This is a genomic window from Sphaerotilus natans (assembly GCF_900156335.1).
GTDB classification, from domain to species: domain Bacteria; phylum Pseudomonadota; class Gammaproteobacteria; order Burkholderiales; family Burkholderiaceae_C; genus Sphaerotilus; species Sphaerotilus natans.
The window spans coordinates 1-226,968 of sequence record NZ_FTMZ01000005.1 but is presented as its reverse complement, the minus strand read 5'-3'; the positions used below and the strand labels follow the sequence as shown (position 1 = coordinate 226,968).

Genomic DNA, 226,968 nt, shown 5'->3' with positions numbered 1-226,968 from the left:
ATCAACGCCAGCTCGGTGGGCATGGCCAAGGCGGCGCTGGAGGTCGCCAGCGGCGCGCGCCTGCTGGCCGACGGCCCGGCCATCCATGTGCCGGCCGAGGCGATCGCGCATGCACGCCACACGCTGGAGAACCTGCTGCCGCGCGAGTCCGAGTCCAAGGAGACCGACGCGGCGCTGCTGTCGATCATCGGCTTTCCGGCCTTCGCGGTGGGCGACGCCGCGCTGGTCGAGCGCACCCGCGCCACCATCGTCGGCCGGCTGCAGGGCCGCCACGGCTGCAAGCGCTTCCTGCGCGACGGCCACCAGACGGCGGTCGAGGACCACAGCCGCCTGCACTACGAGCCCGGCGAGCTGCAGCGCTTCGCGCACATCGAGTCGGAGTGGCCGCTGTTCTTCTGCTATCTGCTGCTCGATGCGCAGCTGCGTGGCGACGAGGCCGCCGCGCGCGACTACCGCCAGCGCCTGGAGGCGCTGATGGTCGAGCAGGACGGTCAGCGCCTGCTGCCCGAGCTCTACATCGTGCCGGCCGAGGCGGTCGAGGCCGAGCGCGCCGCGCCGCAGAGCCAGGCGCGGGTGCCCAACGACAACGTGCCGCTGGTGTGGGCGCAGAGCCTCTATCTGGTCGGCGTGCTGCTGCAGGAGCGGCTGGTCGCGCCGCAGGTGCTGCTGCCGCGCGGACGCCGTCCCGGCGTGCTGGCCGGGCGGGTGGTGCCGCCGGAGCCGGTGCGCATCCAGGTCGCGCTGCTGGCGGCCGACCGGCTGGTGCAGGCGCGCCTGGCCGCGCACGGCATCCGCAGCCAGACGCCGGCGGAGATCGCGCCGGTGCAGCTGCGCTACGCCGAGGATCTCGAGATCGCGCTGGCCAGCGTCGGCCGGGTCGACGCGCTGGGCCTGAGCGGGCGTCCGCGCGGGCGCCTGGGCAGCCTATCGACCAGCCAGGTCTTCCGCGCCGGCGACGAGGCCGGCGCGTCGTCATCGGCTGCGTCCGCGCTGATGCTCTTCCTGCCGTCCTTCTACGGCCGCCAGGGCTTCTACCTGACGCTGGACAACCGGCTGCTGGTCGACGAGCTGCGCGCCGAGCTGGCGACGCTGCGCCGCCACTGGCAGGTGCGCGACCAGCAGGGCCAGCCGCTGCTGACGCTGCTGGTCGGCGAGCCGATGCTCGAGGCCGACGGCGCGGACGCGCTGATCGGCTTCCTGCAGTCGCTGGGCGTCGGGCTCGACGAGCCGGATGTGCAGGTCGGACCGCTGGCCGAGCTGCTGCCGCGGGTGCGCTGCACGCCGCTCGACGGGCTGGAGTCGCTGGCCGCGTCGGCCCGTCCGGTGGCGGGCATCGGCAGCGGTGCCGCGCTCACGGTCGACCTGAACTGGGAGGAGGGCGCGACCCGGCCGCTGACGCCGGCGCGCGCCGCCGCGCTCGAGCACGAGGAGGACGCGCATGCGCTGCAGCGCCAGCTCGCGCGCAGCCGCAATCCCTACGAGCAGATCGAGATCCTGGGCCTGCTGGTGCGCCGGGGCGGCGCCCGCTGGGGCACCGAGCGCGGCCTGTCGGTGGGGCAGATGACGCAGGCGCTCTACGAGCGCGCCTGCCGCGAGCGCCACTGGGGCCTGATCCGCCGCGCCGCCGCGGTGCTCGACGTGCACGACACCGCGCTGGAGGAGGCGGTCGCGCAGATCGTCGCGCGTCAGAAGCGCATCGTCGTCGGGCGCAGCTATGGCGACGGCGCGGTCATCGACCGGCCGCTGCCCAGCGCCGAGATCTTCGAACGCATCCGCCGCTTCGGCGGCGACGACGCGCGCGCGCGGGTGCTGCTGCAGGAGGTGGTGCTGCTGCTGGGCACGCTGATCAAGGCCGACGCGCCGCTGCTGCGCGGCACGCTGACCCTGCGCGCCTGGTACCTGATCCTGCTGATCACCGGCTGGCTGGCGCGCGAGCACGGCCTGACCCAGGCCGAGGGCTTCGACTTCCTGCTGTCGCTGAGCCCGCAGGCCATCCTGCGCCGGCTGCGCGAGGTGATCGCGCACGAGCAGGAGATGGGCCGCAACCTGCTGCGGCTGCAGTCGCTGCACGGGCGCGTCAGCCGCGACGGCGGGCCACTGGCGCGGGTGCGCTTCCCGGCCTCGGCCGATCCGGTGCTCGATGATGCCTCCGGCGGCTGGCTGGCCTGGCGCGAGGTGCGCGGCGTGCTCACCCGCCTGCCCGAGGACTTCCACGCCCGCGTCTGGGAGGTGCTGCGCCATTTCCCCGGCCTGGTGATCGGCGACCAGCTCGACAGCCGCAACCGGCTCGACAGCCACCTGGCTCGCGCCGACATGACTGCCTCCGAGCGGGGCTTCGCGCTGCAGGTCGACGATCTGCTCAACAAGATCCATGCGCCGGAATACCGCCAGCTGACGATCGAGGCGCTGATCGCGGTCTCCGACATCGCCCGCGCCAACCCGGACCTGGCCGCCGACGGGCTGCTGGTGATGGACGTGCTGATCGGCATCGCGGTGCGGCTGGGCTGGGAGCAGTCGCTGCCCGCGCGCGCCCGGGGCGAAGGCGCGGACGACGACACGCCGCCGCTCGACTACAACGAGCACAAGGCCGCCGCCTGGCAGGGCTTCTACGCGCTGCCGCCGCACCGGGTGGCCACGCTGGTGATGGACGCGCTGGCCTTCCTGATGACGCCGGAGCCGGCCGAGGCTGCCGCCTGATTCAGCCGGCGCCGAAGCGCAGCGTGCGGCCTTCGGTGGCGCTGCGCGTCACGCAGTCCATCAGTGCCATGACCGCCAGCGCCTCGCGCGGCGGCACCGGGTTGGGCGCCAGGCCGCGCAGCGCGTCGCGGATGCCGGCGTAATAGGCGCGGTAGTCGCCCGCCGGGCGCGGTTGTTCGATCACGGCGCCGTGGGCGTCGGCCTGCAGCGCCGGGCGCGCATCCTCGCCCCAGCCGGGCGCGCCTGGGGCCATGCCGGCCTTGAGCTGGTCTTCCTGGATGTCCAGACCGCTGCACAGCCAGCTGCCGCAGGTGCCGTGCGCCTCGAAGCGCGGCGCCTGCCAGGCCGCCAGCCGGGTCACATGCAGCGTGACGCGGCGCTGCGCGCCGTAGCCCAGCACCACCTGCGTCCAGTCGTCCACGCCCTGGCCGCCGTCGCGCAGCGAGGCCTGCTGCGCGCAGACGGTGTCGGGCGGGCCGAAGAGCTGCAGCACCTGGTCGACCACATGCGGCCCCAGGTCGAACCAGAGGCCGGCGCCGGGGCCGGGCCGCTCGCGCCAGCGGTCGCGCGGCGCGGGCGAGAAGCGGTCGAAGCGCGAGACCAGCTCGCGCACCTCGCCCAGCGTGCCGCCGTCGATGGCCGCGCGCAGGCTCAGGAAGTCGCCATCCCAGCGCCGGTTGTGGAAGACCGACAGCAGCGCGCCGCGCGCCTCGGCCAGCGCGACCAGATCCTCGGCCTCGGCCAGCGTGACGGTGAAGGGCTTGTCGATCACCACCGCCTTGCCCGCCCGCAGCGCCGCGCGCGCCAGCGGGTGGTGGCTGTCGTTGGGCGAGGCGATCACGACCAGGTCGATGTCGGGCGCGGTCGCGGCCCGCAGGTAGTCCGGCTCGACCGCCAGATCGGTGCGCCAGGCGTGCACCTTGGCGGCGTCCGACGAGGCCACCCGCACCAGCTCCAGCCCCTCGACCGCCTCAATCAGCGGGGCGTGAAAGGTGCGCCCGACATAGCCGAAGCCGATCAGCGCCACGCGGATCGCGGGCAGGGTGGGGCTGGACGGTGAACTCATGAAACGCACGCTCCAATGAAAAAAGGTGAGCTCTCGACCGGAGAGCCCACCGAAGAAAGGGTGGCAGCACTCTTTGCCACCCCCTCAGGACCACACAGACCGTGGACCCCGAAAGTGCTGCGGCGCAGCGCCCCGAGGGGCGCACGCACCGATCAGAAGGCGTAGTTGACGCGGACGCGCAGGCCGATCTGCTTGTCCATGTTGGTGCCCTTGGCGTAGGAGACGGCCGGGGTGATGGTCGCACCGGTCTCGAACAGCGGCAGGCTGTAGGCGGCGTAGAAGATGTTGTCCTTGTTCGAGCCGGTCTTGTCCAGGATGTAGCCGACGCCAGCCGGGCCGAAGGTGGCGTTGGCGCCGAAGCTCTCGCCCTTGACGCCGCCGACCTTGCCGGAGGCGAAGCTCAGGTTCAGGCCGGCACCGGCCATGGTGGTGCCGACGGTCAGGCCCGCGCCGCTGACCTTCTGGCCGGCGGCGTTCTTGCCTTCCTCGGCGCCCAGCTTGACCGAGAAGCCGCTCATGCCGAAGCTGACGACCGGGCGCACGCCGGTGTTCTTCTTGTCGGCCATGACGCCCAGCTCGAAGCCCAGGCCGCCACCGACGTTCAGGTTCAGCGCAGCGTGAGCCGAGGAGGTGCGGCCACGGAAGTTGTTGGCACGGAAGCCGGCGGCGGCGTTGCCGTCCTCGACCATCACGTCCTTGCCCAGCGGGAACAGGTCAGCGGCTTCGAAGCGGCCCAGCTTGATGTCGCCGGAGGCGTTGCCGAACTGGACCCACATGTCGTCGACCGTGGTCACGCCGCCCTTGCCGGCCATGTAGCTGGCGCGTGCAGCGACGAAGCCGCCGCCCTTCTCGCTCTTGGAGGCGGCGTTCAGCTCGACGCGGCCGCTCTGGCTGGCACCGCGCTCGGCGTTCTGGTAGGTGGTGTCGAGTTCGACGTTGGCGTCGAAGCTCACGGCGGCGAAAGCCGGAGCGGCGAACAGGGCGGCGATGGCCAGGGCGGCTTGCGTCTTGCGGATCATGGTCTTGACTCCTCTTTCGTTGCGGATTCGGTCGCTTGTCGCTGTGTGCGTTCGACCTTGGGTGATGAACAGTAACGACGTTTAACCGCTTATTTACTTCAGGTTAACCCTCAGTTAACGGCTTTTGTTGTTTTTGGGGGACTGTGCTCGGATGTCTGATTGTCCCGAGCCGTCCCGAACTCCGGGAGCGGATCGAGCCGTGCGTGCAGCGGGTTACAGAGCTGACTCAGCGCTGATTCTGGGGAGAATTCGAGGTCTCGAGGGGCGCCGAGATCGTTTGCGTCTCGCCGTCACCCTGATTTAAGCGCAAACCTAGGGAAGATCCGTGTCGTGATTTCACGACGGTTTCACGGCGGCCTCGGGTTGCTCCCGATCGAGGTCGTGCCGGAAAGGAGCAGGCCCGCCGCCCCGGAATCCGGGGGGGCGGGCCTGTGTCATGACCGCCGTTCAGCGGCCGGTGCCGTGCTTACTGCAGCGCCGGTCCGGCGGGCATGCGCAGACCGCCGGTCGCGCCGCCGCGCGGCTCCAGGCTGAAGCGCAGATAGACCGAGCCGGTGCTCTGGCTGTACTGCGGCGCATGTTCGAAGCCGATGCGTGCCCCGACATCGAGCTGGCGGGTGATCTGGTACTCCAGGCCGCCGCCGAGGTTCAGCGTCATGCCGCTGTCGCTGCGCGCGGCGTAGCGTGCGGTCGGTGTCTGGCCGGCGGCCACCAGGCTTTCCAGCCAGGACTGCAGGCCGGCCTCGGTCGGGAAGTAGGGGGCGGATTCCTCGCGGTAGGTCTGCAGGCCGGCGGCGCCCTGCACGCCCCAGCTCAGGCGGCCGCTGCGGCCGGTCCAGTTCACCGGCACCGTCAGCGCCAGCAGGTGCTGCGGGCTGAAGTAGCCGCCGTGGCCCAGGGTGTAGCCGCTGAGGTTGCGCCGGTGGTGCTGGTAGCCGAGGTTCAGCCCGAGCTCGAGGCGGTCGTCCGGCGTGCTGCGTGCGCGCCAGTAGCCGCCGCCGCCGGCCTCCAGTCGGTTGTTGGAGGCCACGCCGCGGCCGGTGAGCGCCTGCGCGCCGCCGTAGCCGTACAGGCCGACATCGTCCTGCTCCCACGACAGCTGCGAGCGCAGGCCGGTGGCACGCACGCCGCCCCAGACCCGGCCGGTGCGCGCGTCGGTGCTGCCGGCGAAGGCCAGCAGGCTGTCGTTCAGCGCGCGGCGCGAGCCTTCGATCATCAGCCGCAGGCCGCCGCTGCCGATCGCGTCCTCCCAGCGCACGCCGCCGACCGCACCGCCGACCGCAAAGCCGACCGGCACCGTGCCGATGTCGGCGCTGATGCTGCGGGTTTCCAGACCGACCGCCAGCGCGATGCCGGCGTCGCTCTGGTCGCCGGGCGTGGTGACGCCGGTCGGATCCAGCGCCAGCGTGCCGTGGCGGCGCCGGGTGCCGGTCTCGGCGCCGACCTCGCCGGCGCTCAGGAACACCGGCGTGGCGCGCAGCACCACCTGCCCGAGCTCATCGATCGCGATGCGGCCTTCGGCCGGGGCCTGGAAGGTGTCGAGCCGGCCGAAGCCGCCCTCGCCGCCGCGCGAGCGCAGCGCGCCGCCGCCCTCGATGCGGCTGCCCGGGCCGCGCTCGGCCTGGATCTCGGCCAGCTCGTCGGCCAGCGTGCGGCTGCGGCGCTGCGGCGGCTGGCCGGGCAGGGCGGCCAGCACGCTGGTGCCGGCGGGACGGCTGGCGGCGGCACGGCCGGCGGCCGGCGCGGGCAGCGGCGGCAGCGCGGCGGCCGCAGCGACCGCCACCGGCAGCGCGGTGGTGGCCGGCTCGGTGCGGGGCGCGGGGGCCGGCGACGCTGCTGCAGCTGCGGTGCGGCCACTGCGAGAGGGGTTGCGGGCAGAGGCCGGCGCGCTGGCGGCTGTCGCCACGGGCGTGGCGGCGGTGGCCGTCGTCGTCTCGCGCCAGCGCAGCGTGCGCGCCACCGGCGACTCGGCGGCGCTGCCCGGTGCGGGCAGGCCGGCGGCGGGCGGCGGCAGACGATCCAGATCGCCGGACAGCACCGTGCTGTCGCTGATCGGCGGCAGCGGTGGCAGCGCGGTGGACGCCGTGCCCGGGCGGGCCGCAGCGGCGAGCACCGGCAGCTCGAGATTCGCGGGGGCGGCAGGCGCCGCAGGCGTCGCACGTCGCTGCGCGAACGGGTTGGCCGCCATGCGCGGCTGGCCCCACTGCGCGACCGCCGTCGGCTGCTGCGCGGCCATCGCCAGGCGCAAATACTCGGCCGCCTTGGCGAACTGGCCGCGGGCGCGGTAGTGGCGGGCCTGCTGCGCCAGCACCTCCGGGCGGTCGGGCGCGAGGCGGCGGGCCTGCTCGAGGGCCTGCGCCGCGGTGTCGCGGTCCTTGCGGGCATCGGCGGCGGCGGCCAGACCCAGCCAGGCGTCGACCTCCTCCGGGCGCTCGCGCAGCACCGTCTCATAGAGCGCGATCGCCGCATCGGGCTCGCCGGCGCCCAGATGCATGCGCGCCAGAGCCATCTGCAGCCGCGGCTCGCCCGGGCGTTCCTGCATCAGCGGCGCGATCGCCTCCCAGGCCGAGGCTAGATCGCCGGCCTCGCGCAGCAGGTCGGCCTGGCGCACCGAGTAGCCCAGACGCAGCTCGTCGAGATCGCGGCGCTGCGCCGGGCCGAGCTGCTGCAGCCGCGCCATCGAGATCAGCTGGCCCAGCACCCGCGAGAGCTCGGCATCTTGGCGGGTCTGCAGCAGCAGCGCGGCATGGCGCAGCAGCAGCGCCGGGCCGGCCTGCGGCTGCGCGGCCAGCGTGGCGCGGATCAGCTGCGCGGCACGCGCCTCGTGGCCGAGGTCGAGATAGGCGCCGGCCACCGCGCTGATCAGGTCCGGATCCTGGCCGGCGGCGCCTTCGGCCTCGGCCAGCAGCGCCGCCGCGGCCGAGGGCTGGCCGGTGCGGTACAGCGCCATCGCCTCGGCGGCCTGCGCCTGCACCGCCATGCGGCGATGCAGCTGCGCCATCGCCGCCGAGCGCTGCGCGCGCGGGATCTGCTCGAGCGAGGCCAGCGCGCCGGCGTGATCCTTCAGCTCGGCCTGCAGCAGCGCACGCGCCTGCAGCGCGTCGAGCCGCTCGGCGCCGGCGGCGGGCAGCGCCATCGCGTCGAGCTGCGCGCGGGCCTCGTCCAGCCGGTTCTGGCGCACCAGCAGCTGGCCCAGCGCCAGTCGCGCCCAGGCCGACTGCGGCGCCAGCGCCACCGCCTGCTCCAGCAGCGCCTGCGCGCCGATGCTGTCGCCGCGCTGCTGCGCCTGCTCGGCCTGCAGCCGCAGCTGGTTGGCGCGCAGCGTGCCGGCCCCGCCCAGACGGGCGAGCTGGCTGTCGTCGAGCTCGCGGATCATCGCCTGGGCCTGATCGACCCGGCCGCTGGCGCCCAGCACGCTGATCAGCCCGGCGAGCGCGCGCACCGGGCGCGGCGTGGCCTGCAGCGCGGCGCGGTAGGCGGTCTCGGCCTGCGGCAGACGGCCCTGGGCCGCGAGCAGGTCGCCCAGCAGGATCTGCGCCTCGGGCTCCTTCGGATCGGACTCGACGGCCGCGCGCGCCAGGCGCAGCGCCCGGTCGGTGTCGCCCGCCTGGCGGGCGGCGTTGGCCTCGCCCAGCGCCTGCCAGTGGCGGGCGGTGCGCTCCATTGTCTTCCAGCGGCTGCCGGCCGGCTGCGTGGTCGCCCGGCCCAGCAGCTCGACCGCTTCGTCGAAGCGTTCCTGGCGCAGCCGCGTTAGCCCCAGGCCGCCGAGCGCGTCCACCTCGCGCGGGCGCTGGCGCAGCAGCGCCTCGAACTGGCGGGCGGCGGCGTCGAGCTCGCCGGCATCGAGCGCGGCGTAGGCCGCCTTCATGGCCAGATCGCGCGGCGAGGGCTGGGCCGGCGTCGTCCCGGCGCTGCCGCCACCGCTGCTGCCCTTGCTTTCCCGCTCCTTCAGGGCCGCGGTCAGGCGCGGGTCCGGGCCGACGCTGCTGATGTACTGGCGCACCTGGGCCGGATCGGCCGCACTGCCCGACCACAGCAGCGCCTGCAGCCAGGCGGTGCGCGCGTCCTGGCGCACGCTGTTGGGCACGTCGGTGCGCGCCGCCAGCGCGCTGAGACGGCGGATCGCCTCGTTGCGGGTGGGCGGGCGGTAGCTCAGGTGGCGGGCATAGGCCAGCTGGACCTGGCCCTGGCTGGGCTGCGCCTGGGCCAGCCGCTCCAGGCCGATGCGGGCCTCGTCCCAGCCCTCGTTGGTGCCGCCCAGCGTCTGGTAGTACTCGAGCGCCAGCTCGTCATTGGCAGGGCGGGCGCCGAGCGCCTCGCGGTAGGAGCGCGAGGCCGCATCGGCCTGACCCGCCTGGGCCTGCTGGCGCGCGGTGGCCAGCAGCGCCTGGCTCGTGGTGCGGGTGCGCACCTGGCGGCTCAGCCGCTCCAGCGCCGGGTGGTCAGGTCGCACCTTGCGCAGCCGGTCGACATAGGACTGGGCTTCCTCGAAGCGGCTCTCGTCGATGTTCAGCACCGCCATGCCCTGCAGCGCGTCGGGATGGCGCGGATCGACCGCCAGCAGCTTGCCCCAGAGCTGGCGGGCCATGTCGGGGCGGCGGTTGCGCTCCCAGTGACGGGCCTGCTCGATCAGCGTCTGCGTCGCGGCGGTGGTCGAGGCGCCTTCGGTCGACGGGCTGGCCGCGGCGGCGCTGCCGCTGGCGCTGCCCTGCGCATGCGCGGCGCCGCCGAGCAGCAGCAGGCAGCCCAGCGCGACGAGGTGCACGGGAAAGGCCGCACCGGGGCGCAGGCCGTTCAGGCGGAGGTCGGAAGAGGTCGGCATGTCGGATCCAGAGGAGCGGTCGGATAGCGGACCGGTGCGCGGCGCATCAGCAGGCCGTCGGCACCGCACTGCCAGCGGCCCTGCAGCGCGCCGATGGCGAACAGCATCAGCACCAGGTCGTAGTAGCGCAGCGGCTGGCTCATCGCGGCCTGCAGCCGCGCGAGCCGGCGCGTCAGCGCCGCGCGGTCGCCCAGCGCGGCCAGATAGGGCAGGGCGACCGCATCGAAGCCGGGCGGGCCGGCCTCGATCAGTGTCGCGCGGGTGGTCGAGAGCTTGCCGGGCGGCGGGCCGTCGCCCTGCAGCCAGGGCTGCAGGCCGCCGAGCGCACGCAGCAGCGTGGCGCGCACCGGGTCACCCGGTGGCAGCACCGCGGCCCACAGGTAGCAGCGGATGGCGTCATAGCCGCCGATGTCGCCTTTTTCCGCGTCATGCGTCAGCCAGCGGCCGCCGACGCCGCCAGGCAGCGACATGCGCGAGCGCTCGAGCTGCCAGGTGACCCAGTCCGGCGCCAGGCCGTTGAGGCTGACCGCCTGGATCATCTTCACGCCCTGCTGCGCCAGCTCCGCCCACGGGCCCTGCGGGTCGTGCGTGGCCAGCGCGCGCAGCTGGTGCACCGCGCTGTAGCTCGGGTTGAAGCGCCACTGCTGGCGGTCGGCGGAGACAAAGCCCTGCGGGCCGGGCAGCAGCATCCGGCCCAGGCCGGGCACGTCGACCACTTCCTCGCGCTGCACCCGCCTCAGGATGGCGCGGGCGGTCTCGGCATGGGCGGGCTGCTTCCAGAGCCGTGCGGCTTCGAACAGCGCCTGCGCCAGCCACAGGTCGGCATCCGAGGCGGCGTTGGCGTCGAGCACGCCCCAGCGGCCGTCGCGCAGGCCCCATTGCCAGGCCGGCAGCCGGGCCGAGAAGTCGCCGCCGGCCAGGTTGTGCCGGGTCCAGTCCAGCACCTTGTCGAAGCGGGCCCGGTCATCGGCGACCAGCGCGAAGAACAGGGTGTAGGTCTGGCTCTCCGAGGTGCTGACCCGCTCGGGCGTGTCATGATCGACCACCCGGCCGTCGGGCTGCACGCACTGGGCGACGAAGCGGCGCCAGAGGTGGTCGAAGTCCAGGCAGGTGCCGGATGGCACGGCGGCCTTGACGCCGCCGGCCAGGGCGCCCAGCCCCAGACCCAGGCCGGCACCCAGCAGCTGGCGCCGTTCAGCATCCTGGGGCGCGGTGGCGGCCGGATCAGAGCGGCGAGCCCGCTCGGCGTCGTATCGCATGGCGTTGCAGCAGCACGAAGGTGATCAGGGACAGGGCCAGGACGGCACCGAACAGCACCAGCCACAGCAGCACGGGCCGGTCGGAGAGCTCCCAGCGCAGGCGCGTCAGCCAGGGCAGCTCGCCGGAGCCGTAGGTCGGGTCGGCGCGCCAGGGCCTCACGCCTTCGGGCGTCTCGTCGCGCACGCTCGACAGGTGGCCGTGAATGCGTCGCAGCCGTTCGGCATCGGCCAGCGCATCGGTCAGCAGTTCCAGGTCGGCAGCGGTGGCGCCGATCAGCGCCACTACGCTGCGACCGGCGCGCAGCGGCGACTCGAAGCCGGCGATGACTGCCGGCGCCTCGACCGAGCGGAAGGTCTGCTGCGGCAGCGGCGGGAATTTCGGGCGCTGCCACAGGCCCTGCAGCCAGCGCTGCCAGAACGGCACTTCCGGCGTCTCGGGCAGGTCGCCGCTGCCGGCCACCGGCAGGTCCCGGAAGGGCATCGCGCGCACCCATTCGGTGAACAGCGGCTGGCTGCCGGCGCTGCCGATGACCACCAGCTCGCGCTGCGCGACCCGGTCGATCTCGCGCACCCGCACCACCTCGAGCAGACGCCCTGCCATCCCGCTGCCTTCGCCCAGGCGCGAGGCCACGCCGAGCATCGCGTCGATCTCCTCGCGCATCGGCAGATCCGGCAGCACGATCGCGGTCTCCGACAGGTCGGCCATGCGGGTGAAGGGAAATCCGGCATTGGCGAACGCGGCCAGGTCCGGCATCGGCAGGTAGTGCGGCACGTCCGAGAAGTCGATCGTCGAGCTGCCTTCGATGATGGTCGAGGGCAGGCTCCAGGCCTTGTCGGGGCGACCGCCCTGGCTGTTCTCGGCCTGGGCCTCGCGCAGGCACTGGGCGCGCTCGTCGAAGGGGCCGTGATCGATGCGGATGTTGATGTCGTTGTAGGAGCGGGTGCCCAGGCTCTCGACCGGCAGACGCATGCGGTAGCGGTGCTCGCGCGTGATGTCCTGGTCGTCGATCTGCTGCCACAGCTGCTCGATCCAGCGCCGGGGCTGACTGGCGGCCAGGTTCTCGTCGAGCAGCGGCGTCTCGTTGTTCAGGCGCAGCTCGATGCGGGCCTGCTCCGGCCGGGGGTCGCTGAACGGGCGCGGCGAGTGGGTCAGGCGCATGTCGATCGGCACCATCCGCTCGCGCCAGGCAAACAGGTCGGGCGGCAGACGCATCTGCAGCGACACCGTCATCGAGTTGCGCATCGCGTCCGGCAGCGTGCCTGAGAATCCCAGCTGTTCCTGCCGCAGCAGCTCGTCGAAGCGCACCGGCCGCTGGGTGCCGGTCCAGCGCGGTGCGTCATGGGGCTGGCGCGGCGCGACCTCGGGCAGGGTGTCGATCACCGCCGAGCTGCCCTGCGCCGGTAGCTGGGCACGCACCAGCGCCTCCACCGCCCGGCGCAGCTCGGCGCCATCGCGGCCGAGCAGGTAGAGCACCTTGGCCCCGGGGCGCGAGGGATGGCTGCCCAGCACCACGGTGGCGCCGGTGATCGGCGGCAGGCTGACGCCGGCCGGGCGATCCTGCGCGGTGGCCAGCACGATCGCATGGCCGGCCGGCAGGTCGGCGCGCGAGCGGATGCGCGCGCCGCGGTGCCCGGCCAGCGCGCCGAACCACGAGGCCAGCTGTCCGGCGGCCTGCAGCGTCGAGCCGTCCGGTCGGTCCGAGGTCACCAGCGTCACCTCGGTGCGGCCTGGGTCGCGGCGGTCGAAGAAGGGGGCGGGCAGCACCGACAGGTCATTGGCCAGCGGCAGCGGCTGCATCGCCAGCTGCACGCGCGAATGGCCGTTGACGCGAATCCGTGGGAACTGGGGGCTGTCGCACTGCGGCGGCACGGCGAACTGCACGGTCAGCTCGTTGCTGTCGGTCAGCAGCTTCGGGTCGAGGTCGAGCTGCGTCAGGAACTGTCCGGACGCGTCCAGTCCGGAGGCCTGCGGCACCGCGATCCGGCCGACCGTCTCGCTGTTGAGCTTGACCACCAGCAGGTCGTTGCGTCCGAGCAGATCGGGCGATGGGGCCAGCATCAGCGTCAGCGTCGCGCGGCGCACCAGCTCGTCGGTGCGCAGCTCGAAATGCAGCCGCTGGCGGAACTGGCCGCGACGCACCTCGTGCGGATGGTGCACCTGCCCGATCTGGCCGAACGGCAGCGTCAGCTCGCGGCCCTCGGCGCTGCGGCGCACGGTGGACTTCAGGGCGCCGGCGCTCTCGGGCGGCGGCAGCGTCGACGGGGCGGGGTGCTCCTGCGGGGCGGCGGTCCGGGCGGGCTCGATGCGCTCCGGTGTGCCCCGGGTCTGGCCGGACCAGGCCGGCGCCAGCAGGCACAGCGACGCCGCCGCCAGCGCGGCCTTCAGGTTCAGGGCGTGCCTCATCATGCGGACGCGGACGAGGCCGGCGGTGCGGCGCCGGCATTGCGGCGCAGGAAGACCTGCGCGCAGCCGCGCAGACCGAGCCGGCACACCTCCGCCAGCGCATAGGCCGGCCGGTCGGGATGGTGGCGATCCTGCACGCCCAGCCAGGTGTCGGCGCGCGCGAAGGTGCACTGCACCAGATCCATCTGCTGCAGCAGCGACATGTCCTCGAAGCTGAGGCCGTGCGAGCGGCCGTTGCGGAAGGCGACGCGGGCGTTGAAGCGCGGCGGCTCGTCGCCGCGCTCCATCCACAGCGTCAGCTGGGTGTCGCGCTCGAAGGCCATGCCATCGGGCATGCGCACCTTCATGCCGCCCTCCGAGAAGTCCTCGGTCTCGGCATGGAAGGGTGCGGTGCCCGGGGCCTGCAGCCGCACCGGCAGCCCGAACTGCACCCGGTGCGACTGGCGAACCTGGCGGGTCTCGGACGCGGCGGAGGCGGCCGCACCGAGGATCATCAGGTTGTAGACGGTCCACAGCATGTTCAGCACGACCGTCTCCATCTGGTCGTTCTTGTCGTGCATCAGGTAGTCGGTCCCCGGCACGCTGATGCTGTCCCAGCCGAACTGCAGCGCGGCCAGGCGCAGCAGGCCGACCACCATGCCCGCCATGTTCACGCTCAGCAGCACCACATAGGGCCGCGCGATGCCCCAGTCGAAGTAGTCGCGTTCGATGTAGCCGCCCTTGGCGGTGACGTTGAACTTGCCCGCCTTCGGGTTGATGACCGCGTACAGCGTCGGGCGGAAGATGTACCAGGCCAGCACCGCCTCGTAGACCTCGGCCCAGAAGGAGTGCCGGAACTGGCCCTGCACCCGCGAGTTGACCTGGTTGGCGTGCGACAGGTGAGGCAGCGCCATCGCCGCGATCATCAGCGCGCTTTCCTGGATGACATGCGCGCCGAAGAACAGATAGGCCAGCGGCGCGGTCAGGAAGATCAGCCGCGGAATGCCGTAGAAGAAGTGCAGCATCGCGTTCGAGTAGCACAGCCGCTGCGCCAGCGTCAGCCCCGGGCCCAGCAGCGGGCAGTCGGTGCGGAAGATCTGCGCCATGCCGCGCGCCCAGCGGATGCGCTGGCCCACATGCGCCGACAGGCTCTCTGTGGCCAGACCGGCGGCCTGCGGGATCGCGATGTAGGCGGTGGTATAGCCCCTGCGGTGCATCTTCAGCGCGGTGTGCGCATCTTCGGTGACGGTCTCGACCGCCACGCCGCCCACCTCCAGCAGCGGACCGCGCCGCAGCACCGCGCAGGAGCCGCAGAAGAAGGTCGCGTTCCAGAAGTCGTTGCCGTCCTGGACCAGACCATAGAACAGCTCGCCCTCGTTCGGGATGCGGCCGAAGGTGCCCAGGTTGCGCTCGAAGGGGTCCGGCGAGAAGAAGTGATGCGGCGTCTGCATCATCGCCAGCTTCGGATCGCGGTAGAACCAGCCGATCGTCATCTGCAGGAAGGAGCGCGTCGGGATGTGGTCGCAGTCGAAGATGGCGATGAACTCGCCGTGGGTGTTCTTCAGCGCCTCGTTGATGTTGCCGGCCTTGGCGTGGCGGTTGTGGTTGCGGATCACCCAGTTGACGCCGACCTCCTCGGCGAACTGCTTGAACTCCTCGCGCCGGCCGTCGTCCAGGATGTGGATGTGCAGCTTGTCGATCGGCCAGTCGATGGCCATCGCCGCCAGCACCGTCGGCTTGACCACCTTCAGCGGCTCGTTGTAGGACGGGATGAAGATGTCGACATGCGGCCAGTCCTCGATCGGCAGGTTCAGCGCCACCGGGCGGCGCTGCAGCGGCCAGATCGTCTGGATGAAGCCCAGCACCAGCACCACCCAGGCATAGATCTCGGCCACGATCAGGCCGGTGCCGAAGAAGATGTCGACCGCCTTGTCCATGTGCATGGTCTCGGTCAGCCGCCAGTACAGGTAGCGTGTCGAGACGGTCAGCGACACGAAGGTCATCACCAGCGTGATCAGCCGGCCGGGGTACTTGTTCAGCACCCAGGTGCAGGCGAAGCACAGCACGCCGAAGATGAACTGCTCCTCCAGCTCGAGCGGCACCGACATCACGGTGACCATCAGGAAGAGGCCGCACAGCAGCAGGCCGGCCTGCAGCGCGCGATATTGCCACAGCCGCCAGCCGGTGATCGGCCACAGCGAGTCCAGCAGCGTGCGGGCATGCATCGGCTGCCGGTGATGGGGGCGCGAGCGCTGCGGCTTCAGCCGGGATCTCAGCGAACGAAGGCGCGGCAGTTCGGCCATGGGGTCGGGGGCATCAGCAGGAAACAGGCCGGCCCGTGCTCATCGGGGTAGCGACGAGGCGAGACGGTCGAAGAGTCGGTCGAGCCGCTGTGTCGGCACGGCAGCAGGTTCTCGCGAGGTGCCGGCCGAGCCTTCGCCCAGGGCAGAAAGATCAAGCCCGTCGGCGAGTCGGGCTTCGCCGCTGAGCCGGCGCGCCAGGCTGGAAAGCGATGTCGGCCGGGTCGGCGCGGCCGGAACCTCGACATCCAGTGTCGGGGCTGGTTCCGTGCGGGCGACCGGGGCTTGCAACAGGAGTGCAACAGGTGTTGCTGCGGTGACCTGCAGCGGTGCGAACCGCGCCTCGGTGTCCTCGGGGGTTTCCGCAGGATCGAAGCGTATGTCCGCTGATTCTCCAGGAGAAGATTCTGCCGCCGGGATGGGTTTCACAGTTTCCGTGTCGACCTGCACCGCGGCAGTTTCCGGGATGGGCGGCTCGGCCGGGACTGGCGCCGTGGCGGTGGGCTCCTCCTGAGGCGAGGCCGTCTCGGGCAGATTGGCTGGCACGGTCAGCGCGGCGGGCTGGGTGCGGCCGAACAGGCCGCGACGACCGAGGCCGCCGCGCGCCGCGTTGTACTGACTCACGTCCTGGTAGATCCCGGCCTCCGGACCGATCTGACGCAGGAGGTTGCTGATGTCGTCGCCGATGTTCATCGTTCGGGCTCCCTGTAGGCGGTGTCTGGGCGGTGGTCTGCGGTGAGGGCTGGTGTCAGGAGGTCAGCACGAAGACCAGCGTGGTATCGGGCGAGTTGCTGCTGCCCGGCATCTGCCGCACTCTCAGGCGCTCGCCAGCGCCGGCGGCCTTCAGCCACTGCTCGTAGGCGCCCTCGAGCAGGGCGCCGGACCAGGCGCGCGCCGACACGCCGAAGGCCGCATCCAGCGGCGCGCAGTGGTGGACGATGCGCAGCGCATCACCGGTGTCCTGCAACTCCACCCAGCCCCAGTCCATGTCGGACCAGAGCGTGTTCATCGCCGCTTCCAGGTCAGGCAGCAGCTCCAGTGCCGGCAACGGGCGCTCGCGCGACATCGCGCCGCCGAGCCGGCGCATCAATGCGCGCGCGCCGTCCGGGCCGAGCCGCTCGGCCAGTTCCTGCCCGAGGCAGAGCAGGAAAGGGCGCCACTGGCGGGAACACTGATGCTGCTGGTGATAGTCGTGATCCGAGGTCGGGCGTTTCATTGCCTATAAAAGCCGGGAAAATTTATCAATTCTGCAGAAATAGCGCCTATTACCACTTATTTTGGGGATAGTAGCATGGTGCTTCTTGGGGTATTGCAGGTTTTTTCTCTTCGTTGCGAGTTGTTTGCTTTCTGTTACTGGTGGCGGCAGATTTCTGCCGAACAAGTCATGGACCAGGCTCCTCGCTTTCCTCCTTTGTGGGGATCCTGCAAGTTATGGGCTGGCGCGGCCCGGCGCTACCATCGGGGCCGGACATGCCTGTGGAGTCTGCCGATGAAAGTGCTGCTGATCGATGACCATCCGCTGATCCTGTCGGCGATGCAGAGCGTCATTCTGCAGATCGACCATGGCATCGAGGCGGTCACCGTCGAGTCTGCCGCTGAGTGTCGAACGGTGCTGGCGAAGCGCCGTGACTTCGATCTGATCCTGCTCGACCTGCAGCTCGGTGATGCCGACGGCTTCGAGCTGCTGGCCGAGCTGCGCCGCGAGCATCCCGCGCTGCCGGTGTCGGCCTCTGAGCATCCGGGCGATGCGCTGCGCGCGATCGATGCCGGCGCGATGGGCTTCGTGCCCAAGCGCTCCAGCAACGAGCTGCTGCAGGACGCCGTGCATCTGGTGATGTCGGGGGGCATCTACATGCCCGAGCTCGTGCCGACCGACCGGGCCGAGCCGAGCCCGGTCCCGCCGCTGGCCGCGCCGTCGGGCGTGGCGGCAGCCGCACAGGCCTCGCGCCCCGGTGTGCGTGCCCGGGCCGGCGGATCGCTGGCTGATCTCGGGCTGACGCCGCGCCAGCGCCAGGTGATGCAGCTGTTGCTGCACGGCAAGTCGAACAAGCTGATCGCCCGCGATCTCGGCATTTCCGTCGAGACGGTCAAGGACCATGTGGCCGCGGTGCTGCGCAGTCTCGGGGTGACCTCGCGCACCCAGGCGGTGCTGGCCGTCGGCCTGATGAGCGACCTGTCGGAGGGCTCCCTGTCCTGATGCACGCCTGCTCGCTGATGTCGCGGGTCGGTCGGCTGTGGCTGCCGATGGTGCTGGCCTGGGGGCTGGCAACGGCCTGGCTGCTGCCGCGGGCGGACGACCCGCTGCGGCTGGCGCTGCTGGTGCCGATCGCGCTGCTCTGCCTGGGGTCGCCCGCCGTGTCCCTGGGCCGTGCCTGGCTGCAGGCCGGGCTGGCGGGCCTGCCGGTGCTGGTGGCGGTGCTGATGCCGCCGTTCGACGCGCGGCGGGCCTGGCTGGTGACGGTGCTGCTGCTGGGCTCGACGCTGCTCGGGCTGCATCACCGCCGGCTCTTCCTGACCCAGCAGGTGCTGCGCGACCGCACCGCGCTGCTGATGGCCGAGCTGGCGGCCGAGAAGGAGGCCGCCGAGGAGGCCCGGTCGGTGGCCGAGGCCGCGACCCGGGCGCGCACCAGCTTCTTCACCGCGGCCAGCCATGACCTGCGCCAGCCGCTGCATGCGCTGGTGCTGTTCACCAAGTCGCTGCAGCTGCGCAATCGCGATCCGGGCCTGGACGAGACGCTGGGCCAGCTGGCCGGCGCGATCGAGTCGCTCGATCACCTGTTCGACCGGCTGCTCGACCTGAGCAGCCTGGACGCCGGCGCGGTGAAGGTCGATGCACGGGCCTTTCATCTGCGTGAGGTCTATGCGCGGCTGAAGCCGCATTTCGAGCCGCAGGCCTTCGACAAGGGGCTGTCGCTGTCCTTCCGGGGCGGGCGCCATGCGGCGCTTGCCGACCCGGTGCTGGTCGAGCGCATCCTGCGCAACCTGCTGTCGAACGCGATCCGCTTCACCGAGGACGGCGGGGTGCTGGTGAGCTGTCGCTCGCGTCCCGAGGGGCTGCTGCTGCAGGTCTGGGATTGCGGGCGTGGCATCGACGACGCGCAGCTGCCGCGCATCTTCGACGAGTACTACCAGGTCGGGCCGGGCGAGGGCGATGCGGCGGCCGAGGAGCCGGTGCCGCGTCGCGGCCGCGGGCTGGGGCTGGCGATCGTGCGCCGGCTGGCGCTGCTGATGGCGCTGCCGCTGCGGGTGAACTCGCGGCCTGGCCATGGCACGGTCTTCACGCTGCAGCTGCCGGCGGCCAGCGCCGCCCAGATCGAGGCCGCGAGCCGGATGCCGCCCGCGCCGATGCCCACCCTGCCGACGCTGCAGGGCATTCATGTGGTGTGCATCGGCGAGGCGGCCGCCGCCGAGCAGGGCGCCGCCGGCCTGCTGCGCGGCTGGGGCGCCAGCGTCAGCGCCTTCACGTCGACGACCGGGCTGGCCGCCTGGGCCGCGGTGCAGCCTCGGGTGCCGGCGCTGCTGATCGCTGACGCCCGGCTGCCGAGCGGGGAGGACGGTCTGGCGCCGGTGCGGCTGCTGCGCAGCCGCTTGGGTCAGACGGTGCCGGCGGTGGTGCTGCTGCACCAGCTGCCCTCGGGCGATCCGACCGGCTCGACCTTCACCCCGAACGAGCCCGATGTCCATGCCTTGCCGCATCCGGTGGCGCCGAACCGGCTGCGGGCGATGGTGGGCGCCAAGCTCGGGCCGCGTCCGACGGTCACGCCGGCCGTCGCGGGCGCCGCCGTACAATCCCGCTCCCCGACCTGAAGCTGAAGCGACCGAGAAGGCAAGAGAACCATGTCGATGCACGACCGAGACGGAAAGATCTGGATGGATGGTCAGATGGTGGACTGGCGCGACGCCAAGATCCATGTGCTGACCCACACGCTGCACTACGGCTGCGGCGCCTTCGAGGGCGTGCGCGCCTACGAGACCGTGAACGGCACGGCGATCTTCCGCCTGCGCGAGCACACCGAGCGCCTGTTCAACTCGGCCAAGATCCTGCGCATGAAGATCCCCTTCACGATCGAGCAGGTCGAGGAGGCGCAGAAGGCCGTCGTGCGCGACAACAACCTGGCCAGCGGCTACCTGCGCCCGCTGACCTGGGTCGGCTCCGAGAAGCTGGGCGTCAGCGCCAAGAACAACACCATCCACCTGATGGTCGCGGCCTGGCCCTGGGGCGCCTACCTGGGCGAGGAAGGCCTCAAGCGCGGCATCCGCGTCAAGACCTCCAGCTATACCCGCCACCACGTCAACATCACGATGACGCAGGCCAAGGCGGTGAGCAACTACACCAACTCGATCCTGGCCAACGCCGAGGCCACCGACGACGGCTACGACGAGGCGCTGCTGCTCGACGCCAGCGGCTTCGTGTCCGAGGGCGCCGGCGAGAACATCTTCATCGTGAAGAACGGCGTGATCTACACGCCCGACCTGTCGGCGGGCGCGCTCAACGGCATCACCCGCAACACCATCTTCCACATCGCCCAGGACCTGGGCCTGGAGGTGGTGCAGAAGCGCATCACCCGCGACGAGGTCTACATCGCCGACGAGGCCTTCTTCACCGGCACCGCCGCCGAAGTCACGCCCATCCGCGAGCTCGACCGCATCGAGATCGGCATCGGCAGCCGTGGCCCCGTCACCGAGAAGATCCAGTCGGCCTTCTTCGACATCGTCGGCGGCCGCAATCCGAAGTACGCGCACTGGCTGACGCCTGTGAACGGCTGATTCCCTGATTTCTGATCCATCAAGGCATCGAAGGAGCGATCGAGATGAGCGACAAGAAAGACGTCGTCGAGGTGCTGGCCTCGGACCTGCAGGGCCCGGGCGTGGTCTTCTGCCCGAACCCGAAGATGACGCTGTGGAACCAGCATCCCAAGGTCTACATCGACCTGTCGCACGGCGGCGAAGGCAAGTGCCCGTACTGCGGCACCGTCTATCGCCTGAAGGCCGGCGAGAAGATGCCGTCCCACCACTGAGCCGGCTGCCGCCTCGATGACGCGCTCGCTGCTCGTCGCGCCGCAGTGGATCGGCGACGCGGTAATGAGCCAGCCGCTGCTGGCGGCACTGGCCGCACGCGGCGAGACGCTGACGGTGGCGGCGCTGCCCTGGGTCGCGCCGGTCTACCGCGCGATGCCGGAGGTCGCTGCGGTGGTCGATCTGCCGTTTGCGCACGGCCGCCTCGACCTGAAGGCGCGCTGGCGGCTCGGCCGCGGCTGGGCCGGGCAGTTCGAGCGCGCCTATGTGCTGCCGAACTCGATCAAGGCGGCGCTGCTGCCCTGGTTTGCGGGCATCCCTGAGCGCGTCGGCTACCAGGGCGAGGGCCGGCTGCTGCTGCTGAACCGCCGTCGCCCGAATCCGGCCGAGGCCCGCCCGCCGATGGTCGCCTTCTACCGGGCGCTGGCCGAGGCGCCGGACGCGCCGGCGCTGCCGCCCGACGCGGTGCCCGATCCAGTGCTGCATCTGCCGCCTGAGCGGGTGCGCAAGGTGCTGACCGGCCTGGGCCTGACGCGTCGGGGCTACTGGGCGATGGCGCCGGGGGCCGAATACGGTCCGGCCAAGTGCTGGCCGGCCTCGCACTACGCCACGCTGGCGCGCACGCTGCACCGGCAGTCCGGCCAGCCGGTCGTGCTGCTGGGCTCGGGCAAGGAGGCGGCGATGGCGCAGGGCATCGCCGACGAGGCCGGTGCCGGCGTGCAGGTGCTGGCGGGCCGGACCACGCTTGACGAGGCGATGGCGCTGGTGGCCGGCGCGCGTGGCCTGGTCAGCAACGATTCCGGTCTGATGCATGTGGGCGCGGCCTTCGGCCTGCCGCAGGTGGCCGTCTTCGGCTCGACCAGCCCGGAGCACACCCCGCCGCTGAACGCGCGCGCCGAGGTGATCTGGCTGCGCGACGAGCTGGGCCTGGACTGCGCGCCGTGCTTCCAGCGCGTCTGCCCGCTCGGTCACACCCGCTGCCTGGCCGAGGTCGCGCCGCCGCGGGTCGAGACCGCGCTGCTGCAGCGCGTCGCGGCCGCCGAGCGCGAGCTCGATCATCCTGTCGCCGGACTGCGGGTGGTGCGCTGAAGAGTCGCCGAAGCGGCGCTGCAGCATTGCTGCGTAGAATCCGCGCCACCATGCCGATGACCCGCGAATTCGTTCTCACCCTCTCGTGTCCCGATGCCAAGGGCATCGTGCACGCCGTCTCCGGCCTGCTGTTCCAGGCGGGCTGCAACATCATCGACTCGCAGCAGTTCGGCGACGTCCTCGGCGAGGATGCGACCGGGCTGTTCTTCATGCGCGTCCATTTCGAGGCGCCGGAGCACCTGGCCGATGCCGGCACGCTCGACCGCCTGTTCGGCCATGTGCGCCAGCAGTACGCGATGAGCGCGCAGGTGCGCGGCCTGGCGCGCCGTCCGCGCCTGATGCTGCTGGTCAGCAAGCATGGCCATTGCCTGAACGACCTGCTGTTCCGCTGGAAGAGCGGCCAGCTGCCGGTCGACATCCCGGCCATCGTCTCCAACCACCCCGACTTCGCCGAGCTGGCCGCCAGCTATGGCATTCCCTTCCACCACCTGCCGCTGCCCACCGGCAGCAGCGCCGCGGTCAAGCGCGAGCAGGAGCAGCGCATCGAGGCGCTGTTCACCGAGCTCGACATCGACCTGGTGGTGCTGGCGCGCTACATGCAGATCCTCAGCACCGAGCTGTGCCAGTTCCTGCAGGGCCGCGCGATCAACATCCACCACAGCTTCCTGCCCAGCTTCAAGGGCGCCAAGCCCTACTACCAGGCGCATGACCGCGGCGTGAAGCTGATCGGCGCGACCGCGCACTACGTGACCGCCGACCTCGACGAGGGCCCGATCATCGAGCAGGACGTCGAGCGCGTGGACCACACGCTGAGCCCGGAGGACTTCACCGCCGTCGGCCGCGACGTGGAATGCGTGGTGCTGGCGCGTGCGGTGCGCTGGCATGTCGAGCACCGCGTGCTGCTCAACGGTCGCAAGACCGTGGTCTTCCGCTGAGACGAGGACGCCTCGATGCCTGCCAAGCCGCCCAAGGTCGCGCTGATGACCACGCCCGACGAGACCGAGGCCCAGTTCTACGAGGCGCTGCAGCTCGGCGATCTCGACCGGGTGATGGCGGTCTGGGCCGATGACGACGACATCGCCTGCATCCACCCGTCGGGCCCGCGCCTGCTCGGGCTGCATGCGATCCGCGCCGGCTACGAGGCGCTGCTGCAGGGCGGCGGGCTGAACCTGCGCATCGCCCAGGTGCGCCGGCTGGTGGTCGGCAACAGCGCCGTCCATCATGTGCTGGAGGAACTGCGCGTCGAGACGCCCGAGGGCACGCAGAGCGCCTGGGTGCTGGCCACGCATGTCTTCATCAAGACGCCGCAGGGCTGGCGCCTGATGGTGCACCACGCCAGCCCGGCGGGCGAGAGCGCGGTGCAGGAAGTCGGCGACGAGCCCTCGATGCTGCATTGAGCGCGGCCACCGCCTCCCCGGGGCCGCTGCCGCCCGCACCGGTCTGGCTGCCCGGCGGTCAGCTGCAGACGATCTGGCCGGCGCTGTTCTCGCGCCGCCATGCGCCGGGCTGCCCGCCCGTCTGGGCGCGTGAGCGCTGGAGCACGCCGGACGGCGACTTCATCGACGTCGATCGGCTGCCGCCGTCCCGCGATCCGAAGGCGCCGCTGCTGGTGATCTTCCACGGCCTGGAGGGCTCCTCGTCCAGCCACTATGCGCAGGCCTTCGCCGAGTGCGCCGCGCAGCGAGGCTGGGACTGCGCGCTGCCGCATTTCCGGGGCTGCTCCGGCGAGCTCAACCGGGCGCCGCGCGCCTACCATTCCGGCGACTTCGAGGAGATCGGCTGGATGCTGGCGCGGCTGACGCCAGGGCGCCCGGGGCCGGTGCATGCGGTCGGCGTCTCGCTGGGCGGCAACGCGCTGCTGCGCTGGGCGCAGGAAAGTGGCGAGCAGGCCACGCGCCAGGTGCGCTCGATCGCCGCGATCTGCGCGCCGCTGGATCTGGCTGCTGCCGGCGACGCGATCGGCCGCGGCCTGAACCGGCGCCTCTACACGCCGATGTTCCTGCGCACGATGAAGCCCAAGGCGCTGGCCAAGCTGGCGCAGCATCCGGGCCTGTTCGATGCCGAACGGCTGCGTGCGGCGCGCGACCTGCGCGAGTTCGACGAGGTCTTCACCGGCCCGCTGCACGGCTTCGCCGGCGTCGACGACTACTGGCGGCGTGCCTCGAGCCGTCACCGGCTGGCCGAGATCCGCGTGCCGGCGCTGGTGATCAATCCGCGCAACGACCCCTTCGTGCCGGCTGCCAGTCTGCCCGCGCCGCACGAGACGGGCCGTGCGGTCGAGCTGTGGCAGCCGGCGCACGGCGGTCATGTCGGCTTTGCCAGCGGCGCCTGGCCGGGGGACGTGCGCGCGCTGCCGCAGCGGGTCTGCGACTGGCTGCAGGGGCGCGGCGTGTGCCCGCCCGCGGATCTGAGGCAAGATCCGCGGCATGGATGAGATCGTCAAGGCGGCCCTGCGCAAGTGGCCGAACGTTCCCGCCTGCCGGGGCTGGCTGGCGCTCGATGCGCGCGGCGACTGGTACATGCGCGACGACCGCACGCAGGCGGCCGGGCCTTTCCCGCAGTCCAAGGGCAGCCGGGTGATGCACGACAAGCTGCGCGAGTTCATCGGCCGCAACTACGAGGCCGACGCGGCCGGATGCTGGTATTTCCAGAACGGCCCGCAGCAGGTCTTCGTCGAGCTGGAGGCGGCGCCCTGGGTGCTGCGGCTGCGGCGCGATGCGGCCGGGGCGCTGCGGATCGAGACCCACACCGGCCGGCCGCTTGAAGCCGACGCCATGCGCGCGGCACTGGTCGACGAGCAGGGGCGGCTTTTTCTCGACACCGGGATCGGCCTGGGCCTGGTCGCCTCCGCCGACATGGATCTGGCGGCCGACGAGGTGCTGGCCGGGCGCTGGCAGCCCGAGGAGGTGGCCTCCACCACGCTGCCGGCGCGCTGCGGCCATGTGCTGAGCCCGGCACGGGCATGAAAAAAGCCGGCGGCTGCCGGCTTCTCGTGATCAGTGGGTGATCGCGTGATCAGTTCGCGGCCGAAGCGGCGCCTTCCGGAGCCTTCGGCTCCTCGAACTTGCCGCCGCCGGCGTTGGCCATGTGGGCCACGGCGCGGGCGATCTCCAGATCGCTGTGATCGCCGCCGCCCTGGGCGCCCATGTTGCCCTTGCCCTTCAGCGCGGAATTCACCAGCGCCTCGAAGCCCTGGCCCAGACGCGGACCCCAGGCACCGGCATCGCCGAACTTCGGCGCGCCGACCAGGCCGGCCTCGTGGCAGGCCGCGCACTGTGCCTTGAAGACCTGCTCGCCGGTCTTCAGCGGGCCGCCTTCGAGCTTGATCGCCACCTTGGCGACCGGGCGGATGCGCTCGGCCACCGCCTGCTCGCTCATCGCGTCGCTGCCGGCGCCATCGCGCCGGTCGCTGCCGACATCGCGCACCAGCAGCGCGATCACGAAGATCGGGACCAGGAAAGCGAAGATCACCGCCAGGATCAGCTGCTTCGGGGTCTTGATCGGGCTATGGTGCTCGTCGTGGTGTTGGCTCATGGGTTCCTCGGGCTGCACGGGAATGTTGGAAAGCGGTGAGGGCGCGGCTCTCTGGCGGTGGGATGGGCCGGGGGGCGCAAAACCTGCGAATTATAGTCCGTGGCCTGACGGGGATTTGTTGCATGCACGCAGCGCTGCAAACAATGCTAGAATCGCAATCTCCGCGCCCGTAGCTCAGTGGATAGAGTATTGGCCTCCGAAGCCAAGGGTCGCTGGTTCGATCCCAGCCGGGCGCGCCACCGAATGATTTCGACATCGACGCCAACCGCCAAAAACGGTTGGCGTTGCTGTTTCCGGGGCCGCCGCACCGGCTCTGCAGTCATCAGCAGGAGTCTCGTGCAATGAGCGAAGCCAGCATGACCTGCCGGATTCTCGGCGTCCATGTCGCGACAGTGCGGCCGCTGCGGGTGGCGGGCGGGCGCACCGTCATGTCCGGCATCGGCAAGCAGGCGGTGGCGGGCGGCCTCTGCCGTGTCGGGCCGCTGGGTCTCGACGGCGACGAGCAGGCCGATCCCACCGTCCACGGCGGTCTGGCCAAGGCGGTCTATGCCTATCCTTCGGAACATGCGGCCCTGTGGCGCCAGGCGCGCCTCGAGGCCGGCGTGGCCTCGCTGTGGGAGCAGGGCGACGAGGCCGACGGCGCGTCGGCCAGCCTGGTCGGCGAGAACCTCGCGCTGACCGGCCTGCTCGAGCGCCAGGTCTGGATCGGCGACCGGCTGCGGCTGCCCGACTGCGAGCTGGTGGTGACCGAGCCGCGCTTTCCCTGCTTCAAGTTCAATGCCGCGATGGGCTGGAACGGTGCAGCCCGGCAGATGGCGCGCACGGGCGCCTGTGGCTGGTACCTGTCGGTGGCCCGTGCCGGCAGCCTGGCTGCAGGTCAGGTGGCCGAGCTGGTGCCGGGGCCGCGCCGTGTGCGCTTGTCCGAGGTCTTCGCGGCGCAGGTGCGCCGCCGGGTCGAGCTCTGATCCGGCTTCCTGAACGGTCCCTGAAAGAGGTCGTGCTGCGAGCCATACCCAGGTCCAGTGCGGTTCCCGGTGAACTCCGTCACGATTGCAATGTCACCGGCCACCGACTAACCTGCTCGGGCATCCCCCCCTCCGGCCCGGGCAGCCTGGTGCCGGTGACACTTCGACCTGAAGGAAAAGAGACCATGGGACTGATGAGTTTCATCAAGGAAGCCGGCGAGAAGCTGTTCGGCAAGGACGATCCCGAGAAGGCTGCGGCCGAGGTCGCCACCGCGCCGGATCCGGCTGCCGCGCAGGCCCGCCTGGCCGCCGCGAACGAGAACGCCGCTCGCGCGATCGAGAAATACATCGACACCCAGGGCCTGAAGGTCGACGGCCTGCAGGTTGCCTTTGACGGCACGACCTGCCAGGCCACCGTCAGCGGCTGCGCGCCCGACCAGGCCACCAAGGAAAAGGTGCTGCTGTGCTGCGGCAACGTCGCGGGCGTCACCGGCGTCAACGACCTGCTGACCGTGGCCGAGCCGGCCGACGAGTCGCGCTGGCACACCGTCGTGCGCGGCGACACGCTGTCGGGCATCGCCAAGGCGATGTACGGCAACGCCAATGCCTACATGAAGATCTTCGAGGCCAACAAGCCGATGCTCGGCCACCCGGACAAGATCTATCCGGGCCAGGTGCTGCGGATTCCGGCCTGAGCAAAGCCTTGCGGACGGGCCGCGTCAGGCCTGTTGCACCCAGCGCCGCCAGATCGGCCCGGTCAGCACCAGAACGATCAGGTAGCGCACGACATGGAAGCCGGTCACCAGCGGCACGCCCAGTTCCAGCACCTTCGCGGTGATGCACATCTCGGCGATGCCGCCGGGCGAGTTGCCCAGCAGCACGCTGGCCGGCACCAGCCCGGTCGCCTGGGCGACCAGCCACGAATAGCCGGCCGAGGCGGCGATCATCGCCAGCGTGCCGACGGCCACCGCCAGCAGCCAGCGCGGCGCGGTGTGCAGGAAGGCCGGCGTGAAGCGCGTGCCCAGCGCGATGCCGATCGACAGCTGCGCGGCGGCCGACAGCCAGCCTGGCATCGCGGTCCACTCGATGCCTGACGCGCTCAGCCCCAGCGACACCAGCAGCGAGCCCAGCACCCACGGATTGGGCTGGCGCAGCGCCTGCATCACCAGCGCGCCGGCAGCGGTCGCTGCCAGCAGCATCGCCAGGCCCGTGGGCTGCACACCGACGACGCTCACCGGCGCCGGGTCGTGGCCATGCAGCCCCAGGCCCTGGTAGCCGAACGGAATGACGATCACCACCAGCATCACCCGCAGCGAGTGGGCGGCTGCCACCAGATCGACGCGGGCACCGACCCGTTCGGCAAACGCGGCCATCTCCGAGGCGCCGCCGATCACCGACGCAAAATAGGCGGTGGTCGCGTCCACCGAGCCTGGAGGCTGCGACCACAACAGCCAGCGCCCGAACAGATGGCCCATCAGCAGCGCCCAGGCTGCACCCAGCAGCATCCAGGGCGCCAGCTCCAGCGCCTGCAGCGCCACCGCCGGCGTGAAGTACAGCCCCAGCACCGTGCCGACGATCCACTGCCCGCCGTTGCGCAGCCGCCGCGACGAGCGCAGCGGCACGCCGGCCATCGTCAGCGTGGCGGTGGCCAGCAGCGGGCCGATCATCCACGGCAGTGGTGTCTTCAGCCGCACGCACAGCAGGGCTGCCAGCCAGGCGATCGCCAGCGTGGCGATCAGTCGCAGGATGGCCTTCGGGGTCAGGTTCTTCGCGCTCACGGGGCGTGACTCTAGCCGGGTCGGGGTAGATTAGCCGCCATGTCCGACACCGCCTCCCCCTCCCATTCGCGCAGTCCGCTCGCCGGCCTGAAGGTCCTCGAGCTCGGCCAGCTGATCGCCGGCCCCTTCGCCGGCAAGACGCTGGGCGACTTCGGCGCCGAGGTCATCAAGGTCGAGCCGCCCGGCACGGGCGATCCGCTGCGCCAGTGGCGCCTGCTGCACGACGGCACCAGCGTCTGGTGGCAGGTGCAGAGCCGCAACAAGAAGAGCGTCGCGCTCGACCTGCGCACCGAGCCGGGCCGCGCCGACGTGCGCCGTCTGGCCGCCGAGTGCGATGTGCTGATCGAGAACTTCAAGCCCGGCACGATGGAGAAGTGGGGCCTGGGCTTCGACGAGCTGGCGCGCGACAACCCCGGCCTGATCATGCTGCGCATCAGCGGCTACGGGCAGACGGGGCCCTACCGCGACCTGCCGGGCTTCGCGGTCGTCGCCGAGGCGATGGGCGGCATGCGCCACCTGATGGGCGAGCCGGGGCGCGCGCCGGTGCGCGCCGGCGTCAGCCTGGGCGACACGCTGGCGGCGCTGCACGGCGTCATCGGCGTGCTGCTGGCGTTGCAGGCGCGAGCGCGCACCGGGCGCGGGCAGGTGGTCGATGTCGCGCTGTTCGAGGCGGTCTTCAACTGCATGGAAAGCCTGCTGCCCGAGTACAGCGCCTTCGGCGCGGTGCGCGAGCCGGCCGGCTCGGCCCTGCCCGGCATCGCGCCGAGCAACGCCTACCGCTGCGCCGACGGCCAGGTGGTCATCGGCGGCAACGGCGACTCGATCTACCGCCGCCTGATGACCGCCATCGGCCGCGCCGACCTGGCCGAGGCGCCGGATCTGGCCCACAACGCCGGCCGCGTCGCCCGGATCGACGAGATCGACGCGGCGATCACGCAGTGGACGGTGCAGCGGCCGGTGGACACGGTGGTGGCGACGCTGCAGGCGGTGCAGGTGCCGGTCGGGCGCATCTACACGGTGCGCGACATCGCCGCCGATCCGCACTACCGCGCGCGGCAGATGATCGAGCGCATCGTCACCGCCGATGGCCTGGCGCTGGAGGTGCCCGGCGTGGTGCCCAAGCTCAGCGACACGCCCGGCGGCCTGTTCCGGCCGGCGCCCCGGCTGGGTGAACATGACGGAGAAGGATGGACGCGATGAACGAGACTTTCGATCCCACCCGCCGGCACAGCCTGGGCGCGGCGGCGGCCTGGATGATGCTGGCCAGCCTGGGCGCCGGGCGTGCGCAGGCGGGCAGCGCCGGCACGGCGCCGGCACTGAGCTTCACGCCGGTGCCGATGACGGTGGAGGCGCCGCTGGCGGTGCCGCCAGGCTACACCGCGCGGGTGCTCTACGCCTGGGGTGATGCGACCGGCCAGGCCGAGGTCACCCCCTGGGGCAGCGACGTGCTGGTCACGCCGGCTGCGCAGCGGCTGCAGGCTGGCATGCACCATGACGGCATGGCCTTCTTCCCGCTGGATGGCCGTCGGCAGGCCCGGACACGTCACGGCCTGCTGGCGTTGAACCACGAGTACACCGACGAGCGGCTGCTGCACCTGGACGCGGCCTCGCTGGCGGATGGCGCGCGCACACCGGAGCAGGTCGCGCGCTCGCAGGCCGCGCACGGCGTGTCGGTCATCGAGGTGCGGCGCGAGGGCGCGGCCGCCGCCTGGTCGGTGGTGCGTCCCTCGCGTCAGGCGCGGCGGATCACCGCCGACACGCCGATGGCCGTCAGCGGGCCGGCGGCTGGCCACGCGCTGCTGCGCACCGCCGCCGATCCCGAGGGTCGGCGCATCCTGGGCACCTTCGCCAACTGCGCCGCCAACGCCACGCCCTGGGGCACCTACCTCACCTGTGAGGAGAACATCCAGGGCTACTTCGAGCCGCCGACCGAGCCCGGCGCCTCGCAGCGGCGCTGGGGTCTGCAGGCGGGCGGGCGCGGCAACTGGGCGCGCTGGCATCTGCACGACGAGCGCTTCGACCTGCGCCGCCACCCCAACGAGTTTCACCGCTTCGGCTGGGTGGTCGAGATCGATCCCCACGATCCGACGATGACCCCGGTCAAGCGCACCGCGCTGGGCCGCGCGGTCCACGAAGGCGCCGCCACCGGCGTGTCGAAGGATGGCCGCGCGGTGGTCTTCATGGGCGAGGACGCGCGCTTCGAATACATCTACCGCTTCGTCAGCCGCGACCGGGTGCGCCCCGGCGGCTTCGCGGCCAACCGCGACCTGCTCGACCACGGCACGCTCAGCGTCGCGCGCTTCGATGCGGGCGGGCGCGGCCGCTGGCTGCCGCTGACGCACGGGCAGGGCGGGCTGACGCCCGAGAACGGCTTCGCCGATCAGGGCGAGGTGGTGATCCGCACCCGCGAGGCCAGCGACCGCCTCGGCGGCACCAAGATGGACCGCCCCGAGTGGACCGCGATCAGCCCGGTCACCGGCGAGGTCTTCGTCACGCTGACCAACAACGCGCAGCGCGGCAAGCCTGGCCTGCCTGGCGCGGATGCGGCCAACCCGCGCGCGCCCAACCCGACCGGCCACATCCTGCGCTGGCGCCACGGCGGCGATCTGGCGGCCGAGACCTTCCAGTGGGACATCGTCGCGCTGGGCGGCGGCGAGACCGCGGGCGACGCCTTCAGCAGCCCCGACGGCCTGACGGTCGATCCCTTCGGACGGCTCTGGGTGGCCACCGATGCGGCGCCGATGCTGGAGGCTGCGCCCGGCGAGCGGCTCTGGCTGCCGCGCAACCAGCTGCTGGCCTGCGATCCGAACGCGCCGGGCGGGCCGCAGATGCGCCGCTTCCTGGTCGCGCCGCCGGGCTGCGAGGTCACCGGCCCGGTGATGGCGCCCGACGGCCGCACGCTGTTCCTCAACATCCAGCACCCCGACGCCGGCTGGCCCGCGCCCGGCGGCCGGCCGCGCTCGGCGACGGTGGCGGTGACGAAGGACGATGGCGGGGTGATCGGGGGCTGAGCGACGCTCGCCGCCCCCCCCCGTCATTCCCGCGAAGGCGGGAACCTACGAATTGCCGCAGCCGTGCCCTGCGTGGGCCCCCGCCTGCGCGGGGGTGACGCGATGTGCGGCCGTGGGCCCCCGCCTGCGCGGGGGTGACGGCGCGTGGCGGGGTGGCGGGGGTGACGGGAGACGGGGGGCGTGGCGCGGCGTCACTCCGGCCGCTCGATGCGGCCGTCCGGGTGCCGGGCGAAGCGGGCGGCGTCTTCGCCATGCACCGGCGCGGCGTCGCCCCAGGGCCAGCCGCCGAAGCCGGTGCGCTGGTAGTCCATGAAGGCCTGGCGGATCTCGGCGGGCGTATTCATCACGAAGGGGCCGTGCTGCGCCACCGGCTCAGCGATCGGGCGGCCCTGCAGCATCAGCAGCTCGGCCGGCGTGGTGCCGGTGTTGACGATCTCGGCCGGCCGCTCGGCGGCCACGTCGAGCGCGCAGTGGCCCGGCACCGGCTGGTCCATCACGCGCAGGCCGTCGCCGAGGAAGAAGTAGAGCCGGCGCTTTGTCGTGGCACCACCGCGCGCGGCCGGCAGCGTCAGCCGCGCGCCGGCGTCGAGCTTGAGCGTCCAGATCGCCACGTCGGCGTCCGGCGCGCTGGCCCAGGAGTCGGGCGGCGGGCTCGGCGGCGCGGCCAGATCGGCGGGCGCGCCGGCCACGCACAGCAGCTCGGTGCGCCGGCCCTGGGCATCGGTCGCGACGCGGCGCGGGATCTGCTCGGCCCAGAACATCGTGAAGTGCGGCGCGGCGAACTTGCTGCGCGCCGGCAGGTTCAGCCAGATCTGGAACAGGTCGAGCGGGTTGGGCGCGTCGGTGCGCAGCAGCGGGAACATCTCGCTGTGCTGGATGCCGCGACCGGCGGTCAGCCATTGCACGTCGCCGTCGCCGTAGCGCGCGGCCGCGCCGGCCGAGTCGGCGTGGTCGATGCGGCCGGTGCGCACCAGCGTCACCGTCTCGAAGCCGCGGTGCGGGTGTGCGGGAAAGCCCGGCACCTGCTGGCCGTGGTACAGGCTCCAGCCGTCGCGGTACGAGAAGTCGCTGCCGATCTGGCGCCCGGCCAGCGACGCGGCCGGGCCGAAGCGGCCGTTGCCGGCGGGGTAGCGGTCGTCGTGGTGGACGCAGAAGAGAAAGGGATCCTGCGTCGGCCACGGGAAGCCGAGCGGCAGGAAGGCGAGGGCGTCAGGGGTGGAGCTCATGCCGCCCACTGTACGGCCGCGCCTCTTCCCGTGCTCGTGCGGGCTCAGGCGGCGGTGAAGCCGTCGTGCGTCAGCGTCACCGCCAGCTCGGCGCGCAGGTCGCGCGAGGAGGCGCCCAGGCGCAGGCGGAACTCGCCGGCCTCGGCCACCCAGCCGCCGCGCTCGGCGTCGAAGAAGGCGAAGGCGCGCTCGCCCAGCGTCAGCGTGGCGACGGCGCTCTCGCCGGGCTGCAGGTGCAGCTTGGCGAAGGCCTTGAGCTCCTGCGCCGGGCGCTCGACGCGGCTGTGCACGTCGGCCACATACAGCTGCACCACCTCGCTGCCGGCGCGCGCGCCGGTGTTGGTGATGCGCACCGACACCGTCACCGCCTCGCCCGGCGCGAAGCGGGTGCGGTCCACCTGCGGCGTCTCCCAGGCGAAACGCGTGTAGCCCAGGCCGTGGCCGAAGGCGAAGCGCGGCGCGATCTCGCGGCTGTCGTGGTGGCGGTAGCCGATGAACACGCCTTCCTCGTAGACGACGCGGCCGCCCTGGCCGGGGTAGCGCCGCGCGTCGCCCTGCGAAGTCACCACGTCCGCGAGCTGCACCGGCCAGGTCTGCGACAGGCGCCCGCCCGGCTCGGCACGGCCCAGCAGCACGTCGGCGATGGCATGGCCGCATTCCTGGCCCGGATACCAGGCCTGCAGCACCGCCGGCACGCGGTCGATCCAGGGCAGCTCCACCGGCGCGCCGGTCTGCAGCACGACGATGGTGTTCGGGTTGGCCGCGGCCACCCGCTCGACCAGCGCGTTCTGGCCGTGCGGCAGGCGCATGTCGGGGCGGTCCAGGCCCTCGCAGTCCCATTCGTCGTTCAGGCCGATGAAGACCAGCGCGACATCGGCCTGGCGGGCGAGGGTCTCTGCCTCGGCCAGGTCCGTCTCGCCGCGCGGGCGGTGCAGGCCCAGGCGCAGCGCCTTGAAGGCCACGTCCACCTCGGTGGGCGAGGAGAACTCGATCGTGATGCGCAGCGGCTGGCCCGCGCGCAGCGTGCGGCGCACGATGCGCTCGTCGCAGCCGAAGGTGAAGTAGGTCTCGCCGCGTGACCAGCTCTCCCAGGCATCGACCACCAGCTCGCCGTCGATGAAGGCGCGCGTGCGGCCGGCGCTGGTCAGCGAGATCAGGTGCTCGCCGTCCTCGGCGGGCGTATGTTCCAGCGTCGCGCGGGCGCTGAAACGCATCGGGTCGATGCCGGGCAGGACCTCGCCGGCCCAGACCTTCTCGCTGCTCGGGTAGACGGCGCGGGCCACCGGCTCGCCGCTGAGGTCGGTGCTGGCGAAGAACTCGACGGCCATCGGCTGCTGCAGCACCGGTGTCCAGCGGTGGCAGTCGGCGCCGGGGGCGCTCAGGATCGTCGCGTCGGTCTGGGCCTCCAGGCCCTGGCGGGGCGTGATCCGGTGCAGCGCGTTCACGTTGGCGCTGCCGCCGCCCATGATGCGTGCGGTCTCGGCGCTCGGGCCGATCAGCGCGATCGTGCGGGCGCTGGCGCTCAGCGGCAGCCGCTCGCCTTCGTTCTTCAGCAGCACGCAGCCGGCTGCGCCCAGGCGGCGGATCAGCGCGCGGCGTTCGGCCGAGTCCTCGGCGCGTTCCTCGGGGATGCCGGGCCGGGCGAAGGCGCCCAGGCGCTCGACGAACTGCAGCACACGCCCGGCGCAGGCGCGCACGTCCTCGGCCGGCACGCGGCCCTCGCGCACCGCCTGCACCAGCGCGGCGCCGCGCTGGCGGGTCGGGCCGGGCATCTCCAGGTCCATGCCGGCGGTGGCGGACTTCTCGGTCGCGTGCTCGGCGAACCAGTCCGACATCACCAGGCCGTCGAAGCCCCACTGGCCGCGCAGCACGTCGCGCACCAGCGGCGCGTGGTCGGCGGCGAAGTCGCCGTTGATGCGGTTGTACGAGGTCATCACCGCCTGCACGCCGGCTTCCTTGACCGCCTTCTCGAACGGCACCAGGTAGAGCTCGCGCAGCGTGCGCTCGTCGACCACCGAGTCGATCGACATGCGCTCGACCTCGCTGTCGTTGCAGACGAAGTGCTTGATGGTGGCCGCCACCCCGCCCGACTGCAGGCCGCGGATGTAGCCGCAGGCGATCTCGCCGGTCAGGTGCGGATCTTCTGAATAACACTCGAAGTTGCGGCCATTGAGCGTCGAGCGGTGCAGGTTGACGGTGGGCGCCAGCAGGGCGCCAGCACCCTTCAGGCGCGATTCCTCGGCCAGCGCGCGGCCGGCCTCGGCGATCAGCGCCGGGTCCCAGGTCGAGCCCAGCGCGATGGCCGCGGGGAAGCAGGCGGTCTGCGGGCCGCCGTTGAAGATGCCACCGCGCGCGCCGTTCGGCCCGTCGGTGACCTTGACGGCCGGGATGCCCAGGCGCGGGATGGCGACCGTGGTCCAGAAGTCGGCGCCGGTCAGCAGGCTGACCTGCTCCTCCAGCGTCAGGGCGTCGAGCAGGGCGGGGATATCGAGGGCCGTATTCATGATGTCGTGTGGCGATGGGGTCGGGGGATGTCGTTCGTGGGTGCCCGCCTGCGCGGGCATGACGGTGCAGGCTGGGCGGGCTCAGTCGGGCAGGGTGGTCCAGGCGCCGTCGCGCGCGGTGCTGGCCAGCACCGTCTCGACGAAGGCCAGGCTGCGCACGCCGTCGGCCAGGCCGGGCACGCGCGGGCTGGGCTGCGGGTCGCGCAGGTCGGCGGCGAAGTCGCGGTAGAGCTGGGCGAAGGCTTCGAGGTAGCCTTCCGGGTGACCGGCAGGCGTGCGGGTGACGCCGGCCAGACCGGCGGCGCTCTCCGGCCAGCCGTGACCGCCGCGGCGCAGGCACAGCGAACCCTCGCCCAGGCGGTTCAGCCAGAGCTGCTCGGGCGCCTCCTGGTCCCAGTGCAGCGCGGCGCGGCTGCCGTACAGGCGCAGGCGCAGGTGGTTGGCCTCGCCGGTGGCGACCTGGCTGGCCCAGAGCAGGCCGCGTGCGCCGCCGGCGTAGCGCAGCTGCACCTGCACATGGTCATCGACCCGGCGGCCGGGCACGAAGCGGTGCAGCTCGGCGCTGATCTGCGCGGGCGTCTGGCCGCTGACGAACTCGGCCAGCTGCGCGGCGTGGGTGCCGATGTCGCCCAGACAGCCCGCCGGGCCGGCCTGCGCCGGGTCGGTGCGCCAGGCGGCCTGCTTGTGGCCGCCGGCCTCCAGCGGTTCGGCCAGCCAGTCCTGGGCGTACTCGACCTGCACCAGGCGCAGTGTGCCGATCTCGCCGGCGGCCACCATCGCGCGGGCGGCGCGGATCACCGGGTAGGCGCTGTAGTTGTGGGTCAGCGCGAAGGGCACGCGGCGCGCGCGGGCCAGCCGCTGCAGGCCTCGCGCCTCGTCGAGCGAGACGGCCAGTGGCTTGTCGCAGATCACCGCGATGCCGGCCTCGATGAAGGCGGTGGCCACCGGCACATGCAGGTGGTTGGGCGTGACGATGGCCACCGCGTCGATGCCGTCGGGGCGGGCGGCCTCGGCGCGGGCCATCGCCTGCCAGTCACCGTAGCAGCGCGCCGGATCCAGGCGCAGCTCGGCGCCGCTGGCGCGGGCGCGCTCTGCGTCCGACGAGAAGGCGCCAGCCACCAGCTGCCAGTCGTCGTCGAGGCGCGCGGCGATGCGGTGCACGGCGCCGATGAAGGCGCCCTGGCCGCCGCCGACCATGCCCAGGCGCAGGCGACGCGGCGCGGACACCGGCGCGCTCATGCCTGTGACTCCAGGCCGAGCATGCGGCGGTTGGCGGCCGTGTCGGTGCCGCTGGCGGCGAAGTCGTCGAAGGCCTTGTCGGCCACGCGGATCAGGTGATCGCGGATGAAGGGCGCGCCCTCGGCCGCGCCCTGCTCGGGGTGCTTGAGGCAGCATTCCCATTCCAGCACCGCCCAGCCGCGATAGCCGTATTGGGTGAGCTTGCTGAAGATGGCACGGAAGTCGATCTGGCCGTCGCCCAGCGAGCGGAAGCGCCCGGCGCGGTCCTTCCAGCTCTGGAAGCCGCCGTAGACGCCCTGGCGGCCGCTCGGGCGGAACTCGGCGTCCTTGACGTGGAAGGCCTTGATGCGCTCGTGATAGACGTCGATGTAGGCGAGGTAGTCGAGCTGCTGCAGCACGAGGTGGCTCGGGTCGTAGAGCAGGTTGGCGCGCGGGTGCTGGCCCACGCGCTCCAGGAACAGCTCGAAGCTGGCGCCATCGCACAGGTCTTCGCCCGGATGGACCTCGTAGCAGACATCGACGCCGGCTTCGTCGAAGGCGTTCAGGATCGGCCGCCAGCGCCGCGCCAGCTCGTCGAAGGCGGCCTCGACCAGCCCGGCCGGGCGCTGCGGCCAGGGGTAGAGGTAGGGCCAGGCCAGCGCGCCGCTGAAGGTGGCGTGCGCGCTCAGCCCGAGCCGCCGCGAGGCCTTCGCGGCCAGGTGGAGCTGCTGCTGCGCCCAGGCGGTGCGCTCGGCCGGGCGGCCGCGCAGGGCCGCAGGCGCGAAGGCGTCCATCGGCAGGTCGTAGGCGGGGTGGACGGCGACGAGCTGGCCCTGCAGGTGCGTGGACAGCTCGGTGATCTCCAGGCCGTGCGCGGCCAGACGGCCGCGCAGCTCGTCGCAGTAGGTCTGGCTCTCGGCCGCCAGCGCCAGATCGATCAGCCGCGCATCCCAGCTCGGGATCTGCACGCCCGCGTAGCCCAGGCCGGCGGCCCAGCCGGCCAGCCCGTCGAGCGAGTCGAAGGGCGCCGCGTCGCCGGCGAACTGTGCCAGGAAGAGGCCGGGGCCGCGGATCGGGGAGGAGGTCGTCGTCATGGCCGCCTCAGCCCAGGTGCTCGCGCATGAAGGCGAAGCTGGTGGCCAGCATCGCGGCGGGGTTCTGCGGGCGGTCATGCTCGAGCACGAACAGCTCGACCCGGCCCCGGAGCGCCTCGGCCAGCGCGGCCCAGCCGACGATGCCCTGGCCCAGCGCGCACCAGCCGTCCTCGTCCACCGCGGTCGAGGGCGGCGCGATGTCCTTGGCGTGGACGGCGACCAGCCGGTCAGCGCGTGCCAGCGCCTCGACCAGCGGATCGGCGCCGGCGCGCGCGGTCCAGCCCAGATCGGCCTCCCAGCCGAGCTGCGCGGGCGTCGCGGCCGAGAAGATCCAGTCCAGCGCAGCCCGGCCGTCGTAGTGCAGGAACTCGAACTCGTGGTTGTGATAGGCCAGCCGCAGCCCCTCGGCATTGAGCCGCTCGCCGATCGCGGCCAGCCGCGCGCCGATCGCCTGCCAGCCCGCGGCGGTGGCGGCGCGCTCGCCCATCGGCAGCCAGGGCACGATGACCTTGGTGCAGCCGGTGGCGCGGCACAGCGCGATGACCGTGCCCGGCTCGCCCTCGGCCATCGCCAGGCTGACGTGCATCGACGACACCTTCAGGCCGTGCGCGGCGACGCGGGCGGCGAAGTCCTCGGGCGGCAGGCCGTGGCCAGCGACGGACTCGATCCACTCGAAGCCGGCGGCGCGGGCCAGCGCGAGCTGGGCGTCGAGGTCGCCGGCCTCGCGCAGCGAATAGATCTGGACGGACAGGATGCTCATGGCGGATCTCCGGGCGTGACGGGTCCTCCTCGCCCGGCGGGCAGGATCGGACCGGAAGGAAACACGAAATGACGGTGTGCGCGCCCCGGCCGGGGCCGGGGTCAGCGCAGGGGCGGCGCGGCGCTCAGCTCAGGCGCCCCTCGAGCGGCGCGGGGCGCTCGCAGGTGGTGCTGGGCGTGACCGGGCGGCCGTCGTCGCGGCCGGAGGCGAGCGCCAGGTCCATCACCTCCAGCACATGCAGCGCCATCTCCGCGCTGCAGCGGTGCGGGCGGCCCTCCTGCAGCGCGCGGGCCATGTCGATCAGGCCGATGCCGCGGCTGTTGGTGGTGTAGGGCCGCCCGCCCGGCGCGCGCACCCAGTCGCCGGTCTGGCGGTTGTGGCGCACCGTGCCGCCGAACTGGTTCGGATCGGCGCCCTGCAGCGTGCCGTCGTCGCCGTAGAGCTCCATCGGCGCGTGCCCGTGCGTCCAGACATCGAAGCTGGAGGTCAGCACGATCTGCGGGCCGCTGGCGAATTCGAGCTGGGTGACCACATGCGTGGGCACCGCCACCGGCAGCACCTGACCCTCGCAGGGGCCGAAGGGCACGCGGCGCCGGGCGTGGGTGATGTGCGAGGTCGAGCGCAGCCGCACCACCGGCCCGAAGTGGTTCACCAGGTGCGTCAGGTAATAGACGCCCACGTCGTGCAGCGGGCCGCCGCCGGGCTGGTAGAAGAAGGCCGGATTGGGATGCCAGTGGTCCGGGCCGTGGTTCATGAACTGCGCCGTGCCGTGGCGTACCTCGCCCACGGTGCCGGCGTCGATCAGCGCGCGCAGCGCCTGGCCGGCCGCACCCAGGAAGGTGTCGGGCGCGCAGCCCACCCGCAGGCCCTTCTCGCGCGCCAGCGCCACCAGTTCCTGCCCTTGGGCGAAGGTGGCGGCCAGGGGCTTCTCGGTGAAGAAGTGCTTGCCCGCGTGCAGCACCTTCAGGCCGATCTCGTGATGGACCTGTGGCGGCGTCAGGTTCAGGATCAGCTGCGCCTCGCTGGCGAGCAGCTCGTCGAGGCCCATCGCCGTGAGGCCGGCCGCCTCGGCCCGCTGTCGCGCCAGGTCCGCGCTGGCGTCGGCGATGCCGACGATGCGCACCTGCGCGCAGCGCGCGAGCGTGTTCAGGTAGGCGGGAAAGATGTTGCCGCAGCCGACGATGCCGATGGGGAGGGCATCGCCGCGGGCAGGGCGTCGCTTCGTGGCCATGGGGCTGGGGTCTCCGTGAGGTCCGGGATGTTCGGTGGCCCTCCGGCGGAGGGCGGGACCGTGCGGGTGGGCGGGCACACCGAGGCCCGCCGTACCAGCGTCGGCTGGAAGTCATGCGCCACGGCCAGATCCAGGCCGTAGCAGCGGTTGAGCAGATCGCGCGTGGCCTGCGCCGCCACCGCGCCGATGTCGATGCGCACCGTCGTCAGAGGCGGCCAGGCATGGGCGGCGAAGTCGCAGTCGTCGTAGCCGACGACCGACAGGTCCTCGGGCACGCGCACGCCGGCCATCAAGAACACGCCGATCGCGGCGATCGCCATCGGGTCGTTGGCGCAGAACAGCGCCGAGAAGGGCAGATGCGTGCCGAAGCGCGCCAGCAGCGTCTCGGCCGCACGCCGGCCGGTTGAGGTGGTGAAGTCGCCGGTGACGATCCATTCGGGCGGCACCGTCACGCCCGCCTCGCCGAGGGTATCGAGAAAGCCGCGCAGGCGCGCCTCGTTGTCGGGCGCATGGTTCGGGCCGCTGAGGATGGCGATGTGGCGGTGCCCGGCCTGGAGCAGGCATTGCGCCGCCAGCCGGCCGCCGAACTCGTGGTCGCTGGAGAAGCAGATCGGTGCCAGCCCCGGCACGATGCGGTTGAGCACCGCCAGCTGTGGCATCTGCGCGTGCAGCTGGAGGATGTCGTCGTCGTGGAGCTCGTGGCTCATCAGCAGCAGGCCGTCGCACTCGCGCTGGCGCAGGAAGTCGATGCCGTCGAGCGCCTGGTCGCGCGCGTCGCCGCAGTCGCAGCCATTGGCCGCGACCATGTGGCGCTCGACATCGCGCAGTTCGCGGTCGATGTTTTCGAGCACCGGGCCGTAGAACAGGCCCTGGTACTGCGGCACGTAGACGCCGAGCATGTCCAGGCTCTTGCGCGAGAGCGCCCGCGCGATGCTCGAGGGCCGGAAGCCCAGCGTCTCGATGGCTTGCTGCACCCGCGCGGCCGTCTCCGGGGCGACCGGGCCCTTGCCCGAGATCACCCGCGAGGCGGTGCCCACGCCTACACCCGCGAGGCGGGCGACATCCTTGATCGTGCTGGCCATTCTGCTGTTCCGTCGTTGTTCGCTGGAAGGGCCGGATTCTCGCGGGTGGGGGTGGCTCGGGGCTGACAACCGGGGCCGGTATCAGAGGCGCAGCTCGCTGGCGGCATCGAACACCGACAGCCGGCTGGCCTCGGCCAGCAGCGCCAGTTCGGTGCCGACCTCCGGCTCGCTGTCGGCGGCGACCTGCACGCCGATGCGTGCGGGCTGCGGCGCCAGCGTCTCCAGCCAGACGGTGGTCTGCGCGCCCAGCGGCTCGACCATCGTGACCCGCGCGCGACCGGCCGGCAGCAGGCCGGGGCCGGGCAGCGCGCCGTCCGGGCGGTGCAGCAGCAGGTGCTCCGGGCGCACGCCCAGCACCACCTCGCGGCCGTCGGCCGGCGCCTCGGCGAAGTCCTGGTGGCCCAGGTCGATCTGCAGGCCCGCGCCGGTGAAGACCGGCCGGCCCTCGCGCAGCGCGAGGCCTCCGCGCACGAAGTTCATGCCTGGCGAGCCCAGGAAGCCGGCGACGAACAGATTGGCCGGGCGCTGGTAGACCTCCGCCGGCGTGCCGATCTGCTGGATCAGGCCCTTGCGCATCACCACCACGCGGGTGGCCAGCGTCATCGCCTCGACCTGGTCGTGAGTGACGTAGATCATCGTCGCGCCCAGCGTCTGGTGCAGGCTCTTGAGCTCACGGCGCAACTCGCCGCGCAGCTTGGCGTCGAGGTTGGACAGTGGCTCGTCGAACAGGTAGACGCCGGCGTCGCGCACCAGCGCGCGGCCGATGGCCACCCGCTGGCGCTGTCCGCCCGAGAGCTGCGAGGGCTTGCGCTGCAGCAGCTCGCCCAGCTGGAGCATGCGCGCGGCCTGCTGCACCCGGCGGTCGATCTCGGCCCGGTCGGTGCCGGCGATGCGCAGGCCGAAGGACATGTTCTTCTCGACCGTCATCGTCGGGTAGAGCGCGTAGCTCTGGAACACCATGCCGATGCCGCGGTCCTTCGGGTCGGCCCAGGTCACGTCGCGCCCGCCGATGTCGATGCGCCCGTCATGCGCCTCGATCAGGCCGGCGATCGAGTGCAGCAGCGTGGACTTGCCGCAGCCCGAGGGCCCGAGCAGCACGATGAACTCGCCCGGCTCGATGTCCAGGTTCATGCCGCTGAGGATGGGCGTGCCGCCCAGCACGATGTCGAGGTCGCGGATGCGCACGTCGGCGCGGGAGGAGGAGGCAGTGGACAGGCTCATGTGGCGTCTTCCGTTGCGTTCAGCCCTTGACCGCGCCGGCGGCGATGCCGCGAACGAACCAGCGGCCCGAGACCAGGTAGATGGCCAGCGGCACCAGCGAGGTCAGCAGGGTCGCGGCCATGTTGACGTTGTATTCGCGCTCGCCGAAGGAGGTGTTGATGATGTTGTTGAGCTGGACCGTCATCGGCAGGTGCTCGCGCCCGGCGAACACCAGGCCCAGGATGAAGTCGTTCCAGATGCCGGTCACCTGCATGATCACGGCGACGATGGTGATGGGCACCGACATCGGCAGCATCAGCTGGAAGAAGATGCGCCAGAAGCCCCCGCCGTCGATGCGTGCGGCCTTGAACAGCTCGGCCGGCAGGCCCGCGTAGTAGTTTCGGAACAGCAGCGTCATCACCGGCATGCCGAAGCCGATGTGGATCAGCACGATGCCCGGCAGCGAGCCGAACAGACCGACCGCCGCGAAGGCGCGCACCAGCGGATACATCATCACCTGGTAGGGGATGAAGGTGCCCAGCAGCAGGATGCCGAACAGGGGCGGCGCCCAGCGCACCCGCCAGAAGGTCAGCGCGTAGCCGTTGATCGCGCCGAACAGGATCGAGAGCGCGACGCTGGGCACGACGATGACGACCGAGTTCCAGAAGCCGCCGCGGATGCCGCCGCACTCCAGCCCGGTGCAGGCGCTCGACCAGGCCTTGGCCCAGGCGTCGAGCGTCGGCGCCGCGGGCAGCGCGAAGATCTGGCCCAGGCGGATCTCCTCCATCGGCTTGAACGAGGTCACCAGCATCACGTAGAGCGGCAGCAGGAAGAAGACCGCGGTGGTGAGCAAGAAGGCGTAGACGCCGAGGCGTCCGGGCGACAGGCGCGCGGCCGGCCGGGCGCGGCGGCGGCCCGGGGCGGCCGGTGCGCTGCGCACCGGCGCCGGCGGGGTGTCGCGGGTCGACAGGGTGGCGGCCATGTTCAGTGTCCTCCGGCGTTGCGGCGCGACGTCTGGTGGCGCCAGTACATCCACGGGGCCAGCAGCGCCAGCACCGTCAGCAGCATCACCGTCGAGGCCGCCGAGGCCAGGCCGACGTTGGCCCGGGTGAAGAGGTTGTCCATGATGAATTTCGCCGGCACCTCGCTGGCGGTGCCGGGGCCGCCGCCGGTCATCGACACCACCGCGTCGAAGACCTTGACCACGCCGACGGCCAGCAGCACGAAGCAGGTGCCGAAGGCCGGCGCGAGCTGCGGCAGCACGATGTGCAGGTAGTAGCGCCAGCGCGGGATGCCCTCCAGGCGCGCGGCGCTCCACTGCTCGGGGTCCACCCCGCGCAGGCCCGCCAGCAGGATCGCCATCACCAGCCCCGAGGCCTGCCACGCCGCGGCGATCACCACGGTGTAGATGACCCGGTCCTGGCGCACGATCCAGTCGAAGCTCGCCTCGCTCCAGCCCCAGGCGCGCAGCGTCGCCTGGATGCCCAGCTCCGGGTTGAGCATCCACTGCCAGATCAGTCCGGTGGCGACGAAGGACATCGCGTAGGGGTAGAGGAAGACGGTGCGCAGCAGGTCCTCGCCCTTGACCTTCTGGTCGATGAAGACCGCCAGCAGGAAGCCCAGCACCAGGCAGGCGGCCACGAACAGCACGCCGAAGATCGCCAGGTTGTGCAGCGAGACCAGCCAGCGCTCGGTCTCGAACAGCCGCACGTACTGCTCCAGGCCGACGAAGTCGGACTTGGGGAAGATCTTCGACGAGGTGGTCGAGATGCGGATCGACCACAGCACCGTGCCGAGGTAGACCAGCAGCACCGTCAGCGCCATCGGCAGCAGCGCCGCCTGCGCCGCCCAGGCGGTGCGCCGGCCGCGTCGGCCAGGGCGTGCGTCAGGCGCACGGTCGAGGGGGAGGGCAGCCATCGCGAGCTCCGTGCCGGGGGGGCGTCAGCCCTTGATCGCGGCCTGCAGGGCCTTGACCGCGTCGTCGACCGACTGGTTGGTGTTCCAGAACTTGGTCACCGCGTCTTGCACCGCGCCGATCTGGTCCGGGGCCATCAGCATGTCGGGGTTGGCGATGTGGCGGCTCTTGTCCTGCAGCGCGGCGATGCCGGCCTGGGCGCACAGGTCCATCGCCTTGACGTCGACATCTGTGCGCACCGGGATCGATCCCTTGCGGTTGTTGAACGCCACCTGCGCCGCCGGCGAGGTCATCACGGTGGCCAGCGCCTGCTGGGCCTTGATGGCATCGGCGTTGCCGGTCTTCGGGAAGACGAAGACGTCCCCGGCGATCATGTAGGGCGACTTGGGGCTGAAGCCGGCGAAGCAGCCGAACTCCTTGCCGGCGGTCTGCTTGGCGGCGACGAATTCGCCCTTGGCCCAGTCGCCCATGATCTGGAAGCCCGCCTTGCCGGTGATCACCATCGCGGTGGCGTCGTTCCAGTTGCGCCCGGGCGAGCCCGGATCCACATAGCTCTTGAGTCGCTTGAAGTCCGTCAGCACCTTGCGGAAGGCCGGCGAGGCCACCGTGGCGGCGTCGCGGTCCCGGTAGAACTTCAGGTACAGCTCCGGCCCGCCGGCGTGCAGCATCCAGGCGTAGAAGGTGGTCACCTCCTGCCAGGCCTGACCGCCCAGGGCCAGCGGCACCACGCCCGCGGCCTTGAGCTTGTCCAGCGCGGCGAAGAACTCGTCCGAGGACTTCGGCTCGGCCGCCACGCCGGCCTTTTGCAGCGCCGCCTTCGAATACCAGAACCAGGTCGGGTTGTGGATGTTGACCGGCACCGCGTAGTAGCGGCCCTTGACCTTGATCGCCTGCACGATGGGCGCAGGCATCCACTTGTCCCAGCCTTCCTTGGCGGCGACGGCGTCGATGTCGTTGAGCAGGCCCTCGGCGATGATGTCGTGGTACTGCTTGGAGGTGTTGAACTGCGCCGCTGTCGGCGGGTTGCCGCCGGCGATGCGGTTGATCGCCGCGGCGCGCGCGTTCTCGCCGCCGGCTACCGCCGCATCCACCCAGGTGCCGCCGGACTTCTGGAAGGCAGTGGCGAATTCCTTGATCGCGGCCGACTCGCCGCCGGAGGTCCACCAGTGGATCACCTCGGCCTTCTGGGCCTGGGCGGTGCCCGCCAGGGCGAAGGTCGCCAGGGTGGCGGCCAGAAGGTGCAGGGGCATGCGCAGGCGCTGCTCCGGTCGGGTCGGAACGCTCATTGTCTTGTCTCCTTGCTTATGTCTGGAACCGTTTCCAGCGACGCAAGTTTCGGAAAGACGGCACCGATCCGGTCAGAGTGGAAACCCTGAAGTGAAAACCCTTTACGGGTTCGTCCCGGACTCGTCTGCGGTCGGCCGGCGCAGATCGCGGAAGGGCCCGAACAGCCACGAGCGCAGGCCCACCACCATCGTGAAGGGCTGCTTCTGGTCCTCGGGCAGGCGCTGGTCGGCCAGGTGCTGGCGGGCGAAGTCGGCGCCGATGCGCGCCAGGCGCTCGTTGAAGACCGGTGCCAGCGCGCGGTTGATCTCGCCGTGCACCAGCATCAGCTGCTCGCCCTCGCCGTCGAAGCCGCCGCGGAAGTAGTCGGGCACCACCTCGGCGCGGAAGAACTGCATCACCGGCCCGTGCGGGCGCCAGCGGAAGGTCTTGCTGACCTTGAGCCGGTAGCGGTTGTGCTCGCGCAGCTCGATGATGCCCAGGCGGTCGAGCTGCAGCAGCAGCCCCACCAGCTCGGCCGGCTCGTAGCGGTAGCTGGCGAGCATCTGCTCGAAGGTCCACTGGCTCAGGCAGCAGATGGCGGCCAGCAGCAGGCGCCGGTCGGCCACGACGGCGCGTTCCTGCTCCTGCGTCAGCTCCATGCGGGTGGTGGTGTGCTCGTCGGCGAGCCGGCGCGAGAGCTCGGCGAAGTCGGTGCGCAGCACCCGGCAGATCGCGTCGATGCGCGACAGCGGCATGTCGCCCTGCGCGAACATGCGCTTGATGCTGGACTCGGCCAGGCCGAGCTGCGCCGCCAGCGCGGCATAGGTGATGCCGGCGCTCTTCAGCTCGGCCTTGAGGACACGGATCAGGTCGGCGGTGGTGCTCATGGAGCGAGGGTGAGATCTAAAAAGTATCGTCTGATGATACTTGTCTGGGCGTGATTTGATATTGCGTGGCGTCTTGTTGCACCGCGGAGGGCGCGCGCGGAACATCCGTCCCGTGCCTCGCAACTCTCCGCCGAAAGGTCACACGCCATGTCTTCCGATGCCTCTTCCCCGTTCTCGGTCTCGATGCCTGCGCCGGTCGTGCGCCGCGACACCCGCGCCTGGCGTGCCCAGGTCTGGATCTCCTTCGGTCTGGCGGCGATGCTGTGCGCCACCGGGCTGGCCTGGCTGCCCGGGCAGGATCTGGACCGCGCCTTCATGGTCATGGGCTATCTGTTCTGCCTGACCTCGGCCTTCGGCCTGTCGAAGTTCATCCGCGACAACGAGAAGCGCCGCAGCGACACCCCGGGCTGGAAGTGGGTCGTCTGGGGCGGCTTCTTCCTGGCGATGGCGCTGACGGCCTGGGGTCTGTGGCGCATGGAAGTGCAGCCGGTCTGGAAGGCCTACCTGGTGGTGAGCTGGCTCTACCTGATCTCCTCGGTGTTCACGCTGGCCAAGACGCTGCGCGATGCCCATGAGGCCGATGTGCTCGAGGCCCGCCTGCAAGGCCGCCGCGAAGCCCGCGACGAGGCCTGACGCCCCCAACCCCACCCGAGCCGATCGACCTGACCCGACCCGACCCGACCCGACCGAGCCACTGCGCCCTTTCGTCATGCCCGCGAAGGCGGGCACCCACCCAAGAGGTGACCTCATGCCCCTGCACAACCCCGTTCTCTCGCTCCTGCTCGCCGCCACCCTCGCCGTCGCGCCGATGGCGGCCCACGCCCACCGCGGCGGCTCCGAGGCCAGCGCCCTGTCCGCGCTCTCGCTGGGCGTGCCGCTGGCGATCTCGGCGGCGCCAGCCGCGGCGGTGCTCTCGGCCGGCGCCACGCTGACGGTGGCCAGCGTGCAGGTCGCCGCTGCCGGCACGGTCTGGGTGCTGACCCAGGCGTCCACCGGCGCCAGCGTCGTGCTGACGCTGAGCGCAGCCGGAGCCGAGGCGGTGTCCGTCACCGCCGGCACCGCCGTGGTGGTGACCGCGCTGAGCGCTGGCTGGATCCTGTCGGCTGCCGGCAAGGCGCTGTGCTTCGTGCCCAACGAGATCGGCCAGTCGCTGATCCACAACGAACGGATGACGCGATGAACGCCGTGAACACCTCCACGCCTCGGGCCGTGGCCGCCGCGGCGCTGGCCCTGCTCACCGCGATGGCCGTGGGGCCCGCGCAGGCCGGCCAGAACTGCACCGAGAAGCCGCCGAGCGTCGACCAGATCCGTCGCTCGCTCGACCTGGCCGTGAAGACGGCGCGCTGGCTGGATGACAGCGGCGCCCGGCTGGTCGTCATCGCCCGGCGCGGCCAGAACCTCGACCGCTACGGTCTGCGCTACTCGCATCTCGGCTATGTCTACCGCGACGATGCGGCCAAGGCCTGGCGCGTGGTCCACAAGCTTAATCAATGCGGCACGGCCGAATCCGCGCTCTACCGGCAGGGGCTGGCCGAGTTCTTCAGCGACGATCTCCACGCCTTCGAGGCCGGTCTGATGATCCCGACGCCGGCCGTGCAGGAGGCGCTGCGGCCGATGCTGCAGGACAACGCCCGGGCGGCCGTGCTGCACCACAAGCCCTACAGCATGGTGGCCTATCCCTGGGCGCAGCGTTATCAGCAGAGCAACCAGTGGGCGCTGGAAACGCTGGCCTGCGCGATGGAGCCCGGCGCCTGCGACCGCAGCCGCGCCCAGGCCTGGCTGCAGTTCAAGGGCTACCAGCCGACCACGCTGAACCTCAGCGCCGGCCAGCGCCTGGGCGCCCGCGTCGGCACCGCCAATGTCGCCTTCGACGATCATCCCGGCGCTCGCCGCTTCGCCGACCGCATCGACACGGTGACCGTGGACTCGGTGTTCGCCTTCCTGCAGAGTGCGAGACTGGCCGGCCCGGCGCAGACCATTCCCTGAGGGTCTCCCTGAAGGTCTGCGCAGCCGGATCCTGATCGGATCCGGAAAAACTGAACCGGCAAAACCGTTCTTTCCGCGCGCGGGATTCTCCGGATTGCCGCGATCATCGGCACGGTACCCGCCGTGCGCCTGAAGCCTGACCGCGATGATGCCCATCGACACCCCGTCAACGCCTGCTGCCGAGCCGAGCCAGTTCGCGCTGCTCGGCCAGCGCCGCTTCGCGCCCTTCTTCTGGACCCAGTTCCTGGGGGCGGCCAACGACAACCTGTTCAAGTTCGCCCTGACCGTGCTGGTGACCTACCAGCTGCAGCTGGCCTGGCTGCCGCCCTCGCTGGCCGGGCTGGTGATCGGGGCGCTGTTCATCCTGCCCTTCGTGCTGTTCTCGGCCACCGCCGGGCAGCTGGCCGACAAGCTCGACAAGGCGCTGCTGATGCGCTGGGTCAAGTCGCTCGAGATCGGCATCATGGCGCTGGCCGGCTGGGCCTTCGTGCAGACCGACGACCAGGTGCGGGTGGTCACGCTGCTGGCCTGCGTCTTCGCGATGGGGCTGCACTCGACGCTGTTCGGCCCGGTCAAGTTCGCCTACCTGCCGCAGCACCTGTCCGAGCGCGAGCTCACCGGCGGCAACGGCATGGTCGAGATGGGCACCTTCGTGGCCATCCTGCTGGGCAATGTCGCCGGCGGCCTGCTGATCGGCCTGCCCGGCACGGGGCCGGCGGCGGTGGCCGTGGCCTGCGTGGCGCTGGCGCTGCTGGGCCGGCTGAGCGCGCACCAGGTGCCGGCAACGCCGGCGACCGACCCGGGCCTGCGCATCAACCTGAACCCGCTGACCGAGACCTGGCGCAACCTGAAGCTGGCGCATGGCCACCTCGTGGTGTTCCGCTCGCTGCTGGGCATCTCGTGGATGTGGTTCTTTGGCGCGGTCTTCCTGAGCCAGTTCCCGTCCTTCGCCAAGGAGGTGCTGCACGGCGACGAGCGGGTGGCCTCGCTGCTGCTGGTGGTGTTCTCGGTGGGCATCGGCGCGGGCTCGCTGCTGTGCGAGGTGCTGTCGCGCCGCCAGGTCGAGATCGGCCTGGTGCCGCTGGGCGCGATCGGCATGACGGTGTTCGCGGTCGACCTGTACTTCGCCTCCAGCGGTCTGGCCGCGCCGGCCGCGCCCTGGGGCGTGGCGGCTTTTCTGGCGCAGCCGGCGCACTGGCGGGTGATGCTCGACCTGGCGCTGATGGCGCTGTCGGCCGGGCTCTACAGCGTGCCGATGTACGCGCTGATCCAGCTGCGCGCCCCGAAGAGCCACCGTGCGCGCATCATCGCCGCCAACAACATCCTCAACGCGCTCTTCATGATCGCCAGCTCCCTGCTGGCGGGCGCGATGCTGTCGGCGGGCTTCAGCATCGCGGAGGTCTTCCTGGCCACCGGCCTGGCCAATGCGCTGGTGGCGGGCTACATCTTCCTGCTGGTGCCGGAGTACCTGCTGCGCTTCGTCGCCTTCGTGCTGACCCATGTCGTCTACCGGCTGCGGGTGAGCGGTGTCGAGCACATTCCGGCCGAGGGGCCGGCGGTCATCGCCGCCAACCATGTGAGCTTCGTCGACGCGCTGGTGCTGGCCGCGGCCAGCCCGCGGCCGATCCGCTTCCTGATGGACCACCGCATCTTCGCCACGCCCGTGCTGGGCGCGCTGTTCCGGCTGGCCGGCGCGATTCCGGTGGCGCCGCAGAAGGAGGATCCGGCGGTCTACCAGCGCGCCTTCGAGGCCGCGTCGAAGGTGCTGGCCGACGGTGACCTGCTGGGCATCTTTCCCGAAGGCGGCATCACCCGCGACGGCCGGCTTCAGCCCTTCCGCGGCGGCATCGCCCGCATCATCGAGCGTGATCCGGTGCCGGTGGTGCCGGTGGCGCTGCTCGACCTGTGGGGCTCGAGCTTTTCTCGCATCGAGGGCGGCCGCGCGCTGGCCCGGCCGCTGCGCCGGGGTTTGTTCAGCCGCATCGGCGTGGCGGTGGCCGCGCCGATGCCCGCCCGCGGGCTCACGCCGGAAGGCCTGCAGCACCAGGTGCAGCAGCTGCTCGACACTCATTCCCTTTCCAGAACATCGACCCCATGAACGTCTCCGCCCCCGCTCCGCTGCTGTCCACCGCCATCGAACCGAGCGTCAGCGTCGTGCGTGATGCCGACGGCCTGAGCGCGCTGCGCACCGACTGGGAAGCGCTCGAGCGCCGGGCGGTGCACGGCGGGCCCTTCGTGCGCTGGCGCCATGTGCAGCTGGCCGCGCGCCACCTGCTCGGCGCCGGCGACGAGCTGCATGTGATGACGGTGCGCGCCGACGACGAGCGCCTGATCGGCGTGCTGCCGCTGCTGCGCACCAGCGAGCGCCACTACGGCATGACGTTGAAGGTGCTGCGCCAGATCGGCATCCTGGAGGGCGATCGCCCGGGCGTGCTCGCGCTGGAGGATGCCGATGCGGTCTGGGCGGCGCTGTGGCGCCATCTGCAGGCGACCCGGGCCGACTGGCAGGTGCTGGACCTGCGCGAGCTCGACCCCGGCAGCTGGCCGCTGCGCGAGCTGGCCGAGCCGGGCCCGGGCTTCCAGGCCGAGCTGGGCGATGACGTGATCTCGACCTTCCAGCCGCTGACCGGCACCTGGCCGGCCCATCTGTCGCGCCGGCCGGAGGCCCTGCGCGAGCAGCGGCTGCAGGCGCGCCAGCAGCTGGCCGCGGCCATGCCGGGGCTGTGCGTGGCGGTGGCCGACACGCCGCAGGACATCCTGGCCGCCTTCGACCGCTATCTCGCGCTCGAGGCCGGGCTGCGCGAGCAGGGCGGCGGCGTGACGATCGGCGGTGACGAGCGCCGGGTCGCCTTCTACCGCGAATGGCTGCCGCGCCTGGCAGCCGACGGCGACGCGGCGGTCTGGCTGCTGGGCAGCGTCGAGCAGGGCGAGGTGGCCGGGCTGCTGCGGCTGCGCAGCGGCCACCTCTGGATCGAGCGCCACGCCTGCTTCGACCCGGCCCGCGCCGCGCACACGCCCAGCCTGCTGCTGCTGCTCGAGGCGCTGCAGCACGGCTTCGCCACCACCGCGACCGAGAGCCGGCTGGTGAATCTGCGCGAGCCCGACGGGGCACCGGCCTCGGCGATGTCCTGGTACGACGACTGCCTGCAGACCCGGCGCCTGTCGGTCTGGAACCTGCACTCGAAGCTGGCGCCGGTGGCTTTCCTGAAGGGGCTGGGGCGACGTCTGCGCGGCTGAGCGGAGCCGCCCGCTGGCGGTGTTCTCAGGGCGCCGACAGCGTCATGCCGACCTGCGGCATCCAGCCGGACTGTCCGGCCAGCAGCTTCGGCGCCGCGACGAAGACGCGCTCGTTGGCCAGGCCGCGCTCGCGCAGCGCGTCGCGCACCGCCTCGGCGCGCGCGGTGGCCAGCTCGCGCCAGTCCTCATCGTCGACCGGCTCGGCCGCGGCCAACGCGGCGGTGGCCGAGCTGCCGGCGGGCACGCCGCCCTTGAGCCGCTGCGTCACCAGCAGCGCGAGCAGGCGCTGGCGCTCGGTGTCGGTCATCGCGCGGGCGGTCTCGTCGGCGAGATCGGCGCGCGCGCCGGCGCGGGCCAGCTCGCGCCGGTGCAGTGCCTGCAGCCGGCGCTCCAGCGCCGCGGCCTGCCAGGCGGCGCGCTCGGTCTCGCGGTCGACCTCGCCGGCCAGCGTCACCGTCAAGGCTGGCCGGTCCGCCAGTGCGCGCGCGACGCGGTCGAGCAGCGCCGGCGCGTCGGGCTGCAGCTGCGCCAGCCCGGGCAGGAAGGCCACCCGGCTCAGGTCCTCGCTGCTGCTGCCCGACAGCAGCGCGAACGGCGCGGTCAGCGCCTTGCTCAGCACATTGCCGATGACCTTGAGCACCAGGCCGAAGACGCTGAACTGCGGATCGTTCAGCGAGCCGCCGATCGGCAGATCCAGGTCGATGACGCCGTGGCGGTCGCTCAGCAGCGCCACCGCCAGCCGCACCGGCAGCTTCGTCGCGTCGGGGCTGTCGACCGCCTCGCCGAAGGTGAGCTGCTTGAGCACCAGCCGGTTCGTCGCGTCCAGCCGGCCGCGCTCGTCGATGCGGTAGGCCACGTCCATCGACAGCTTGCCGCGCTCGATGCCGTAGCCCGCGTACTTGCCGGAATAGGGTGACAGCGGCGCCAGCTCGATGTCGCTGGCGCGCGCCTGGATGTCGAGCGCGGGCGGGCTGGCCAGCGGCTGCAGCCGCCCCGACACCGACAGGTCGCCGGTGCGCGCGACCTTGCCGGCCAGCGTCAGCGTGGCCATCTCGCGCGAGCCGCTGCGCCAGGCCCCGAGCTGGCCGTGCAGCTCGTCGAGGTCGGCGCTGTAGTTCGGGCGGATGAAGCGGTCCTCGAAGTCGATGCGCGCGCGGCTCAGCCGGGTCGGGCCGATGTCGAGGTCGATCGGCAGCTCGGCCGGTGCGCTCACCGCCGGGGCCACCGCTGATGCCGCCGCTGATGCCGCTGCTGGGGCGGATGTGACGGCGACCGGCCGCTCGCCGGCATCGCGCAGGTTGAAGCGGCCCTCCGGCGTGATCATCAGCCGCGCGAACAGGCCGTCGAGCGCGGTCTCGCGCAGACGGACCTGCGGGCGGGCGCCCGGCTGCAGCGCCACATCCAGGCCCTGCAGCGACAGCGTCTGCCAGCTCAGCAGCTCGGCGCCGTCGTCGCCTTCGCCGCTGCCGCCACGCTGCCGGGTGTGCAGCTGCAGGTCGGCCAGTCGGCCGTCGCCGCGCAGCGCGAGCTGCAGGCCGGCGGCGGGCTGGCGCAGCGTCAGGTCGCCCTCCCAGCCCAGCCGCGCGCGCACCAGCTCGACGCCGGGCATCAGCGGCGCGTAGGGCGCGAGCAGGTGCAGCGGCAGCGCCTGCAGCTTCAGCCGCGCCGACAGCGCCAGCGGTTCCAGCGCGAGCTGGCCGCGCGCGTCGATCGCCGGTGCGCTCGGACCGGCGCGGCGGGTGCTGCCCTCGCCGCGCAGGTCGGCGGCGAGCTGCCAGCGCAACGGCGCGGCCAGCCGGTCGCCGCGCCACTGCAGGTCCTGCAGCGCCAGTTGCAGCCGCTCGACCTCGAGCGCGACATCGTCTTCGGGCTGCAGATCCCGCCAGCCCAGGCGGCCGTTCTCGAGCTGCAGCGCGCCGAGCCGCAGCGACCAGCCGGGCGTGTCCGGCGCGGAGTGGGGCGGGGTGGCCGGCGCCGCGGGCGACGCCACCAGCCAGTCGGCCAGATTCAGGCGCCCCTGCGCGTCGCGCTCCAGCCGGGTGCTCGGCTGCAGCAGCCGCAGCCGGCCGAGCTCGACCTGGCGGGCGTTCAGGTCGATCTTGCCGGCCTCGATCTCCAGGCGCTCCAGCGCCGCCAGCGGTGGCGTGGCGGCGGGGGCATCGGGCGTGCTCAGCTTCAGCGCTGCCAGCTCGCCACGTTCGAGCTCGACGCTCAGCGCCGGCGTGTCGCCGGCCTGCCAGCGCAGCCGCGCCTGCGCCGCTAGCCGGCCATCGAGGCGCGGCTTCAGCACCGCGCGCAGATAGGGTGCGAAGGCCTCCAGCCCGAGCGCGTCGATCGTGAGCGCCAGATCGGCCGATGCCGCATCGGCCTGGCCCTCGACGCCCAGCGTGCCTCGGGCCGGCGCGGCCAGCGCCGCCGCCAGCTTCAGCCGCGCGGGCTGCGTCATCGGCCAGGCCAGCGCGCCGGTGTCGAGCGTGAGGTGCTCCAGCGCCAGGTGCGCGGCCGGCTGCGTCGTCGCGTCCTGCCAGCCGATGCGGGTGTTCTGCAGCGCCAGCGCCTCGACGCTGACCTGCCAGGCCGGCGCGTCCGGGGTCGCCGGCGGGGACGAGGCGGCGGCTGTCGTGGGTGCCGCGGGCGTCGGCGCGGCCAGCCGGGCAAGGTTCAGCCGCCCCTGCGCGTCGCGTGCCAGATCGAGCGTTAGCCCGTCGAGCACGATCGCGCCGAAGGCCAGGCGCCGCGCCAGCGGCTGCACGTCGCGCAGCGCGATGTCGAGGTCGTTCCAGCCCAGCAGCGGCTGGCCGTCGCGGTCGGAGAAGGCCAGCTCCTGCGCCTGCACCCGGCCGCTCAGGCGCACCACCGGCGCGGCGCCGGCGGGTGCGTCGAAGTCGAGCTTCAGCGTGGTGCCGATGCGCCCGCGCAGCAGCCGGACCGGCAGCGCCGCCGGCCAGTGGCCCAGCCACGGCGCCAGATCGAGCTGCGGCAGCGTGAAGCTGGCCTGCGTGGTGCGGCGCGGCGCGAAGGGCCGGCCCTGCGCCTGGCTGTCGAAGGCCGCGCCATCGAGCGTGAAGGCCAGCCGCGGCGCCACCTCGATCTCGACCTGCGAGGGCAGCGTCGACAGGAAGGGCAGCGTCAGCGTCAGCCCGTCGAGCTGGTGGATCTGGCCGGTCGGACGATCGTCGAAGCGCACCGAGCCGCCGCTCAGGCGCAGGTTGTGCAGCGCGAAGCGCGCCGGGCCGCTGTCGGGCGTCGGAGCGGGCGAGGGCGCGCTCAGCCGGGCGATCAGGTCGTCGATGTCGTAATGGCCCTCGGCGGTACGGGTCAGGCGCAGGGCCGGCGCGTCGATCTCCAGCGCCGCCACCACCGGCGCGAGCCGCCACAGCGAGGCCGCGTCGAGGTCGGCGCGCAGCCGCGCAACCTCCAGCAGCGGCTCGGTCTCGGCCGCGCCGGGCGCGGCGCCGATGCGCAGCCGCTCGATGGCCAGGTCCATCGCCCAGGGCCGCACGCTGACGCGCTCGAGCGTGACCGGCCGCCCCAGCGCCTGGCTGGCCTGCGTCTCGATCAGCGACTTCAGCAGCGGCGGCAGCGCCAGCCAGAGCAGCAGCCACAGCAGCAGCACGCTGGCCAGGGCGATCGCGGCGGCACGCAGCAGCGGGTGAGGGCGGTGCGGGCGGGTGTTCTCGGGAGCGTCGGAGGTCATCGGCGGCGGCGGGATCGTGCTTCGAGCGGTTCTTCGTGGGGATCAACGCGCGAGCCGGGCCGTGCGCGGACCGCGATCGTGACACGGACCTGTTGCTGCATGACCCCTGCTTGACGCCTGGAGGTCATGTCACCACAATGCGCCCCACGCTCCGGGGTGCCCCGGGTCGGCAAAGCCTCGTCCCGCGAGGCGCTGCGGATCCGACGTGCTGAGATGGTCGAAGACCGAACCCGCTGTACTTGACCCGGTTAATACCGGCGTAAGAAGAGCCTGCACCTCGGCCCTGAGCCGGTCCCGTCGCCTCTCTCGCGATGACCGGTCTGGCGGCCCCGGGAGTCCCTTCGGAGCGCGACCTGCCCGCCAGCAACCGAAGGAAGCACCCTCCGATGAACGCCCCCGACAAGCTCCAGGAACTGCTCACGCTGACCCGCGAGCCGTTCCCCGCCTCCACCAAGGTCCACGTCGAAGGCAGCCGGCCCGACATCCGCGTGCCGATGCGCGAGATCGCGCTGACCAACGGCGAGCGGGTCACGGTCTATGACACCTCCGGCCCCTACACCGACCCGAGCGTGGAGATCAACATCCGTCAGGGCTTGGCGCCGCTGCGTGCGGCCTGGATCGCCGACCGAGGCGACACCGAGACCTACACCGGCCGTGCCCGCGTGGCGCTGGACGACGGCGGCAAGAACGAGGAGCGCGACGGCGGCCGCATCGAGCAGCTGCGCGCCGAGGCTGCCGGCCTGCAGCGCACGCCGCGCCGCGCCAAGGCCGGCGCCAACGTCAGCCAGATGCACTACGCGCGCCAAGGCATCGTCACGCCCGAGATGGAATACATCGCCATCCGCGAGAACGGCAAGCGCGAGTGGATGCGCGAATACCTGCAGGACGCCGAGCGTGAGGCGCGCCTGAAGGGCAACGCGATGGGCGCGCGCATTCCCGACATCATCACGCCGGAGTTCGTGCGCGACGAGGTGGCGCGCGGCCGCGCGGTGATCCCCGCCAACATCAACCACCCGGAAGTCGAGCCGATGATCATCGGCCGCAATTTCCTGGTGAAGATCAACTCGAACATCGGCAACTCGGCCGTCACCTCGTCGATCGAGGAAGAGGTCGAGAAGCTGGTCTGGTCGATCCGCTGGGGCGGCGACACGGTGATGGATCTGTCCACCGGCAAGAACATCCACACCACGCGCGACTGGATCCTGCGCAACTCGCCGGTGCCCATCGGCACGGTGCCGATCTACCAGGCGCTGGAAAAGGTCGGCGGCATCGCCGAGGACCTGAGCTGGGAGATCTTCCGCGACACGCTGATCGAGCAGGCCGAGCAGGGGGTGGACTACTTCACCATCCACGCCGGCGTGCGCCTGCCCTTCGTGCCGATGACGACCAAGCGCCGCACCGGCATCGTCAGCCGTGGCGGCTCGATTCTGGCCAAGTGGATGATCACGCACCACAAGGAGAATTTCCTCTACACACACTTCGAGGAAATCTGCGAGATCATGAAGGCCTACGACGTCACCTTCTCGCTGGGTGACGGCCTGCGCCCGGGCTCGGGCGCTGACGCCAACGACGAGGCGCAGTTCGCCGAGCTGCGCACGCTGGGCGAGCTGACCGAGATCGCCTGGAAGCACGACGTGCAGACCATGATCGAGGGCCCGGGCCATGTGCCGATGCACATGATCCAGGCCAACATGGACGAGCAGCTCAAGCACTGCAAGGAAGCGCCCTTCTACACGCTGGGCCCCTTGACCATCGACATCGCCCCCGGCTACGACCACATCGCGTCGGCCATCGGCGCGGCGATGATCGGCTGGATGGGCACGGCGATGCTGTGCTACGTCACCCCGAAGGAGCACCTGGGCCTGCCCGACCGCGACGACGTGAAGGCCGGCATCATCGCCTACAAGATCGCGGCGCACGCGGCGGACGTGGCCAAGGGCCACCCCGGCCAGCGCGCCCGCGACGACGCGATGAGCAAGGCGCGCTTCGAGTTCCGCTGGCGCGACCAGTTCGCGCTCGGCCTGGACCCGCAGACCGCCGAGGAATACCACGACGAGACGCTGCCGAAGGATTCCTCGAAGGAGGCGCACTTCTGCTCGATGTGCGGTCCGAAGTTCTGCTCGATGAAGATCACGCAGGACGTGCGCGACTACGCCGAGAAGGGCATGGCCGAGAAGTCGGCCGAGTTCAAGGCGCAGGGCGGGGAGTTCTACATCCCGATCCAGCCGGCGCAGGGCTGAGCCATGCGGCTGCGCATCGGCATCGCCGGCGCGGGCGTGCTGGGCCGCCTGCTGGCCTGGCAGCTCTCGCACGCCGGGCATGCGGTCGAGGTCTTCGACCCGGCCGTTGGCCCCGAGCCCCGCAGCGACGGCCGGGGCCCGGCGGGCTTCACCGCCGCCGGCATGCTCAGCCCGCTGGCCGAGCTGGACGCGGCCGGGCCGGAGGTGGCGCGGCTGGGCCTGCGCTCGGTGCCGCTGTGGGCCGAGGTCGCGCAGCGGCTGGCCGCGCTCGACGGCTCAGGGGATGCGGCGCGCTATTTTCGCCAGCGCGGCAGCCTGATGCTGGCCCACGGGCCGGACCTGGGCGCGGCGCAGCGGGTGCTCGCGCGCCTGTCGACCGCGCCGGAGGGCCTGCCCGAGCCGCGTCGGCTGACGCGCCCGGCGCTGCTCGATCTGGAGCCGGCGCTGCTGCCGGGCCTGCATGCCTGGTTCCTCGATGGCGAGGGCCAGGTCATGCCGCAGGCGCTGCTGCCGGCGCTGTGCGCCTGGGCGCGCGAGGTGCGCTGGCACTGGGGCCGCACGGTGGCTTCCACCGTCCCCGGCGCGATCACGCTGGACGACGGCACGACGCGGGGCTTCGACCTGGTGTTCGACGTGCGCGGCCTGGGCGCGCGGCCGCCCCCTCCCTCCGTCATTCCCGCGAAGGCGGGAACCCACGATGCCCCCCCCGCGTCGCCTGCGTGGGTTCCCGCCTTCGCGGGAATGACGGGGGCGGCTGCGGCGGCCCTGCGCGGCGTGCGCGGCGAGGTGATCTGGCTGCATGCGCCGGGTGTGCCGCTGTCGCGGCCGCTGCGGCTGCTGCATGCGCGCCACCGCGTCTACATCGTGCCGCGGCCGGATGAGCGCATCGTCATCGGCGCCAGCGAGATCGAGAGCGAAGACCGCTCGCCGGTGAGCCTGCGCTCGGCCGTCGAGCTGATGGCCGCTGCGCACAGCGTGCTGCCGGCGCTGGCCGAGGCGCGCATCCTGCACATGGAAACCAATCTGCGCCCGGCGCTGCCCGACAACGCGCCGCGCCTGGACGTCGAGCCCGGGCGCGTCGTGATCAACGGCCTGTTCCGCCACGGCTGGCTGCTGGCGCCCGCGCTGGTCGAGCAGGCGCTGCAACACACGACCTTGTCATCATGAAGATCCACGTCAACGGCGACCCCGTCGAGCTGCCCGAGGGCACGACGCTGGCCGAGCTGCTGCAGCGCCTGGGCCACGCGCCCGAGGCGGTCGGCAGCGCGGTCGAGGGCCGCCATGTGCCGCGCGCCGCCCGCGCCGCGCGGGTGCTGGCCGACGGCGAGTCGGTCACGCTGTTCCAACCCATCGTCGGAGGCTGAACCGCCATGGACGCTGCCTTGCTGAATCCCACGCTGAACCCGTCCGCCTGGAGCGCCTACGGCGTGACGCTGAACAGCCGCCTGCTGCTCGGCACCGCCGGCTACCCCTCGCCGCAGGCGCTGCACGAGGCCATCGTCGCCTCCGGCACCGAGGTGGTCACCGTCGGCCTGCGCCGCATCCACGCGGGCGAGGGCGGCGGCGACAACGGCCACATCGCCGCGATCCGCTCGGCGCTGCGCGAGCAGGGCGCGCGGCTGCTGCCCAACACCGCCGGCTGCCGCACCGCGCGCGAGGCGGTCGAGCTCTCGCACCTGGCGCGCGAGCTCTACGACACCGCCTGGATCAAGCTGGAAGTCGTCGGCGACGAGCAGACGCTGCAGCCCGACCCCTGGGAGCTGGTGCTGGCCGCCGAGGAACTGGTGCGCGAGGGCTTCCAGGTCTTTCCCTACTGCACCGACGATCTGGTGACCTGCCAGCGCCTGCTCGACGTGGGCTGCGAGGTGCTGATGCCCTGGGGCGCGCCGATCGGCTCCGGCCAGGGGCTGATCAATCCGTGGGCGCTGCGCACGCTGCGCGAGCGGCTGCCGCACATCCCGCTGATCGTCGACGCCGGCATCGGCGCGCCGGCGCATGCGGTGCAGGCGATGGAGCTGGGCTACGACGCGGTGCTGCTGAACTCGGCCGTCTCGCAGGCGCGCGATCCGGTGCGCATGGCCGCCGCCTTCGGGCGCGTGGTGCAGGCCGGGCGCCTGGGCTACGAGGCCGGCGTGATGGCGCCGCAGGCGATGGCCGTGGCGACCACGCCGGTCAGCGGCCGGCCCTTCCTGCTGTGAGCGCCGACGTGTCCCGGCCGATCGTCTGGAGCGTCGCCGGCAACGACAGCGGCGGCGGCGCGGGCCTGAGCGCCGACGCGCGAGCGGCCGAGGGCTGCGCGGTGCACCTCTGCCCGGTGGTCGCGTCGATCACCGCACAGAACTCGCTCGGCGTCGCCCGCGTCGTGCCGGTGGCGGCGGAGGTGCTCGACGCGCAGCTCGCCGCGCTGGCCGCCGACCTGCGCCCGAGCGTCATCAAGACCGGCCTGATCGGCAGCGCCGAGGGCGTGGCGGTGCTGAGGTGCTGGCTGGACCGCCTCGATCAGGATGGCGGGCCGCGCGTGCGCCTGGTGGTCGATCCGGTGCTGGGCGCCAGCGCCGGCGGTGCGGCCTTCTGCGATGACGCGCTGCTGGCGGCCTACCGCATGCAGATCCTGCCGCGCGCCGACCTGATCACGCCGAATCGGCGCGAGGCGGCGCGGCTGCTGGGCGGGGCGGAAGCCGCGACGCTGGCCGAAGTGCCGGCGCAGGCGGCGGCGCTGCGGGCGCTGGGCGCGCGCGCGGTGGCGATCACCGGCGGCGACAGCGCCGACGGGGCTGACGGGGTTGACGCGCTCGACTGGATCGATACACCGCTGGCGCGCGGCTGGCTGGCGCTGCCGCGCCTGGACGCCCGCCACACGCACGGCACCGGCTGCACCTTCGCCACCGCGGCCGCGGCGGCGATGGCGCGCGGCTTCGTCACGGCGGATGCGCTGGTGCTGGCGAAGATGGCCACCACCGCGGCGATCGCCGCCGGCCACGCCGCGGGCCAGGGCGCCGGGCCGGTGGGATTCGACGCGGGATTCGCGGGCGACGCGCGCCGGCTGCCGCGTCTGGGCTGCGACGAGACGCCGCCGGGGCCGGTGCGCGTGCCGGCCGAGCCCTGGCCGGGCGGCCTCTACGCGATCAGCGATTCGTTCGCGCAGGCCGCGCCGCTGCTGGCGGCGGTGGCCGCGGCCGTCGAGGTGCCGGGGCTGTGCGCGCTGCAGCTGCGCATCAAGCGCGCGGCACACCGTGCTCTGGACGATGCGGCCTTCGCCGAGGCGCTGCAGGCGCAGATCGCCCAGGCGCAGGCGGCGATCGACGCGCTGCCGGTCGAGCGCCGCCCGCTGCTGGTGATCAACGACCACCATGCAATGGTGCTGGACGCGCTCGAGGCCGGCCGGCTGGACGCAGCCTCGATCGCGCTGCATCTCGGCCAGGAAGACCTGCTGGCGCTGGGCGCGGCTGGGCGGGCGCGGCTGGCGGCGGCGCAGGCGCGCGGGCTGCGGTTGGGCCTGAGCTCGCACAGTCTGTGGGAGCTGGCGCGGGCCACGACGCTGCAGCCGGCCTATGTCGCCTGCGGCCCGGTCTGGCCGACGACGACCAAGGACATGCCCTGGCATCCGCAGGGCCTGCACAACCTCGGCTGGTGGGCGCGCATGGCGCCGGTGCCGGTGGTGGGCATCGGCGGTGTGCTGGATGAAGTGCAGGTCGAGTCGGTCATGGCCGCCGGCGCGGCCGATGTCTGCCTGGTGCGGGCGCTGGCGGCGCAGCTGGGCGATGCCGATCCGGCTGCCGCGCAGCGCGAGCGGCTTGCCCGGATGGCCGCGGCCTGTCAGCGCGGCCGCGAGCGTTCGGCCACGCTGGTGGTGCCGCTCTGGCCCGGAGCCAGTCTGGATCCTGCGGCCGAAGCGGGGGCCTGAGGCGGCCCGGATCGGCCGGCGCACCAGGCCGGCACCTGATCGGCGGGCAGCTCGCGTCCGCAGGCCGGACCTTGGGCCGCGTCGCAGCCCAGCTCGGCCAGCCAGGCTCGGGTCAGCAGATCATCGACGCCGGTGGCCACCACCCGCGCCTGCCAGCCCCGTGCCAGCGCGACCAGCGCACGCACCACCGCGATGCGCTGGGCCTCGCTGCGCAGCAGGCCCAGCGAGGTGGAGTCGAACTTCAGCTCCGCCACGCTGGCCGGGGCGGCCATCGCCAGATGCAGCGCCATGCCGTCGCCCTCGTCGTCGATCGACAGCGGCACGCCGGCGTTGCTCAGCACCTCGATCACCTCGGCGCCGCGCTGCATGATCGCGGCGCTGCGGGCCTCGACCGTCAGGTCGGGCGCCGGCCAGCGGTGGCGGTCGAGCAGGGCCAGCAGCGCCGGGGCGAGCGTTGGCTCGTCCAGCAGCCGGCCGGGCAGCGGCAGCGACAGCCTGAGCTTCAGGCCCTGCCGGCGCCAGTCGCTGGCGGCCTGCAGTGCCCGGTCCAGCGTGCCGAGCAGCTGGCGGACCTGCTGGCTGCGGTCCTGCCGCGGCGGCGAGCCGATCGAGGTCGGCGCGAAGTCGCTGTGGGTGACGGCTGCGCCTGCGGTCACGATCTGCAGCCGCAGCAGCCCGCCTTCCTGCAGATCGATCACCGGCACGAAGCCGGGTGTGCAGGCGGCGTCCTCGGGCTCTGGTGCAGCCTCGCCGCGCACAGCCGTGCCCAGGCCGCGCGGCTCGTACAGCGCGGTGATGACCTGCGCGGCACGGGCCTGCTCCAGCGCGGCGCAGGCCTGCTGCAGCAGCACGCCGGCATCGGCCGCATGGCGTGGGCACAGCGCCACGCCGATGTGCACCTGCAGCCGCCCGGCGAAGCCCGCGGCGATCTTCTGGCCCATCGCCATCAGGCCGCCGACCGACGGATTGCCGGGAATCAGCGCCAGGAACTCGTCCGGACCGCTGAGCGCGAAGCTGTCGGTGTGGCGGCTCATCGCCAGCAGCTGGTGCGCGAACTCGTCGCGCAGCGCCTCGGGTTCGGCCCGGCTGGGGCCGGGCGGCCCGGGCAGCACCGAGAGGCCGATGCACATCAGCGCGAAGGCCGCGCCACCCCGGCTGACCGAGGCCACCGCCTGGCCGAGCCGGTCGAGAAGCAGGTCACGGTGCGGCAGACCGGTGCGGGCATCGATCAGGCCCAGATGACGCAGCGTCGCGTCATGGTCCTGCTCCTGCAGCGGCCCGTCTTCCATCACCACGATGCGCAGCTGATTCATGAGGTCAAGGTTCCGGCGGTTTCCGGTTGAAAGCAATGCCAGCCAAGGTAGCAGCCTGGGGCCGCCCTGTCCTTGTGTTCCGCTTTCAGGGCGGGCGGCGACCGCGATGTGCTCAGGCTCTCTTCAAGATGTTCCGCCAGGCCCCGGGCATCATTCAATTTGTTTCTTTTTGTTACTTGCGGAAGGCCAAGGGCGACATGGAAGCGATGGCACTGTGGCATGGACTGGGCGGGCTGGCGACGGCGGCGGGGCTGCTGCTGGCGGGCGCAGGCGGCATGCATCTGCTGACCCGGCAGCGGGTGCGCGCGCATCTCGATGCGCACCAGCGCCAGTGCTGGACCGAGCAGGACCACTGGCTCGACGAGCATCAGGCGCGCCTGCAGGCGCTCGAGGACGAATTGCCCACGCTGCGCCGGGTGCGCGACGAGGCGGTCTGGCGCGAGGCCGAGCTGCAGCGCGAGATCGAGGCGCTGCAGGCGGCGCGTCGCCATGTCGAGCAGGCCCTGGGCCAGCAGCTGGTGCAGCAGGACCGGCAGATCGGCGGCGAGCGTGCGGCGCATCGCCGGGAGGTCGAGGCGCTGCGCAGCCAGCTCTCGGCCGCGCGCGCCGAGGTGGCTCAGCTGCTCGGCCTGCTCGAGGAGTCGGATGCGGCGCGTGCGCGGCTGCAGGCGCGGGTGGAGCGCCTGCCGGCGGTCTCGCGCTCAGCGGTGGCGGCCGACGGTCGCCGTGCCGGTCCGGTGCGGCTGGCGCTGCGCGGCACCGGGGTCAGCGGCACCGGCGTGGACGAGGGCGATGCCGATCTGCCGTCCGAGCGGCGCCGGCGTGTGGTGCCGCTGCCGCCGGGCATGAATGACCGCCGGGTCAGCGGCGCGGGCGCGCGGCTGCGGGCGCTGACCTGATCCGGGTCGATGCGGCAGGCCGGGTCGGGCGCACCGCGGTCCAGGCTGGATCGCCGTAGGCCTGGAAGGCACCCCAGCTCAGGTCGCCCGCCGGCGCCAGTTCGTGCGTGCGCTGCCGGGCCCGGAAGACCGCCTCGCCGAAGGCGCACCCGTTCTGCAGCAGTTCCCGGTAGAAGGTGCCGCCGAACTGTGCCGCGCCCGCGTCGCTGACCGCCCAGCCGGCCACCAGCACGCAGCGCACGCCGATGTCGATCAGCGTCTGCGCCAGGCTGGCGGCCCGCTGAGCGGGCGTCGTGCGGCCGTCATCCAGGCGGCCGAGATGACAGCAGTTCAGGAAGACCAGCTCCGGCACCGGGTCCATCGCGCCGATCTCGATCGCGGTCAGCATCAGGTCGTCGGAGAGCATGACACCGCAGCGTCCGTCGGGGCCGTCCGGCTGCAGGCCATGCGCGCTGACATGCAGCAGATGCAGCGGCCGGGCATGGAGCTGGCGCAGCACCCGGCTGGCCGAGGCCTGGGCGCCGACCAGCAGCGCCGACGCATGGCCGCAGTCCTGCAGCAGCTGGTGGATCTGCGCCGCTTCCTCGGCCGCCTCGGGCAGCGGCTCGAGCCGGTCGCCCGTGCCCTGGCCGCTGCGGGTGAGCGTCGAGGGGTTGCCGATGATCAGCGCCGCCTGGCCCGGACTGCGCCGCACCTGGCGGCGAAAGCCGCTGCTGGCGAGCTGGCGCACCAGCGGCATGCGCAGCGCCAGCGGCTCGGCCAGGCCGAGGGCCGGGTCGTCGGCCAGCAGCAGCTCCCAGGGCACCGCGGCGCTGTGCGCATCGACCACCAGCACCGCACGCGACAGCTGGCGCACGGTTTCCCGGAAGTCCGGCGGCACCAGCAGATGGAAGAGCGTGCGGCCCAGCTCGGCATCCCAGCCGGGGGCGCCGGCGGTGTCGGCCGGGCGCAGCAGCGCGTCGAGCAGACCGGGCTGCAGCGGCTGGCCGATCGCCTCGGCGCGTGCCCGCGCGCCCAGGTGCAGGTAGTCCAGTGCGCCATCGGTGCGACTGCGGACCAGCAGCCGCGGCCAGTAGCCGCCGGAGGTGCCCGCCGGCACCGAGCTGCTGCGGGCGCCGCGGGCACGAGGGCCGCGCGTGGGCTGCAGCGTGCTCTGGCAGACCAGACCCAGGCCGCCGAGTTCGGCCAGCGCCTGCAGCCGTGGCGCCAGCCGGGCGAGCTGCTGTGCCGCGGCCTGCGCCAGGTCACGGTGCAGCTCGACCAGTTCAAGGCGCTCGATGCGGACGGCCGGTCCGGCGACCTCGGCGAAGCGCTGGCTGGCCTGCAGCACCCCGAGCACCAGCGCCTCGACCACGGTTTCCAGGCCCAGATTCGCGGCCGAGTTGCTGCCCAGCAGCAGCGTGCCCAGCGTGAAGGCGCGCGGGCCGGGGCCGAGCTGGTCGCGCACCTGCAGCAGCAGGCGCAGCGCGCCGGTGCGCACCGCCTCGGTCAGGCTGCGGCTGCCCAGCGTGCCGTCATAGGGGCCCAGGCCGGTCACGACCGCGCCGTGCAGCGGCTCGCTGTCGCTCTGGCCGCCGCGCAGCACCACGGTCGCGGTGCCGACCGGACCGGCGTACAGGCCGAGCCGGTGGCGGTCGCTCAAGGCGCCGCCGAGCTTCTGGTCGATCAGCGCCTGCGGGCCGGCGATCGGATCCTGCTCATGCTGGCCGACCAGCAGTGGCAGCGTGAGGCCGCGCAGATCGCCGGCGCGCACCAGCACGCTCAGCAGCGGCCGTGCGGCGGGGGCGTCCGCGGCCGCGCTCACACCGTGAAGGGCTTCTGGGCCAGGAAGGTCGCGCAGGGGCCCAGGGTGTAGAGGTTGGGCGTCTGCGTCGGCTCCATGCCGGCGACGATCACATGGCGGAACTGGGTGTGGTTGCCGCCGAAGCGGCCCTGGTTCCAGACCTCCAGCAGCCGGCCGGTGAAGGCGCCGTTGAATTCGCCGTCCATCGAGGTCTGGTTGTCCTGGCAGCCCGAGATCAGGATGACCGAAGGCCGGAACGTCGTGACCACGCCGGTCAGCCGGCTGCTGTCGATGCGCACCTGAGCCAGCGCCGCATCCGGATCGATCACGCCGCCGGACTTGGCGGCCTCGGCGGCGACCTCCTTCTGCAGGCTGTCATAGAAGTCCTGGTGATCGCGGTAGGTCTTGCGCGCGATCTGGCGCGGCATCAGGCGCGGGCGCGGCTGGCCCGGCAGCACCACCGCAGGCGAGGCCGGTGCCGCACGGGTCACCGTGCCGCTGTGGCAGCTGTCGGACAGCACCAGCACCCGCACGCCAGCGGCGAAGCGGCTCAGCGCCAGGTAGAGCTCGTCGTCGATCAGCTGGCCGTCCCACAGGCACCAGGTCTCGTCCAGGCGGTCGATCTCCTCGCCGCTGGTGTCGGGCACCTGGCCGCCGTGGCCGGAAAAGGTCAGCAGGAAATAGTCGCCCGACTTCAGCGTGCCCGACGCCGCGCGCAGCGCCTGCAGCACCGCCGCACGGCTGGCCTGGGCGCCGAGCAGCATCGTCGGCTTCATGCCCTTCGACAGCGCCAGGGCCTGCAGGTCGGCCGCATCGGCCTCGCAGGCGAAGAGCTCGCCGTCCCAGCCGGCATAGCAGGCCGGATCGACCTTGTTCAGGCCGATGTGCAGCGACAGCGCCTTGCGCCTGACCGCGGCGGCGGGTGCGGCGGCCGGGCGGGTGGCCCGCTTCTTCGGGGCGGGGGTCGGGGTGTCGTTCATGCGCGGTTTCCTTCCTGATGTTTCCTGATCTGAAATCTCGATCGAGGAATGAAGTGGAAAATTCCAGCGCTTCTCTGTCCATCGGGCAGGCGTGCAGATGCCAATTCGTGGCGCCGAGAATGTCACGACCCCGCGTAGAATCGTTCATCGGGCCCAAATTCTGCGGCCCGGTGCCGGCGGCTTCCCCAGCCGCCTCCGACCGGTCCCCAGGTCAAGCGCTCGCAGTCCTGCGGCGGCACTGCATTCACGTCGCCGCACCTCACCGACTCCGAGAGCCTTTTCCGTCATGGACATCTTCGACTACGACAATGTGCTGCTGCTGCCGCGCCAGTGCCGCGTGGACAGCCGCAGCGAGTGCGACACCGCGGTCGTCTTCGGCGGCCGCCGCTTCCACCTGCCGGTCGTGCCGGCCAACATGAAGATGGTGCTCGACGCGCCGCTGGCCGCCTGGCTGGCCGCGAACGGCTACTTCTACGTCATGCACCGCTTCGACCTCGACACGGTCGCCTTCGCGCGCTCGATGCGCGAGCAGGGCCTGTTCGTCTCGATCAGCTCGGGCGTGAAGCCGCACGACTTCGCGGTGATCGACCGCCTTGCCGCCGAAGGCCTGGGCGCCGACTACATCACCATCGACATCGCGCACGGCCATGCCGAGTCGGTGCGCCGCACCATCGAGCACATCAAGACGCGGCTGCCGCAGGCCTTCGTGATCGCCGGCAACGTCGGCACGCCCGAGGCGGTGATCGACCTGGAGCACTGGGGCGCCGACGCCACCAAGGTCGGCATCGGCCCGGGCAAGGTCTGCATCACGCGGCTCAAGACCGGCTTCGGCACCGGCGGTTGGCAGCTCTCGGCGCTGAAGTGGTGCGCGCGGGTAGCGACCAAACCCATCATCGCCGACGGCGGCATCCGCCATCACGGCGACATCGCCAAGAGCGTGCGCTTCGGCGCGGCGATGGTGATGATCGGCTCGCTGTTCGCCGGCCACGAGGAGTCGCCGGGCCAGACGGTCGAGGTCGACGGCCGGCTCTACAAGGAGTACTACGGCTCGGCCAGCGACTTCAACAAGGGCGAGTACCGCCATGTCGAGGGCAAGCGCATTCTCGAACCCGTCAAGGGCCGCCTGGCCGACACGCTGCGCGAGATGCAGGAAGACCTGCAGAGCTCGATCTCGTACGCCGGCGGCACCCGGCTGGCCGACATCCGCCGCGTCAACTACGTGATCCTGGGCGGCGACAACGCCGGCGAGCATCTGCTGATGTGATCGCTGGCGCTGCTGCCGTCGCGCAGGCGCTCGGCCAGCGCGTCCGGCGGCAGCGGATGCGCCAGCAGGAAGCCCTGCACCTGGTCGCAGCCCAGGCTGCGCAGCAGCTCGAGCTGGCGGGCGCTCTCCACGCCTTCGGCCACCACCGGCACTTTCAGGCCGTGCGCCAGCGCGATCGTCGCCTCGACGATCGCGCGCGAGCCGGCATGCTGCTCCATCGAGCCGACGAAGCCCGGGTCGATCTTGATCTGGTCGACCGGCATGTCGCGCAGGTGGGCCAGCGAGGAGTAGCCGGTGCCGAAGTCGTCGAGCGCGATCTGCACGCCCATCGCGCGCAGCCGCTCGAGCAGTCCGCGCAGATGCTGCGGGTCATGCATCGCCGCGCTCTCGGTGATCTCGATCTTCAGCAGCGCGGCAGGCACCTGCTCCTGCGCCAGCCGTTCGGCCACCAGCTCGGGCAGGCGATCGTCCAGACACTGGCGCGGCGAGATGTTGACCGACACCGGAACCGGCGCCAGGCCGGCCTCGCGCCAGCGCCGCAGCTGCGCGATCGCCTGCACGATGACCCGCTCGCCCAGCGCCACCGTCATGCCGCCTTCGTCGATCAGGCCGATGAAGCGCCCGGGCAGCCACTGCCCGTCCTCGCGCGGCCAGCGCAGCAGCGCCTCGGCGCCGACCGGGCGGCCGTCGTCCAGCGCGAACTGCAGCTGGTAGTGCAGCACGAACTCGTCGTCCTCGATGGCCTGGCGCAGCCGGGTTTCCAGGCCGAGCTGGCGCGGGTCGGGCGGCGGCGCCGGATCGGCCCCGCCGCTGGCGACGCGGTGCCCGCCGGCCGTCTTGGCGCGGCCCATCGCGGTGCGCGCGCGCATCAGCAGCGTGTCGGCATCCCGGCCGTCGCGCGGCGCGCAGGCCACGCCGATGCTCGCGCCCAGGCCCAGCGCCAGCCCGCCGACCTCGATGTCGGGCGACACCCGCTGGAGCAGCTCGCGCGCACGCGCCAGCGCCGCATCCGGATCGCCGGCCTGACGCAGCAGCATCACGAACTGGTCGCCGCCCCAGCGTGCCAGCAGTTCGGAGCGGTGGCAGCTGTCCTGCAGCCGGCGCGCCAGCCGCTGCAGCACCTCGTCGGCCTGCGCATGGCCCAGGTGGTCGCCGATGCGGGCGAAGCGGTCGATGTCGATGAACAGCAGCGCCAGCGCGGGGCCGTCACCGTCATCGGCGACGGGGCCGAGCTGCTGCGCGAGCTGCTCGATGAACAGGCGCCGCTCGGGCAGGCCGGTCAGGCGGTCATGCTGACGGTCGTGCTCGATCTGGCGTCGTGCGCTCATCACCTCGCTCAGGTCGGTCAGCACCAGCACCAGCTGGTCGTCGCGCGGCACCGGCAGGGGCTGGATCGAGGCCAGCAGCGACCGGTCCGCCTGGCCGGGGCCGCGGGCGAGCCGCAGCGGCAGGTCCGGCGTCAGCGGTGCGCTCTGGTGCCGGCTGTCGTCGAGCGCCTGCAGCAGGATGCGCCGGTCCAGCTCGGGCATGCGCAGCAGCGCAGCGAGCGCCTGTCCCGGCGCGGCACCGGCGCCCAGCCACTGGCGGGCGCGGGCATTGAGCTGGACGATGCGGCCCTGGCCGTCGAGCGAGATCACCGCCTCGCCCAGCACCTGCAGCGTGGCCAGCGCCAGCTCGCGTTCCTCGCGCAGGCCGCGCCGGGCGGTCTGCAGCGCCATCAGGCGCTCCAGCAGCAGGGCCAGGGCGCCTGCGCAGGCCAGCGTTCCGATCGGCAGCCAGAGCGCCTGCGTCGTCAGCAGCAGCGTGGCCACCGCCCAGGGCAGCAGCAGCCAGCCCAGCGCCAGTGCCGGGGATGCCGGCTGCTGCCGCAGCAGCATGCCCAGCAGCGGCAGCAGCGTGAGCAGCCCGGGCCAGAGGCCGTCGAGCGGGCGCACCAGCGTGCCCTGCTCAAGCGCGGCCTGCACGCGCGCCTGCCACTGCACCGTGCTGAGCAGCTCGACCTGACCGGCCGGGCCCGGCGTCGGCAGGGCCGGATCGATGCCGGTGGCGGTCACGCCGACCCAGACGCTGCGCCCGAGCAGCACGCCGGCCCGGGCTGGATCGCCGAGCAGGTCGAGCGCGGACATCTCGTGCAGTCGTGCCGGGCGGTCGGGCAGCAGGCGCAGGTCGTGGCGCCACCAGGGCCAGGCTGGATCCGACCCGGGCGGTGGCGCGGTCAGCGTGCTGTCGGGGCTGCCGCCGCTGCCGGTGGCCGCGACCCGCTGCAGCGCCAGCGGCAGCGCCTCCCAGCGCTGCGAGCCGCTGCCCGCCTGCAGCGCCAGTCCGCGGATGCGGCCGTCCGCGTCGATCGGCGCCTCGGCATGGCCGAGCGCGGCGGCGCTGGCCGCCAGCAGCGGCAGCGGCTCGAGCGCCCCCTGCGGCCGGCCCGAGCCGTCGCGCAGCGGCAGCACCGGCAGCACCACCCGGCCCTGGGCGCGCATCGCCGCGGCCAGTCTCAGATCGTCCTCGGGCTGTCGCGAGGGTTCCGCGAACATCACGCCGTAGCCGATGGCCTGCACGCCGGCGCGGCGCAGCGTGTCGATCAGCTCGGCATGCAGCGTGCGCGGCCAGGGCCAGGCGCCCAGGGCCTGCAGGCTGGCGTCGTCGATGGCGATGATGACCGGCCCGGTGCTGTCGGTGGGGTCGGTCGCCTGGCCCGGCCTGCCGACCGATGCCAGCGTGGACACCAGGTCATGCGCCAGCAGGTCGATGCGCACCCGCAGCGGCTGCGCCGGCCCCAGCAGGACCAGGGCCAGCAGCAGCGCCAGCAGCCAGGGCAGGCGGGCCGGCGTGGCCAGCGCGCGCAGTCGGTGCCAGAGGGCTGCGGTCATGCTCAGTGCCGGCTGGCCTGCCGCATCGTGGCGTTCACGGTGCGGGTGCCGGACCACGGCCCCAGGCCGCCGCCGGCCGGCAGCGGCCGCACCCGCACATGCAGCGGGCCGGCCAGATCGCGCGGGGGGCTGGGCAGCCGCACCTGGTCGCCGTGCCGGGGTTCGTCGAGCAGCACCTCGCGGAAGTCCTCGTCGGTGGCGATCTGCAGCTGCACCAGCGCTTCCGGCTCGATGCCGCGCCACTGCAGCAGCAGCCGGCCGTGTTCGTCGAGTTGGGGCTCGAGCAGCTCCGGTGCGGACCAGGGCACATTGAGCGCGCGTGCCGGGCCGAAGTCGCCAGCCGGCCAGCACGGGCCGGCCCGGGTCGCGCACTCGAGCGCGGCGATGCGCCACAGGTGGCGGCCCGGGGGCAGCCGCGGCGCCTGCCACTGCGGCCGATCGATCTCGACCTCGAGCGCCGGGCGTCCGTCCTGGGTCTCGATGCGCAGCCGGTAGCGGTCGGCACCGGCCGAGGCGCTCCACTGCAGCAGCGGCAGGCCCGAGGGCATCCAGCCTTCGTCGGGCGGCAGCAGCGGGCGCGGTGGCTCGACGGCGATGATCTCGACCTCGCGCTCGGCCGACAGACCCTCCAGGCCGAGCCGGTCGACACCCCGCACGCGCAGCTGGTAGGTGCCGGGCGGTGGCGGCTGCAGCTGCGGCAGTCGGCCGCCTTCATCCGGCATGAGCCGGTGCTCGGCGAGCAGCCGTGGTCCGTTCAGCCACTGCAGCTGCAGCGAACCGGCCCCGGGCGGGCGCGGCCAGTCGATCTGGCGCAGCCGGGTGACCGAGAGACGCGATGGCAGGGTCGCCAGATCCGGCGCGGGCAGCAGCGGCTGCGCCGGCAGCGGCGCGCCCCCCGTGGCCGGTGCGAGCGATCCGGTGGCGCGGCCCAGCGCGGTCTCGCCGACGGCATTGCCGAAGCCGATCTCGCCCTCGACCACCTCGGCCAGGCTGCCCGGGTCGGTGGCGCGGATCCGGAACTCGGTGCCCCGCACCACCGTGGCCGCCGACGGGGTGATCACCTCCAGGCGAGTGCCGTCGCGCTGCGGCGTGACCCGGCTTTCCAGGCCGCCGCGCAGCAGCTCCAGACGCAGGCCGATCTGCGGCGTCGCGGGCGGCGCTGTCGTGCCGCTCGCGGGGCTGTCCAGGCTGCGCGACAGGGCCTGTCGGGCGCGCTCGGCATCGACCGCTCGCACCTGCAGCGTGCTGTCGGGCCGCAGCAGCAGCACGCTGCCGTCGTCGACCTGCAGCGTCGCGCTGCCGTCCGCGCCGGTGCTCAGCACCTGCTCCGGGCCGAGCACCATGCCCTCGCGGGCCGGCGTCCATCGCTCGGGCGCGCCCGCCGGCCCGGTGCGGACCTGACCGCTCAGCGCCAGCAGCCGGACCTGGCGGGTCTGCAGCCGCAGCCAGGGCACCGGGATGCGCAGCACCTGGCCGGGGCGCAGGCGGTCGCCCTGCAGCCGGTTGAGGCGGCGCAGGTCCAGCCAGCGCGCGGGATCGTTCAGGTGGCGCTGCGTCAGGCTCCAGGCGCTGTCACCTGGGCGGACGGTGTAGAGCAGGTCCGGCGTGACCGCCTGCACGGCCGGGGGGCTGGCCAGGCCTGCGACCAGCCCGCACAGCCCATGCAGCGCAAGGAGGGACGGTGTCGGCAGGCGCAGCATGGTCTCGGATCGTTCCTGGAGTTCGGGTGTGGCGGGTGCGACAGACCGTCGACCGGAACAGCAAGGTCGAGAACAGCACACAGATCGGCAAGCATTTTTGCAGATCGGCGTGAATGTTGCACATCGGGGGTGGTCAGCCTGTTGAGGCCGGCTGCCAGTTCAGGCGCACATAGATGGGCGCAAAGGCCTCGGCCTGCGTGATCTCCAGCAGCCGTTCGCGCGCCAGCTCCAGCAGCGCGACAAAGGTGACCACCAGCACCGGCACGCCGCGCTCGATCTCGAACAGCTCGTGGAACTCGACGAAGCGCCGGCCCTGCAGCCGGCGCAGCACCAGCGTCATGTGCTCGCGCACCGAAAGCTGCTCGCGGCTGATGCGGTGGTGCTGGGTGAGCTTGGCACGACGCACGATGTCGGCCCAGGCCGAGCGCAGGTCGTCGGCGCTGACGTCGGGGAAGCGCTCGGCCACCGCCTGCTCGATGTGGACCTGCGCGACCAGGAAGTCGCGCCCGCGCAGCGGCAGCTCGTCGAGCTGCTGCGCGCCGAGCTTGATGCGCTCGTACTCCAGCAGCCGGCGCACCAGCTCGGCGCGGGGGTCTTCCGACTCGGCGCCGGGCTCGCTGGGCCGCGCCGGCAGCAGCAGCCGCGACTTGATCTCGATGAGCATCGCCGCCATCACCAGATAGTCGGCAGCGAGCTCCAGGTTGCTGCGGCGGATCTGCTCGACATAGCCCAGGTACTGGCGGGTGACCTCGGCCAGCGGGATGTCGAGAATGTTGAAGTTCTGGCGCCGGATCAGGTAGAGCAGCAGGTCCAGCGGGCCCTGGAAGGCCTCGAGAAAGACCTCCAGCGCCTCGGGCGGGATGTAGAGGTCCTGCGGCAGGTCGAGCAGCGGCTCGCCGTAGAGCAGCGCGCGCGCCGCGGGCGCTGCGGCGCTGTCGGGCAGGGGGCTGCCGTTGCCGTCACCGGCGGCGTCGCCGGCAACGGCGGGTGGGCTCATCAGGCCTTGGTCTGGTAGACGTAGGGCTGCTGGGCCACACGGGCTTCATTGAAGCCGGCCTGGGCGGAGCGGTCCTGCTCGCGGTCCCACAGCAGCGCGCGGCCTTCGCGCTGGCGCTGCTCGAGCTGCGGATCCTGCTTCTTCAGGCTCTCGATGAACTGGGTGGCGTCGGACTGATAGGGCTTCCAGAAGAGCGGCATGGCGGCAGGTGAAGGGTTAGAGTAACCCCCGATTCTACAAACCATCCTTGTCACTGATGCCATCCATGCAAGAGATCGAGCTGAAGTTCCAGATTCCGCCACGCGGGCGCGATGCGCTGGCGAGCACCGTCGACGAGGACGGCGCGGTGCGGGCGGTGCGGCTGCAGGCGCGCTACTTCGACACCGCGGCGCGTGACTTGGCCGGCGCGGCCTTCGCGCTGCGGCTGCGCCGCGAGGACGAGGGCTGGGTGCAGACGCTCAAGGGCCGCGGCGACGGCATGATGCGCCGGCTTGAGCACAACGCGCCGGTCGATCTGCCGCCGCGCGCCGGCGCCGATGCGGTGCCGGCCCTGTCGCTCGGACGCCACGCCGGCACGCCCGCCGGCATCGCGCTGGCGGCGCTGCTGGCCAGTCGCGGTCTGGGTGAGGCCGATCTGGCGCTGCAGTTCTCCACCGACATCGAGCGCCTGAGCCGCGAGATCGAGGCCGAGGGCGCCCGCGTCGAGCTGGCGCTGGACATCGGCACGATCGAGGCGGGCGGGGCGACGCTGCCGATGCACGAGATCGAGTTCGAGCTGCTGGAGGGCTCGGCGCACGGGCTGCTGGCGCAGTCCTACCTGTGGGTCGAGGCCTTCGGGCTGTGGCTGGACGTGCGCAGCAAGGCCGAGCGCGGCGACCGGCTGGCGCGCGGCGAGACGGTGGCGTCGCTGCCGGAATTCGTGGCGCTGCCCGAGGACGCACCCTTCGGCGCGCGGGTGGCGGCGCTGCTGCGCCCGGTGCTGGCGCTGGCGGCCGAGGTGGCCGACGAGCAGGCCACGCCGGCGCATCAGGTCGCGCTGACCCGGGGCATGAGCGATCTGGCCGGCCTGCTGCGCGAAGCGGGCGTCGAGCCCTGGCTGGCCGACACCGCCACGCTGCTGGCTGGTCTGGCCTTCGAGCCTGCCGCCTGGCGCCTGGCCGACACCCAGCGTCTGTGGCTGGCGCTGATCGGCTTCACGCTGCCGGACGAGGACGCCGCCAGCTGACGACGTCGAAGGCCGGGCCGCCCGGCTGCGGCGTGCCTGCCTGGCGCGCCACCTCGACGAAGCCGGCGCCGCGCCACTCGGGGAAGAAGGCGTCGCCGTCGAAGTCGGCGTCGATCTCGGTCAGCACCAGCTCGTCGGCGCGCCCGAGCGCCTGCGCGTAGAGCTGGCCGCCGCCGATGACGAAGACCTTCGGCGCCTCGGCCAGCATCGCCAGCGCCTCGTCCAGGCCGTGGGCCACCTCGGCGCCGGTGTCGCTCCAGCCGGCCTGGCGGGTCACGACGACATTGCGCCGGCCCGGCAGCGGCCGAAAGCGCGCCGGCAGCGACTCCCAGGTGCGCCGGCCCATGATGACCGGGCAGCCCATCGTGGTGGTGCGGAAGTGACGCGCGTCGGCCGGATCGTGCCAGACCAGCTCGTTGCCACGACCGATGACGCGGTTGCGGGCGACGGCGGCGATCAGCGCGACGATCGGGCGGGCCGGGCTGCTCATACCGCCACCGGCGCCTTGATCGCCGGATGGTGCTGGTAGTCGGCGATCTCGAAGTCGGCCAGCTCGTAGTCGAAGATCGACGCCGGTCGGCGCGCCAGCTTCAGCGTCGGCAGCGGCAGCGGCTCGCGCGAGAGCTGCTCGGCCACCTGCGCGGCGTGGTTGCTGTAGATGTGGCAGTCGCCGCCGGTCCAGATGAAGTCGCCCACCTCCAGGTCGCACTGCTGCGCCACCATGTGCGTCAGCAGCGCGTAGCTGGCGATGTTGAAGGGCACGCCCAGGAACAGGTCGGCCGAGCGCTGGTAGAGCTGGCAGCTCAGGCGGCCCTCGGCGACGTAGAACTGGAACAGCGCGTGGCAGGGCATCAGCGCCATGCGGTCGAGGTCGGCGACGTTCCAGGCGCTCACCAGGATGCGGCGCGAGTCGGGGTTGCTGCGCAGCTGCTCGATGACCTGGGCGATCTGGTCGATGTGGCGGCCGTCCGGCGCTGGCCACGAGCGCCACTGCACACCGTAGACGGGGCCGAGATCGCCGCTGTCGTCGGCCCATTCGTCCCAGATGGTGCAGCCGCGTTCCTGCAGCCACTTCACGTTCGAGTCGCCGCGCAGGAACCACAGCAGCTCCAGCGCCACCGAGCGGAAGTGCACCTTCTTGGTCGTGATCAGCGGGAAGCCCTCGCGCAGGTCGAAGCGCATCTGGTGGCCGAAGACGCTCAGGGTGCCGGTGCCGGTGCGGTCGGACTTGGGCGTGCCGTGCTGCTGCACATGGCGCAGGAAGTCCTCGTACGGGGTGCGGACGGGGCGGGAATCGGTGGGCAGGCTCATCGGCGGCAAGGGCAGGACAGCGAACAGGAAAAGGCCCGCGATTCTGTCATGCGCCGGTGCGTGCTCAGTCCTGGAAGCTCAGTCGCCGGATCCAGGCCTGCAGCAGGTCGCGTGCCGCCGGCTGCAGGTTGACCCACTTGCCGCCGACGCGGAAGTCGTGGTTGTTCAGCACCACATAGGCCATGTGCACCTGCACCGGCACGCCCATCACCTTGGCCAGGTTGTCCGGGTCAGGCACACCGATGACGATGTTGAGCACCGAATTGCCAGGCACCGGAATGTCGCTGAGCATGCCCACGCCGCTCTGCGAGATGTCCTGTACCCGAACCTCGAGCATCTGCCCGTCGGGCAGCGTCATGCGCGCGCGCCAGTTGACCTGGTAGCGCGGCTCCTTGCGGTCGTCGATCGATCCTCGCTGGGTGGGTGTCGTCATGTCGTGGCGCTGGATTGGAATTGCATGGCAGCCAGCCGGGCATAGAGTCCTCCGCGCAGGACCAGTTCGGCGTGCCGCCCCTGTTCGGCGATCATGCCATTGTCCAGCACGATGATCCGGTCGGCACGCTGGACCGTGGCGAGCCGGTGCGCGATCACCAGCGTCGTGCGGTTCTTCATGGCGGCGTCCAGCGCGCTCTGCACCAGATGCTCGCTTTCGGCGTCGAGCGCGCTGGTGGCCTCGTCGAGCAGCAGCAGCGGGGCGTCGGCCAGGATGGCGCGCGCGATGCTGATGCGCTGGCGCTGGCCGCCCGACAGCCGCACGCCGCGCTCGCCCAGGAAGGTGCGGTAGCCCTCGGGCAGCGCGCGGATGAAGCCGTCGGCCTGCGCGGCCCGCGCGGCGGCGAAGACCGCCTCGTCGCTGGCGTCGGGGCGGCCGTAGCGGATGTTCTCCATCGCGTCGGCCGCGAAGATCGTGCTGTCCTGCGGCACCAGGCCGATGCGCGCGCGCAGGTCGGCCAGCGCCAGATCGCGCACGTCGACGCCGTCGATCTCGACCGCGCCGGCATCGACATCATGGAAGCGCAGCAGCAACTGCAGCAGCGTGGTCTTGCCCGCGCCGCTGGGACCCACCAGCGCGATCGTCTCGCCGGGGCGGATCTCCAGGTCGATGCCGGCCAGCGCGGCGCGGTCGGGCCGCGACGGATAGTGGAAGACCACGCCGCGCAGACTCAGCGCCGCGCCGCCGGTCGCGGGCGGCAGCCGGCGTGGCGCGGGCGGGTCCTGCACCGGCGAGCGCTCGGCCAGCAGCTCCATCAGGCGCTCGGTGGCGCCGGCGGCGCGCAGCAGGTCGCCCCAGACCTCCGACAGCACCGCCACGCTGCCCACCAGCAGCGCCACATAGACCACGGTCTGGCCCAGATGCCCGGCCGAGAGCTCGCCGCGCAGCACCGCGCCGGTGCCCTGGTGCAGGCCCCACAGCACCGCGCCGAAGGTGGCGGTCATCATGAAGGCCATCATCAGCGCGCGCATGCGCGAGCGCCGCCCGGCGGTCTCGAAGGCCGCCTCGGCCGCGTCGCGGTAGCGCCGGGCCTCGCGCCCCTCCTGGCCGAAGGCCTGCACCACCGGGATGGCAGCGATCACCTCGGCGGCGATCGCGCTGGTGTCGGCCACCCGGTCCTGGCTGGCGCGGCTGAGCCGGCGCACCCGCCGGCCCACCAGCAGCGTGGGCAGCACCACCAGCATCAGCACGCCCAGCACCGGCAGCATCACGCCTGGATGGGTCAGGATCAGCACGGTCAGCGCGCCCAGGCCGGTGACCAGATGGCGCAGCCCCATCGACAGGCTCGAGCCCACCACCGTCTGCACCAGCGTGGTGTCGGTGGTCAGCCGCGACAGCACCTCGCCGCCGCGGGTGGTCTCGAAGAAGGCCGGGCTCTGGCGGATGACATGCGCGTAGATGGCCGAGCGCAGGTCGGCGGTGATGCGCTCGCCCAGCCAGCTCACCATGTAGTAGCGCGCCGCCGAGAACACCCCGATCGCCGCGCCGACCGCGAACAGCGCCAGGAAGTGCTCGCGCAGCGCCATGATGCGGTCGCCGGGATCGGCCGCGATCAGACCGCGGTCGACCAGCGTGCCCAGCGCGAAGGGCAGCAGCAGCGTGCTGACAGCCGCCAGCAGCAGAAAGATCGCCGCCAGCAGGAGCTGAGGTCGGTAGGGGGCGAAGAAGGGGCGCAGCGCCGCCAGCGGGCGGGCGGTGGGGGCGGCGGGGCGATCGGGGCGGTCTGCACTCATCAGGCGGCGAGGGGAAGCGGTTCATGCCGGTCGAGCAGGCGAAATGGCATCGCAATCGGGCAGTTCTTGTCCGGCTGGCGCGGGCATCCTAGCAATAAGGTCACGTCCGATCATCCGTGGTCAGCTGCAGCAGGTGCGCCGAAGCTCGTCTCGCCGCGCGCCACGGGCCAGCCAGTTGCTCTACATCCCTCCCCTGACTCCTCCCGAGGCTTTCATGGTCGATATTGCCAACACGCTCGGCAAGATGGTTCCGCATGGCTATTGCCTGTCATGGCGGCCTGATCTGCTGGCCCTGCATGTGATCTCCGATGCGGTCACCGCGCTGGCCTACGCGGCCATTCCTCTGCTGCTGATCAAGCTGGTGCGTGGGCGCAAGGACCTGCAGTTCGGCTGGGTCTTCACCCTGTTCGGGGTGTTCATCCTGGCCTGTGGCGCCACGCACGTGATGTCGTTGTGGACGATCTGGAATCCCGACTATCTGGCAGCCGGCCTCATCAAGGCGGTGACGGCGCTGGCCTCGGTCGGCACGGCCATCGTGCTGGTGGGACTGGTGCCCAAGGCGATCGCGCTGCCGGGGCCGGCCCAGTGGCAGGCAGTGCACGACGATCTCGAGCGTCGCATGCAGGAGTGCGACCGTGCCGAGCAGGAGGTTCGCCGCCTCAACGCCGAGCTCGAGGAGCGCGTGGCGGCACGGACCGCCGAGATGCAGGAGGCCAACGAGCGTCTGGGCCAGCTGCACCACGAGCTCGAGGCGCGTGTCCAGGCGCGGACCAGCGAGTTGATGAGCGCCCAGCACGAAGCCAATCAGCTGGCGGGCGAGGCCGCCGATGTTGCCGCGCGGGGCGGCGAGCTGATGCAGGATGTGGTGCAGACGATGCAGGGCATCACCGAGTCGTCGCGCAAGATCAGCGATGTCACCGGTGTCATCGACTCGATCGCTTTCCAGACCAACATCCTTGCACTCAACGCGGCGGTGGAGGCCGCGCGGGCCGGCGATCAGGGCCGGGGATTCGCGGTGGTCGCTGCCGAGGTGCGGCTGCTATCGCAGCGCAGCGCCGAGGCCGCACGCGAGATCAAGTCGCTGATCGGCACCAGCGTCGGCCGCGTCGAGCAAGGCTCGGCACTGGTCGAGCGCGCCGGGGTCACGATGGGCGACATCGTGCAGGCAATCAACCGGGTCAACGGCATCGTCGCCGAGATTGGGCATGCCGGAGAGGCAGACTCGCCGGCAGCGACGGCGCGCACCTCCCGCCTTGCCGCTGCGTCCTGAGAGGGCTCGGCGCTACAGCGCCAGCCGGCCGGCATAGCCGGTCATCTCGAGGTAGCCCAGCCCGGCGCGGCGGCCGTCGGGCCCGAGCAGCGCGCTCAGGCCTTCCCAGTAGACGGTGCCGGTGCTGCTGCGGCTGTCGAGCTCCTGCGCGTCGAGCAGGGCCTGCACCGTCCAGCGACCGGCCGGTGTCTCGACCTGCCACTCGACCGGATAGCGTGCGCCGGTGGCCGCGCTGCTCCAGCGGCGGCCGGGCGTGAAGCGCACCTCGTCCGGGCCGAAGGCCTGGGCCTGCGCTGGCGTCTGGCCGGCGCGGCGCCAGGAGCCGCCGGCCCACAGCGTGCTGCCGTCGGCGCGGCGCAGCCGGAAGGCGGTCAGCGCGCTGCCATCGTCCAGGTTCATGCCGATCCAGTCCCAGCCGACCGCCTGCGGGTGCAGCAGCGTCTCGCTCCACTCATGGTCGAGCCAGCCGCGGCCGGTCAGCGTGCGTGCGACGGCCGGCGCCCCCTCGGGCTGCCAGCGCGCCTCGACCGCCAGCTGCGGCTGGCTGTAGTAGTGGCTGGCCTGCTCCGGATCCGGGCCCTTGCGTGAAAAGCCGGCATGGCCCTGCAGCAGCAGCGACTGCGTCGTGCGCAGCACCAGCGTCAGCGTGCCGCCCAGCGCGGCCGAGCCGACCCGGGCGCGGTACAGGCTCGACCCACTGTCGCTGCCGGCCTCGCGTGTCAGATGCCAGTCGCCGAGCGTGGCGCGGGTGTCGCCGAGGGCAGCGCCGGCGCGGCCGAAGCCTTCACGGGCGATGCGCTGGTCATGGTGCTGGCGCCGCGCGCCCAGATCGGTCAGCGCGGCATGGGCGAAGATCAGCTGCCGCGCGGCAAACGCGCTCGGATGCGGCGGCTGGCGCTGCGCCAGCGCGGTGCGCGAGCGGAAGAAGGTCACCTGAAAGCCGTGGCTGGGCTCGTCGGGCCGGGCCGGGTCGGCCAGCCAGCCGGTGGCGTACCACCATTCGGTGCGGGTGTCGGGATGGGCGCCGAAGTCGGCCGGAAAGACCAGCGCACGCGGGCGCACGCCGGCCGGCGCCGCGGCCACGGCCGGCAGCGGCGTGGCTAGCGCGGCGGCGCGCAGCAGCGCGCGGCGCGAAAGCGGATGCAGCAGCGGGATCAGGGTCACCAGTCCTCCTTGACGGCCAGCGCCATTTCGCGCGAGGCGGCAGCCCGGCCGGCGATCCAGGCCGTCAGCGTGCCGGCGATCAGCACCGCTGCGGCCAGCGCGGCCAGCCGGCCCCAGGGCAGGGCCATCTCCATCGTCCAGTGAAAGCTCTGCGGGTTGACCACATGCACCAGCACCACGCTGACCGCCAGCCCCAGCGCCAGCCCGAGCAGCGCGCCGAAGCCGGTCCACACCGCGCCCTCGGCGCAGACCAGCGCCAGCACCTGGCGGCGCGCCATGCCCAGATGCTGCAGCGCGCCGAACTCGCGCCGGCGCGCCAGCACCTGCGACGAGAAGCTCGCCGCGATGCCGAACAGGCCGATGACGATCGCCACCGCCTGCAGCCAGTAGGTCACCGCGAAGCTGCGGTCGAAGATCGCCAGCGAGGTGGCGCGGATCTGCGCCGGCGAGGCGATCTCCAGCAGCGCCGCATCGGCCGCCAGCGCGCGCAGGCCGGCCTGCACCGCGCCGGGATCGGTGCCGGGCGCCAGCCACAGCGCCAGGTCGTTGACCCGCCGGTCACCGCTCAGGCGCTGCCAGGTGTCGCGCTCGATCGCCAGCGCGCCGCTCTGGCGGGCGTAGTCGCGCCAGACGCCACGCACCCGCACCTCGATGCGGCGGCCGTCGGGCAGCGGCAGCGCCAGCACCCGGCCCGGCGCCAGGCCGTGCAGCGCGACCGCGCCTTCGCTGGCCCAGATCTCGGGGCGGCCGTCGCCGACCGGCTCGGCCGGCTCGCCCACCAGCGGCAGCGTGCGCCGGGCGTCGCCGATCTCGCGGGCGATCAGCGCCAGCGGCGGCCGTGCCGGATCCAGGTCGACCGGCACGATGCGCTGCGCCTGCACCCGCGCCACGCCGGGCAGGGCGGCGGCGGCCCGCACGAAGTCCGGCTCCAGATAGGCGCCGTCGGCCTGGGCCAGGGTGGCGGCGGTGCGCGCGTACAGATCGGCCGGCAGCACCTCGTCGAGCCAGCCGGTGACCGAGTCGCGGAAGCTCGCCACCATCACCGTCAGCGCCACCGACAGCGCCAGGCTGGCGACCACGCCGGCCACCGTGATGGTGGCGCTGTCGCGCTGGTCGCGGGCACGCTCGAGCGCCAGCAGCAGGATGGGCTGGCGCGCACCGGGCCGGCGGCCCAGCACCCCGCCCACCAGCAGCGGCACGGTGACGATGCCGCCCACCAGCAGCAGCGCCACCGCCGCATAGGCGCCCAGCGGCAGGCCCTGCCAGGGCGGCGCGAAGGCCAGCGCCACGCCCAGCGCCAGCAGCAGCGGGCCCAGCCAGGGGCGGCGCGCCTGCAGATCCTCGCCGCCCAGGCCCTTGAGGCTCTGGGCCGGGGCCAGCCGGGCGGCCACCTGCGCCGGCTGCCAGCCCCCGGCCAGCGCCGCCAGCAGGCCCAGGCCGCCATAGACCGCCGCCGCGTTGCCGGACCACTGCAGCGCCGGTGCACCGCCGCCGAGCAGGCCGCTGCCCAGATCGCCGCCGAGCACCTGCAGCGCCAGCAGCGCCAGCCCGGCGCCCAGCGCCAGGCCGATCAGCGCGCCCACGCTACCCAGCAGCGCCGACTCCAGCAGCACCAGCGCCAGCCGTTCGCGGCCGGTCATGCCGATCACGCCCAGCAGCGCGAGCTGCGGCACCCGCTTGGCCACCGCCTGCGACTGCACCGAGAACACCAGGAAGGCGCCGGTGAACAGCGCCACCAGCGCCAGCACCGTCAGGTTGACCCGGTAGGCCTGCGACAGGTTGGAGACGCGCTGCGCCGCCTCGTCCGGCGCGGCGGCGCGCACGCCGGGGCCGAGCGCCGCCAGCAGGGCCGCGCGGTCGGCGCCGGGCGCCAAGCGCAGGTCGATGCGGCCGAGCTGGCCGAGCCGGTCGAAATGCGCCTGCGCGCCCGCGATGTCGATCACCGCCAGCGGCGAGGTGTCGGCCGCCACCGAGCCGCTCACGGTCAGCGCCACCAGCCGGCCGCCGCTCTGCACCCGCAGCGTGCCCCCCGGGGTCACGCCGAACAGGCGCTGCGCCGCCGGGTTCAGGAACAGCCGATCCGGATCGAGCGCCGCCAGCCGGGGCGCGTCCCCCGAGGCCTCGCGCAGCGCCGGATCGGGCCGCGGCAGCAGGGCCGGTGCCAGCGCCGCGGCCACCAGCATGTCCTGGCCGATCACCCGCAGGCCGCGCTTGCGCCCGCCCGCGTCCAGCGCGACCGTGTCGATCTCGATCACCGGGCTGGCCAGCGCCACCTCAGGCCGCGCCGCGACCTGCGCATACAGCGCTTCGTCGAGCTGCCGGGCACCTGCCGGGCGCAGCTCCAGATCCGGCTGGCCGTTGACGGTGCGCACCGCCTGGCCGAATTCGGCCAGCGCCGAAGCATTGATCAGGTGCACCGCAAAGGCCAGCGCCACGCCCAGCGCGACCGCCAGCAGCGCCACCGCGACCCGGCCGGGATGGTGGCGCATCTCCTGCGCGATCAGCGTCAGCAGCAGGGGCAGGGCGCCAGCCGGTCGACTCCGGCGCATCGGAAGTGGCGAGGGGGCGGGCGAGGTCGTCACAGGCGTGTCTGCATTGCAACGGTTCGGTACCGTTTGTGAGCAGATTTGAGCGCACAATCCGCAGCAGTACCTGACCCGCGTTCCAGATTCAATCCAAGAACATGAACGATCCCCAGGCCCATCCGGCCAACCCGGCCCATCCGGCGACGGCGGGCGAGCCGGTCGAGGCGGCACCGCGTCTGCCGACTGGCTTCGGTCCGTGGATGGACCGGCTGGCCGACTGGGTCCACCGGATCGGGGTGAGGCAGGCCACGCTGGCCATCGTCGGCTCCAGCGTGCTGCTGTCGGTGCTGCTCGATGTGCTGTGGCATTGGCTGGCGGGCTGGCCGCTGAGCACCCGCTCGCTGCTGCTGGCCACGCTGCTGCCGGTGCCGATCGCCGGGCTGGGTGCGGGCATCACGCTGCGGTTGATCGTCGCGCTCGACCAGGCGCGCAGCCGCGCCGAGCAGCTGGCGTTGACCGACGCGCTGACCGGCGTGCGCAACCGCCGCTGGTTCATGACGCAGGCCGCGCTGGAGTTCGAGCGCGCCACCCGCCATGGCCGATCGCTGGCGCTGGTGCTGATCGATGTCGATCATTTCAAGCGCGTCAATGACGAGCATGGCCACCAGACCGGCGACCGGCTGCTGGTCGAGATCGCGCAGACCTGCGCGGCGACGCTGCGGCGCACCGATCTGCTGGCGCGCTTCGGCGGCGAGGAGTTCATCGTGCTGCTGCCCGAGACCGGCCAGCGCGAGGCGGTGCGGCTGGCCGAGCGCATGCGCCAGGCGGTGCAGGCCGGGCTGCGCGATCCGCAGCATCCGCTGCAGGTGCCGGTGACCATCAGCCTCGGGGTGGTGGCGATGAGCGCGGCCACGCCGACGCTGGATGCGCTGATCCGCGCCACCGACCAGGCGCTCTACGACGCCAAGCGCGCCGGCCGCGACCGGGTGCACACGCTGCCGCTGTCGCTCGGCGGCTGAGGTTGCAGGCCGCTCGGGCGGGCTCATCGCAGCGCCTCGATGCCGTCGGCGCGCAGCCGCAGCCGACGGTCGGCCTGCGCGGCGGCGTGCTCGGAATGGGTGACGATCAGGCAGCCGGCCCGGTGGCGCCGCGCCTGGCCGACCAGCAGGTCGAGCACGCGCTGCGCGGTGCGCGGGTCCAGGTTGCCGGTGGGCTCGTCGGCCAGGATCAGCGCCGGGCGATGCACCAGCGCACGCGCGATCGCCACCCGCTGGAGCTGGCCGCCGGAGAGCTCGCGCGGGCGCCGCCCGCCCAGGCCGGCCAGATCGACCTCGGCCAGCAGCTCGGCCACGCGGGCGTCGATGGCCGCGCGCTCGCGCCAGCCCAGCAGCAGCAGCGGCAGCGCGATGTTGTCGGCCACGCTCAGGTGCGGCAGCACATGGAAGGCCTGGAAGACGAAGCCCAGCGTCTCGCGGCGCAGCAGCGCGGCGGCGTGCTCGCCCAGGTCCTGCACCGCGCGGCCGGCGATCTCGACCTGGCCGCGGTCGGCGCGGTCCAGCCCGGCGATGCAGTTCAGCAGCGTGGACTTGCCCACGCCGGAGTCGCCCACCAGCGCCACCACCTCGCCCGGCGCCATCTCCAGGCTGACCGCCTCGAAGACCGGCGTGTCGCGGTAGGCCTTGCCCAGGTCCTGCAGACGCAGCAGCGGCGGCGGTGTCATCGCGCACGCGCCTCCAGCAGCGGCAGGCCGCGCGCCAGCACCGCGCCGACCGGGTCGGGCCCGTCGGCGGCGATCACCTCGCGCTGGGGCATGCTGCGCAGCCAGGTGAGCTGGCGCTTGGCGAGCTGGCGGGTCGCGGCGATGCCGCGCTCGGCCAGCTCGGAGGCGGGCCACAGGCCGTCGAGCGCCTCCCAGGCCTGGCGGTAGCCGACGCAGCGCATCGAGGGCAGGCCGGGATCCAGGTCGCCGCGCGCGCGCAGCCGCTCGACCTCGGGCACGAAGCCCTCGGCCAGCATCGCCTCGAAGCGCTGCGCGATGCGCGCATGCAGCCAGGCGCGGTCCTGCGGCTCCAGCGACAGCAGCCGGAATTCGTCCGGGCGCGCGGCCTCGGCCACGCGGGCGCGGTCGAAGCGATCGGTGTGCCAGGCCGACAGCGGCTGGCCGCTCAGGCGCCAGACCTCCAGCGCGCGCTGGATGCGCTGGGCGTCGTTGGGCGCCAGCCGCGCGGCGGTGGTCGGGTCGATGCGCGCCAGCTCGGCGTGCATCGCCGGCCAGCCGATCCGCGCGGCCTGCGCGTCGAGCTCGGCGCGCAGCGCGGCGTCGGCAGGCGGGAGCGTGTCCAGGCCGTCGAACAGCGCCTTCAGGTAGAGCATCGTGCCGCCGGCGAGCACCGGCTCGGCGCCGCGCGCGCGGATCTCGCCGATCAGCCGGCGCGCGTCGGCGACGAACTCGGCGGTCGAGTAGGCGGCGGTCGGCTCGATCAGGTCGATCAGGTGGTGCGGCACTTCGGCCCGCTCGGCCGGCGTGGGCTTGGCGGTGCCGATGTCCATGCCGCGGTAGACCAGCGCCGAATCGACGCTGATGATCTCCACCGGCGGCAGGCCGCGCGAGCGCGCCGCCCGCGCCAGCGCCAGCGCCGCGCCGGTCTTGCCGGAGGCGGTCGGCCCGGCGATCACCAGCACCGGGGCGGTGCTCATGCGGTCTTCTCCGCCGGCAGGCCGTGGCGCTGCACCGCCGTCCAGCCGATCAGCGCCACCGCCACCGAGGCCGCGCCCACGCCGCAGGCCAGCGGCCGGGTGGTGCCGTCGAGCGCGCCGCCCAGCCATTGGCCCAGGAAGAAGGCGGTCGCCGCCAGGATGAAGCCCGACAGCGCCGAAGCCATGCCCGCCTGCTGCGGGAAGGGCCCGACCACGCCGGCCTGGCCGCAGGGCTGGTGCGTGCCGTGGCCGAAGGCGTAGGCCAGCTGCGGCAGCAGCACCGCCCAGACCGTCTGCACGCCGGCCAGCGCCAGGGCGGTCATCGACAGGCCGCCGGCCAGCGAGATCAGTGCGGCGCGGCGCACCGCGCCGGTCGGGCCGTGGCGCACCAGCCAGCGCCGGCACACCACCGTGCCGGCCAGATAGGCCACCGAGCTGCTGCACAGCGCCAGGCCGTACTGGGTCGCGCTCAGGCCCAGCACCTGCATGTAGACGAAGGACGAGCCCGACAGGAAGAGGAACAGGCCGCCGTAGGTCGCGGCGGTCAGCCCGGACCAGCCGAGAAAGGTCGGGTGGCGCAGGATGCGCCCCCAGCTCTGCAGCAGCGGGCCCGGCTGCAGCGCGCGTGGATTGCGCTCGCGGATCGTCTCGGGCAGACGCAGCGCGACGAAGAGCAGCGCGCCCAGCACGATCAGCGCGATGGTCACGAAGCTGGCGCGCCAGCCGAACCAGCCGGTCACCAGGCCGCCCAGCAGCGGGCTGGACAGCGCGATCAGCCCCAGGCCCGACATGCCCAGCGACATGATGCGCATGCCCTCGCTGGGCTGGTAGAGGTCGCGCACCATCGCGCGCGCCACCACCACCGCGCCCGACATCGCCGCGCCCTGCACGATGCGGGTGGCGATCAGCGCCTGGATGTCGGCCGCGGTGGCCGCCGCCAGGCTGGAGAGCAGATAGGCCGACAGCGACACCAGCAGCACCGGCCGGCGGCCGAAGCGGTCGGCCACCGGGCCCCAGACCAGCTGGCCGAAGCCGAAGGCCAGCAGCAGCGCCGCCATGGTCTGCTGGGTGGCGGCCATCGAGGCGCCCAGCTCGGTCTTGATGCCCGGCAGCGCCGGCAGGTAGAGATCGGTCGAGACCGGCTGCAGGCCCAGCAGCAGCGCCAGCGCGATGGCGATGATCAGGTCGGCCGGGCGGGCCACGGCGGTGGCGGCGGGGGAGGTGGCGTTCATGGGGCGATCTGCCGCTTCAGCCGCGGTCGGCGGTGGCGCGGCGGCGAACCCCGTCGAGGTAGGCGTGCGGATCGGGCGGCTGGCCGCTGCGCTGCGAGGCCCAGATCATCTCGCCCAGGCAGTCCATCACCTCGTGCTGCGCGGCGTGCAGGTCGCCGCGCCGGGCCGCCAGCAGCTCGACCGCCTGGCGGATGCCGCGCGGCTGGTCGATCGAGACCTGCTCGCTGATGCTCAGGTGCATCGACAGGTGCAGGAAGGGGTTGGTGCGGCCGTCCTCGACCTGGTAGACGGCGGCCAGCGCGGCGGGCAGGTCGGCCAGGTCGGCGTGGTATTCGGGGTGGAGCTCGATCCACTGCGATGCAAGCGTCTCGATCGGCGAGAGCGGCTCGCCGGCGCGCGACTTGCGCCAAGCCTCGCAGAAGAATGTCCGGACGTCGTTCTGGCTGGGGGCAAACATCCGACAATTGTGGCCTTTTTCCACTGTCGCTGCCGGCTGCGGGCCGGACGGCCCTGCCATGACGACCTCGCCCGAAACGATCACGCTCACCTCCGCGCAGCTCTTTTCGGAGGCGCGCACCCACAACGCCTGGCAGGACCGCCCGGTCGCGCCCGAGCTGCTGCGCGCGCTGCACGACCGCCTGAAATGGGCGCCGACGGCGATGAACTGCGGCCCGCTGCGGGTGCGCTTCGTCGTCTCGGCCGAGGCGCGCTCAGCGCTGCTGCCGCTGATGGCCGAGGGCAACCGCGCCAAGACCGCCGCCGCGCCGGTGGTGGCGGTGCTGGGCGCCGACCTCGACTTCCCCGCGACGATGGGTCGGCTGGCGCCGCATGTGCCGGCCGCCGCCTTCGAGGGCCAGCCGGCCAAGGTCGAGCACATGGCGCGCTTCAACGCCACGCTGCAGACCGGCTACTTCATCCTGGCGGCGCGCTCGCTGGGCCTGGACTGCGGTCCGATGGCCGGCTTCGACGCCGCTGGCGTCGACGCGGCCTTCTGGGGCGGCACCGCGGTGAAGACGCTGCTGGTGTGCAACCTCGGCCACGGCGACCCCGCCGGCCTGCGCCCGCGCGCGGCCCGCCTGGACTTCGACGACGCCTGCCGCATCCTGTGATCACCGATCCGGCGTTCTACGCCGTCGCGGTGCCGGCGGCGCTGCTGGTGGGCATCTCCAAGTCGGGCTTCGCCTCCGGCATCGGCGCGCTGGCCACGCCGCTGCTGGCGATGAGCGTGAGCGTGCCGCAGGCCGCCGCGCTGGTGCTGCCGCTGCTGTGCCTGTCCGATGTCATGGGCCTGGTGACGCTGCGCCGCCATGCCGACTGGACGGTGCTGCGCCAGCTGCTGCCCGCCGGCCTGATCGGCATCGTGCTGGGCTGGATCGGCTTCGGCGTGCTGTCGCCGCAGCTCGTGGGCGGGCTGACCGGCCTGGTGACGCTGATCTTCCTGGCCTGGAACCTGAGGTTTCCGCCGCGGGCCGATGCCGCGCCGCCCAGCGCTGCGGCCAGCGGCGCGCTGGCGCTGACCTCCGGCTTCACCAGCTTCATCGCGCACAGCGGCGGCCCGCCGATCGTGATGGCGCTGCTGCCGCGCCACATGGCGCCGCTGGCCTACGCCGGCACCTCGGCGGTGTTCTTTGCCGCGATCAATGCTGCCAAGTGGGGGCCCTACGGCCTGCTCGGCCTGATCGACGGCGGGCAGCTCGCCACCTCGGCGGTGCTGATGCCGGTGGCCGCCGCCGGCGTGCTGATCGGCATCCAGGCGACGAAGCATGTCTCGCCGCGCTGGTTCTACCGGCTGGTGCAGTGGGGCATGTTCCTGACCGGGGTCAAGCTGCTGTGGGATGCGCTGAAGTGAGGCGGCCAGCCCGCCCGGCGCTCAAGCCTGCGGTCAGCGAGCCGGCCTAGCATCGTCGCCCCCGATGCCCGCGCATCTGTCCTGTCCTGGAGAGTCTCCCGCATGAATGCCCCGGCCCTGGCCGCGTCCGCCGTCCGCCTCGAACCCCACGCCACGCTGTCCGGCGTGGCGGTGCTCACCCTGTCCAACCCGGGCAAGCTCAATGCCGTCAACGTCGCGATGTGGCGCGAGCTGCGCCAGATCTTCGAGGGCCTGGACGCGCGCGAGCCCGACCTGCGCTGCGTGATCGTGCGCGGCGAGGGCGGCACCTTCGTCTCCGGCGGCGACATCGAGGAGTTCCCGGCCTTCCGCTTCGCGCCGGAGACGGTGCGCGACTTCCACGAGAACATCGTCGCCCCGGCGCTCGACGCGATGTACCGCTGCGACATCCCGCTGGTGGCGCAGATCGAGCGCGCCTGCGTCGGCGGCGGGCTGGAGATCGCCTGCCAGTGCGACATCCGCATCGCCGGGCGCTCGAGCCGCTTCGGCGCGCCGATCGCCCGGCTGGGCTTCCCGATGGCGATCGACGAGCTCGCGGGCGTGGCGCGGGTGGCCGGGCTGGCCACCGCCGCCGAGATCCTGCTGGAGGCGCGGCTGCTGGAGGCCGAGGTCGCGCTGCAGCGCGGCCTGGTGCAGCGGGTGATGCCCGACGAGGAGGTCGCACCGGAGGCCGAGGCCACCGCGCGGCGCATCGCCGCCGGCGCCCCGCGTGCCGCGCGCCTGAACAAGCAGGCGCTACGCCTGGTCGCGCCGCAGTTCTGCTTCTCCGAGGCGCAGCGCCAGCAGCTCGCCGCCTACGCCAGCGGCCCCGACCACCGCGAGGGCATCGCCGCCTTCATCGAGAAGCGCCCCCCGAAGTTCACCGGCGCCTGAGTTTTCTGGCCCCTGAGTCTTCTGGCGCCTGATTCCCCCATCACCTCCGTCATCCCCGCGCAGGCGGGGATCCACGCCCGCCGCCCCATGAGCCCCGCCGCCAACCCCAACCTCTTCGCCGCCCTGCGCGCCGCCTTTCCCGCCGACCTCGACGCGATCGCGATCGAGACCGACAGCGGCCTGGATTATTCCTGGCGCGACCTCGACCGCGCCACCGCGATGCTGGCCAACCTGCTGCAGTCGCTGGAGATCCCGGCCGGCAGCCGGGTGGCCGCGCACACCGAGAAGTCGGTCGAGGCGCTGATGCTCTATCTGGCGACGCTGCGCGCGGGGCTGGTCTACCTGCCGCTCAACACCGCCTATCAGGCGGCCGAGCTGGACTACTTCATCGGCAACGCCGAGCCCGCGGTGGTGGTCTGCGCGGGCCGGAACTTCCCGTGGATCAGCCAGCTCGCCTTCCAGAAGGGCGTGGCGCATGTCTTCACGCTCAACGACGACCGCACCGGCACGCTGCTCGACCGCGCCGCGCATTTCCCCGACACCCACGAGATCGCGCCGAAGTCGGCCGACGACCTGGCCGCGATCCTCTACACCTCCGGCACCACCGGCCGCAGCAAGGGCGCGATGCTCAGCCACGGCAACCTGCTGTCCAACGCGCAGATGCTCAAGGACTTCTGGGACTGGAGAGAAGGCGACGTGCTGATCCACGCGCTGCCGATCTTCCATGTCCACGGCCTGTTCGTCGCCAGCCACGGCGCGCTGCTCAACGGCTCGAAGATGCTGTGGCTGTCGAAGTTCGATCCGAAGGCGGTGGTCGAGCGCCTGCCGCGTGCCAGCGTCTTCATGGGCGTGCCGACGCTCTACGTGCGGCTGCTGCAGGAGGTCGGGCTGACGCGCGAGGCCTGCCGCAACATGCGCCTGTTCATCTCCGGCTCGGCGCCGCTGCTGATCGAGACCTTCCGCGACTGGCAGGCGCGCACCGGCCACACCATCCTGGAGCGCTACGGCATGAGCGAGACGATCATGCTGACCTCCAACCCCTGCCGCGCCGAGGCCGGCGAGCATGAACCTCGGCGGCTGGGCGGCACGGTCGGGCCGGCCCTGCCGGGCGTGGGCGTGCGCGTGGTCGACGACGCCGGCGCCGCGGTGGCCGCCGACGAGATCGGCCATGTGCAGGTGCGCGGCCCGAACGTCTTCGGCGGCTACTGGCGCATGCCGGAGAAGACCGCCGAGGAGTTCACCGCCGATGCGTCGGGTGAGCGCTGGTTCAGGACCGGCGATGTCGGCCGCTTCGACGCGCAGGGCTACCTCACCATCGTCGGCCGCAGCAAGGACCTGATCATTACCGGCGGCTACAACGTCTACCCGGCCGAGATCGAGGGCTGGCTCAACGACATGCCCGGCGTGGCCGAGTCGGCGGTGGTCGGCGTGCCGCACCCTGACTTCGGCGAGGGCGTGATCGCGCTGATCGTGCCCAAAGTGGGCGCCACGCTCGATGCCGATGCGCTGGTGGTGCAGCTCAAGACGCAGATCGCCGGCTACAAGGTGCCCAAGCGCGCCTTCGTGGTGGCCGAGCTGCCGCGCAACGCGATGGGCAAGGTGCAGAAGAACCTGCTGCGCGACGCGCACCGGGCGCTGTTCACCGGCTGATCGGCGCCTCTGCCGGGGGGCTTTCTGGCGCCGCCAGCAGTGCCTCGGCGCGCAGCGTGCGCAGCAGCTTCTGGCCGGCGCGGCCGTCCGGGGCGCGCTCGCCGAACAGGCGGCCGCGCTCGGCGCGGATGGCCGCGCGGCTGCGCTCGCCCAGCAGGCCGTCGATCGCGCCGATGTCATGGCCGCGTGCGGCCAGCAGCTGCTGCAGCTCGCGGCGTTCGGCGCGCGACAGGCCGGCGTCGTCGGTCGGCCACGGCGTCACGAAGGGGCCGGCGCCGCGCAGCCGGTCGGCCAGGTGCGCGATCGCCAGGCCGTAGCTCTCGGCGGCGTTGTAGCTGTAGATCGCGTCGAAGTTCTTCGTCACCAGGAAGGCCGGGCCCTGGGGGCCGGCGGGCGTCATCAGGCCGGCGGGCGCATCGAGCTCTGGCAGCGGCGCGCCGTCGGCGCGGCGCAGGCCCAGGTCGCGCCAGCGTGCCATCGGCTGGCGCAGCTTGCGGCCCTGGCCCTCGGTGGAGAAGCCTTCCGGCAGCCGCACCTCGAAGCCCCAGGGCAGGCCGTCCTTCCAGCCCGCGCGGGCCAAGAAATTGGCGGTCGAGGCCAGCGCGTCGGGCACGCTGTCGATCAGGTCGCGGCGGCCGTCGCCGTCGAAGTCGACCGCCAGGCGCTCGTAGGTGGTTGGCATGAACTGGGTGTGGCCGAAGGCGCCGGCCCAGGAGCCGCGCAGCCGCTCCGGCGGGACATGACCGGCCTGCAGGATGCGCAGCGCCGCGAACAGCTCGCCGCGGAAGAAGCCCTGGCGCCGCCCCTGGCACGACAGCGTGGCCAGCGACTGCACCAGCGGGTAGCTGCCGAAGGTCTGGCCGAAGTTGCTCTCCACGCCCCAGACGGCGACCACGGTGGCCGCGTCGACCCCGTGGCGCTGCGCCACCTCGTCCAGCACCGGACGGTGCTGCTCCAGCATGGCCCGGCCCTGCGCGCGCGCTCGTCATCGACCAGCGCTGCCAGGTAGTCCCAGATCGGCGTGCGGAACTCGGGCTGCTGGTCGAGCTTGTCCAGCACCTCGGGCAGGGCGGCCAGGTCCGCGGTGTGCTGCCGCCAGGTCTCGGACGCGACGCCGGCCGTGCGGGCCGCGGGCTGCAGCGCGGAGAGGCAGGACTGCAGCACCGCGTCGGGCGCAGCGTCGGGGGGCATCTGTGCCACGGCGAGCAGCGGCAGCAGCAGTGCGGGCAGGGCGAGGAGGCGGGCGGATGTCATGGGGCTTCATTTTCACGCGGGAGATCTCCGGGTTTTCCGAGGCCTTCGATTGCATGCGGGTTCCAGTTCCGCCAACGCCAGGGTGAGCGTCGGGTTGAGCAGGTCACTGCGCCACGCCGCCGCCGTCGTCACCACCTCGACCTTCTGCAGCAACGGCTTGAACAACACGTTGTTCGGTGCCATTCGGCGTAAGGACTCCGGGACCAGGCCGATGCCTTGCCCGCACCCGACCGAAGCCACCTGCGTCGTCACGCTGCGAACCTCGTGCAAGATTCGAGGCGAGAAGCCACTGGCCTGACAGAGGGCGATGATGCGGTCGAAATAGACGGGACTGACCCGGCGGCTGAACATCACAAACGCCTCATCCGCCAGCATCGCCATGTCGATGCGACGCTGGCCTGCAAGTCGGTGGCCTGCAGGCAGGGCGACGACCAGGCTATCCTGAGACATCGCCATCGTCTGGATATCGGCTCCCAGGTCACCCTCCAGCCGCGCAAAAGCCAGGTCCACGTCACCTGAGCGCAGCGCGGGTACGGCATCGACGCTGTCGATCTCGTGCACCGAGATCGTCAACCGGGGCTGGGTCGCACGCAATCGATCCAGGTAGGCCGGCAACACCTCCAGCATGGCCGAGGAGATGGCGCCGATGGTCAGCATGCCGGTCTGGCCCGAGGTGGCTTCGCGTACCGCCAACTCCAGCTGCTCCATCTGCTGCACGAACTTGCGCACCGCCGGCAGGATCGCGTGGCCCACCGGCGTGAGCTGCGCTCCCAGTCGGGAGCGCACAAAAAGCTGTGCCTTCAGGGCCTGCTCCAGCACCTGGATCTGCTCGGTCAGCGGAGGTTGAGACATGCCCAGCCGCTTTGCCGCGCGACTGAAGTTCTGCTCCTCGGCCACGGCCAGGAACAACCACAGGTGGCGCATCAGGCGGAAGTTGATCATGTCTGCCCCATAGGTTTGGCGTATGGATGAATTCCTGAGATCGGAATTTACAGAATGATGGTCGGGATCGACAGTGGCGTCACACACCACTGCTTGCACCGCCATGCCCACATCGTTCCTTGAGCGCCTGGCGCGCCTGGACACCACCACGGTCTCCGATGCGCTCGACTTCCTCGCCCTGCCTGGCGCCACCGTGGGTCTGCGCCCGCTCTGGTCCTGCTCCCGCATCGTCGGGCGCGCCAGCACCGTGCAACTCGGGCCCAAGACGGGCAGCGCCCCCACGGTGCACCTGATCTCGCCGGTGATCGCCGCCATCGACACCGATGACCGCATCCTGGTGATCGCGGGTGGCATGGATGGCATTTCATGCTGGGGCGACATCCTGGCCAATGCGGCCAAGGTCAAGGGGGTTCGTGGCACCGTCATCGACGGCTTCAGCCGGGACATCGAGGCCAACGAAGAGATCGGCTACCCGGTCTATGGCCGAGGCGCAACCATGGTCAGCGCGCGCAACCGCGTGGTCCAGCTCGACGCCGGCCAGCCCATCCAGGTGGCGGGTGTGACGGTATCGGAAGGTGATTTCGTGATCGCCGACCGCTGCGGCACGGTCTTCGTGCCGGCGCAGCGGATCGCCGAGGTTCTGGATCTGGCCGAGCGCATTGCCCGGCGTCAGGACGGCATGGTGCAGGCCGTGCGCTCCGGCCGCTCGGTGGAGGCCGTGATGCACGACAAGGAATTCGAAGCCATCAAGGCGGGAGCACAGGCATGAACGCGCAGGACAAGGAACTGGTCGCCCTCTTCGAGGGTCTGGACACCCCAGGCGTTTCGGACGCCATGGACAAGCTAGGAATCCCCGGCCAATGTCTGGGCATTGCGCCGTTGGACAACTACGCCGGCACGGTCGTGGGCCCGGCATTCACCGTCCAATATGTCAGCTGCGGCCAGCCGGCTGGCACCGTCGGCGACTTCATCGACGACGTGGCGCCCGGTGACGTGGTCGTCATCGACAACGGCGGCCGCACGGACTGCACGGTCTGGGGCGACATCATGACCCAGTACGCCGGCCTGCGCGGCATCGCGGGCACGGTCATCGACGGCGTGTGCCGCGACGTGGGCAAGGCCCTGGGCGACGGCTATCGCCTCTACACGCGCGGACGCTTCATGCGCACGGGCAAGGACCGCGTCGAGGTGGTGGCTGTCAACGGGCCGGTGTCCATCGGCACGGCACGGGTCGTGGCGCGGGACATCGTGGTGGCCGATGCCAACGGCGTGGTGGTGGTCCCGCGCGGGCGTGCCCGCGAAGTCGCAGAGACCGCACACCGGATCGAAGCGGCGGAGTCGCGCATTCGTGCCCTCATCGCCTCAGGCATGACGCTCGGACAAGCCCGTGCCCAGCAGGGCTACCACCAACTGCAAACAAGGTCCGCATGAGCCCGTCGAACCTCCATGAGCAAGCCCTGAAGCTGGGCACCTCCACCCTGTACGAGGCCTCGTGCCTGCCCTGTTCGGTGGACCCCGCGATTCGTCCCGTCTGGGCCGGCGCGGCGGTGGCTGGCCCGGCCTACCCGGTGCATTGCGCCCCAGGTGACAACCTGGCCATCCACCTGGCGGTGGAGCGCGCCCCGCGTGGCAGCGTGCTGGTGGTCACGGCCGAAAACTTCGTGGCCGGCTATTGGGGCGAAGTGCTGACGGTGGCGGCCGAGGCCGCCGGCATCACCGGCCTGGTGATCGACGGAGGCGTGCGCGATGTGGCTGCCTTGGCCCGCTGGGGCTTTCCGGTGTTTGCCCGCGGCATCTCGGTTCGCGGCACGATCAAGGCCAGTGTGCCCTCGGTCGGTCAATCCATCCAGATCACTGGCGTTCCGGTGAGCGTGGGCGACCTGGTGGTGGCGGACGACGACGGCGTGGTGGTGGTGCCCATGGCCGATGTCGCTCGCGTCATGTCTGCCGCGCAGATCCGCGCAGACAAGGAAGCCGAGTTTATGCGCCGCTTGACAGAAGGCACCCGTACCGTCGATTTGCTGGGGCTGGCCGCGTGGCGGGAGCAGGCATGAGCGCCGTTTCGCCTCTCCTCCCGCTGAATCAGCACCTGGCCGCCGCCCAGCCTTCAGCCACCTACCGCATGATCGACCGCGTGGCCGAGCGAAAGGCAGCGGGCGCCAGAATCATCTCGCTGAGCGCCGGCGAGCCTGACTTCGACACCCCGGTGCATGTCCAGGAGGCGGCCATTGCGGCCATCCGTGCGGGTCATACCCGGTACACGCAGGTGGCAGGCATGCGTCCGCTGCGCGAGGCGGTTGCACGCAAGTTCCAGGAGGAAAACGGCATGCCGACCCGCTGGCAGGCGACCATCGTCTGCAGCGGTGGCAAGCAGGTCATCTACAACGCCTTGGCGGCCACACTGAATGCCGGGGATGAAGTGATCATCCCCGCGCCCTATTGGGTCAGCTACCCCGAGATGGTCCAGCTCTGCGGGGCTCGGGCGGTGACCGTGCCTTGCCCGGAGGCGACTGGCTTCAAGCTCACGCCCGAGGCGCTGTCGGCGGCGATCACTCCTCGCACGCGGTGGTTGATCCTCAACTCGCCGTCGAACCCGACTGGCGCGGTGTATTCGGCAGCGGAGTTGCTGGCGCTGGCCGAGGTGCTCCTGGCGCATCCAGAGGTCTTGGTGCTGTCGGATGACATTTACGAGCACCTGGTGTTCACCGGCGCGACCTTCGCCACGATGGCTCAGGTGGAGCCGCGCTTGGCGGGGCGCACCCTGACGATGAATGGCGTCTCGAAGGCGTACGCGATGACGGGGTGGCGCATCGGCTTCGCCACCGGACCGCAGTGGTTGCTGGAGGCCATGGAGAAACTGCAGGGTCAGCAGACCTCAGGCGCTTGCAGCATTTCGCAGCATGCGGCCCTGGCTGCCCTCGCGGGACCGCAGGATTTCGTTCGAAACACCCGCGAGGTCTTCGAGCGGCGGCGCGATGCGGTGGTGCAGGGCTTGAACCGTGCCTTCGGCTTGCGTTGTGCCCGCGCGGCCGGGGCGTTCTATGCCTTCGCCTCCTGCGAAGGTCTGATCGGCCGAACCAGCGCGGGCGGCCGGCTGCTGGCCACGGACGAGGATGTGGCATTGGCGCTGCTCGATGAAGCCCAGGTGGCCGTGATGCAAGGCAGCGCCTTTGGTCTGGGCCCATATCTCCGCATTGCCTATGCCTTGGACGATGCGTCCCTGGCCCAGGCCTGCAACGCGATACGACACTTTTGCGAGTCCACGACAACATGAGCACGACCATCGCCCAAGTCTCGCCAGGCACGGCCGGGTTCGACCACGCCCGCGTCCCCCTGGTCGTCCAGGGCGTGGCGCTGGATGTGGCCACCATCCATCGCACTGGGCCCTTGTCGCCCGTGGTCTTCCTGCACGGGTTTGGCTCAACCAAGGAAGACTACGCGGACATCGTCCGTCACGCCGAGTTCAGCGGACGTGCTTTTCTGGCCTGGGATGCGCCTGGCTGCGGAGAGACCCATTGTGGTGACCTGGGACGGGTCTCCATCCCGTTTCTCGTCGACACGGCGCGAGCCCTGTTGGCTCATTTCGGAGTGACCGAGTTCCACCTGGTCGGCCATTCCATGGGAGGCCTGACGGCCTTGTTGCTGGCCCACGCCATGCCTGAACGGGTGCTGAGCTTCGTCGACATCGAAGGCAACGTCGCACCCGAAGACTGCTTTCTGAGCCGGCAGATCATTGACTACCCTGCCGATGATCCGCAGCACTTCTTTGACGAATTCATCCTGCGCACCCACGGCTCTCCGGCGTATGCAAGTGCCTTGTACGCCGCCAGCCTGCGCCACAAGGTACGTACGGGCGCAGTAGCCGGGATTTTTCGCTCGATGGTTGAGCTGTCGGATCACGGCGATCTGATGGACAAGTTCCTGAGCCTTCCTATGCCGAGGATGTTCATGCATGGCGAACAGAACGCAACGTTGAGCTATCTGCCTCGCCTACGTGAGGCTCGGGTCCGGGTCGAGGAGGTGCCGTCTTGTGGTCACTTTCCGATGTACTCCAACCCGCTTCACATGTGGAGCGCCATTGCCAAACATGTCGCCAGCTGACCGCTATTCATTGAGGCCCGACGCTGAGCCGAACAACGGGCTTCACCTTGGCAATGCGAGGCGGTCTGCGCAGAACCCTCTTTTTCACGCGCTGGCTGAAGTCTCGTCCTCGGCATGCCGCTCCGGCTCGGTGGTGCGCAGGATCTCGTCGAGCACCGAGGTGGCGTAGTTGCCGGCCGGCAGCGAGAAGGTCAGCACCAGCTGGTCGGCCTGCGGCCATTCCCAGGCCATGTCGGTCGGCAGCGCCACCAGGGCGCGGCGCTCCTGGTCCAGCCCGGCGAATTCCATGCCGCTGCACAGCGTGGCGTGACGCTCGGCCACGCCGTTCTCCAGCGCCTGCGCCTCGTCCGTGGTGCTCACGCGGCCGCGGCCCCACAGCGGTCCGGTGGGGCGGCCGGCTTCGTCCATCACGTCGCCGGGCAGCGTCCGACCCCACAGGCCCTGCGCGATGCGCTGCGCCAGCACCTCGTTGAAGACGAAGGAGCGCACCGCCGACAGGTAGAGGCCCTTCTTCTTCGGGTTGCGCACGCGGATCTCGCGCGCCAGCATCGCCCGGCCCTGCTCGACGTTGCCGCCGTCGAAGCCGAAGCGCTGCGCGCCGAAGTAGTTGGGCACGCCCTGCGCGGCCACCGCCTTCAGGTTGGCCTCGATGGCGTCGCGCTCGCCCGCCACGTCGCGCAGCACGATGCGGAAGCGGTTGCCCAGCAGGTCGCCGGGGCGCAGCTTCTTCACATGGCGGCTCTGGCCCAGCACCTTGAATTCGGGGTGCTCGAGCGTCGTCAGCTCGGGCGTCTCGCCGGCCTTGCCGGTCGGCAGGTAGATGCTGAACCACTGGCGGGTGAGGGCGTGGCGGTCCTTCAGGCCGGCGTAGCCCACGTCGCGTTCGGTCACGCCGGCTGCCGCGGCCAGCTGCTGCGCGACGAAGGCGGTGTTGGCGCCGTTCTTCTCCACATCCAGCCAGAGGTGCTCGCCCGCGCCGGAGGGCAGCTGCAGCGGCAGCTCGGTGACGATGAAGTCCTCGTTGCGGCTTTTCAGCGTGGCGCTGGCGCCGCTGGCCGGATAGGCGTGGGGCCACAGGGGCAGGGTCGTGTAGGGGGCTTGGGTCATGAGGAATCCGGTGGCGCCGGCGGGAGACGCGGGCGGGGCGTGATTCTGCCTGTCGGCCTGCGCAGGCCTCAGGCCCTGGCAGGGGGCGACTCGTAGAGCTCGAGCGGCAGCCCGTCCGGATCGGCGAAGAAGGTGAAGCGCTGGCCGGTGTGCTCATCGACGCGCACCGGCTCGACCGCGACCCCTTGCGACTCCAGCCAGGCCTTGGCCTGCGCCACGTCGTCGACGGCAAACGCCAGGTGCCGCAGGCCCTGCGCCTCCGGGCGCGAGGGGCGCGGCGGCGGCGACGGGAACGAGAACAGCTCGAGCTGCCCGCCGTCCGGCAGCGCCAGATCGAGCTTGTGCGACTGACGCTGCGCGCGGTAGTGCTCTGCCACGACGCGCAGGCCGAGCAGGTTCACATAGAACGCCTTCGATCGCTCGTAGTCCGAGCAGATGATGGCGACGTGGTGGATGCGGCGCAGGTCGAGCATGGTGGAGGCGGGAAGCATCAGAAGGCGGGAGTGTGCCGGGAACCCGGGCTCAGCGCACGTTCAGGGCCGCCAGCAGTTCCTGCGCCACGAGATGCGAGGACTGCGGGTTCTGTCCCGTGATCAGCTGGCCGTCACGGAGGGCGAAGGGCTGCCAGTTCGCCGCGCCCACGAAGTGCCCGCCCAGTGCGCGCAGCCGCGTTTCCAGCATGAAGGGCACCATCTTCTCCAGGCCCACCGCCACCTCCTCGGCGTCGGTGAACGAGTTGACGCGCAGATCCTTCACGATGGATTGCCCATCGGGACGCTTGGCCGTGACGAGGCCGGCCGCCCCGTGGCACACCGAGGCGATCAGCTTCCTGGCCGCGAAGGCGCGCTCGACAGCACGGGTCACGCCCGCATCGACCGGCAGGTCCCACATCGTGCCGTGGCCGCCGGGGAAGAACACCGCATCGAACTCGGCGCCGTCGAAGTCCGACGCCTTGGGCGTCTTGGCGATCCGCGCCTGCAGCGCGGCATCGGCCAGGAAGCGCTCGACCACAGGGTCGTTCTGGCCGACCGGCTTGACGCTGCCGGGATCGATGGGGGCCGGGCCGCCGGCCGGCGACGCCAGCGTCACCTCGACGCCGGCGTCGGCCAGCGCGTAGTACGGCACCGCCAGCTCCTCGGCCCACAGGCCGGTGGGCTGGCCGGTGTCGCCCATGCGGGCGTTGGAGGTGACGATCATCAGGATGCGGGCGGTCATGGGAAGTCCTCTCGGAAGGGCCGCGCCGACGTGGCGCGATGAAGAGGACTCTATTGATTCGATGGCAAGCCATAAACTGGAGTCATGGAACTATGTTCATTACTTGGATGAACAGATGGCGCGCACCTTCGACCCCGTCCAGCTCGGCAGCATCGAGCTCTTCTGCAAGGCAGCCGAACTCGGCAGCTTCACCGGCGCAGCCGAGGCGCTCGGCCTGACGCCGGCCTCGGTGAGCCGCTCGATCGGCCGGCTGGAGGCGCGGCTGGGCGTGCGCCTGTTCAACCGCACCACGCGCAGCGTGAAGCTCACCGCGGGCGGCGAGCTCTACCACGCGCAGTGCCAGCAGGCGCTGGAGCAGATCGCCGAGGCCGAGCGCGCGCTGACCGGCCAGCAGGCCGAGCCCAAGGGTCTGGTGCGCGTGAGCGTGGGCACGGTCTACGGCCACCACCGCGTGGTGCCGCTGCTGCCCGGCTTCATGGCCGCCTTTCCCGGCGTGGAGGTCGAGCTCAACGTCTCCAACCGCAACGTCGATTTCGTCGAGGACGGCTACGACCTGGCAATCCGCCTGGGCGAGCCGCGCGATTCGCGCCTGGTCTCGCGCAAGCTGGAGGAGGCCACGGTGGGTATCTTCGGCGCACCGGCCTATCTGCGCCGCCGCGGCGAGCCCGGGACCTTGGACGAGTTGCGCCAGCACGACCTGATCCAGTTCGTGCTGCCCAGCACGGGCCGGCCGATGCCGTGGATCCTGCGCACGCCTGAGGGCGAGGACCTCGACTTCGGCTTCAGGAGCCGCCAGCGCGTGCATGAGGACGTGCTGGCCGGCGTGGGCTGGGCTGTGGCTGGCGGCGGACTGTTTCAGATCTACCACTTCGTCGCGCACGCGGCGGTGCAGGCCGGCCAGCTGGTTGAGGTGATGGCCGGCCACGGCGGCCGGTCCCGGCCCTTCCATGTGCTCTATCCGCAGAACCGGCATCTGTCGGCGAGGGTGCGGGCGTTCGTGGATTACCTGGCGGAGGCCGTGGGGCCGTCGAAGCCGCAGCCTGCGTGTCGGGCTGGCATGGATTGACCCGCCAGAAACGACGAAGCCCCAGCAAGTGGGGCTTCCGTGCGTCCTTGCGGTGCAAGGGAAAATCTGGTCGGGGTGAGAGGATTCGAACCTCCGGCCTCTACGTCCCGAACGTAGCGCTCTACCAGGCTAAGCTACACCCCGAAATCTGGCGTCTGGCTGACATGCGAATCTGAAGAAGCTGGTCGGGGTGAGAGGATTCGAACCTCCGGCCTCTACGTCCCGAACGTAGCGCTCTACCAGGCTAAGCTACACCCCGTGTGCTCTTCAGTCGAGAACTTGTCTGATTGCTCAGGAAGTTCTGTCAACCGCCAAGACTGTCAATCTTAGCAGCGCATCCTTGAATTGGGAAGAGGGCAGCGCAGAAATATGTTCGCGAGCGCGTTCTGCCTCGGCGCGGGCGGCTTCGCGGGTGATGTCCAGCGCGCCGGTGCGGCGCACGATGGCGACGATCTCGTCCAGGCGCTCGACCTCGCCGTGCTGGATCGCATGGCGGATCAGCTCGCGCTCGTCGGGCGTGCCTCGGCTCATCGCCGCCAGCAGCGGCAGCGTGGGCTTGCCTTCACGCAGGTCGTCGCCGACGTTCTTGCCCAGCGCGGCGGTGGTGCCCTCGTAGTCGAGCAGGTCGTCGACGATCTGGAAGGCGGTGCCCAGCGCCTGGCCGTAGGACGCGCAGGCTTCCTCGAGCGCGCTGTCGCTGCCGGCCAGCACCGCGCCGATGCGCGCGCTGGCCTCGAAGAGCTTCGCGGTCTTGTAGCGGATGACACGCAGGTAGTCCTCGACCGAGATGTCGGGGTCGTGCATGTTCAGCAGCTGCAGCACCTCGCCCTCGGCGATGACGTTGGTCGCGTCGGCCAGCACCTCGAGCACCCGCATGCTGTCGACCGACACCATCATCTGGAAGGCGCGCGAATACAGGAAGTCGCCCACCAGCACGCTGGCGGCGTTGCCGAACAGCGCGTTGGCGGTCTGGCGGCCGCGGCGCAGCGAGGACTCGTCGACGACGTCGTCATGCAGCAGCGTGGCGGTGTGGATGAACTCGACGGTGGCGGCCAGCTCGAAGCGGGCCGGCTGCTCGAAGCCGAGCGCGCGCGAGAACAGCAGCACCAGCATCGGGCGCAGCCGCTTGCCGCCCGCGCTGACGATGTAGTGCGAGATCTGGTTGATCAGCACCACCTCGGAGGCGAGCCGGCGGTGGATCACGGCGTCAACCTGCGCCATCTCGCCGGCCATCAGTTCGGTGATGGCGGCCTGGTTGTTCGAGGAATCGGTGGCGAGGCTCACGAGGGAGGACTTCTCAGGTCGGGAGGGCACAATCCGTGGATTATAGGAAGCCTGCAGACCCCGCCGGCCCGCGACGGTATCGCCGGACAATCCTGCGCCCGGCCCGCGTCGGTCCGATCCGACATCGTTGCCGAGCACGGGCAAGAGCCGTGCTACAATCTTCGGCTTCGCGCGGAACGGGTCTGGTGCTTCACACGACGCAGACAGGTCACGACGCGCGATCAAAAAGTTCTTTTCCCCACGAAAGGGTTGACATGTACGCGGTCATAAAAACCGGTGGCAAGCAATACAAGGTTGCAGCCGGCGAAAAAATCAAGGTAGAACAGATCACTGCGGACGTCGGCCAGGAGATCGTGATCGACCAGGTGCTCGCCGTCGGCAACGGCGCTGAGCTGAAGGTCGGTGCTCCCCTGGTGGACGGTGCGTCGGTGCAGGCCACCGTCGTCTCGCACGGTCGTCACGACAAGGTCCGCATCTTCAAGATGCGTCGCCGCAAGCACTACCAGAAGCGCCAGGGCCATCGCCAGAACTACACCGAGCTGCTCATCAGCGCGGTCGTGGCCTGATCCCGGTCTTTCCTCAGATCTCCAAGGAGCTGAAACATGGCACAGAAAAAAGGCGGCGGTTCCACGCGGAACGGCCGTGATTCCCAGCCGAAGATGCTCGGCGTCAAGGCCTACGGCGGCCAGGTCGTGAGCGCCGGTTCGATCATCGTGCGTCAGCGCGGCACTCGTTTCCACGCCGGTCCGGGCGTCGGCATGGGCCGTGACCACACGCTGTTCGCGCTGGTCGATGGCACGATCTCGTTCGCCGTCAAGGGCGCCGAGAACCGCAAGACCGTCGTCGTCACGCCGGTCTGAGCGAACGGACACACCTGTCCCTTCGCTTCATGCGCATGAAGCCCCGGCCTGCCGGGGCTTTTTGCATTGCAAATATCTCTCGTCCGGAGAACACGCATGAAATTTGTCGATGAGGTCACGATCGACGTGGCCGCCGGAAACGGTGGTGCCGGCTGCGCGAGCTTCCGGCGCGAGAAGTTCATTCCCTTTGGCGGCCCCGATGGCGGCAACGGCGGCCGCGGCGGCCACGTCTACGCGCTGGGCGACCGCAACCTGAACACGCTGGTCGATTTCCGCTACACCCGCCGCCACGACGCGCGCAACGGCGAATCGGGCCGCGGCTCCGACCAGTTCGGCGCCGCCGGCGAGGACGTGGTGCTGCGCATGCCGGTGGGCACGATCATCCGCGACGCCGAGACCGAGGAAATCATCGCCGAGCTGCTCGAGCACGGCGAGAAGATCATCCTGGCCAAGGGCGGCGACGGCGGCTTCGGCAACCTGCACTTCAAGTCCAGCACCAACCGCGCGCCGCGCCAGAAGACCCCCGGCTGGCCCGGCGAGATCAAGGCGCTCAAGCTGGAGCTGCGCGTGCTGGCCGACGTCGGCCTGCTGGGCATGCCCAACGCCGGCAAGTCGACGCTGATCACCGCGATCTCTAACGCGCGGCCGAAGATCGCCGACTATCCCTTCACCACGCTGCACCCGAACCTGGGCGTGGTGCGCGTCGGCCCGAGCCAGAGCTTCGTCGTCGCCGACGTGCCGGGTCTGATCGAGGGCGCGTCCGAGGGCGCGGGCCTGGGCCACCTGTTCCTGCGCCACCTGCAGCGCACCCGCGTGCTGCTGCACCTGGTCGATGCAGTGCCCTTCGACGAGGCGGTCGATCCGGTCGCCGAGGTGCGCGCGATCGCCAAGGAACTGAAGAAGTACGACAAGGCGCTGTACGAAAAGCCGCGCTGGCTGGTGCTCAACAAGCTCGACATGCTGCCCGACCCGGTCGAGCGCAAGGCTCGCGTGAAGGACATCGTGCGCCGGCTGCGCTGGAAGGGCCCGGTGTTCGAGCTGTCCGCGCTGACGCGCGAGGGCTGCGATCCGCTGGTGCATGCGCTCTACGACCATGTCTCGAAGCTGAACGCGCCGCCGATCGAGGCCCCGGACGTGCGCTTCATCGAGGAGACGGCCGAGCCGGCGCCGGTCGAGGCCGCGGCGCCCGCTCCGCGCCGCCGTGCCAAGGCCGCGCCGAAGCCCGCTGCGCCGAAGGATGACGACGAGGTCACGTTCGTGCCCGACTCCGACGATCCCCGCTTCCGCTGATCCTGTCTCCACCTTTTCGTCCGCGGTCGCCGCGGCCCGCTGCCATGAGTGATGTCCTGAAGAACGCCCGCCGCATCGTCGTCAAGGTCGGCTCCAGCCTGGTCACCAACGAGGGGCGCGGGCTCGACGCCGCCGCGATCCACGCCTGGTGCGTGCAGCTGGCGGCGCTGGTGCGCCAGGGCCGCGAGGTGGTGATGGTGTCCTCGGGCGCGATCGCCGAGGGCATGAAGCGCCTGGGCTGGGCGACCCGGCCCAAGGAGATCAACGAGCTGCAGGCCGCGGCCGCCGTCGGCCAGATGGGCCTGGCGCAGATCTACGAGACCTCCCTGCGCGAGCAGGGCCTGGGCAGCGCGCAGGTGCTGCTGACCCACGCCGACCTGGCCGACCGCGAGCGCTACCTCAACGCCCGCTCGACGCTGCTGACGCTGCTGGAGCTGGGCGTGGTGCCGGTCATCAACGAGAACGACACGGTGGTCACCGACGAGATCAAGGTCGGCGACAACGACACGCTGGGCGCCCTGGTGGCCAACCTGATCGAGGCCGACGCGCTGGTCATCCTGACCGACCAGAAGGGCCTGTACTCGGCCGATCCGCGCAAGGACCCGGACGCGAAGTTCATCCATGAGGCGGTCGCCGGTACGCCGGAGCTCGAGCAGATGGCGGGCGGCGCCGGCAGCTCGATCGGCAAGGGCGGCATGATCACCAAGATCCTGGCCGCCAAGCGCGCGGCCGGCAGCGGCGCCAGCACCGTGATCGCCTGGGGCCGCGAGAAGGATGCGCTGCTGCGCCTGGTCGAGGGCGAATCGATCGGCACGCTGCTGGTGGCGGCGACGCAGAAGGTCGCCGCGCGCAAGCAGTGGATGGCCGATCACCTGCAGCTGCGCGGCGCGGTCGTCGTCGATGATGGTGCGGCGCTGAAGCTGCGTGACGAGGGCAAGAGCCTGCTGCCGATCGGCGTGATCGAGGTCAGCGGCGAGTTCGCGCGCGGCGATGTCATCGCGGTGCGCACCGCCGCCGGCGTCGAGATCGCGCGCGGTCTGGCCAACTACGCCGCCAGCGAGACCCGGCGCATCGCGCGCAAGCCCTCGTCGCAGATCGAGGGGCTGCTGGGCTATGCCAACGAGCCCGAGCTGATCCATCGCGACAACCTGGTGCGGCTCTGATTCGAGCGAGTTCCCTCCGCGCATCCCCCGGTTCCTGGGGGAGCATGAAATAAGTCGGTGAATTGCCTGACGGTCTTCGCGACCGACCCCGCGAATGGGGGTGGCATGTTCTGAGGGCTTGCCTAGACTGGAAAACCACGGCAGCAACCGCGTCTGCCGATCGCATGTCCAGGAGATTTCCCCCATGACCACTCGATTCCTGAAGCGCCTGCCGCTCGCCGTCGCTCTGCTGACTGCCCTGGCCGGCGCCGCCCAGGCCCAGTCCATTTCCCTGCTCGACCCGACCTTCAGCGCCCCGGATCTCGGCTATGCCAATGGCTCCTGGAGCATCGGCTCGGGCACGCCTGAGCTGGTCGGCGGCCTGCTGGATCTGGACGCGGGCGACTCGGTCTACCAGTCCTTCTCGGTGCTGAGCACTGCGGTCTACCAGATCAGCTTCACCGTGTCCGGTGAAGGCCGTTCGCGCCTGTTCCTGTCGAGCGATGTCGGCCTGAGCAACTTCACCTCGCCGGTGGCCACCAGCGGCACGGTGCTCAACGAGGTCACCGACTGGGGCTCGACCCCGGTGACCGCCAGCTACAACTTCAATGGCGTGGCCGGCACCTCCTACCACCTGTACTTCTCGGGCTTCGGCTCGGGCGTGACCCTCGACAACGTCGCGATCTCGGCGCCGGTGCCGGAGCCCGAGACCTACGCGATGATGCTGGCCGGTCTGGGCGCGCTGGGCTTCATGTCGCGCCGCCGCAAGGCCGCTGCGCGCCTGGGCTGAGTCACGCGCGTGTCTCCGCGGGCGATGTCCGCGGTGCACCTTGCAAAAACGGCACCCCTTGGGGTGCCTTTGTGCTTACTGCGGGCGCCGCCGCCGGGGCGGATCAGCCCAGAACTGGGGCCAGGGCGCGCCGCGCATCGGCCAGGTCGAGGCCGGCGCGCGCGGCATAGTCGGCGAGCTGGTCCTCGCCGATGCGGCCGACGTTGAAGTAGGTCGCGTCCGGGTGGGCGAGGTAGAAGCCGCTCACCGACGCGGCCGGCGTCATCGCCAGGCTCTCGGTCAGGCCCATGCCGATGGCCGGGGCGTCGAGCACCTCGAACATCGCGCGCTTGACGAGGTGGTCCGGGCAGGCCGGGTAGCCCGGCGCCGGGCGGATGCCGCGGTAGGCTTCGGCGATCAGCTGCTCGTTGGAGAGCTTCTCGTCGGGCGCGTAGCCCCACAGTTCGGTGCGCACCCGCTGGTGCAGCCGCTCGGCGAAGGCCTCGGCCAGACGGTCGGCCAGGGCCTTGAGCATGATGGCGCTGTAGTCGTCGTGCTGGGCGAGGAACTGCGCCTCCTTCTTCTCGACGTTCAGGCCGGCGGTGACGGCGAACAGGCCGATGTAGTCCGGCTTCGTGCCCTTCGGGGCGATGAAGTCGGCCAGCGAGCGGTTCGGGCGGGCCACGCCGTCAATCACCGGGCGCACCGTCTGCATGCGCAGCGGCTGCCAGCGCATCAGCACCTGGCTGCGCGACGCGTCGGCGTAGATCTCGATGGTGTCGTCGTCGACCGTGTTTGCCGGCCAGAAGCCCATGACGCCGCTGGCCTGCAGCCAGCGGCCGTCGATCAGACGCTGCAGCATCTGGCGGCCGTCGGCCAGCACGCGGGTGGCCTGCTCGCCCACCACCTCGTCGCGGAGGATGTCGGGGTACTTGCCCGCCAGATCCCAGGTCTGGAAGAAGGGCGCCCAGTCGATGCAGGCGGCCAGCTCGGCCAGATCCTGGTTGCGGAATTCGCGCCGGCCGAGGAACTTCGGCGCCGGCGGCGTGAAAGTCGCCCAGTCGATCGGCGTCTTGTTGGCGCGCGCCTCGGCCAGCGTGACCATCGGCGTGGCCTTCTTGCTGGCGTGCTGCTCGCGCACCCGGTCGTAGTCGGCCTTCAGCTCGGCGATGTACTGCGGGGCGCGCTCCTCGCTGAGCAGGTCCGAGCACACGCCCACCGCGCGGCTGGCGTCGGGCACGTAGACCACCGGACCGCTGAAGTTCGGGGCGATCTTCACCGCGGTGTGCACCCGCGAACAGGTCGCGCCGCCGATCAGCAGCGGCGTGGCGCGCTCGGCGAAGTAGGGGTCGCGCTGCATCTCGGCGGCGACGTGCTGCATCTCCTCCAGGCTGGGCGTGATCAGGCCGGAGAGGCCGATGATGTCCGCGCCTTCCTCCTTGGCCTTCTTCAGGATGTCCTGGCATGGGACCATCACGCCCATGTTGACCACCTCGAAGTTGTTGCACTGCAGCACGACCGTGACGATGTTCTTGCCGATGTCGTGCACGTCGCCCTTGACGGTGGCGATGACGATCTTGCCCTTGGGCTTGACGTCGCCGCCGGCGTCCTGCAGCGCCTTCTTCTCGGCCTCGATGTAGGGCAGCAGGTGGGCGACGGCCTGCTTCATCACGCGCGCCGACTTGACCACCTGCGGCAGGAACATCTTGCCGGCGCCGAACAGGTCGCCGACGATGTTCATGCCGGCCATCAGCGGGCCTTCGATGACGTGCAGCGGCCGCCCGCCGCGGGCCGAGATCGCCTGCCAGGCCTCCTCGGTGTCGGCGTCGATGAAGTCGGTGATGCCGTGCACCAGTGCGTGGGAGAGGCGCTGCTCGACCGGTGCGGGCTGCTCGGCCGTGCCGCGCCAGGCCAGCCGGGCCGACTCGTCCTTGCCGGCGCTCTTGGCGCGGTCGGCGATCTCGATCAGGCGCTCGCCGGCGTCCTTGCGGCGGTTGAGCACCACGTCTTCCACGCGCTCGCGCAGCTCGGGCTCCAGGTCGTCATAGACGCCCACCATGCCGGCGTTGACGATGCCCATGTCCATGCCCGCCTGGATGGCGTGGTACAGGAAGACGGTGTGGATGGCTTCGCGCACCGGCTCGTTGCCGCGGAAGCTGAACGAGACGTTGGACACGCCGCCCGAGACCTTGGCGCCGGGCAGGTTCTGCTTGATCCAGCGCGTGGCCTCGATGAAGTCCACCGCGTAGTTGTCGTGCTCCTCGATGCCGGTGGCGATGGCGAAGATGTTCGGGTCGAAGATGATGTCCTCGGGCGGGAAGCCGACCTCCTCGACCAGCACCTTGTAGGCGCGCGCGCAGATCTCGATCTTGCGCTGATAGGTGTCGGCCTGACCGGTCTCGTCGAAGGCCATGACGACGGCCGCGGCGCCGTAGCGGCGCACCAGCCGTGCCTGGCGCTTGAACTCGGCCTCGCCTTCCTTCAGCGAGATCGAGTTGACCACGCCCTTGCCCTGGATGCACTGCAGGCCGGCCTCGATCACCTCCCACTTCGACGAGTCGATCATTACCGGCACGCGCGCGATCTCCGGCTCGCCGGCGATCAGGTTGAGGAAGCGCACCATCGCGGCCTTGCTGTCGAGCATGGCCTCGTCCATGTTGATGTCGATGATCTGCGCGCCGTTCTCGACCTGCTGGCGCGCGACGGCCAGCGCCTTCTCGTACTCGCCGGCCAGGATCATCTTGGCGAAGACGCGGCTGCCGGTGACGTTGGTGCGCTCGCCGACGTTGACGAACAGGGTGCCGGGGCCGATCTCGACGGGCTCCAGGCCCGACAGGCGCATCGGCGGCGGGGTGAGGGTGGTGTTCATGTTCTTGTCGTCCTGCCGGCTTCAGGCGCCGATGAGGGAGGTGAACGGCGCGGCGTGGCGGCAGCGCGGCTGGTACTTGCCCACGCGCTCGGCGATCTCGCGGATGTGGTCTGGCGTGGTGCCGCAGCAGCCGCCGGCGATGTTGAGGAAGCCGGCTTGCGCGAACTCCTCGACCAGCCGTCCGGTGATGTCGGGCGTCTCGTCGAAGCCGGTGTCGCTCATCGGGTTGGGCAGGCCGGCGTTGGGGTAGCAGCTGATGAAGGTGTCGCCGGCGATCTTCGACAGCTCCTCGACATACGGGCGCATCAGCGTGGCGCCCAGCGCGCAGTTCAGGCCGATGGCGATCGGGCGGGCGTGGCGCACGCTGTTCCAGAACGCGCCCACCGTCTGGCCCGAGAGGATGCGGCCCGACGCGTCGGTGACGGTGCCGGAGATGATGACGGGCAAGCGCTCGCCGGTCTCCTCCATCAGTTCGTCCACCGCGAAAATCGCGGCCTTGGCGTTGAGCGTGTCGAAGATGGTCTCGATCAGGAACAGGTCGGCGCCGCCTTCGAGCAGGCCGCGCGCCTGCTCCTTGTAGGCCTCGCGCAGCTCCTCGAAGCTGGTGTTGCGCGCGCCGGGGTCGTTCACGTCCGGGCTGATCGAGGCGGTCTTCGGTGTCGGACCGATCGCGCCGGCGACGAAGCGCGGCTTGTCGGGCGTGCTGAACTCGTCGCAGCACTGGCGCGCCAGCCGCGCGGCGGCCACGTTCATCTCGTAGGACAGCGCGCCCAGATCGTAGTCGTCCTGCGCCACGCGGTTGGCGCCGAAGGTGTTGGTCTCGATCAGGTCGGCGCCGGCGGCCAGGTACTGGCGGTGGATCTCGCCGATCACGTCCGGACGGGTCAGCACCAGCAGGTCGTTGTTGCCCTTGAGGTCCTTCGGGTGGTCCTTCAGGCGCTCGCTGCGGAAGTCGGTCTCGGTCAGCTTGTAGCGCTGGATCATCGTGCCCATCGCGCCGTCGAGGATGACGATGCGCTGCTGGAGCAGCTCGGGCAGGCGAGCGGCGCGGGTGTAGGCGGGGGTCGGGGCGGTCATGGCGGCAGATTGTAGGGAATCGTGCCGTTGCGGCGGGGATGCAACAGTGCCGCAAGACAAGGGTGATTCAATGCGCGAAGGCGTGCTTTCGATGATCTCCGGAGAGAAAGAGGAACGGATGGACACGACACAGGACTTCGAGCCGGTGCAGGCCGGACAGCAGATGCTGGCGCTGATGGGCGCAGCAGCGCAGTGGTGGGCCTGGATGCCCTGGGCGGCCTGGCTGCCGCCGGCCGTCCAGGCGGCCACGGCCACGCCGGCGCCGCAGGCCGATCCGGCTCCGGTGGCAGCGGTTGCCGTCGAAGACGATCTGACCCGCATCGAGGGCATCGGCCCGCGCATCGCCACGCTGCTGAAGGAGGCCGGCATCAGCGGCTTTGCCGCGCTGGCCGCAGCCCGCCTGGATCAGCTGGAGGCGGTGCTGGCTGCGGCCGGGCCGCGCTTCCGGCTGGCCCAGCCGGCCAGCTGGCCGCAGCAGGCCGCGCTGCTGGCCGCCGGCGACGAGGCCGGCTTCGCCGCGCTGGCCGCCGAGCTCAAGGGCGGCGTGCGCCGCTGAGGCCCGGCCTGCCGGGGCCGGCCCGACGCTGTCAGTGCGTGAAGCCGATCGAGCGGCGCTCGCGCACCTGCGGCTTGACCCGGTGCTCGCTCTCGAGCTGGGCCAGGAACTCGTCGGGCTCGAAGGCCTCGCCGAGAATGTCGACCTGGCGGCGCACCGCGGCGAAGTCGCCGCAGGCGAGCTGGTCGAGCAACGCCAGGCGCTGGCGGTGCTCGTCGCTCAGCCGCCCGGCCGTGCCGCCGAGCGCCTCGGCGACGAACATGCGCTCGCGCTGCTCGGGGCGCAGCGGCAGGAAGCGGATCTTGAAGGTGAAGCGCCTGAGCGCCGCCTCGTCGAGGTCCTCGAACAGGTTGGTGGTGCAGATGAAGACGCCGCCGAAGCGCTCCATGCCCTGCAGCATCTCGTTGACCTCGGTCACCTCGTAGCTGCGCTCGGCGCGGCGGCGGGTGCGCAGGAAGCTGTCGGCCTCGTCGAGCAGCAGCACCGCCTGCTCGGTGGCGGCTTCAGTGAACATGCGCGCCATGTTCTGCTCGGTCTCGCCGACGAACTTGCTGACCAGGTCGCTGGCCTGGCGGATCATCAGCGGGCGGCCCAGGGCCTGCGCGATGTGCTCGGCCAGCGCGGTCTTGCCGGTGCCGGGCGCGCCGTGAAAGCACAGCGCGCCGTGGCCGCGCCGGCGCAGCGCCTCGACGATGCGCGGCACCTCGAAGCGGCTCTCGACATGCAGCAACTCCAGGTCGTAGGTCGTCACCGCGGGGCGGGCGGCCGGGCGACCGGCGTCCGCGTTGCCCAGCGCCAGGTCGGCGTGGGCGATCTGGCGCTCGATCAGGCGCTCGATCGCCGCGCTGTCGCGGCTGTCGGGTTCGCCGATCAGCCGGGCGAAGCGCACCGCGGTGCGGATCTGCGCCGGCGTCAGCGCCTTGCGCTGCGTCAGCCGCTCGATGAACTCGGCGCTGACCTCGGCCGCGCCCAGGGCCCGGCGCACCAGCGCCTCGCGCGCGCCCGGCGGCGGCGACTTCAGCTCCAGGTGGTACTGGAAGCGGCGCCGGAAGGCCGGGTCGATCTGCTCGATGCGGTTGGTGACCCAGATCACCGGCACCGGATTGCTCTCGAGAATCTGGTTGACCCAGGCCTTGCCGTTGACCGAGCCGGAGCTGCCGCTGTCGCCGCTGCTCTCGAGCCGGGCGATCAGCTGCGCCGCGTCCGAGGAGATCGGCGGAAAGACGTCCTCGACCTCGTCGAACAGCAGCGCCACCTCCGGACTGGCCTTCAGGAAGACCTGGCTGATCTGCAGCGAGCGGTAGCGGTCGCGGCCCGACAGCGAGTTGCCGTCGCGGTCGGCATGCTCGACCTCGTAGAGCTCGAGGCCGGCCTGCTGCGCCACGACGCGGGCCAGCTCGGTCTTGCCGGTGCCGGGCGGGCCGTACATCAGCACGTTGACGCCGCTTTCGCGCCGCGCGACCGCGTTCTTCAGCAGCGCGGTCAGCACCTCGACCTCGTCGGCGACGAAGTGGAAGTCGGCGGCCGTCAGCTCGCTCTTGACCGAGGGCCGGGTGAAGACCGCCATCAGGTCCTGCGGGTCGCGGTACTCGCGCATCAGCACCGGGGGCAGCTGGTCGGAGACCTTCATCAGGTCGGCCAGATCGGTGATGTTGTGCTCGGAGATCAGGTTCTCGATCATGCCGATGCGCTCCAGGCGACTGCCGGCGCGCAGCGCCTCGGCCACCTCGCGCTGGTCGACGCCGGCCACTTCGGCCAGCGTCGCGTAGGCCTCCTGGGCGCTGGCGACCTTGAACTCGACCAGCAGGCCGCGCAGGTCGCGCTGGTAGCGCGCCAGCGTGCCGTACAGGATCAGCGCGCGCTCGGCCGGATTGAGCTGCAGCAGGCCGGCGAGCAGCTCGACGTTCTTCTCGACCAGCGTGCCGTTCTGGCGCAGGTGCTGCGCCAGCCAGTCGCCGGTGGTGTTGAGAATGGCCATCAGGTCCTTGGGCGCGTCCTTGATGTACTCGTCGAGATAGAAATACAGCGTGCCTTCCTCGTAGGGGCCGCCCCACCAGCCGTGGCGCGCCAGAAAGGCCGCGTCGTCGAGCTGCGCGTGGCCCGACCAGGCCTCATGCTCGCGCACCCGACGGCCGAGGAATTCGCGCAGCCGCTGCAGCACGCTGACCGGCCAGACCAGATGCCGCGCGGTCAGCGACAGCAGGCTGTTCCAGTCACGTCGCCCGGCGAAGCGGCCCGCCTGGCGCAGCGTCAGCGTCAGCACAAAATGGGTGCAGAGCTGATCGAGCACCGGCGAGTCCAGCAGGCCCGGCGACAGCAGCACCGGCGCGCCGCCCTTGCGGCTGCGCGAGCGGCGGACCGGCTCGGGGCGGGACACTTCCTTGCGCATGCGGTCTCCTCGCAATCTCGGGAAATCTCGGGGGAGTCTCGGACAGGTGGCCCGCATCGATGACAGGCCTGCGGTCTGTCATCTTCGCGCCAACCGGGCGAGACATGCAAGGCCGGACCGCGCGCCCCGACGCGGTCCGGGGATGATGGGGCGACGGCGCGCGACCGGCCCGACGCCCGAGGCTCAGTGCAGCACCACGGGATGATGGGCCAGCGTGGTGTAGGCCGACAGGAAGTCGTCGATGTGCATCTCGTCGACCTCGTCGCCGATCAGCCGCTCGACGCCGGCCTGGAAGTGCTCGGCCAGCAGGCCGGCCAGATAGATCTCGCGCCGCGAGGTCTTGTCGACGATCTCGAAGCCGCCGTGCGGATGGCCGTCGCCCATGTGCTGCATCACCGCGAAGTTCTCGGAGTTGTAGAGCATGTGCATCGTGATCTCCTTGGGAAACGGTTGAGGAACGGTTGAGGAGCGATTGAGGATCGGTTGAAGGAGATCTGGGGCAGGCGAGGTCGGATTCAAGACGCGAGCAGCAGCAGCTCGAGCGCGTCGCCGTCGGCCTCGCTCAGGCGCAGCCGCTGCGGCCAGTGCGGCACCTGCGGCAGCGTCCAGACCTCGGCGCGGGTGTCGAAGGGGCCGTCAGGCTCGCGGCGCAGGTGCCAGCGGCCCGCCTCGTCGCGCTCGATCAGCGTGAAGACCCAGTGCTGCACCTCGCCGCCGGTGCTCGCCACCGGCATGACGATGCGCCCGCCCGGGCTCAGGCCGGGTGCATCGAGCCGTGCGGTCAGCTGCGCGATCCAGCTCAGCCGGTCCTGCATGCCCGCCTCGAGCGGCGCCTGTCCTTCGCGGCTGGAAAAGCTCACATGCGGGCTGGCGCCATCGCGCACGAAGCTGACCGCGCGCTCGCTGCGGCGCAGTCGCTGCTCGGTATGGCGCTCTGGGGCGACGCCCTGCGCATCGATCTGGCCGCTGCTGGTCTGCGCCAGGATCAGGCCGATGACCGGCACGCGCGCTTCCAGCCGCATGCGGTAGCGCTGGCCGTCGTTGTCCCAGTCGATCTGGCCGCGGCCGACCAGCGCGCCGCGGCTCATGCGGTAGTCGAGCCGGACCGAGGGCGGCACCACCGGTCCGGTCGCTGGCGGCGACAGGAGCGGCCGGGTCGCGACGGTCAGCAGCTCCGCCGGCGGGGTCTCGGCCCGGGCGGCGGCCGTCTGGGGCGGCGCCTCGGTCGGTGGGCTCGATCGTGCCGGTGCAGCGGGCGGGCGGGGCGCGGGCGTCGGGGCCGGTGCCTGAGCGGCAGGGGCTGCCGCCTGCACAGGGGCCGTCGATGCGGCCGAGACCTGCGGCGCCGGGCTCGGCACCAGCTCGACCGGACGGGCCGGGGCGGGCAGCGCGGCGGAGACTGAAGCCGCCGCCGCCGCCGGCTGCCAGTGGTCGATCAGCCACAGATGCAGCCCGGCGCTGAGCATCAGCAGCCCGCCCAGCGCCAGCCGGGCACGCACGGCGTGGCGGGCCGGCGGTGGCGGGGCGGACAGGGCAGGGCGATCGGGCAGCAAGCGGCGGACCTCCATGACGCGGCAGGCGTCGTTCACCCCAGTCTGCCACGTCTGCGATCATTGCGTCCATGAAGCTCGCGACCTACAAGGACGGCTCGCGCGACGGCCAGCTCGTCGTCGTCTCGTCCGACCTGACCACCGCCCACCATGCCAGCGCGATCGCCTCGCGGCTGCAGCAGGTGCTCGATGACTGGTCCTTCCTGTCACCGCAGCTGCACGATCTGGCGCGCACGCTCGACGAGGGCCGGGCCCGCCATGCCTTTCCCTTCGATCCGCGCATGTGCATGGCGCCGCTGCCGCGCGCCTGTCGGGCGGTGGAGGTGCAGCTCGGCGACGAGCCGGGCGGGGGCGACGCGCTGGCCTGGCAGCCGCTGCCGGGCGACGGCCTGCTGGGTGCCTGCGACGAGGTGACGCTGGCGGGCCCGGCGGCCACGCTGGCGGTGGCGCCGCGCTGGATCGTGCTGAGCGGCGAGCTGCCGGTCGGGGCCTCGCCGGAGCAGGCGCAGGACAGCGTGCGTCTGGTCGGTGCCGGCCTGCAGTGGCAGCAGCAGGACGCGGCCTGCCCGCGCCCGTGGCTGAGCCTGGCGCCGGTGCTGATGACGCCGGACGCGCTGCAGGCGGGCGAGCGTGGCGAGGGGCGCGGCCGGCTGGCGCTGAGCCTGGTGCCCGAGGGCCTGCCGACGCCGAGCGCGCCGGCGCAGCCCTCGCCGCCGATCGGTCCGCTGCTGGCGCGGCTGGCCCGGGCGCGGGGCCTGCGGGCCGGCACGCTGCTGGCGCTGGGCCCGGCGGCGCAGCCGCTGGGCGAGGCCGAGCGGGTCGTGCTGGCGGCGCTGGCGCCGCGCGGCCAGATCCCGCTCGGTACCCTGGAGGTCGGCCTGCGCCGGCTGCGGCGCGACTGAGGGCGAGGAGGGCGGTGATGCCTGTCAAGCTGATCGCTCGCCGGCTGCCTGCCGTGCTGTCCGCCGTCCTGCTGGCCGTGCCGTTGCTGGTGGTGCCGGGGCTGCTGCGGGCGCAGGCGCTGCAGGACCCGCCGGCCGCCGAGGCGCTGTGCCCGCCACCGGCCGAGCCGCCGGCGCAGGCGCAGTGGCTGCAGTCGCTGCCCGGTCCGGCCGATCGCGGCCTGCTGTGGCGCATCGAGAAGGACGGGCGCGTCTCGCATCTCTACGGCACGGTGCATGTCGGTCGCGCGGACTGGATCCGGCCTGGGCCGCGGGTGATGGCGGCGCTGGCGCAGGCCGATCGTGTCGCCTTCGAGCTGGATCTGCTCGACCCGGATGTGCTGCAGCGCCTGCAGCGCGCCGCTCTTCCTCCGGCCGGCCTGCCGGAGCTGCCTGCCGATCTGGCCGAGCGCCTGGCGCAGCAGCGCTCGCTGGCCTGCGTCGGCGGCCTGCTCGCGGGGCTGAGGCCGGAGCTGCAGGTGATCACGCTGGTGTCGCTGTCGCTGCGCGGCGACGGGCTCGATCCCGCCTGGGGCATCGACGGCTGGCTGGCGCGACTGGCCCATGCGCGGCGTCAGACGGTGCTGTCGCTGGAGACGCCGGAGCAGCAGGTCGCGCTGCTGGTGGCGCCGCGTCCTGCCGAGGTGGCGGCGGTGGTGCGCCGCGGCCTCGACGAGCTGGAGGATCCGGCCACCCGCCGGGTGGCGCTGCGGCTGGCCGAGCACTGGGCCGCGTCGGATCTGGCCGCGATCGAGAACTTCGCGCAGTGGTGCGGCTGCCTCGAGAGCGAGGCCGAACGCCAGGCGCACCAGGCCGGCGTGCTGGCGCGCAATCCCGCCATGGCCGAGCGCATCGCCGCGCTGCATCAGCGCGGCGCGCGGGTCTTCGCCGCGGTCGGCGCCCTGCACATGACCGGCCCCGAGGGGTTGCCGGCGCTGCTGGCCCGGCGCGGCTTCCAGGTCGAGCGGGTGCTGCCGGCACCCGCACCGGGGCCGGTGCGTCAGTGACACGTCCGGCATCGGTCGGCACAATGGGCCGGCGCGGTGGAAATGAAGGAAATGCAGGAATCCTGCAGTTCTTGACGACACACGAACACGACGGCACGAAGACATGAGGAGCATCCGATGAGCGACAGCAGCAATCCGTTCGGCAACACCTACTCGCAGGCCTGCACCGAGGCCTTCGCCAAGTTCGTGCCCGGCTTCGACTTCCTGCAGGGCCTGGTGAAGAACGCCGGCCAGACCCTGCCCAACATCGGGCAGTGGGTGGCGCCGACCCTGGATCCCCAGGAGCTCGACAAGCGCATCGGCGAGCTGCGCACCGTGCAGTTCTGGCTCGAGCAGAACGCGCGGATGATCGCCACCACCGTGCAGGCGCTGGAGGTGCAGCGCATGACGCTGGGCACGCTGCGCACGATGAACGTGCCGATGGCCGATCTCGGCGAGGCGCTGAAGGTGCGGGTGCCCGATGTCTTCAGCGCGGCAGCGGCCGCCGCCGCCCCGGCCCGGGCACCAGCCCCCGCCCCGGCTCCTGCGCCCGCTCCGGCAGCAGCGGCCCCGGCTGCCGCCGAGCCGGCGCCGCCGGCGGTCGATCCGATGCAGTGGTGGGGCGCGCTCACCCAGCAGTTCACCGAGCTGGCCACCCAGACGGTGCAGGCCACCTCGAGCGCTGCCGCCGAGGCCCAGGCCCGCGCCGCCGGCGCGATGCAGGACGTGATGAGCAGCGTGGCCGCAGCCGCCGCCACGCCGCCGGCCACGCCGGAGCCGGCGCCCTCCCCGGCGAAGAAGGCTGCCGCGCGCCGCAGCCCGGCCGCCGACCCGGCTCCGGCGAAGAAGGCCGCCCGCAAGGCCCCGGCCGCGTCGCGCAAGACCTGAACGGCTTCGAGCAGGACAGAGGACGTGCCCCGCGTGCCGACTCCCGGTTTTCTGGTCGCCCATGCGACCCATCCCGACGCGACGATGGCGCTGGCGCTGGCGGCCGCGCAGCTCGACGGGCAGCGCGCCTCGCGTGCGCCGGTCGACCGCGGGCGCCTGGCGCCGCTGGGCTTCATCTACATCACTGACCACCATGCCGAGCAGGCCGACGCGCTGCTGGCCGAGCTGAAGCTGCGCTGGCCGGGCGTGCCCTGGGTCGGCTCGGTCGGCATCGGGGTGGCGGTCAGCGGGGTCGAGTATTTCGACGAGCCGGCGCTGGTGCTGATGCTGGCCGAGCTGCCGCCGGGCAGCTTCGAGCTGTTCAGCGGCGAGCGCCCGCTGCTGCGCGACGATCTGCACACCGCGCTGGTCCATGCCGACGGCGCGATGCCCGACATCGGCGAGCTGGTGGGCGAGCTGGCCGGGCGGGTCGGCAGCGGCTATCTGTTTGGCGGGCTGAGCGCCTCGCGCCGGCGCGGGGTGCAGTTCTGCGCGCCGGTGCCGCCGGCCGGGCTGCCGGCGCCGGCCGGCCTCTACGACAGCGGCATCTCCGGCGTGGCCTTCACCGCCGAGGTCGCGCTGCTGTCGCGGGTGACCCAGGGCTGCCAGCCGGTCGGTCCGGTGCGCCGGGTCGATGCCGCGCAGGACAACATCGTGCTCAAGCTCGATGGCCAGAACGCGCTGCAGTGCCTGCTCGATGATCTGGGCATCGACCTGGGCCGTCCGCGCGAGGCGGTGCCGCGGCTGCGCTCCACGCTGGTCGGCCTGACCGATGCCGGCGACGACGTGCTCTCGCGCGGCCAGTTCGGCGCCGACACCCGGGTGCGCCACCTGATCGGCCTCGACCCGATGCGCTCGGCGGTGGCGATCGCCGACCGGGTCGAAGCGGGCATGTCGATGACCTTCTGCCGGCGCGATGCCGAGGCGGCGCGGCGCGACCTGATGCGCATCTGCGCCGAGATCCGCGAGGAGCTCTCGCCCGAGGACGGCAGCGCGCCGGGGCGCATTCTCGGTGCGGTCTATGTCAGCTGCTCCGGCCGCGGCGGCCCGCACTTCGGCGGACCGTCGGCCGAGCTGCAGATCCTGCGCCATGCGCTGGGCGAGGTGCCGCTGGTCGGCTTCTTCGCGGGGGGCGAGATCGCCCGGCGCCATCTGTTCGGGTACACCGGAGTTCTCACGGTCTTCGTGGAATATTGAGCGCAAGCCCGCAAAACAGGGGGTCAAGCCATTACAGTGCGCCCCCATGCGAGGCAGCCGGCGAGCTGCCCGTCCCAGCTGGAGAAGATGTCCGATGAATGCCCCCCTGCCGCAGGATGCGCTGGCCGCCGGCCCGGCCGCTGGCGGCGTGCGACCTGATACCGCGCAGACCCTGTCGGTCCGCCGCGAGCGCCAGCAGCGGCTGGTCTCGGCGCTGGGCGGCGTGCTGCCATCCCACGCGCTGCTGTGGCATGCCGAAGACACGATTCCCTACGAGTGCGACGGCCTGAGCGCCTACCGCGAGCGCCCGCTGCTGGTTGCCCTGCCCGAGACCGAGGCGCAGGTCGCCGCGGTGCTCAAGACCTGCCGCGAGCTGTCGGTGCCGGTGGTGGCACGCGGCGCCGGCACCGGCCTGTCGGGCGGCGCGATGCCGCACCGTGACGGCGTCACGCTGTCGCTGGCGAAGTTCAGCCGCATCCTGAAGATCGATCCGCGCGAGCGCATCGCCGTCGTGCAGTGCGGCGTGCGCAATCTCGCCATCAGCGAGGCGGCTGCGCCCTATGGCCTGTACTACGCGCCCGATCCGTCCAGCCAGATCGCCTGCACCATCGGCGGCAACGTCGCCGAGAACTCCGGCGGCGTGCATTGCCTGAAATACGGCCTGACGCTGCACAACGTGCGCAAGGTGCGCGGCTACACCATCGACGGCGAGGCGGTCGAGTTCGGCGGCCTGTCGCTGGATGCGCCGGGGCTGGACCTGCTGAGCGTGGTCATCGGCAGCGAGGGCATGCTCGCGGTCGTCACCGAGGTGGTGGTGCGGCTGATCCCGCGCCCGCAGCTGGCGCGCTGCATCATGGCGAGCTTTCCCACCGTCGAGACCGCCGGCGAGGCGGTGGCCGAGATTATCGCCGCCGGCATCATCCCGGCCGGGCTGGAAATGATGGACAAGCCGATGACCGCCGCGGTCGAGGACTTCGTGCATGCCGGCTACGACCTGGACGCGGCCGCGATCCTGCTGTGCGAGAGCGACGGCACGATCGAGGAGGTCGAGGAGGAGACCGGCCGCATGACCGAGGTGCTGACGCGCTGCGGCGCCAGCGACATCGAGGTCAGCCGCGACGAGGCGCAGCGCCTGAAGTTCTGGTCCGGCCGCAAGAACGCGTTTCCGGCCTCCGGGCGCATCAGCCCCGACTACATGTGCATGGACTCGACCATCCCGCGCAGGCGCCTGGCCGACATGCTGCGCGCCATCGCCGCGATGGAGGACAAGCACGGCCTGCGCTGCTGCAACGTCTTCCACGCCGGCGACGGCAACCTGCACCCGCTGATCCTCTTCGATGCCAACGACCCCGACCAGCTGCGCCGCGCCGAGGCCTTCGGCGCCGAGATTCTCGAGCTCAGCGTCGAGATGGGCGGCACCGTCACCGGCGAGCACGGCGTGGGCGTGGAGAAGCTCAATTCGATGTGCGTGCAGTTCTCGCCCGAGGAGCTGGCGATGATGATCGCGGTCAAGCACGCCTTCGATCCGCCCGGCCTGCTCAATCCCGGCAAGGCGATCCCGACGCTGCATCGCTGTGCCGAATACGGCAAGATGCATGTGCGCCGCGGGCTGCTGCCCTTCAGCGAGCTGCCGCGCTTCTGAGCCGGCCGCCGCACCGCACCCGACGACGAACCGAAGAACACAGAACACATCTCCCATGAGCATCAAGGCACTCGACAGCCTGATCGAACGGGTCCGCGTGGCCCGCGAGGCGCGCGGCACGCTGGCGATCCGTGGCGGCGGCACCAAGTCCTTCTACGGCGAGCCGGTCCAGGGGCGCCTGCTCGACGTGCGCTGCCTGAACGGCATCACCCGCTACGAGCCCAGCGAGCTGGTCATCACCGCACGCGCCGGCACGCCGATCGCCGAGGTCGAGGCCGAGCTGGCGCGGCGCAACCAGTACCTGGCCTTCGAGCCGCCGCGCTATCCCGACATCGAGCGCCCGGGCCAGCGCGGCGGCACGGTCGGCGGCATGGTCGCCACTGGCCTGGCCGGGCCGTCGCGCGCGGCGGTGGGCGGCGTGCGCGACTATGTGCTCGGCCTGACCCTGCTCACCGGCAAGGCCGAGGTGCTGAGCTTCGGCGGCCAGGTGATGAAGAACGTCGCCGGCTACGACGTGGCGCGCATGGTCACCGGCTCGCTGGGCATCCTGGGCGTGATCTGCGAGGTCTCGCTGAAGGTGATGCCGGTGCCGTCCTACACCAGCACGCTGCGCTTCGACTGCTCGGAGGGCGAGGCGCTCGACCTGATGCAGCGCTGGGCCGGCCAGCCGCTGCCGGTCAACGCCACCGCCTGGTGGCAGGGCGCGCTGGTGGTGCGCCTGGCCGGCGCGACCGCCGCGGTGGCCTCGGCCAACCAGAAGATGGGCGGCGAGCCGATCGACAACGCGCTGGCGCAGCGCTTCTGGCTGGGCATGCGCGACCAGACCGACGACTTCTTCGTCGATGCCCGGCGCTCGCTGGCCGATGGCGCGGCGCTGTGGCGGCTGTCGCTGCCGGCGGGCGCGCCGCCGGTGCCGCTGCCCGGCGAGCAGCTGATCGAGTGGGGCGGCGCGCAGCGCTGGTGGGTCACCCGCGAATCGGCTGCGCGGGTGCGCCAGATCGCCGCGGCCAGCGGCGGCCACGCCACGCTGTTCCGGGCCCGCGACAAGGCCGTCGCCTCCAGCGGCCTGGGCGTGTTCACGCCGCTGAAGGCGCCGCTCGACCGCATTCACCAGGAGCTGAAGCAGGCCTTCGATCCCGACGGCGTGTTCAATCCCGGCCGCCTCTACCCGGGGCTCTGAGACGCATGCAGACCCATCTGGCTCCCGAATTCCAGGACACCCCCGAAGGCGAACGCGCCGAGGAGATCCTGCGCCGCTGCGTGCACTGCGGCTTCTGCACCGCGACCTGCCCGACCTACCAGCTGCTCGGCGACGAGCTCGACGGCCCGCGCGGGCGCATCTACCTGATCAAGCAGGTGATGGAGGGCGCGACGCCCACCCGCCGCACCCAGGAGCACCTCGACCGCTGCCTGACCTGCCGCAGCTGCGAGACCACCTGCCCGTCGGGCGTGGAGTACGCCGACCTGCTCGAGATCGGCCGCGGCATCGTCGACCGCAAGGTCGAACGCAGCCGCACCGAGCGCGGCGTGCGCTGGATGCTGCGCGAGGGCATGACCTCGCCGAGCTTCGGCCCGGCGCTGCGTGCCGGCCAGAACGTGCGCGCGCTGCTGCCGGCGATGCTCAAGAACAAGGTGCCGCCCAAGCCGAGCGCCCGGGCGCTGGCGCACGCGCAGCGCTGGCCGACCCGCCAGCACGCCCGCAAGGTGCTGATGCTGCTGGGCTGCGTGCAGCCCTCGCTGGCGCCCAACATCAACAGCGCCACCGCGCGGGTGCTCGATGCCTGCGGCATCCAGACCCTGGTCTCGGACGAGGCGGGCTGCTGCGGCGCGGTGCGCGACCACCTGGGCGACCATGAGGGCGCGCTGGTCGACATGCGCCGCAACATCGACGCCTGGTGGCCGCAGGTCGAGGGCCTGGGCGGGCTCGATCCGGTCGAGGCGATCGTCGTCAATGCCTCGGGCTGCGGCGTGTCGGTCAAGGACTACGGCCGCGCGCTGGCCCATGATCCGGACTATGCCGACAAGGCCCGGCGCGTCAGCGAGACCGCCCGCGATCTCTCCGAGCTGCTGCCGGGCCTGACCGGGGCGCTGAAGTCGGCGTTGGGCAACCGGCGCGCCAGCGGGGTGCTGGCCTATCACCCGCCGTGCTCGCTGCAGCACGGCCAGCAGCTGCGCGGCCAGGTCGAGGCGGCGCTGGGCGCGCTCGGCTTCGAGGTGCGGCTGCCGCTGATGGATGCGGCGTTGTGCTGCGGCTCGGCTGGCACCTACTCGGTGCTGCAGCCCGACATCGCCTACCGGCTGCGCGACCGCAAGCTCGAGACCCTGGCCGCGCGCGAGGCGCCGCTGATCGTCTCGGGCAACATCGGCTGCATCCAGCATCTGCAGAGCGGCACCCCGACGCCGGTGCGGCACTGGATCGAGGTGATCGACGAGCTGCTGGCCAGCTGAGCTGGGCTCAGCGGGCGTCGTCCGCCAGTCCGGCGCCGGGGCGGGCCAGCCAGTCGGCCAGATCGCGGCCGAGCCGGCGCCGCCGCCCGCCCTCGGCGTCGACCAGGATGACCTGCCCGACCTGGCCGCCCTCGGCTGGCGCGAGATCGAGCGCGGCCAGGGTGCCGGCGCCGTCATGCGTCAGCGGCAGCCAGCCCGGGTGCCAGGCCTGGGCGCGCACCCCGGCGTCCGCCGCCACCGGCAGGGCGCGCAGCGTGCCGCTGCCATGCAGTTCCTGGTTCAGCTGCCACTGCGCCAGGGCGCTGGCCGGGCGCAGCCACTCATGGGCGCCGAAGGGGCCGGGCACCGGACCGGGCGCACGCTGCAGCGCCAGGTAGTCGGCCGGCAGCGGCTGGCCGAGCGCAGCGGCCAGCGCGGCCAGATCGGCCTCGAGGGCGACGTCCACGCGGCTCATGCTCAGACGCCGCGGGCGCGGTCGGCCTTGAACTGGGCGCGGAAGGCCTCGAAGCGCCCGGCGTCGAGCGCGTCGCGCACCTCCTGCATCAGGTTCAGGTAGTAGTGCAGGTTGTGGATGCTGGTCAGCATCGGGCCCAGCATCTCGCCGCAGCGGTCGAGGTGGTGCAGGTAGGCGCGGCTGAAGTTCTGGCAGGTGTGGCAGGCGCAGGTCTCGTCGAGCGGGCGCTCGTCGCTGCGGTGGCGGGCGTTGCGGATCTTCAGGTCGCCGAAGCGGGTGAAGAGGTGGCCGTTGCGCGCGTTGCGGGTCGGCATCACGCAGTCGAACATGTCGACGCCTGCGGCCACGCCGTCGACCAGATCCTCGGGTGTGCCCACGCCCATCAGGTAGCGCGGCTTGTGTGCCGGGAGGCGATGCGGCGTGTGGTTCATGATGCGCAGCATCTCGTCCTTGGGCTCGCCCACCGAGACGCCACCGATCGCGTAGCCGGGAAAGTCCATCTCGACCAGGCCGGCGAGCGACTCCTCGCGCAGGTTCTCGAACATGCCGCCCTGCACGATGCCGAACAGGGCGTTGGGGTTGCCCAGGCGTTCGAACTCGGCCTTCGAGCGCTTCGCCCAGCGCATCGACAGCTCCATCGAGCTGCGCGCTTCCTTCTCGCTGGTGATGTGGCCCGAGCCCTTGGCGCCCTGCCAGTAGGGCGTGCATTCGTCGAACTGCATGACGATGTCGGAGTTGAGCACCGTCTGGATCTGCATCGAGACCTCGGGCGTCATGAAGAGCTTGTCGCCGTTGACGGGCGACGCGAACTTCACGCCTTCCTCGCTGATCTTGCGCATGTCGCCCAGGGACCAGACCTGGAAGCCGCCCGAGTCGGTCAGGATGGGCTTGTTCCAGTTCTCGAACCTGTGCAGGCCGCCGAACTGCTTCATCACGTCCAGCCCGGGGCGCATCCACAGGTGGAAGGTGTTGCCCAGGATGATCTGCGCGCCCATCGCCTCCAGGTCGCGCGGCATCACGCCCTTGACGGTGCCGTAGGTACCCACGGGCATGAAGATCGGCGTCTGGATGACGCCGTGGTTCAGGGTCAGGCGGCCGCGGCGGGCATGGCCTTCGGTGGCGAGGAGGTCGAATTGCAGCATGGTGCGGATTGTCTCAGGAGCGTCGCCCGCCCGCACCTGAGCAGACCTTGACATGGATCGAGTTTGAGCCGTCGCCGCGGGCGTAGATTGCAGGTGTCCCCCTTCACCGCACACCAGGAGTCCGAACGATGTTCCCCGAATACCGCGACCTGATCACCCAGCTCAAGACCACCGACCATCACTTCGTGCACCTGTTCGACCGCCACAACGAGCTGGACCAGAAGATCAAGAACATGGAGGCCCACATCGTCGGCGGCACCCATGAGGAGATCGAGACGCTCAAGAAGGAGAAGCTGCACCTGAAGGACCAGCTCTACGTCATCCTGCGCAAGGCGGCTGTGGCCGACAGCGCCGCCTGAGGCTGCGCCTGATCCTTTCACGGCCTTCCCAGACCCGCTCCGGGACCCCACCCGGAGCCGGGTGTCAGGTCGGTCGGCAGCGGGCGTAATAAGATCGGGAACTTTGCGAGGTCCGGCAGCGCCGGGCCGCCCGCAGCGATTTCCCTGCTCTCTTGCCCTTGCGGGCAAGAGTCCGATGACCCGCTCCACCGACCCCACCATGACTTCTGCCCCCCCGACCACCAGCCAGCGAGATCTGGGTCGTCACGCCTACAGCCGCGAAGAGCTGCTGGCATGCGGCCGCGGCGAGCTGTTCGGTCCGGGCAACGCGCGACTGCCGCTGCCCAACATGCTGATGATGGACCGCATCGTCCGCATCGACGACACCGGCGGCAACCACGGCAAGGGCCTGATCGAGGCCGAGCTCGACATCCACCCGGACCTGTGGTTCTTCGGCTGCCACTTCGAGGGCGATCCGGTCATGCCGGGCTGCCTGGGCCTGGACGCGATGTGGCAGCTCGTCGGCTTCTGGCTGGGCTGGCGCGGCAACCCGGGCCGCGGCCGCGCGCTGGGCTCCGGCGAGGTCAAGTTCTTCGGCCAGGTGCTGCCGACCGCGCAGAAGGTTACCTACCGCCTGCACCTCAAGCGCGTCATCGAGCGCAAGCTGGTCATGGGCATCGCCGACGGCCAGATGTTCGTCGACGGCCGCGAGATCTACACCGCCACCGACCTGAAGGTCGGCCTGTTCACTTCGACCCAGGACTTCTGATCATGCGTCGTGTCGTCGTCACCGGCCTGGGCATCGTCTCGAGCATCGGCAACAACGCCGAGGAAGTCACCGCCAGCCTGCGCGAGACGCGCAGCGGCCTGAAGTTCAACCCGGTCTACGCGGAAAAGGGCATGCGCTCGCAGGTCAGCGGCCGCCCGGACCTCAACCTCGAGGCGGTGATCGACCGCCGCAACCTGCGCTTCCAGGGCGACGCCGCCTCCTACGCCTTCCTGGCGATGGAGCAGGCCATCGCCCAGTCCGGCCTGACGCCGGAGCAGGTCTCCAACCCGCGCACCGGCCTGGTGGCCGGATCGGGCGGGGCCTCCAGCCTGAACCAGGTCTGGGCCGCCGACACGCTGCGCGCCAAGGGCATCAAGCGCGTCGGCCCCTTCATGGTCACCCGCACGATGGCCAGCACCGTGTCGGCCTGCCTGGCGACGCCCTTCCGCATCAAGGGCGTCAACTACTCGATCACCTCGGCCTGCGCCACCAGCGCGCACTGCATCGGCCACGCCGCGCAGCTCATCGCCTGGGGCAACCAGGACGTGGTCTTCGCCGGCGGCGGCGAGGAGGAGAGCTGGGAGCTGTCGCTGCTGTTCGACGCGATGGGCGCGATGTCCTCGAAGTACAACGAGCCGGGCACCACCGCCTCGCGTGCCTTCGATGCCAGCCGTGACGGCTTCGTCATCGCCGGCGGCGGTGGCATGCTGGTGCTGGAGTCGCTGGAGCACGCGCAGGCGCGCGGCGCCACCATCCTGGCCGAGCTGGTGGGCTTCGGCGCCACCTCCGACGGCCATGACATGGTCGCTCCGTCCGGCGAGGGCGCGATGCGCTGCATGCAGCAGGCGATGTCGACCGTGAAGACGCCGATCGACTACATCAACGCCCACGGCACCTCCACCCCGGTGGGCGATCTGGCCGAGCTGGGCGCGGTGCGCCAGGTCTTCGGCGACGAGGTGCCCTTCATCAGCTCGACCAAGTCGCTCACCGGCCACTCGCTGGGCGCGGCCGGCGTGCAGGAGGCGATCTACTCGCTGCTGATGCTGCAGAACGACTTCCTGGCCGCCTCGGCCCACATCGAGACGCTGGACCCGGCCGCCGAAGGCCTGCCGATCCTGCGCGAGCGCCGCGACGGCCGCGTCGACACCGTGATGTCGAACAGCTTCGGCTTCGGCGGCACCAACGCGACGCTGGTGTTCTCGCGCTTCGTCGGCTGAAGGCGAAGGCCGATCAGCGCGGCCGAGGCCAGCGCTGCCAGTGGTTGTCGGGCTGGACCGGCAGCGCCTCGAGGACGCCGGCCTTGTCCAGCGTGAGCCGCTCGCCGGCGGCCTGCAGCTGCTGGCCATCCGCCGCGCTCTCGAGCGCGCAGCCCTGGGCCAGCGACTGGCTGCCCAGCCACTGCCCGTCGGCCTGCCAGTGCGCGATCCGGCCGGTCTTCGGGCTGCTGACGCTGAAGCCGGCCGCGGTCGCGGCGATGTCGCCGCCGTAGCCCGCCAGATCGGCCTCGGCACGGACCACGCGCAGCCGCGTCGCATCGGCGCGCCCGGTGGACAGCGCACGGGTGTCCAGCAGCGACAGCACCGGGGCGGCACGGCGCTCGGTCGGCTGAGGATGCTCGGCCTGCATCGCGATGCCCAGCGTGGCACTCGGTGCGTGCCAAGCCAGATGGCGCAGGCTCAGCCATGGGTCGTCGAGGGTCCAGCGCCGCTCAGGTGCCGCTGGCAGCATGCTTTCACCCTGCAGCGCGAACATTGCTACCGAGGCGTCCATCGGCGCATCGATCAGCCGGGCGCGTCCGGTCTCCGGCCGGCTGGCGATGCCGCCGTTGGCCACCCACAGTCGCAGGCTGTTCGCCTCGGGCACGACCAGCAGCTGGTGCGGATCACGGCCGAGCGTTGGCGCTTCGGCGACCGGCTCCAGCCGGTCCAGACGCATCAGCATCAGCAGGCCGCGGCCCAGGCCGTCGTCGGCCTCGGTGTCGGTGGCGGTCAGCAGCAGATGGCGGCCGTCCGGGTGCAGCACCGCATGACCGTTGAACTGCCGCCCGGCCGGCGCCCAGCGCCATCGGGGCGCGCGAATCTCGCGGCCCCCGGGCGCGGGCCACCAGCGCAGCAGCCAGTCGCCCGGCCGCCGTGCCACCGCGATCACGCTGCCGTCGGGCAGCACCGTCAGGCCATGCGCGCGGGTCGGCACCTCGATCGAGGCGGCCACCCGCCAGCCCTCTGCCGCTCGCTGCAGCAGGCCGACGCGGTGGGCGCCCTGATCGTTCCAGGCGCTGACCCAATGTCCGTGGCCGGGCAAGGACGATGCCCGTGCCGGCATCCAGGGCAGCACGCAGCCCAGCACCGAGCCGAGCAGCAGCCGGCGCCGGTCTGGGCGGGTGTCGGCTTCAGTCGCCATCGGCGTCGGAAAAGCCGATGTTGACCTGCAGCGCCCCGGCCACGTCGCCCTCGATCAGGCCCTTGAGCTGCGCCAGCGCACGGGTGGCCTGCTGCAACCGCGCCGGAGGCGCCGACGGGCTCAGGCCGCGCATCGCCGCGTCGGCCTGGCGGGCGCTGGCATCGAGCCGATCGGCCAGCGTCATCAGCCCGAGGCTGCGCAGATAGAGCGCCATCGGCACCAGGCCTGCGCCCGGCGCAGGCGCCTGCGCGGGCGAGAGCGTCAACGCGCGCAGGCCCTCCCAGCGGGCCTGCCAGGCCAGCGCGGTGCTGGCGCTGGTCTGGCGCGGCCAGCCCGTCTTGTCCTCGCGGCCGGCGCGCCAGGGGCGTTCGATCTCGGCCCAGCGTAGCAGCTCGACGCCGCCGAGCCACTGGTTGACGAACTCGGCGAAGGCGGCGCGCAGGCTGTCCTCGTCGGCCGGGGCCTCCGGGTCGTCGCTGTCGCGGGCGTCGATCGCCAGCCAGTCGGCCTCGACCGCCGCGGCCTCGCGCGCCAGCTCCTCGGCCAGGCCCTGGGCCCAGGCGCAGGCGGCGGCGTCCGTCGGCGCATCCGGCGACCACAGCAGCCATTCCAGCGCCGGCAGGCCGCGTGCCGGGCTGCCGGTGCGCTCCAGCCGGGCGGCATCGGGCGGCAGCGGCGTGCCCTGGGGCGACTGCGCCCGCAGCGTGTCCAGCGCCTGCACGATCAGCCGGGGTCGGGTCGGCTGGAAGTCGATCGAGCGGCTGCTGCGGCGCTGCAGCAGCGGGCCGGTGGCGACCGCGCTGGCGCGGGTCCAGGCCTGCATCGTGCGGATCCAGGCCTGGCGTGCCGGCGCGCGCGCCGCGCCGCTGCAGCCCTGTCCGAGCTGGCGCGCCAGCGCCTCGGCCGCCTCGCGCCACTGGCGTGCCGCCGGCAGCCAGGCATGGCGGCGCTGCATGCGCAGCAGCGTCGCCGCGCCGTAGAAAGGCACCGCCACGACGGGTGCCGGTGCGGCCGCCATCACCGGCGTGCCCAGCAGGCTGGCCCCCAGGCTCAGGCTGAACCCCAGCAGCAGCTGGCGACGTTGGATTTCAGGCAGATCCGGATTCACAGCGACTCCACGAACTTCACCAGCGCCTCGCGCTCGGCGCGGCTCATCTTCAGCACCTGCTGGCGGGCGTCCTCGGCCTCGCCGCCATGCCACAGGATGGCCTCCAGCACACCGTCGGCGCGGCCGTCATGCAGCAGACGCTGGTGGCCGTTGACCTCGCGGATCAGGCCGATGCCCCACAGCGGCGGCGTCTTCCACTGCCGGCCGCTGGCGGCGAAGTCGGGCCGGCCGTCGGCCAGCCGCTCGCCCATGTCGTGCAGCAGCAGGTCGGTGTAGGGATGAATGCGCTGGCCTGCGGTCTTCGGGCTGGTCAGTGCCGGGAAGGGGCTGGCGCCGGTCACATAGCTCGGCCGGTGGCAGGTGGCGCACTGCGCCTGCGCGAACAGCGCCTGGCCGCGCAGCACCTGCGGATCGCGGGCGTTGCGGCGCTCGGCCGGTGCGAGCGTGGCCTGGTAGAAGACGACGTGCGAGAGCGTCTCGTCGTCGATCTCGGGCGTGCCGCCGCTCGGGGCGGCCCGGCAGTCCTGCTGCGCCGGCGTGCAGGCTTCCGACGGGAAATGCGTCGAGGTGATACCGATGTCGCCCAGGAAGGCGCCGGCGCTCTGGTGCGCCAGCGTGGCCACATTGGCCTTCCAGCCGAAGCGGCCGACGCGCATCTCGCCGGCGAAGGCATCCCAGACCCGGTTGACCTGGCCCTTGATCGGCCCGGGCGCGGCGGCCTGATCGGCGGCGTTGCGCTCGATCTCGGCCTGCGGGATCGCGTCGAGCAGGCCGATGCCGGCCAGATGCGGCGCGATGCGCGGGCTCAGCATCGCGCCCGGCGCCAGCGGCCCGTAGGCCAGGTCGGCCAGGGTGTAGATCGGCTGCTGCAGCGTGTAGCGGGTGCCGTCGGCGAAGCGGCCGGCGATCGGCCGCGTGCGCATGCGGACCCGCGCCTCCGGCTGCACGCCCTGGATGGCCGCGTTGTCGATCTGGTCGCCGTAGACCGGGTCGGGCACGACGCCGCCGTGCTCGCCCACGCCCGGCACCGACAGCCGCATCAGCAGCGCCACCGGCGGCTCGTGCTCGGCGCCCAGGCGCCGGCGCAGGTCGGGCGGTGCGCCGCGGCCGTCCTGCACATGGCAGCCGCCGCAGGAGCGCGCGATGAAGTGCGGCCCCAGACCGTCGCGCGCGGTCGTCGAGGCCGGTGTCTCCACCCAGTTGCGGCGGAAGAAGGAGTTGCCGATCGCGAAGCGGGTGCGCTCGGCGTCGTCGAGCGTGGCCAGCGGGAAGGAAAAGGCGTTGCGGCCGGTGGCCGGCACGGTGGTGGCGCCGCCGGTCTGCTCGCCCAGCGGATCCTCGACCTCGGCGGCCTGCAGCCAGCCCAGGGCGCCGATGCCGACCACGACGAGACTGACCGCGGCTATCGTCCGCACCCGGGGCAGGGCGGACCTGGCTGACGGCAGGAAGGACATGCTTTCTCCCGCGCGCTCAGGGCTGGACCAGCGTCAGCTTGGCGATGCCGACCGCCGCGGCCGCATCCACCAGCAGCTTGGACTGCGCCACCAGGCTGTCGATGGTCTTGCGCACGCGCAGGCGGCCCGGCGCGTCCTTGGCGCCGGCGATCTCGCGGTCGAAGGGGGCCTGGATCGCTTCGGCGGCAGCCACCGAGGCGGCGATCTGCGCAGTGGTGCGCTCGGCCAGATCGGGCTTCTTCGCGGCGACCAGATCACGCAGGCCCGGGCCCTGCAGCAGCGAACCGTCGCGGCGCGTGTACTGGCCCAGCCAGACGTTCTGGATGCCCAGCGCGTTGGTGACCGCGTCGCGGTGGGTGTTGTCGGAGAAGCAGGAGTGCTCGTCTTCCTGGTCCTGCGAGTTCAGCGCCACTTCCAGGCGCTCGCCGGCGAGCTCGCCGCGCGACAGCGAGCCCAGGCCGACGATCATCTTGCGCACCGATTCGCGGCCGCCCTGCTCGAACTTGGCGCGGTAGTTGCGTGCGCCCGGCGCCCAGGCGTTCGCCAGGAAGCTCAGGTCGTCGATCAGCAGCTCGGTCACCACCGCCAGGTACTGGCGGCGGCGGTCGGCGTTCGGAGCCCGGCCGTCGATGAAGTCGTCCGGCGAGCGCTCGCCCGGGCCGGTCTCGCTGCGGTCCTGGCCCCACAGCAGGAACTCGATCGCATGCCAGCCGGCGCTGATGTTCTCCTCGCCGCCGCGCTCGTTGGCCTGGCTCAGGCTGGCCTTGCTGATGCGGAACTTCGGGTTGTTGATCAGGCCAGCCTTGGGTTTGCCGGCGACTGCGTCCACATAGGCCTCGTCGAGCGGCCAGGCGTTCAGGCGACCTTCCGGGCCCCGCGCGTCATCGATCGGGCCGCCGTAGAAGCGGAAGGCCTCGGTCTGGCCGTAGAACTCGCGCGCCGCGCGCCAGGCCTGGCGGGCCTTGTCCAGCGCCTCGGCCGACGGCGCTGCCACGAAGGCGGCGATTGCGCTCTGCAGATCCTTCGCCGCGGCCAGCGTGTCGGCGTAGACCGCCTCGACCAGCACCGCATGGTGGCGCACCACCGCCTCGGCCTCGACGGTCGTCGTGGCGGCCGGGGCCTGCTGGGCCGAGGCCAGCAGTGCCGCCGGGGCCAGCAGCGCCAGCGCGGACAGCTGCAGGAAGGAGCGCTTGTGCGGGTGCGGGTGCTTGTGGATCTGGTTCATGGTCGGGAACTCCTCATGGAAGAGTCTAAAGAAGAATGAATCTCATTCTCCTTGATCCCGATCACGAAATGGAAGAGGCGCGCGAAGTTTCTTCAGCTTCCGCCCAGATCCGGCCCGGTGGTGGCGAAGCGCTCCAGGCCCGGCAGCACCGTCAGCAGCTCGCTGGGGCTCAGTCCCATCCATCGCCCGAGCGAGGCGGCGTACTCGGTCAGCGAGGTGGTCGGCAGCAGCCGGCCGGAGCCGACATCGGTGCCGGTGCCCAGCGCGACCGTGGGGAAGCGGCCGAGAATGTCGCCGCCCCGGATGCCGCCGCCGGCCACGAAGTGATGCCCGCCCCAGCCGTGGTCGCTGCCCGAGCCGTTGCTGGTCAGGGTGCGGCCGAAGTCGCTGGCGCTGAACAGCAGCACGTCGTCGAGCCGCCCCAGGCCCTGCAGGCCGTTCAGGAAGGCGTCGACCGCGTGCGCGACCCGCGCGCCCAGCAGCGGATGGCGTGCCGCCTGCTGCGCATGGGTGTCGAAGCCGCCGATCGAGACCATGAAGACCTGGCGGCGCAGGCCGAGCGCCGGCGCGGCGGCGATCAGCCGCGCGACCATGCGCAGCTGGCGCGCCAGTGGATCCTTCGCCAGATCGAGCCGGCTGCCGTCGGTCAGCGTGACCGCGCCCAGCGGCAGCTCCGGCGTGCCGGCCAGTGCGCCGCGCAGCTGCGCCGCGGTGTCGAGCGCTCGGCGGGTCACCCGGGCGTGCTCGGCCTGCAGGTCGGTGCTGCCGTTGCTGCGCAGCAGGGCCTCGAGCCGCGCCTGCGCGCCGGCGCTGCCGTGCAGCCAGGCGCCGGACTGCAGCGCACGCACGTCGACCAGGCCATCCGGGTCGATCTGATAGGGCTGCACGCCGCTGCCGTTCAGGAAGATCGCCTGGCCCGAGGCGGAAATCGTCGTCAGCACCGTGTTCTGGTTGGCCGAGGCCAGCAGATCGGCGATGCGGCCGCCCCAGCCGATGCGCGCGATGCCTTCGGGCTGCAGGGACTGCCAGGTCGCCTGCTGGTCGTTGTGCGAGTAGAGCTTGGCCGGCAGACCACGGCCGGCCTGCACGTCCGCCAGCGTGGTCGGCTGGGTCAGCGGGCCGACATTGGCGACGAAGGCGCAGCGGCCGCGACCGTACCAGGTGCTCAGCGGCTGCAGCTCGCGCGCCAGGCCGAAGCGCCGGCCCGCCTCCTGGCGGCGGCTGGCGATCTCCAGCAGCGTGATGGCCGGCAGCGCCAGATCGCCCCGGGCGCGGGTGTAGGCCGCATGCTCGGCGCTGTCGAGCGGCACCAGCCAGTTGTGCGCGTCGTTGCCGCCGTTCATGAACAGGCAGACCAGCGCGCGATAGGGCCGGTCGAGCTGCACCGCGCTGGAGGACTGCGCCGCCATCGCGCCCAGCCCGGCCAGGCCGAGCGTGAATGCGGGCCGCGCCGCCGCCACCGGGCCGCCCAGCAGCCCGAGCTGGCCGAGCGTGCGCAGGAAGGCGCGGCGGGAAGAGGAGGATGAGGAACTCATGCGGAAATCTCCGGCCGATCGGCTTCAGCGCTGGATTCAGCGCTGGATCAGGTACTCGTGCGAGGCCAGCGCGAACAGCACGGCCGCGCGCACGCGGTTCTGGTGGCTGGTCGCGTCATGGCCGCGAACATCGGCCATGGTGTCGAGCAGGGTCTGGCGCAGGCCGGCGCTCATGCCGCCTGCGAACAGGCGCAGATCGAGCTGGTCGACGACGCCCTCGAGATCGCCGCGTCCTGCCAGCTCGGCCAGCGCGTCATAGCGCGCGCTCACATCGGCGCCCGAGCCGGTCCAGCCCAGGCCGGCGCCGCTCATGTGCAGCGCCAGATTGGCCCAGGTCGCGGTCGAGGTCTCGCTGACCAGCTGGAACTCCGGCAGCGTGCGGCTCTGCGCCCCCATCGTCGTGCCGGCGGGCACATGACCGGGCCGGAAGTAGCCGAAGACCGAGGGCGACATCATCACCCGCTGTCCGGTGGCATCCATCTGGGTGTCGATGCGGAACTGGCCGGTCTGCGAGCGTGCCTCGAAGGCGCGCATCCACTGCGTCACCCGCAGCACCGGCTCGCGCAGCTTGTGGCCGGTGCTGGCCGCCGGCAGGCTGCGGGCCTCCGGGTCGAGCAGGATGGCGCGCACCACCGCGCCCAGATCGCCGCGCACGCCCCGGCCGTTGTTGGCGAAGACCGCGGCGATGCGGCCCACATAGGCCGGACTGGGGTCGCTGCGCACCAGGCGCTGGATCAGCTGCCGGCCGATGAAGGGGCCGACGTTCGGATGGTTGAACAGGGTGTCGAGCGCGATCTTCAGGTCGCTGGCGGCGCTGCCACCGGCCGCGATGCTGCGCTCCCAGGGCTTGCCGGCGAACAGGCGCTTCTCCAGCTGCGAGTGCTGGCCGGGATAGGCCTTCATGCGCTGCAGGTCGATGCGCCGGTCGGCGGCCGGGCTGTAGTCGGGCCAGCCGGCGCGCAGCTTCGTCTCGGTCAGCTCGCTGTCCGGGAAGGCCCAGCCGTAGCCGGTGAAGACCCGCGCCAGCGCCATCACGTCGGCATTGCCGTAAGTCTCGACCGGGCGCCCGCTGGCGTCGGTCACCACGCTGCCGTCCGGGCGCAGCTCGTGCAGGCCGATGGTGAAGAGCTGCATCAGCTCGCGGGCGAAGTTCTCGTCGGGCAGTCGGCCGCGGGTCGGGTCTTCCTTGAGATTGCGCATGTGCGACAGGTACAGGCCCATCGCTGGCGACAGCGCCATCTCCTCGAGCAGATCGCGGAAGTTGCCGAAGGCATGCTGGTTCAGCAGGTCGAGGTAGCGGGCGTAGGCGCGGGCATGCAGCCACAGGCTGTCGTCATGCTGCGAGATCATGAAGATCTGGTGCAGCGCGAAGGCGGTGCGTGCGCGCAGCTGGTCCGGCGCCTGGCTGGCATGGCGCCAGAAATGGTGTCCGACCTGGTGCGGGTGGTACTGCGCGCCGCGCGGCCGGTGTTCCGGGCCGAGGTCGTAGCGGGCCTGGACCGCGCCGACGAAGTCGGCGGAGGCCGGCAAGGCCAGCTGCCGGTCGATCCAGGCTGGCAGCCCGGTGGCGGCGAGCTGCTCGATCTCGCCGGGCAGGGCGCCGAAGCTGGCCTGCTGAAGCAGCCGCGCTGCCTGCTGGCGCTGCAGGCGGGCGGTGGTGGCCAGCGGGGTGTAGGTTTCCGGCCAGGTGATGCGCAGCGCGCCATCCCAGGGCAGATCGCTGCGGCCGGCCGACACCTCCCGGCCGTCGAAGGCCAGCGCACCGGCGCCGCGGTCATAGACCGACTGCAGCGGGCCGGGCTGGAAGCGGGTCGTGCCCTGACCGACCGAGGCGATGAAAAGATTGCGGTCCTCGCCGGCGGCTGCCGCGTCGTTGTCGAAGACGATCTCCAGCGTCGTGCCGCTGGCGAGCAGTGCCGGCACGGTGAAGGCATGGTCGCGCCAGTCGGTGTGGTCGACCGCGACGGTGCCGAGCGGCTGGCCATTCAGCCGCACCGTCATGCGCGGGCCGACCCCGCGCACCAGCGAGCCGCGCACCCGCAGCACCAGCGGTGCCGTGCGTGACAGCAGCGTGACGCCTTGCGGGACCAGGTTCGACGCGGCAGACAGCGTGGTGATCTGCTGTGCTCGCCCGCCAGCGGTCGCGCCCCCCAGCAGCAGGGCGCCGATCAGCAGCGCAAGAGAGGTTTTCATGGACCGCGATGCTAGGTTCGGCATGATTCGGGCAGAGGGTCGAGGCGTCTGAACCCCCCGGAACGAGGCCGGGGATCCATCACGCTTATCGACCTGCGCGCGGGCAGTCTGAGCGTTTCGTGATCGGGGTCACGTTCTTTCAGATCTGCGCGCTCTGCCCGGCCGCACCTGCAGCCGGCCGGGACCGGGCTCAGCCCGTCACGCTGCTGCGGATCAGGTGATCGAAGGCGCCCAGCGAGGCCTTCGCGCCTTCGCCCATCGCGATGATGATCTGCTTGTAGGGCACGGTGGTCACGTCGCCGGCGGCGAACACGCCCGGCACCGAGGTCTGGCCGTGGCTGTCGACGATGACCTCGCCGCGCGGGCTCAGCTCGACCGTGCCCTTGAGCCAGTCGCTGTTGGGCAGCAGGCCGATCTGCACGAAGATGCCCTCCAGGTCGACACGGCGCAGCTCGCCGCTGTTGCGGTCCTTGTACGACAGGCCGTTGACCTTCTGGCCGTCGCCGTGCACCTCGGTGGTCTGCGCCGACATCAGGATGGTGACGTTGGGCAGGCTGCGCAGCTTGGTCTGCAGCACCGCGTCGGCACGCAGCTTCGAGTCGAACTCGATCAGCGTCACATGCGCCACGATGCCGGCCAGGTCGATCGCCGCCTCGACGCCCGAGTTGCCGCCGCCGATCACCGCCACGCGCTTGCCCTTGAACAGCGGGCCGTCGCAGTGCGGGCAGTAGGCCACGCCCTTGTTGCGGTACTCGGCTTCGCCGGGCACGTTCATCGAGCGCCAGCGCGCGCCCGTCGAGATGATCACGCTCTTGCTGCGCAGGCTGGCGCCATTCTCCAGCTTGACCTCGATCAGGCCGCCCGGCGTGGCCGCCGGCACCAGGGCGGTGGCGCGCTGCAGGTTCATGATGTCGACGTCGTAGTCCTTGACGTGCTGCTCGAGCGCTGCGGCCAGCTTCGGCCCTTCGGTCTCCTTGACCGAGATGAAGTTCTCGATGCCCAGCGTGTCGAGCACCTGACCGCCGAAGCGCTCGGCCGCGACACCGGTGCGGATGCCCTTGCGGGCGGCATAGATCGCCGCGGCCGCGCCGGCCGGGCCGCCACCGACCACCAGCACGTCGAACGCTTCCTTGCCGGCGAGCTTCTTCGCCTCGCGGTCGGCCGCGCCGGTGTCGATCTTGGCGAGGATCTCGCCCAGCTCCATGCGGCCACTGGCGAACAGCTCGCCGTTGAGGAACACGCAGGGCACGCCCATGATCTGGCGCGACTCCACCTCGGCCTGGAACATCGAGCCCTCGACCGTGGTGTGGCGGATCTTCGGGTTCAGCGCCGCCATCAGGTTGATCGCCTGCACCACGTCCGGGCAGTTGTGGCAGGTCAGGGACATGTAGGTCTCGAAGACCAGTTCCTGCGCCGGGTCGAGCGCCTTGATCTGCTCGATCAGGTCGGCCTCGACCTTGGCCGGATAGCCGCTGGTCTGCAGCAGGGCCAGGATCAGCGAGGTGAACTCGTGGCCCATCGGCAGCCCGGCGAAGCGCACGCCGGTGTTCTGGCCGACCTGGCTGATCTGGAAGGAGGGCAGGCGCTCGCCGGCCGTGGCGCCGCTGCGCACGGCGAACTTGCCCGCCGGCGCGACCGAGGCGATGTCGGCCACCAGTTCGAGCATCTGGCGCGAGTTCTCACCCTCGTCGGCGAAGGTGACGATCTCGATCGGCTGCACCAGGCGCTCGAGGTAGCCCTTCAGTGCGGTCTTGAGGTTGCTGTCCAGCATGGTGGGTGCTCCTTGAGAGGGGTGGGGTGTGGGGTACAGGCGTGTCAGGCCGGAAGGGCTGTGCTCATTCGAGCTCAGTCCTTCGGGTCCGGGGCTGAGAAAGATCAGGGGTCAGCGTCCCGGGCAGACGAGGATGAAAGGGTCGGCAGGAATCCGCCGGGTCTGCCCGGTCCGCGCCGCCGCGGGGGAAAGGCGGCGGCGGGGTCCGACCGGCGGCGGGGCCGGTCGACGGGGCAGATCGTCAGATCTTGCCGACCAGGTCCAGCGACGGAGCCAGGGTGGCGGCGCCTTCCTTCCACTTGGCCGGGCAGACCTGGCCGGGGTTGGCGGCGGTGAACTGGGCGGCCTTCAGCTTGCGCAGGGTCTCCGACACGTCACGGGCGATCTCGTTGGAGTGCACTTCCGCGGTCTTGATCACGCCTTCCGGGTTGATCACGAAGGTGCCGCGCAGCGCCAGGCCTTCTTCCGGGATGTGCACGCCGAAGGCGTTGGTCAGCGTGTGGGTCGGGTCGCCGACCAGCGGGAACTTGGCCTTGCCGACCGCCGGCGAGGTCTCGTGCCACACCTTGTGCGAGAAGTGGGTGTCGGTGGTGACGATGTAGACCTCGGCGCCGGCGGCCTGGAAGGCAGCGTAGTTGTCGGCGGCGTCCTCGATCTCGGTCGGGCAGTTGAAGGTGAAGGCCGCCGGCATGAAGATCAGGACCGACCACTTGCCCTTCAGGCTTTCTTCGCTCACCTCGATGAACTCGCCCTTGCCGGCGCGGTTGACGAAGGCGGTGGTCTTGAACGGCTGGACCGGGGTGTTGATCAGGGACATGAATCGCGCTCCTCGAGCTGGGTTGGTGAATCGTCGCTTGGGTGTCCGGACGCTGCGGAGGTCTCCCTCTCGGGCGGGCCTTGCAGCGTCGACGGAGTGAATCTTAGGCCCGACATGCCGCATAGTGCCAATTGACTGTTTTTTTGTTTCATATAGCCATTTGCTATTTAATTCGGCGGACGACTTTTCGCCATTAATGGGAATGATTATCATGACTGCATGAACCATGACGACAACCTGCGCATTCACGGCCTGAAGGCGACGCTGCCGCGGATGAAGGTGCTCGACGTGCTGCGCGAGGAGCGCGCGCATCTGAGCGCCGACGAGATCCATCGCCGCCTGCTGCTCCAGGGGGAGGACATCGGTCTGGCCACCGTCTATCGGGTGCTGGGCCAGCTCGAGCAGGTCGGCATCGTGCGCCGCAATGTGTTCGATGCCGGGCGGGCGGTTTACGAGATCGAGCATGGCGGTCATCACGACCACCTGGTGTGCGTGCACTGCGGCCGGGTCGAGGAGTTCTTCGATCCGCAGATCGAGGCGCTTCAGCATGAGGTGGCGCGCAGCCGTGGCTTCTCGCTGGTGGAACACCGGCTGGCGATGTTCGGCATCTGCGGCGATTGCGGCAGCACGCCGGGGCGGCCGGGCAGTCAGACCGTGCGCCGCCGTCCGGGCAGCAGTGGATCGATGGGGTGAGATTTTTCTTGCGTATAAGAATCGTTCTCATTAATATCTATCCATGATCACTTCCGCACTCCCTCAGCCGGTGTCCAACGAACGTGCCGATGTCCGCATCCTGGCGGTCTCGGGTGTCGGCGCGGCCCCGTCACCGGCGCCGCGCCTGTCGAGCCGCGATCTGCTCGGCCTGGCCCGCGAGGTCGAGATCGAGCATGAGGGCATGCTGTACCGGCTGCGTGTCACCGCGCTGGGCAAGCTGATCCTGACGAAGTGAACGTGACAGCCTGATCGGCTCGGCGACGAGGTCGCCGGCCTGACGAATGAGGGTGGCAGAACGGTCCTGGCGGTCCGCCTGCCTTTTGTGTGCGCTAGCCAGCCTGCCATCAGGGAACCCGGCCGGGTTCCTGCCAGCCCGCGCTTTTTTCTTCCGATGCATCCTGTTGTCGGTCCGAGGAGTCGCGATGGAAAGAGGGCCTGAGGAGGTGGTGCTGCGCGCGGTGCGGCTGCCTGAGGGCATGTCCGGGCTGTTCGACCGGATCGAGGCCTTCGGTCCGGCCCGACTGGGCTGCGGCGATGCGAGCTGCCGCATCGAGGTCGATGCGCGGTGGCGCCGGGTGCCGGCGCCGGCACGACGGCTGGCCCTGGTGGCGGCGGACGCGCCGCAGCACTCGCCCGCCCGGCTCGAGGCGGACCCGCGGCACTGGGCCCGGGGCTTTGCGCTCGAGATTCTCTCGCCGCGCGGTGCCGTCTGGCGCCGGCTGCAGTTCCATGATGCGCGAGGGCAGACGGTGCTGACGCTGGAATGGCGCGCGCCCGTGCCGCCCCTGGCCTGGGAGCGTCTGCTGGCCTGCGGCACCGAAGGCCTGGCCTGGGCGGCGCCGACGGGCTTCGAGGCGCTCCCCGCCGCGAGGGGCGATGTCGATCCGGCCTGGCGCCAGGGCTGCGACATCGAGGCTCTGCATCAGATCCTGCACGAGGCCCGGCAGCAGCGGCTGGCGCTGCAGGCCGAGGTGGGCGGCGAGGCGGCCCGGCTGCAGGTCGGCTTCATGCCGGAGCAGGTTGCGCTGTGCATGCGCCGGCGGCGGCTGACCGTGCAGGGCGAGGCGCTGGTCTGGCAGCTCGACGAGATGCGGCTGGCTGGCCTGGAGCTGGTCGGCCATGCCAGCGCCCGGGGGCTGCACCAGCGACTGGAGCTGGGCGGGCCCGGTGGCGAGCGGCTGGCGCGGCTCGGTCCGGCGGGAAGCGCCGACCGGGGCGATCCCTGTGGCTGGCGCCTGGCGCTGCAGCAGGTGCTGAGCTGAACTGAAACGCAGGAGTGATTCGATGTGCCAGACCTCCTCTTCCACGCCGTTGAGCGATCTGATCCGCCGTGGCTTCACGGCGGCCGATGACGCCGCCGGCTCCGACCTGGCCCGTGCGGTCGCCCGCCAGGTCGAGGCCAGAGCCGGCGTGGCCACGCAACCGGCGCCGGTCGAGCGCTCGTCGCGGCGCCGGCGGCTCTGGGAGCTGCCGCGCAATGTCTTCTGCCCGGTGCTGGGCACCTGCCTGACGATCGACCGGCTGCGCCGGCTGACGGTGGCGGTCCTCCCCGATTGCGCTGCGGCGGACGACTACGAGCTGCACTGCCGCGCCATCGCCGAGAGCGCGCGCCGCAGCGAGCTGGCCGAGCGACTGCAGCGCGAGCTCGATGCCCGCTTCGAGCGGGCGCTGCGTCAGGCGCGTGCCCTCAAGGGCACGGCAGCGCTGGTCGCGCACTGGCGTCAGGCCTGCGCGGGCAGCGAGGTGGCCGCGGCGCTGTGGGTCACGCTGACCCATCCCGACTGCGACGCCGCGCTCGAGGAGCAGGTGCAGCGCGACATCCACATGCTGCAGCACCAGGCCGGCGTGGGCGTGCGTGCCGATGTGCAGCGCCTGGACGCGCTGCAGCGCGAGAACGGCACGCTGGGCCGCGAGCTGGCGGCTGCGCAGCAGCGCACCACCCAGATGCTGGCCGAGAAGTCAGCGCAGATCGAGCGCCAGCAGGCCGAGCTGGTGCGGCTGCGCGCGCGGCTGATCACCTGCGACACCACCGTCGACGAGCTGCGTGCCCAGGTCGCGCAGCTCGAGGAGGCGTCGCCCGCGCTGCGCAGCCGTCAGGCGATGGCGCGCCAGATCGAGCAGCAGCAGGCGCGCATCCGCGAGCTGGAAATGCGGCTGCAGGACAGCCGCCGCCAGCTGCAGGCGCAGCGGCCGGTCGAACGGGTCGAGGCGGTGCGTCCGCCGCACGTGTCGGTGCCGGACACGCCGGTGACCGCCGCGCAGGCCGCAGAGATCGCCGGCGAGGATCTGCGCGACAAGGCGGTGCTCTGCGTGGGCGGGCGCACCGCCAGCGTGCCGGTCTACCGGCAGCTGGTGGAGGTGCGCGGTGCGCGCTTCCTGCACCACGACGGTGGCGAGGAGGATGCCGCCGGCCAGCTCGACGCGCATCTGGCTGCGGCCGATCTGGTGATCTGCCAGGCCGGCTGCATCAGCCACAACGCCTACTGGCGGGTAAAGGACCATTGCCGGCGCACCGGCAAGCAGTGCGTCTTCGTCGAGCGACCGAGCGCCAGCGGCCTGGTGCGCGGGCTGGAGCAGGCCAGCTCGGCGGCAGCCGCCGCGGCTCAGGTGCCGCCGAACTGAGTCGGCAGCGTCGAGCTGTCGGGTGTGGCGGGTGCCGGTGCGGCCGTGTGCTGGCGCCGGTCGCGCCACTGCATCAGCCGGCCCAGCAGCCGGCCGCTCCAGTCGGGCGCGGTCAGCGTCAGGTGGTCGACCTCGGCCAGCTCGGGCTTCCACAGGTGGGCCCAGGGTGGGTTGGTGACCAGGCTGAGCCGGTCGAGAGCCGGGTCGGCGCAGGTGCGCTCGATGATGCGCATCATCAGCAGATGGCCGGGCGCGATCGCCGAGAAGGCCTCGTCGTAGCCGATCTTCAGCAGGTTGAGCTGCCGCCCGCCCCGCAGCGCGAACTGGGCCGCGACGGTGCGGCCGTCGAGCGTCAGCCGATGGATGCGGCACTCGCCCCGCGCGCCGAAGTCGCGCACCAGCGCGCGGTAGAAGCCGACCCGCCGCGCGTCATCGCGAATCGCCGAGCCGCTGCGGCCCTTCCAGCCGGAGGCCTCGATGTCGAGAAAATGCGTCAGCGCCTCCTCCAGCGCCGCAGGCGTGTCGGCCACCTCCAGCGCGACCTGGCCCTGGCTGTCGGCACGACGACCGAGCCGGCGCAGGTTCTGCCGGAAGGAGCGCTGCACCCGCGCCAGCGCCTGTTCGGTGTCGCCGCTGCAGTCCAGCCAGGCCGATTCGCTGCGGTGCACCCGGCGCAGGGTGCTGCCGGCGGGCAGGGCCTCGGTGGCCGGAGCCAGCTCGTGGATCACCGCCGGCAGCTGCAGCGCGCTGCAGCGCAGCGTGCGCTGCGTGGCCAGCGCCTGCAGCATTGCCGGCCAGCGCGCGGGGCCGCCGGCCAGTTCGGCCAGCACCATGTGCGGGCCCTGGATCATCGTCCACTGCGGCAGCAGCCGTGCCAGCGGGCAGGCGTGCGGCTCCACAGGCAGCACCGCGACCAGTTCGCCGTGGTGGCGCAGCGCCAGCAGCTGCAGACGGTCCGGCTCGGTGCAGATCGATTCCAGCCAGGCGCCGATCCAGTCCGGATGCTGGAACGGGCTGGCCTGCGCCGGCATCTGCGTCTCGACCAGCCGCTTCCACTCCGGCGCGAGCTGCGCGAAGCCGCTGCGGCCTTGCAGGATCTCCAGTCCGTTGCGGGTCGACGAGGCGGTGTTCAGGGGCGTGGGCATGGTGGGCGGGAACGGCATGGGGGAAGGGCACCTGTGCGCAGCATGCACCGATCCGGCCGCAATCTTTTCACGACTGATTCTTGTTATCAACATTTTTGGGCGAGCTGTGATCTGACGCACGGGCAGAGATCTCAAGTTCTTTGATTGCCCTCGTTTGTTGCATCCTGGCGACGCTCTTGACCTTCTGAGGGTCTGCAAACTGACAAGATCAAGAAGATGCGCCATGTAAATAATAAGAATCGTTATCATTAATGTACTGACGATGACACCCAGCTGCGAGCCAGGCAGATCGTCGTCGCATTGCGCTCTCTCTCCCAACGATTCCACTGCATCAGGACTCCGACATGGCTCGCCGTCGTTCTCGCTCCGCTGCTGCCGCAGCTGCTCCCGCAACCCGTTCGTCGCTGGCCCAGGCGCTGCCGCTGGGCGCGCTGGCCGCCGGCTTCGGTCTGGCTTGTCTGGCCCCGCAGGTGCTGGCCCAGCAGGCGCCTGCCGCTGCCGCCGAGCCGGCCGCCGCCGAGGTCTCGACGCTGCGCAAGATCACCGTCAAGGGCAAGAAGGACGAGGAGCGCGGCAAGGACAGCCTGCAGGCCACCACCACCACCATCGGCAAGGGCAAGCAGGAACTGCGCGACGTGGCGCAGTCGGTCACCGTGGTCACCGAGAAGCTGATCGACGACCGCAACCTCGACACGATGAAGGACGTGCTGAAGAACACCGCCGGCATCAGCTTCCTGGCGGCCGAAGGCGGCGAGGAAGACATCCGCCTGCGCGGCTTCCCGCTGCAGTCGACCGGCGATGTCTTCGTCGACGGCATGCGCGATCCGGCCTTCTACGACCGCGACACCTTCTTCCATGACCGCATCGAGGTGCTGCGCGGTTCGGCGTCGATGCTGTTCGGCCGCGGCTCGACCGGCGGCGCGGTCAACCAGGTCACCAAGACCCCGCGCCTGATCAACGAGAACCAGGTCGACGTGACGGTCGGCAACCATCAGTACCTGCGGGTGGTCGGCGACTTCAACATCCGCACCAGCGACAGCTCGGCGCTGCGCCTGGGCGTGATGGACACCAAGGCCGACAACAACGGCGCCGGCTCGTCGATCAACAAGACCGGTCTGGCGGGCACCTACCGCTGGGGCATCGGCGAGCGTGACGAGTTCTCGCTGTCCTTCTATCACCTGGACAACGACAACGGCATGAACTACGGCCTGCCGTGGATCCGCCCGACCGCGACCTCGGACGTCAGCACGACCACGCTGCTGCCGGTCGACCCCAGCGCCTACTTCGGCATGAACAGCGACCGCAACCAGGGCGAGGCCACCACCGTCGGCTTCAGCCATCTGCACCGCTTCTCGCCGACGATGGAGCTCAGCACCAAGGTGCGCATCGGCGACTATGACCGCAACCAGCGCGCCAGCACGGTCCGCTTTGCCGCAGCCACCCTGCAACCCGGCGGCGCGGCGGCCAGCCTGGCCAACTTCAGCAGCGCGACGGTGCTGACCCGTGGCACCCAGCTGAAGGTCCAGAACGTGCGCAATCTGTATGCGCAGACCGACTTCAGCGGCAAGTTCGACGGCCTGGGCGTCAAGCACGAGGTGATGGCCGGGGCCGACTATGCCGTCGAGCGCAAGAAGGTCTATGCGCAGGTGACCGCCGCCCAGGGCGGCGTGGTGCCGACCAAGGCCACCACCACGGTCGGCGCCGACAGCGGCAGCGGCTGGGTCGACGAGAGCCTGCGCAGCTTCCGCACCGGCAACGAGTACACCTCGCGCGGCGTGGGCTTCTACGCGCAGGACCTGGTGCAGGTCGCGCCGATGTGGAAGGTGCTGGTCGGCGGTCGCTACGACCGTCTGGACGGCGACTACGACATCTACACCGTGCCGACCGCCTCGCTGAACCCGGTCACCACCACCAGCTACAAGATGGAAGTCTCGGAGTGGAGCAAGCGCGCCGGCGTGATCTTCCAGCCGAGCGAGCGCATGTCCTTCCACCTGTCGGGCGCGACCTCGTTCAACACCTCGGGCGATGCCTACTCGCTGAGCGCGGGCAATGCCGACGTGCCGCCGGAGCAGTCGATCAACGCCGAGCTGGGCGGCTACCTGACCTCGGCCGACGGCAACTTCACCGGCCGCTTCGCGATCTTCCGCACCACCAAGCTGCATGAGCGCAACACCGATCCGGACAGCGCGCTGGTGACGCTCTCGGGCAAGCGCCATGTCGCCGGCCTGGAGATCGACCTGTCGGGCCGCCTGACGCCGTCGTGGGAAGTCTTCGGCTCCTACATGTGGCTGCCGGTGGCCAACATCGACGCCGGCGTGGCCGGCTCGGAAGGCCAGGGCACCCGTCCGTCGCTGACGCCCAAGCACAGCGGCACCTTCTGGACCACCTACCAGCTCACCCCGAAGGTGCGCGTCGGTGGCGGCCTGAACGCCCGCAGCAGCATGACGCCGAATCGCAACCCCGGCTGGGCCGCGCCGAAGTACATCACCGGCGACCTGATGGCCGAGTACAAGGTCAGCGAGGACTTCACCGTCAAGGCCAACGTCAGCAACGTGACCAACAAGCTGTACGCGGAATCGCTGTACTCCGGCCACTACGTGCCGGGTGCCGGCCGCCTGATCCAGGTCACCGGCTCGCTGAAGTTCTGATCGGAAAGGGCCCGGCACCATGCTGATCCGCATTCCCGCCGTGCTCGACGCCGCGGCACTCGCGCAGGCCCGGCGCCTGCTGGCCGATGCGCCGTGGACGGACGGGGCGGTCAGCGCCGGTGCCCAGGCCCTGACGGTCAAGAACAACGAGCAGCTGCCGGTCGGCAGCGAGGTGGCGCAGGCGCTGCAGGGGCTGATCCTGTCGGCGCTCGATCGCCACCCGCTGTTCTTCTCGGCGACGCTGCCCAAGCGGGTCTTCCCGCCGATGTTCAACCGCTACGGCGGACGGACCAACACCTACGGCGCCCATGTCGACAACGCGGTGCGCTATGTGCCGCCGCGCGGCGGCCTGCCGCCCGAGCGGGTGCGCACCGACATCAGCTGCACGCTCTTCCTGGCCGATCCGGCCGACTACGACGGCGGCGAGCTGGTGATCGACGACACCTATGGCGAGCAGCGCGTCAAGCTGGCCGCCGGCGACCTGGTCGTCTATCCCGGCACCAGCGTGCACCGGGTCGAGCCGGTCACGCGCGGTCACCGCGTCGCCAGCTTCTTCTGGGTCGAGAGCATGGTGCGCAGCGACGAGCAGCGCCGCCTGCTGCACGACATGGACCGCTTTCTGATGCACCTGCGCAGCACCGTCGGCGAGACCGATCCCGGCGTGGTCGGGCTGACCGGCTCGTACCACAACCTGCTGCGCCTGTGGGCTGACACCTGAACGATGGACACCACTGCACCTCTTTCGCCGGCACCGCTGCCGCCGCTGCGCCTGGGCGGCGCCTCGCCCGACGCGCTGGGCCCGGGCGCGCGCCGCGTGCTGGTCGGCTCGATGCTGGGCGCTCATCTGCTGGCGGGCTGGGCCCTGCTGCAGGTGCCGGCGGTGCGCGAGGCCGCGGCCGAGGTGGCGCCGATGATGGTCGATCTGATCGCACCGACGCCCGAGGCCCCGAAACCGCCGCCGCCGCCCCAGCCGCGCCCGAAGACCCCGCCGCCGCCGCCCGCGCCGGTGCTGGCGGCCAAGCCGCCGCCGGTGCCGGTGCCGCAGCCGGCCTTCGTCGCGCCGCCGCCGCCGGCCGAGCCGCCGCCGCTGCCCGCGCCCGAGGCGCCCCCGGTGCCGCCCGCACCGCCGGCTCCCCCGGCCCCGCCGGCGCCGCCGACGCCGCCCGCACCCGCACCGGCCGCGCCGCGCACCGTGGTGCTGACCGACAGCGACTGGGTGCGCGTGCCCGAGATCGAGTACCCGCTGGCCTCGCGCCGCCTCAAGGAGGAGGGCACCGTGATCGTGCGCGCATTGATCGACACCCGCGGCACGCCGAAGCAGGTGGCGCTGCAGCGCTCCTCCGGCCATGCCCGCCTCGACCAGGCGGCGCTGCGTGCGGCGATGGGCGCGCGGGTCAAGCCGCGCACCGAGAACGGCGTGCCCTTCGAGTTCTGGATCGCGATGCCGCTGGCCTTCGAGCTGGAGTGAGCGCGCGGCCCGAACGCCCGAGAACACACACGAATCGAACGAACAGACTGAAACGGAAGCTCTGATGAACCCGTCCACGACCGATACCGCGGCTTCGGCCGCCACCCAGGCGATCGCCCAGACCGCCGCCGCCGGCCAGGCCATGGGCTTCGGCCACTTCATCGCCCAGGCCGACTTCGTCGGCAAGGCGCTGCTGGGCGTGCTGGTGCTGATGTCGGTGGCCTCCTGGGCCCTGATCATCATCAAGGGCCTGTCGCAGTTCATCCGCCGCCGCCGCAGCGAGAAGTTCCTGAACTTCTTCTGGAACGCCCGCTCGCTCGACGAGGTGGATGCCGAGATCCGCGCCCACGGCGTGCAGGATCCCTTCGGCCATCTGGCGGCCCATGCGATCCACGCCCAGGCCCACCACGCCAAGTACGGCGCGGCCAAGCTGCAGGAGGCCGGCACCGGCCAGGAATTTGTCACCCGCACCATCAAGAAGGTGCTCGACGAGGAGACCACCCGGCTGGAGAACGGCCTGACGCTGCTGGCCACCGTCGGCGCCACCGCCCCCTTCGTGGGCCTGTTCGGCACCGTCTGGGGCGTCTACCACGCGCTGCTGGCCATCGGCATGAGCGGTGCGGGCACGCTGGACAAGGTCGCCGGCCCGGTCGGCGAGGCGCTGATCATGACCGGCATCGGTCTGGCGGTGGCGATTCCGGCAGTCATCGCCTACAACGCCTTCAACCGCGGCAACCGGGTGCTCAACGCCAAGCTCGACGCCTTTGCCTTCGAGCTGCTGACCTTCCTGTCGACCGGCTCGACGCTGGCCGACAACGGCCGCGACCGTTCTGCCGAGGCCGGCGCCGTGCGTCCGCTGCGTCCGGCCGCGGCCTGATCGCGCTGACTTCGGAGAACCTCCATGGCCTTCGCCAGTTTCGACCGTCAGTCCTCCGGCGCCCCGGTGTCGGAGATCAACATGGTGCCGCTGATCGACGTGATGCTTGTGCTGCTGGTGATCTTCATCGTCACCGCGCCGCTGCTGACGCATTCCGTCAAGCTGCAGCTGCCGCAGGCCACCAGCCAGGAAAACCTGCCGGTGCCCGACAAGATCGATTTCGCCATCGATGCCGAGGGCCAGCGCTACTGGAACGGCGAGCGCGTCAGCCGCGAGGACGCAGCCGCGCGCTTCCAGGCCGAAGGCCTCAAGCCGGTGCAGCCTGAGGTCCACCTGCGCGCCGACCAGGATGTGCCTTACCGCCATGTCGCGCAGACGCTGGCCGATGCGTCCAAGGCCGGGCTGAGCAAGGTCGGCTTCGTCAGCCAGCCCGACCAGTGACGCCGCTGCCGGTGATGCTGCCGGTCGCCTTGCCCGACTACGCCGCCGCGGCGGCCGAGCGGCTCGACGCGCAGGCCCGCGCCTATTTCGACGGCGGCGCGGCCGACGAGCTGACGCTCGCGGCCAATCTGCAGGCCTGGCGGCAGATCGGGCTGCAGTCGCGCGTGCTGCGCCCGATGGCCGGCGCGCACACCCGCGTCGAGCTGCTCGGGCGCACGCTGGCGCATCCGGTGCTGCTCGCGCCGGTGGCCTATCAGCGCCTGGCGCATCCGGATGGCGAGATCGCCACCGCGCAGGCGGCGGCCGCGCTGCAGGCCGGCATGGTGCTGAGCACCCAGTCGAGCGTGCCGGTCGAGACGGTGGCGCACATCGTTCGCCGCGATCCAGAGTCCGGGCCGCTGTGGTTCCAGGTCTACATCCAGCCGGACCGCGACTTCACGCTGGCGCTGGTGCGCCGTGCCGAAGCGGCCGGCTGCGAGGCGCTGGTGCTGACGGTGGACGCGCCCGTCAGCGGCGCGCGCGACCGCGAGCGCCGCGCCGGCTTCCGGCTGCCGCCGGGCGTGCGCGCGGTGCATCTGGAGGGCCTGCGCCTGCCGCCGGCACCGGCGCTCCGGCCGGGCCAGAGCGCGCTCTTCGACGGCCTGCTGGCCGACATGCCGACCTGGGACGACGTGGCCTGGCTGGTCGGCCAGACCCGGCTGCCGGTGCTGCTCAAGGGCATCACGCACCCGGACGACGCCGGGCTGGCGCGCCAGGTCGGCGCGGCCGGCCTGATCGTCTCCAACCACGGCGGGCGCACGCTCGACACCCTGCCGGCCACCGCCGAGCTGCTGCCGCGCATCGTCGCGGCGGCGGACGGGCTGCCGGTGCTGGTCGATGGCGGCATCCGCCGCGGCACCGATGTGCTCAAGGCGCTGGGCCTGGGCGCGCGCGCGGTGCTGGTGGGCCGCCCGCAGGTGCACGCGCTGGCGGTGGCCGGTGCGCAGGGCGTGGCCCACATGCTGCGCCTGCTGCGCGACGAGCTGGAGATCGCGATGGCGCTGACCGGCTGCCGCTGCCTGGCCGAGGCCGCCTCCGCGCTGTCGCCACGCCGCTGACTCGGACCCGGCTTCCCGCCGCAACGCCTTGTCAACCGACATGGATGGAAATACAGTGATCGGATGACAGTCCTGAAGACCTTCAAGCCGCGCCTCCAGGACAGGCACGCCCGCGTGCCGTGGGCGATGGCGAGCTTCGAAGGCACCGAGGTGGCATGAAAGACGGCGGATCGCAGACCTCACGTCTTTCCGGGCGGGCGCTCATCCAGCCGGGGCTGCTGGTGCTGCACGGCAACCGGCTCGAGCTGCTGCAGCAGGCGGTGTTCGCCTGGCTGGACCGCCAGCCGCTCGATCCGCTCGAGCCCGACGTGCTGCTGGTGCAGAGCAACGGCATCGCCGAGTGGATGAAGATGTCGCTGGCGCGGCGCAGCGGCGTCTGCGCGGCCTCGCGGGTGGAGCTGCCGGCGCGCTTCCTGTGGCGGCTGTACCGGGCGATGCTCGGCCGCGACGGGGCCCCGGCGCGCTCCCCCTTCGACAAGGCGCCGATGACCTGGCGGCTGATGCAGGCGCTGCCCGGCTGGGTCGAGCGGCCCGGCTTCGAGCCGCTGCGGCAGTTCCTGGAGGCGGGCGCCGCGCGCGGCGATGCGCTCGACGATCCGGTGCGCCGGCTGCAGCTCGCCGAGCGCCTGGCCGACCTGTACGACCAGTACCAGATCTACCGCGCCGACTGGCTCGACGACTGGGGCCGCGGGCGCGAGGCGCTGCGCCTGGGCGACGGCCGCGAGATGGCGCTGCCCGAGGCGCAGCGCTGGCAGGCGCGGCTGTGGCACGGCCTGCTGGCGTCGCTCGACGAGAGCGGCCGGCGCGCGGTGCGCAGCGACGTGCACCGGCGCTTCGTCGCGGCGGTCGAGGCGGGCGACGCGCCGCGCCAGCCGCTGCCGCGCCGGGTGGTGCTGTTCGGGCACAGCCATCTGCCGTGGCAGACGCTGGAGGCGCTGGTGGCCCTGTCGCAGCGCGCGCAGGTGCTGCTGGCGGTGCCCAATCCCTGCCGCTTCCACTGGGCCGACATCCTCGACGGCCGCGAGCTGCTGCGCACGCTGCGGCGGCGCCAGCCGCTGCGCGGCGGGCTGGACCTGGCCGAGATCCCGCTCGACCGCATGCATGCGCATGCGCATCCGCTGCTGGCCGCCTGGGGCCGGCAGGGGCGCGACTTCATCCGCATGCTCGACCGCTTCGACGACGCGGCCGCCGCGCAGGCGCGCTTCCAGGTGCCGCGCATCGACCTGTTCGACGAGGATCTGGACGTGGCCGACGATCCGGTGCGCGGCGTGCCGCTGCTGGTGCGGGTGCAGCGCGCGATCCGCGACGGCCTGCCGCTGCCCGAGATCGTCGAGCGCGAGGCCGCCGCGCCGCCGCTGGCCCCGGACGACCGCTCGGTCTGCTTCACGATCGCGCACAGCGCGATGCGCGAGATCGAGATCCTGCACGACCGGCTGCTGGACCTGCTGGCCGCGCCGCCCGCCGGTCCGGACGGCCGCCCCGGCGCGCCGCTGGCCCCGCGCGACATCGTCGTGATGGTGCCCGACATCGAGCCCTGGGCGCCGCTGATCCATGCCGTCTTCGGTCAGCATCAACCGGGGGACGCACGCCGCATTCCCTACGAGATCGCCGACCTGAAGCTGCGCGGGCGCCAGCCGATGCTGGTGGCGCTGGAATGGCTGCTGAAGGTCACGCGCCAGCGCTGCACCGTCGGCGAGCTGCGCGATCTGGTCGACGTGCCGGCGCTGGCGGCGCGCTTCGGGCTGCAGGACGCGGACCGCGCCACCGCCGCGCGCTGGCTCGAGGGCGCCGGCGTGCGCTGGGGGCTGGACGCGGCGCAGCGCGACGGCCTCGGCCTGGGCGCCTGCGGCGAGGTCAACAGCGGCCTGTTCGGGCTGCGGCGCATGCTGCTGGGCTATGCCCACGGCCGCCTCGACGCGCAGACGGACGACGAGGCGACGAGCGACGAGGGGAACACCTCGCCCTGGCGGCACATCGACCCCTACGACGAGGTCGGCGGCCTGGACGCCGGCATCGCCGGCTCGCTGGCCGCGCTGATCGACGCGCTGCGCCGGTGGTGGCGCGAGGCCGCCACGCCGGCCACGCCCCCGGTCTGGCAGCAGCGCGCGGTGCGGCTGCTCGAGACCTTCTTCGAGCCGGTCGACGAGACCGACCGGCTGCTGCTGGCCTCGCTGACCGAGGCGCTCGGGCGCTGGCTCGACGACTGCGAGGACGCCGGCTTTGCGCCGCTGGTGCCGCTGGAGGTGCTGCGCGAGGGCTGGCTGGCCGGCGTCGACGAGCCGAGCCTGAACAGCCGCTTCCTGGGCGGCGGCGTCGTGTTCTGCACCCTGATGCCGATGCGGGCGATCCCCTTCGAGATCGTCTGCCTGCTGGGCATGAACGACGGCGACTACCCGCGCCGCGCGCCGCGCAGCGACTTCGACCTGCTGGCGCTGCCCGGCACGCAGCGCCCCGGCGACCGCGCTCGCCGCGATGACGACCGCATGCTGATGCTCGAGGCGTTGCTGGCGGCGCGCCGTGTCCTGTCGATCAGCGGGTCCGGGCGCAGCGTGCGCGACAACAGCGAGCAGCCGCCCTCGGTGCTGGTGGCGCAGCTGCGCGATCACCTCGACGCCGGCTGGGGCGCGGGCCTGTCGGCGCGGCTGACGACCGAGCACCCGCTGCAGCCCTTCAGCCGGCGCTACTTCGAGGCGGAGCGGCCCGATGACGCGGCGCCCGGCACCTGGGCGCGCGAGTGGCGCCAGGCCCATGCCGACGCGCAGGCCGGCGCCGCGCTGCCCGGGCCGGCGCTGACCACTGCCGCTGCGGCCCCGGTCCGCGACGACGAGCCGCTGACGCTGGCGCGGCTGGAGCGCTTCCTGCGCAATCCGGTGCAGCACCATTTCCGCGAGCGTCTGGATGTCGAGTTTCCGCCGCTGGCGGTGCAGGCCGCCGACGACGAGCCGCTGGCGCTGGGCGCGCTCGACGAGACGCTGTTGCTGCGCGAGCTGCTCGACCAGGACCGCGGCCTGGAGGCTGGCGCGCCGATGACGCTGGCGGCCTGCCGGGCCGAGCTGCTGCGGCGCACCGCGCGGCTGGCGCGCCGCGGCGAGCTGCCGCTGGCCGGGCTGGGCGAGCTGTGGCGGCTGCGCTTCGCGCGCCAGAGCGCGCCGGTCTGGCGCGAGTGGCAGCGCGCGCGCCACCGCTGGTCCGAGCCGGTGCGGCCGCTGCAGCTGGCGGTGCAGCACCAGGATCTGCGCATCGACGACTGGCTCGACGCGCTGCGGCGCGAGCCCGGCGCGCCGGCCGAGGCGCCGCCGCTGTGGCTGGCGATCGAGGCGCGCCGGCTGTGCCGCCCGATGCCGTCCGGCCCGGACAAGGGCGCGCTGGCGCCGCAGGCCGACAAGCTGCTGCGGCCGTGGCTGCGGATGGTGCTGGCGGCCGCCTGCGGTCATGCGGTCGAGGGCCGGCTGATCGGCCGCGATGCGGTGCTGCGGCTGCAGCCGCCGTCGGCGCAGGCCGCCCGCGAGGCGGTCGAGGCGCTGCTGTCGGGCTGGAGCCGGCAGCGCCAGGCGCCGCTGCCGGCGGCGCTGCGCACCTCGCTGGCCTGGCTGAAGGGTCTGGACGAGGAACGCGCCGACGAGCGCGCCCGCGCCGCCTTCGAGGGCGCTCAGGGCGCCCGCGCGCTGCCCGGCGAGGGCGAGGAACCGGCGCTGGCGCGGGTCTTTCCCGACTGGGAGACGCTGCGCGAGGCGCCGGACTTCGAGGGCTGGACGCTGGCGCTCTACGGGCCGCTGCACGCCTGGGTGCGCGACGGCGGCGTGACGGTCGAGCCGCTGGGCGACGCCGAGGGCGGCGACGAGGACGAAGGCGCCGGCCTGGCCGGTGCGGAGGACGCGGCATGAGCGAGCGGCTCGATCCGCTGACCCTGCCGCTGCGCGGCTCGCGCCTGATCGAGGCCAGCGCCGGCACCGGCAAGACCTGGACCATCGCGGCGCTCTACCTGCGCCTGGTGCTCGGCCATGGCGACCACGGCACCCGCGAGCCGCGTGCGCTGCTGCCGGCGCAGATCCTGGTGATGACCTTCACCCGGGCGGCGACCCGCGAGCTGTCCTCGCGCATTCGCGAGCGGCTGATCGAGGCGGCGCGGCTGTTCCGTGATCCCGCAGCGCTGGCGGCCAGCGGCGACGCCTTCGTGCAGGCGCTGGCGGCCGACTGCGCCGACGAGGCGGCCCGCTCGCGCGCCGCGCACCGGCTCGCGCTGGCGGCCGAGGGCATGGACGAGGCGGCGGTGCACACCATCGACGCCTGGTGCCAGCGCACGCTGCGCGAGCATGCCTTCGACAGCGGCAGCCTGTTCACCGAGGAGCTGGTCGCCGACGAGGCCGAGCTGCTGCAGCAGGCGGTGCTCGATGTCTGGCGCCGCGAGGTCTATCCGCTGCCGATGGCCGCGCTGGAGCTGCTGCACCGCCAGTGGCCCGATGCCGAGGCGATGGGCCGCCAGACCCGGCCGCTGCTGATGCACGAGGAGCTGCTCGGCGCCGAGGACGGCGCGCAGGCGCTGCCCGACTGGCTGCCCGGCTGGGTCGAGACGCGCCGCGCGCGGCTGCTGGCGCTCAAGGCCGGCTGGGTCGAGCGCGCCGAGGCGATGTTCACCTGGATCTTTCGCCAGCAGAACGGACCGAAGCCGCCGTTCAACGGCGTCAAGGTCAATCCGAAGTCGCTCGAGAAATGGCATGCCCAGATCGTCGCCTGGGCCGAGGATGCGCTGGCCGAGCGGCTGGTGCTGCAGCCCGACACCGGCGCGCGGCGCCTGACGCCCGACGGCCTGCGCGAGGCGCTGAAGAAGAACCAGGACTGCGGCGAGATTCCGGCCGCCTTTGCCGAGTTCGAGGCGCTGCAGGCCGAGCTGGCGGCGCTGGAGCCGCCGGGCCCGCGCCTGCTGCGCCATGCGGCGCGGCGCATCGCGCAGCGGCTCGAGCAGCTCAAGCGCGCCTCGGCGCAGTTCGGCTTCGCCGACCTGCAGCGCCGGCTCGAGCAGGCGCTGGCGGGCGAGGCCGGCCCGCGGCTGCGCGAGGGCATCCTGGCGCAGTACCCGGTGGCGCTGATCGACGAGTTCCAGGACACCTCGCCGCTGCAGTACCGGCTGTTCGACCGGCTCTACCGGGTGGCCGACGACGATCCGGCCACCGCGCTGCTGATGATCGGCGACCCGAAGCAGTCGATCTACCGCTTCCGCGGCGCTGACATCTACAGCTACCTGGCGGTGCGCCGCGCCACCGCCGGCCGCCACCACGCGCTGGGCACCAACTACCGCTCGACGCAGGCGCTGGTCGGCGCGGTCAACGCGGTCTTCCTGCAGGCCGAGCAGCGCCGGCCCGGCGAGGCCTTTGCCTTCGGCACCTTGGCCGAACCGGCCGAACCGGGCGCCGGCCGCGAGGCCACGCTGCCCTTCGAGGCGGTCGACGCCAAGGGCCGAAGCGAGACGCTCGGCCGCGGCGACACCGCGCTGGCGGCGCTGCAGATCGAGTGGCTGCCGACGCCGCTGCCGGCCGAGGAGCTGCGCGAGACGCTGGCGCGCCGCGCGGCCGAGCGCATCGTCGACTGGCTCGACGACGCGAGCCTGGGCTTTTGCCGCCCCGGCGGCGAGGCGCGCCGCCTGGCGCCGGGCGACATCGCGGTGCTGGTGCGCAACCGCCGCGAGGCCGAGGCGGTGCGCCGCGCGCTGCGCCGGGCCGGCGTGGCCTCGGTCTATTTGTCTGACCAGGATGCCGTCTTCGACACCGCCGAGGCGCGCGACCTGCTGCGCTGGCTGCAGGCGGTGGCCGAGCCGCAGGACACCCGGCTGGCGCGCGCGGCCTTCGCCACCGCGACGGTCGGGCTGTCGCTCGACGAGCTGGCGCGGCTGGTGCACGACGATGTCGCCTGGGACGCGCGGCTGGCGCTGCTGGCGCAGCTGCGCCGCATCTGGCAGCGCCAGGGCGCCCTGACGCTGGTGCGCCAGACACTGCACCTGCTGGACCTGCCGGCGCGCTGGCTGGCCGGCCAGGAGGTGGCCGACGGCGAGCGGCGCCTGACCAACCTGCTGCACCTGGGCGAGCTGCTGCAGTCGGCCAGCAGCCGGCTGGAGGGCGAGCAGGCGCAGATCCGCTGGCTGGCCGAGCAGATCTCGGGCCTGGGCCGCGGCGGCGCCCAGGCCGGCAGCGACGAGCGGGTGGTGCGGCTGGAGAGCGACGCCGAGCTGGTGCAGGTCGTCACGGTGCACAAGTCCAAGGGCCTGGAATATCCGGTGGTGGTGATGCCCTTCGCGGCGTCGGCGCGGCCGGTGAAGAAGGGCGACGCGCTGTTCGTCGAGCGGGTCGATGCCCAGGGCCGGCGCCGGCTGGACTTCGCGCCCGACGACGAGGCGCTGGCCGAGGCCGAGCGCGAGCGCCTGCGCGAGGACCTGCGGCTGTTCTATGTCGCGCTGACCCGGCCGCGCCATCTGCTGTGGTTGGGCGTCGGCCTGGTGCGCAGGCCACGTTCGCAGGACGAGCATCTGCTGCACCAGAGCGCACTCGGCCACCTGCTCGGCGGCGGCGCCGCGATGACGGTCGACCAGGTCGGACAGGCGCTGCAGGCGCTGTGCGCGTTCCGGCCGCCCGATCCGTTCGTGGCCGGTGCGATCGAGGTGACGCCGCTGCGGCCGGTGACGCAGCGCCCGCAGCTGCAGCGCCGCGCGCCGGCGCATCCGCTGGCCGAGCCGCCGGTCTACCGCGCCGCCTTCGACCGCGACTGGGCGGTCGGCAGCTTCACCGCGCTGGTGCGCGACCTGAAGGAGGCGACGGCGTCGCCGCTGCCCGGGGCCGATGCCGATGCCGAGATCGATGCCGAGGTCTGGGACCGCTCCGGCCTGCCGGCGCTGCTGGCCGATCCGCGTCGCCAGGAGCAGGTGCGCGAGGAATGGGCGGTGCAGCCGATGGGCGATGCGGGCGTCGAGCTGGCGACCGAGGCCGAGGCGGCCTGGCACCGCTTCCCGCGCGGCGCGCTGCCGGGCAACTTCCTGCACGAGCTGCTGCAGCTGCTGGCGCAGGAGGGCTTCGACCGTCGCGCCGAGCCCGCGGTGCGCCGGATGGCCGAGCGGCGCTGCGATCGGGCCTGCCACGGCGAGCGCACCGACGAGGTGCTGGACTGGATGGATGCGGTGCTGTCGGCGCCGCTGCCGCCGCTGGGCGGCGCCGCGCTGGAGCAGGTCGACGCGCTGCTGCCGGAAATGGAGTTCTGGATGCCGAGCCGGCAGCTCGACAGCGCCGCCTTCGACCGGCTGTGCCGCCAGGCGCTGCTGCCCGGACGCGAGCGCCCGGCGCTGGTGCCGCGCCAGCTCGACGGCATGATGATGGGCTTTGTCGACCTGGTCTTCGAGCACGACGGGCGCTGGTGGGTGATCGACTACAAGTCCAATCACCTCGGCGACCGTGATGCCGACTACGACCGCACCACGCTGGAACGCGCGGTGCTCGAGCACCGCTACGAGCTGCAGTCGGTGCTCTATCTGCTGGCGCTGCACCGGCTGCTCGGGCGCCGGCTCGGGGCGGACTACGACCCGGATGTTCATCTCGGCGGCGCGATCTGCCTGTTCCTGCGCGGCATTCGCGGGCCTGAGCGCGGCTGCGTGCTGCTGCGCCCGCCGACGGCGCTGCTGCGGGCGCTCGACCGGGCGCTGGGCGTGCACGAGGAGGGCCGCACATGATCCGATCGACGCCCGATTTTTCCGCCGATCCCGCCCAGGCCGATCTGTTCGCGCTGTTCGACCCGCCTGCGGGGGTTCCGGACGTGGCCGAGCTGCTGGCGCTGCTCGACGACTGGTGCGCCCAGGGCTGGCTGCGCCGGCTCGATGTCGCGCTGGCGCGCTGGCTGGCCGATGAATGCCCGCAGGCGCCGGTGGCGGCGCTGCTGGCCGCCGCCCTGCTCGCGCAGCGCGAGGGCCGTGGCCACACCTGCATCGAGCTGACCGAGCTGCTGGCGCAGCGCCGCCCCGGTGCGGCCGCACGCGCCGACGACGAGGGCTGGCTCGACGGCCCGGCCACGGCGCAGCAGGCGCTGGCGGCGCTGCTGCAGCGCCTGCCGGGCGCGCTGGCCGACTGGATGGCGGCGCTGCGCGACAGCGGTGCGGTCGACACCGCCTCGGCTCGGCGGCCGGGCGCGCCGCTGCGGCTGGAGGACGACGGCCGGCTCTACCTGCGCCGCCACTGGCGCGACGAACAGGCAGTGGCGCAGGCGGTGCGCGAGCGCATGCGTCCGGCCGCCCAGGACGATCCCACCGGCTGGCCCGCACCCGATCCGGCCGAGGTGCGCCGCTGGCTGGACCGGCTGTTCGCCCCGCGTGATCCGAAGGATGGGCCCGACTGGCAGCGCATCGCCTGCGCGGTGGCGCTGCGCGGTCGGCTGGCGCTGATCACCGGCGGGCCCGGCACCGGCAAGACCTACACCGTCGCGCGGCTGCTGGCGCTGGGCTACGCGCTGCATCCGGCGCCGCGCACGCTGCGCATTGCGCTGGCCGCGCCCACCGGCAAGGCCGCGGCGCGGCTGAAGCAGTCGATCGACCTGGCGCTGCAGCAGCTCGGCCAGGCGCTGCCGGGCGTGCTCGACTGGGCCGACCTGGGCGAGCGCCTGCGCGAGGCCACCACGCTGCACCGGCTGCTGGGCGCGCGGCCCGACACCCGCACGCTGCGCCACGACGCGCGCCATCCGCTCGAGGTCGACCTGCTGGTGGTCGATGAGGCCTCGATGGTGCATCTGGAAATGATGGCCGCGCTGCTGGCGGCGCTGCCGGCCTCGGCGCGGCTGGTGCTGCTGGGCGACCGCGACCAGCTGGCCTCGGTCGAGGCCGGCGCGGTGCTGGGCGACTTCTGCCGCGGCGCGGTGCATGGGCACTACGACGCCGACAGTGCCCGCTGGATCGCCGACTGCACCGGCCAGGTGCTGCCGCCGGCGATGTGCCTGCCGGCCTCGCGCACGCAGGACGGGGCCACGCCGCCGCTGGTGCTGGCGCAGCAGACGGTGATGCTGCGCGAGAGCCGGCGCTTCGGCGGCGCGATCGGCCGGCTGGCGCTGGCGGTCAACGACAACGATGTCGGTCGCGCCGCGCAGGTGCTGCGCGAGCGCGACGACGCGGTCGCGCGGCTGACGCTGCCCGAGGGCGCGACCGAATCGGCTGCGCTGGCGCAGGTGGTGGCGCTGGCGCTCGACGGCCGCCCCGGCGCACTGCTCGGCTATGCCGCCTGTCTGGACATGCTGCGTGCCGGGCCGGACGGGCCGGGCGAGGCCGCCCACCAGCGCTGGGTGGTCGGCGTGCTGCGTGCCTTCGACCGCTTCCGGCTGCTGTGTGCGCTGCGCGAGGGCGCCTGGGGCGTGGCGGGCCTGAACGCGCTGATCGAAGCGCGGGCGCGCGCGCGCTGGCGCCTGCCCGCCGGCGAGTGGTATGCCGGCCGGCCGGTCATGGTCACCCGCAACGACCCGGCGCTGGGCGTGCACAACGGCGATGTCGGCATCGCGCTGCCCTCGGCCGACGGGCGCAGCCTGCGGGTCTGGTTCGTCGACGGCGACGATCTGCCGCCGCGTTCGGTGATGGCCAGCCGGCTCTCGCGGGTCGAGACCGCCTTCGCGATGACGGTGCACAAGTCGCAGGGCTCGGAGTTCGCGCATGTGGCGCTGGTGCTGCCGCCGCAGATGAACCCGGTGCTGAGCTGCGAGCTGGTCTACACCGGCATCACCCGTGCGAAGGACGCCTTCACGCTGGTGGCGCCCGACCGCAGCGTCTGGGCGCGTGCGCTGCAGCGGCGCACCCGGCGCGCCAGCGGGCTGCCGGGGTTGCTGAGCGGCTGAGCCTCTGATTCAGACCGGCGTCACCCGGAACAGCTGGTCGGTGCGCACGCTTGAGCAGGTACGCTGCTGCGCCTTGCGCCCGAGCAGCAGGTCGGAGCCCATCTCGACGCACTTGTTGCTGTGGCGGTTGCGCAGCATCACCTGGCCGGCGGCGACTTCCTCCAGCCGCCAGTGCAGGTCGCGCTGGCCGTCGTTCAGGCCGATGGTGATGTCCACGCCGTCGAGCGTCGACAGCAGCGAGCCCACCTTCATCACCAGCCCGGTGGCATGCTGCGGCACCAGGATCTGGCTGCCTTCGGCCTCCGGCACCAGGCGGAAGCGCTGCGCCGAGGTGCTGCCGCAGGCCTGCGCCTGCAGCTTCGTGCCGGCCAGGCCCAGGTTGAGGAATGCACCGATGCAGGCCCCCGAAGCGGTGCGCAGCTGCACCACCGGCTGGCCCGAGAAGCCGGTGTTCAGGAAGTTCGCCGGTGTCGAGCCCTTCGCATAACCTGCCGCGCCGACCGCCGGCAGCGTCAGCGTCGCGTCGGTGGCACGGCCGCTGCCATCGTTGGTGACGCTGGTGGTCGAGCCGGGATGGCCGTTCGGGATGCGCAGCTCGGGGTGATCGAAGGGCGCGGCGTGGAAGCGCACGCGGTCGTCGGTCAGCGCCTTCATGAACTCCACCAGCGCGGTCTTCTCGTCCTCGGTCAGCCCGAGCGAGGTGATGTCGGCATCCAGGTCGGCCAGGTTCTGGTCGTGGAAGTTGCCGCCGCGGTTGTAGAACTCGATCACCTGGCGCAGCGTGGCCGAGTCGCCGTTGTGGAAGTAGGGCGCGGTCAGCTCGACGTTGCGCAGCGTCGGCGTCTTGAACTGGCCGTTGACTGCGATCCGCTCGGTGGCGGAGACCGTCAGATTGGGCGCGATGCCGCTCAGCGCCTGCATCCGGCCGAGCTGCGCCAGCGCCGACAGGGCCAGCGGATTGCCGAACGGGTCCTTGCCGCCGGCGCCGAGGTCGTCGAGCGTCGGGCGCACGCCGATGTTGTAGAAGCCCTCGTCATAGACGGCGGTCGCGCCGTTGCCCATCGTCATGCGGGCCATCGGCGTGGCCAGCATCTTGCGCACCGAGGCGTTGGTGAACTCCGCGCCGCCGTGGCAGTTGACGCAGCGTCCCTTGCCCATGAACAGGCCGAAGCCCTGCTGCGCCGAGGTGGACATCGCCGTGGTGGTGCCGCTCACCCAGCGGTCGAAGGGCGCGTCGTCCGACACCAGCGTGGCTTGATAGAGCTGCAGCGCCAGTCCGAAGAACAGGCTGAAGTTGTGCTGCATCTGGGTGTACTGGTTCGCCGCCGGGGTCGAGGTCAGCGTCACCAGCGTCTTCGAGCCGTCGGCGTTCACCTGGATCAGGCGGTCGCCGTTCCACCACTCGGGGCGGAAGGCCTTCTTCACCATCGCGGCGTAGTTCGCTTCGTTCAGGCCCTGGCCGCTGCCGTGGCGACGCGCGCCCAGCACGCTGTCGGTGCTGCTCACCGCCTGGGTCTGCAGCGGGCGCAGATAGAGCATCTTGCGGCCGATGTCGGCGAAGCTGCGGCCCTGCGCGCTCATCTCGAAATGGTTGCCCGGCGGGCCCGAGGCCTGCGAGGCCAGGCTGGCATGGGTCAGCTGCACGGCGGTCGGCTGCATCGACCAGGTGCTGCCGTTCTGCACGTTCCTGAACACGCGCGCATTCGGGTCGCGCAGACCGAAGGGGTTGACGCCGTTGAAGACGAACTCGGCGCGGCCGTCCCAGAAATTGCGCAGATTGAAGACCGCGTTGATGACCGTGGGCGTGTTGCGGGGCTCGACGCGCCGGGTGTTGATGCCGGCGATGCGGAAGAGCGGATCAGCCACCAGCGCGCGCTGCTCGGTGGTCGAGGCGTACCAGGTGGCGTAGGCGTCCTGCAGCAGCGTGCCGTTGCTCAGGGGCGGCATCGTCGGCACGCCGAACAGCGTGCCGGTCACGCCGTTGAACTGCTCCAGGAACACGCCCTGCGAGGCGGCCACGTCGTTGACCGAGCGCTGCACCGTCGAGTTGCGGTTGTTCGGGTCGGCAAGCTTGTGCAGCGGAAAGTCGGCCAGCGTGAACTGGTAGTTGAGGCCGCCGAGCTGGAAGCTGGTGTCCGGATTCGGGCTCGTCAGCGACGCCATGCGGTTCAGGCCGGGCGAGATCTGGTTCTTGCTGCGGCTGTCGGCGCCGGCCTGGAAGTGGCAGGAGGCGCAGGCGGTCTTGCCGTCGCTGCCGAGCTGCAGGTCCCAGAACAGCGCCTTGCCCAGCGCGATCGCCTCGGTCTTGCTCTGCACGAACTCGCCCAGATTGGGCGGCTCCGGCCGGGCGACGCCCTTGAGCGATGTGGGCGCATTGACCGGCTCGGCGGTCTGTGCGAAGGCGGCGTTGCCGCCCAGGGCCAGGGCGCTCAGCGTGAGCAGCGTGCAGGTGGCCATCCGGGGCGGCGAGGGCAGGGCAGCGTGGCGAGGCGCGCGCATGAGATGTCTCCGATTGATACCTTAGGTTACCAAGAGTAAACAATTGTTTACAACCGGGCGCTGGCAAACCTCCGCCTTGACACAGTCTTAAGCTGGGATTCAGTTTCCAGGGCGGACGCGATGTGTTTCCGCCACTTCGGTCAACGTCTTCAGGAAGGCCACCAGTGCCGCCTTGTCCTCGGCGGACAGGCCCATGCCGGCGGGCGGATGCTTGGCCAGGTTGGGGTCGAGATTCGGAGCGCGCTCGACGCCGTGGTCGTAGTGCTCGATGACCTCCTCGAGCGTGCGGAAGCGCCCGTCGTGCATGTAGGGCGCGGTCAGCGCGACATTGCGCAGGCTCGGCACCCGAAAGCGGCCGCGGTCGCTCTCCAGCCCGGTGACGCCGGCGCGGCCGGGGTCGTCCGGGCGGCCCTTCAGGCGCGGCAGGCCGATGCTGGCGAACTGCTGGCTGGTGAACAGGCTGCCGCCATGGCAGTGGAAGCAGTCGGCACCGCGCAGACCCTGGCGCGGGTCATGCTCGGTCAGGAAGAGCTCGAAGCCGCGCTTCTCGGCCGGGCTGAACTGCGCGCGGCCCTGCATCACGCGGTCGAACTTCGCGTCCTGCGCCACCAGCGTCAGCAGGTACTGTTCCAGCGCCAGGCCCAGGCGTGGTGCACTGACCGGACCGCCGAAGGCCTGGCGGAAGCTCGCCTGCAGCGCCGCATCCCGCCCGAGCCGCTCGACCACCTGCGGCAGCCGGTCGCCCATCTCGTGCATCAGCTCGATCGGGCGCAGTGCCTGCTCGCGCAGCGTGCTGCGCCCGCCGTCCCAGCCGAAATGGCGGCTCCAGGCCAGATTGCTCAGCGTCGGGGTGTTGCGCAGGCCCTCGCGGCCGTCGATGCCGCGGCTGCTCGCCCGGCCCGGATCGACGAAGGCCCGGTCGGGCACATGGCAGGTCGCGCAGCTGATGCGCCCGTCGCGTGACAGGCGCGGATCGCCGAAGAGCTGGCGTCCGAGCGCCACGCCCTGCACGGTCAACGGGTTGTCGGCCGGCAGCGTCACCCGGGGCAGGTGGGTGCCCGCGCTCCAGCGGTAAGGCGTGGTGCCGATGGGGGCCATGCCGGCGGCGGCTGTGCCGCTGCGCGGATCCGCGGCCGCCTGAGGGGCCAGCGCCTCGACCCGGAAGGCGCGTGCCAGCGCCGTCCTCAGCGCCCGCGAGGGCGGGTCGTCGCCGCGCGAGTGGGTCGAGTCGCCGTCCTTCGAGATGTCGACCGCCGCCAGCAGCCGGCCAGCATCGAGCTTCAGGCGCAGCGTGCCGCCGGCGGCGAGCTGCAGCGGGCCCGGCAGCGTCACGGTGATGCGGTTGATGTCGCCGGCCAGGTGATAGGAGAAGCCGCCGGTGCGGCCGGCCTCGGCACGGTCGAACTGCCACAGGCCTTCGATCGCGGCGAAGACATAGCCGCCGGTCCAGCCCCAGTGCATGTCGTTGACCAGCGGATGCAGCGGGTCGCCGGGCGCGAGCCGGTTCGGGTCGGCATGGTTGGCCTCGGGCGCGACGCCGATCGCGAAGCGCAGCGCGCGGTAGCGGCCCGGCGCCAGGCCCGGCAGCGGTTCGTGCCGGTCGGGCAGGGTGGCGCGGAAATGCCCATGCCAGCCGGTCGGCCCCACCCAGCGGCCATCGCCGGTCTGCAGCTGCAGGCCCGAGAGCATCAGGTCGAGCCGGCTGATCGACAACGCCCGGCCGCGCCGGTCCTGCACCGCGCCGAGCCGGTCGGGCTCCAGTGAACGGCCGGTCCGGTCGATGACCTGCAGCGTGATCCGGGGCGCGGGGGGCAGTGGCGCCGCTGTGGCGGCCGCAGCGAAGGCCGGCAGCAGGAAGACGACCGCCAGGCAGGCGATCGGCCATGCAGGACGAGGCGAGATGGAAGTCAGTGCAGAGCGCATGCGCGAAGGCATCGGCAAAAAGGAGAGGGGCATCAATGTAAATGCATGTAACATAATTTGTGAATTGATACACAAACACGCCCGACTTCAACCCTGACATGACCGCACTGACCGCACTCCGATCGGGACCGCTGCTGGCCCGCATCCTCTTGGCCGCTGCGCTGGCGCTGCCTGGACTGACCGTCACCGTGCCTGCCGTGGCCCAGACCGCCTCCGTGCCGCAGGCCCTGGCCAGCGGCACCGCGGTCGGCGGCATTGCTGGGGCCTATGGCAGCCAGCGCCACTACACGATCGAGGTGCCGGCGGGCGCCAGCACGCTGTCGATCTCGATCGTCGGCAGCTCCGGCGACGCTGACCTGTATGTGCGTCGCGGTGCCCCGCCGACGCTGTCGACCTGGGATTACCGCCCCTACCGCAGCGGCTCGAACGAGGCGGTCTCGGTCAGCGCACCGGCGGCCGGCACCTGGCATGTGATGCTGCGCGGCTACAGCGCCTACAGCGGCCTGACGCTCAAGGCCACCCATGACGGCGGCGGGGGCTCGGCGGCGACGGTGGCCGCGCCCACCTTCAGCCCGGCGCCGGGCACGCACTCCGGCCGTGTCAGCGTCAGCCTGGCCTCTGCCACGCCCGATGCGGTGATCCGCTACACCCTGGACGGCAGCACCCCGAGCACCGGCTCGGAGGTCTACACCGCACCGATCCTGGTCACCGCGACCACCCAGGTGCGTGCGGCGGCCTTTGCCGGCAGCCAGTCGGTCAGCAGCGTGAGCGCCGGCACCTACACCATCATCAATCCGGTGCAGACGCTGGCAATCGGCGCGTCGATGGCCAATCTGGCCGGCGCCCAGGGCAGCGTGACCAATTTCCGCGTCGCGGTGCCGGCGGGCGTCAGCAGCGTGAGCTTCTCGATCTCGGGCGGCAGCGGCGATGCCGATCTGCATGTGAAGTACGGCCAGCTCGCCACCACCTCGACCTGGGACCAGCGGCCCTACCTGTCGGGCAATGCCGAGACGGTCACGATCGCCACGCCGCGCGCCGGCGACTATTTCCTGATGCTGCACGGCTACCGCGCCTATTCCGGCGTGACGCTGAAGGCCACGCAGTCCGGCACCGCCAGCGCCGGCCGGCCCGACATCACCATCTCGATGGCGGCCGCCAACCCGCGCATCACCACCGAGACCTTCGCGGCGAATGCCTGCGAGATCGAGGAGGGCACCATCACCGCCGGCACGCACCGGCTGCTGCGCTTCAACACCCAGACGCGCAACATCGGCTCGGCCGATCTGGTGCTGGGCAATCCGGCCTCGAACAGTTCCTTCGAGTGGGGCGGCTGCCACGGCCACTACCACTTCCGCAGCTTTGCGCAGTACCGCCTGCTCGACGCCAGCGGTGCGGTGGTGCGCACCGGCAAGAAGGTGGGCTTCTGCCTGATGGACATCACCCGCATCGACAGCGGCGCCAACCCTTCGGCGCGCTACACCTGCAGCAACCAGGGCATCCAGGCCGGCTGGGCGGACGTCTACAGCTCCAACCTGTCGGGTCAGTGGGTCGACATCACCGGCGTGCCGGCCGGCAACTATGTGCTCGAGATCGTCATGGACCCGATGAACCTGATCGACGAGCTCGACGAGAGCAACAACACCGGACGCCTGAATGTCACCATCCCCTGAGTCCTCCCGGATGCAGCGCCGCGTGCGGTCGGCTCGGCTGATCGTGGCCGGGCTGGCGCTGGCGGCGGTGGCCGGCGCGGCCGCCTGGCTGATCCGTGACCGCATGGCTCCCGCCTCGGCGCAAGGCGGCGCCACGGCGGTGGCCGGATCGACGGGGGGCGGCCTGATCGTCCCGCCCGGATCGACGGCCGGCTCGCCGTTTGGCAGCGGGGCTTCCGGGGCGATCGTGCTGCCGGCGCTGCCGCCCGCGGCCCGTGCCACCGCCGGCGAGATCGGCCGGCTGGCCGCGCTGCCGCCCGGCGACGACGCGATCGCGCTGGCTCGCCGGCTCGAGGACACGGCCGATGCGGCCAGCCTGCCGGCCTGGCGCGAGGCGCTGCTGCGCAGCCCGCATCCGGCGGTCGAGCGCAGTGCCATCAGCGTGCTGGCTCGGCTGGCCGACGCCGAGACGATCACCGCGCTGGGCGAGGACTACGGGCGGCTGCCGCCCGAGTGGCGCGGCCGCATCCTGCAGGTGCTCGAGCAGACCACGCGGCCGGAGGCGCTCGACGGGCTGGTCCACATCGTGGAGGCCGACACCGGCGAGAAGCGCTCGGCGCTGGCGATGTCGGCCCTGCACGGCCTGGCCCATCTGGGCACGATGGATTCGACCGACTACCTGCTGCAGCAGGTGCGCAGCGACAACATCGACCATGCGCTGATGGCGCTGGGCCGTGTCTCGAGCCGCCAGGGCGTCGAGATGACCCGCGCGGCCGCCGCCGGATCGCGTGGTTTCGAGGGTCTGGATGCCGGCGTCCGCCAGGCCCTGCTGCGCAGCGCGGCCGCCGCGGAAGGGCAGCTCGCCCGGCCTTGAGCAGATCCGACACCTCCAACGAAAAGGGGTGATTCCATTCTGGAATCACCCCTTCAGGTGTCTGGTGCCGGAGATAGGAGTCGAACCTACGACCTTCGCATTACGAATGCGAGAAAGCGGGCATTTTGTGGGGTTTATCCGCGTTGGTTCTGGTGCCTGATTCGTTGTGAATCAATGACTTAGGTGATGTGGCGTGTTCATCGGTATGCATCGGAATATAGAATCGGTGCCTACAGGATGCCTACAGAGTCCAGATGACCACGAAAACTGACCCGACAAGCTTCGAGTTCACCCGCGCCCGCGTTGATGCCGCGACCTGTCAGGCCGGCAAGTCTCAGGCGCTGTACTGGGACACCAAGCAGCCCGGCCTAGGGCTTCGGGTCACGGCGGGTGGCAAGCGGTCCTTCATCTTCGAGGGGCGCATAGGTCGGCAGACCATCCGCATGACCATCGGCCCGGCTTCGATGCCTATCCGGGTGCCGAAGGACCGCAAGGGCAACCCGACCGGGCCGGGCGCCGATGGCGAGGCGCTGCGCCTGCTGGCGCTGGTCAAGGCCGGCACCGACCCGCGCGCCGAGAAGGCCGCCACCATCGCCCGCGAGGCTGGCGAGCGGTCGGCCGCTGCAGCGCAGAAGGCCCGCGAGCTGGTGACGGTCGGCGAGGCGTGGCGCGAGTACCTGGAGGAACGCCGGCCGAAGTGGGCGGAACGCACCTACCGCGACCATGTGAACCTGTCCGCCGCTGGTGGCGAGCAGCGCCAGCGAGGAAAGGGGCTGACCGTGGCCGGCCCGATTGCGCCGCTGCTGGCGCTGCGGCTGTCCGACCTGAACGCCGATGTCCTGGCCGACTGGCTGACCCGTGAGGCCGCCGACCGGCCGACGAATGCCGCCCACGCCTTCAGGCTGGTGCGTGGCTTCATCCGCTGGGCGGGCGAGCATCCGCAGCACCGGGCGCTGATTGCCGCCGACGCCTACCGCTCGAAGGCCGTCACCGAGGCTGTGCCGTCTTCTCAGGCGAGGGAAGGGGACTGCCTGCAGCGCGAGCAGGTGGCGCTGTGGTTCAAGGCCGTGCGCGAGCTGCCGAACCCGGTTCATGCCGCCTACCTGCAGACCGCCATCCTGACCGGCGCCCGCCGCGAGGAACTGGCCGGCCTGCGCTGGGAGGATGTGGACTTCCGCTGGTGCGCCCTGACCATCGCCGACAAGGTGGAGGGGCAGCGGGTCATCCCCCTGACGCCCTACGTGTCGCGCCTGCTGGCCGCGCTGCCGCGCCGGAACGAATGGGTCTTCTCGTCCCCTGCGGCGACGGATGGCCGCCTGCAGGAGCCGCGCTTTGCCCACGAACGCGCCTTGCAGGCTGCCGGCCTGCCGCATCTGACCATTCACGGCCTGCGCCGGTCCTTCGGGACGCTGTGCGAGTGGGTCGAGATGCCGGCCGGTGTCGTGGCGCAGATTCAAGGCCACAAGCCCAGCGCGACCGCAGAGAAGCACTACAGGCGCCGACCCCTGGACCTGCTGCGCATGTGGCACCAGAAGGCCGAGGCGTGGATTCTGGAACAGGCCGGCCTGCCGGTGCCCAGCGCCAGCGAAGAACCCGCCCGCCTGCGCGCCGTCTGAGTTTCTGCCACGGCTAGGCCCGCCTCGAAACCGGGCCGAAAAGCGGGAATCCCTCGCCTGCCTGCCGTGGCTCCCGTTCCGAGGGGTGCGCCTGAGGGGGTGCAGCATGGGACTACTTGAGCAGGTGGCGTTCCACCTCGAAGGAAGCGAATCGAAGGTCATTCGTGACCAGCATGGGCGACCGGTTCACATCGAAGTGACGTTTGGCCCTGACCGATGGATTGATGACGCCGCAGCCGGCCGGATGACCGCCCTGGACCTGATGGCCGTGGTACTGGAAGACGGATACCTGACGCCCGGCGTCTGCGCCCACACCGTCGTGCATTCGTGGCTGAACGAGCTGCGCCGCGCCGTGAGTGCTGGGGAGGTGACGCCGCGCAACCCGTCGAGCCGGCTCCCCTGCGCCGCCGACTTCGAGGCACTGGACGGGTGGATGCTCACCCGGGCCGACGCCTCCCGACTGCTGGCGCCGGCCGGAATTGACCTTGATGCAGTGCTGACCCGCCTACTCGATGCGAGCAGGCGGGCCGGCCGGACGGAGTACCACCACGAGACGGGGGAGCCCATTCGGACCCTGTGGTATGCCGGGTTCATGCCGCCCGAGCACGAGCAGGTGAAACCAACCCGAATCGTCCCCGGGGAGTGGTGCAGCCTGCTGCCGGACTTTGGCTTGCCGCCCACCCTGGAGCTGCCGCCAGAGCCCGCGCAAGCCGCCGCAGCCACCGAGGCCGCACCCAGCGCCAGCGCGAGCCCTGCGGCCCGTCCTGAGGCCGTGGCGGTGCCGCTTCAGCGCCAGCGCCATCAAGAGGCTGAGATTCTGCGTGTGCTGCGCGAGCTCGGGCGCGACCCGACCGCGCTCCCGAGGAATGACCCTGGCAAGGCCGGGCCGAAGGCTGCAGTACGTCAGAGGCTCGGACATCTGCCGGGCTGGGGTGTGTCCGTCTTCAATAAGGCATGGGAGCGCCTGAGGGAATCGGGCGACATCAAAGACGCCTGACCCGCCCGGGTGTGCCCTGCTTTGGGGTACAGGGGGACTCTTGCGGGGGAGGATACCCGGCGCGAGGAAATCGCATCGCTATCAACACTGAAAGCGAACGATGCACCTCGAAACCACCCCCACGCAGGCCCCCAAGAAGGGATTGGGCCGCCGCCCCCGCACCACGCCGCGCACCTTCACGCCGCTGGCGCTGGAAACCCGGACTCACGTTGACACCGAGACGGCCGCGCATCACCTGAGCCTGTCCATGCAGACCCTGCGCTGCTGGGCGATGCGCGAGAACGGCCGCATCCGCCCGCGCCGCATCCCGGGCCGCCTGGGGCTGCTGTGGCCTGTGGCTGAAATCCGGCGCCTGCTGGGCGTGGAGGGCGTGCAATGAAAACCGCCCGCCGCACCCCGAAGGACACGACAGGCGCCGCCGTCAAGCCGCGTCAGTTTACCGGGACCGCGAACCCTCGACACCTGCGCGTCATCGTCGCCTTAGGGCACCGGATGCGCAGCCGCGAGGACATCGACCGCATTGCAGGAGCCAGCAACGGCCCGGAGGTCATCGCCGAGCTTCGCCGCCGTGGCCTGGACATCCCATGCGACCGCGTGCCCTGCTATGACCGCGACGGCCGCGAGGTCAAGCGAGGCATCTACTCGCTGACCGGCGAAGACCGGCGCCGGGTTCTGGCGTGGCGTCGCCGCCGCGACTCCGACCCGCGCAAGCCCGAGCAGCAGGCCGAGCTTCTGGAGGGCGAAGCATGAGCGCCCGCCTGTCCTGCGCCCTGCTGCGTGCTGCTGGCGCTGCTGCTGCCCTGGTTGCCGTCATGACGCCCGCCTGTTCGGTCATCGCCTGGGGGCTGGCATGACGGCTGCCGCAGTCCTGCGCCTCAAGAAGCTGACCGGGGCGGGAATCGTCCTGGCTGCGGCCCGGCACAACCGCCGCGCCATCGCCGCCGAGCTGGGCGCCGCCTCGCACATCAACCCGGCCCGGTGCCGCCTCAACGTGCGCATGGAAGGCCCGGAGACGCCCGAGGATGTCGCCAAGCTGGCGCAGACCCTCATGGACGCTGCCGGGGTCGGCAAGCTGCGCCGCGATGCCGTGCGAGCCGTGGAAGTGGTGTTCTCGCTGCCGGCCGACGGTGGCGGCATTGACCCGGGCGCCTACTTCGCCGCTTGTGTGGCCTGGGCGCGCGAGCAGTTCGGGCCGGTGCTGTCGGCTGACGCCCATCACGACGAGGCGACGCCTCACGCGCATGTGCTGTGCCTGCCCCTCAAGGCTGGGCGCATGGTCGGCTCTGACCTCGTGGGCGGCCCGGCAAGGCTGCGCACGCTGCAGACCGCCTTCCATGCCGACGTTGCGCATGGCTTCGGCCTGAAGCGTGGCGCCGCGCGTCTGTCCGGCATGAGCCGCGAGAAGCTGGCCGCCGCCGTCCTGGCGCACATGAAGGCCGCAGCAGACCCGGCGCTGAAGTCGGCCGCGTGGCCGGCCATCCGCGACGCCATCGAGCGCGACCCGCGACCCTTCGCGGAATCCATAGGGTTCGATGCAAGCCGCGTCAGCGAGGCCGCGAAGAAGCCAGCCCGGACCCTTGCCAGCATCATGACCAGCACCGGCCGGGGCGCGAAGACCCGCGAGGCCGCCGAGCGCCGCGACCGGGCGCTGATGGCGTCGAAGCCTATAGGGCTTGGAGTCGGCGAGGGAGTCCCGAAGGGTCCGAAACTGGAGGCGCCGAAAACCCGAACCCTAGGCTCTGTAGGGTTCGCTCCTGCCACGGGGTTTCCTGACCGCTCCAACCGCCCGCCCGAGGGCATCCCGAGCAGCAGCACCAGCCACACCGAAACGCACGCACCTGGGGGTGTCTCGTGACCGCCGCCGACCTCGCGCAAGCCGTCGTCCATGAGCTGCAGCGCCGCGCCGACCCGGCGACCCGCTCGCCGTCCTGGCCGGGAGTCCTGGCCGCCATCAACACCGACCCGCGCCCGTTCGCTCGCGCCCTTGGCCTGCTGGCCGTGACGCCGCGTGCTGGCCGCACCGTTCACTGAATCGAGGAATCCACATGACCGCCTTCAACACCTTCAACACCTTCAACCGCCTGCGCAACCTGACCGCCGCCCGCGATGCTCTGGGCGCCGATTGGGGGCGCTTCCACGCTGTCTACACGCTGACCGGCGCCGAGTCCCTGGAAGACCTCGACGAGCTTGGACGGGCCGCCATCCGCGCGGCGCTTGGTCAGGACGACATGCCTGACGCCGAGGCCGAACGCATCGCCGACCTGCTGGCCGACTGCGCCGAAGCCGAGGAAGCCGCCGACCACATGCCGGCCGCCGAACTGGCCGCCCTGCTGGGCGAGCTGGCCGCCGCTGGTGACGCTGCTGGCCTGCGCCTGGCGCTGCTGCTGGCGCCCTATGACGGCACAGCCTACGCCGACCGCCTGCAGGACATGGCCGACGCCGCCGACGCTGGCGAGCTTGCCGACCGTGCGGCCGTGCGAGCCGAGCAGGTGCGCGCCCTCATGGCCTCCCCGAAGCCGGGGCGTGTCGTCACCGAAGAACTGGCCGGCGCCGTCGTTGACGCGATGGAGGCATGGCACCGGCTCAAGACCGAGACGCCCGAGCAGCGCGCCATCCGCGAAGCCTTCGCCGAGGCCCGGCGCCTCATTGACCTGCATGGCGAGGAAGACCCGCGCGCCTTCGCCGCCATCATCCGGGCCGTGGAGCTGCAAGACCCGGGGTGCTGCGACCGGATGCTGAAGGCTGACGGCATCACGATGCCGACGCCGACACACTGCACCGCCGATGGTGAACCGCTCTACAGCCTGGAAGCTGTGGCCGATGCGCTGGGCGCCGACGTGGCGGACCTGGAGGCCATCGCCGAGGACATGGAGGCCGCAGGACTGACCGTGCGCCACCAGCCGGCCGGCTCGCTGCACTGACAACCCGAACCCGCACGAAGGAATACACCATGCAAATCAAGCTCACGAACGATGCCGGGGACAAGTTCCGCGTTTTCTGGCAGCCGCCCCGCGACATCGAAGCCGTTCCCGCCGTCAGCGAAGGATGGCGCGCCCTGTGGGTGCGTTCCATTGCGCCCGCGCTCCTGGCGCGCATGACCGTCTGGACCAGCCTAGGGGCTGGCTCGGTCACGCTATGCGCTGCGCCGGCTGGCAGCATCGAGGGGCTGTCTCAGGGGGCCGCCCGCGATGCTGTCGCCTTCCTGCTGCGGCTGGTCCCTGGTGCCGATGTCACTGCGCCCGCCTGGGTCACTGAGCCCGTGGACATCACGATGAACGGCCGAGCGCCCGGCGCTGACGCCTGATGTTGCGCCGGCTGCTGCGCTTGGTCCGGTGGCTGGCGGAGCCCGGGGCCGCTGCTGTGGGGCTCATCGCTGCTGCGGTCCTGGAGCTGCTGCACCGCTGGCCGAGGCGATGAGGTACAGGGGGGGGCACCAAAGTCCGGGGCGGCCCGGGGGTGGTGACCTACCCGGAGCCGTGCACAGAACTTTTTGCCCCTAGAGAACAATCAAAGTGAGTGAGCACACACAAGGAAGTGCGATGAGCAACGACACCAAGACCCCGAACGGACGCGGAGGCGCCCGCCCTGGTGCTGGCCGACTGCCACGCCAGCCCGAACCCCTGCCTCACATCGGCGTGCGGCCGCAGGACGACGGAGCCGCCGAGGCGGTCGAGTTCCTGCGCGCTGTGATGCGCGACACAGGCGCGGATGGTCGGTTGCGCGTTGATGCGGCAAAGGCGCTGCTGCGCGCTGGCAGCAGCCGCGAGACCGAAGGCAAGAAGGCGCAGAGGCAGGCCGGCGCCCTGACGGCGCATGAGGGCACCGGATGGGATGGGCTGCTGCCGCAGTGACTGCCGGAGCTGTTGCGCCGGCGCGGCGCTTCGGGGTCAGCGTGCGACTTCAGCTCGAATGCAGATGTTGAGCGGGTCAAGAAGCGTCTCTGCCCGAATGGCTGCAGCCACCTGCTTGCACTGCGCTTCTTCTGCAAAGCGTTCGACGACGGAAGTAGGGCGGTTGCCTGTACCGACGGAGATGAGCAGCCAGAGCGTGATAGTCGTCATGTCGGGTGCTGTTGAGCGGTTGTTGCGGGTCGCATCGACTGCGATTGTGATGGTGCTGTGCCGCCATCGTCTAGCGTCATCCGTCCACCGTGCCTACAGGATGCCTACAGACCCGCCACAAAGCACAACGGGTCAGCCCTGAAACAGAGCTAACCCGTTGACTTATATGGTGCCGGAGATAGGAGTCGAACCTACGACCTTCGCATTACGAATGCGCTGCTCTACCAACTGAGCTACACCGGCATCGGTGCAAGACTCATATTATAGGCTGGAAAGATCAGGCCTGGGAAGTCTTTTCAGCGTCGTCCAGATGGTATTCCGTCACGCGGCGGACTTCGTTGCGCGAGCCCAGGATCACGCTGACGCGCTCGTGCAGCTTGGTGGGCTGGATGTCCATGATGCGCTGCGTGCCGTTGGTGGCCATGCCGCCGGCCTGCTCGATCAGGAAGGCCATCGGGTTGGCCTCGTACATCAGGCGCAGCTTGCCCGGCTTGCCCGGCTCGCGCTTGTCCCAGGGGTACATGAAGATGCCGCCGCGGGTCAGGATGCGGTGCACGTCGGCGACCATCGAGGCCACCCAGCGCATGTTGAAGTCCTTGCCCCGGGGGCCTTCCTTGCCGATCAGGCACTCGTCGATGTAGCGCTTCACCGGCGGAGCCCAGTGGCGCATGTTCGACATGTTGATCGCGAATTCCTTGGTGTCCTCGGGAATGGACACGTCCTTTTGCGTCAGCACCCACGAGCCGGTCTCGCGGTCGAGCGTGAACATCGCCACGCCTTGGCCGACGGTCAGCACCAGCGTGGTCTGCGGGCCGTAGACGCAGTAGCCGGCCGCGGCCTGCTGCTTGCCCGGCTGCATGAAGTCGTCCTCGGAGACGCCGCGGGTGTTGTTCACCTTGCGCAGCACCGAGAAGATCGTGCCGATCGAGACGTTGACGTCGATGTTGGACGAGCCGTCGAGCGGGTCGAACATCAGCAGGTACTCGCCCTGCGGATAGCGGTTGGGCACCACATGGATGGTGTCCATCTCCTCGGAGGCCATGGCCGCGAGGTGGCCGCCCCATTCGTTGGCCTCGATCAGCACCTCGTTGGAGATGATGTCGAGCTTCTTCTGGACTTCGCCCTGGACGTTCTCGCTGTCGGCCGAGCCGAGCACCTCGCCGAGTTCGCCCTTGTTGACGGCGATCGCGATGCGCTTGCAGGCACGCGCGACGATCTCGATCAGCAGGCGCAGCTGGGCCGGGATGTGGCCGTGCTCGCGCTGCTGCTCGACCAGGTACTGAGTGAGACTGATGCGTTTGGGCATGGGATGACAGGGTTACGGACAGGTTTCAGGATGGGCGCGATCCTACCGGTTCCGGAAGGCGTCGACCTGACGCCTTCCTGCCCGAGCCTCAGTCGGCCAGCGCGCGCGTGACGATTTCGCGGGTATCGGGCGAGAGTTCGGGCTTGGCGGCCACCTGCTCGATGGCGGCGCGCGCCAGCGTGCGGTAGGGCTCGGCCAGCGCGCGCCAGCGGTCCAGCGCCCGCGCCAGGCGCGAGGCCAGCTGCGGGTTGAAGCCGTCGATCTCGCGCACCTTCTCGGCCCAGAAGGCGTAGGCGCTGCCGTCGGCGCGGTGGAAGGCGCCGGGGTTGAGCGCGGTCATCGTCATCAGCAGGCTGCGCGCGCGGTTGGGGTTGCGCAGCGAGTAGTCCGGATGCTTCGCCAGCGCGCGGATCTGCGCGAAGACCTCGCCGTCATGCTCGGGCGCTGCGGCCTGCAGCGCGAACCACTTGTCGATCACCAGCGCCTCGCCGCGGAACATCGCGTGGAAGCGCTCGAGCGCGTTGGCGGCGAGCGGCGAGCGGCCGTGCACCAGCGCGCTCAGCGCGCCCAGGCGGTCAGTCATGTTGCCGGCGTCCTTGAAGCGCTGCAGCGCGCGGCCCGGCCAGACCGTGTCCCCGTGGGCGACCGCGTCGAGCACCAGGTGGGCCAGCGCCAGATTGGCCAGCGCGCGACGGCCGCAGGACACCGGATCGGGCCGGTAGCCGCCGGTGCTGGCGTGCGCCTCCCACAGCGCGGCCCAGTCCTCGTGCAGTGCGCGGGCGAGCTGCGCGCGCATCGCCTCGCGGGCGGCGTGGATGGCCTGCGGGTCGACCGGCTCGCCGGCCTCGGCCAGGCGTTCGGCCAGATAGCCCTCGCTGGGCAGCGTCAGCACCAGCTCCTTGAAGGCGCAGTCGAGCGCGGCGTCGCGCAGCACTGCGCGCATCGCGTCGAGGTAGGCGGCGTCGAGCATCAGCGGCGTGCCGGCACGCACCGCGCCGAGCAGGCGCGCCACCGCCAGGCGCTGGCCGGCCTCCCAGCGGTTGAAGGCGTCGGTGTCGTGACCGAGCAGCGTGAACAGATCGGCCTCGCTGGCCTCCCATTCGAGGATGACCGGCGCCGAGAAGCCGCGCAGCAGCGAGGCCACCGGCGCGGCGTCCAGCCCGTCGAAGGTCCAGGACTGCTGCGCCGAGTCCAGCACCAGCACACGCTCGGAGCCGGCCACCGGCGTGCCGTCGGCCTGCAGCAGGCCCATCGCCACCGGGATCACGAAGGGCCACTTGTCGGCCTGGCCCGGCGTGGCGGGCGTGTGCTGCGACAGCGTCAGCGTCCAGCTGCGTGTCTCGGCGTCGAAGCGGCCGGCGGCCTTCAGGCGCGGCGTGCCGGCCTGGGCGTACCAGCGCTTGAAGGCCTCGAGCCGGGTGGCCAGCGCGCTGTCGGGGTTGGCGTCGGCGATGGCCTGCGCGAAGTCGTCGCAGGTCACGGCCTGGCCGTCATGGCGCGCGAAGTACAGGTCCATGCCGCGGCGGAAGCCCTCGCGGCCGACCAGCGTGGCCATCATCCGCACCACCTCGGCGCCCTTGTCGTAGACGGTGGCGGTGTAGAAGTTGTCGATCGCCTGGTAGCTGTCCGGGCGCACCGGGTGGGCCATCGGGCCGGCGTCCTCGGGGAACTGCGTCTGGCGCAGGCCGCGCACGTCCTCGATGCGCTTGACCGCGCGCGCCGAGGGGCTGCCGGCCATGTCCTGGCTGAACTCCTGGTCGCGGTAGACGGTCAGGCCTTCCTTCAGGCTGAGCTGGAACCAGTCGCGGCAGGTGATGCGGTTGCCGGTCCAGTTGTGGAAGTACTCGTGGCCGACCACGCTCTCGACGTTGCCGAAGTCGATGTCGGTGGCGGTGGCGGGGCTGGCCAGCACGAACTTCGTGTTGAAGATGTTCAGGCCCTTGTTCTCCATCGCGCCCATGTTGAAGTCGCTGACCGCGACGATCATGAAGCGCTCCAGATCGAGCTTCAGGCCGAAGCGCGCCTCGTCCCAGGCGATCGACGCGATCAGCGAGTTCATCGCGTGCTCGGTCTTGTCGAGGTCGCCGGCGCGCACATAGACCTGCAGCGTGTGGTCGGCGCCGGAGCGGGTGCGGATCTTCTGCTCGCGGCAGACCAGGTCGGCCGCCACCAGCGCGAACAGGTAGCTGGGCTTGGGATGCGGGTCGTGCCAGACGGCGAAGTGGCGGCCCTTGTCGAGCGGGCCCGACTCCACCAGGTTGCCGTTGGACAGCAGCATCGGGAAGCGCTTCGCGTCGGCCTTGAGCGTGACCTTGAACACCGCCATCACGTCCGGGCGGTCCGGGAAATAGGTGATGCGTCGGAAGCCCTGGGCCTCGCACTGGGTGAAGAAGCCGCCGCCCGAGGTGTAGAGGCCGCTGAGCTGGGTGTTCTTCTCCGGCGCGCAGGTGTTGCGGATCTCCAGCTGGAAGGGCTCGGCCGGCAGCTTGTCGAGCACCAGCTGGCCGTCCTCGAAGTGGAAGGACACGCTCTCGCCGTTGACCAGCACGCGGGTGAGCGTGATGTCCTCGCCGTCCAGGCGCAGCGGCTGGCCGGGGCGGTCGGCGTTGGGCTCGACCTGCATGCGGCTGATGACCAGGGTCTTGGCCGGCTCCAGGTCGAAGCTCAGGTCGACCGTGCGGATCCAGTGGCTCGGCGCGACGTAGTCCTCGCGCCGGGTCAGGGTGTCAGTACCTTCACGCATGGCTTGTCTCGGGGTCCAGGCTGTTGGGCAGGCTGTGGGGCAGGGAATAGTCGATGAAGTCCGCGATCGTCGCGACGACGTTCGGGAATCCGGCGAAGGCATCGGCCGGCAGCGTGGTCGTCAGCGCGACCGCGGCCATGCCGCCGCGCTGCGCGGCCTCGACGCCGAGCGGCGCGTCCTCGAAGACGAGGCAGCGCGCCGGCTCGACGCCCAGACGGCGTGCGGCCTCCAGGAAGATGTCGGGGTGCGGCTTGCCGCGCAGGCCGTCGGCCGGGCTGGTGATGGTGTCGACCAGTTCGCCCAGGCCGAAGCGCTCGCAGGCCAGCGCGATGTTGGCCGGCGGCGCGGCGGTGCAGATCGCCAGCTTCAGGCCGCGCTCGCGCGCCTGCGCCAGCACCGCGCGGGCGCCGGCGATCAGTCCCAGCTCGCGCAGCGCGATCTCGCGGTAGATCGCTTCCTTGCGATCGGCCAGGCGCTCCAGCGCCGTCTCGTCGCGTGTCGGGAACAGGTCGCGCAGGATCTCGAGGTTGGTGCGTCCGGCGGTGGCGGCGAAGAAGCCGGCGTCGTCGAAGGGCAGCCCGAGCTCGGCATGCCAGACCGCCCAGGAGCGGTCGTGCAGCGGCATGCTGTCGATCAGGGTGCCGTCCATGTCGAACAGCAGTGCGGCGGGAGTCACGTCAGGGGTCATCGGGTCAGGTCCGGTGAGCGAGGTGAGGGCGCGCGCGAACTGCTGCGCGGTCGACGGACGGCGGCGGGGTCAGAGACCCTGCTTCAGGCTCGCCTCGATGAAGGCGTCGAGGTCGCCGTCGAGCACCTTCTGCGTCGCGGAGATTTCCACGTTGGTGCGCAGGTCCTTGATGCGGCTGTTGTCCAGCACGTAGGAGCGGATCTGGTGGCCCCAGCCGACGTCGGTCTTGGTGTCCTCCAGCTTCTGCTGCTCGGCCAGGCGCTTCTTCATCTCGAAGTCATACAGGCGCGAGCGCAGGCGTTTCCACGCCACGTCGCGGTTGCTGTGCTGGCTGCGGCCGTCCTGACACTGCACGACGATGCCGGTCGGGATGTGCGTCAGGCGCACCGCCGAGTCGGTCTTGTTGATGTGCTGGCCGCCCGCGCCCGAGGCCCGGAAGGTGTCGGTGCGCACGTCGGACGGATTGATCTCGATCTCGATCGAGTCGTCGATCTCCGGGTAGACGAACAGCGACGCAAACGAGGTGTGGCGCCCGCCCGAGGAGTCGAACGGGCTCTTGCGCACCAGGCGGTGCACGCCGGTCTCGGTGCGCAGGTGACCGAAGGCGTAGTCGCCCTCGACCTTGATGGTGGCGCTCTTGATGCCGGCGGTGTCGCCCTCGGTCACGTCCTCGACCGTGGCGGTGAAGCCCTTGCGCTCGCAGTACTTCAGGTACTGGCGCAGCAGCATCGAGGCCCAATCGCACGCTTCGGTGCCGCCGGCGCCGGCCTGGATGTCGACGAAGCAGTTCATCGGATCGGCCGGGTTCGAGAACATGCGGCGGAACTCGAGCCGCTCGATGGTCTCGCGCAGCGCGGCGGTCTCGGCCTCGATGGTGACGAGGGAGTCGATGTCACCCTCCTCCTTCGTCATCTCGTAGAGCTCGGTGTTGTCGGCCAGCTGGGTCGTCAGGTGGTCGATGGTCTCGACGACGGTCTCCAGCGAGCGCTTTTCCTTGCCGAGTTCCTGCGCGCGCTTGGGGTCGTTCCAGACCTCGGGGTTCTCCAGCGCGGCGTTGACCTCGGCCAGCTTCAGGGCTTTCTGGTCGTAGTCAAAGATACCCCCTTAGCGCGGTGGTGCGCTCGCTGAGGTCGGCCAGGGTGGCGCCGATGGCGTTGATTTGTTCGATGTCCATGATCTTCTCGTCCAGTGACAGAGGGCGATTTTGGCATGGCGGGCGCGCCGGGCCGGGCTCATGCGGGGAACACGCATCGGCTGTCCGATCCGTGACCCGACGAGAAATGCAAAAGACCTGTGCTGCTCAGTGAGATTCAGCGCCCCAGATGCCCTGCGATCAGCCGGGCCAGCGCCTCGGGCTGGTCGTGGTGCAGCATGTGGCCGCAGTCCTCGAGCGTGGCGCGCGCGAGCTGCGGCACCGCCGCCAGGCGCGTCTCGAAGTCCTCGCGCGGGTAGCGGTCGCCCCACCATTTGCTCACGTCGGTCTGGCGGCCCTCGACCCACAGCACCGGTGCGGTGATCCGGGACCAGCAGGCCACGGCCTCCTCCTTGCGGTAGAGCACCGGATTGAGCTGCTTGTGCGCGGGGTCGCCGAGGATCTCGAAGCGGCCGGCCTCGTTGCGCCGTGACCAGTGCGGCGCCAGCCAGTCGGCGAAGTCGGCGCGCAGGCGCGGGTTGTTCTTGCGCAGCCGTGCGGCCACCGCGTCCAGGCTGTCGTAGTCGCGCAGCGCGGCGGGCTCGCGCAGCTGGTCGAGCCACTGCGCATAGCGGCCCGGCGCCTGCGCCGGGTGGCTCTGCGGCAGGCCGAAGCCCTCCAGGTTGACCAGGCGGCGGATGCGCTCGGGCCGGATGCCGGCGTACATCATCGCCACGTTGCCGCCCATGCTGTGGCCGACCAGATCGACCGCCGGCGCGTGTGCCAGCCCCAGGCCGGGCGCGCGCAGCAGCGCGTCGAGATCGGCCAGATAGTCCGGGAACCAGAAGGTGTCGGTGCGCTGGCCGCCGGGCGCGCTGTCGCTGTGCCCGAAGCCGCGCCAGTCGGGTGCAACGATGAAGCGGGGCGTGTCCAGCGCATCGACCAGGAACTGGAAGGAGGCGCCGACATCCATCCAGCCGTGCACCAGCACCAGCGGCGGCCGCTCGGGTGTGGCCAGCGCGGGCTCGCCCCAGGTCATCACATGGCAGCGCAGCCCGCGCAGCGGCACGAACAGCGAACGCGCGCGCCGGCGCGGGACGTAGGGCAGGGCGGAGGCGGTGGTGGAGGTGTGCATCCGCGCCACTGTAGAGGCGGGCCGCTCCGGCCGGATGTCCGGCCGGTGACGCTTGCCGTGATCGCAGGATCAGTCCGGCACGCTGACCGTGCCGGCGGCGAAGTCGATCTGGTCGGCGCTGGCCGGGCTGGCGCTGATGGCGGGCAGGTGGGCCGTGGTGATCGCCGGGGCGCTGCCTGCGGTGCCGCCGCGCGGCGTGGTGCGCACCACCTGCGAGGGCGGCAGCGCCTTGCCCGAGCGCAGGTGGTCCCACATCCAGTTCAGCGCCTGCAGGTTGTAGTGGTGCAGCGGCACGAAGCGGGTGTCGTAGCCGGGCAGCAGGCCGATGAAGGCGTCGAAGTGCTGCGCGTGGGTCACCTCGATGTAGCTCAGCCGGCTGGCGCTGCCGTCGACCTGGCGGCTCAGGCCGAAGTAGGGCCGGGAGCTGTGGTTGACCGGCACCAGCGTGTCGGCGCGGCCGTGCAGCATCAGCGTCGGCTTGCCTTGCAGCCGGCCGCTGCGGCGCACCGCGTCGATGCCGGCGGCCAGCGTGGCGTCGCTCAGCTTGTCGCGCAGGCACTTGGCGCCGTCGAAGTCCAGATCCTCGGTGTTGGTCGAGGCGGACCGGGCCAGCAGGTAGTTGATCGCGCCGCCCTGCGCGTTGTCGGCGATCAGCGCGACCGTGCTGGTCGGCGGCACGCCGTTGCCGATGCTGAAGAGGGTGGTCATCGGGCTGGTGGCCGCTGCAGCCGGCAGGCCGGTGGCCGCCGCCACGGTGGCGAAGGAGTAGCCGCAGACCGCCGCGTCGACCCGCGCGCGGCTGTAGGCCTGCGCATAGGTCGCCGCGACGCCGGCGGTGGCATTGGTCGCCCAGTGCGAGGCATGCAGCAGGTCGGACTCGGCCTCCCAGCCGGCGTCACGCAGCTTCTGCCGGGCTTCCTCGGCCTGCTCGGCGGTGGTGGTGGTGCTCAGCAGGCCGGCGCCTTTCAGGCTGGCGCAGCGGTTGGCCGCACGGGTGGCGTTGACGGTGTTGAACGGGCTGGCGGCGTTGGACGCGGCGATCGCGGCGCAGGGCTGGTAGAGGCTGGCGGTGGTGAAGTAGTCGTAGAGCGGCCGGCCGGAGGCGCTGACCGCCATGCCACCGCGGCGCACCGCGATGCCGGCGTTGGCCGGCAGGCTGACCTGCGGCTCGGTGGCGACGATGCCGTCGATCAGGCCACCGCTGTCCTGCTCGGCCGCAGCCAGCACCGCGCCGCCGCCGTTGGAGACGCTGGCGGCGATCACCAGCGTGTTGTCCGGGCGCAGCCGCACCTTGCGCCGGTCCTTGGCGTCGAGCCCGGCATAGGTCTCGTTGAGCAGCCAGAAGGCGGTCTGGATCGAGCGCAGCGTCCACAGGCCCCAGTCCTTTTCCGGGTTGCGCTGCGAATGTGCGTGCTTGAAGGCATAGCGGTTCGGTCGGGTGGTGTTGACGGCCGTGCGCTCCGCGGTGCTCAGCCCGGCATTGAAGTGCGCCGTGCTGCCGGCGGCCGTGGCGCTGGCGGTCGTGCCGTCGAGCCGGATGACGGTGTCGGTGGAGAGCTCGTGCGCGCCGCTGCCGGTGCCCTTGTCGGTGTAGGCGACCGCGCAGCCGCGCTTCAGGCCCCATTCGCCGGTGGTGCCGATCGCGCCGTAGATGCCGCGCGAGCCGCTCGAGGGCGCCGCGACGATGCACGGCGCATCCGGATTGAAGCTCGCTGGCACCTGCACCATCACGCCGACGTTGTCGCGCCCGGAGCCGTCGTCCATCAGCGCGCGATATTCGATGCCGGCGATCCGGCCCTCGCCGAGCGTGTCGTTGCCCGCCAGATCGATGTTCGGGCCGTAGAGCCGGCCGTAGCCGCCGTTGGCCGTCATGTCGGCCAGCGCGCGGTAGTTGGTGTGGATGGCCAGACGGCGCAGTTCGGCGGCGGTCGGGGCGGTCGGTGTCGCGAAGGTCGGCGCAGTGGCCGAGCCCAGGCCGCTCTTGCCCAGGCCGGCGGTCAGCAGGTCGTCGCTGCTGCCGTCGTAGGCGGCGGCGCTGACGCTGCCCAGCCAGCTCGGGCGGGTGTTGAGATCATCGTCGTCGGACAGGCTGCCGCAGCCGCTGCCCAGCGCGGCCAGGGTGGCGGCCGCAGCCAGCGCGATCGGGGTTCGGGTTCGCATCGGGTGTCTCCTCCTCGGGTGTCGACGATGATCGGGCGTCGCGATCCGTCGATCCATCACGCAGATGCATCATTTGTCGCCCCCCGCGAATCCGTCCGATCTGTCGCTGCTTCCGCTGCTGGCGCTGTTCGACTGCGCCGGCGACGAGCCGCTGCCGCGCTTCGAGCGCCAGGCGCTGCACCTGCTGGCCGAGGCGCTGGACTGCGACGGCGCGGTCTGGGGCTGGGGCCGGCGCGAGGGCGGTGCGATGCAGATCCGGCACGCGGTGGTGCACCAGCGCCCGGAAGGCCTGCTGAGCGACTATGCGGCGGTGGCCGCGGCCGATCCGCTGACGGCGGCCTTCATCGCCGCGCCGCGGCCGGTGCGCGGCGGTGCGGTCGGCGGGCCGCTGGGCCTGTACCGGTCCGCCGGCCATGCCGACCTGCGCGACTATCTGGCGCAGTACGACATCGCCCAGCTGATGCTCGGCGGCCTGGAGGAGGGCGACGGCGACGATCTGGTCTGGCTGACGCTCTACCGTGCCGAGGCGCACCGGCCGCTGGGTGCGCGCGAGCAGCTCGCGCTGGCCGAGGCGCTGCCTTTCTGGCGCCAGGCGCACCGGCTGGCGACGCGGCTGGCGCAGGCCGAGACCGGCGGCCAGTCCGTGCCGCCATCCTCCTGCCTGGCGCGGCTCGGCACGCGCGAGGCCGAGGTGGCGCAGCGCTATGCCGCGGGCGAGTCCTACAAGGTCATCGCCCGGGCGATGGGCGTGGCGCCCGACACGGTGCGCAGCCAGCTGCAGCAGGTCTACCGCAAGCTCGGCGTGCACAGCAAGATCGCGCTGGCCCGCGTGCTCGGCCCTCAGACGGCTGGCGGATCCTGGAAGCCGCCGGCGCGGTAGGTCAGCACCAGCGTGTCGCGCCAGCCGCGCTCGCCGTCGGGCTGGATCGGCGTGCTCTCGTGGATGACACGCGGATCGTCGAGCAGCAGCGCGCTCCAGGGATCGTCGAGCGTGAAGCGCACGCCGTGCGGGCCCTCGGCCTCGAAGACGCGGGTCTCGCCGCCGCGCACGCCCTGGCGGTCGACCAGCACGACGGCGACGAAGTTGACGCCGTCGCGGTGCGCACCCTCCGGCGTGGGGCGGCCGACGCCACCGGTGGTGTCGATGCGGAAGGGATGGGCCTCGATGAACCAGCGGCCGTCGAAGGCCGGCTCGGTCGGCGTGTCGTGCGCGGCCGCGGCGAAGACCTCGCCGAGCCGCGCCACCAGCGCCAGGAAGGCCGGCGAGCCCGCCATCGCGTCGTCCAGCGGCGCGAAGTGGCGCAGCATGCCGCCGTGCAGCGCGTTGTAGGTGGTCGGCTGCCAGTGCGGGCGGTGCGGTACCGTCTCGAGCCGGCCGGCGCGGGTGTCCTGCACCAGGCTGCCGTGGCGGCGGCGGCGGTAGCGGCCGCCGTCCTTCAGGTGCTCGTCGGCGGGCAGCTCGCGCCAGCTCGCGCCGAGCGCCTGCAGCGCCTCGCTCGGCGTGCCGGCGATCTCGGCCAGCGCGGCGGCCGACAGCCGCACGAAACCCTGCTCGCGCAGGCAGGAAGCGGCGCGCTGGCTGTCAGCGCGCTGCAGGGCGTCGGGATGGGGAAAGGTGACGGACATGATGGAGCGCGATTGTGGGTCGCGATTGTGGGTCGCGATTGTGCCGTGTCGCCCTGAGCTGTCCTTGATCCGGGTGAAGCTCAGGGCGAAGCCGCGACAGGCTTGTCCTGTGCCTTCGGCGTCTCCGGCTCGCGCTGCCACTGCGCCAGCAGCATCGCCGCCAGCAGCAGGCCGGCGCCGCTCCAGCCGCGCAGCCCGATGCTCTCGCCCAGCACCAGCCAGCCGCCGATGGCGGAGAACACGCCCTCGCTGCTGTAGATGATGGCGGCGTGCGAAGCCTTGGCCTCGCGCTGCGCGATCACCTGCAGCGTGTAGGCCACGCCGATCGACAGGATGCCGCCCCAGGCGATGGCGCCGCCGGCCTGCACGATGCCGTCGAGGCTGATGGGTTCGCGCACCAGCGCCGCGACCGCCGACAGCGCCCCGGCCACCAGGTACTGCAGCACCGACAGCCGCAGCGGGTCATGCCGGCGCGCCAGATGCCCGACCAGCAGCACATGCACCGCCCACATCATCGCGCCGCCGAGCTGCAGCCAGTCGCCCGGGGCGATGCTGGCGTCCGGCTTGACGCTGAGGAAATACAGGCCCGCCGCCGACAGCAGCACCGCACCCCAGACCTGCGCCGACACGCTGGCGCCACCCAGGCGCATCAGCACCGGCACCACCACCACGTACAGCCCGGTGATGAAGCCGGCATTGCTGACCGAGGTGCCCAGCAGCCCGACCTGCTGCAGATTGATCGCGACGAACAGCACCAGCCCGAGCAGCACGCCCGCGCCGATGCAGCCGCGGCTCTCGACCACCGGCATCGCCGCGAACGGCCCGCCGCGCCAGAACCACAGCGGCGCCACCAGCAGCGCGCCCAGCAGCATGCGCGAGGCGGTGTAGGTGAAGGGGCCGACGGTGTCCATGCCCATCTGCTGCGCGACGAAGGTCGAGCCCCAGATGGCGGCGGTCAGGAGCATCAGCAGATCGGTGCGCAGGGTGCGCGAGGCGGAGGCGTGCGGGGCAGACATGAGGCGGGAACAGACAGCCGGGGGAAGATTGCGCAAAATGCTGCGCATCACGAGAGGCCCGAGCCTATGAGCAAAATATTGCGCAGTCAACCCGAAGCCACGGGCGGCGACCCGCCGGTGCTGGCCCATGTCGGGGCCAATCTGCGCCGGCTGCGCACCGCCGCCGGCCTGAGCCAGGCGGCGCTGGCCGCGGCCGCCGACCTGAGCCGGCGCACCCTCGTCGGCCTGGAGGCGGGCGAGGCCAACCTCAGCCTGGCCGGCCTGGACCGGCTGGCGCGCGCGCTGGGCACCGACTTCGTCACGCTGGTGGCCGCGCCAGATGCCACGCGCCAGCAGATCGATGCGCTGGCCTGGCGGGGCGCGCATCCCGACAGCCGCGCGGTGCTGCTGGGCAGCGCGCCGGCGCGGCAGGCGGTCGAGCTCTGGTCCTGGACGCTCGGGCCTGGCGAGGTCTATCAGGCCGAGCCCGATCCGCCCGGCTGGCACGAGATGATCGTCGTCACCGCCGGCCGGCTGCGCCTGCGCCTTGCCGACGAGACGCGGCTGCTCGAGGCCGGCGACCATGCGATCTACGGCAGCGCCCGCGCCTATGCCTACGAGAACGCGGGCGAGGGCCCCGCTCGCTTCATGCGCAGCGTGGTGGGCTGAGGCCCGCCTAAGATGCGAATCCGAATCCTTCCCGCAGGAGTTCCCCCGATGCAATCCGTTTCCCTCGGCCGCAGCGCGCTGCGTGTCTCTCCCATCTGCCTGGGCACGATGACCTTCGGCGAGCAGGTCGACGAGGTCGGCGCCTTCCGCATCCTCGACCGGGCGCTCGATCTGGGCATCGACTTCATCGACACCGCCGAGATGTACGCGGTGCCGCCGCGGCGCGAGACCTTCAACGCCACCGAGATCATTCTCGGGCGCTGGCTGGCGGCGCGGCCGGGCGTGCGCGAGAGGCTGACGATCGCCACCAAGGTGGCCGGCCCGTCGCGCGGCATGGACTGGATCCGCGGCGGCAGCGCCGACCTGACGGCCGACGACATCGTCGCGGCCTGCGAGGGCAGCCTGCGCCGCCTGGGCGTCGAGACGATCGACCTCTACCAGCTGCACTGGCCGACCCGGCCGGTGCCGATGTTCGGCGCGACCTACTTCGACCCGGTGCGCGCCGAGCAGGCGCAGGTCACCTCGATCGAGGCGCAGCTGCGCGCGCTCGACCGGCTGGTGCGCGACGGCAAGGTGCGCGCCATCGGCCTGTCGAACGAGACGCCCTACGGCGTGTGCGAGTTCATCCGCCTGGCCGAGCTGCACGGCCTGGCGCGGGTGGCGACGGTGCAGAACGCCTACGGTCTGGTCAACCGCGTGCCCGACAACGGCCTGGACGAGGCGATGCACCAGCACCAGGTCTCGCTCCTGGCCTACTCGCCGCTGGGCTTCGGGCTGCTGACCGGCAAGTACGACGCGGTCGGCCTGCACGATCCGGCGTGCCAGCCGGGCCGGCTGGCGCTGTTCGACAGCATGAAGAAGCAGCGCTGGGCCCGGCCCGAGGCGCTGGAGGCCGCACGCGCCTACAACACGCTGGCGCGCGAGCACGGCCTGACGCCGACGGCGATGGCGCTGGCCTTCTGCTACCGGCGCTGGTCGGTGGCCAGCACCATCATCGGCGTGACCAGCGTGGCGCAGCTGGAAGAAAACGTCGCGGCCTGGAACGTGGCGCTGGCGCCGGAGCTGCTCGAGCGCATCGACGCGCTGCGTCGCCGCCACGGGGATGCGGCGGCCTGACGCCGGCGAGCGAGCCCTCCCGCCACCGTGTCACCCCCGCACAGGCGGGGGCCCACGGCCGCATCGAGCAGCGCCATCAATGCGTCGATCGTCACCCCCGCGCAGGCGGGGGCCCACGAGCGTCAGCGCGCCGCTGCCAGCGCTTCGGCCACCTGGCCCGGATCGAAGCCCAGCCGCGCCTGGCCGCGCACCAGAACGGTGGGCGTGCCGGCCGCGCCGTGGCGGCGATACTCGGCCAGACAGGCGCTGTCGCGCTCGATGAAGCATTCCTCGAAGGGAATACGCTGCTCGGTCAGGTACTGGCGCGCGCGGGTGCAGAACAGGCAACTGGTCGAGGAGATCAGCTTCAGGTCGCCGGGCTGGACCAGCTGGCGCAGCGTCTCGGCATGGCTGTCGCGGGCCTGCTGCTGGACCAGCCGGCCGACACCCCAGGCGGCCACGCCGATCACCAGCGCGGCGATCAGGCCGCTTTGGCGGGCGCGGATCCAGAGGCTCGGGCGGGGCGGCGCCGTGTCGTTCATCAGGCCACCGCGGCGGTGGCGACGATCTCGATGCGCCAGTCGGGGCGCGCCAGCTTGGCCTGCACGGTCGCACGCGGCGGGGTGTGGCCGGCCGGCACCCAGGCGTCCCAGACCGCGTTCATGCCGTCGAAGTCGGCCAGATCCGCCAGATAGATCTGCACCATCAGCAGCCGGGTCTTGTCGGAGCCGGCGCGCTCGAGCAGCCGGTCGATCATCGCCAGCACCTGCTCGGTCTGGCCGCGGATGTCCTGGGTGGCGTCGTCGGGCACCTGGCCGGCCAGCCAGATCGTGCCGTTGTGGATGGCCATTTCCGACAGGCGCGGGCCGACGTCGAAGCGCTGCAGCGGGGCGGGGGAGCTCGTCATCTCGGGGTCCGGTGAGGGGTCAGTGGGTCTTGCGCTTGGCCTGGCGGGCGCTGCGGCGGCGTTCGGCGCGGTTGGCCGGTGCGGCCGGGGGCGTGTCTGCCGCCGTGGCGCCATCGGTCGCGGCCGCGGCCGGCTTGGCCTTCTGGCCGATCTTGCTCTCGGTGCCGTTGATCAGCTTGGCGATGTTGCTGCCGTGGCGCCAGATCAGCAGCAGCGACATCACGAAGATCGCCAGCGTCGCCGACGAGCCGCCCCAGAAGATCGCGTGCAGCAGCGGCGCGCTGCCGGCGGCGAGCAGCGCCGCCAGCGAGGAATACTTCGTCGTCTTGGCCACGCCGAACCACACCGCCAGCACGCCCAGGCCGAGCAGCGGCTCGAAGCCGAGCAGCACGCCGGCGGCGGTCGCCACGCCCTTGCCGCCCTGGAAGCGGAAGAACACCGGCCACAGGTGGCCGAGAAAGGCGCCCAGGCCCACCAGCATCGCGCTGCCTTCGCCCAGGCCTGCGCGCTCGCCGAACAGGCGCACCAGCAGCACCGGGATCAGGCCCTTGACCGCGTCGAGCAGCAGCGTCAGCACGGCCGCCTTCTTGCTGCCCGAGCGCAGCACATTGGTCGCGCCGGGATTGCCCGAGCCGTAGCTGCGTGGGTCGTCCAGGCCCATCGCGCGGCTGACGATGACGGCAAACGAGAGGGAGCCGATGAGGTAGGCGGCGACGAAGGCCGCCGCGATCCAGAGCGTGGTCATGGTGTACGGGAACGTGGGCGTATCGTTCGGAGGAACAGCCCGCCAGTGTAAGCGCGCGGCCTCAGCCGGCCGAGGCGGGGTCGGCGGCCTGCACCGGCTGGGCGCCGAGCACCTCGGTCAGCACCGACGGCACCAGGCTGACCAGGAAGCCGCGCCGTCCGCCGTTGATCCAGAGGCGCTCCAGCGCGAGGATGCTCGACTCCACGTAGACCGGCATGGCCTTGCGCAGCCCGAAAGGCGAGGTGCCGCCGACCAGATAGCCGCTGTGGCGCTGCGCGACCTCGGGCTTGCAGGGCTCGACCTTCTTCGCGCCGATCTGGCGCGCGAGGTTCTTGGTGCTGACCTGGCGGTCGCCGTGCATCAGGATGATCAGCGGCCTGGCGTCCTGGTCCTGCATCACCAGCGTCTTGACCACCGCGTGCTCGTCGACGCCGAGCTGGCGCGCGGACTCGGCGGTGCCGCCGTGGTCGACATAGTCGTAGGGGTGCTCGGTGAACGCGATGCGGTGCGCGCGCAGCCACTGGGTGGCGGGCGTCTCGCTGACGTGGGCGGTCTTCTTCGCCATCGTGGGTCCGTCCGGCTTCAGCCCAGGCCGATGGCGGCCAGGTCGCCGCGGCCGGCGCGCACCACCACCGGCTCGCCGCTGCTCATGTCGATGACGGTCGTCGGCTCGGCCGGGCAGGGGCCTGCACCGACGATGGCCTGGATCTGGTGCCCGAAGCGCTCGCGGATCTCGTCGGCGTCGTTGAGCGGCTCGCTCTCGCCCGGCGGAATCAGCGTGGTGCCCAGCAGCGGCTGGCCGAGCAGGCCGAGCAGCTCCTGGGCCACGCCATGCTCGGGCACGCGCAGGCCGATGGTGCGCCGCGACGGGTGCGAGACGCGCCGCGGCACTTCCTTGGTCGCCTCGAGGATGAAGGTGTAGGGGCCGGGCGTGGCGCTCTTGAGCAGCCGGTACTGGCGGTTGTCGACGCGGGCGTAGCTGGCCAGCTCCGACAGGTCGCGGCACAGCAGCGTCAGGTGGTGCCGGTCGTCGACGCCGCGCACCCGGCGCAGCGCGTCGACCGCCGCCTTGTCGTCGAGGTGGCAGACCAGTGCGTAGCTGGAGTCGGTCGGGATCGCCGCGATGCCGCCGGCCGACAGGATGGCGGCGGCCTGGCGCAGCAGCCGGGGCTGCGGGTTGTCGGGGTGGACTTCGAAGAACTGGGCCATGGTGGCGGCATTGTCCGCCAGATGGACCGCCGGCTGCGGCAGGGTCAGGCCGCTTGAGGCGGCAGCGCGACACGCTCCTGCAGCAGCGCCCAGACCGGCGTGAGCTTGCCCGGCAGCATCGGCAGCCGGCCCAGGTCGGTGCGGCTCTCGGCCGGCGAGTGGAAGTCGCTGCCGCGCGAGGCCGCCAGGCCGAACTCGATCGCCATGTCGGCGTACTTGCCGTACTCGGCGGTGGTGTGGCTGCCGGTGACCACCTCGACGCCTTGGCCGCCGTGCTCGCGGAACTCGGAGAACAGCGCGTATTCCTTGGTGGCGTCGAAGCGGTGGTAGCGGCCCGGGTGCGCGATGACGGCCACGCCGCCGGCCTCGCGGATCCAGCGCACCGCATCGCCCAGCGTGGCCCAGCGGTGCGGCACGAAGCCGGGCTTGCCGTCGGCCAGGTACTTGCGGAAGACCTCGTTGGTGTCGCTGCAGGCGCCGACCTCGACGATGTAGCGCGCGAAGTGGGTGCGCGAGATCAGGTCCGGGTTGCCGACATATTTCAGCGCGCCCTCGAAGGCACCGTGAATGCCCACCTTGGCCAGCTCGGCGGCCATCTCGCGCGCGCGGCCCTCGCGCCCGCCGCGGGTCGACTCCAGGCCGCGGCGCAGCGCCGCATCGTTCTCGTCGAAGCCCAGTCCGACGATGTGCACCGTCTCGCCGGCGAAGGTGACCGAGACCTCCACGCCGCTCAGGAAGGCCATGCCACCGGCGTGGGCGGCGGCGCGGGCTCGGGCAATGCCGCCGATCTCGTCGTGGTCGGTCAGGGCCCACAGCTCCACCCCGTTGGCGCTGGCCCGGGCGGCCAGATCCTCGGGGCTGAGCGTGCCGTCGGACACGATCGAGTGGCAGTGCAGGTCGGCGTTGAGGAGGCAGGTGCTGTTCACCGGGCGATTGTAGGAGCCAGTCTCAGGATGCGTCCTTCAGGGGCATCGGTCAGCAGGTAGATCCAGCCGTCCGGACCCTGCCGGATGTCACGAATGCGTTCTTCCAGATCGGTCAGCAGCCGCTCCTCGCCGGTGACGCGCTCGCCGTCGAGCGTCAGCCGCACCAGCGCGCGGGCCTTGAGCGCGCCGACCAGCACGCTGCCTTTCCAGCCGGGATAGCGCTCGGAGGTGACGAAGGCCAGTCCCGAGGGCGCGATCGAGGGCACCCAGCGCGTCTGCGGCTCAGCCAGGCCGGCCACCGACTTCTGGCCGATGCGAAAGCAGGTCACATACTCGCAGCCCCAGGTCGCGCGCGGCCAGCCGTGGTTGGCGCCGGCGCGGGTGAGGTTGAGCTCGTCGCCGCCCTGCGGGCCGTGCTCGTGCGTCCAGAGCTGGCCGGTGAGCGGGTGCAGCGCGGCGCCCTGCACGTTGCGGTGGCCCCAGCTCCAGATCTCGGGGCGCGCGCCCGCGCGGCCGACCAGCGGATTGTCGGCGGGCACACGGCCGTCGGCCTCGATGCGCACCACCTTGCCGTGGTGGTTGTCGAGCGTCTGCGCATCGTCGCGGCGCCAGAAGCGGTCGCCCAGCGTGACGAACAGCCGTCCGTCGCGCGCCCAGGCCAGCCGGCCGCCGAAATGCAGCCGGCTGTCGAGCGCAGGCTGCTGGCGGAAGATCACCTCGACGTCGACCAGGCGCTCGCCGTCGAGGCGGCCGCGGGCGACCGCGGTGGAATTGGCTCCCCGGCCGCCCGGTGCGGGCGCCGCATAGCTCCAGTAGAGCCGTCGGCTGCTGGCGAAGTCGGGCGCGGGCAGCACGTCGAACAGGCCGCCCTGGCCGCCGGCCACCACCGCCGGCAGGCCGTCCAGCGGCGGGCCGAGGCGGCCGTCGGCCTGAACGATGCGCATCCGCCCCGGGCGCTCGGTCACCAGCATGCGGCCGTCGGGCAGGAAGGCCAGCGACCAGGGATGCTCCAGGCCGGTGGCGATCGTCTCGATCTGCCAGCCGCCGGCCAGCGTCTGCACCGGGCCGGCCTGTGCGCAGGGCGCCAGCGTCAACGTCAAGGCCAGCACGGTCGCGGCGACAGGTTCAGATCTCAGGCCAGATCGTCTGGGCGAGGGCTTCATCGGCGTTCTCCGGCAGCGGGGACAGCCATTGTCGGGCGACCGCCGCTGGCGCGGGGCGACCGAAGAGATAACCCTGCCCGGCCTCGCAGCCCAGCGCGATCAGCTGGCGGGCCTGCGCCTCGGTCTCGATGCCCTCGGCCAGCACCGACAGGCCCAGGCCGCGGCCCATCGCGATCATCGCGCTGACCAGCTGCGCGCCCTGATGGCCGGCACCGCCGTCCAGATCAGCGATGAAGCTGCGGTCGATCTTCAGCTTGCCGACCGGCAGCCGCTTGAGCCGTGCCAGCGAGGAGTAGCCGGTGCCGAAGTCGTCGATCGCCAGCCGCACGCCCATCTCGCGCATCTGCCACAGCACTGGCTCGACCACATCGCTGTGCTCCATCAGGCCGGATTCGGTGATCTCCAGCTCCAGCCGCGCTGCCGGCAGGCCGCTGTCGTGCAGCGCCTGGCTCAGCCGGGCCAGCGTCTGCCCGCGCCGCATCTCGGCGGCCGACAGGTTGACCGCGATGCGGCCGCAGTCCAGGCCCTCGTCGAGCCAGGCACGCGCCTGCCGGCAGGCTTCGCGGGTGACCCAGGCGCCCAGCTCGACGATCAGGCCGCTGTCTTCCATCAGCGGGATGAACTCGGCCGGACCGATCGGAGGCAGGCCGGGCTGGTTCAGTCTCACCAGCGCCTCCAGCCCGATCAGGTGGCGATCGGCCAGCCGGTAGAGCGGCTGGTACCAGAGCTCGAACTCGCCGCGCTCGAGCGCACGCCGCAGCCGGCCGTCGAGCTGCAGGCGGCTCTGCGCGGCCTGGGTCAGCGCCTCGGTGTAGTAGCGGTAGGTGCCACGGCCGGCGTGCTTGGCCTGGTACATCGCCGCATCGGCGTCGCGCAGCAGCTCCTCGACCTCGTGGCCATCCTCCGGGTACAGGCTGATGCCGATGCTGGCCTGCACCCAGACCTCGCTGCCGTCGATCTCGAAGGGGCGCTCGAGCAGCTGCAGCAGCTCGCGGGCGACCATGGCGGCGTCTTCCTGATCGCGCAGCGCCTCCAGCACCAGGATGAACTCGTCGCCGCCCAGCCGTCCGAGCGTGTCCTCGCGCCGGGTGCGCTGCGCCAGGCGCTCGGCCACGTCGCGCAGCAGCCGGTCGCCGCAGCTGTGGCCCAGGCTGTCGTTGACGGTCTTGAAGTTGTCCAGGTCGATGAACATCACCCCGACGCGGTGCTGCTGGCGCCGCGCTGCGGCCAGGGCCTGATTCAGCCGGTCCAGCACCATGCGGCGGTTGGGGAGCTGGGTCAGCGGATCGACATGGGCGAGCAGGTGCAGATCGTGCTCGGCCTGCTTCTTCGCGCTGATGTCGGTGAAGACAGTGACCAGATGGGTCGGCACCTGCTGCTCGTCGTGCACCGTCGCCACCGAGGCCCAGAGCGTCTGCAGATGGCCATCGCGGTGGCGGCTGCGGATCTCGCCGGACCAGGCGCCCTGGCTGACGACCTGCTCGAGCAGCTGTGCGAAGCCGTCGCTGCCGTGCCCGGCCCCGTTCTCCGCGCCGGGCTGCGGATCGAGCCGGCCGAGCGGCTGGCCGATCCAGTTCTCGCGCCGATGTCCGGTGATCGCCGAGAAGGCGCGGTTCACCGAGACGATCTGCCCCGACAGATCGCAGACGATGACGCCGTCCTGCGTGCTCTCCAGCGCTGCGGCGTGCAGGCGCATGCTTTCCTGGTCCTGCAGCCAGCGCTTCTGCTGGCGCATCTGTGTCAGCGCATACGACAGATCCGAGCCGATCTCGTGGAACAGCGCGCGCTCCTCGGCATCCTCGCTCGAGAGCTGCTCGCGGATCAGCACCAGCACCGCGTGCATGCGGCCTTCGCAGGTGATCGGAATGGCCACCGCATGGAGCGCGCTGCCGCCGGCCGGCGTGTCCCAGCGCAGCTCGGCGCTGCGCCAGGTCAGTGCGACGACATGCTGAGGCTGCAGGTCTGGATCGATCCGGACGGCCTGCCGGCCGGCCGGCAGCTCGCGGTTGCCGGGGCCGACCGCCACCGGCACCAGCGTGCGGTTGTCGGGGCCGGATGCGGCGATCCAGGCGCCGCGGAAGCTGCCGTGGCTGAGCGCGACATCGCAGATGCGCTGCATCAGCTCCTGCGGCTGGCGGGTCCAGACGATGGCCTGGTTGACCTGGCTGAGAAAGCTGTAGAGCCGGCCCAGCGTGGCCACCCGCTGCTCGTTGCGCTTGCGCTCGGTCACATCCCAGCTGATCAGCGCCACCCGGTCCAGCTCGCCCGGCAGCGCGTGGGTGCGGGCCTCGAACCAGCAGGTCCGACCGTCGATCTCCAGGCTGTATTCGGTCCGGCAGACCTCGCCGGTCTCCAGCGCCCGGCGCACCGCCGCCTCGACCCGCGCCGCGGCGAGCGGCGGCAGCATCTCCTGGAAGCGCTGCCCCAGCAGCTGCTCGCGTGTGGCCACCAGCCGGTCCCGGCTGCCGTAGATCTCGACGTAGCGCCCTTCGGCATCGAGCACGAAGGACAGGTCCGGCACCGCCTCGGCAAAGGCCTGCATGTGGCGCTCGCGCTGCTGCAGCGCCTCGAGCAGCGCCTGGCGCAGATGGCTCTGGCGGTGGTGCAGCAGCAGCAGCAGGCCCACGCCCAGGCCGATCAGCGCCGCCATGCTCATGCCGAGGCGTGCCTGGCGCCGCAGCCGCTCCTGGCGGATCGCCTCGATGATCGTCTCCATCTCGCGCACCGCATTGTCGATGCGGCCCTGCTGCAGATCGAGCGCGACCAGCGAGCGATCGTCCGGCGTGAGTGCCCGATGGCGCAGGGTGTCGCGAATGCCGTCGACCGCATCGACGAAGCCCCGGGCGAGCCGGCGCAGCCGGTCGGCATGCGCCGGCGAGGCCTGGATGCGCTCGACCTGCGCCACCAGCTGCAGGCCGCCGATGCGCGCGTTCTCCAGCTCGGCATCGACCCGGCTCAGGTCACTTGCATCGTCCTGGTGGATCTCATGCTCCGCGTGGGTGCGGGCCTGGCTCAGGTTCAGCCGCATCTGCGCCAGCGTGCTGCCGGGCAGCGTCGCGTCGGTGAGCGTCTCGTTCCAGAGCCGGTGGCTCCAGCCGAGCAGGCCCAGGCAGAGCATGCCGAACAGCGCCAGGGCCGGCAGCATCAGCGAGGGCAGCGAAGTCGGCGAGGAGCGCGGCACAGACCGGTTCATCGCGTTGCCGTGCCGCGCAGGCCCGCCAGCGGCTCGCCGCGCACCGGTGCGATCTGGCCTTCGTCGAAGCCGTAGACGCTGACCCGCTGCAGGTGCTCCGGGCTGCCGATGTAGGCGGCCAGCGCCGCATCGATCTCGTCACGCAGCCGGTCGCCACGGCGGAAAGCCAGCGCGGGATAGCCGAAATTTGCGCTGTCGGGGCCGGACGACACCCAGAAAGGGGCGGCCAGCTCGAGGGCCGGTGGGGATGTCCGGGCCCCCGCATCCTGCGCGAGCTGCCGGATCATCCAGCGCAGCGACGGAACGGACAGCATCATCGCCTGGACCCGGCCCTGCTGCAGCTCGGTCAGGCAGCTGCTGGCGCTGGCGCGTGCGTGCAGCCGCGAATCCGGCAGGCCGGCGCGTCGGGCCATGTCGTGCTCGACCGACTGCTCCAGCACGCACAGCCGCACTCGCGCATCGCCGACCAGGTCGGCCAGGCTGTGCAGCTCGAGCGGATTGCCGACCGCCACCAGCAGCCCCGGCTGCACCGCGGCGGTGGGGCGGGAGAAGGCCAGCCGGGCCGCCCGCTCCGGCGTGATGAACAGCCCGGAGGCGATGGCGTCGATGCGGCCCATGTCCAGCTCGTGCATCAGCGCGCCGAACTCGGCATGGATCCAGACCGGCTCCGGCCGGCCGAGGCGGCGCAGCGCGGCGCGCATCATGTCGATGGCCTCGCCGTGCAGGCCGCCCCCCGGATCGCGAAAGGCATAGGGCGCCTCGATCGCATAGCCGACCCGCAGCGGGCGCTCCGGGCCGAGGCTGCGTGGGCCGTCAAGCGCCGGGCTGCGGCCGATCGACACGATCACCGCGACCGTGACCATCATGACCAGGCCCAGCCAGAGGATCAGTCGCATGGGGTGCAGCATCTTCGGTGGGCATCGGTCTGGGGAGCGGCGGGAGGGGTCATGTCATTCTTTCAGATCCGCCGGGCGGGCGGCATGAAAAGTTTCACGATGTGTCTCCGCCTGCGTCGCCAGCCAGTCGCCGAACTCGCGCAGCAGCGTGTCGTCGGCATGCGCCTCCGGCACGACATAGTGGTAGGCCAGCGTGCTGTCCATCGCCTGCGAGACGACGCGCAGCCGGCCCTGAGCCAGCGCCGCCGCCGCGGCGAAGTCCGGCACCAGCGCCACGCCCAGGCCGAGCGTGGCGGCCTGCACGCTCATCGAGAACTGCTCGTAGGCGGGGCCGGTCTGGTCGTCGGCCACCCGCAGCCCGGCCGCGGCGAACCAGTGCCGCCAGGCCAGCGGCCGGGTGGTCTGCTGCAGGCGCGGCAGCCGCGCCAGCGCCTCGGCCGGCAGCGGTGGGCCGTCCGCGGCCAGGCCGTGTGCGGCCAGCAGGCCCGGGCTGGCCACCGGGATCAGCCGCTCGGCCAGGATCGGCCGGCTGGTGCAGCCCGGCCAGTGGCCGTCGCCGGCGTGGATGGCCGCGTCCAGCCGGGTCTCGTCGAACAGGAAGGGGCGGGTGCGGCTGTGCAGATTGACCTGCACCCGCCCGGGCCGAAAGCCCGGCAGCCGCGGCAGCAGCCAGCAGGTGGCGAAGGTGGGCACCACCGCCAGCTCGATCACCGGCACGCGCCCTGCGCCGGCCATCAGCTCGCGGGTGTCGCGCTCCAGCGTGTCGAGCCAGTCGGCGACCCGCAGCGCGTAGCCGCCGCCGGCCTCGGTCAGGCGCACGCCGCGGCGGGTGCGGCGAAAGAGCTTGACGCCCAGCAGCGTTTCCAGCCCCGCGACCTGGCGGCAGACCGCGCTCTGCGTCATCGCCAGCTCCTCGGCGGCCCGGGTGAAGCTCTCGTGGCGCGCGGCGGCCTCGAAGACGGCCAGCGCGATCGTGCCGGGCAGGCGGCGGCGGGAGATGTCGCTCATCGAAGAAGACCTCGGAGTGCGTTCAAGGAACAGGTCGATGCATATTATTCGGTTGTCTCTGCGCAACAGGCTCCATAGGATTGCATCCATCGAACTTCAGAACCTTCGAGGAGCCCCCGTCATGGCCAGCACCCCCCGCACGTCCCGCGCTTCCTTCCAGTGGAACGACCCGCTGCTGCTCGACAGCCAGCTTCTCGACGAGGAGCGCGCGGTGCGCGACGCCGCGCGCGCCTACTGCCAGGACCGGCTGATGCCGCGCGTCACCGAGGCCTTCCGCCACGAGCGCACCGACGCGGCCATCTTCCGCGAGATGGGCGAGCTCGGCCTGCTCGGGCCCACGATCCCCGAGCAGTATGGCGGCGCCGGCCTGAACTACGTCAGCTACGGCCTGATCGCCCGCGAGGTCGAGCGGGTCGATTCGGGCTACCGCTCGATGATGAGCGTGCAGTCCTCGCTGGTGATGGTGCCGATCAACGAGTTCGGCAACGAGGCCACCAAGCAGAAATACCTGCCGAAGCTCGCCTCCGGCGAGTGGATCGGCTGCTTCGGCCTGACCGAGCCCAACCACGGCTCCGACCCCGGCAGCATGGTCACGCGCGCCCGCAAGGTCGACGGCGGCTACAGCCTGAGCGGCTCGAAGATGTGGATCACCAACTCGCCGATCGCCGACGTGTTCGTGGTCTGGGCCAAGGACGACGAGGGCCAGATCCGCGGCTTCGTGCTGGAGAGGGGCTGGAAGGGCCTGAGCGCGCCGGCCATCCACGGCAAGGTCGGCCTGCGCGCCTCGATCACCGGCGAGATCGTCATGGACGAGGTCTTCTGCCCCGAAGAAAACGCCTTCCCCGAGGTTCGCGGCCTCAAGGGCCCGTTCACCTGCCTGAACAGCGCGCGCTACGGCATCGCCTGGGGCGCGCTCGGCGCGGCCGAGTTCTGCATGGAGACCGCGCGCCAGTACACGCTCGACCGCAAGCAGTTCGGCCGTCCGCTGGCGGCCAACCAGCTTGTGCAGAAAAAGTTGGCCGACATGCTCACCGACATCGCCCTGGGCCTGCAGGGCTGCCTGCGCCTGGGCCGGATGAAGGACGACGGCACCGCCTCGGTCGAGATCACCTCGATCATGAAGCGCAATTCCTGCGGCAAGGCGCTCGACATCGCCCGCACCGCGCGCGACATGCTCGGCGGCAACGGCATCTCGGACGAGTTCGGCGTGGCGCGCCACCTGGTCAACCTCGAGGTCGTCAACACCTACGAGGGCACGCACGACATCCACGCGCTGATCCTGGGCCGCGCGATCACCGGCATCGCGGCGTTCTGAGCATGGCCACCGCGCTCGATGGCCTGAAGGTGCTCGACCTGTCGCGCGTGCTGGCCGGGCCGTGGGCGACGCAGACGCTGGCCGACCTCGGCGCCGATGTCGTCAAGGTCGAGCGCCCCGGTGCCGGCGACGACACCCGCGCCTGGGGCCCGCCGTGGCTGAAGGATGCCGACGGCCGCGACACGACCGACGCCGCCTATTTCTGCTGCGCCAACCGCAACAAGCGCTCGATCGCCATCGACATCGCCACGCCCGAGGGCCAGGCGCTGGTGCGCCGGCTGGCCGGCGAGGCCGACGTGCTGGTCGAGAACTTCAAGGTCGGCGGCCTGAGGGCCTACGGCCTGGACTTCGACAGCCTGCATGCGCTCAACCCGCGGCTGGTCTACTGCTCGATCACCGGCTTCGGCCAGACCGGGCCGTATGCGCCGCGCGCCGGCTACGACTTCCTGATCCAGGGCATGGGCGGGCTGATGAGCGTGACCGGCCGCGGCGACGCGGAGGAGGGCGCCGGTCCCCAGAAGGTGGGCGTGGCGCTGACCGACGTGATGACCGGGCTGCATGCGGCGATCGGCATTCTGGCCGCGCTGCGCCACCGCGACCGCACCGGCGAGGGCCAGCACCTCGACCTGGCGCTGCTCGACGTGCAGGTGGCGGCGCTGGCCAACCAGACCGCCAATCACCTGATCGGCGGCGTGATTCCGAAGCGCATGGGCAACGCGCACCCCAACATCGTGCCCTACCAGGACTTCCCGACCGCGGACGGCGACATGATCCTGGCCATCGGCAACGACGGCCAGTTCGCGCGCTTCTGCGAAGTCGCCGGCCACGCCGAGTGGGCGAGCGACGCGCGCTTCGCCACCAACGCGGCGCGGGTGGCGCACCGCGCGGTGCTGATCCCGCTGCTGCGCCAGGCCACCGTGATGCGCACGACGCGCGAATGGATCGCGGCGCTGGAGTCGAGGGCGGTGCCCTGCGGCCCGGTCAACCGGCTCGACGAGGTGTTCGCCGATCCGCAGGTCATTGCGCGCGGGCTGCGCATCGCGCTGCCGCACCCGGTGGCGGGCAGCGTGCCGGGCGTGGCCAGCCCGATCCGGCTGTCGGCCACGCCGCCGGTCTACCGCAGCGCGCCACCCGTGCTCGGGCAGGACGGCGCTGCGGTGCTCGCCGACTGGCTCGGCGAGCCGCTGCCGGACTGATCAGGGCTTCGGGACGCTGCGCGAGAGCCGGCGCGCGTTGGCGCCGGCACGCCGGCTGACCGGCTTCAGCCCGGCGCTGGCGACCTTCATCGGCGCATGGTGCATCACCTCCATCGCCCGGCTGGCCGGCGCTGCCGTCCATGGGGCCAGCCACCAGCCCAGGCTGGCGGCCATCAGGTCCTGCGAGATGCCGGCGCCCGCCCACATCATCGCCAGCCAGGACTGCTGGAAGGCGGTGACCTTCTCCAGCCCCATCGTCATGAACTCCTGGCGGTCGCGCGCCGACGGGTTCGGGCCGGCCAGCGCCATGCGTGTCAGCCGATGGTTGACGACAAAGGGCACCGAGAAGGTCATCTCGGTCATCTGACGGATCAGGTCGCCGGTGGCGGCGGCGGGCAGCGCGGGCAGGGCCGGCATCTGGGGAACGAGGGGCACGGGCACGCAGGGCATCGGAACATCCTTCCAGGATTGGGCATCACGTCGTCGTCAGCCATGAAAAAGGCGTGCCAGATCGCGGCACGCCTGGGGATGATGACCGATCGGCCTGCGCAAGACCTGACTTGACCTTACTTGAACAGGTCCTTGACCCGATCTGTCCAGCTCTTGGCATTCGGCGAGTGCTTGTCGCCGCCCTTTTTCAGCGACTCGTCGAGATCCTTGAGCAGCTTGCGCTGGTGCTCGGTGAGCTTGACCGGAATCTCGACTTGGATGTGGCAGTACAGGTCGCCGGGATAGTTCGAGCGGATGCCCTTGACGCCCTTGCCGCGCAGCCGGAAGGTCTTGCCGTGCTGCGTGCCCTCGGGCAGCTCGATCTCGGCCTCGCCGCCGAGCGTCGGCACCGCGACCGTGCCGCCAAGCGACGCGGTGATGATGCTGACTGGCACGGTGCAGTGCAGGTCGTCGCCGTCGCGCTCGAAGATGTCGTGCTGCTTGATGCGGATCTCGACATACAGGTCACCGGCCGGGCCGCCGTGCGTGCCGGGCTCGCCGTGGCCGCGCAGCGCGATGCGCTGGCCTTCGTTGATGCCCGCCGGGATCTTGACCTCGAGCGTCTTGTGCTTCTGGATCCGGCCCTTGCCGCCGCAGGTGGTGCAGGGCTCGGGAATGATCTTGCCGCTGCCGTGGCAGTGCGGGCAGGTCTGCTGGATGCTGAAGAAGCCCTGGCGCAGATGCACCGTGCCCGAGCCGTGGCAGGTGGTGCAGGTCTTGGCGCTGGTGCCGGGCTTGGCGCCGCTGCCGTGGCAGGTGTCGCACTCCTCCCAGGACGGGATGCGGATCTGCGCCTCCTTGCCCAGGGCCGCCTCCTCCAGCGTGATCTCCATCGCGTAGGAGAGGTCCGCGCCGCGGTAGACCTGCTGGCCGCCGCCGCGCCGGCCACCGCCGCCCTGGCCGAAGATGTCGCCGAAGATGTCGCCGAAGGCCTCGGCGAAGCCGCCGTTGCCGAAGCCCTCCGGGCCGCCCGGACGGAAGCCGCCAGCGTTCGGGTCGACGCCGGCGTGGCCGAACTGGTCGTAGGCCTGGCGCTTCTGGGCGTCGGAGAGCATCTCGTAGGCCTCCTTGACCTCCTTGAATTTCTCCTCGGCCACTTTCGCGCCTTCACCCTGGTTGCGGTCAGGGTGGTATTTCATCGCCAGCTTGCGATAGGCCTTCTTGATGTCGTCTTCGCTCGCGCCCTTGGCGAGGCCAAGGACTTCGTAGTAGTCACGCTTTGCCATGGAAGTGGTCCGGATTGCGACAGCGGTGAAACAGGAACGCCGCGCCGAGCGGCACCGGCCCGTGAAGGGCCGGCGACTCGAGCGCGGCGACAGGCACGGCGGACGCGGGCGCAGCCGGGTTCAGGCCCTGCCGCGGCGCGCGTCCGGCGCCATCACTTCTTGACTTCCTTGAACTCGGCGTCGACGACGTCCGCATCCTTCGGATCGTTCTTCGGGGCCTCGCCGGCACCGGCTGCACCCGCACCCGCGGCGCCGGCCGCAGCACCCGCCGCTGCCTGCTGGGCCTGCATGTCGGCGTACATCTTCTCGCCGAGCTTCTGGCTGACGGTCATCAGCGCATTGGTCTTGGCCTCGATGGCGTCCTTGTCGTCGCCCTTGATCGCTTCCTCGACCTCCTTGATCGCGGCCTCGATCGCGGTCTTCTCGGCCGCGTCGATCTTGTCGCCGTACTCGGTCAGCGACTTCTGCACCGAGTGCACCATCGCGTCACCCTGGTTGCGGGCCTGGATGATCTCGAGCTTCTTCTTGTCCTCGGCGGCGTTGACCTCGGCGTCGCGCACCATCTTCTGGATCTCGTCCTCGCTCAGGCCCGAGTTCGCCTTGATGGTGATCTTGTTCTCCTTGCCGGTGCCCTTGTCCTTGGCGCCGACATGCAGGATGCCGTTGGCATCGATGTCGAAGGAGACCTCGATCTGCGGCACGCCGCGCGGCGACGGCGGGATGCCTTCGAGGTTGAACTCGCCCAGCAGCTTGTTGCCGCCGGCCATCTCGCGCTCGCCCTGGAAGACCTTGATCGTCACCGCCGGCTGGTTGTCGTCGGCGGTCGAGAAGGTCTGTGCGAACTTGGTCGGGATGGTGGTGTTCTTCTTGATCATCTTCGTCATCACGCCGCCCAGGGTCTCGATGCCCAGGGACAGCGGGGTGACGTCGAGCAGCAGCACGTCGGTGCGCTCGCCGCCCAGGACCTGGCCCTGGATCGCGGCGCCGACGGCCACGGCCTCATCCGGGTTGACGTCCTTGCGCGGCTCCTTGCCGAAGAATTCCTTGACCTTCTCCTGCACCTTGGGCATGCGGCTCATGCCACCGACCAGGATGACGTCGTCGATCGAGCCGACCGAGATGCCGGCGTCCTTGATCGCGGTGCGGCACGGCGCGATGGTGCGCTCGATCAGCTCCTCGACCAGCGACTCCAGCTTGGCGCGGGTCAGCTTGATGTTCAGGTGCTTCGGGCCGGTGGCGTCGGCCGTGATGTAGGGCAGGTTGACATCGGTGGCCGACGACGAGGACAGCTCGATCTTGGCCTTCTCGGCGGCTTCCTTCAGGCGCTGCAGGGCCAGCACGTCCTTGGTCAGGTCGACGCCCTGCTCCTTGCGGAACTCGCCGATGATGTAGTCGATGATGCGCTGGTCGAAGTCCTCGCCGCCCAGGAAGGTGTCGCCGTTGGTGGAGAGCACCTCGAACTGCATCTCGCCGTCGACGTCGGCGATCTCGATGATCGAGACGTCGAAGGTGCCGCCGCCCAGGTCATAGACGGCGATCTTGCGGTCGCCCTTGCCGCCCTTGTCCAGGCCGAAGGCCAGCGCCGCAGCGGTCGGCTCGTTGATGATGCGCTTGACGTCCAGACCGGCGATGCGGCCGGCGTCCTTGGTCGCCTGGCGCTGGGCGTCGTTGAAGTAGGCCGGCACCGTGATCACGGCCTCGGTCACTTCCTCGCCGAGATAGTCCTCGGCGGTCTTCTTCATCTTGCGCAGCACTTCGGCCGAGACCTGCGGGGGCGCGAGCTTGTTGCCGCGCACCGCCACCCAGGCGTCGCCGTTGTCGGCGGCCGTGATGGTGTAGGGCATCAGGTCGATGTCCTTCTGCACTTCCTTCTCGGTGAACTTGCGACCGATCAGGCGCTTGACCGCGTACAGCGTGTTCTTCGGGTTCGTGACCGCCTGGCGCTTGGCCGAAGCGCCGACGAGGATCTCGCCGTCTTCCTGGTAGGCGATGATGGACGGCGTGGTGCGCGCGCCTTCCGAGTTCTCGATCACCTTCGTGGTGTTGCCTTCCATGATGGCCACGCACGAGTTGGTGGTGCCGAGGTCGATGCCGATGATCTTGCCCATGGTCTTGATGACTCCGGAAAATTGTCTGGTTGCTGCTGATCTGCGGATGGACTGGCGGGTTTCAAGGGCCCTTGCTGCCGGTCTCGCGCTTTTCTGTGTCTGGGGAAGGGTCTTTTCAGAGGCCTGAAGGCGGCGACGTCACTTCGGCGCGGCCACCATCACCAGCGCCGGGCGCAGCACGCGCTCGGCGATCAGGTAGCCCTTCTGCAGCACGCTCACCACGGTGTTGGGATCCTGGTCGGCCGGCACCATGCTGATGGCCTGGTGCTGGTGCGGATCGAACTTCGTGCCGGCCGGCGGGTTGAGCTCGACGACCTTGTTGCGCTCGAGCGCCTGCGAGAGCTGGCGCAGCGTGGCCTGCACGCCCTCGAGCAGCTGCTCGGGCGTGCCCTGGCCGGCGCTCTGCGCGGCGATGGCGGCGTGCAGGCTGTCGCAGACCGGCAGCAGGCTCTCGGCGAAGGACTCGACCGCGAACTTGCGCGACTTGGCGACTTCCTCGTCGGCGCGGCGGCGGATGTTCTCCATCTCGGCCTTGGCGCGCAGGTAGGCATCGGCCAGCTCGACATTCTTGGCCTCGAGCTCGGCGACACGGGCCTGGGCCTCGCTGGTGTCGGCCGGGGCGGCAGCGCCGTTCATCGAGGCCGGTTCGGTGTCGGGAAAGGGCGGGGTGTTCTGGGTGTCGGACATGGTCTCTTCCTTGGCCGCTGCGGCGGCGTCCCGGTGCGACATGGGGTCGGCTCGGGTGGCTTCAAGAGGCTGCAGCATCGGCACGACAGCCGCTCGGCCGTGGCCGGGCCGGGGTACTCGCCGCGGTTTCATGCAAACTGTCACGCTGATCATGAGTCTTTCTTCCTCCGACCCCGATTCCGTCGACGATCCGGCCGCCGAGGTGCTGGCCGATGCGGCGGTCATGCTCGCGCCGATGGTGCGCTGGCTGCTCGGGCATGGCGTGCCGCTGGGCGCGCTGACGCGCACGCTCAAGCAGGTCTATCTCGACGAGGGCCGCAGCGAGCTGGCGCGCCGCGGCCAGCGCGTCACCGATTCGGCGCTGAGCGTGCTGACTGGCGTGCACCGCAAGGACGTGCGCCAGATGCAGACCGAGCGGCCGGGCCGGCCGGCGCTGGCGCCCACCCCGGCGGCGATGCTGTTCACCCGCTGGATCACCGACCTGTCCTGCCGCGATGCCGAGGGGCGGCCGCGGGCGAGCCTGCCGCGCCAGGGGCCGGCGCCCAGCTTCGAGTCGCTCGCGCGCGAGGTCTGCAGCGACGTGCATCCGCGCACCCTGCTCGAGGAGCTGCTTCGCCTGGGCCTGGTGCGGGTCGACGGCGAGGAGGTGCTGCGCCTGAGCGACCGCTTCGTGCTGCCGGGGCGAGACCCGGCGGCCGCACAGGCGATGGCGGTCAATGTCGCCGATCACCTGGCCGCGGCGGTGCACAACCTGGGCTGCGATCTGCCCGGACGCCGTCTGCTCGAGCAGAGCGTCTTCGCCGAGGGCCTGTCGCCGCAGGCCGCCGCCGAGCTGGGCGTGCTGGCCCGCGCGATCTGGGCCGAGGCGCTCGAGCGCATGGTGCGCGAGGCCGAGCAGCGGCTCGACCGCGACCGTGACCGTGACCGCGATGCCGAGGGCGCTGCGCCGGTCGCGCGCATGCGCTTCGGGGTCTACTACTTCACCGACATGGAGGATGCCGATGACGACGACGACGCGGGTCGAGCGCGACCGCGCCGCTGAATTCCAGCCCGAACGCCGGCGGCTGCTGGGCCGGACGGCCGGTCTGGGCCTGATCGGACTGGGCGGCGGTCTGCTGGGCGGCTGCGGTGGCAGCGGCGTCGGCAGCAATGGCACCGGCAGCCCGGTGCTGCTGTCGCAGAGCGTGGGCACGGTGTCGGGCTTCGGCAGCGTCGTCGTCGACGGGGTGCGCAGGGACGACAGCGCGGCGCGGGTCGAGCGCGAGCGCGCCGACGGCGGTCGCGACAGCGCCGAGATGCGCCTCGGCCAGCGGGTGGTGCTGGAGTATTCGACCGACGCCGCCGGCGCCGAGGTGCTGGGCCGCATCGAGGTGCGGCCCTCGCTGGTCGGCCGGGTGAGCGAGCGCACCGCCGACACGCTGGGCGTGCTGGGTCAGACGGTGGTGATCAATGCCGATCCGACCCGCGGCCCGATCACCGTGCTGGGCGAGCGCTGGCGCAGCGCGGCCGACATCGCCCTGGGCGAGGCGGTCGAGCTGCATGCGATCGTGACCGGTGCGCCGGGCGGCACGCGCCGGCTGCTGGCCACCCGCATCGACACCCCGTCCGCGCTCGACACGCTGCGCCTGGTCGCGCCGGTGAGCGAGGTCCTGGCCGCCCGCGCCGGCACCTCGCGCCAGCAGGTCCGCGTCGGCGCGCTGACGGTATGGCTGCCGGCCGGCGACCAGGCCCAGGCCGGCCAGATGCTGACCTTGCATGCGTCCCCGGCCGACTTCGATGCGGCGACGCTGGTGCTGCGGGCCTCGCGCATGCAGATCGATGCGGCCTCGACGCTGGTGGCGGCCGGATCGCGCATCGAGCGCGCCGGCCTGATCGCCGGCTGGAGCGGGCGCAGCCTGACGATCGACGGCATCACGGTGGAGGTCGATGCTGCCACCGTGCTGAAGCCGGCCACGCTGCTGCCGGCCGACGGGCTGCATGCCCGGGTGGTGGCGCTGCGCAGCAGCGACGCGCTGCGCTGGCAGGCGGTCTCGATCGAGGCGGTCGCCACCACCGGCTCGGCGCTGCTGGTGGGCACGCTGTCGGACTGGTCGGCCGCCACCGCCGACAGCCCGGCCAGCTTCCGGGTCCGCGATACCTGGGTCACGCTGAGTGCGGCCACTGCGCTGGATCTGGGCAACTGCGCGGCGGCTGCGGCCACCGCGACGCTGGTCAACGGCATGCATGTCGAGGTGACCGGCAGCGTCGGCTCGCGCGGTATCGTCGCCGACAGGGTGCGCTGCCTGAAGGAGCCGCAAGGCACGAGCGCGCAGCTCACCCGCCAGGGCCGCATCCTGTCCTTCGATGTGCCGGCGCGCCGGCTGACGCTGCAGCAGACGGCCGAGGACGGCAGCCTGCGCGAGATGGCGGTGAGCTGGAGCGAGACCACCCACTGGCGCGACCCGGTGCGTGGCTCGGCCGCGCTGCTGGCGACGCTGGCCGCGCAGGGGCAGCTCGTCGAGATCGAGGGCACGCTGTCGTCCGACGGTCTGTTGCAGGCTCGGCGGGTGCGGCTGCACCCCTCGGCCGATCAGCGGCACGAGCGCTCGCCGGGTGCGCCCGCGCCAGGGGGCTCATCCGGTGACGGCGTCTCCCGGGTGGCCGGCGTGTTCCCGGAGGCGCGGGCTCAGGCGAGGTCGTCGACCGACACGCTCCAGCGCTGCCAGTCGGCGAGCTGACGCCGGTCGGCCTTGGTCGGGCGGCCCTGCTGGAGGCTCAGCGCCGGGTCGGCGGCGTAGTGGCGCCGCTCGCGCCACTCGGCCTGGGCCAGCACGCTCTCGGGCGTCTCGCGGTAGAGCAGCTGCGCCTGGGGCGCCGGGCCGCGCACCGCCGACAGGCCGAGCACCTCGACCTCGCGCGGCGTCGGGCAGTCGCCCTGGCGCACCGAGACGCGGTCGCCGGCGCGCACCTCGCGCGAGGGCTTGGCGTCCTGGCCGTTGACGCGCACCCGGTGGCGCTCGATCTCGTCGGCCGCCAGCGCGCGGGTCTTGAAGAAGCGGGCGGCCCAGAGCCACTTGTCGAGGCGCTGGCCGGCCGGGCTGCCGGCAGCCGGTGCAGGGGAGGAAGATCGGGCGGATCGGCTCATCGTGTCGGGAAGGTTGCTCAGGGCCTCGGGCTCAGGACAGCGAATGATGCACCGCGCCGGGCTCGGCCGCGTCGGACAGGGCGGTGACCCGTGCCAGCGGCAGGCGCACCGTGGCGTCCAGCCCGGTGATGCGCGAGCGCCGGATGCGGTTGTCCAGCACCAGCGTGCCGCCGAGCGAGTCGACGATGTCGCGGCAGATCGCCAGGCCCAGGCCGGAGCCGCCGCTCAGGTCGCCGCGCTCGGGGCCGGCGGCGAAGGGCCGGAACAGGCGCTCGCGCAGCGGCTCGGCGATGCCGGGGCCGCTGTCGGCGATCGTCAGCGCGGCGTGGTGGCCGTCGCGGTGCATCGTCACCGCCAGCATGCCGCCCGGCGCCGAGCACTTGATCGCGTTGTGCAGCAGGTTGCGCGCCAGCTCGCGCAGCGCCCACTCATGGCCGCGCACCGTGGCCGGCACCGTCTCGACCGAGAAGTCCAGGTCGCGCTCGGCGGCCAGCGCGGCCAGGTCCAGCGCGACATCGCGCACCAGCGCCTCCCAGTCGGCCAGCGGCGGCTGGCCCTGCTGGCGCAGCTGCTCGACCTTGGCCAGCGCGAGCATCTGGTTGGCCAGGCCGGTGGCGCGGTCGACGGTGTGCTCGATCTCGGCCAGCGCGGTGGCGCTGTCGGTGTCGCCGCGCCGGGCCGACTGCACCTGCACCTTCAGCACCGCCAGCGGCGTGCGCAGCTGGTGCGCCGCGTCGCGCACGAAGCGCTTCTGGTGCTCGAGCAGCCGCGCGCTGCGGTCCATCATCGCGTTGGTGGCCTCCACCAGCGGGCGCAGCTCGCGCGGGGCTTCCTCGGTGGCCAGCGGGGTCAGGTCGTCCTCGGCGCGGCGGGCGATTTCCTCGCTGAGCCGGCGCACCGGTCGGGTGGCGTGCTGCACCACCCAGACCACCACCAGCGCGATCACCGCCACCAGCGCCGCCTGGCGCCACAGCGTGCCGATCAGGATCTGCCGCGCCAGCGTGTGGCGCAGCTCCAGCGTCTCGGCCACCTGGATGGTGGCCATGCCCTGGCCTGCCTGGCCCGCCACCGGCTGCAGCAGCACCGCCATGCGCACCGGCATGCCGCGGTACTCGGCATCCTGGAAGTCGACCAGCGCGGCATAGACGCTGCGCTGCGGGATGCGGCCGTCCCAGCGCGGCAGGTCCTCGAAGCCGCTGACCATCTCGCCGTCGAAGCCACTGACGAGGAAGAACATGCGGCTGCGGTTGTCCGCCTCGAAGGCCTCCAGCGCCGAGTAGGGCACGTCGGCCGCGACCTGCGCCCCGCCGGCGCCGGCGCGCACCTCCAGCCGCTCGCCGATGGCCTTGGCCGAGGCCAGCAGCGTGCGGTCGTAGGCGATGCCGGCGGCCTCGCTGGCCTCGTGATAGAGGCTGACCGTATGGATCACCACCAGCACCGTGACCGGCAGCAGGATGCCCGTCAGCAGCTCGGCGCGCAGCGACAGGTGCGCGATGCGGTGGGCCAGACGCTGGTGCAGCCGCGCCAGCGGTCCCGGAGCGGCGGTGCTCATGCCGGCGCCGGCGCGGCCTTGAGCAGATAGCCCAGGCCGCGCAGCGTCACCAGCTGCACGCCGGTCTGCGCCAGCTTCTTGCGCAGCCGGTAGACCACCACCTCGATCGCCTCGGTCTGCACCTCGCGCTCGCCGGGAAAGACCAGCTCGAACAGCCGCTCCTTGGCCACAGCCTGGCCGGGGCGGGCCAGCAGGGCGCGCAGCAGGGCCAGCTCGCGTGCGGTCAGGTCCATCGGTCGGTCGTCATGGCAGACCGCGCCGCTCTCGGCGTCGATGCGCAGGCCGCAGAAGGTGGGCGCCTGCGTGCTGGCTCCCGGCAGGGCCGGCGCCGCGCGGCGCGCCAGCGCGCGGATGCGCGCCTCCAGCTCGTCGAGGTCGAAGGGCTTGGCCAGATAGTCGTCGGCGCCGGTGTTCAGGCCGAGGATGCGGTCGCCGACCGTGCCGCGCGCGGTCAGGATCATCACCGGCGTGCGCAGCCCGGCGGCGCGCGCACGAGAGAGCACCTCCAGCCCGTCCAGGCCCGGCAGGCTCAGGTCGAGCAGCACCACGTCGGGCATCGAGGCCTCCCAGCGGTCGAGCGCGCGTGCGCCATCCTCGCAGCCGACGACCTGCATGCCGCGGCGCTCGAAGGCGCGGCGCAGGGTCGTCTGGATCGTCGGGTTGTCTTCCACCAGCAGCAGTTTCATGGGCGCGAAGCCTAGCGCCATCGGCGCGGGCGCGCAGCCGCCGCGGTGCTTGGCGTTTCCCCTAGGGTCGTGGACAGCCGTTTGACAGCCGCCGACAGGAGCATCGGCGCTGTCCCTCCTCCCATCGAACACCCTCCTGGAGACTGGTCCCATGCGTCGAGACACCTTCCTGAAGTCGCTGGCCGCGCTGGCCGCCGCTGGCGCGCTGCCGCTGCCCGCGCTGGCCAATGCCAACCTCAAGATGATGATTCCCGCCAACCCGGGCGGCGGCTGGGACACCACCGGCCGCGCGCTGGGCAAGGCGCTGCAGGACGCTGGCGCGGCCGCCTCGGTGCAGTTCGACAACAAGGGCGGCGCAGCCGGCGCCATCGGCCTGGCGCAGTTCGTCAACGCCAGCAAGGGCGACCCGAACGCGCTGATGGTGATGGGCGCCGTGATGATCGGCGGCATCATCACCGGCAAGCCGCCGGTCTCGCTGACCCAGGCCACGCCGATCGCGCGCCTGACCAGCGAATACAACGTCTTCGTCGTGCCGGCGGACTCGCCCTTCAAGTCGATGAAGGACGTGGTCGAGGCGATGAAGAAGGACATGGGCAGCGTCAAGTGGGGTGGCGGCTCGCGCGGCTCGACCGAGCACATCGCCGCGGCGATGCTGGCGCGTGTCGTTGGCGCCGATGCGGCCAAGATCAACTACGTGCCCTTCCGGGGCGGCGGCGAGGCCACCGCGGCCATCCTGGGCGGCAACGTCTCGGTCGGCGGCAGCGGCTACAGCGAGTTCCAGCAGTACATCGAGTCCGGCAAGATGCGCCCGATCGGCGTGACCTCGGCCACCCGGCTGAAGAACGCCCCGAACATCCCGACGATGAAGGAGCAGGGCTTCGATGTCGAGATCGGCAACTGGCGCGGCGTCTACGCTGCCCCCGGCATCACGCCCGACCAGCGCAAGGCACTGACCGCGATGATGCAGAAGGCCGTCAAGTCCAAGGCCTGGGCCGAGGCGATGGAGCGCAACGGCTGGACCGACGCCTGGCTGGCCGGCCCCGCCTTCGACGAGTTCGTCGAGCGCGAGTTCGCCTCGCTGCGCGCCACGATGGTCAAGGCAGGGATGGTCTGATGAGCGCGACGTCCTCCGGGCCGGTGCCCGCGCCCTCGGCCGGCGCCGTGCCGGCTGTCTCTCCGCTGCCGCAGGTCCTCGTCGGCCTGGGCACGCTCGCCGTGGCCGCATGGCTGGCCTGGGGGGCGACGTCGATCTCCGCCGATGCCGGCTATGCCGGCGTCGGGCCGAACTTCCTGCCCTGGGTGGTGAGCGTGCTGCTCGGGCTGTGCGGCGTGTTCATGCTGCGCGAGGCGCTGACCGGAGGATTTCGCGACCTGGACGAGGTCGACGGCGCCGAGCAGGGCGACTGGCGCAGCTTCGTCTGGGTCGCTGCCGGCATCCTGCTCAATGCCTCGCTGATCACCACGATCGGCTTCATCCTGAGCTGCGCGCTGTGCTACTTGCTGGCGGTGCAGGGCTTCCGGCGCTCGCAGGGCAGCGCCAGTGGCGGCGCCCGCGGCTGGATCACCGACGCGCTGGTCGGACTGGCGATTTCCGCGCCGGTCTTCTGGATGTTCACCAAGGGCCTGGCGATCAGCCTTCCCGGCCTGACCCAGACGGGATGGATCTGACATGGGCAACCTCGATCTCTGGCAGCAGCTGCTGAACGGTTTCATGACGGCCGGCACGCCGGTCAACCTGCTGTGGGCCCTGGTGGGCTGCACGCTGGGCACGGCGGTGGGCGTGCTGCCCGGCATCGGCCCGGCCACCGCGGTGGCGATGCTGCTGCCGATCACGCTGAAGGTCGATCCGACCGCCTCGATGATCTTCTTCGCCGGCATCTACTACGGCGCGATGTACGGCGGCTCGACCACCTCGATCCTGCTCAACACCCCCGGCGAGGCCGGCTCGATGGTGACCGCGCTCGAGGGCAACAAGATGGCCAAGAGCGGCCGCGCCGGTGCGGCGCTGGCCACTGCGGCGATCGGCTCCTTCGTGGCCGGCACCATCGCCACCGTGCTGGTGACGATGTTCGCGCCGCTGGTGGCCGAGCATGCGGTCAAGCTCGGCCCGCCCGAATACTTCATGCTGATGCTGCTGGCCTTCTGCACCGTCAGCGCGGTGCTGGGCCAGAGCACGCTGCGCGGCCTGACCGCGCTGGGCGTGGGCCTGGCGATGGGCCTGGTCGGCATCGACCAGATCTCGGCCCAGGCGCGCTACACCGGTGGCGTGCCCGAGCTGATGGATGGCCTGGAGGTGGTGCTGGTCGCGGTGGGTCTGTTCGCGGTGGCCGAGACGCTCTACGCGGTGCTCTACCAGGGCCGCGAGGTCGAGAGCTACAACCACATGAGCCGGGTCCACATGACGCGCGACGAGTGGCGCCGCTCCTGGCCGGCGTGGCTGCGCGCGACCTTCATCGGCTTCCCGTTCGGCACGATTCCGGCCGGCGGCAGCGAGATCCCGACCTTCCTGAGCTACGCCACCGAGAAGAAGCTTTCCAAGCACAAGCACGAGTTCGGCACCACCGGTGCGGTCGAAGGCGTGGCCGGCCCGGAGGCCGCCAACAACGCCGCGATCACCGCGACGCTGATCCCGCTGCTGACGCTGGGCATCCCGACCTCCAACACCACCGCGATCCTGCTGGGCGCGTTCCAGAACTACGGCATCAATCCGGGGCCGCAGCTCTTCGACACCAATGCCGCGCTGGTCTGGGCGCTGATCGCGTCGCTGTACATCGGCAACGTGATGCTGCTGATCCTGAACCTGCCGATGGTCGGGCTGTGGGTGCGGCTGCTGCGCATTCCGAAGCCGCCGCTCTACGCCGGCATCCTGATCTTCGCCACCGTCGGTGTCTACGGCATGCGCCAGAGCGCCTTCGACCTGTTCCTGATGTTCGCGGTCGGCCTGCTGGGCGTGGTCATGCGCCGCTTCGGCTTCCCGACCGCGCCGGTGGTGGTCGGCATGATCCTGGGCCCGCTGGCCGAAGCCCAGCTGCGCAACGCGCTGTCGATCGGCGAGGGGAACTGGAGCGTGCTGGTCGAGCGGCCGATGTCGGCCACGCTGCTGGCGGTGATCGTCTCGGTGCTGGTGCTGCCGCGCCTGGTGAAGATGCTGCGCCGCCAGGGCTGATTCCAGCGCGACCGCTTCGGGGCTTCCTCCGGATCCTTGCAGGGCGTTACCATGACGCCCTTGCAGGCCCGCACGACATCTTGCCGTGCGGGCCTGCTGCATTCATGCCTGCTCCGACCGATGATCCCGATGCGCTATCTCACCGACGCCGATGCCCTGACCTGGCTGCTGGGCCAGCATGACGATGCCGAGCACCGTCCGGTGGCCAGCCGCTCGGCCTGGCTGGACCAGATCGACCAGCAGCGTGGCACGCTGCTGGTGCCGGCCACCGTGCTGGCCGAGGTGCTGGCCGACACCGGCCGCGCCGGCGAGGGGGCCTGGCGCACGCTGCATGCGCACCGGGTGGTCGAGGTGCTGCCCTTCGACGAGCGGGCCGCACGCGAGCAGGCACGGCTGGCCGGCGAGGGCGCCGCGCTGGCGGTGGCCCTGAAGGCGGCCCGCCTGGACAGGCGCCAGCTGGTGGTGCTGGCGCGGCTGCGCGGCGCGGTGCTGCTGAGCACGCAGACCGAGGGGCGGGCGCTGGCGCAGCAGGCCGGCGTGGCGCTGCAGTCGGTGCGCGAGCTGGTCGCCGGCTGCGCGCTGCGCCAGCTGGCCCTGCCGCTGGAGGACGAGCCGGCGCCGACCGCCGCGGCCGCACCGGTCGCGCCGTCGCCCGCGCTGATGCGCGCGCCCGGCATGGACCTGTCGGTCTTCCGCGACATCGCGCAAGTGCTGGATTCGATCTTCGATGAGGGCCGTGCCGGCGGCGAGGCGGCCGCCGAGCCGGAGCCCGCGCCGCAGCGCCCGGCGGTGCCGGTGCTGCCGGCCTGGCTGCTGGCCCCGCCGGCTGCACCGGCACCGCCAGCCTTGCCGGATCAGGCGCCGGGCACCTGAGCCGGCTCAGGGCAGCTGTTCTTCGCTGATCAGATGCCAGCGGCCGACGCTGCCGGCCTGGGCGTGGCGCAGGCCGCAGCTGCACCCGCCGCCGGCCGCAGCCGCCAGCGGGCGGTGCGTGGTGCCGGCCACATCGCCATCGCTGGCCCGCGGCCGCAGCGCCTCGGGCGGCAGGCCTTCCAGGGTGATGATGCGCGCGAAGGAGCCGGTCGGCCGTGCTGCGTCCGCTTCCAGCGCGGTGCTCAGCGGCGTCGGGGTCGGCGCCGGCATCGAGGCCGGTGCCCGGGCCAGCTCGACCTCCCGCTCCAGGCAGGCGGTCAGTGGCAGCGTCAGCAGCAACGTCAGGCCCACCGGGGCGATCCGGCGGGCCGAGGCGAGCGAGGGCAGCAGGGTGGGGCGGCGCATGGGCCGCGATTGTAAGAAGAGGTTTCTTCCCGAGGGCTGAACGCCCCGTGATCGCGGGGCGGCCGATGCTGCGGCTGGCGGCTTTGCGGCGGGGTCGCGCTACTGCTTCGCGCCGAGCGCCAGGGCCTGCAGCCGCTGGGCCTCGCGCTCGGCGGGCCGGGGCAGCTCCGCGGGCTGCAGCGGCCAGCCGGCGCTGTGGCGCCGCACGATCGCCTGCAGCGCGGCGATCCAGGCCGGATGGTCGTTCAGGCAGGGAATGTGCTCGAAGCGCTGGCCGCCGGCCTGCAGGAACACATGCGAGCCCTCGATGGCGATCTCCTCGAGCGTTTCCAGGCAGTCGGCGGCGAAGCCGGGGCAGAAGACCTGCAGGTGCTTGACGCCCTTCTTGGCCAGCGCCTGCAGCGTCGGCTCGGTGTAGGGCTCGAGCCACTTCGCCTTGCCGAAGCGGCTCTGGAAGCTCAGCGAGATCTGGTCTGCCGTCAGGCCCAGGCGCTCGGCCAGCAGGCGCTGGGTCTTGTAGCAATGGCAGTGGTAGGGATCGCCCAGGTGCAGCGTGCGCTCCGGGACCCCGTGAAAGCTCAGCAGCAGGTGGTCGCCGCGGCCCTCGCGCGCCCAGTGGTCGCGCACCCGTGCGGCCAGCGCGTCGATGTAGGCCGGCTCGTCATGGTGCTGGCGCACCCAGCGGATCTCGGGCAGCGTGCGCTGCACCAGCTGCCAGCGGTGCACGTCGTCCATCACGCTGGCGGTGGTGGTGCCGGAATACTGCGGATACATCGGCACCACCAGGATGCGCTCGCAGCCCTCGGCCTTCAGCGCGTCGAGTCCGGTGGCGATCGAGGGCTGGCCGTAGCGCATCGCATGGCGCACCGTCAGCGCCTCGCCGGCGGCATCGGCCAGACGCTGCAGTTCCTCGGCCTGGCGACGGGTCCAGAGCGCCAGCGGCGAGCCCTCGGGCGTCCAGATGCTGGCGTACTTGGCGGCCGACTTCGCCGGCCTGACCCGCAGGATGATGCCGTGCAGGATCGGCTTCCACAGCGCCGCCGGGATCTCGACCACCCGCGGGTCGGACAGGAACTGCGCCAGGTAGCGGCGCACCGCCGGCGCGGTCGGCGCATCCGGCGTGCCGAGGTTGACGAGCAGCACGCCGGTGCGGGTGGCACGGCCGTGACGGTATTCGGGTTCGGGGGCATATCGCATGGCGGGGCGGATTCTCGCCCACTCGGCGACACTGCGGGGCCGTGCCGTCTTCCCCGTTCATGATGTCGATCGACTGTCCAGCCTTCTCCTCCCTGCCCCCAGGCGCCGCCGGCCCGATCCGGGTGCTCACGCTCGATCTCGACGACACGCTCTGGCCGGTCGGACCGACCCTGGTGCGCGCCGAGCAGATGCTGCACGACTGGCTGCGCGCGCAGGCGCCGGCCACCGCGGCGGCCTTCGGCGTCGAGCGCATGGTGGCGCTGCGCAACCAGGTGGCGCAGCGCCGGCCCGATCTGGCGCATGACCTGACCGCGCTGCGCCGCATCACGCTGCGCGAGGCGCTCGCCGCCTCGGGCGACGACGTCGGTCTGGCCGATCCGGCCTTCGATGTCTTCTTCGCCGCGCGCCAGCAGGTGACCTGGTACGAGGATGTGGCCGAGGCGCTGGAGCGGCTGGGCCGGCGCTTCGTGCTCTTCGGCCTGACCAATGGCAATGCCGGGCTGGAGGCCACCGGGCTGACGCCGCATCTGCGTGGCGTGATCAGTGCGCGCGATTGCGGCGTGGCCAAGCCCGATGCGCGCATCTTCGCCGCGGCCTGCGCCGCGCTGGCGGTGTCGCCGGCCGAGGTGCTGCATGTGGGCGACGATTGGGCGCTGGATGTGGTGGGTGCGCGCCAGGCGGGGCTGCACAGCGCCTGGGTGCGCCGCAGCGATGCCGCGCACCGGCCGGGTCCGGCCAGCGGCCAGCCGCAGGACGGCCTCGATCATCTGCACCATCTGACGGTGCCGGATCTGGCCCGACTGGCCGATCTGCTGGGCGTCTGAGCAGGCGTCTGAGCGGATTTTTCCGCTTTCATCGCGGTACCGTGGCGCTGCCGGAGCGCTTCAATACCGGACGGTGAACGCTCCCCATCCGATCCGTCCCCAGGGCCTGTCCCGCGAGTCCCGCGCCGAGGACGGCTCTGCCGTGCCGGTGATGACGATCCCGGCCGCCGGCTGGCTGATGGAGACGCTGGCGGCCTTTCTGCAGGCGCCGCGCGGCACCGACCCGCTGCGGGCGCTGGTGCTGCATCTGGCCACCAGCCTGCGCTGCGACCGGGTCGCGCTGGGCCTGCGTCGGCGCAGCCGATCGGACATCGAGGTGCTGGCGGTCTCCGATCTGGTGCGTCCGGCCGATGCCGGCGAGCTGGTGCGTGATCTTCACGCGGCGATGATGGAGGCCGCGGCCAGCGCCTGCACGCTGACCCATCCCTCGCGCCGGGCGCTGCCGCTGCACCCCGGGCTGGCGCATGTGCAGCTTGGCCGGGTGCTGGGGGCCTGTGCGGTCTGCAGCGTGCCGCTGGCGCTCGACGGGCGGGTGATCGGCGCGCTGACGCTGCAGCGCGACCTGGGCGCCCCTTTCCGCACCGAGGAGATTCTCCGGCTGGAGCAGGCGGCGCAGTTCCTGGCGCCGATGCTGCGGCTGCATCTGGCCGGGCGACGGCGGCTGGCGCTGGACGCGCTGCCGGACGGTCCGGCCTGGCTGCGTCCGCTGCGCCCGCATCTGGCCATCGGCGCGCTGGCGCTGCTGAGCGCGCTGGCGCTGCTGCCGGTCGAGCGCGAGGTGGTCGCGCCGGCGCAGGTGCGCGGGCTGCACGAGCGCCAGCTGGTGGCGCCGCGCGACGGCTTCATCGCGGTGGTCCATGCGCGCCCGGGCGTGCGCGTCGCCGAGGGCCAGCCGCTGCTCGACCTCGACGCCGAGGCGGTCCGGCAGGCCCAGCGCGCCGCCGAGGCCAGCCTGAGCCAGGCCGAGACCGCCGTCAGCGAGGCGCTGGCCCGCCATGACCAGGCCCAGCTGGTGGTGCAGATGGCCCGGGTCGACGAGGCTCGAGCCCGCCTGGAGCAGGCCCGCGAGGATCAGGAGCGCAGCCGGGTGCTGGCGCCGATGGACGGTCTGGTGGTCGACGGCGACCTGAGCCGCTCGGTGGGCGCGCCGGTGCGCCGCGGCGAGGTGCTGATGACGGTGGCGCCGGCCGAAGGCTTCCGGCTGGTGCTGTGGGTCGACGAGCGCGATGTCGGCCGGGTGCGGGTCGGCTCGTCCGGCATGCTGCGGGTGGCGGCGCGGCCCGGCCAGGCGCTGGCGCTGACGGTGACCCGGGTCACGCCGGTGGCGGTGACCCGCGAGGGGCGCAACGGCTTCGAGGTCGAGGCGGCGCTGAGCGGCGCGGCACCGGGCCTGCGCCCCGGCTTCGAGGGCGTGGCCCGGATCGGTGCCGGGCGGCAGCTGCTGCTGCAGGCGCTGCTGGGTCGTCTGCCCGACAGCCTGCGCATCGGCTGGTGGACGCTGCTGGGCTGAGGCGGCGTGCGGCGATGCAGGCCCCCGTGATGATCGACAGCCCGCTGTGGCACCGGGTCGCCGACTTGGTGCCGCGGCTGCGGCCGACGGTGCGGGTGCGCCACCGTGGCGAGGGCGAGGCGGCGCGCCATCTGCTGGCCGACACGCTCACCGGCCGCCACCACCTGCTCGACGAGGCGGCCTGGGCCTTGGTCGGCCGCTTCGACGGCCGCCGCAGCATCGGCGAGCTGTGGCAGTGGCTGGGCGAGAACGGTCGCCAGCCGCCGACCCAGCACGAGATCGTCGAATGGCTGTCGCGGCTCGATGCCGCGGGCCTGCTGCAGTGCGATCGCTTGCCTGATCTGGCCGGTCTGCTGCGCGGGCAGGAACGCCAGGAGCGGCGCCAGCGCCAGGCCCGCATCAACCCGCTGTCCTGGCGGCTGCCGCTGGGCGATCCGGGGCGCTGGCTGGTGCGGCTGGATCCGCTCGGCCGGCTGCTGGCGCATCCGCTGCTGCTGCTGGCCTCGCTGCTGCTCGTGCTGCTGGGCGCGGCCCAGGCGCTGCTGGAGGGCCCGGCGCTGCTGGCCGACGTGCGCCAGCGCCTGGCCAGCCCGGTCTTCCTTGCCAGCGTCTGGACGGTCTATCCGCTGATGAAGGCGTTGCACGAGCTGGGTCATGCGATGGCGGTGCGGCATTTCGGTGCCGAGGTGCGCCATGTCGGCATCGCGGTGATCTATCTGCTGCCGGCGCCGTATGTGGATGCCTCGGCGGCCAGCGGCCTGGCGCGGCGGCGCGAGCGCGCGGCGGTCGCGCTGGCCGGCATCGCGATCGAGCTGGTGCTGGCGGCATGCGGCGTGCTGGCCTGGTCGGTGCTCCAGCCCGGGCCGGTGCGTGATCTGGCGCTGACCCTGGCGCTGGTGGGGGCTGGATCGACCTTGCTGGCCAATGCCAATCCGCTGGTGCGCATGGACGGCTACCACGTGCTGGCCGATCTGCTCGATCTGCCCAATCTGGCCTCGCGCAGCCGCTCGGTCTGGCTGGAGGCGCTGCGCAGCGCGCTGCTGCGCCAGCCGCGTCCGTCGCGGGCACGGCCGGGCCGCGCGCAGCGCCTGGCGCTGGCGCTGCATGCGCCGCTGGCCTGGCTGTTCGGCGTGGGCGTGGCGGTGTCGGTGGTGCTGTGGCTGGCGCAAGTGTCGGCCATGCTGGCGCTGCTGGTGGCGGCGCTCTCGGGCTGGACGCTGCTGCTGCGGCCGCTGCTGCAGCTGATGCGCTGGCTGGCCGGCGCGCCCGAGCTGGGCGGGCACCGCCTGCGGACGATGCTGCGGGTGCTGGTGCCGGGCGCGACGCTGCTGGCGGCCCTGCTGTGGCTGCCGCTGCCCCACGCGACCGTGGCCGAGGCGGTGGCCTGGATGCCGGAGGAGGCGCTGGTGCGCGCGCCCGCCGACGGCGAGATCGTCGCGGTGCAGGCGGCCGACCGGCAGCGGGTCGAGGTCGGCGCGCCGCTGCTGCGCCTGCACAGCCCGGCCTTGCACGTCGAGCGGGCCGAGGTGCAGGCGCAGCGCATCGCGCTCGAGATCGAGGCGCTGCAGCAGCAGATCCGCCATCCGGCCGGCGCTGCGCGTGCCGAGGCCCGGGCACAGGCGCTGCTGCGGCAGGAGGACGAGCTGTCCCGGCGGCTGGCGCAGCTCGACGGGGCCAGCCGCCGCGCCGGGCAGCTGCGCTGGATCGCGCCGGAGCGGCTGGTGGCCGGGCGCATCGTCAGCCGTGGTGAGGTGCTGGGTCATGTGCTGGCCGGCGACCGGCTGATCGCCCGGGTCGCGGTGCCGGGTGACCGGGTGGCCGACCTGATGCGCGGCGTGCAGGCGGTCGAGGTGCTGGCGCTGGAGGCGCCCGCGCGGCCGCAGGCCGGTCGTTGGGACGGGGTGCTGCCGCAGACCGCGCTGCGGCTGCCGGTGCGGGCGCTGGGCAGCGGCGGCGGCGGTGTCATCGAGGTCGATCCGGCCGATCCGGAGGGGCTGCGCACCCTCGCGCCGGTGGCAGTGATCGATGTGGAGGTGCCGGCGCTGGCGGCCGACCGGCTCGGCGGCCGGCTGAAGGTGCGCTTCGACCATGGCCCGCGACCGCTGGGCGGCCGTTTGCTGGAGGCGCTGCAGCGCCTGGTGCTGGGCCGTTTCGGCGAGGCGGTCGACGTGCCGGCCGGCGGTTGAGCGCATGAGGCGCGCATCGCCCGTCGTCGTCGCCGGCGGCGGCGGTCCGCCCCGGGTCCGGCCGGGTCCGGTCTGGGGGCCGTATCCGCTGCGCAGCGAGCCGCCGCCGCCCTGGCAGGCGCTGCGCACGCGGCTGCGCCTGCAGCGCGAGCGGCCGCGGTTCCTGCGCCGGCTGCAGGCGCTGGCCGACAGTCCGGCCACTGTCGAGGATCTGGCCGCGCCGTCGTGGCGCGCCCGCCTGCGCGGTGAGGGCTTCGAGGCGGCGCTGATGGCCGAGGTGCTGCACCGGCTCGGTCTGCTGGTGCGGCGCGAGCTGGGCTTCATGCCGCATCCGCCGCAGATGCTCGCGGCCTGGGCGATGCTGCAGGGCAGCCTGGTCGAGATGGCCACCGGCGAGGGCAAGACGGTGGCCACCTTCCTGGCCGCGGCCAGCGCGGCGCTGGCCGGCGTGCCGGTCCATGTGCTGACCGCCAACGACTATCTGGCCGAGCGCGACGCCCGCCGGCTCGCACCGCTCTACCAGGCGCTCGGGCTGAGCTCGGGCTGGATCGGCAGCGGCACCGACGAGGCCGGGCGCCGCATCGCCTATGCCTGCGATGTCGTGCATGCGCCCGCGCGCGAGCTGGCCTTCGACCATCTGCGCGACCGGGTCGACTTCGGCCGGCCCGATGGCAGCCTGGCCTGGCAGGCGCGCGTGCAGCGCAGCGGCACGGCGCCGCGCCTGCGCGGCCTGTGCCTGGCGCTGATCGACGAGGTCGACAGCGTGCTCTGCGACGAGGCCCGCGTGCCGCTGGTGCTGGCCGCGGCCGCGCCGCAGGCTCTGCCCGAGCCGGTGCTGCGCCAGCTGCTGGCGCAGGCCGGAGGCTGGCAGGAGGGCATCGAATTTGTCGTCGAAGCCACGGCGGTGAGCTTGACCCCGGCCGGCCGGCAGGCGCTGCCGGCGCTGGCGGCCTGTCTGCCGCGGCCCTGGTCGGACAGCCGCTGGCATGAGGACGGCCTGCTGCGGGCGCTGACCGCGCAGCACCGGCTGCAGCGCGACCGCGACTATGTGGTGCAGGACGGCGCGGTGGTGCTGGTCGATGCGCTGACCGGGCGGGCCGCGCCGGAGCGGCGCTGGTCGCGCGGCCTGCACGCGCTGCTGGCGCTCAAGGAGGGTCTGGCGCTGCCCGATGCGCAGCAGACGCTGGCGCAGCTCACCTACCGGCGGCTTTTCTCGCGCTATCACCTGCTGGGCGGCCTCAGCGGCACGCTGGCCGAGGTCGGGCTGGATCTGGCGCTGGCCTTCGGCACGCCGGTGCTGAGGCTGCCGCGCCACCGGCCCTCGCGGCTGCAGCTCGGCGGCATCCGGGTGTTCGCCGATGCGCCCACGCGCTGGCAGGCTGCCTGCGAGCGGGCGCAGGCGCTGGCGCAGGACGGACGCGCGGTGCTGATCGGCACCGGTTCGGTGGCCGAATCGGAGCGGATCGCGGCGCTGCTGCGCGAGCGCGGGCTGCGGCCGCTGGTGCTGCATGCGCTGCAGGGCGCGCTCGAGCATGAGGTCATCGCGCGGGCCGGGCGGCCCGGGCGCATCACGGTGGCCACCCAGATCGCCGGGCGCGGCACCGACATCGCGCTCGACCCGGAAGTCCACCGGCAGGGCGGCCTGCATGTGCTGGCCTGCGCCGACGACTTCGGCCGGCGCGCCTGGCGTCAGCTGGTCGGGCGCTGCGCCCGCCAGGGCGATCCGGGATCGGCAGAAACCCTGTTGAGCTGCGCTGAAGGCGTGCTGTTCCGGCGCTTGCCGCGCTGGCTGGCGATTACCCTCGTCGGCAGGCCGGCCGGCTCGTGCCTGACCGAGCGGCTGTGGCGGCTGGCCCAGTGGCTGGACGAGCTCGAGGGCATCCGGGCCCGCCACGCGCTGCAGCGACAGGACCGCCGTCAGGCCGAGCGCATGGCCTGGAGCGGGCCCGAGGAATGAGGCGATGAACCTGAGTGCACCTGATCTACCCGAGCTGTCATCGATGACGGCGCTGTTCCTGGCCGCCGCCCTGGCGGGCGCATCCGGTCTGGCGGCGGCCGCGCCGCTGGCCTGCCTGATCGAGCCCTCGCAGGTGGTCGACATCGGCTCGCCGGTGGTCGGCGTGATCGCCAGCGTCGAGGTCGAGCGTGGCGACGCGGTGCGCCGCGGCATGGTGGTGGCGACGCTGCGCCGCGATGTCGAGCGCGCCAACCTGGGCGCGGCCACCGCGCGCTCGCAGGTCCAGGCCGAGCTGCGCGCGGCCCGCGCCGCCGCCGACCTGGCCCTGAGCAAGCTCGCGCGTGCCGAGGATCTGCGCCGGCAGAACTTCATCTCCGAGGTCGCGCTGGAGCAGGCGCGCTCCGAGGCCGAGGTGGCGCAGCGCCGCGTCGACGCGGTGCGCGAGCAGCAGCGCGCCGCCGCCAGCGACGCCGAGGCCGCGCGCACCCAGTTCGCGCAGCGCGAGCTGGCCGCCACGCTCGACGGCATCGTCACCGAGCGCTTCCTGAATCCGGGCGAGCGGGTCGACGACAAGCCGATCCTGCGCATCGCCCGGCTCGATCCGCTGCGGGTCGAGCTGGTGCTGCCGCTGGCCGACATGGGCCGGCTGAAGGCGGGCGACACGCTCACGCTCAAGCCCGACTATCCTGGCGCGCCGACGCGCAGCGCCACCGTCGAGCGCGTCGACCGGGTGGTCGACGCGGCCAGCCGCACCTTCCGCGCCCGGCTGACGCTGCCCAATCCGGAGCATGCGATTCCCGCCGGCGTGCGCTGCGTCGCGGACTGGGGCGATGCGAAGGCGGCGTCCGGCACCTCCGGCGCCACGCCGACGCGCGACCTGCGGCCTGCGGTGCTGCGCTGAGCCGGGTCTGTCCGTTCCATGCTGCCCAGCGGTCTGCGTCCCGGCCTCGAGGAGCTCGAGCCGCGTCTGCTGTACTCGGCCGACGCGGCGCTGCTGCTGGGCGGGCTGCCGGTGGCCGATGTGCGCCAGGTCGCGTCGGCGTCGACCGCGGCCTCCTCGCAGGCCGACAGCGGCGCGCGCTGGCTGCTGGTCGATCGCCGCGCCGAGGACTGGGATCGCCTGCTGGCCGAGGCGCAGGCGGCCGATCCGTCGCGGCCGCTGCAGCTGCGCTGGGTCGAGCCCGACGAGGACGGCGCCGCGCTGCGCGCCGCGGCCACCGACGATGGCGAGCCGACCGCGCTGATCGCTGCCTGGACCGATGCCGACGGGCGGGCCTGGCTGGGCCGCAGCGTGCTGGAGGTCGCATCGTCGCCGCTGCAGTCGGTTGCCACCGCCGAGGCCCCGGTCGAGACCGGCCCGGCCGAGGACTGGATGCTGGCCGTGCGGCGCGAGCTGGTCATCATCGACGGCCGCATCGAGGGCGCCGGCGCGCTGGCCACGCTGTGGTGGCAGGACGAGGACGCGACCCGCACGCTCGAGGTCATCGTGACCGATCCGTCGCGCGACGGCCTGAGCCAGATCGGCGAGCTGCTGGCTGCACAGGCTGAACACGGCGGGCTGGCGGCACTGCATCTGGTCGGCCACGGCACGGCCGGGCAGTTCTCCTTCGGCGGCGACGCGATCGACGCGGGCACGCTGGCGCGGCATGAGGCGGCGCTGCGCACCTGGGGCCAGGCCCTGGCCGAGAACGGCGACCTGCTGCTCTACGGCTGCGACACCGGCGCGGGCTCGCAGGGCGAGGCGCTGCTCGAGGCGCTGCAGGCGCTGACCGGCGCCGACGTGGCGGCCAGCACCGACGCCACCGGTGGCAGCGCCGCCGGCGCCGACTGGGACCTGGAGGCCACACGCGGCGTCGTCGAGTCGACGCTGGCCGCGCCCGTGCACGAGGCGCTGATGCGCTGGGAAGGGCGCCTGGCCAGCTATGTCGTCACTGATTTCAGCGACAACTTCTTCTCGTTCTTCACGCTGCGCGCCGCGATCGACTCGGCCAATGCCAGCCCGGGGGCCGACACCATCACCTTCGCCAACGGCGGGGTGCCGGCCACGATCCTGCTGAACGCGATGCTGCCGCCGATCACCGACAGGATCACGATCGACGGTTCGTCCGGCGGCGTGCCGACGGTGGCGATCGACGGCCGCTTGCTCGGCGCAGGCGCGGACGGGCTGCAGCTCTACACCGGCTCCGACGGCAGCATCCTTCGTGGCCTGGCGCTGCAGAACTTCTCGCAGGACGGCATCGACATTTCCGGCAGCGGCAACCATGTGATCGCCGGCAACCGGATCGGGCTGGACCTGTTCGGCAATGCCGCTGGCAACCAGCAGGGCGTCAACCTCTGGAACACCAGCGGCAACCGGATCGGCGGCAGCAGCACGGCCGACCGCAACATCATCTCGGGCAACACGAGCGTGGGGGTCTATGTCGGCGGTGGCAGCACGGCCAACTGGATCGAGGGCAACTGGATCGGCCTCGGTACGAATGGTTCGGTGGCCGTGGCCAATCTGTACGGCATCCTGGTGCAGTCAGCCGGCAACATCATTGGCGGTGCGGGCAGTGGTGCCGGCAACATCGTCTCGGGCAACGGTGACGGCATCGTGCTGTGGGGGCCAGCGGCCGATGACAACCAGATCCTGGGTAACTGGGTCGGCTTGTCGGCCAACGGCAGCAGCGCGATCGGCAACACCCTCGACGGCATTCGCCTGGAGGACGGCGCCAGCGGCAACACGATCGGCGGCGCGAGCGCCAGCCTGCGCAATGTCATCAGCGGCAATGGTCGCGACGGCGTGCGCATCACCGACGAGGCCAGCGACGGCAATGCGGTGCTGGGCAACTGGATCGGCAGCAACGCGGCCGGCACCGCGGTGCTGGGCAACGGCGGCGACGGCATCTTCGTCCGGGCGGGCGCCGACAGCAGCCGCATCGGCGGCGCTGCGCCGGGCGAGGGCAACTGGATCATCGGCGCCGGCCTGGTCGGCATCGAGATCGACGGCGACTCGACCGGCACGACGATCCGCGGCAACCGCGTCGGCACCGATCTGGCCGGCAGCGCCAACTGGGGCGCGCAGCAGAACGGCATCCTGCTGGAGAGCGGTGCAGCGCAGACCTCGATCGTCGAGAACACGGTGGCCTTCAGCGGCCAGGGCGGGGTCTACACCGCCGGCATCGAGCTGCTGTCCAGCGCCGGCAGCGGCAATCTGATCAGCCGCAACACGCTGCATTCGAATGTCGGCCAGGACATCAACCTCGGCGCGGACGGACTCGACGGCAACGATTCGCTCGACGCTGACAGCGGCGCCAACGACCTGCAGAACCACCCGCTGCTGAGCAGCGCGACGCTGGGCACTGGCACGCTGCGGGTGATCGGCCAGCTCGACAGCGCGGCCTCGGCGCTGTATCGGATCGAGTTCTTCGCCGATGCGAGCGGGCAGGGCGATGCGCGGGTCTACCTCGGACAGACCACGGTCACGTCCGATGCCAGCGGCCGCGCCAGCATCGACGCGCTGCTCGAGGCCAGCCTAGTGGCCGGCGCGACGGTCACCGCGACGGCGACCCGGGTGTCGAGCGGCAGCACCTCGGAGGCGGCCGTGCCGGTCACGGTCGCCGCACGCGCCAACACCGCGCCGGGCTTCGTCGCTGCCAGCGGCCAGCTCATCACCCCGGTCAGCGGCAGCGACGACTGGATCCGCACGATGCAGATCCAGGATGACGGCCGCATTCTCGTGGCGGGCTACCAGCCCGGCGCCGGCGGCGGCCAGGACGTGCTGCTGATGCGCTACCGGGCCGACGGCACGCTCGACACCACCTTTGGCAGCGGTGGCCGGGTCACGGTCACGGCCGCGAGCTTCGGCGCCACCACCGCCGAGGTCTGGGCGATGGCGGTGCAGGCTGACGGCGCGATTGTTCTGGCCGGGCAGGCCTCGGTTGGCGGCGTGCAGTACGCGCTGGTGCAGCGCTACCTGGCCGACGGCAGCCTCGACACCCGTTTCTCCGGTGACGGCACTGCGCTGTGGGGCGATGTCAGCCAGTTCTGCGAGGCCAGCGCGGTGGCGATCGACGCGCAGGGACGCATCGTGCTGGGCGGCACGCTCAGCGGCACGACCGCGGTCGCGCGGGTGACGGCCGACGGCGTGCTCGACACCTCCTTCGGCGGCGGCAACGGCTATGCCTGGGTCGATGCCGGCAGCGCCGCCGACCTGGTCGGCGCGCTGGCGATCCAGTCCGATGGCCGCATCCTGCTCGGCGGCTCGGCCGGCAACGATCATGCCCTGGTGCGCTGGAACGACGACGGCACGCTGGATGCCAGCTTCGGCAGCGGCGGCATCGTGCGCACCGATGTCGCTGGCGGCTTCGACATGATCCGCGCGCTGGTGGTGCAGGACGACGGCCGCATCCTCGCCGGCGGCTATTCGACCCAGGCGGGCAGCGACATTGACTTCACGCTGCTGCGCTACCTGGCCAACGGCAGCGTCGACACCGGCTTTTCCGGCGACGGCCGGGTGACGACCGATCTGGGCGGCGCGGACCTCGTGCAGGCGATGGTGCGCGATGCCAGCGGCCGCGTCGTGCTGGCCGGCTACGACGGCTCGGGCCGGATCGCGCTGGTGCGCCATCTGGCCGACGGCTCGCTCGACACCGGCTTCGGCCAGGGCGGCATCGTCCAGCAGGCGATTGGCGCGAGTGCCGGCGCCGGTGCGCTGGCGCTGCGCCCGGACGGCCGGCTGGTGGTTGCGGGCTGGTCGTCCGATGGTGCGCAGCGTGATCCGCTGCTGCTGGGGCTGCTGACCGACGGCTCGCTCGATCCGGGCGTCGGCAGCGCGGCGGCGACGCTGGGCGGCACGGTGGCCTGGACCGAGGGCAGCGCCGCGGTCGTGCTCGATGCCGACGTGCGCCTGAACGATGCCGATCTGGCCCAGGCCGGCAGCTACGCCGGTGCAACGCTGACGCTGGCGCGTCAGGGCGGCGCGCAGGCCCAGGACCAGCTCGCCTTCGACGGGCTGGTGGTGACCGTCAGCGGTCCGGCGGTCTTCGTCGACGGCGTGCAGGTCGGCACCTACACCTTCACCGGCGGCCAGATGCAGATCAGCTTCGGCGCGCAGGCCACGCAGGACCGCGTCGACCGGCTCGCGCGCCACATCGTCTACTGGAACAGCTCCGACACGCCGCCGGCCAGCGTGACGCTGGCCTGGACGCTGGCCGACGGCAACACCGGCGCGCAGGGCAGCGGCGGTGCGCTGGCCGGCGCCGGCAGCGTCACGGTGGCGATCACCGCGGTCAACGACGCGCCGACGCTCACCCTGCCGGGCCGTCAGTCGACCCTGGTCGACACCCCGCTGGTGCTCGACACCGCCTCGGGCCGTGCGCCGCAGGTGGCCGATGTCGATGCGGCGCTGCTGCAGCTCACGCTGACCAGCGATGGCCACGGTCTGCTGACGCTGTCGGGCACGACCGGCCTGAGCTTCTCGGCCGGCGATGGCAGCGCCGACGCCTCGATGACCTTCAGCGGCAGCGCAGCCGCGATCAACGCCGCGCTCGACGGGCTGCGCTTTGCGCCGTCGGCGGCCTATCAGGGCAGCGCGACGATCGGCTTCTCGGTCAGCGATCTCGGCGGCAGCGGCTCCGGTGGCACGCTGACCGCCACCGGCAGCGTCATCGTGGAGGTCGGCGCGCTGCGCTTCCGTGACGGCAGCGCCGGCTATGCCGGCACGAAGGACACCTACATCGACGACAGCGCGCCCGGCAGCGCGTTCGGCACCTCCACCACCGTGCGCGCCGACGACGGTTCGCCGCGCCAGACCGCGCTGATCCGCTTCGACCAGATCATCGGCGCCGGTGCGGGCCAGATTCCCGTCGGCGCCACCATCACCTCGGCGACGCTGTCTCTGTACGTGACCGAACGCGATGCCGCCGACACCGTGGTGCTCCACCGGATGCGGATCGACTGGAGCGAAAGCTCCACCCACGCTTCGCTGGTCAACGGCCTCCAGGCCGACGGCAGCGATGCCGAGGCCAGCGGCATCACCATCGATGCCGGCCTGTCCGGCTGGATCAACATTTCCGGCCTGGCCGCTGCGGTCCAGGCCTGGGTGGATGGCGCGCCCAACTTCGGCTGGGCGATCGTGTCTGACGCCGCCGACACCTGGGCCTTCGCGTCCTCCGAATCGGCCGATGCGATGCTGAGGCCCTATCTGACGGTCGCCTACACCGTGCCCCAGGCTCCGGTGCTCGGCACCAGCGCTGGTGGCGCCAGCCATGTCGAGAACGCCGCGCCGGTGGCGGTCGACCCGGCGCTGACGCTCTCGGACGTCGACAGCACCCAGCTCAGTGGCGCCAGCGTCGTCATCAGCGCCGGCCATGTGGCGGCGCAGGATGTGTTGAGCTGGACCGCGGTGACGGGCATCAGCGGCAGCTGGAATGCCGCCACCGGCACGCTCAGCTTCAGCGGCACTGCGGCTCTGGCTGACTACCGCACGCTGCTGCGCTCGGTCAGCTACGCCAACAGCAGCGACAGCCCGAGCGGCGCCAGCCGCACGCTCAGCTTCACGGTGACCGACACCACCGGCCTGTCCAGCGCCGCTGCCACCCGGTCGGTCCAGATCTCGGCCGTCAACGACGCGCCGACGGTCGCGTCTCCGATCGCCGACCAGAGCGCGACGGAAGATCAGCCGTTCAGCTTCCAGCTGCCGGCGGGCACCTTCGCGGATGTCGACGTGGGTGACTCGCTGAGCTACACGACCAGCACGCTGCCGAGCTGGCTGACGTTCGACGCGGGCACGCGCACCTTCGGCGGCACGCCGGCCAATGCCGACGTCGGAGCGCTGACGATCACGGTGACGGCGCAGGATGGCAGCAACGCTTCGGTCAGCGATTCCTTCGTGCTGACGATCGCCAACGTCAACGATGCGCCGACGGTCGCCACGCCGATCGCCGACCAGAGCGCGACCGAGGATCAGCCGTTCAGCTTCCAGCTCCCGGCGGGCACCTTTGCGGATGTCGATGCGGGCGACTCGCTGAGCTACACGACCAGTACGCTGCCGAGCTGGCTGACGTTCGACGCGACGACGCGCACCTTCAGCGGGACGCCGGCCAACGCCGACGTCGGCGCGGTGACGATCACGGTGACGGCCAAGGATGGCAGCAATGCTTCGGTCAGCGACTCGTTTGTGCTGACGGTCGCCAACGTCAACGACGCGCCGACGGTCGCGTCTCCGATCGCCGACCAGAGCGCGGCCGAGGATCAGCCGTTCAGCTTCCAGCTGCCGGCGGGCACCTTCGCGGATGTCGACGTGGGTGACTCGCTGAGCTACACGACCAGCACGCTGCCGAGCTG

General features: G+C 71.8%; 186 protein-coding genes, 4 tRNA genes, 3 pseudogenes and 1 riboswitch (1 of these 194 only partly in view). Of the genes and pseudogenes, 98 read left to right on the top strand and 95 right to left on the bottom strand.

All coding sequences use genetic code 11. From position 1 onward, the window contains the following. Window positions 1–2,697: the 3' portion of a phosphorylase b kinase regulatory subunit alpha/beta gene (locus BW996_RS07115; RefSeq protein WP_051631523.1), read on the top strand. 627 nt of this gene lie to the left of the window's left edge; only the last 2,697 of its 3,324 coding nucleotides appear in the window; the start codon falls outside the window, past its left edge; the stop codon is at window positions 2,695–2,697. Window position 2,698: 1 nt separating this feature from the next. On the opposite strand, the gene BW996_RS07110 is transcribed toward BW996_RS07115, so the two are convergent. The 8 genes from BW996_RS07110 to bcsD all read right to left on the bottom strand — a co-directional run bounded on the left by BW996_RS07110 (window position 2,699) and on the right by bcsD (window position 16,762). Then, window positions 2,699–3,763 (bottom strand): oxidoreductase, encoded by a 1,065-nt coding sequence (locus BW996_RS07110; RefSeq protein ID WP_037478171.1) that lies wholly within the window; start codon window positions 3,761–3,763, stop codon window positions 2,699–2,701. Between the two features lie 152 nt (window positions 3,764–3,915). Beyond that, window positions 3,916–4,782, bottom strand: a complete 867-nt coding sequence (locus tag BW996_RS07105; RefSeq protein ID WP_037478169.1) for a carbohydrate porin — start codon at window positions 4,780–4,782, stop codon at window positions 3,916–3,918. A gap of 466 nt (window positions 4,783–5,248) precedes the next feature. Continuing rightward, window positions 5,249–9,604, bottom strand: coding sequence for a cellulose biosynthesis protein BcsC (locus tag BW996_RS07100; protein WP_037478166.1), 4,356 nt, complete (start codon window positions 9,602–9,604; stop codon window positions 5,249–5,251). After that, a complete protein-coding gene (gene bcsZ, locus BW996_RS07095) occupies window positions 9,577–10,863 on the bottom strand; it encodes a cellulose synthase complex periplasmic endoglucanase BcsZ (protein ID WP_051631522.1) in 1,287 nt (428 codons plus the stop codon). The genes BW996_RS07100 and bcsZ overlap by 28 nt, the downstream gene beginning before the upstream one ends. After that, window positions 10,829–13,267, bottom strand: coding sequence for a cellulose biosynthesis cyclic di-GMP-binding regulatory protein BcsB (locus tag BW996_RS07090; protein ID WP_037478164.1), 2,439 nt, complete (start codon window positions 13,265–13,267; stop codon window positions 10,829–10,831). Before BW996_RS07090 ends, bcsZ begins: the two co-directional genes overlap by 35 nt. Beyond that, complete coding sequence (bcsA, locus tag BW996_RS07085; RefSeq protein WP_081837935.1) at window positions 13,267–15,471, bottom strand: UDP-forming cellulose synthase catalytic subunit; 2,205 nt, start codon at window positions 15,469–15,471, stop codon at window positions 13,267–13,269. The genes BW996_RS07090 and bcsA overlap by 1 nt, the downstream gene beginning before the upstream one ends. Before the next feature lie 117 nt (window positions 15,472–15,588). Beyond that, the gene (locus BW996_RS21240) at window positions 15,589–16,239 is read right to left on the bottom strand and encodes a hypothetical protein (RefSeq protein ID WP_139330783.1); all 651 of its coding nucleotides are present in this window, start codon (window positions 16,237–16,239) and stop codon (window positions 15,589–15,591) included. 55 nt (window positions 16,240–16,294) lie between these two features. Then, window positions 16,295–16,762 (bottom strand): cellulose biosynthesis protein BcsD, encoded by a 468-nt coding sequence (gene bcsD, locus BW996_RS07080; RefSeq protein ID WP_037478162.1) that lies wholly within the window; start codon window positions 16,760–16,762, stop codon window positions 16,295–16,297. A 273-nt stretch (window positions 16,763–17,035) separates the two neighbouring features. Here bcsD and BW996_RS07075 point away from each other — a divergent pair, with 273 nt between their 5' ends. The 9 genes from BW996_RS07075 to BW996_RS07035 are packed head-to-tail and all read left to right on the top strand — an operon-like array spanning window position 17,036 to window position 24,617. Next, entirely contained in the window at window positions 17,036–17,743 is a 708-nt protein-coding gene (locus BW996_RS07075; RefSeq protein ID WP_076458798.1) for a response regulator, read from the top strand. Next, window positions 17,743–19,353, top strand: a complete 1,611-nt coding sequence (locus tag BW996_RS07070; protein WP_051632330.1) for an ATP-binding protein — start codon at window positions 17,743–17,745, stop codon at window positions 19,351–19,353. The genes BW996_RS07075 and BW996_RS07070 overlap by 1 nt, the downstream gene beginning before the upstream one ends. A 30-nt stretch (window positions 19,354–19,383) precedes the next feature. Beyond that, entirely contained in the window at window positions 19,384–20,313 is a 930-nt protein-coding gene (locus BW996_RS07065; protein WP_037486114.1) for a branched-chain amino acid transaminase, read from the top strand. Window positions 20,314–20,357: 44 nt separating this feature from the next. Then, window positions 20,358–20,564: a zinc-finger domain-containing protein gene (locus BW996_RS07060; protein WP_037486115.1), complete on the top strand. Its 207-nt coding sequence runs from the start codon at window positions 20,358–20,360 to the stop codon at window positions 20,562–20,564. A 16-nt stretch (window positions 20,565–20,580) separates the two neighbouring features. Continuing rightward, window positions 20,581–21,651: a lipopolysaccharide heptosyltransferase II gene (gene waaF, locus BW996_RS07055; protein ID WP_051632331.1), complete on the top strand. Its 1,071-nt coding sequence runs from the start codon at window positions 20,581–20,583 to the stop codon at window positions 21,649–21,651. A 50-nt stretch (window positions 21,652–21,701) separates the two neighbouring features. After that, window positions 21,702–22,586: a formyltetrahydrofolate deformylase gene (gene purU, locus BW996_RS07050; RefSeq protein ID WP_037486117.1), complete on the top strand. Its 885-nt coding sequence runs from the start codon at window positions 21,702–21,704 to the stop codon at window positions 22,584–22,586. Between the two features lie 15 nt (window positions 22,587–22,601). Next, window positions 22,602–23,048: a YybH family protein gene (locus tag BW996_RS07045; protein ID WP_037486119.1), complete on the top strand. Its 447-nt coding sequence runs from the start codon at window positions 22,602–22,604 to the stop codon at window positions 23,046–23,048. After that, the gene (locus BW996_RS07040) at window positions 23,045–24,085 is read left to right on the top strand and encodes a YheT family hydrolase (protein WP_241462062.1); all 1,041 of its coding nucleotides are present in this window, start codon (window positions 23,045–23,047) and stop codon (window positions 24,083–24,085) included. The genes BW996_RS07045 and BW996_RS07040 overlap by 4 nt, the downstream gene beginning before the upstream one ends. Beyond that, window positions 24,078–24,617: a DUF2946 family protein gene (locus tag BW996_RS07035; RefSeq protein ID WP_037486120.1), complete on the top strand. Its 540-nt coding sequence runs from the start codon at window positions 24,078–24,080 to the stop codon at window positions 24,615–24,617. The genes BW996_RS07040 and BW996_RS07035 overlap by 8 nt, the downstream gene beginning before the upstream one ends. Window positions 24,618–24,666: 49 nt before the next feature. Here BW996_RS07035 and BW996_RS07030 read toward each other — a convergent pair whose 3' ends face one another. After that, window positions 24,667–25,185: a c-type cytochrome gene (locus BW996_RS07030; RefSeq protein WP_037486122.1), complete on the bottom strand. Its 519-nt coding sequence runs from the start codon at window positions 25,183–25,185 to the stop codon at window positions 24,667–24,669. Window positions 25,186–25,348: 163 nt separating this feature from the next. On the opposite strand from BW996_RS07030, the gene BW996_RS07025 reads away from it, so the two are divergent. From BW996_RS07025 to lysM, 3 genes are all read left to right on the top strand, one after another. Continuing rightward, window positions 25,349–25,424: transfer RNA gene (locus BW996_RS07025), tRNA-Arg, on the top strand. A gap of 102 nt (window positions 25,425–25,526) precedes the next feature. After that, window positions 25,527–26,150, top strand: a complete 624-nt coding sequence (locus BW996_RS07020) for an MOSC domain-containing protein (RefSeq protein WP_241462063.1) — start codon at window positions 25,527–25,529, stop codon at window positions 26,148–26,150. 185 nt (window positions 26,151–26,335) lie between these two features. Further along, window positions 26,336–26,845, top strand: coding sequence for a peptidoglycan-binding protein LysM (lysM, locus tag BW996_RS07015; protein WP_037486124.1), 510 nt, complete (start codon window positions 26,336–26,338; stop codon window positions 26,843–26,845). 24 nt (window positions 26,846–26,869) lie between these two features. Here lysM and BW996_RS07010 read toward each other — a convergent pair whose 3' ends face one another. Continuing rightward, window positions 26,870–27,928 (bottom strand): AbrB family protein, encoded by a 1,059-nt coding sequence (locus BW996_RS07010; protein ID WP_241462064.1) that lies wholly within the window; start codon window positions 27,926–27,928, stop codon window positions 26,870–26,872. A 39-nt stretch (window positions 27,929–27,967) separates the two neighbouring features. On the opposite strand from BW996_RS07010, the gene BW996_RS07005 reads away from it, so the two are divergent. Further along, on the top strand, window positions 27,968–29,128 hold the full coding sequence (locus BW996_RS07005; protein ID WP_037486126.1) for a CaiB/BaiF CoA transferase family protein: 1,161 nt from the start codon (window positions 27,968–27,970) through the stop codon (window positions 29,126–29,128). Continuing rightward, a complete protein-coding gene (locus BW996_RS07000) occupies window positions 29,125–30,939 on the top strand; it encodes a PhoX family protein (RefSeq protein WP_037486137.1) in 1,815 nt (604 codons plus the stop codon). Before BW996_RS07005 ends, BW996_RS07000 begins: the two co-directional genes overlap by 4 nt. Window positions 30,940–31,130: 191 nt before the next feature. Here the strand turns inward: BW996_RS07000 and BW996_RS06995 are convergent, their stop codons facing one another. From BW996_RS06995 to BW996_RS06940, 12 genes are all read right to left on the bottom strand, one after another. Then, on the bottom strand, window positions 31,131–32,165 hold the full coding sequence (locus tag BW996_RS06995) for a pirin family protein (RefSeq protein WP_037479635.1): 1,035 nt from the start codon (window positions 32,163–32,165) through the stop codon (window positions 31,131–31,133). Between the two features lie 44 nt (window positions 32,166–32,209). Then, window positions 32,210–34,669, bottom strand: coding sequence for a beta-glucosidase H (locus BW996_RS06990; protein WP_037479636.1), 2,460 nt, complete (start codon window positions 34,667–34,669; stop codon window positions 32,210–32,212). Between the two features lie 81 nt (window positions 34,670–34,750). Beyond that, window positions 34,751–35,908 carry a Gfo/Idh/MocA family protein gene (locus BW996_RS06985; RefSeq protein ID WP_037479638.1) on the bottom strand — a complete coding sequence of 386 codons (1,158 nt, stop codon included), beginning with the start codon at window positions 35,906–35,908 and terminating at the stop codon, window positions 34,751–34,753. Further along, a complete protein-coding gene (locus BW996_RS06980; RefSeq protein ID WP_037479640.1) occupies window positions 35,905–36,981 on the bottom strand; it encodes a sugar phosphate isomerase/epimerase family protein in 1,077 nt (358 codons plus the stop codon). The genes BW996_RS06985 and BW996_RS06980 overlap by 4 nt, the downstream gene beginning before the upstream one ends. A gap of 7 nt (window positions 36,982–36,988) precedes the next feature. Then, on the bottom strand, window positions 36,989–37,741 hold the full coding sequence (locus tag BW996_RS06975) for a sugar phosphate isomerase/epimerase family protein (protein ID WP_051631692.1): 753 nt from the start codon (window positions 37,739–37,741) through the stop codon (window positions 36,989–36,991). 124 nt (window positions 37,742–37,865) lie between these two features. Continuing rightward, on the bottom strand, window positions 37,866–38,972 hold the full coding sequence (locus tag BW996_RS06970; RefSeq protein ID WP_037479642.1) for a Gfo/Idh/MocA family protein: 1,107 nt from the start codon (window positions 38,970–38,972) through the stop codon (window positions 37,866–37,868). Continuing rightward, window positions 38,888–40,054 carry a LacI family DNA-binding transcriptional regulator gene (locus tag BW996_RS06965; RefSeq protein ID WP_076458796.1) on the bottom strand — a complete coding sequence of 389 codons (1,167 nt, stop codon included), beginning with the start codon at window positions 40,052–40,054 and terminating at the stop codon, window positions 38,888–38,890. Before BW996_RS06965 ends, BW996_RS06970 begins: the two co-directional genes overlap by 85 nt. Window positions 40,055–40,135: 81 nt before the next feature. Then, the gene (locus BW996_RS06960; protein WP_037479644.1) at window positions 40,136–41,275 is read right to left on the bottom strand and encodes an ABC transporter ATP-binding protein; all 1,140 of its coding nucleotides are present in this window, start codon (window positions 41,273–41,275) and stop codon (window positions 40,136–40,138) included. A 19-nt stretch (window positions 41,276–41,294) separates the two neighbouring features. Then, complete coding sequence (locus BW996_RS06955; protein ID WP_037479646.1) at window positions 41,295–42,236, bottom strand: carbohydrate ABC transporter permease; 942 nt, start codon at window positions 42,234–42,236, stop codon at window positions 41,295–41,297. A gap of 2 nt (window positions 42,237–42,238) precedes the next feature. Then, complete coding sequence (locus BW996_RS06950; protein WP_037479648.1) at window positions 42,239–43,171, bottom strand: carbohydrate ABC transporter permease; 933 nt, start codon at window positions 43,169–43,171, stop codon at window positions 42,239–42,241. Window positions 43,172–43,195: 24 nt separating this feature from the next. Beyond that, window positions 43,196–44,455, bottom strand: coding sequence for an ABC transporter substrate-binding protein (locus BW996_RS06945; protein ID WP_051631693.1), 1,260 nt, complete (start codon window positions 44,453–44,455; stop codon window positions 43,196–43,198). A 102-nt stretch (window positions 44,456–44,557) separates the two neighbouring features. Beyond that, the gene (locus BW996_RS06940; RefSeq protein WP_037479650.1) at window positions 44,558–45,322 is read right to left on the bottom strand and encodes a helix-turn-helix domain-containing protein; all 765 of its coding nucleotides are present in this window, start codon (window positions 45,320–45,322) and stop codon (window positions 44,558–44,560) included. 147 nt (window positions 45,323–45,469) lie between these two features. Here BW996_RS06940 and BW996_RS06935 point away from each other — a divergent pair, with 147 nt between their 5' ends. The 5 genes from BW996_RS06935 to BW996_RS06915 all read left to right on the top strand — a co-directional run bounded on the left by BW996_RS06935 (window position 45,470) and on the right by BW996_RS06915 (window position 50,545). Continuing rightward, on the top strand, window positions 45,470–45,955 hold the full coding sequence (locus BW996_RS06935) for a YiaA/YiaB family inner membrane protein (RefSeq protein WP_051631694.1): 486 nt from the start codon (window positions 45,470–45,472) through the stop codon (window positions 45,953–45,955). 115 nt (window positions 45,956–46,070) lie between these two features. Next, window positions 46,071–46,502, top strand: coding sequence for a hypothetical protein (locus BW996_RS06930; protein WP_037479652.1), 432 nt, complete (start codon window positions 46,071–46,073; stop codon window positions 46,500–46,502). Beyond that, the gene (locus BW996_RS06925; RefSeq protein ID WP_037479653.1) at window positions 46,499–47,308 is read left to right on the top strand and encodes a DUF2145 domain-containing protein; all 810 of its coding nucleotides are present in this window, start codon (window positions 46,499–46,501) and stop codon (window positions 47,306–47,308) included. Before BW996_RS06930 ends, BW996_RS06925 begins: the two co-directional genes overlap by 4 nt. 145 nt (window positions 47,309–47,453) lie before the next feature. Continuing rightward, entirely contained in the window at window positions 47,454–49,406 is a 1,953-nt protein-coding gene (locus tag BW996_RS06920; protein WP_037479654.1) for an MFS transporter, read from the top strand. After that, window positions 49,403–50,545: a GNAT family N-acetyltransferase gene (locus tag BW996_RS06915; RefSeq protein WP_037479656.1), complete on the top strand. Its 1,143-nt coding sequence runs from the start codon at window positions 49,403–49,405 to the stop codon at window positions 50,543–50,545. The genes BW996_RS06920 and BW996_RS06915 overlap by 4 nt, the downstream gene beginning before the upstream one ends. Before the next feature lie 25 nt (window positions 50,546–50,570). On the opposite strand, the gene BW996_RS06910 is transcribed toward BW996_RS06915, so the two are convergent. Beyond that, window positions 50,571–54,242, bottom strand: a complete 3,672-nt coding sequence (locus tag BW996_RS06910; RefSeq protein WP_037479657.1) for a DUF748 domain-containing protein — start codon at window positions 54,240–54,242, stop codon at window positions 50,571–50,573. Between the two features lie 142 nt (window positions 54,243–54,384). Beyond that, window positions 54,385–54,525, top strand: a riboswitch (TPP riboswitch). Window positions 54,526–54,628: 103 nt separating this feature from the next. On the opposite strand from BW996_RS06910, the gene thiC reads away from it, so the two are divergent. From thiC to BW996_RS06885, 5 genes are read left to right on the top strand one after another with little or no spacing between them, the layout of a single operon-like run. Next, window positions 54,629–56,482, top strand: coding sequence for a phosphomethylpyrimidine synthase ThiC (gene thiC / locus BW996_RS06905; protein WP_037479659.1), 1,854 nt, complete (start codon window positions 54,629–54,631; stop codon window positions 56,480–56,482). 3 nt (window positions 56,483–56,485) lie between these two features. Beyond that, window positions 56,486–57,649 carry an FAD-dependent oxidoreductase gene (locus BW996_RS06900; RefSeq protein ID WP_037479661.1) on the top strand — a complete coding sequence of 388 codons (1,164 nt, stop codon included), beginning with the start codon at window positions 56,486–56,488 and terminating at the stop codon, window positions 57,647–57,649. Beyond that, window positions 57,646–57,846, top strand: a complete 201-nt coding sequence (gene thiS, locus BW996_RS06895; RefSeq protein WP_037479662.1) for a sulfur carrier protein ThiS — start codon at window positions 57,646–57,648, stop codon at window positions 57,844–57,846. The genes BW996_RS06900 and thiS overlap by 4 nt, the downstream gene beginning before the upstream one ends. A 6-nt stretch (window positions 57,847–57,852) precedes the next feature. Next, on the top strand, window positions 57,853–58,680 hold the full coding sequence (locus BW996_RS06890; RefSeq protein ID WP_051631695.1) for a thiazole synthase: 828 nt from the start codon (window positions 57,853–57,855) through the stop codon (window positions 58,678–58,680). Window positions 58,681–58,688: 8 nt separating this feature from the next. Next, complete coding sequence (locus tag BW996_RS06885) at window positions 58,689–60,386, top strand: bifunctional hydroxymethylpyrimidine kinase/phosphomethylpyrimidine kinase (RefSeq protein ID WP_175619093.1); 1,698 nt, start codon at window positions 58,689–58,691, stop codon at window positions 60,384–60,386. Here BW996_RS06885 and BW996_RS06880 read toward each other — a convergent pair. Then, window positions 60,299–61,699, bottom strand: coding sequence for a GGDEF domain-containing phosphodiesterase (locus tag BW996_RS06880; protein ID WP_037479664.1), 1,401 nt, complete (start codon window positions 61,697–61,699; stop codon window positions 60,299–60,301). The two genes, BW996_RS06885 and BW996_RS06880, sit on opposite strands and share 88 nt — an antisense overlap. 197 nt (window positions 61,700–61,896) lie before the next feature. Between BW996_RS06880 and BW996_RS06875 the strand changes: the two genes are divergently transcribed. After that, entirely contained in the window at window positions 61,897–62,598 is a 702-nt protein-coding gene (locus BW996_RS06875) for a coiled-coil domain-containing protein (RefSeq protein ID WP_037479666.1), read from the top strand. Here the strand turns inward: BW996_RS06875 and BW996_RS06870 are convergent. Beyond that, window positions 62,561–64,402, bottom strand: a complete 1,842-nt coding sequence (locus tag BW996_RS06870; RefSeq protein ID WP_051631696.1) for a CHAT domain-containing protein — start codon at window positions 64,400–64,402, stop codon at window positions 62,561–62,563. The two genes, BW996_RS06875 and BW996_RS06870, sit on opposite strands and share 38 nt — an antisense overlap. After that, window positions 64,399–65,361, bottom strand: coding sequence for a caspase family protein (locus tag BW996_RS06865; RefSeq protein ID WP_081838003.1), 963 nt, complete (start codon window positions 65,359–65,361; stop codon window positions 64,399–64,401). The genes BW996_RS06870 and BW996_RS06865 overlap by 4 nt, the downstream gene beginning before the upstream one ends. 286 nt (window positions 65,362–65,647) lie before the next feature. On the opposite strand from BW996_RS06865, the gene BW996_RS06860 reads away from it, so the two are divergent. Next, on the top strand, window positions 65,648–66,625 hold the full coding sequence (locus BW996_RS06860; RefSeq protein ID WP_037479668.1) for a GMP reductase: 978 nt from the start codon (window positions 65,648–65,650) through the stop codon (window positions 66,623–66,625). On the opposite strand, the gene BW996_RS06855 is transcribed toward BW996_RS06860, so the two are convergent. From BW996_RS06855 to BW996_RS06840, 4 genes are all read right to left on the bottom strand, one after another. Then, entirely contained in the window at window positions 66,577–69,495 is a 2,919-nt protein-coding gene (locus BW996_RS06855; protein ID WP_076458792.1) for an EAL domain-containing protein, read from the bottom strand. The two genes, BW996_RS06860 and BW996_RS06855, sit on opposite strands and share 49 nt — an antisense overlap. Window positions 69,496–69,497: 2 nt before the next feature. Continuing rightward, window positions 69,498–71,195 (bottom strand): FecR domain-containing protein, encoded by a 1,698-nt coding sequence (locus tag BW996_RS06850; protein WP_037483972.1) that lies wholly within the window; start codon window positions 71,193–71,195, stop codon window positions 69,498–69,500. Window positions 71,196–71,328: 133 nt separating this feature from the next. Further along, complete coding sequence (locus tag BW996_RS06845) at window positions 71,329–72,192, bottom strand: segregation and condensation protein A (RefSeq protein ID WP_037483973.1); 864 nt, start codon at window positions 72,190–72,192, stop codon at window positions 71,329–71,331. Beyond that, complete coding sequence (locus BW996_RS06840; RefSeq protein ID WP_037483976.1) at window positions 72,192–72,392, bottom strand: DUF3460 family protein; 201 nt, start codon at window positions 72,390–72,392, stop codon at window positions 72,192–72,194. The genes BW996_RS06845 and BW996_RS06840 overlap by 1 nt, the downstream gene beginning before the upstream one ends. Before the next feature lie 65 nt (window positions 72,393–72,457). Between BW996_RS06840 and BW996_RS06835 the strand changes: the two genes are divergently transcribed. Then, window positions 72,458–73,417, top strand: coding sequence for a CYTH domain-containing protein (locus BW996_RS06835; protein ID WP_051632123.1), 960 nt, complete (start codon window positions 72,458–72,460; stop codon window positions 73,415–73,417). On the opposite strand, the gene BW996_RS06830 is transcribed toward BW996_RS06835, so the two are convergent. From BW996_RS06830 to BW996_RS06815, 4 genes are all read right to left on the bottom strand, one after another. Continuing rightward, window positions 73,386–73,907, bottom strand: coding sequence for a dihydrofolate reductase (locus BW996_RS06830; protein ID WP_037483978.1), 522 nt, complete (start codon window positions 73,905–73,907; stop codon window positions 73,386–73,388). The genes BW996_RS06835 and BW996_RS06830 overlap by 32 nt on opposite strands. After that, on the bottom strand, window positions 73,904–74,728 hold the full coding sequence (locus BW996_RS06825) for a thymidylate synthase (protein WP_037484003.1): 825 nt from the start codon (window positions 74,726–74,728) through the stop codon (window positions 73,904–73,906). The genes BW996_RS06830 and BW996_RS06825 overlap by 4 nt, the downstream gene beginning before the upstream one ends. A 64-nt stretch (window positions 74,729–74,792) precedes the next feature. Then, the gene (locus BW996_RS06820; RefSeq protein ID WP_037483980.1) at window positions 74,793–75,161 is read right to left on the bottom strand and encodes a PilZ domain-containing protein; all 369 of its coding nucleotides are present in this window, start codon (window positions 75,159–75,161) and stop codon (window positions 74,793–74,795) included. Then, on the bottom strand, window positions 75,158–76,954 hold the full coding sequence (locus tag BW996_RS06815; RefSeq protein WP_037483982.1) for an ABC transporter transmembrane domain-containing protein: 1,797 nt from the start codon (window positions 76,952–76,954) through the stop codon (window positions 75,158–75,160). Before BW996_RS06815 ends, BW996_RS06820 begins: the two co-directional genes overlap by 4 nt. A 43-nt stretch (window positions 76,955–76,997) precedes the next feature. On the opposite strand from BW996_RS06815, the pseudogene BW996_RS22575 reads away from it, so the two are divergent. Next, a pseudogene (locus tag BW996_RS22575) lies at window positions 76,998–77,510 on the top strand (hypothetical protein); the annotation flags it as partial. A 240-nt stretch (window positions 77,511–77,750) separates the two neighbouring features. Further along, a pseudogene (locus BW996_RS22570) lies at window positions 77,751–78,179 on the top strand (methyl-accepting chemotaxis protein); the annotation flags it as partial. Between the two features lie 57 nt (window positions 78,180–78,236). Here BW996_RS22570 and BW996_RS06805 read toward each other — a convergent pair. Further along, window positions 78,237–79,388: a lipocalin-like domain-containing protein gene (locus tag BW996_RS06805; RefSeq protein ID WP_139330781.1), complete on the bottom strand. Its 1,152-nt coding sequence runs from the start codon at window positions 79,386–79,388 to the stop codon at window positions 78,237–78,239. After that, complete coding sequence (locus BW996_RS06800) at window positions 79,385–81,937, bottom strand: FtsX-like permease family protein (RefSeq protein WP_037483984.1); 2,553 nt, start codon at window positions 81,935–81,937, stop codon at window positions 79,385–79,387. The genes BW996_RS06805 and BW996_RS06800 overlap by 4 nt, the downstream gene beginning before the upstream one ends. A 134-nt stretch (window positions 81,938–82,071) precedes the next feature. Here BW996_RS06800 and BW996_RS06795 point away from each other — a divergent pair, with 134 nt between their 5' ends. Continuing rightward, entirely contained in the window at window positions 82,072–82,932 is an 861-nt protein-coding gene (locus tag BW996_RS06795; protein ID WP_051632125.1) for a GGDEF domain-containing protein, read from the top strand. 23 nt (window positions 82,933–82,955) lie between these two features. On the opposite strand, the gene BW996_RS06790 is transcribed toward BW996_RS06795, so the two are convergent. The 4 genes from BW996_RS06790 to BW996_RS06775 are packed head-to-tail and all read right to left on the bottom strand — an operon-like array spanning window position 82,956 to window position 86,299. After that, the gene (locus BW996_RS06790; protein ID WP_037483986.1) at window positions 82,956–83,633 is read right to left on the bottom strand and encodes an ABC transporter ATP-binding protein; all 678 of its coding nucleotides are present in this window, start codon (window positions 83,631–83,633) and stop codon (window positions 82,956–82,958) included. Then, complete coding sequence (miaA, locus tag BW996_RS06785) at window positions 83,630–84,610, bottom strand: tRNA (adenosine(37)-N6)-dimethylallyltransferase MiaA (RefSeq protein WP_037483988.1); 981 nt, start codon at window positions 84,608–84,610, stop codon at window positions 83,630–83,632. Before miaA ends, BW996_RS06790 begins: the two co-directional genes overlap by 4 nt. Next, window positions 84,607–85,842 (bottom strand): multidrug effflux MFS transporter, encoded by a 1,236-nt coding sequence (locus BW996_RS06780; protein ID WP_037483990.1) that lies wholly within the window; start codon window positions 85,840–85,842, stop codon window positions 84,607–84,609. The genes miaA and BW996_RS06780 overlap by 4 nt, the downstream gene beginning before the upstream one ends. A gap of 16 nt (window positions 85,843–85,858) precedes the next feature. Continuing rightward, on the bottom strand, window positions 85,859–86,299 hold the full coding sequence (locus BW996_RS06775) for a DUF1841 family protein (RefSeq protein WP_037483992.1): 441 nt from the start codon (window positions 86,297–86,299) through the stop codon (window positions 85,859–85,861). Between the two features lie 58 nt (window positions 86,300–86,357). On the opposite strand from BW996_RS06775, the gene BW996_RS06770 reads away from it, so the two are divergent. The 4 genes from BW996_RS06770 to BW996_RS06755 all read left to right on the top strand — a co-directional run bounded on the left by BW996_RS06770 (window position 86,358) and on the right by BW996_RS06755 (window position 90,253). Further along, window positions 86,358–86,951, top strand: coding sequence for a malonic semialdehyde reductase (locus BW996_RS06770; RefSeq protein ID WP_051632126.1), 594 nt, complete (start codon window positions 86,358–86,360; stop codon window positions 86,949–86,951). Then, complete coding sequence (locus BW996_RS06765) at window positions 86,948–87,691, top strand: sulfite exporter TauE/SafE family protein (protein ID WP_037483995.1); 744 nt, start codon at window positions 86,948–86,950, stop codon at window positions 87,689–87,691. Before BW996_RS06770 ends, BW996_RS06765 begins: the two co-directional genes overlap by 4 nt. A 102-nt stretch (window positions 87,692–87,793) precedes the next feature. Next, window positions 87,794–88,603, top strand: coding sequence for an enoyl-CoA hydratase/isomerase family protein (locus BW996_RS06760; RefSeq protein ID WP_037483996.1), 810 nt, complete (start codon window positions 87,794–87,796; stop codon window positions 88,601–88,603). Between the two features lie 87 nt (window positions 88,604–88,690). Beyond that, window positions 88,691–90,253, top strand: a complete 1,563-nt coding sequence (locus BW996_RS06755) for a malonate--CoA ligase (RefSeq protein ID WP_076458790.1) — start codon at window positions 88,691–88,693, stop codon at window positions 90,251–90,253. On the opposite strand, the pseudogene BW996_RS06750 reads toward BW996_RS06755, so the two are convergent. Both BW996_RS06750 and BW996_RS06745 read right to left on the bottom strand, forming a co-directional pair. Then, window positions 90,243–91,507: pseudogene (locus BW996_RS06750) on the bottom strand (lytic murein transglycosylase). The gene BW996_RS06755 and the pseudogene BW996_RS06750 sit on opposite strands and share 11 nt — an antisense overlap. Window positions 91,508–91,519: 12 nt before the next feature. Beyond that, window positions 91,520–92,449, bottom strand: a complete 930-nt coding sequence (locus BW996_RS06745; RefSeq protein ID WP_051631597.1) for a LysR family transcriptional regulator — start codon at window positions 92,447–92,449, stop codon at window positions 91,520–91,522. Window positions 92,450–92,552: 103 nt separating this feature from the next. Here BW996_RS06745 and BW996_RS06740 point away from each other — a divergent pair, with 103 nt between their 5' ends. From BW996_RS06740 to BW996_RS06720, 5 genes are read left to right on the top strand one after another with little or no spacing between them, the layout of a single operon-like run. Continuing rightward, a complete protein-coding gene (locus BW996_RS06740; RefSeq protein WP_037478740.1) occupies window positions 92,553–93,218 on the top strand; it encodes an RraA family protein in 666 nt (221 codons plus the stop codon). Beyond that, window positions 93,215–93,880, top strand: a complete 666-nt coding sequence (locus BW996_RS06735; protein WP_037478743.1) for an RraA family protein — start codon at window positions 93,215–93,217, stop codon at window positions 93,878–93,880. The genes BW996_RS06740 and BW996_RS06735 overlap by 4 nt, the downstream gene beginning before the upstream one ends. After that, complete coding sequence (locus BW996_RS06730) at window positions 93,877–94,503, top strand: RraA family protein (protein ID WP_037478745.1); 627 nt, start codon at window positions 93,877–93,879, stop codon at window positions 94,501–94,503. The genes BW996_RS06735 and BW996_RS06730 overlap by 4 nt, the downstream gene beginning before the upstream one ends. Then, window positions 94,500–95,723 (top strand): pyridoxal phosphate-dependent aminotransferase, encoded by a 1,224-nt coding sequence (locus tag BW996_RS06725; RefSeq protein ID WP_037478747.1) that lies wholly within the window; start codon window positions 94,500–94,502, stop codon window positions 95,721–95,723. Before BW996_RS06730 ends, BW996_RS06725 begins: the two co-directional genes overlap by 4 nt. Continuing rightward, window positions 95,720–96,550, top strand: coding sequence for an alpha/beta fold hydrolase (locus BW996_RS06720; RefSeq protein ID WP_051631598.1), 831 nt, complete (start codon window positions 95,720–95,722; stop codon window positions 96,548–96,550). The genes BW996_RS06725 and BW996_RS06720 overlap by 4 nt, the downstream gene beginning before the upstream one ends. Window positions 96,551–96,634: 84 nt before the next feature. Here the strand turns inward: BW996_RS06720 and truD are convergent, their stop codons facing one another. The 3 genes from truD to BW996_RS06705 all read right to left on the bottom strand — a co-directional run bounded on the left by truD (window position 96,635) and on the right by BW996_RS06705 (window position 98,872). After that, complete coding sequence (gene truD, locus BW996_RS06715) at window positions 96,635–97,657, bottom strand: tRNA pseudouridine(13) synthase TruD (protein ID WP_051631599.1); 1,023 nt, start codon at window positions 97,655–97,657, stop codon at window positions 96,635–96,637. Window positions 97,658–97,725: 68 nt separating this feature from the next. After that, the gene (gene gloA2 / locus BW996_RS06710) at window positions 97,726–98,148 is read right to left on the bottom strand and encodes an SMU1112c/YaeR family gloxylase I-like metalloprotein (protein WP_241461834.1); all 423 of its coding nucleotides are present in this window, start codon (window positions 98,146–98,148) and stop codon (window positions 97,726–97,728) included. 31 nt (window positions 98,149–98,179) lie between these two features. Further along, window positions 98,180–98,872, bottom strand: a complete 693-nt coding sequence (locus tag BW996_RS06705) for a type 1 glutamine amidotransferase domain-containing protein (protein ID WP_037478749.1) — start codon at window positions 98,870–98,872, stop codon at window positions 98,180–98,182. Between the two features lie 115 nt (window positions 98,873–98,987). On the opposite strand from BW996_RS06705, the gene BW996_RS06700 reads away from it, so the two are divergent. Further along, window positions 98,988–99,938, top strand: coding sequence for a LysR family transcriptional regulator (locus tag BW996_RS06700; RefSeq protein WP_081837966.1), 951 nt, complete (start codon window positions 98,988–98,990; stop codon window positions 99,936–99,938). Window positions 99,939–100,005: 67 nt separating this feature from the next. On the opposite strand, the gene BW996_RS06695 is transcribed toward BW996_RS06700, so the two are convergent. The 3 genes from BW996_RS06695 to ispB all read right to left on the bottom strand — a co-directional run bounded on the left by BW996_RS06695 (window position 100,006) and on the right by ispB (window position 101,222). Continuing rightward, window positions 100,006–100,082, bottom strand: a tRNA-Pro gene (locus BW996_RS06695). A gap of 38 nt (window positions 100,083–100,120) precedes the next feature. After that, window positions 100,121–100,197 (bottom strand) — tRNA-Pro (locus BW996_RS06690). Between the two features lie 32 nt (window positions 100,198–100,229). After that, window positions 100,230–101,222, bottom strand: a complete 993-nt coding sequence (gene ispB / locus BW996_RS06685) for an octaprenyl diphosphate synthase (RefSeq protein WP_076458787.1) — start codon at window positions 101,220–101,222, stop codon at window positions 100,230–100,232. A gap of 254 nt (window positions 101,223–101,476) precedes the next feature. Here ispB and rplU point away from each other — a divergent pair, with 254 nt between their 5' ends. The 5 genes from rplU (at window position 101,477) to BW996_RS22075 (ending at window position 105,304) form a co-directional block, all read left to right on the top strand. Next, window positions 101,477–101,788 (top strand): 50S ribosomal protein L21, encoded by a 312-nt coding sequence (gene rplU, locus BW996_RS06680; protein ID WP_037478751.1) that lies wholly within the window; start codon window positions 101,477–101,479, stop codon window positions 101,786–101,788. A 36-nt stretch (window positions 101,789–101,824) separates the two neighbouring features. Continuing rightward, window positions 101,825–102,082, top strand: a complete 258-nt coding sequence (gene rpmA, locus BW996_RS06675; RefSeq protein ID WP_037478753.1) for a 50S ribosomal protein L27 — start codon at window positions 101,825–101,827, stop codon at window positions 102,080–102,082. 96 nt (window positions 102,083–102,178) lie between these two features. Beyond that, window positions 102,179–103,372, top strand: coding sequence for a GTPase ObgE (gene obgE / locus BW996_RS06670; protein WP_037478755.1), 1,194 nt, complete (start codon window positions 102,179–102,181; stop codon window positions 103,370–103,372). Window positions 103,373–103,416: 44 nt separating this feature from the next. Further along, window positions 103,417–104,535, top strand: a complete 1,119-nt coding sequence (gene proB / locus BW996_RS06665) for a glutamate 5-kinase (protein ID WP_037478757.1) — start codon at window positions 103,417–103,419, stop codon at window positions 104,533–104,535. A gap of 184 nt (window positions 104,536–104,719) precedes the next feature. Then, the gene (locus tag BW996_RS22075) at window positions 104,720–105,304 is read left to right on the top strand and encodes a PEP-CTERM sorting domain-containing protein (protein WP_037478760.1); all 585 of its coding nucleotides are present in this window, start codon (window positions 104,720–104,722) and stop codon (window positions 105,302–105,304) included. A 103-nt stretch (window positions 105,305–105,407) separates the two neighbouring features. Here the strand turns inward: BW996_RS22075 and metH are convergent, their stop codons facing one another. Together metH and BW996_RS06650 are read right to left on the bottom strand one after the other, a co-directional pair. Beyond that, window positions 105,408–108,152 carry a methionine synthase gene (metH, locus tag BW996_RS06655; protein ID WP_037478762.1) on the bottom strand — a complete coding sequence of 915 codons (2,745 nt, stop codon included), beginning with the start codon at window positions 108,150–108,152 and terminating at the stop codon, window positions 105,408–105,410. Between the two features lie 21 nt (window positions 108,153–108,173). Continuing rightward, window positions 108,174–109,229 carry a homocysteine S-methyltransferase family protein gene (locus BW996_RS06650; RefSeq protein WP_037478765.1) on the bottom strand — a complete coding sequence of 352 codons (1,056 nt, stop codon included), beginning with the start codon at window positions 109,227–109,229 and terminating at the stop codon, window positions 108,174–108,176. A gap of 118 nt (window positions 109,230–109,347) precedes the next feature. On the opposite strand from BW996_RS06650, the gene BW996_RS06645 reads away from it, so the two are divergent. Continuing rightward, window positions 109,348–109,785: a helix-hairpin-helix domain-containing protein gene (locus BW996_RS06645; protein WP_051631601.1), complete on the top strand. Its 438-nt coding sequence runs from the start codon at window positions 109,348–109,350 to the stop codon at window positions 109,783–109,785. Between the two features lie 31 nt (window positions 109,786–109,816). Here the strand turns inward: BW996_RS06645 and BW996_RS06640 are convergent, their stop codons facing one another. The 3 genes from BW996_RS06640 to BW996_RS06630 form a co-directional block, all read right to left on the bottom strand. After that, window positions 109,817–112,174, bottom strand: coding sequence for an ATP-binding protein (locus tag BW996_RS06640; RefSeq protein ID WP_081837967.1), 2,358 nt, complete (start codon window positions 112,172–112,174; stop codon window positions 109,817–109,819). Between the two features lie 183 nt (window positions 112,175–112,357). After that, window positions 112,358–112,603 carry a BTH_I0359 family protein gene (locus tag BW996_RS06635; RefSeq protein WP_037478767.1) on the bottom strand — a complete coding sequence of 82 codons (246 nt, stop codon included), beginning with the start codon at window positions 112,601–112,603 and terminating at the stop codon, window positions 112,358–112,360. Window positions 112,604–112,689: 86 nt separating this feature from the next. Then, complete coding sequence (locus BW996_RS06630) at window positions 112,690–113,727, bottom strand: DUF3108 domain-containing protein (RefSeq protein ID WP_217694718.1); 1,038 nt, start codon at window positions 113,725–113,727, stop codon at window positions 112,690–112,692. A gap of 68 nt (window positions 113,728–113,795) precedes the next feature. Between BW996_RS06630 and BW996_RS06625 the strand changes: the two genes are divergently transcribed. The 7 genes from BW996_RS06625 to glcF all read left to right on the top strand — a co-directional run bounded on the left by BW996_RS06625 (window position 113,796) and on the right by glcF (window position 121,865). After that, on the top strand, window positions 113,796–114,626 hold the full coding sequence (locus BW996_RS06625; protein ID WP_051631602.1) for a hypothetical protein: 831 nt from the start codon (window positions 113,796–113,798) through the stop codon (window positions 114,624–114,626). Window positions 114,627–114,643: 17 nt separating this feature from the next. Beyond that, entirely contained in the window at window positions 114,644–115,672 is a 1,029-nt protein-coding gene (locus BW996_RS06620; protein WP_037478772.1) for a TraB/GumN family protein, read from the top strand. Window positions 115,673–115,789: 117 nt separating this feature from the next. Further along, window positions 115,790–116,539 carry a PhaM family polyhydroxyalkanoate granule multifunctional regulatory protein gene (locus BW996_RS06615; protein WP_037478774.1) on the top strand — a complete coding sequence of 250 codons (750 nt, stop codon included), beginning with the start codon at window positions 115,790–115,792 and terminating at the stop codon, window positions 116,537–116,539. A gap of 84 nt (window positions 116,540–116,623) precedes the next feature. Next, the gene (locus BW996_RS06610) at window positions 116,624–117,775 is read left to right on the top strand and encodes an FIST signal transduction protein (RefSeq protein ID WP_051631613.1); all 1,152 of its coding nucleotides are present in this window, start codon (window positions 116,624–116,626) and stop codon (window positions 117,773–117,775) included. A gap of 94 nt (window positions 117,776–117,869) precedes the next feature. Then, a complete protein-coding gene (locus tag BW996_RS06605) occupies window positions 117,870–119,417 on the top strand; it encodes an FAD-linked oxidase C-terminal domain-containing protein (protein WP_051631603.1) in 1,548 nt (515 codons plus the stop codon). 55 nt (window positions 119,418–119,472) lie between these two features. Further along, entirely contained in the window at window positions 119,473–120,597 is a 1,125-nt protein-coding gene (gene glcE, locus BW996_RS06600) for a glycolate oxidase subunit GlcE (protein ID WP_037478777.1), read from the top strand. 5 nt (window positions 120,598–120,602) lie between these two features. Further along, window positions 120,603–121,865 (top strand): glycolate oxidase subunit GlcF, encoded by a 1,263-nt coding sequence (gene glcF / locus BW996_RS06595; protein ID WP_037478780.1) that lies wholly within the window; start codon window positions 120,603–120,605, stop codon window positions 121,863–121,865. A 7-nt stretch (window positions 121,866–121,872) separates the two neighbouring features. On the opposite strand, the gene BW996_RS06590 is transcribed toward glcF, so the two are convergent. After that, on the bottom strand, window positions 121,873–122,319 hold the full coding sequence (locus BW996_RS06590) for an SMI1/KNR4 family protein (RefSeq protein ID WP_051631604.1): 447 nt from the start codon (window positions 122,317–122,319) through the stop codon (window positions 121,873–121,875). Window positions 122,320–122,321: 2 nt separating this feature from the next. After that, window positions 122,322–123,461, bottom strand: a complete 1,140-nt coding sequence (tgt, locus tag BW996_RS06585) for a tRNA guanosine(34) transglycosylase Tgt (RefSeq protein WP_037478783.1) — start codon at window positions 123,459–123,461, stop codon at window positions 122,322–122,324. A 128-nt stretch (window positions 123,462–123,589) separates the two neighbouring features. Here tgt and BW996_RS06580 point away from each other — a divergent pair, with 128 nt between their 5' ends. The 3 genes from BW996_RS06580 (at window position 123,590) to fabB (ending at window position 125,785) form a co-directional block, all read left to right on the top strand. Next, window positions 123,590–123,820 (top strand): HP1242/YdcH family protein, encoded by a 231-nt coding sequence (locus BW996_RS06580; RefSeq protein ID WP_037478785.1) that lies wholly within the window; start codon window positions 123,590–123,592, stop codon window positions 123,818–123,820. A 199-nt stretch (window positions 123,821–124,019) separates the two neighbouring features. Further along, window positions 124,020–124,568, top strand: coding sequence for a 3-hydroxyacyl-[acyl-carrier-protein] dehydratase FabA (gene fabA / locus BW996_RS06575; protein WP_051631614.1), 549 nt, complete (start codon window positions 124,020–124,022; stop codon window positions 124,566–124,568). 2 nt (window positions 124,569–124,570) lie between these two features. After that, a complete protein-coding gene (fabB, locus tag BW996_RS06570; RefSeq protein ID WP_037478788.1) occupies window positions 124,571–125,785 on the top strand; it encodes a beta-ketoacyl-ACP synthase I in 1,215 nt (404 codons plus the stop codon). Between the two features lie 13 nt (window positions 125,786–125,798). Here the strand turns inward: fabB and BW996_RS06565 are convergent, their stop codons facing one another. The 8 genes from BW996_RS06565 to ahpC form a co-directional block, all read right to left on the bottom strand. Further along, window positions 125,799–126,968 (bottom strand): DUF1513 domain-containing protein, encoded by a 1,170-nt coding sequence (locus BW996_RS06565; RefSeq protein WP_051631605.1) that lies wholly within the window; start codon window positions 126,966–126,968, stop codon window positions 125,799–125,801. Continuing rightward, window positions 126,958–128,076 (bottom strand): imelysin family protein, encoded by a 1,119-nt coding sequence (locus BW996_RS06560; protein ID WP_051631606.1) that lies wholly within the window; start codon window positions 128,074–128,076, stop codon window positions 126,958–126,960. The genes BW996_RS06565 and BW996_RS06560 overlap by 11 nt, the downstream gene beginning before the upstream one ends. Next, entirely contained in the window at window positions 128,073–129,530 is a 1,458-nt protein-coding gene (locus BW996_RS06555) for a di-heme oxidoreductase family protein (RefSeq protein ID WP_051631607.1), read from the bottom strand. The genes BW996_RS06560 and BW996_RS06555 overlap by 4 nt, the downstream gene beginning before the upstream one ends. Before the next feature lie 16 nt (window positions 129,531–129,546). Beyond that, window positions 129,547–130,755 (bottom strand): imelysin family protein, encoded by a 1,209-nt coding sequence (locus tag BW996_RS06550; RefSeq protein ID WP_051631608.1) that lies wholly within the window; start codon window positions 130,753–130,755, stop codon window positions 129,547–129,549. A gap of 92 nt (window positions 130,756–130,847) precedes the next feature. Then, a complete protein-coding gene (locus BW996_RS06545) occupies window positions 130,848–132,290 on the bottom strand; it encodes a DUF1501 domain-containing protein (protein WP_037478791.1) in 1,443 nt (480 codons plus the stop codon). Between the two features lie 36 nt (window positions 132,291–132,326). Beyond that, window positions 132,327–134,483, bottom strand: coding sequence for a DUF1800 family protein (locus BW996_RS06540; protein ID WP_051631609.1), 2,157 nt, complete (start codon window positions 134,481–134,483; stop codon window positions 132,327–132,329). A 190-nt stretch (window positions 134,484–134,673) separates the two neighbouring features. Next, window positions 134,674–136,254 carry an alkyl hydroperoxide reductase subunit F gene (ahpF, locus tag BW996_RS06530; protein ID WP_037478793.1) on the bottom strand — a complete coding sequence of 527 codons (1,581 nt, stop codon included), beginning with the start codon at window positions 136,252–136,254 and terminating at the stop codon, window positions 134,674–134,676. Window positions 136,255–136,495: 241 nt separating this feature from the next. Next, a complete protein-coding gene (ahpC, locus tag BW996_RS06525) occupies window positions 136,496–137,071 on the bottom strand; it encodes an alkyl hydroperoxide reductase subunit C (protein ID WP_037478796.1) in 576 nt (191 codons plus the stop codon). Between the two features lie 219 nt (window positions 137,072–137,290). Between ahpC and fur the strand changes: the two genes are divergently transcribed. From fur to BW996_RS06505, 4 genes are all read left to right on the top strand, one after another. After that, window positions 137,291–137,764 (top strand): ferric iron uptake transcriptional regulator, encoded by a 474-nt coding sequence (gene fur / locus BW996_RS06520; RefSeq protein WP_051631610.1) that lies wholly within the window; start codon window positions 137,291–137,293, stop codon window positions 137,762–137,764. Window positions 137,765–137,834: 70 nt separating this feature from the next. Next, window positions 137,835–138,020 (top strand): hemin uptake protein HemP, encoded by a 186-nt coding sequence (gene hemP, locus BW996_RS06515; protein ID WP_037478799.1) that lies wholly within the window; start codon window positions 137,835–137,837, stop codon window positions 138,018–138,020. A 187-nt stretch (window positions 138,021–138,207) separates the two neighbouring features. Next, entirely contained in the window at window positions 138,208–139,047 is an 840-nt protein-coding gene (locus BW996_RS06510; protein ID WP_139330779.1) for a ChuX/HutX family heme-like substrate-binding protein, read from the top strand. Window positions 139,048–139,096: 49 nt separating this feature from the next. Next, window positions 139,097–140,407 carry a DUF2325 domain-containing protein gene (locus tag BW996_RS06505; RefSeq protein ID WP_051631611.1) on the top strand — a complete coding sequence of 437 codons (1,311 nt, stop codon included), beginning with the start codon at window positions 139,097–139,099 and terminating at the stop codon, window positions 140,405–140,407. Here BW996_RS06505 and BW996_RS06500 read toward each other — a convergent pair. Further along, on the bottom strand, window positions 140,389–141,552 hold the full coding sequence (locus BW996_RS06500; RefSeq protein ID WP_162177950.1) for a GNAT family N-acetyltransferase: 1,164 nt from the start codon (window positions 141,550–141,552) through the stop codon (window positions 140,389–140,391). The genes BW996_RS06505 and BW996_RS06500 overlap by 19 nt on opposite strands. Window positions 141,553–141,896: 344 nt before the next feature. Between BW996_RS06500 and BW996_RS06495 the strand changes: the two genes are divergently transcribed. The 9 genes from BW996_RS06495 to recD all read left to right on the top strand — a co-directional run bounded on the left by BW996_RS06495 (window position 141,897) and on the right by recD (window position 157,926). After that, window positions 141,897–144,200 (top strand): TonB-dependent receptor, encoded by a 2,304-nt coding sequence (locus tag BW996_RS06495; RefSeq protein ID WP_081837970.1) that lies wholly within the window; start codon window positions 141,897–141,899, stop codon window positions 144,198–144,200. A 19-nt stretch (window positions 144,201–144,219) separates the two neighbouring features. Beyond that, window positions 144,220–144,918, top strand: a complete 699-nt coding sequence (locus tag BW996_RS06490) for a Fe2+-dependent dioxygenase (protein ID WP_037478803.1) — start codon at window positions 144,220–144,222, stop codon at window positions 144,916–144,918. A gap of 3 nt (window positions 144,919–144,921) precedes the next feature. Continuing rightward, on the top strand, window positions 144,922–145,668 hold the full coding sequence (locus BW996_RS06485) for an energy transducer TonB (protein ID WP_083701034.1): 747 nt from the start codon (window positions 144,922–144,924) through the stop codon (window positions 145,666–145,668). Window positions 145,669–145,732: 64 nt separating this feature from the next. Continuing rightward, window positions 145,733–146,545 carry a MotA/TolQ/ExbB proton channel family protein gene (locus tag BW996_RS06480; protein ID WP_081838272.1) on the top strand — a complete coding sequence of 271 codons (813 nt, stop codon included), beginning with the start codon at window positions 145,733–145,735 and terminating at the stop codon, window positions 146,543–146,545. A 24-nt stretch (window positions 146,546–146,569) separates the two neighbouring features. Next, window positions 146,570–146,986, top strand: a complete 417-nt coding sequence (locus tag BW996_RS06475; protein ID WP_037484990.1) for an ExbD/TolR family protein — start codon at window positions 146,570–146,572, stop codon at window positions 146,984–146,986. Between the two features lie 14 nt (window positions 146,987–147,000). After that, complete coding sequence (locus BW996_RS06470; protein WP_037484997.1) at window positions 147,001–148,083, top strand: alpha-hydroxy acid oxidase; 1,083 nt, start codon at window positions 147,001–147,003, stop codon at window positions 148,081–148,083. Window positions 148,084–148,238: 155 nt separating this feature from the next. Next, window positions 148,239–151,967 (top strand): exodeoxyribonuclease V subunit gamma, encoded by a 3,729-nt coding sequence (gene recC / locus BW996_RS06465; protein ID WP_076458782.1) that lies wholly within the window; start codon window positions 148,239–148,241, stop codon window positions 151,965–151,967. Continuing rightward, complete coding sequence (recB, locus tag BW996_RS06460) at window positions 151,964–155,791, top strand: exodeoxyribonuclease V subunit beta (RefSeq protein ID WP_037483835.1); 3,828 nt, start codon at window positions 151,964–151,966, stop codon at window positions 155,789–155,791. The genes recC and recB overlap by 4 nt, the downstream gene beginning before the upstream one ends. Beyond that, window positions 155,788–157,926, top strand: a complete 2,139-nt coding sequence (recD, locus tag BW996_RS06455) for an exodeoxyribonuclease V subunit alpha (protein WP_051632112.1) — start codon at window positions 155,788–155,790, stop codon at window positions 157,924–157,926. The genes recB and recD overlap by 4 nt, the downstream gene beginning before the upstream one ends. A 9-nt stretch (window positions 157,927–157,935) precedes the next feature. Here the strand turns inward: recD and BW996_RS06450 are convergent, their stop codons facing one another. Together BW996_RS06450 and BW996_RS06445 are read right to left on the bottom strand one after the other, a co-directional pair. Next, window positions 157,936–160,425 carry a cytochrome c peroxidase gene (locus BW996_RS06450; protein ID WP_051632111.1) on the bottom strand — a complete coding sequence of 830 codons (2,490 nt, stop codon included), beginning with the start codon at window positions 160,423–160,425 and terminating at the stop codon, window positions 157,936–157,938. A 99-nt stretch (window positions 160,426–160,524) separates the two neighbouring features. After that, complete coding sequence (locus tag BW996_RS06445; protein WP_051632110.1) at window positions 160,525–162,348, bottom strand: MbnP family protein; 1,824 nt, start codon at window positions 162,346–162,348, stop codon at window positions 160,525–160,527. Between the two features lie 98 nt (window positions 162,349–162,446). Between BW996_RS06445 and BW996_RS22450 the strand changes: the two genes are divergently transcribed. From BW996_RS22450 to BW996_RS06390, 11 genes are all read left to right on the top strand, one after another. Then, window positions 162,447–164,018 (top strand): pre-peptidase C-terminal domain-containing protein, encoded by a 1,572-nt coding sequence (locus tag BW996_RS22450; RefSeq protein ID WP_051632109.1) that lies wholly within the window; start codon window positions 162,447–162,449, stop codon window positions 164,016–164,018. Beyond that, complete coding sequence (locus BW996_RS06435) at window positions 164,002–164,871, top strand: HEAT repeat domain-containing protein (protein WP_139330777.1); 870 nt, start codon at window positions 164,002–164,004, stop codon at window positions 164,869–164,871. The genes BW996_RS22450 and BW996_RS06435 overlap by 17 nt, the downstream gene beginning before the upstream one ends. Window positions 164,872–165,125: 254 nt before the next feature. Further along, entirely contained in the window at window positions 165,126–166,487 is a 1,362-nt protein-coding gene (locus tag BW996_RS06430; RefSeq protein WP_037483830.1) for a tyrosine-type recombinase/integrase, read from the top strand. A gap of 106 nt (window positions 166,488–166,593) precedes the next feature. Beyond that, window positions 166,594–167,484: a hypothetical protein gene (locus tag BW996_RS06425; RefSeq protein ID WP_139330776.1), complete on the top strand. Its 891-nt coding sequence runs from the start codon at window positions 166,594–166,596 to the stop codon at window positions 167,482–167,484. Between the two features lie 100 nt (window positions 167,485–167,584). Then, window positions 167,585–167,863, top strand: coding sequence for a hypothetical protein (locus BW996_RS06420; protein ID WP_139330775.1), 279 nt, complete (start codon window positions 167,585–167,587; stop codon window positions 167,861–167,863). Beyond that, entirely contained in the window at window positions 167,860–168,234 is a 375-nt protein-coding gene (locus BW996_RS06415) for a hypothetical protein (RefSeq protein ID WP_051632108.1), read from the top strand. Before BW996_RS06420 ends, BW996_RS06415 begins: the two co-directional genes overlap by 4 nt. Before the next feature lie 100 nt (window positions 168,235–168,334). After that, a complete protein-coding gene (locus tag BW996_RS06410; protein ID WP_037483826.1) occupies window positions 168,335–169,339 on the top strand; it encodes a plasmid recombination protein in 1,005 nt (334 codons plus the stop codon). Further along, a complete protein-coding gene (locus BW996_RS06405) occupies window positions 169,336–169,515 on the top strand; it encodes a hypothetical protein (RefSeq protein WP_037483824.1) in 180 nt (59 codons plus the stop codon). The genes BW996_RS06410 and BW996_RS06405 overlap by 4 nt, the downstream gene beginning before the upstream one ends. Before the next feature lie 14 nt (window positions 169,516–169,529). Beyond that, window positions 169,530–170,405 (top strand): hypothetical protein, encoded by an 876-nt coding sequence (locus BW996_RS06400; protein ID WP_037483822.1) that lies wholly within the window; start codon window positions 169,530–169,532, stop codon window positions 170,403–170,405. Window positions 170,406–170,434: 29 nt separating this feature from the next. Continuing rightward, window positions 170,435–170,788 carry a hypothetical protein gene (locus BW996_RS06395; protein WP_037483820.1) on the top strand — a complete coding sequence of 118 codons (354 nt, stop codon included), beginning with the start codon at window positions 170,435–170,437 and terminating at the stop codon, window positions 170,786–170,788. A 235-nt stretch (window positions 170,789–171,023) separates the two neighbouring features. Continuing rightward, window positions 171,024–171,335, top strand: coding sequence for a hypothetical protein (locus BW996_RS06390; protein WP_051632107.1), 312 nt, complete (start codon window positions 171,024–171,026; stop codon window positions 171,333–171,335). 36 nt (window positions 171,336–171,371) lie between these two features. Here the strand turns inward: BW996_RS06390 and BW996_RS21640 are convergent, their stop codons facing one another. The 8 genes from BW996_RS21640 to BW996_RS06355 all read right to left on the bottom strand — a co-directional run bounded on the left by BW996_RS21640 (window position 171,372) and on the right by BW996_RS06355 (window position 180,709). Then, entirely contained in the window at window positions 171,372–171,545 is a 174-nt protein-coding gene (locus BW996_RS21640; RefSeq protein ID WP_156027860.1) for a hypothetical protein, read from the bottom strand. A 167-nt stretch (window positions 171,546–171,712) separates the two neighbouring features. Beyond that, window positions 171,713–171,788: transfer RNA gene (locus BW996_RS06385), tRNA-Thr, on the bottom strand. Between the two features lie 34 nt (window positions 171,789–171,822). Then, complete coding sequence (locus BW996_RS06380; RefSeq protein ID WP_037483818.1) at window positions 171,823–172,851, bottom strand: class 1 fructose-bisphosphatase; 1,029 nt, start codon at window positions 172,849–172,851, stop codon at window positions 171,823–171,825. A gap of 88 nt (window positions 172,852–172,939) precedes the next feature. Continuing rightward, a complete protein-coding gene (pepN, locus tag BW996_RS06375) occupies window positions 172,940–175,594 on the bottom strand; it encodes an aminopeptidase N (RefSeq protein ID WP_037483817.1) in 2,655 nt (884 codons plus the stop codon). Beyond that, window positions 175,587–176,282 (bottom strand): HAD family hydrolase, encoded by a 696-nt coding sequence (locus tag BW996_RS06370; protein ID WP_037483815.1) that lies wholly within the window; start codon window positions 176,280–176,282, stop codon window positions 175,587–175,589. Before BW996_RS06370 ends, pepN begins: the two co-directional genes overlap by 8 nt. Window positions 176,283–176,351: 69 nt before the next feature. Continuing rightward, window positions 176,352–177,456, bottom strand: a protein-coding gene (gene prfB / locus BW996_RS06365) for a peptide chain release factor 2 (RefSeq protein ID WP_139330774.1) whose coding sequence is annotated in 2 segments (ribosomal slippage) — window positions 176,352–177,374 and window positions 177,376–177,456 — 1,104 coding nt in all. Because the reading frame shifts where the segments join, the coding sequence is not laid out codon by codon here. A 136-nt stretch (window positions 177,457–177,592) separates the two neighbouring features. Next, window positions 177,593–178,549 carry an alpha/beta fold hydrolase gene (locus tag BW996_RS06360; protein WP_051632105.1) on the bottom strand — a complete coding sequence of 319 codons (957 nt, stop codon included), beginning with the start codon at window positions 178,547–178,549 and terminating at the stop codon, window positions 177,593–177,595. A 69-nt stretch (window positions 178,550–178,618) separates the two neighbouring features. Next, window positions 178,619–180,709 carry a 3-hydroxybutyrate oligomer hydrolase family protein gene (locus BW996_RS06355; RefSeq protein ID WP_037483811.1) on the bottom strand — a complete coding sequence of 697 codons (2,091 nt, stop codon included), beginning with the start codon at window positions 180,707–180,709 and terminating at the stop codon, window positions 178,619–178,621. A 73-nt stretch (window positions 180,710–180,782) separates the two neighbouring features. Here BW996_RS06355 and BW996_RS06350 point away from each other — a divergent pair, with 73 nt between their 5' ends. Then, window positions 180,783–181,589, top strand: coding sequence for a helix-turn-helix transcriptional regulator (locus BW996_RS06350; protein ID WP_139330773.1), 807 nt, complete (start codon window positions 180,783–180,785; stop codon window positions 181,587–181,589). On the opposite strand, the gene BW996_RS06345 is transcribed toward BW996_RS06350, so the two are convergent. Next, the gene (locus BW996_RS06345; RefSeq protein ID WP_375131897.1) at window positions 181,550–182,338 is read right to left on the bottom strand and encodes a 2OG-Fe dioxygenase family protein; all 789 of its coding nucleotides are present in this window, start codon (window positions 182,336–182,338) and stop codon (window positions 181,550–181,552) included. The two genes, BW996_RS06350 and BW996_RS06345, sit on opposite strands and share 40 nt — an antisense overlap. Window positions 182,339–182,415: 77 nt before the next feature. Then, window positions 182,416–183,351: a DMT family transporter gene (locus BW996_RS06340; RefSeq protein WP_037483806.1), complete on the bottom strand. Its 936-nt coding sequence runs from the start codon at window positions 183,349–183,351 to the stop codon at window positions 182,416–182,418. Between the two features lie 66 nt (window positions 183,352–183,417). On the opposite strand from BW996_RS06340, the gene BW996_RS06335 reads away from it, so the two are divergent. Together BW996_RS06335 and BW996_RS06330 are read left to right on the top strand one after the other, a co-directional pair. Then, window positions 183,418–183,999 carry a helix-turn-helix domain-containing protein gene (locus tag BW996_RS06335; protein ID WP_037483804.1) on the top strand — a complete coding sequence of 194 codons (582 nt, stop codon included), beginning with the start codon at window positions 183,418–183,420 and terminating at the stop codon, window positions 183,997–183,999. A 48-nt stretch (window positions 184,000–184,047) separates the two neighbouring features. Beyond that, a complete protein-coding gene (locus BW996_RS06330; protein WP_037483802.1) occupies window positions 184,048–185,115 on the top strand; it encodes an aldo/keto reductase in 1,068 nt (355 codons plus the stop codon). A gap of 122 nt (window positions 185,116–185,237) precedes the next feature. Here the strand turns inward: BW996_RS06330 and BW996_RS20995 are convergent, their stop codons facing one another. The 10 genes from BW996_RS20995 to BW996_RS06280 all read right to left on the bottom strand — a co-directional run bounded on the left by BW996_RS20995 (window position 185,238) and on the right by BW996_RS06280 (window position 195,141). Then, window positions 185,238–185,636, bottom strand: coding sequence for a glutaredoxin family protein (locus BW996_RS20995; protein ID WP_051632350.1), 399 nt, complete (start codon window positions 185,634–185,636; stop codon window positions 185,238–185,240). Next, on the bottom strand, window positions 185,636–186,001 hold the full coding sequence (locus BW996_RS06320; protein ID WP_037486423.1) for a RidA family protein: 366 nt from the start codon (window positions 185,999–186,001) through the stop codon (window positions 185,636–185,638). Before BW996_RS06320 ends, BW996_RS20995 begins: the two co-directional genes overlap by 1 nt. Before the next feature lie 19 nt (window positions 186,002–186,020). Continuing rightward, a complete protein-coding gene (gene plsY, locus BW996_RS06315) occupies window positions 186,021–186,746 on the bottom strand; it encodes a glycerol-3-phosphate 1-O-acyltransferase PlsY (protein WP_051632351.1) in 726 nt (241 codons plus the stop codon). Between the two features lie 61 nt (window positions 186,747–186,807). Next, window positions 186,808–187,311 carry a Cys-tRNA(Pro) deacylase gene (ybaK, locus tag BW996_RS06310; RefSeq protein ID WP_037486426.1) on the bottom strand — a complete coding sequence of 168 codons (504 nt, stop codon included), beginning with the start codon at window positions 187,309–187,311 and terminating at the stop codon, window positions 186,808–186,810. A 17-nt stretch (window positions 187,312–187,328) separates the two neighbouring features. Continuing rightward, window positions 187,329–187,955: an L-threonylcarbamoyladenylate synthase gene (locus tag BW996_RS06305; RefSeq protein ID WP_037486429.1), complete on the bottom strand. Its 627-nt coding sequence runs from the start codon at window positions 187,953–187,955 to the stop codon at window positions 187,329–187,331. A gap of 44 nt (window positions 187,956–187,999) precedes the next feature. Next, on the bottom strand, window positions 188,000–188,881 hold the full coding sequence (locus tag BW996_RS06300; RefSeq protein ID WP_037486432.1) for a 3',5'-nucleoside bisphosphate phosphatase: 882 nt from the start codon (window positions 188,879–188,881) through the stop codon (window positions 188,000–188,002). Further along, window positions 188,878–190,044 carry a PQQ-dependent sugar dehydrogenase gene (locus BW996_RS06295; RefSeq protein ID WP_051632352.1) on the bottom strand — a complete coding sequence of 389 codons (1,167 nt, stop codon included), beginning with the start codon at window positions 190,042–190,044 and terminating at the stop codon, window positions 188,878–188,880. The genes BW996_RS06300 and BW996_RS06295 overlap by 4 nt, the downstream gene beginning before the upstream one ends. Continuing rightward, window positions 190,007–193,237, bottom strand: coding sequence for a GGDEF and EAL domain-containing protein (locus BW996_RS06290; RefSeq protein ID WP_139330772.1), 3,231 nt, complete (start codon window positions 193,235–193,237; stop codon window positions 190,007–190,009). The genes BW996_RS06295 and BW996_RS06290 overlap by 38 nt, the downstream gene beginning before the upstream one ends. After that, complete coding sequence (locus tag BW996_RS06285; RefSeq protein ID WP_051632322.1) at window positions 193,234–194,133, bottom strand: transporter substrate-binding domain-containing protein; 900 nt, start codon at window positions 194,131–194,133, stop codon at window positions 193,234–193,236. Before BW996_RS06285 ends, BW996_RS06290 begins: the two co-directional genes overlap by 4 nt. Before the next feature lie 54 nt (window positions 194,134–194,187). Beyond that, window positions 194,188–195,141, bottom strand: coding sequence for a LysR substrate-binding domain-containing protein (locus BW996_RS06280; protein ID WP_076458776.1), 954 nt, complete (start codon window positions 195,139–195,141; stop codon window positions 194,188–194,190). Window positions 195,142–195,262: 121 nt separating this feature from the next. On the opposite strand from BW996_RS06280, the gene BW996_RS06275 reads away from it, so the two are divergent. Both BW996_RS06275 and BW996_RS06270 read left to right on the top strand, forming a co-directional pair. Continuing rightward, the gene (locus BW996_RS06275) at window positions 195,263–196,456 is read left to right on the top strand and encodes an acyl-CoA dehydrogenase (RefSeq protein ID WP_037485527.1); all 1,194 of its coding nucleotides are present in this window, start codon (window positions 195,263–195,265) and stop codon (window positions 196,454–196,456) included. Between the two features lie 2 nt (window positions 196,457–196,458). Continuing rightward, complete coding sequence (locus BW996_RS06270; RefSeq protein WP_037485530.1) at window positions 196,459–197,652, top strand: CaiB/BaiF CoA transferase family protein; 1,194 nt, start codon at window positions 196,459–196,461, stop codon at window positions 197,650–197,652. Here the strand turns inward: BW996_RS06270 and BW996_RS06265 are convergent, their stop codons facing one another. From BW996_RS06265 to grpE, 4 genes are all read right to left on the bottom strand, one after another. Beyond that, window positions 197,653–198,102: a polyhydroxyalkanoate granule-associated phasin gene (locus BW996_RS06265; protein WP_245801904.1), complete on the bottom strand. Its 450-nt coding sequence runs from the start codon at window positions 198,100–198,102 to the stop codon at window positions 197,653–197,655. It abuts the gene before it with no gap. A 116-nt stretch (window positions 198,103–198,218) separates the two neighbouring features. Next, entirely contained in the window at window positions 198,219–199,367 is a 1,149-nt protein-coding gene (gene dnaJ / locus BW996_RS06260; RefSeq protein ID WP_037485533.1) for a molecular chaperone DnaJ, read from the bottom strand. Window positions 199,368–199,519: 152 nt separating this feature from the next. Further along, the gene (gene dnaK / locus BW996_RS06255) at window positions 199,520–201,475 is read right to left on the bottom strand and encodes a molecular chaperone DnaK (protein ID WP_037485535.1); all 1,956 of its coding nucleotides are present in this window, start codon (window positions 201,473–201,475) and stop codon (window positions 199,520–199,522) included. A gap of 138 nt (window positions 201,476–201,613) precedes the next feature. Further along, window positions 201,614–202,162, bottom strand: a complete 549-nt coding sequence (grpE, locus tag BW996_RS06250) for a nucleotide exchange factor GrpE (protein WP_037485553.1) — start codon at window positions 202,160–202,162, stop codon at window positions 201,614–201,616. Between the two features lie 151 nt (window positions 202,163–202,313). Here grpE and BW996_RS06245 point away from each other — a divergent pair, with 151 nt between their 5' ends. Together BW996_RS06245 and BW996_RS06240 are read left to right on the top strand one after the other, a co-directional pair. Beyond that, the gene (locus BW996_RS06245) at window positions 202,314–203,204 is read left to right on the top strand and encodes a DUF6502 family protein (RefSeq protein WP_051632271.1); all 891 of its coding nucleotides are present in this window, start codon (window positions 202,314–202,316) and stop codon (window positions 203,202–203,204) included. Next, window positions 203,164–204,879: a DUF5666 domain-containing protein gene (locus BW996_RS06240; RefSeq protein ID WP_139330771.1), complete on the top strand. Its 1,716-nt coding sequence runs from the start codon at window positions 203,164–203,166 to the stop codon at window positions 204,877–204,879. The genes BW996_RS06245 and BW996_RS06240 overlap by 41 nt, the downstream gene beginning before the upstream one ends. Here the strand turns inward: BW996_RS06240 and BW996_RS06235 are convergent. From BW996_RS06235 to BW996_RS06225, 3 genes are read right to left on the bottom strand one after another with little or no spacing between them, the layout of a single operon-like run. Next, window positions 204,828–205,286, bottom strand: coding sequence for an Hsp15 family ribosome-associated heat shock protein (locus BW996_RS06235; RefSeq protein WP_051632272.1), 459 nt, complete (start codon window positions 205,284–205,286; stop codon window positions 204,828–204,830). The genes BW996_RS06240 and BW996_RS06235 overlap by 52 nt on opposite strands. A 31-nt stretch (window positions 205,287–205,317) precedes the next feature. Next, window positions 205,318–206,838 carry a sensor histidine kinase gene (locus BW996_RS06230; protein WP_081838291.1) on the bottom strand — a complete coding sequence of 507 codons (1,521 nt, stop codon included), beginning with the start codon at window positions 206,836–206,838 and terminating at the stop codon, window positions 205,318–205,320. Further along, on the bottom strand, window positions 206,835–207,524 hold the full coding sequence (locus BW996_RS06225; protein ID WP_037485540.1) for a response regulator transcription factor: 690 nt from the start codon (window positions 207,522–207,524) through the stop codon (window positions 206,835–206,837). The genes BW996_RS06230 and BW996_RS06225 overlap by 4 nt, the downstream gene beginning before the upstream one ends. Window positions 207,525–207,675: 151 nt before the next feature. Here BW996_RS06225 and BW996_RS06220 point away from each other — a divergent pair, with 151 nt between their 5' ends. The 4 genes from BW996_RS06220 to BW996_RS06205 all read left to right on the top strand — a co-directional run bounded on the left by BW996_RS06220 (window position 207,676) and on the right by BW996_RS06205 (window position 211,563). Then, entirely contained in the window at window positions 207,676–208,638 is a 963-nt protein-coding gene (locus tag BW996_RS06220; RefSeq protein ID WP_037485543.1) for a tripartite tricarboxylate transporter substrate binding protein, read from the top strand. After that, window positions 208,638–209,192 (top strand): tripartite tricarboxylate transporter TctB family protein, encoded by a 555-nt coding sequence (locus BW996_RS06215; protein WP_037485544.1) that lies wholly within the window; start codon window positions 208,638–208,640, stop codon window positions 209,190–209,192. Before BW996_RS06220 ends, BW996_RS06215 begins: the two co-directional genes overlap by 1 nt. 1 nt (window position 209,193) lies before the next feature. Then, window positions 209,194–210,690, top strand: a complete 1,497-nt coding sequence (locus tag BW996_RS06210; RefSeq protein ID WP_037485547.1) for a tripartite tricarboxylate transporter permease — start codon at window positions 209,194–209,196, stop codon at window positions 210,688–210,690. A 129-nt stretch (window positions 210,691–210,819) separates the two neighbouring features. Continuing rightward, on the top strand, window positions 210,820–211,563 hold the full coding sequence (locus BW996_RS06205; protein WP_076458773.1) for a PIN domain-containing protein: 744 nt from the start codon (window positions 210,820–210,822) through the stop codon (window positions 211,561–211,563). Between the two features lie 6 nt (window positions 211,564–211,569). Here BW996_RS06205 and BW996_RS06200 read toward each other — a convergent pair whose 3' ends face one another. Both BW996_RS06200 and hemH read right to left on the bottom strand, forming a co-directional pair. After that, the gene (locus tag BW996_RS06200; protein ID WP_037485893.1) at window positions 211,570–211,968 is read right to left on the bottom strand and encodes a hypothetical protein; all 399 of its coding nucleotides are present in this window, start codon (window positions 211,966–211,968) and stop codon (window positions 211,570–211,572) included. A gap of 99 nt (window positions 211,969–212,067) precedes the next feature. Beyond that, window positions 212,068–213,165, bottom strand: coding sequence for a ferrochelatase (gene hemH / locus BW996_RS06195; protein WP_037485890.1), 1,098 nt, complete (start codon window positions 213,163–213,165; stop codon window positions 212,068–212,070). A gap of 41 nt (window positions 213,166–213,206) precedes the next feature. Here hemH and BW996_RS06190 point away from each other — a divergent pair, with 41 nt between their 5' ends. From BW996_RS06190 to BW996_RS06165, 6 genes are all read left to right on the top strand, one after another. Beyond that, entirely contained in the window at window positions 213,207–213,989 is a 783-nt protein-coding gene (locus tag BW996_RS06190) for an HAD family hydrolase (RefSeq protein ID WP_241462059.1), read from the top strand. A 73-nt stretch (window positions 213,990–214,062) separates the two neighbouring features. After that, a complete protein-coding gene (locus BW996_RS06185; protein WP_037485888.1) occupies window positions 214,063–215,499 on the top strand; it encodes a GAF domain-containing protein in 1,437 nt (478 codons plus the stop codon). 14 nt (window positions 215,500–215,513) lie between these two features. Continuing rightward, complete coding sequence (locus BW996_RS06180; RefSeq protein WP_037485886.1) at window positions 215,514–217,685, top strand: efflux RND transporter periplasmic adaptor subunit; 2,172 nt, start codon at window positions 215,514–215,516, stop codon at window positions 217,683–217,685. A gap of 4 nt (window positions 217,686–217,689) precedes the next feature. Further along, window positions 217,690–219,642, top strand: coding sequence for a preprotein translocase subunit SecA (locus BW996_RS06175; RefSeq protein ID WP_051632316.1), 1,953 nt, complete (start codon window positions 217,690–217,692; stop codon window positions 219,640–219,642). A 43-nt stretch (window positions 219,643–219,685) separates the two neighbouring features. Beyond that, entirely contained in the window at window positions 219,686–220,543 is an 858-nt protein-coding gene (locus BW996_RS06170) for an efflux RND transporter periplasmic adaptor subunit (RefSeq protein WP_051632315.1), read from the top strand. 18 nt (window positions 220,544–220,561) lie between these two features. After that, a partial coding sequence (locus tag BW996_RS06165; RefSeq protein WP_083701032.1) for a putative Ig domain-containing protein occupies window positions 220,562–226,968 on the top strand: 6,407 nt, incomplete at its 3' end.

Coding starts and splice junctions, on each gene's coding strand:
- BW996_RS07110 (WP_037478171.1), bottom strand. CDS start 3,763: ATGAGTTCACCGTCCAGCCCCACCCTGCCCGCGATCCGCGTGGCGCTG.
- BW996_RS07105 (WP_037478169.1), bottom strand. CDS start 4,782: ATGATCCGCAAGACGCAAGCCGCCCTGGCCATCGCCGCCCTGTTCGCC.
- BW996_RS07100 (WP_037478166.1), bottom strand. CDS start 9,604: ATGCCGACCTCTTCCGACCTCCGCCTGAACGGCCTGCGCCCCGGTGCG.
- bcsZ (WP_051631522.1), bottom strand. CDS start 10,863: ATGCGATACGACGCCGAGCGGGCTCGCCGCTCTGATCCGGCCGCCACC.
- BW996_RS07090 (WP_037478164.1), bottom strand. CDS start 13,267: ATGAGGCACGCCCTGAACCTGAAGGCCGCGCTGGCGGCGGCGTCGCTG.
- bcsA (WP_081837935.1), bottom strand. CDS start 15,471: ATGCATGCCCGCACGCTGCTGGACTCGCTGTGGCCGATCACCGGCTGG.
- BW996_RS21240 (WP_139330783.1), bottom strand. CDS start 16,239: ATGAACATCGGCGACGACATCAGCAACCTCCTGCGTCAGATCGGTCCG.
- bcsD (WP_037478162.1), bottom strand. CDS start 16,762: ATGAAACGCCCGACCTCGGATCACGACTATCACCAGCAGCATCAGTGT.
- BW996_RS07075 (WP_076458798.1), top strand. CDS start 17,036: ATGAAAGTGCTGCTGATCGATGACCATCCGCTGATCCTGTCGGCGATG.
- BW996_RS07070 (WP_051632330.1), top strand. CDS start 17,743: ATGCACGCCTGCTCGCTGATGTCGCGGGTCGGTCGGCTGTGGCTGCCG.
- BW996_RS07065 (WP_037486114.1), top strand. CDS start 19,384: ATGTCGATGCACGACCGAGACGGAAAGATCTGGATGGATGGTCAGATG.
- BW996_RS07060 (WP_037486115.1), top strand. CDS start 20,358: ATGAGCGACAAGAAAGACGTCGTCGAGGTGCTGGCCTCGGACCTGCAG.
- waaF (WP_051632331.1), top strand. CDS start 20,581: ATGACGCGCTCGCTGCTCGTCGCGCCGCAGTGGATCGGCGACGCGGTA.
- purU (WP_037486117.1), top strand. CDS start 21,702: ATGCCGATGACCCGCGAATTCGTTCTCACCCTCTCGTGTCCCGATGCC.
- BW996_RS07045 (WP_037486119.1), top strand. CDS start 22,602: ATGCCTGCCAAGCCGCCCAAGGTCGCGCTGATGACCACGCCCGACGAG.
- BW996_RS07035 (WP_037486120.1), top strand. CDS start 24,078: ATGGATGAGATCGTCAAGGCGGCCCTGCGCAAGTGGCCGAACGTTCCC.
- BW996_RS07030 (WP_037486122.1), bottom strand. CDS start 25,185: ATGAGCCAACACCACGACGAGCACCATAGCCCGATCAAGACCCCGAAG.
- BW996_RS07020 (WP_241462063.1), top strand. CDS start 25,527: ATGAGCGAAGCCAGCATGACCTGCCGGATTCTCGGCGTCCATGTCGCG.
- lysM (WP_037486124.1), top strand. CDS start 26,336: ATGGGACTGATGAGTTTCATCAAGGAAGCCGGCGAGAAGCTGTTCGGC.
- BW996_RS07005 (WP_037486126.1), top strand. CDS start 27,968: ATGTCCGACACCGCCTCCCCCTCCCATTCGCGCAGTCCGCTCGCCGGC.
- BW996_RS07000 (WP_037486137.1), top strand. CDS start 29,125: ATGAACGAGACTTTCGATCCCACCCGCCGGCACAGCCTGGGCGCGGCG.
- BW996_RS06995 (WP_037479635.1), bottom strand. CDS start 32,165: ATGAGCTCCACCCCTGACGCCCTCGCCTTCCTGCCGCTCGGCTTCCCG.
- BW996_RS06990 (WP_037479636.1), bottom strand. CDS start 34,669: ATGAATACGGCCCTCGATATCCCCGCCCTGCTCGACGCCCTGACGCTG.
- BW996_RS06985 (WP_037479638.1), bottom strand. CDS start 35,908: ATGAGCGCGCCGGTGTCCGCGCCGCGTCGCCTGCGCCTGGGCATGGTC.
- BW996_RS06980 (WP_037479640.1), bottom strand. CDS start 36,981: ATGACGACGACCTCCTCCCCGATCCGCGGCCCCGGCCTCTTCCTGGCA.
- BW996_RS06975 (WP_051631692.1), bottom strand. CDS start 37,741: ATGAGCATCCTGTCCGTCCAGATCTATTCGCTGCGCGAGGCCGGCGAC.
- BW996_RS06970 (WP_037479642.1), bottom strand. CDS start 38,972: ATGGCCACGAAGCGACGCCCTGCCCGCGGCGATGCCCTCCCCATCGGC.
- BW996_RS06965 (WP_076458796.1), bottom strand. CDS start 40,054: ATGGCCAGCACGATCAAGGATGTCGCCCGCCTCGCGGGTGTAGGCGTG.
- BW996_RS06960 (WP_037479644.1), bottom strand. CDS start 41,275: ATGAGCCTGTCCACTGCCTCCTCCTCCCGCGCCGACGTGCGCATCCGC.
- BW996_RS06955 (WP_037479646.1), bottom strand. CDS start 42,236: ATGGCCGCCACCCTGTCGACCCGCGACACCCCGCCGGCGCCGGTGCGC.
- BW996_RS06950 (WP_037479648.1), bottom strand. CDS start 43,171: ATGGCTGCCCTCCCCCTCGACCGTGCGCCTGACGCACGCCCTGGCCGA.
- BW996_RS06945 (WP_051631693.1), bottom strand. CDS start 44,455: ATGAGCGTTCCGACCCGACCGGAGCAGCGCCTGCGCATGCCCCTGCAC.
- BW996_RS06940 (WP_037479650.1), bottom strand. CDS start 45,322: ATGAGCACCACCGCCGACCTGATCCGTGTCCTCAAGGCCGAGCTGAAG.
- BW996_RS06935 (WP_051631694.1), top strand. CDS start 45,470: ATGTCTTCCGATGCCTCTTCCCCGTTCTCGGTCTCGATGCCTGCGCCG.
- BW996_RS06930 (WP_037479652.1), top strand. CDS start 46,071: ATGCCCCTGCACAACCCCGTTCTCTCGCTCCTGCTCGCCGCCACCCTC.
- BW996_RS06925 (WP_037479653.1), top strand. CDS start 46,499: ATGAACGCCGTGAACACCTCCACGCCTCGGGCCGTGGCCGCCGCGGCG.
- BW996_RS06920 (WP_037479654.1), top strand. CDS start 47,454: ATGATGCCCATCGACACCCCGTCAACGCCTGCTGCCGAGCCGAGCCAG.
- BW996_RS06915 (WP_037479656.1), top strand. CDS start 49,403: ATGAACGTCTCCGCCCCCGCTCCGCTGCTGTCCACCGCCATCGAACCG.
- BW996_RS06910 (WP_037479657.1), bottom strand. CDS start 54,242: ATGACCTCCGACGCTCCCGAGAACACCCGCCCGCACCGCCCTCACCCG.
- thiC (WP_037479659.1), top strand. CDS start 54,629: ATGAACGCCCCCGACAAGCTCCAGGAACTGCTCACGCTGACCCGCGAG.
- BW996_RS06900 (WP_037479661.1), top strand. CDS start 56,486: ATGCGGCTGCGCATCGGCATCGCCGGCGCGGGCGTGCTGGGCCGCCTG.
- thiS (WP_037479662.1), top strand. CDS start 57,646: ATGAAGATCCACGTCAACGGCGACCCCGTCGAGCTGCCCGAGGGCACG.
- BW996_RS06890 (WP_051631695.1), top strand. CDS start 57,853: ATGGACGCTGCCTTGCTGAATCCCACGCTGAACCCGTCCGCCTGGAGC.
- BW996_RS06880 (WP_037479664.1), bottom strand. CDS start 61,699: ATGAATCAGCTGCGCATCGTGGTGATGGAAGACGGGCCGCTGCAGGAG.
- BW996_RS06875 (WP_037479666.1), top strand. CDS start 61,897: ATGGAAGCGATGGCACTGTGGCATGGACTGGGCGGGCTGGCGACGGCG.
- BW996_RS06865 (WP_081838003.1), bottom strand. CDS start 65,361: ATGAACGACACCCCGACCCCCGCCCCGAAGAAGCGGGCCACCCGCCCG.
- BW996_RS06860 (WP_037479668.1), top strand. CDS start 65,648: ATGGACATCTTCGACTACGACAATGTGCTGCTGCTGCCGCGCCAGTGC.
- BW996_RS06855 (WP_076458792.1), bottom strand. CDS start 69,495: ATGACCGCAGCCCTCTGGCACCGACTGCGCGCGCTGGCCACGCCGGCC.
- BW996_RS06850 (WP_037483972.1), bottom strand. CDS start 71,195: ATGCTGCGCCTGCCGACACCGTCCCTCCTTGCGCTGCATGGGCTGTGC.
- BW996_RS06845 (WP_037483973.1), bottom strand. CDS start 72,192: ATGAGCCCACCCGCCGTTGCCGGCGACGCCGCCGGTGACGGCAACGGC.
- BW996_RS06840 (WP_037483976.1), bottom strand. CDS start 72,392: ATGCCGCTCTTCTGGAAGCCCTATCAGTCCGACGCCACCCAGTTCATC.
- BW996_RS06835 (WP_051632123.1), top strand. CDS start 72,458: ATGCAAGAGATCGAGCTGAAGTTCCAGATTCCGCCACGCGGGCGCGAT.
- BW996_RS06830 (WP_037483978.1), bottom strand. CDS start 73,907: ATGAGCAGCCCGGCCCGCCCGATCGTCGCGCTGATCGCCGCCGTCGCC.
- BW996_RS06825 (WP_037484003.1), bottom strand. CDS start 74,728: ATGAGCCTGCCCACCGATTCCCGCCCCGTCCGCACCCCGTACGAGGAC.
- BW996_RS06820 (WP_037483980.1), bottom strand. CDS start 75,161: ATGACGACACCCACCCAGCGAGGATCGATCGACGACCGCAAGGAGCCG.
- BW996_RS06815 (WP_037483982.1), bottom strand. CDS start 76,954: ATGAGTGCAGACCGCCCCGATCGCCCCGCCGCCCCCACCGCCCGCCCG.
- BW996_RS06800 (WP_037483984.1), bottom strand. CDS start 81,937: ATGCGCCGGAGTCGACCGGCTGGCGCCCTGCCCCTGCTGCTGACGCTG.
- BW996_RS06795 (WP_051632125.1), top strand. CDS start 82,072: ATGAACGATCCCCAGGCCCATCCGGCCAACCCGGCCCATCCGGCGACG.
- BW996_RS06790 (WP_037483986.1), bottom strand. CDS start 83,633: ATGACACCGCCGCCGCTGCTGCGTCTGCAGGACCTGGGCAAGGCCTAC.
- miaA (WP_037483988.1), bottom strand. CDS start 84,610: ATGAGCACCGCCCCGGTGCTGGTGATCGCCGGGCCGACCGCCTCCGGC.
- BW996_RS06780 (WP_037483990.1), bottom strand. CDS start 85,842: ATGAACGCCACCTCCCCCGCCGCCACCGCCGTGGCCCGCCCGGCCGAC.
- BW996_RS06775 (WP_037483992.1), bottom strand. CDS start 86,299: ATGTTTGCCCCCAGCCAGAACGACGTCCGGACATTCTTCTGCGAGGCT.
- BW996_RS06770 (WP_051632126.1), top strand. CDS start 86,358: ATGACGACCTCGCCCGAAACGATCACGCTCACCTCCGCGCAGCTCTTT.
- BW996_RS06760 (WP_037483996.1), top strand. CDS start 87,794: ATGAATGCCCCGGCCCTGGCCGCGTCCGCCGTCCGCCTCGAACCCCAC.
- BW996_RS06755 (WP_076458790.1), top strand. CDS start 88,691: ATGAGCCCCGCCGCCAACCCCAACCTCTTCGCCGCCCTGCGCGCCGCC.
- BW996_RS06745 (WP_051631597.1), bottom strand. CDS start 92,449: ATGATCAACTTCCGCCTGATGCGCCACCTGTGGTTGTTCCTGGCCGTG.
- BW996_RS06740 (WP_037478740.1), top strand. CDS start 92,553: ATGCCCACATCGTTCCTTGAGCGCCTGGCGCGCCTGGACACCACCACG.
- BW996_RS06735 (WP_037478743.1), top strand. CDS start 93,215: ATGAACGCGCAGGACAAGGAACTGGTCGCCCTCTTCGAGGGTCTGGAC.
- BW996_RS06730 (WP_037478745.1), top strand. CDS start 93,877: ATGAGCCCGTCGAACCTCCATGAGCAAGCCCTGAAGCTGGGCACCTCC.
- BW996_RS06725 (WP_037478747.1), top strand. CDS start 94,500: ATGAGCGCCGTTTCGCCTCTCCTCCCGCTGAATCAGCACCTGGCCGCC.
- BW996_RS06720 (WP_051631598.1), top strand. CDS start 95,720: ATGAGCACGACCATCGCCCAAGTCTCGCCAGGCACGGCCGGGTTCGAC.
- truD (WP_051631599.1), bottom strand. CDS start 97,657: ATGACCCAAGCCCCCTACACGACCCTGCCCCTGTGGCCCCACGCCTAT.
- gloA2 (WP_241461834.1), bottom strand. CDS start 98,148: ATGCTTCCCGCCTCCACCATGCTCGACCTGCGCCGCATCCACCACGTC.
- BW996_RS06705 (WP_037478749.1), bottom strand. CDS start 98,872: ATGACCGCCCGCATCCTGATGATCGTCACCTCCAACGCCCGCATGGGC.
- BW996_RS06700 (WP_081837966.1), top strand. CDS start 98,988: ATGGCGCGCACCTTCGACCCCGTCCAGCTCGGCAGCATCGAGCTCTTC.
- rplU (WP_037478751.1), top strand. CDS start 101,477: ATGTACGCGGTCATAAAAACCGGTGGCAAGCAATACAAGGTTGCAGCC.
- rpmA (WP_037478753.1), top strand. CDS start 101,825: ATGGCACAGAAAAAAGGCGGCGGTTCCACGCGGAACGGCCGTGATTCC.
- obgE (WP_037478755.1), top strand. CDS start 102,179: ATGAAATTTGTCGATGAGGTCACGATCGACGTGGCCGCCGGAAACGGT.
- proB (WP_037478757.1), top strand. CDS start 103,417: ATGAGTGATGTCCTGAAGAACGCCCGCCGCATCGTCGTCAAGGTCGGC.
- BW996_RS22075 (WP_037478760.1), top strand. CDS start 104,720: ATGACCACTCGATTCCTGAAGCGCCTGCCGCTCGCCGTCGCTCTGCTG.
- metH (WP_037478762.1), bottom strand. CDS start 108,152: ATGAACACCACCCTCACCCCGCCGCCGATGCGCCTGTCGGGCCTGGAG.
- BW996_RS06650 (WP_037478765.1), bottom strand. CDS start 109,229: ATGACCGCCCCGACCCCCGCCTACACCCGCGCCGCTCGCCTGCCCGAG.
- BW996_RS06645 (WP_051631601.1), top strand. CDS start 109,348: ATGGACACGACACAGGACTTCGAGCCGGTGCAGGCCGGACAGCAGATG.
- BW996_RS06640 (WP_081837967.1), bottom strand. CDS start 112,174: ATGCGCAAGGAAGTGTCCCGCCCCGAGCCGGTCCGCCGCTCGCGCAGC.
- BW996_RS06635 (WP_037478767.1), bottom strand. CDS start 112,603: ATGCACATGCTCTACAACTCCGAGAACTTCGCGGTGATGCAGCACATG.
- BW996_RS06625 (WP_051631602.1), top strand. CDS start 113,796: ATGAAGCTCGCGACCTACAAGGACGGCTCGCGCGACGGCCAGCTCGTC.
- BW996_RS06620 (WP_037478772.1), top strand. CDS start 114,644: ATGCCTGTCAAGCTGATCGCTCGCCGGCTGCCTGCCGTGCTGTCCGCC.
- BW996_RS06615 (WP_037478774.1), top strand. CDS start 115,790: ATGAGCGACAGCAGCAATCCGTTCGGCAACACCTACTCGCAGGCCTGC.
- BW996_RS06610 (WP_051631613.1), top strand. CDS start 116,624: ATGGCGCTGGCGCTGGCGGCCGCGCAGCTCGACGGGCAGCGCGCCTCG.
- BW996_RS06605 (WP_051631603.1), top strand. CDS start 117,870: ATGAATGCCCCCCTGCCGCAGGATGCGCTGGCCGCCGGCCCGGCCGCT.
- glcE (WP_037478777.1), top strand. CDS start 119,473: ATGAGCATCAAGGCACTCGACAGCCTGATCGAACGGGTCCGCGTGGCC.
- glcF (WP_037478780.1), top strand. CDS start 120,603: ATGCAGACCCATCTGGCTCCCGAATTCCAGGACACCCCCGAAGGCGAA.
- BW996_RS06590 (WP_051631604.1), bottom strand. CDS start 122,319: ATGAGCCGCGTGGACGTCGCCCTCGAGGCCGATCTGGCCGCGCTGGCC.
- tgt (WP_037478783.1), bottom strand. CDS start 123,461: ATGCTGCAATTCGACCTCCTCGCCACCGAAGGCCATGCCCGCCGCGGC.
- BW996_RS06580 (WP_037478785.1), top strand. CDS start 123,590: ATGTTCCCCGAATACCGCGACCTGATCACCCAGCTCAAGACCACCGAC.
- fabA (WP_051631614.1), top strand. CDS start 124,020: ATGACTTCTGCCCCCCCGACCACCAGCCAGCGAGATCTGGGTCGTCAC.
- fabB (WP_037478788.1), top strand. CDS start 124,571: ATGCGTCGTGTCGTCGTCACCGGCCTGGGCATCGTCTCGAGCATCGGC.
- BW996_RS06565 (WP_051631605.1), bottom strand. CDS start 126,968: ATGGCGACTGAAGCCGACACCCGCCCAGACCGGCGCCGGCTGCTGCTC.
- BW996_RS06555 (WP_051631607.1), bottom strand. CDS start 129,530: ATGTCCTTCCTGCCGTCAGCCAGGTCCGCCCTGCCCCGGGTGCGGACG.
- BW996_RS06550 (WP_051631608.1), bottom strand. CDS start 130,755: ATGAACCAGATCCACAAGCACCCGCACCCGCACAAGCGCTCCTTCCTG.
- BW996_RS06545 (WP_037478791.1), bottom strand. CDS start 132,290: ATGAGTTCCTCATCCTCCTCTTCCCGCCGCGCCTTCCTGCGCACGCTC.
- BW996_RS06540 (WP_051631609.1), bottom strand. CDS start 134,483: ATGAAAACCTCTCTTGCGCTGCTGATCGGCGCCCTGCTGCTGGGGGGC.
- ahpF (WP_037478793.1), bottom strand. CDS start 136,254: ATGCTGGACAGCAACCTCAAGACCGCACTGAAGGGCTACCTCGAGCGC.
- ahpC (WP_037478796.1), bottom strand. CDS start 137,071: ATGTCCCTGATCAACACCCCGGTCCAGCCGTTCAAGACCACCGCCTTC.
- fur (WP_051631610.1), top strand. CDS start 137,291: ATGAACCATGACGACAACCTGCGCATTCACGGCCTGAAGGCGACGCTG.
- BW996_RS06510 (WP_139330779.1), top strand. CDS start 138,208: ATGGAAAGAGGGCCTGAGGAGGTGGTGCTGCGCGCGGTGCGGCTGCCT.
- BW996_RS06500 (WP_162177950.1), bottom strand. CDS start 141,552: ATGCCCACGCCCCTGAACACCGCCTCGTCGACCCGCAACGGACTGGAG.
- BW996_RS06495 (WP_081837970.1), top strand. CDS start 141,897: ATGGCTCGCCGTCGTTCTCGCTCCGCTGCTGCCGCAGCTGCTCCCGCA.
- BW996_RS06490 (WP_037478803.1), top strand. CDS start 144,220: ATGCTGATCCGCATTCCCGCCGTGCTCGACGCCGCGGCACTCGCGCAG.
- BW996_RS06485 (WP_083701034.1), top strand. CDS start 144,922: ATGGACACCACTGCACCTCTTTCGCCGGCACCGCTGCCGCCGCTGCGC.
- BW996_RS06480 (WP_081838272.1), top strand. CDS start 145,733: ATGAACCCGTCCACGACCGATACCGCGGCTTCGGCCGCCACCCAGGCG.
- BW996_RS06475 (WP_037484990.1), top strand. CDS start 146,570: ATGGCCTTCGCCAGTTTCGACCGTCAGTCCTCCGGCGCCCCGGTGTCG.
- BW996_RS06470 (WP_037484997.1), top strand. CDS start 147,001: ATGCTGCCGGTCGCCTTGCCCGACTACGCCGCCGCGGCGGCCGAGCGG.
- recC (WP_076458782.1), top strand. CDS start 148,239: ATGAAAGACGGCGGATCGCAGACCTCACGTCTTTCCGGGCGGGCGCTC.
- recB (WP_037483835.1), top strand. CDS start 151,964: ATGAGCGAGCGGCTCGATCCGCTGACCCTGCCGCTGCGCGGCTCGCGC.
- recD (WP_051632112.1), top strand. CDS start 155,788: ATGATCCGATCGACGCCCGATTTTTCCGCCGATCCCGCCCAGGCCGAT.
- BW996_RS06450 (WP_051632111.1), bottom strand. CDS start 160,425: ATGCGCGCGCCTCGCCACGCTGCCCTGCCCTCGCCGCCCCGGATGGCC.
- BW996_RS06445 (WP_051632110.1), bottom strand. CDS start 162,348: ATGCGCTCTGCACTGACTTCCATCTCGCCTCGTCCTGCATGGCCGATC.
- BW996_RS22450 (WP_051632109.1), top strand. CDS start 162,447: ATGACCGCACTGACCGCACTCCGATCGGGACCGCTGCTGGCCCGCATC.
- BW996_RS06435 (WP_139330777.1), top strand. CDS start 164,002: ATGTCACCATCCCCTGAGTCCTCCCGGATGCAGCGCCGCGTGCGGTCG.
- BW996_RS06430 (WP_037483830.1), top strand. CDS start 165,126: ATGACCACGAAAACTGACCCGACAAGCTTCGAGTTCACCCGCGCCCGC.
- BW996_RS06425 (WP_139330776.1), top strand. CDS start 166,594: ATGGGACTACTTGAGCAGGTGGCGTTCCACCTCGAAGGAAGCGAATCG.
- BW996_RS06420 (WP_139330775.1), top strand. CDS start 167,585: ATGCACCTCGAAACCACCCCCACGCAGGCCCCCAAGAAGGGATTGGGC.
- BW996_RS06415 (WP_051632108.1), top strand. CDS start 167,860: ATGAAAACCGCCCGCCGCACCCCGAAGGACACGACAGGCGCCGCCGTC.
- BW996_RS06410 (WP_037483826.1), top strand. CDS start 168,335: ATGACGGCTGCCGCAGTCCTGCGCCTCAAGAAGCTGACCGGGGCGGGA.
- BW996_RS06400 (WP_037483822.1), top strand. CDS start 169,530: ATGACCGCCTTCAACACCTTCAACACCTTCAACCGCCTGCGCAACCTG.
- BW996_RS06395 (WP_037483820.1), top strand. CDS start 170,435: ATGCAAATCAAGCTCACGAACGATGCCGGGGACAAGTTCCGCGTTTTC.
- BW996_RS06390 (WP_051632107.1), top strand. CDS start 171,024: ATGAGCAACGACACCAAGACCCCGAACGGACGCGGAGGCGCCCGCCCT.
- BW996_RS21640 (WP_156027860.1), bottom strand. CDS start 171,545: ATGACGACTATCACGCTCTGGCTGCTCATCTCCGTCGGTACAGGCAAC.
- BW996_RS06380 (WP_037483818.1), bottom strand. CDS start 172,851: ATGCCCAAACGCATCAGTCTCACTCAGTACCTGGTCGAGCAGCAGCGC.
- pepN (WP_037483817.1), bottom strand. CDS start 175,594: ATGCGTGAAGGTACTGACACCCTGACCCGGCGCGAGGACTACGTCGCG.
- BW996_RS06370 (WP_037483815.1), bottom strand. CDS start 176,282: ATGACCCCTGACGTGACTCCCGCCGCACTGCTGTTCGACATGGACGGC.
- BW996_RS06360 (WP_051632105.1), bottom strand. CDS start 178,549: ATGCACACCTCCACCACCGCCTCCGCCCTGCCCTACGTCCCGCGCCGG.
- BW996_RS06355 (WP_037483811.1), bottom strand. CDS start 180,709: ATGCGAACCCGAACCCCGATCGCGCTGGCTGCGGCCGCCACCCTGGCC.
- BW996_RS06340 (WP_037483806.1), bottom strand. CDS start 183,351: ATGTCTGCCCCGCACGCCTCCGCCTCGCGCACCCTGCGCACCGATCTG.
- BW996_RS06335 (WP_037483804.1), top strand. CDS start 183,418: ATGAGCAAAATATTGCGCAGTCAACCCGAAGCCACGGGCGGCGACCCG.
- BW996_RS06330 (WP_037483802.1), top strand. CDS start 184,048: ATGCAATCCGTTTCCCTCGGCCGCAGCGCGCTGCGTGTCTCTCCCATC.
- BW996_RS20995 (WP_051632350.1), bottom strand. CDS start 185,636: ATGAACGACACGGCGCCGCCCCGCCCGAGCCTCTGGATCCGCGCCCGC.
- BW996_RS06320 (WP_037486423.1), bottom strand. CDS start 186,001: ATGACGAGCTCCCCCGCCCCGCTGCAGCGCTTCGACGTCGGCCCGCGC.
- plsY (WP_051632351.1), bottom strand. CDS start 186,746: ATGACCACGCTCTGGATCGCGGCGGCCTTCGTCGCCGCCTACCTCATC.
- ybaK (WP_037486426.1), bottom strand. CDS start 187,311: ATGGCGAAGAAGACCGCCCACGTCAGCGAGACGCCCGCCACCCAGTGG.
- BW996_RS06305 (WP_037486429.1), bottom strand. CDS start 187,955: ATGGCCCAGTTCTTCGAAGTCCACCCCGACAACCCGCAGCCCCGGCTG.
- BW996_RS06295 (WP_051632352.1), bottom strand. CDS start 190,044: ATGAAGCCCTCGCCCAGACGATCTGGCCTGAGATCTGAACCTGTCGCC.
- BW996_RS06290 (WP_139330772.1), bottom strand. CDS start 193,237: ATGAACCGGTCTGTGCCGCGCTCCTCGCCGACTTCGCTGCCCTCGCTG.
- BW996_RS06285 (WP_051632322.1), bottom strand. CDS start 194,133: ATGCGACTGATCCTCTGGCTGGGCCTGGTCATGATGGTCACGGTCGCG.
- BW996_RS06280 (WP_076458776.1), bottom strand. CDS start 195,141: ATGAGCGACATCTCCCGCCGCCGCCTGCCCGGCACGATCGCGCTGGCC.
- BW996_RS06275 (WP_037485527.1), top strand. CDS start 195,263: ATGGCCAGCACCCCCCGCACGTCCCGCGCTTCCTTCCAGTGGAACGAC.
- BW996_RS06270 (WP_037485530.1), top strand. CDS start 196,459: ATGGCCACCGCGCTCGATGGCCTGAAGGTGCTCGACCTGTCGCGCGTG.
- BW996_RS06265 (WP_245801904.1), bottom strand. CDS start 198,102: ATGCCCTGCGTGCCCGTGCCCCTCGTTCCCCAGATGCCGGCCCTGCCC.
- dnaJ (WP_037485533.1), bottom strand. CDS start 199,367: ATGGCAAAGCGTGACTACTACGAAGTCCTTGGCCTCGCCAAGGGCGCG.
- dnaK (WP_037485535.1), bottom strand. CDS start 201,475: ATGGGCAAGATCATCGGCATCGACCTCGGCACCACCAACTCGTGCGTG.
- grpE (WP_037485553.1), bottom strand. CDS start 202,162: ATGTCCGACACCCAGAACACCCCGCCCTTTCCCGACACCGAACCGGCC.
- BW996_RS06245 (WP_051632271.1), top strand. CDS start 202,314: ATGAGTCTTTCTTCCTCCGACCCCGATTCCGTCGACGATCCGGCCGCC.
- BW996_RS06240 (WP_139330771.1), top strand. CDS start 203,164: ATGACGACGACGACGCGGGTCGAGCGCGACCGCGCCGCTGAATTCCAG.
- BW996_RS06235 (WP_051632272.1), bottom strand. CDS start 205,286: ATGAGCCGATCCGCCCGATCTTCCTCCCCTGCACCGGCTGCCGGCAGC.
- BW996_RS06230 (WP_081838291.1), bottom strand. CDS start 206,838: ATGAGCACCGCCGCTCCGGGACCGCTGGCGCGGCTGCACCAGCGTCTG.
- BW996_RS06225 (WP_037485540.1), bottom strand. CDS start 207,524: ATGAAACTGCTGCTGGTGGAAGACAACCCGACGATCCAGACGACCCTG.
- BW996_RS06220 (WP_037485543.1), top strand. CDS start 207,676: ATGCGTCGAGACACCTTCCTGAAGTCGCTGGCCGCGCTGGCCGCCGCT.
- BW996_RS06215 (WP_037485544.1), top strand. CDS start 208,638: ATGAGCGCGACGTCCTCCGGGCCGGTGCCCGCGCCCTCGGCCGGCGCC.
- BW996_RS06210 (WP_037485547.1), top strand. CDS start 209,194: ATGGGCAACCTCGATCTCTGGCAGCAGCTGCTGAACGGTTTCATGACG.
- BW996_RS06205 (WP_076458773.1), top strand. CDS start 210,820: ATGCGCTATCTCACCGACGCCGATGCCCTGACCTGGCTGCTGGGCCAG.
- BW996_RS06200 (WP_037485893.1), bottom strand. CDS start 211,968: ATGCGCCGCCCCACCCTGCTGCCCTCGCTCGCCTCGGCCCGCCGGATC.
- hemH (WP_037485890.1), bottom strand. CDS start 213,165: ATGCGATATGCCCCCGAACCCGAATACCGTCACGGCCGTGCCACCCGC.
- BW996_RS06180 (WP_037485886.1), top strand. CDS start 215,514: ATGCAGGCCCCCGTGATGATCGACAGCCCGCTGTGGCACCGGGTCGCC.
- BW996_RS06175 (WP_051632316.1), top strand. CDS start 217,690: ATGAGGCGCGCATCGCCCGTCGTCGTCGCCGGCGGCGGCGGTCCGCCC.
- BW996_RS06170 (WP_051632315.1), top strand. CDS start 219,686: ATGACGGCGCTGTTCCTGGCCGCCGCCCTGGCGGGCGCATCCGGTCTG.